The following is a 227,562-nucleotide window of genomic DNA, read 5'->3' as shown; positions in this document are numbered from 1 at the left end:
TCGGGAACGCGGGCACGGTCATGCCCAGGTACGCGTACGCGCCGTCGCGCCACACCCGGTCGAGCCGCTCGCCCGAGCGTCCGGTCACCCGCATCGGCACCAGGAACTCGGTGGCGGCGAAGCCGGTGCCGTAGACGAGCACGTCGCAGCGGTGCTCGACGCCGTCCGCGGTGCGGATGCCGTCCGGGGTCACGCCGACGATCTTCTCGGTGACCAGGTCGACGTCGTCGCGGGCGAGGGTGGGCAGCCAGGCGCTGGTGAACAGCACCCGCTTGCAGCCCATCGGCTCGTCGGGCGTGACCCGGGCGCGCAGCAGCGGGTCCCGGACCTGCCACCGGCGCTGGGTCCGCGAGGCGAGGCGCAGGAACGCTCCCGCCGCCCGGTTGCCGAGCACGGCGGCGCCGGTGAAGATCGTCATCGCCCAGGTGCCGCCGCGGGACGCCGACATCAGGGCGGGCAGCCGCCGGTAGGCGGCCCGGCGCAGCCGGCCGTACCGGCGGTCGGGCTTGGGCAGCGTCCACGGCGCGCTGCGCTGGAAGACGATCACCCGCTCGGCGCGCCCGGCGATCGCCGGCACGAGCTGGATGGCGCTGGCGCCGGTGCCGACCACCGCGACCCGCCTGCCCTCGACCCGCAGCTCGGGGTCCCACCGGGCGGTGTGCAGCGCCGGGCCGCGGAACAGCTCGGCGCCCGGCAGCTCGGGGATGACCGGCCGGGAGAGCTGCCCGACCGCGGGCACCAGCACGTCGGCGACGATCTCCTCGCCCGCCGCGGTGCGCAGCCGCCATTCGCGGTGCTCGTCGTCCCAGGTCGCGTCCGTCACCTCGGTGCCGAGCCGCAGGTTGTCCCGCAGCCCGAAGCGGGTGACGCAGTCGTCGAGGTAGGCGAGGATCTCCTCGTGCGGCGGGAACCGCCGCGACCAGCCGGGATTCGGCGCGAAGGAGAACGAGTACAGCGGCGCCGGCACGTCGCAGGCGCATCCGGGATAGGCGTTGTCGCGCCAGACGCCCCCGACCTGGTCAGCCTTCTCCAGCATCAGCACGTCGGTGAACCCGGCGCGGCGCAGGCCCACGGCGATCGCCACCCCGCCGAAGCCGGCGCCGATGATCACCACTCGCGGCTGGGCGCCATTCAGGGCCGTCATGGTGCCGAACGTTAGCAATCTGTTGGCAGGTTGCCAATAGGCTCAGCGCGCCGGCGCGACGATGGTCGGGATGACCTGCTCCACGATGGCCAGCAGCGTCGTCGCGAGCAGCAGGTGCACCTGCGCCCGGGTCAGCGCGGCGCGGTTGAGCCACTCCTTGGCGGTGGCGGTGGCCAGGCCGACGTAGGCGCGGATCATCCCGCGCAGCTCCTCGCGGTGCTCGGCCACCTCGGCGAGCCCGACGGCGACCAGCACGCTGTCGGCCGCGGCGTCCTCGGCCTGCGCCAGCACCCGCTCCACGTCGGCGTCGCGGCCCATCCCGCCCGCGTTCACCGCGGCCAGCCAGGACGTGCTGTGCCGGGACACCACGTCGAGGAACCACGACACGCTGGCGTCCACCCGGGTGCGCAGGTCACCGGCGGGCAGCCGCTCGACGGCCACCTCCGGGATGGTCAGCATCACCCGGATCACCTCGAGGTAGAGGTCCTTCTTGGTGCCGAAATAGTGGTTGATCAGCCCGCGGGCCACCCCGGCCGCGCGGGCGATGTCGGTGGTCGACACCTCGGCGTACGGGCGCTCGCCGAACAGCCGCACCGCGCAGGTCAGGATCTGCCCGCGCCGGACGTCCGGCTCCAGCCGTCTGCGCGCCTGCGCCGCCTCGACAATCACGCACCGACCCTATCCGGCGCCGAGCCGCAGGGCGCCGACGGCGGCGGCCGGCACCGCCGGATGCCGGGGCGGCACCGGCGCGACCCGGGCGTACGGCGCGCCCGGCGCCGGCCGCGGATCCGCCTCGCCGGCGTTGGGCCAGAGCGCGACCGCCCGCTCGGCGAGCGCGGTGATGGTCAGCGACGGGTTGACCCCGAGATTCGCGGCGACCACCGAGCCGTCGATCACGTGCAGGCCGGGATGGCCGTACAGCCGGTGGTACGCGTCGACGACGCCGGTGTCCGGGCCGGTGCCGATCGCGCAGCCGCCGATGAAGTGGCCGGTCACCGGCCGCCCGACCAGCTCGGTGACCGAGCCGGTGGGCACACCGTCGATCTTCTCGGCGACCCGGCGGGCGACGTCGTGCGCGGACGGTACCCACTCCGGGTTCGGCTCGCCGACACCCGGACGGGTGGTCAGCCGCCCCCGCTTGGTGTAGACGGTGACGGAGTTGTCAAGCGGCTGCATCGCCAGCAGCACGATGGTCTGCTCCGACCAGCGCCGCGGCGAGACGAACAGCCGCAGGTCGCGCCAGCTGCGTGCCAGCTCGCGCAGGCCGGCCACCCAGCGCCGCCGGCCGCCGGTGTCGTCGACGAGCACGGTGGCCAGCAGGGCGAGCAGGTTGCTGCCGCGGCCGTACCGCACCGGCTCGACGTGGGTGACCGGATCGGGGTGGATGGACGAGGTGATGGCGATGCCCTTGCTCACGTCGACGTCGCGCCGCCGGGTGCGGGCGCCCAGGATGGACTCGGAGTTGGTCCGGCTCAGCTCGCCGAGCCGCGGCGAGACGGCGGGCAGCGCGCCCCGGTCGCGCATCTTGTGCAGCAGCCGCTGGGTGCCGAGCGCGCCGGCCGAGAAGATCACCTGCCCGGCGGTGAGGCGGCGCCGGCGGCGCAGGCCGCCGGTGGCGCGGGTGTCCACCGCGTACCCGCCGCCGGCCAGCGGCGTCACCGAGGTCACCGTGGTCAGCGGGTGCACGACGGCGCCGGCCGCCTCGGCCAGGTACAGGTAGTTCTTCACGACGGTGTTCTTCGCGCCGACCCGGCAGCCGGTCATGCAGGCGCCGCACGCCGTGCAGGCCCGCCGGGCCGGCCCGGCGCCGCCGAAGAACGGGTCGGGAACCTCGGCGCCGGGCGCGTCGCCGAAGAGCACCCCCACCGGGGTACGCCGGAAGGTGTGCCCGACGCCGAGATCCTCGGCGACGGCGCGCAGCGCACCGTCGGCGACGGTCTCGAGCGGGTTGGTCACCACGCCGAGCATCCGGGTGGCCTGGTCGTAGTACGGCGCCAGCTCGGTCTTCCAGTCCGTGATCGACGCCCACTGCGGATCGGCGAAGAACGCGTCCGGCGGCTCGTAGAGGGTGTTGGCGTAGCCGAGCGATCCGCCGCCGACCCCGGCGCCGGACATCACCATCACGTCGCGCAGCAGGGTCAGCCGCAGGATTCCGTAGCAGCCGAGCGCGGGCGCGTACAGGTAGTCGCGCAGCCGCCAGGAGGTCTTGGCGAACTGCTCGTCGGTGAACCTGCGGCCGGCCTCGAGCACGCCGACCCGGTAGCCCTTCTCGGTGAGTCGCAGCGCGCTGACACCGCCGCCGAAGCCGGAGCCGATGATCAGCACGTCATAGTCGTACGCCATGAGCTACCGTGGCCCCTTGTTGTCGGCCTGTCAACAAAGGGGTGGGGCGATGCTGGCCCACGAACGACGCGGTAGCGGTCCCGTACTGGTGCTCATACACGGCCTCGGCAGCCGGCGTCAGGTCTGGGAGCCGATCGTCGGCGCCCTGGCCCGGCACCGCGAGGTCATCGCGCTCGACCTGCCGGGCTTCGGCGAGTCCCCGGCCTGGGAGCCGCCGCGCCCGGGCCTGGCGCCGGGATCGGTGGACCACCTCGCCGACCTGGTCGCGGACTTCCTCGCCGGCCTCGGCGTCGAGTCGCCCGAGCTGGCGGGCAACTCCCTGGGCGGCGGCATCGCGCTCGAACTCGGCCGGCGCGGGCTGGCCCGGTCGGTGACCGCCTTCGCCCCGGTCGGCTTCTGGGGCCCGGCCGGCCGGCGCTGGTGCCAGGCCGTCCTCGGCGGCTCCCGGGCGCTGAGCACGGCGCTCTCCCCCGCGCTGCCCCGCATCGTGGCCACCCGGCCCGGCCGGGCGGCGCTCTGCTCGATCTTCTACGGCCGCCCCGGCCGGGTGTCGGCCGTGGACTGCCTCGACTCCGCGCGGGCGCTGTCCGCCGCGCCGGGCTTCGCCGCGGCCCGCCGGGCGTTCGGCGTCTGGCGGCTGCCGGTCGGCGCGGACCCCGCCGGGCTGTCCGCCATCCCGGTGACGATCGCCTGGGGCACCCGCGACCTGGTGCTGCCGCACCGCCGCCAGGCGCGCCGGGCGCTCGAGGAGCTTCCGGACGCGCGGCACGTCCTGCTGCCGGGCTGCGGCCACCTGCCGTTCGCGGACGACCCCGAGCGCTGCGCCGACCTATTGACAGTCCGCCAATAACTCACCAAGGTGGAACCATGCCAACACCGGGACCCATCTCGTGGCGCGAGCCGGAGCACGACGAGCTCGCCGACCTGGTCCGCACGTTCTTCGCCAAGGAGGTGCTGCCGCACGCCGAACGGGTGCAGGCACAGGGCCACCCCGACCGCGAGCACTACCGCCGCGCCGGCGAGCTCGGCCTGCTCGGCCTCTCGGTCTCCGAGCGGTACGGCGGAGGCGGCGGCGACTTCACCCACGAGGCCGTGATGCTGCACGAGCAGGCCCGCTCGGGCGACAACAGCCTCGGGCTCGCGGTGCACAGCGGCATCGTCACCGGCTACCTCGAGGCCTACGGCAACGAGGAGCAGAAGCGGCGCTGGCTGCCCGGGCTCTGCACCGGCGAGCTCATCGGCGCCATCGCGATGACCGAGCCGGACGGCGGCTCCGACCTGCAGGCGATGCGGACCCGGGCGGTCCGCGACGGCGACGACTACGTGGTCACCGGCGCGAAGACGTTCATCAGCAACGGCGGCCTGGCCGACATCGTCATCCTGGCCGCCAAGACCGACCCGTCGCAGGGCGCCGCCGGCGTATCCCTGCTGGTCTGCGAGACCGGCGGCGACGAGCGGCCGGGCTTCCGGCGCGGGCGGCTCATCTCCAAGATCGGCCTGCACGGCAACGACACCGCGGAGCTGTTCTTCGACGGCCTGCGGGTGCCCGCCGCCAACCTGCTCGGCGACGCCGAGGGCCTCGGCTTCATCCAGCTGATGAACCAGCTCCCGCAGGAGCGCCTGGTGATCGGCGTCGGCGCGGTCGCCGCGATGGAGCGCGCCGTCGAGCTGACGGTCGCGTACACCAAGGAGCGCACCGCCTTCGGCAAGCCGCTGATCGGCCACCAGAACACCCGGATGGTCCTCGCCGAGTGCGCCACCCGGGCGCGCGCGAGCCGGGTCTTCCTGGACGACTGCATCTCCCGGCACGTGCGCGGCGAACTCGACGTGGCGACCGCCGCGATGGCGAAATACTGGCTCACCGACGGCCAGTGCGAGGTCATCGACCGCTGCCTCCAGCTCTTCGGCGGCTACGGATACACCACCGAGTTCCCGATCGCCCAGATGTACACCGACGCCCGCGCACAGAAGATCTACGGCGGCACCAACGAAATCATGAAGGAGCTGATCGCCCGTGCCCTCTGACGGCCAGGCGTATGTCTACGACGCCGTCCGCACCCCGCGCGGTCGCGGCCGCGACACCGGTTCGCTGCACGGGGTCAAGCCGATCTCGCTGGTCACCGGCCTGATCGACGCCCTGCGCGAGCGGCTGCCCGGGCTGGACACCGACCGGCTCGACGACCTCGTGATGGGCATCGTCTCGCCCGTCGGCGAGCAGGGCGGCGACCTGCCCCGCGCCGCGGCGCTGCTGGCCGGCCTGCCCGACCACGTCGGCGGCGTACAGCTCAACCGCTTCTGCGCCTCCGGGCTGGAGGCGGTCAACACCGCCGCGGCGCGGGTCCGGTCGGGCTGGGACAGCCTGATCCTGGCCGGCGGCGTCGAGGCGATGTCGCGGGTGCCGATGGGCTCCGACGGCGGCGCCTGGGCGATGGACCCGGAGACCGCCCTGGCCACCTCGTTCGTGCCGCAGGGCATCAGCGCGGACCTGATCGCCACGCTTGAGGGCTTCGGCCGCGACGACGTCGACGGGTACGCGATCAGCTCGCAGGAGCGGGCCGCCAAGGCCTGGGCCGGCGGGTACTTCGCGCGCTCGGTGGTACCGGTGCGTGACCGGGTCGGCGGCGTGATCCTCGCGGCCGACGAGCACATGCGCCCGGACACCACCCGGGCCGGCCTCGGCAAGCTCAAGCCGTCCTTCGCGGGCATCGGCGACGCCGGCGGCTTCGACGCGGTGGCGCTCCAGAAGTACCACTGGGTCGAGGCGATCGAGCACGTGCACCACGCCGGGAACTCCTCGGGCATCGTGGACGGCGCGTCGCTGGTGCTGATCGGCTCCGACACCGTCGGCCGCGACCTCGGGCTCACGCCGCGCGGCCGGATCGTCTCGGCCGCGGTCAGCGGCGCCGACCCGACGCTGATGCTCACCGGCCCGATCCCGGCCACGCACAAGGCCCTGGCGACCGCCGGGCTCACCGTCGCCGACATCGACCTCTTCGAGATCAACGAGGCGTTCGCCGCGGTGGTGCTCAAGTACACCCGCGACCTCGGCCTCGACCCGGAGCAGGTGAACGTCAACGGCGGGGCGATCGCGCTCGGCCACCCGCTCGGCGCCACCGGCGCCATGCTGGTCGGCACCGTCCTGGACGAGCTGGAGCGCCGCGACGCGCGCCGGGCCCTGGTGACGCTCTGCATCGGCGGCGGCATGGGCGTCGCGACCATCATCGAGCGCCTGTAGCCATGGCACCGGCCAGACACCAGACAGAGGAAACCACCGTGACCTGTAGCAACACCGAGGCACCGCGATGACCGCCACGATCGCGTACCACCGCGACCCCGACGGCGTCGTCACGCTCACCCTCGACGACCCGGGCCAGTCCGCGAACACCATGAACCGCGCGTACGCGGCCTCGATGACCGCGGTCGTCGACCGGCTGGTGGCCGAGAAGGACGCCGTCACCGGTGTCATCGTCACGAGCGCGAAGCAGACGTTCTTCGCCGGCGGCGACCTGCCCGAGATGATCAAAGTGACGTCCGCGGACGCCCCCGCGGTCACCGCGCTGCTCGACACCGTCAAGGGCGACCTGCGCCGGCTGGAGACCCTGGGCCGCCCGGTGGTCGCCGCGATCAACGGCTCCGCGCTCGGCGGCGGCCTCGAGATCGCGCTGGCCTGCCACCACCGCATCGCGCTGGACGCCGGCGGCTCGCGGCTGGGCTTTCCCGAGGTCACCCTCGGGCTGCTGCCCGGCGCGGGCGGCGTCACCCGGACCGTACGGATGATGGGCCTGGCCAAGGCCCTGACCACCGTCCTGCTGACCGGGCGGCAGTTCCGGCCCGCCGACGCCCTCGCGGCCGGGCTCGTCGACGCGGTGGTGGCCACCCCCGAGGAGCTGATCGCCGGCGCCCGCGCCTGGATCGCCGCGCACCCGGACGCGGCACAGCCGTGGGACACCCCCGGCTACCGGATGCCCGGCGGCACGCCGACGAGCCCGTCGCTGGCCGCCCAGCTGCCCGCGTTCCCCGCGAACCTGCGCAAGCAGCTCAAGGGCAACCGGATGCCGGCGCCCGAGGCGATCCTGGCCGCCGCGGTCGAGGGCGCGCAGGTCGACGTCGACACCGCGCTCACCGTCGAGACCCGGCACCTGGTCACGCTCCTGACCGGCCAGGTCGCCAAGAACATGATCGGCGCGTTCTTCTTCGACCTGAAGACCGTCAACGGCGGCGCGGGCCGGCCGGCCGTCGAGGTCGCACCGACGACCCGGGTGGCGGTGCTGGGCGCGGGGATGATGGGCGCCGGCATCGCGTACGCGTGCGCCCGGGCCGGCCTCGACGTGGTGCTCAAGGACGTCACCGAGGAGGCCGCCGCGCGCGGCCGGGCACACGCGGAGAAGCTGGTCGGCCGGCTTCCCGCGGAGAAGGCCGCGGCGATCCTGGCGCGGATCACGGCCACCGCCGACGTCGCCGCGCTGGCGGGCTGCGACGCGGTCATCGAGGCGGTCTTCGAGGACCCCGAGCTCAAGCGAAAGGTCTTCGCCGAGGTCGAGCCGGTGCTCGCGGAGGGCGCCCTGCTCGCGTCCAACACCTCGACGCTGCCGATCACGGGCCTGGCGGCGGGCGTCGCCCGGCCGGCCGACTTCATCGGCATGCACTTCTTCTCCCCCGTCGACAAGATGCCGCTCCTGGAGATCGTGGTCGGCGAGCAGACCGGCGACGCGGCCCTGGCCCGCGCCTTCGACCTGGGCCGGCGGCTCGGCAAGACCCCGATCGTGGTCAACGACGGCCGCGGCTTCTTCACCAGCCGGGTCATCGGCCGCTTCCTGGACGAGGCGATCGGCATGCTGGCCGAGGGCATCCCGGCGCCGTCGATCGAGCAGGCGGCATTGCAGGCGGGCTATCCGACCGGCCCGCTGGCGCTGGCCGACGAGGTGTCGCTGACCCTGATGCGGCGCATCCGCCGCCAGTTCGAGGCGGCGCAGGGCGCCGACTTCGCCGCCATGCCGTCGCACGGCGTCGTCGACCTGCTGGACGGCCTCGGCCGGGCGGGCCGCGCGGCCGGCCAGGGCTTCTACGACTACGAGAACGGCCGGCGCGGCCGGCTCTGGAGCGGCCTGGCACCGATGGCGACCGCCGAGGGCCGCGCGGTGCCGCTGGCCGACCTGCAGGAGCGGCTGCTGTTCGCCGAGTCGCTGGACGCGCTGCGCTGCCTCGACGAGGGTGTCCTGCGCTCGGAGACCGACGGCGACATCGGCTCGCTGCTCGGCATCGGCTTCCCGGCCTGGACCGGCGGGGTGCTGCGCTACGTCCGGCAGTACCCGGGCGGGCCGGCGGGTTTCGCGGCCCGCGCGAGCGAGCTGGCCAAGCTGTACGGCGACCGCTTCACCCCGCCGGCACGGCTTCCCGGGTCGGAGTAGGCGACGCCGCGCGCCGCGCCGCCGTCGCCGCGGTGGTAGCTCGATGTGCGCCGCCCGGGCCGGGCCCGCCGCAACCGCGGCCGACCGGTCCGGGCTCGCCACCACCGCGCCCGCCCGGGCCGGCGTCGCCACCACCGCGGCCACCCGGGCGACGGCGCGGCCCCGCCGGACCCGTCCGGTCACGCGCCGGGCGCCCTCGGCGAAGGACGGAACGTCCGGCCGGCGTAGCTTCGCCCGGCCGGTGCCGGGCGTAGCCTCGCGGCATGCGACTGATCGCCGGTCTGAACCGGCCAACGATGTCCGGCGGCGAGGCGATCCGGATCGGCGCGCAGGCGCTCTCCGCGGAACGGCTGCTGGCCGCCGCCACGGCGGTCGCGGACGACGTGGCGGGCGCGCGGGTCGTCGCGGTGCACGCGTCCGCGTCCGCGGAGACCGTGGTGGCGATGGTCGGCGCGCTGCTCGCCGGCGCCGCCGTCGTGCCGCTGCCGCCCGACTCCGGCGAGACCGAGGCGGCGCACATCCTGCGCGACTCCGGCGCCGAGCTCCTGCTCGCCGGCGCAGAGCACCCGCCGGCCGCGCCGGCCGCGCCGCGCACGGTGCCGGTCGACCTGCGGCGGTCCTCCGCCGGCAGCTATCCGGCGCCGCCGCCGGAGGCGACCGCGCTGATCATGTACACCAGCGGCACCACCGGGGCGCCCAAGGGCGCGGTGCTCTCGCACCGGGCCGTCGAGGCCGGTCTCGACGCGTTCGCGGACGCGGTCGCCTGGCAGCCCGACGACCTGCTCGTGCACGGCCTGCCCCTGTTCCACGTGCACGGGCTGGTGCTTGGCGTGTTCGGCGCCCTGCGGATCGGCGGCCGGCTGCGGCACACCGGGCGGCCGGGCCCCGAGGCGTACGCGGAGGCCGGCGGGAGCCTCTACTTCGGCGTGCCGACGATCTGGTCCCGGATCTGCGCACAGCCCGGCGCCGCCGCCCGGCTGTCCGGCGCGCGGCTGCTGGTGTCCGGCAGCGCGGCCCTGCCGGCGCCGGTGTTCGAGCGGATGCGTGACCTCACCGGTCACCGGCCCGTTGAGCGGTACGGCATGACCGAGACCCTGATAACCGTGAGCAACCGGGCCGACGACCCCGATCGGCGGCCCGGGCAGGTCGGCACGCCCGTCGCGGGTGCGGCCACGCGCGTGGTCGACGACGAGGGCCGGGACGTCGCTCCCGACGGCGAGTCCATCGGCGAGCTGTGGGTACGCGGCCCGATGCTGTTCGACGGCTACCTGGGCCGGCCCGAGGTCACCGCCCGGTCGCTGGGCGCGGACGGCTGGTTCCGCACCGGCGACATCGCCCGCGTCGCGCCGGACGGCCGGCACCGCATCGTCGGCCGCCGCTCGACGGACATGATCAAGAGCGGCGGCTACCGGATCGGCGCCGGCGAGGTCGAGGACGCGCTGCTCGCCCACCCGGGTGTACGGGAGGCCGCGGTGATCGGCACGCCGCACGACGACCTCGGCGAGCAGGTCACCGCGTACGTGGTGGGCGACGCGGTGAGCGCGGACGAACTGATCGGCTTCGTCGCGCGCACCCTGTCGGCGCACAAGCGGCCCCGGGAGATCCGCTTCGTGCCGGAGCTGCCCCGCAACGCGATGGGCAAGGTGCAGAAGCGGCTGCTCTCCCGGTGAGCTACTCCTCCTCGGCCTCTTCGGCGTCCTCGGGCGCCTGCTGCGCCTCGGGCTGGGGCTCGGTCATCGCCTCCTGGCGAAGCGCAGGCACGGGCTCGTCGGTGCTCACCGCGCCGTGGCGGCCGGGGCGGGCGTCCTCGGGGTCCTCCAGCTCGCCGGCGACCTGGGGCTGGTCGACCCAGAGCGCCCGCAGCTGGCCCTGCATGAACGAGGTGAGCCGGCCGCGGTATTCGCGATCGAACTGCTCGAGGGCCTCGATCTGCTCCTGGAGCGCCTCGCGCTTGTTGCCCAGGCTGCCCACGACGTCGTCGTAGCGCTGCTGCGCCTGCACCCGCAGGTGCTCGGAGTTCGCCCGCGCCTCCGCGGCGATCCCGTCGGCCCGCGCCTGCGCCTCCGCGACGATCTTGTCCGCGTGCCGCTGGGCGTCCTCGGCGGCGGCCCGGGCGTCCCGCGCGTTCTGCTCCGAGGCCGCGCGGGCGTCGAAGAGCACCTTGTCCGCCTCGCGGCGCACGTTGTGCGCGTGGATCTGCGCGTCCCGGGCGATCTGCTCGGCGGCGGCCAGCGCGTCGGTACGAATCTTGTCGGCCTGCTGGTGCGCGGTGGCGACGTGCTCCTCCGCGGTGCGCTGAGCCATCGTGAGCACCTGTAGCGCCTGGTTCGGCAGGCCGGGCATCTGGGCGCCGTTGTTCACCAGCGCGTGCTCCGAGGTGGCCCCGTCGGGCGACGTTCCCAGCATCACTTTCACACGGTCCTTCATCCGGTTGTCAGTCACAGGAGACCTCCGTTGGTACGGGTCGCCGCGGTGATCTCACCCCGGAAAAGGGCGTTCGGATGCACCGGCGATGTTGCTGACAGCCCGGCGTTTCCCACCGAGCCCTGGCCACGATCCGCGGCATGTTACCAACCTGAACAGGCGATACGCGAGAGCTGTTCGGGGGCGGGAAACGCGGAATCGGCCGTTCGTGTCGAGTTCGCCGGGCGGGCGGCCTAAGGCTTACGGGCGACGGCGCCGAACTCGTCGACCTCGCGCAGATCCTCCGGGGCGGCGTGCGCCCGGGGACGCCAGGCGGCGCAGGGCACCAGGCCCGGCTCGACGACCTCGAGACCGGTCAGGTAGGTCGACAGCTCCTCGGGAGTGCGCAGGTGGTACGAGAGCGGCGCGTTGGCGTTCCACACGCCGATCGCCTGCTCGAAGGCCTCCTTGTCGAGCACGTTGGTGCCGTCCGCGGTGACCAGGTAGCTGCCGGAGGGCAGGGCGCCGACGAGGTGCGCCACGATCTCCTGTGCCCGCGCCAGCTCGGGGACGTGGCCGAGGATGTTCATCAGGATCAGCCCGACCGGCTGGGTGAGGTCCAGCGTGGTGCGCCCGGCCAGCTCGAGGATCCGGCCGGGGTCGTGCAGGTCGGCGTCGAGGTACTCGGTGGCGCCCTGCGGGGTGCCGGTCAGCAGCGCGCGGGCGTGCGCGAGGACCATCGGGTCGTTGTCGACGTACACGATCCGGGCATCGACGGCCGCCGCCTGCGCGACCTGGTGGGTGTTGTCCACCGTGGGCAGGCCGGTGCCGATGTCGAGGAACTGCCGGATGCCGCACTCGTTGGCCAGGTAGGTGACGGCCCGGGTGAGGAAGCCGCGCGAGCTGCGGGCCACCACCTTGATGTCGGGGTAGAGCTCGGCGAACTGGTCGCCGACCTGGCGGTCGGACTGGAAGTTGTCCTTGCCCCCGAGCCAGTAGTTCCACACCCGGGCGGAGTGCGGCACCATCTGGTCGATCTTCGCCGCCGTGGCCTGGTCGAAGTCGTCTGTGCTGTTCATGGGTGCCGGCTCCTCGTCACCTGGTGCTTCCGGGGGCACCGACTTTACGCCACGACCTCGATGTCTCTACACAGTGGACGGTCACGGCTCCGGGGCGACCAGGTGGCCGTCGGCCGCGTCGCGTACGGCGATCGCCTCGACCGGGCAGGACTCGGCGGCGTCGACCGCCGCCGGGTCCGGCGCCACCGGCGCCGGGCTCGCCACCGACACCCCGTCGACCAGGGTGAACAACGCGGGCGCGATGCCCGCGCACATGCCGGAGCCGATGCAGGTCCCGGCGTCGACGCTCAGGTGCCAGGCGGCGCCGGGCCCGCTCACCAGGTCACCGGCAGGGCGCGCAGGCCCCGGACCAGCAGGCCGGACTTCCACTCCAGCTCCTTCTCGTCGACCGCGAGCGCCAGCGCGGGCGCGCGGTGCAGCAGCGTCCGGAGCGCGACCTGCAACTCCATCCGGGCGAGCTGCGCGCCGATGCAGTGGTGCACGCCGTGGCCGAAGCCGATGTGCGGGTTGGCGCCGCGGGTGATGTCGAGCGCGTCGGGGTCCTCGAAGACCTCGCCGTCGCGGTTCGCCGACGGCAGCGCGCAGATCACCGGGTCGCCGGCGCGGATCCGCACGCCGCCCAGCGCCAGGTCCTCGGTGGCGTACCGGGCGAACGCCGCCGCCGCGCCGAGCGGCACGTAGCGCAGCAGCTCCTCCACCGCCGCTGGCACCAGCTCGGGCCGCGCGCGCAGCAGCGCGAGCTGCTCGGGGTTGGTGAGCAGCACGTAGACGAAGTTGGAGATCTGGGTGACCGTGGTCTCGTGGCCGGCGGCGAGCAGCCCGGCGGCCAGCTCGACCATCTCCTGCTCGCTGAGCCGGTCGTCGCCGGTGTCGCGGGCACGCACCAGCGCGCCGATCAGGTCGTCGGCCGGCTCCCGGCGCCGCTCGGCGACCAGCCCCGCCATGTAGGCGTGCAGGTTGGCCAGGTACTCCACGACCCGCTCGGGCGGCAGCGACGTGGTCGAGACGATCGCCTCGGACCAGGTGCGGAACAGGCCCTGGTCGGCGACGGGCACGCCGAGCAGGCGGCAGATCACCCGCACCGGCAGCGGGGTGGAGAAGGCCTCGACCAGGTCGGCCGGCGGCCCGGCCGCGAGCATCGCGTCGACGAGTTCGTCCGCGATCTCGGTGGTGTCCGGGCGCAGCAGCTCCACCCGGCGCGCGGTGAAGGCCTTGGCGACCAGGCGCCGCAGCCGGCTGTGGTCGGGCGGGTCCATCGCGAGGATGCCGGAGTCGATCTGGTACGGGGTGGTGCGGGGCTCGTCGCGCCCCACGCTCGCGGCGCGGCTGAACCGGGGGTCGCCGAGCACCGTCCGGACGTCGGCGTAGCGGGTGGCGAGCCAGGCCTCCTCACCGAACGGCAGCCGGACCCGGGTGACCGGCTCCTGCCGGCGCAGCCGGGCGTAGAGCGGGTCGAGGTTGAGCCGGTCGGGATCGCTGAACGGATAGGGCCGCGCCGTGCCGGGCTGCCTGGTGTCTGTCATCGCCACACTCCCGCCGGACTCTGAGCAACACAACAGACACGGATGGTAGTGGGAGTGGCGGCCATACAACACCCATCAATCCATATTCGTCGAACAATCGCCGCGAATCCGTCCGCCCCGTCCGGGCGATTCGTTAATCATTAGAGCTTTCGCCTGAAAGATGCTGCTTAGCATGATCTGATCTGCTTCGAGAATGGGGTAAGCGTGAAGAGTCGGCGCTCGGTGACCGTCGCGATGGCGGCGGTAAGCGTGCTGGTAGGTACGGCGCCGACGGCTGACGCCGCCTGGAACCGCCCGGTCTCCGCCTGGAGCCGCCCGGTGGCCGTGTGGAACATGAACGAATGGTCCGGTTCCCGGACCATGGTGGACAGCAGCGGCAACGGGCACACAGGCCGGATCGGACCCGAGGTCGGCACGGGCATCCAGGCGCTCGGCGCGACGGGGTACCGCTTCGACCGGCTGGAGCCGGACTCCCCGCCGACACACCCCGGGCACCTGGTGACCGTCAGCGACTCGCCGAGCCTGGACCCGGGCACCCGCGACTTCACCATGACGGTCCGGCTCCGCACGACGCACAAGTTCGGCAACGTCGTCCAGAAGGGCCAGGCGACGGTACGCGGCGGCAACTTCAAGATGCAGATCCCCGGCGGCATCGCGGAGTGCCTGTACCGCGGCTCGTCCGGCTCGCTCCTGGTGCGCTCGCCGACCCGGCTGAACGACGGGCGCTGGCACACGGTGCGCTGCGACCGCAACGGGTCCGGGCTGATCATGGCGGTGGACGGCAGGGTCGTGGCGCGCAAGCCCGGCTGGACCGGCGCGATCTCGAACGGGTGGCCGGTGACGATCGGCGGCAAGGCCGACTGCGACCAGATCGAGGTGGGCTGCGACTACTACGCCGGCGACCTCGACTACGTCCAGTTCGACGCCGGCTGAACCCGCTCAGCCGCAGACCAACACGCCGAACGGCACGTCGCCGCAGTCGTGCCGTACCCAGCCCGCTGGGAACGACCGGACCAGCGAACCCGTCACGTGCTCGGGCAGCGTCGACACCACCACCCGCCCGGCCCGGTTGACCACCGTGGCCGGGCGTCCGCATGCCCGCAGCGCCGGCAGCAGCAGCCGCTCGGCCCGGGCCACGTAGACGTCCGAGCCCACCACGGCCGCCATCGACCCGTCGGCGCGGCGCACCGGCACGGTGAAGGTCAGCGTGTACGCGTCGGTGCAGAGATAGTCGACGTACGGCCCGGTGATGTGCCGCCGCCCGGTGCGCCGCGGCACCGACCACCACTCCAGCACGGTGTAGTCGCGGAAGCCGTCGCGCGCCGGATCGGACACCACCCGCAGCGGCGCGATCTCCCGGTCCGCGCCGGCGGTCCACCAGGCCAGGTGCCACGGCGCGTCCGCGATCAGCCCGGGGTCGGCGATCAGGCCGCAGCCGGCCACCAGAGCGTCACCGCGGTTCAGCTGCGCGACCGCCGCCGGGCGCACGACGCCGAGGTCGGCGAGCAGCGGCGCCCGGTCGGCCGGTATGGCCGCCGCGGCCGCCTCCGCCAGGGCCACCAGCGGCGCGAACACCGTCGCGCAGAGCCGTTCGAGTTCGGCGGCGATCCCGGCCGCGGCCGGTGCCGCGGCCGGCCACGCGAAGACCTCAGTCATCCACCAACTCCAGGCGCACTCGGACCACCGCGTTGATCGCACGCCCGACGTGCTCCTCTGTCAAGTACCGGGCCCGCGCCCGGTCGCCGGCCGCGATGGCGTCGACGATCCCGGCGTGGTCGGCCTCGGAGCGTTCCCGGCCGTCCTCGGAGGCCATAGCCAGCCACAGCAGCGGCCCGAACTCGGCCTGCAGCCGCAGCTCCTCCTGCGTCATCCGCGCGGACTGGGTGGCGGCCGCGACCTCGAGATGGAACTGCGCCTCGGCCCGGCGGGAGCCGCCCGGGTCCATCGCCCGGCGGACGCCGACCTCGCGCAGCCGGACGAGGTCCTCCTCCGCCGCCCGCTCGGCGGCGAGCGCCGCCGCCGCGCCGGCGATCGCGCGGTAGAAGTCGCCGAAGTCGCGGATGTCCACCAGCGACAGCTCGGCCAGCCGGGTACGGACCAGCGCCGCGTCCGGGTTGGCCGGCGCGCGCACGAAGCTGCCGCCGCCGCGGCCCCGGCGGGTGACGACCAGGCCCAGGTCGCGCAGCGTCTGGAGGGACTCCCGGGCGGTGACCGGCGCGACGCCGAGCGACTCGGCGAGGTCGACCTCGGACGGAAGCTGCTCGCCGTCGCGGAGCACACCCAGCACGATCGCGTCCCGCAGCCGGCGGGTGACCGCCTCGGCGCGTCCCGGCTGGGTGAGCGGGGCGAAGACCGCACGGTGCGCGTGCGGTACGACCCGGCCCGGCATCGACCCTCCTCAAGTCTTGTGCTTTGAAATATGAAGCCATAGGTTTTCGCCAGAGTACCCAGTATCCCGTACGGACGGGGGCCCGCGTGGACGATGCTCCGGCGATCAGGCTGACCGGCCTGCGCAAGACCTTCGGACCCACCGTCGCGGTCGACGGCGTCGACCTCGAGATCGCCGACGGCGAGTTCTTCGCCATGCTGGGGCCGTCCGGCTCGGGCAAGACGACAGTGCTGCGGATGATCGCCGGCTTCGAGCAGCCGACCGCCGGCTCCATCGAGCTCGCCGGCGCCGACGTCACCGCCGCCGCGCCCTTCCAGCGCGACGTGACAACGGTCTTCCAGGACTACGCGCTGTTCCCGCACCTGAGCGTCCGGCAGAACGTCGAGTACGGACTGGCCGTGCGCGGCGTCGGCCGGTCGGCGCGCCGCGAGCTCGCCGAGCAGGCCCTGGCCGGGGTGCGGATGACCGGCCTCGGCGACCGCAAGCCGGCGCAGCTCTCCGGCGGGCAGCGCCAGCGGGTCGCCCTGGCCCGCGCGCTGGTCGTGCGGCCCCGGGTCCTGCTGCTGGACGAACCGCTCGGCGCCCTCGACCTCAAGCTGCGCCAGCAGATGCAGGTCGAGCTCAAGCAGCTACAGCGCGAGGCCGGCATCACGTTCGTCTTCGTCACGCACGACCAGGAGGAGGCCCTCACCATGAGCGACCGGATCGCGGTGTTCAACCACGGCCGGATCGCACAGGTCGGCACCGCGGCGGAGATCTACGAGCAGCCGCGCACCGAGTTCGTCGCGGGCTTCGTCGGCGCCTCGACCGTCCTGTCCGGGCAGGCCGCCGTCGACATCCTCGGCCGGCCGGGCACGTTCGTGGTGCGCCCCGAGCGGGTCCGTCTCGCCCGTACGGAATCGGCGGCGGCGCCGGGGCAGGCGGCCGGCACCATCGCCGAGGTGGTCTATCTCGGCGCGACCACCCGATATCTGGTCGACCTCGAGTCCGGGCCGCGGGTCACCGCGAGCGAGCCCAACACCGGGGCCGGCGCCGCGACGGCGCGCCGCGGCGAACAGGTCCTCGTCAGTATCCGGCCCGGCGACGTCGTCGCCCTGTAGACCTGACCCACCCCGCTGACTCCATCCCCGTCGGAAGGGCCCGATCATGCGTCACGAGAGGTTTCTGATCCGGGGTACGGCCCTGATCGCCGTCACCCTGCTCGCCGCGGCCTGCGGCACGTCGTCCGGGGACAGCGACGGCGCCCCGGCGCCGGGCGCGTCCGGCTTCACCCCACCGAAGATCCCCCAACTCCAGCAGCTCGGCGCCGGCGAGGGCGCCGTCTCGATCCTGGCCTGGCCCGGGTACGCGGAGAACGGCGGCAACGATCCCCAGGTCGACTGGGTGACGCCGTTCGAGAAGCAGACCGGCTGCAAGGCGACGGTGAAGACGTTCGGCACCTCCGACGAGGCGGTGACCCTGATGAAGACCGGCGACTACGACGTGGTGTCGGCGTCCGGCGACGCGTCGCTGCGGCTGATCGCCGGCGGTGACGTCGCACCGGTGAACACCGCCCTGGTGCCCAACTACCCGGACGTCATCGACTTCCTCAAGGACAAGGCCTGGAACTCCGTCGGCGGCCAGATGTACGGAGTGCCGCACGGCTGGGGCGCCAACCTGCTGATGTACCGCACCGACAAGGTGAACCCGGCGCCGACGTCCTGGTCCGCGGTGTTCACCGACGCCGGGAAGTACCCGGGCAAGGTCACCGCGTACGACTCGCCGATCTACATCGCCGACGCGGCGCTGTTCCTGATGAACACCAAGCCGGAGCTGGGCATCAAGAACCCGTACGCGCTGGACACCAAGCAGCTCGCGGCGGCCGTCGAGCTGCTGAAGGCGCAGAAGGCGAACGTCAGCGAGTACTGGTCGGACTACCTCAAGGAGGTGCAGTCCTTCAAGAGCGGCAACTCCGTCATCGGCACGACGTGGCAGGTCATCGTCAACACGGCCGTGGCCGAGAAGGCGCCGGTGAAGGCGGTGCTGCCCGACGAGGGCTCGACCGGCTGGTCCGACACGTGGATGGTCGCGGCGGCGAGCAAGCACCCGAACTGCGCGTACCAGTGGCTGAACTGGATCATCAGCCCGACGGCCAACGCGCAGGTCGCGGAGTACTTCGGCGAGGCGCCCGCGAACAAGAAGGCCTGCGACCTGACCACGGACAAGTCGCACTGCGACACCTACCACGCCGACGACGCCGCGTACGCGGAGAAGGTCTGGTACTGGAGCACGCCGATCCCGCAGTGCCTGGACGGCCGCACCGACGTGCAGTGCACCGACTACGCGGCCTGGACCCGGGCCTGGACCGAGATCAAGGGCTAGGCGCGGATGACCGGCAACGTCGCGCTGCCCCGGGACGGCCTGCGCCGGCGGCTCTCGGCGCGGCTCACCCGTTCGCCGCGGAGCCGGCTGGCCCTGCTGCTGACGGCGCCGCTGCTCTGGCTCGGGCTCGCCTACCTGGGCGCCCTGGCGGCGTTGCTGGTCACCGCCCTGTGGACGACGAACACGTTCACCGGCGAGATCGAACGCGTCTGGACCCTGGACAACCTGCGCATCGTCGTGACCGACTCGGTGTACCGGTCGGTCACGCTGCGGACCGTCGGGGTGGCGGCGCTGGTCACGGTGATCGACGCGGTGCTTGCCGCGCCGGTGGCGTTCTTCATGGCCAAGGTCGCCTCGCCGCGCTGGCAGCCGCTGCTCGTCGCCGCGATCCTGCTCCCGCTGTGGGCGTCCTACCTGGTCAAGGCGTACGCCTGGCGCAGCATGTTCGGCGGCGGCGGGCTGATCGACTGGGCCGGGGCGCCGTTCGGGATCGGCTCGCCCGGGTACGGCCTGACGGCGACGGTGTGCACGCTGGCGTACCTGTGGTTCCCGTACATGGTGCTGCCGATCTTCGCCGGCCTCGAACGGCTGCCGGACTCGCTGTTGGAGGCGTCCGGCGACCTGGGCGCGCGGCCGGGCCGCACCCTGCGCACGGTGGTGCTGCCGCTCGCCTTCCCGGCGGTGGTCGCGGGCTCGATCTTCACGTTCTCGCTGTCCCTCGGCGACTACGTCGCGGTCGAGATCGTCGGCGGCACCAGCCAGTTCCTGGGCAACCTCGTATACGACAACATCGGCGCGGCCAACAACCAACCGCTCGCCGCGGCCGTCGGCCTCGTACCCGTGGTGGTCATGATCGTGTATCTGTTCCTGGCCCGGCGTGCCGGCGCCCTGGAGAACCTCTGATGTACCTGACCCGCACCACCCGGATCGCGCTGAGGATCGCCACGGCCGTCATCCTGGCGCTCGGCTTCGTGCCGCTGATCGTCGTGGTCGTCAACTCGTTCAACTCCGACCGCGCGTTCGGCTGGCCGCCGGCCGGCTTCACCCTGGAATGGTGGTACCGGGCCGCGCACAACGCCGGGCTGCTCGCCGCGCTGCGCACCTCGGTCGTGGTCGCCCTGCTGTCCACGGCCGTCGCCCTGATCCTGGGCACCCTCGCCGCCATGTCGCTGCAACGGCACCGCTTCTTCGGCCGCGAGGCGGTGTCGCTGCTGGTGATCCTGCCGATCGCGCTGCCCGGCATCGTCACGGGCATCGCGCTGAACAACGCCTTCCGCACCATCCTCGGTGTGCCGCTGTCGCTGCTGACCCTGGTGGTGGCGCACGCGACGTTCTGCGTCGTGGTGGTCTTCAACAACGTGATCGCCCGCCTGCGGCGCCTCGGCGGCGACCTCGAGGAGGCCTCGATGGACCTGGGCGCGGACGGCTTCACCACGTTCTGGCGGGTCACCCTCCCGCTGATGCGGACGGCGCTGCTGGCGGGCGGGCTGCTGGCGTTCGCGCTGAGCTTCGACGAGATCATCGTGACCCGCTTCACCGCGAGCCAGGCCACCACGACGCTGCCGATCTGGATCATGGACAACCTGTTCCGCCCGAACCAGGCCCCGATCGTCAACGTGGTGGCGACGGCCCTGGTGATCCTCTCGATCATCCCGATCGCCATCGCCCAGCGGCTGTCCGGCGACCCGTCCGGCGGCCGCGTCTAGGGCCCGTCCTGCCGATCAGGGCGACGCCGAGCCGAGGTCCAGGTTTCGCGTCGCAAGTGGGCCGGACGGCCGAATACCGGTGTTGTATTCGGCCGTTCGGACCGCGCCGCGAGGCGGAAGCTGGGCCCGGCGCAGGCCGCCATGATCGGCAGGACGGGCCCTAGCCCATCGGCTGCTCGGGGGAGGCCATGAAGGCGACAGTGGACCGTGATCCCTGGGTGATCACCTGCACGCCCCAGCCCCGCCCGGTCAGGTAGAGCACCGCGTCCTCGTTGCTGACGATCGTGTAGCCGCACTCCGGGCCCTGCCTGCGGTAGTGCTCCAGCACGATCTCCGGCCCGGGCGCGGACAGCGTCACGGTGGCGGCCGACTCGGCGCCGGCGAGGTGCTCGATCCGGCTGCCGGCCGGCAGGCCGAGGCCGGGCGCGACGCCGGTGACCGTGCGGCCGTCGGCAACGACCTGGTGCGCGCCCTCTCCGGGCGGCGCGCAGCCGGTCTTCGCACCGTCCGGTCCGGGCGCGGCGGGTGCGGATGTCGCGACGCTCGGTGCTTCGTCCTCGCCGCACGCGGTGAGCAGGCCGAGCGTGAGCACGGCGGCGACCGCCGCAGTGCGGGCGTACCGGATCATGAATTCGCCTCTCGATGGCCGCGCGGTAGACCATGATCTTCCGGCCTCGTGCAAAAGCGGCGGCGGCCGCCCCCGGTGTCGTCACCCGGGTGCGGCCGCCGCCGTGCCGTCAGCCGGCCCGGACCAGCTCCGGCTCCGGTTCCGGCAGCCGCTGTCCGGCGCCGGGCAGGGCGTGCCGGCCGCGGGGGCGCATGAAGCGCGGCGCCCACCAGTTCGCCGGGCCGAGCAGCGTCATCAGCGACGGCAGCACCACCGCCCGGATGATCGTCGCGTCGAGCAGGATCGCCGCGGCCAGGCCGACGCCGAGCTGCTTCATGTCGACGGTGCTCAGCGTGGCGAAGATCGAGAAGACCGCCACCATGACGATCGCGGCGCTGCTCACCACGCCGGCCGAGCCGGTGATGCCCTCGGCGACGGCCTGCCGGTTCGGCACGCCCCGCTGCACCGCCTCGCGGATCCGGCTCACCACGAAGACGTGGTAGTCCATGGAGAGGCCGAACAGGACCACGAACAGGAACAGCGGCAGCCAGGTGACGATCGCGCCCATCGAGGTGAAGCCGAGCAGCCCCTCGGCCCAGGTGTGCTGGAAGACCAGGACCAGCAGGCCGTACGCGGCGGCGGCGGAGAGCAGGTTGAGCAGGATCGAGGTCAGCGCGACGACCACCGAGCGGAACGTCCAGGCCATCACCAGGAACGTCAGCACCAGTACGAACAGGACGACGATCGGCAGCTTGTGCCAGATGTGCGCCGCGTAGTCCTCGCTGCCGGCGACGTCGCCACCGACCGCGTAGGTGACGCCCGGCACGCCGGCCAGGGCGGCGGGCACCAGGTCGTCGCGCAGCCGGTGCAGGGAGCGCCCGGCCTCGTCGCTGCGCGAGGAGAACGGCGTGGCGACCGACAGCACGCTCACCCGCTTGTCGGGCGACACCTCGATCTTCGGACCGGACTCCTCGACGGGCGCGAACAGTGCGTCGTTCCCGGCGCCGGTGGCCAGCGAGGTCAGGGCCGCCTTGACGGCGGCGGCCTGCGCCGCGGGCGCCTGCACGACCACCTGGTGGCTGGTGCCGTTGCTCGGGTACGCGGCGGCCAGCCGGTCGTAGGCCTGCATCGCCGGGGTGGTCCGGGGCAGGTCCTCGGTGCCCGGGAACTTGAGCTGCATGCCCAGGGCCGGCGCGGCGAGGGCGAGCAGCAGCCCGACGCTCACGATCAGCGTGGGCAGCGGCCGGCGCAGGGCGGGGCGCAGCACGAACGGCCAGAACCAGCCGTTGCCGGAGCGGCGGGCGGTCAGGCGCCACAGCAGCGGGACGCGGGGCCGGTCCACCCAGCGCCCGAGCTTGGCGAGCAGCGCCGGCAGGACCGTCAGGGAGCCGATCACCGCGACGGCGACGACGAGGATCGAGCCGACCGCGAGGGACGAGAAGATGGCGTCGCCCGCGAGGAACAGGCCCGACATCGCGATGACGACCGCCGTACCGGAGACGACGACCGCGTGGCCGGACGTCTCCGCCGCGATCTCGACCGCGTCGACGTGGCCGCGGCCCTTGGCACGCTCCTCCCGTTCCCGCCGGACGTAGAAGAGCGAGTAGTCGATGCCGACGGCCATGCCGATGAGCAGGATGACGCTGCCGGTCGAGTCGCTGGCCGGCACGAGGTGCGAGGCCAGGGTGGACAGGCCGATGGCGGCGGCGACGGACGAGAGCGCCAGCAGCACCGGCACGCCGGCGGCGATCAGCGCGCCGAACGCGATGATCAGGATGGCCAGGGTGACGGGCAGGCTGAGCAGCTCCGCGCGCTGGAAGTCGGCGCCGAGGGTGTCGTCGAGTGCCTTGCCGATCGACGGGCCGCCGACCTGCTCGACCCGCAGCGCGGGATGCGCGGTCTGCACCTGCGCGGTGGCCGCGCGCAGCGGCTCGACGCGGTCGGAGGCGGTCTCGGGGTCGCCGCTCATGGTGATCGGGAGCAGCAGCGCGGAGCCGTCGTGCGCCGGTACCGGGTCGCCGACCCCCGCCACCCCGGGCACGCCGCGCAGCTTCGCGGCCGCGTCCTTCGCCGCGGCGGTCGCGGCCGCGGTGTCCAGGGCGCCGCCGCGGGAGGTGATAAGTACATTGTCGATCGCCGGCTCGTCGCCGAACGCGCCGTTCTCGATCATCACCGAGGCGCGGCCGGACTCGCCGACCGCCATGTCCTCGGCGGTGGCCTCCTTCATGCCGGCGGCGTTGCCGCCGACGAAGCACACCGCCACGAAGACCACCCACAGCGCCAGTGCGCGCCACGGGTGCTCGGCGCTCCATCTCGCCACGCGTACGGTCACCGGTCGCCTGCCCATCACGGGCCTCCTACGGTCGGGGTTTCTGTGTCGAACCTGAACGTAGGCAGCGCACGGACTGTGAACATCCGGGCTGGACCCGCGTAGCCCCCTGATCCCGCCGCCGGCGGGCCGCGGACGGATGGGCGACAGCGGTAACCGGCAAAACGCGCGTACCCGGCGCGGGCGCCGCGGCGCACCGGACATTCCGGCCACCGGCCCCGACGCCGCGATCAGGGTTTACCCGGTGTTGTCCCCCAGCGGCCCTGATCATTGACGCCGGGCCGGGAGAGGACAAAATGGTCGGATGACGATTCCGCGCCCGCCCGCGCCGTGGCTCATCCGGCCCGTGAAGCTGCCGGCCACCACCCCGCCGCCGCTGACCGGGCCGTGGGCGCCGGCGGACACCCGCCTGGACGACGTCGAGCTGCTGACGGTGCCCGGCCACGGACCGGAGGACGTCGCGGTCGGCCCCGAGGGCCACGTCTACTCCGGTACGGAGGACGGGCGGATCTGGCGCTGGCAGCCCGACGCGCACGCCGGCGCCGTGCCCGAGCCGCTCGCCGACACCGGCGGCCGGCCGCTGGGCATCGAGATCGATCCGCGCGACGGCAGCCTGATCGTCTGCGACGCCTACCGGGGCCTGCTGCGGATCACCGGCGACGGCACCGTCACCGACCTGGCGCACCGGGTCGGCGACAGCCGCATCCTGCTGTGCAACAACGCCGCCGTCGCGGCCGACGGTGTCGTCTACTTCACCGACAGCTCCAACCGCTTCCCGGTCTCGCACTGGCGTCGCGACCTGCTGGAACACCGGCCCAACGGCCGCGTCCTCGCGTACGACCCCGGCAGCGGCCGCACCGCAGTGGTGGCCGAGGGCTTCCACTTCCCCAACGGCGTGGCGCTCACCCCGGAGCAGGACGCGCTGCTGGTCTGCGAGACGGTGTCGCACCGGCTGCTGCGCATCTCGCTGCCGGACGGCGCCGTGCGAGACCTGGGCGACCTGCCCGCGTACCCGGACAACATGTCGTCGGTCGGCGACGGCACCTACTGGATCGCGCTGGCCAGCCCGCGGGTAGCGATCGCCGAGAAGCTGCTGCCCCACCCGCACCTGCGGCGGATCGCGGCGGTGCTGCCCGCCCGCCTCCAGCCGCAGCCGCTGCCGTACACCATCGCGGCCCTTGTGGACTCCGAGGGCACGGTGCTGCGCACGCTGCACGGCCCGGCCGGCCGGTACGTGATGACGACCGGCGTTCGCCAGCATGGCAACACGCTGTGGCTCGGCAGCCTCACCGAGAGTGCGATCGCCCGCACCTCGCTCGAATAATTGTTACCTCTCTGTTATTGCGCGCTCACTCGACGTCATAATTACCGCTGTCGGCGAATACGCGAGGCCTAGACTCCGAGTACTACGCACGTGCGCACTTGTCTGGGCGTTGAATCGGACAACAATCGAGTCATGACCTACGGCAAGAAGGATCTGCCTTTCCCTTACGATCAGGACTTCTCTGGCATCGTCACGAGGGTCAAGGGCGTCCGGGAGGCTACCCGGGTCGCGCTCATCAACTCGCCGAAGGTGGCCTCGTACCTCAAGGCGGGCGCCAACCTGATCGAGCAGCACTTCGGCGGCGACGAACCGGCGGCGGCCGCGGCCGCCGCGGAGAGCGGCCGTAAGCCGTACTGGTCGGGCATCCGCTTCCTCAGCGAGCGCGCGCTCTCGCGCGAGATGGAGAATCTCGAGCCGCCGTTCCTGCGCCAGAAGGGCGACGGGCCCTACCGCTCCACCTGGGCCTGCCACGACGACTACCTCAACGACCTGCTGGCCTTCATCTTCCACGACATGAACTACGACCCGCAGTACAACGCGGAGATCGAGACCCGGGGCAGCTGGGTGAGCACCGACGCCAGCTTCGTCGACGTCGTCGACCGGGCCACCTATCACGAGCTGCAGACCATCTGCCGCATGCCGCTGTTCCGGTTGCAGCTGCTGATGGTCGCCACCGCACACCGCAACGACGGCATCCACGACGCGATCTCCAGCAACTACGAGGGCGCGCTCGACCCGTGGAAGAAGATCTACGAGTCCACCATCGCCGCCCGCGGCTTCCAACTGCGCGAGGGCATCACCCTCGACCAGTTCACCAACATGCTCGCCGCGATCACCGAGGGCTTCGCCATCCGCAATCTCGGCGATCCGAGCGCCGGCGTCCTCGGCGACGGCCCCCCGGACAACCTGGCCGGCATGGCCGTGCTCGCCATCCTGAACAGCTACCTCGAGCCGGTGGGCACGACCAGCGGCACGACGCTTCGCGAGAGCTTCGGCGACATCTCCGACCGGGCACGCCCGACCGACGGCACCGACGACGGCACGGACGACGACTGCGGGGGACCGACATGACCAGCACGACCGACCGGCCCGCGATCCGGACCACCCGGGAACCCTCCTGGTGGGACCGGCAGGGCGACCTGATCATGCGGCGGCCGTTCAACGAGTGGACGTTCACCCACATGAACTGGCTGATGCCGACCGAGCGCGTGGCCCGTAGCGGGCCGCACCGCCCGCTGCCGCTGAGCCCCGACCCGCTCGACCTGACCTACCGCTTCGCCGACGCCGACCACACCCTGACCGACCTGCACCGCCGCACGTTCACGACGGCGTTCGTCGTCCTGCACCACGGCGAGATCGTGCACGAGACCTATCCCGGCGCCTTCGCCGGTCCGCGCACCCGCATGCAGCTGTTCAGCATCTCCAAGTCGGTGACGTCGATGCTGGTCTGCATCGCCCTGGCGGACGGCGCCATCGGCAGCGTCAAGGACCGGGTCACCGACTACCGGCCCGACTTCCTCGGCACGGCCTACGACGAGACCACCCTGGCCGAGCTGCTCGATATGACAAGCGGCGTCGGCGAGCCCGAGCTGTGGGACGTGCCCGACAGCGGCATCAAGCGCTTCGAGCAGGCCGTCATGGGCGGCGGCGACGTCGCCGGGTTGATCCGCTCGGCGCCCCGCACCGCCGCGCCCGGCGAGCACTTCAACTACTCCACGTTCGACGCGCAGATCCTCGGCTGGGTGCTGGAGGCCGCGACCGGGACCACCCTCGCGGAATACGCGGCCAAGCGGTTGTGGCGCTTCATCGGCGCCGACCGCGACGCCTACTACTGGCTCACCCGGGCGCGCCCGCGCACCGCCCTCGGCGCCGGCTCGCTCAACGCCACCCCGCGCGACGTCGCCCGCCTCGGCCTGCTCATGGCGAACGACGGCGTCGCCGACGGCATCCAGATCGTGCCCCGCGAATGGGTACGCCGCAGCCTCGGCAGCGACCTGCCCCAGCTCGCCGTCGGGTCGCTCGGCCCGAGCGGCTACCCGCACTACGGCTACTCCAACCAGTGGTGGACCCTGGGCGACAGCGCCTTCCAGGCCTTCACCGGCCTGGGCGTGCACGGCCAGTACCTCTTCGTCGACCCGAGCGCCGACATCGTGATCGTCAAGTGCAGCGCCTGGCCCACCCAGGACGACGAGCTCCGCGACCTGGAGACCATCACCGCCCTGCGGCGCATCGCCGATCATTTCGCCTGACCTGTTTTTTCACTCCATTTCGTAATTCCTTCCGGGCTGCTCCGTGCCCGAGAAACCCAGCCCTGAAAGGGACCGATAGTGAACTCTGCCCTGCTCAAATGGGTGGCCGCCATTAATGTCGCGCTCGTCTGCGCCGCCATTCTCTTTTTCGTCGGCGGCCCGGCCGGCGCGGCCATCGCCCCCGGCACGGTCATCGTCTCCGGCACGGCGACGCTGCCAGCGGAGCTGTCGTCGCTGGCGAACGGCAAGCGCATCGCGTACACCACCACCGCCCTGAACGGCGCGACGGCCACCGCCACCGGCCTGGTCATGACGCCGAAGAGCAACCGGAAGAACAAGACCGTGGTGTGGGGTCACGGCACGACCGGGCTGGCCGACAAGTGCGCGCCGTCGGCCAGCCAGGCCGTGTTCTGGCCCGAGGCGCGTGCGGCGATCGCCGCCCTGCTGGCCAAGGGCTGGACGGTCACCGCGCCGGACTACCCGGGCCTCGGCACGCCGGGAGCGCACCCCTACCTGGTCGGGCTCAGCGAGGCCCGCGCGATGATCGACAGCGTCAAGGCGGCGCGCAACCTCGACAACAAGCTCACCACGCAGTACGCGATCGACGGCCACTCGCAGGGCGGGCAGGGCGCCCTCTTCGCCGGGCAGATCGCACCCGCCTACGACGGCGCACTGGTGCTCAAGGGCGTCTCGTCGATCGCACCGGTGTCCAACGTGCAGATCTTCGCCCCACTGATCCCCGGCACACCGGGCCAGGGCTACCTGGTGATGGGCCTGTACGGACTGAACGCCGTCAACCCGGCCTTCGACCCGAACTCCGTGCTGGCGGCGCCGGCCAAGCAGAAGACGTCGGTGTTGCAGAGCGGCTGCCTCTACGAGGTCCTCGCCGCCTACGAGACCCTCACGGCGGAGGAGCTGCTGGTCGGCGGCGCGTTGCCGCAGCCGGTGATCGACCAGCTCGCCGCCAACGACGACCCGGCACAGAGCGCGCCGACCGCGCCCGTGCTGCTGATCCAGGGCACCGACGACGAGGCCGTGCCCTACGGCCTCACCGCCGGACCGCTGCTGGACCAGCTCACCGGATACCAGACCCAGCCCGTGGACTTCGTCTCCGTCGACGGGGCGAACCACGACCAGACCGTCTTCGCGACGACCGGCCAGGTCGCCGACTGGATCGCCGCCCGCTTCGCCTGACGGCGAACCCGGAACCGACGGCACCCCGTGCGATCCACCCCCGTGCGGGGTGCCGTCACGAACTCGACAACCACCGACCACCAAGTGAGGCACGACCGATGAACTTCACAGTGCGACCCCCCGCCTGTTCCTTCGCCGCCCGCACCGGCGCGCCGCGGGCCTCGCGCCATCCCCGCAGGTGCGAGCGGGCCACCGTCGCCCGCACTCCCGCGCCGCCGGTGCACGACATGTCCGTGCCGGAGCTGACGGCGCTGGCCTGCGGCAACCACCCGCACCGCGGCCGGGCGGTGCTCGAGCTGATCGGCCGGGCCAGGACCGACGACGCCGCGACCGACGCGCTCGGCGAGCTGAGCCGCCTGCCGTCGCTGCGCGAGGACCGGATGTTCCACCTGGTCTCGCTCGCCTGGGCGGCGATCATCGGCCTGCTCGCGGCCGCGACCGAACGATCCTGGGCGACCGCGCACGCCGCCTTCGCCGACCTCGACTTCGACGACCGGCTGGCGCTGCTCACCTACCTCGAGAGCACCACCGAGGTCGCCGGCGGTACCTGGACCTGATGGGCGCCGGTCAGCGCAGCAGCGACATCAGCCCGGCCATGACGGCCGGGAGGTCGCTCGGCGCGGGCAGGGCGTACGGGTCGTTCGAGCTGCTCAGGATCGCGGCGAGGAGGCCGCCGCAGACGCAGAGCAGGATCACGAGACTGATCACGAGCAACACGATCGAGGCGGCCATGCCGGGGTACTTCTGCGGCGGCCCGCCCAGCGCCCCGCCCATGAAGGCGATCATCGGCGCCCGGTACTCGAGCTCGACGGTCTGCCCGGGCAGCACGTTGACGCCCAGGTCCGCGACGCCGATCCGGGTCGGGATCAGGTACGGCACGTGCACGTGCAGGTGGTACTGGCCCGGCTGCACGGGCAGCACCGTGCGGGCCTTCCAGCCGGCCTGGACCGGGTGCCCGTTGATCTGCACCTGCGGCTTGATGAACCCCATCAGGAACGCGAGCGGATGATATTTCAGCGTCAGCGCGATCGCGGAACCCCCGGCGCCCTGCGGCGGATGACCGGGCTGCTGCGGCTGGCCCCACGGCTGCTGCTGCTCATACATGGCGATGTTTCCTCCCCCTGCGCGGGCTCGAAGAATAGCGTCCCGCGCAGGGTGCCCGACCGGCGGCTACGAGGCCGTCCAGTACAGGGCCCGGGCGAACTCGGCGTAGAGGCCCTTCGGGTGCGCCCGGAACAGCGGCTCGGTGCCGAACATGACCGCCCGGCCGCCCCGGGCCGTCACGCCCGAGATCACCGCGGCCTGGTCCGCCGCCTGCTCCGGGCCGCCGGCGCCCGGCGTGGCCGGCAGCCAGTGCCCGGCGATCAGCGGGTCGGCGGCGGCGTAACGCTGCTCGACCGTGAAGCCGGTGCCGGTGAACCAGATCGGCGAGAAGACGAAGGCGTACGGCAGCGATCCCGCGCCGACGACCGGGCCGGTGTTGCGCACCGCGACCACCCCGTTGGCGTCGGTGCGGCCGGTCACCGCGGTCGCCGGCAGCAGCCCGGCCGCCGCGTTGAAGGCCGCGCCGGTCCGGCCCCGGGTCACCACGCCGCCGCGGGCGAGCAGCTCGTCGACCTCGGCCTTGCCGACCGCGTTGAGCTGGGCGTACGAGAGGCCCGAGGAGACCACCAGGGTGTCGGCGTCGGACAGTTCCGCGCCCGCGTTGAGCAGGGCCGTCGAGACGGGACGCACGTCGAAGCCCATCTCGCGCAGCGCGAACAGCTCGTCGGCCGAGACCGCGGCCGCGATCACCGGCGCCGTGAACGCGGTGCCGGCGGATCCACGCGGCGCGGCGGTGAACCGCACGCCGTACCGGTCCGCCACGACCTCGGCCTCGCGGCGCGCACCGGCCGGGACCACGACGGTGGCCGCGTCGGTCCGGCGCAGCTCGACGCCGAGGTCGAGCAGGGCGTTGACGGCGCGCACGTCGGCGCCGTCGCGCATGGTCAGGGACAGGTCGCGGCCGCGCGCGGCGGCGACGGCGCCGGTCGGCGACGCCGCGGTGACCGCGACGGTGGCCACCCGCGGCGCGGCGGTGGCGCTGACGTCGACCGAGGCGCCCCAGAGCAGGCGGTTGCTCCAGCCCGAGATGTCGTACATCTGCGGCACCAGCGCAGAGATGTCCCGGCCCGCCTCGAGCAGCGCGTTGGCCAGGCCGCGCTTGGGCTGGTGCATGTCGACGACGTACGAGCCCGCGCGGTAGGACCGGCCGGCGAGGGCGAAGTCGTGCCGGGCCCGCGTCACCCGCACGTCGCCGGCGACCAGGTGGTCGACGAGCCGGGCCGCGGCGGCCGGGGACCGCTGCGCGGCGCCGGCCGGGATGACGTAGGCGCGCGGGAACCGGGTGGAGAAGCGGTCCTCGGGGCCGAACCCCGGTACGAAGCCGTCCGGGATCTCCGGCGACGGCGCACCGGCCCAGCCGCGGCGGAACTGCTCGATCTGGTCGGCGAGCAGGTCGGCGCGGTGCTCGTCTGCGTAGCCGATCGCGGCCTCGATGGTCGCCGCGGCGACGTCGGTGTTCACTCCCGCGCGGCGGCGCAGCTCGGCGACCGGCAGCGTCTCGTACTCACCGTGATTGACCGCGAGGGGAATCTCCACGGTGTGCCCGACGGCACCCTGGTAGATCGCGTACATCGGGTTGAAGACCGGCGGCCAGTCGTCCCAGTCGCCCGGCTCGAAGTCGCGGAACGGGATGTCGGCCCGCGCCGTCTCGGGGTGGCCGAGCCGCTGGATCGCGGCCTCCATGCCCTCGGCGTTCGGCAGCGCGTGCTTGATGTAGAGGTCGTACTCGTAGTTCTGGCCGTGCGGCGGCGTCGCCGGCTCGATCAGGGTGGTGCCGGTGTAGCCGTGCTCGTCGAGCATCACGAACGGCTGGGTCGCGATGACCACGTCGCGCGTGGCCCGCGACTCCGGCTGCGAGTTGGTCGCCTGGTCGCGGTTGATGTCGAAGCCGGCGCCGTTGGCGCGGGTGCCGGCGATCCGCCCGTCGGGGTTGTTGGTCACGGTCACGTACAACCGGGTGCGCTCGAGCAGGCGCCGGGTCGCGGGGTCGGTGGCCCCGGCGAGCCGTTCGATGACGCGCAGGGCGCCGTCGGTGCCCTCCCACTCGTCGCCGTGGATGTTCGCGTTGATCCACACCGGGGTCTTGTAGCCGCGCACCAGGGCCTTGTCGCGCCGGGCGGCGCCCGGGTCGTCCTCGATCAGCGCGCGCCAGCGGTCCTGCCGGGCGGCCTCGGCGGCCGACTCCGGCGCGGTCACGGTGACCAGGTACAGGTCGCGGCCCAGGGCGGAGTGCCCGATCACCTCGGCGGAGACCCGGTCGGAGGCCGCCTGCAGCGCGTTCAGCCGGGGCGCGATGCCATGGTACGGGACGAGCCCGAGCTTGATCGACTTGTCCGCCGGGTTCTCGGGGTAGACCCGCAGCTCGGTCCGGCGCGGGTAGCCCCGGCGCGGCGGCGTCCAGCGACTGTCCGGCGTCGCGCCCAGCGGTGCGGCCCGCGCGGCCTCGGCGCTCGCCTCGGCGGTGGTCGCGGCGATCTCGTTGCGCTCGGGACCGTTGCCGAAGTCCCTCGTCGAGTGTGCGCCCGGCACGGGCTCGACCGGCTCGGCCGACGCCGGGTTCGAGACGAGTGCGGCGGCGAGCAGTAGCGCTCCGAGTCCGGCCAGAGTCCGCGGCGAATCCACAAGGCACCTCCGTTGGGGTGGCTCTGACCTTCTCGTGTGGATCGACCCTCACGCAACGGTCCGTGCCGGACAGGGGCATACCAATCTGCCCATTGCACCGATATCGTAGGTTGCCGCCAAGGCGCTGCGCAGGCGAAACTCACACGTCCACCCCGGCGCCGACGGGTACGGGGTGCCCGCTACGCCGCGTTAACACTTATTGCACTCTGGTTAAACTCTCGCCGCGGCATTGACCACTGTGTCGAGACGAACCAATCTATGGCGGCAACTCGGAGGCTGTGCGTACTCAGCCATCGGACCCACCCCACCTCAAGCTTTCACGCTGCACGCTTCACTCTGCGAGGGAACCACCCCATGAAATATCGGCTTACCGCGGCCGTCGCCGCCCTGACGTTGAGCATCGCCGGTTGCAGCGGCGCCACCTCAGACGCCGGCACCGACGACAAACCCGCCGCCGGCTCCAAAGGCACCGTGAAAATCGCCGTCAACCCCTGGGTCGGCTACGAAGCCAACGCGGCCGTCGTCGGATACCTGCTCGAACACGAACTCGGTTACACCGTCGACAAGAAGAACCTGAAAGAGGAAATCTCCTGGCAGGGCTTCGAAACCGGCGAGGTCGACGTCATCCTCGAGAACTGGGGACACGACGACCTCAAGAAGACCTACATCCAGGAGAAGAAAACCGCGGTCGAGGTCGGCCCCACCGGCAACAAAGGCGTCATCGGCTGGTACGTACCCCAGTGGATGGTCGACAAGTACCCGGACATCACCGATTACAAGAACCTGAACAAGTACGCGGACCTGTTCAAGACCTCCGAGTCCAAGGGCAAGGGTCAGCTCCTCGACGGCGACCCCTCGTTCGTCACCAATGACGCCGCCCTGGTCGGCAACCTCAAGCTCAACTACGAGGTCGTCTTCTCCGGCAGCGAGGCCGCGATCATCAAGGCGGCCCAGCAGGCCACCGCGCAGACCAAGCCGCTGCTGTTCTACTTCTACGAGCCGCAGTGGCTGTTCGCCAAGGAGAAGTACGTCCGGGTCAAGCTGCCGGCGTACACCGCCGGTTGCGACGCCGACCCCAAGAAGGTCGCCTGCGACTACCCCGACTACACCCTCGACAAGATCGCCAGCAAGAAGTTCGCCGACACGAACAGCACGGCGTACCAGCTGGTCAAGAACTTCCAATGGACCAACGAGGACCAGAACCTCGTCTCCGACTACATCACCAACCAGGGCATGACCGCCGAAGCAGCCGGCGAGAAGTGGGTCAAGGAACACGAGGCCACCTGGAAGCCGTGGATCCCCTCCGCCGCCTGACCGACCCTTCGTAGATCATCGCGCGACGCCCTTCGCGGCGTCGTGCGATGGTCGGCGTCCACTTCACACTTTCCTGACGGTTCTCCGGCCGGACACCCGATCTCGGATCGGCACCGGAATCGAAATCTGATCGAAATCTTGCGGCGGCACGATGTTTGCGCCGAACGATGATCAAATGAAGCCTCAGCCATCGACAAACCTGACAGTTCGCCCGCGTCGCGGCGCGGACTGAGTAGTTTTTGCTTTGGTTCCTAGTACATCGTGGACTACCGGTCTGCTCATCGATATGGTCCGGAAGCCACGGCAAGGCCAAGCCGTCCACAAGGCCAAGGAGAGTTTGCGTGTCCGCAGGGAGTCGTCCGGCCGCAGGCCCGATCGAGATCGGTGCCCGGTTCGGACCCGGCGCCACCGCCGCCGCACCACTCCAGAGGCGGCGGTAATCCGATGAGAATCCCCCGTCCCCGCACCGCCGGCCGCGACCTCGCGACCGGCACCGGTCCGGCCGAGTCCGGCGGCACGATCCGCCGCCGCGTCGTACGAACCCTCACCCTGCCCGTCGTCGCCGTGCTCGTCCTGCTCGGCGTCATCACGGTCATCGAGGTCGACAACTACCGCACGGCGGCCGCCTCGGCCCGCGCCGTCACCCTCGTGCTCGCCGTGCAGGACCTGGTACAGGAGCTGCAGACCGAGCGTGGCCTCACGGCCGGCCTGCTCGGCGGCAACGTCGGCTTCAAGGCCGAGCTCGTACCGGCGCGTAAGCGCGTCGACGAGCAGCGCGCCAAGGTGGAGGACCTGATCTCCTCCGGCGGCGTCGCGCAGGATCGCGTGGCCACCGCCGTGCGGCAGCTCGACGGCCTGGCCGGCGTCCGGGCCGGCACCGACGCGGGCGCCGCCGACCGCGCGCCGACCTTCACCTTCTACACCGGCCGCATCGCCGAGCTGAGCAACGTCGACTACGGCCTCGACAGCTCCGCCGATCCGGACCTGCGCCGCGGCGTCTCGGCGCTCGAGGCGCTCGGCGACGCCAAGGAGAGCACCGCGCAGAAGCGCGCGTTCCTCAACGGCGTCTTCTCCGCCAGCGGCTTCAAGGGCAACGAGTTCCTCCAGTTCGTCACCATGCGCTCGGCCGAGGACTCGGCACTTGCCACGTTCGCCCGCTACGCGACGGACACCCAGCTCCAGGCCCGCGACTTCGTCTTCAACACCGGCGCCGCACAGACCGCCGCGTACTTCGAAGAAGTCGCGCTCAACTCCGGCGACGGGCGGAACCTACAGGTCAACCCGCAGTCCTGGTGGTCGTCGCAGACCACCGTGCTGGACGACCTGCGGCAGCTGCAGCAGCACGTCGGCTCGGTCATCCAGGCCCGCGCCGCCACCCTCCAGGACCAGGCCAGCACCCGGATGGGCCTGCTGATCGGCACCGTGATCCTCTGCTTCGCCGGCTCGGTCTACCTGGCCACCGTGGCATCCCGCTCGATCGCCCGGCCGCTGGCCACCCTCGCCGGCGAGGCCAACCGGCTGGCGGGCGAGCAGCTGCCGGAGGCGGTCCGCAGGGCCACCGCCGGCGACGGCGACGCACCGCCGCCGCCCATCCGGATCCCGGCCGGCGCCAGCGACGAGATCCGCCTCGTCGCCGACGCCCTCGACCGGGTGCAGGCCACCGCATACTCCCTGGCCATCGAGCAGGCGATGCTGCGGCGCAGCACCACCGAGTCGCTGGCCAACCTGGGCCGCCGCAACCAGAACCTGCTGCGCCGCCAGCTGGGCTTCATCACCAGCCTCGAACGTGAGGAGTCGGACCCGACGGGCCTGGCGAACCTGTTCGAGCTCGACCACCTCGCCACCCGCATGCGCCGGAACGCGGAGAGCCTACTGGTCCTGGTCGGCGCGGCCAGCCCGCGGCAGTGGTCGGACCCGCTGCCGATCGCCGACGTCGTCCGCGCCGCCGTCTCCGAGGTGGAGGAGTACCGGCGCGTCCAGCTGCGCCGGGTCGACGACACACTGGTCGCCGGCGCGGTCGTCAGCGGCATCGCGCACATGCTCGCCGAGCTGGTGGAGAACGGCCTGTCCTTCTCGCCGCCGGACGCCGACGTCGAGATCCAGGGCCGCCGCATCGGCGAGAACTACCTGATCGCCATCACCGACCAGGGCATCGGCATGAGCCGCGCCGATCTCGAGCTGGCCAACCAGCGCCTGCGCGGCGAGGGCGACTTCATCACCGCGCCGACCCGCTTCCTCGGCCACTACGTGGTCGGCCGGCTGGCCATCGAGATGGGCATCGACGTGCAGCTCGCGCCGTCGCCGGTGACCGGCGTGACGGCACGCATCGTGCTGCCGCCCTCGATGCTCGCCAGCCCGCAGCAGGTGGCCGGGCCGAACCGTCCGGCGGCCCCGGCACCGGAGCAGGTGCAGGGCGCCGAGCGCCCGCGGGCCCTGGAATCGTCCGACCCGGCGATCACCCAGGTGCTGACGATGCCGCCCATCGAGCCGCCACCGGCACCCACCGACGGCCGCATCCGGCCGACGACCATCGAGTACATCACCGCCGCCGGCAGCCCCGCCGTGCGGACGCAGCAGACCGAGGCGGCCGGCAACTCCTCGGCCGCCCGGTACGAGGCGGCGATGGCCTCGTCGAACCTCGGCATGGACATGGACATGTACACCTTCGCACCGCCACCCGACGACGCCGACCGAACCCCCAACGGCCTGCGCAGGCGCACCCCCGGTACGCGCAAGGCCACCAAACCGGGCACCGACCGCGGCGCGGCACCCACCCGCACCGTGGAACGCCCGGCACCTGTCGGCGACTCCCCCGAGGAGGTTCGCGCCCGGCTGACCGCGTTCCGCAGTGGCGTGCAGCGCGGCAGCAACGAACCCGCCGATCGACCGTGACCGCCCCCACCCCTAGGTCGAAAGAGTTCTCATGAGCGTTGACACGTCTGCCGACCGGCACCAGTTCAACTGGTTGCTGGGCAACTTCGTCCACCAGACAGACGGGGTCCGCGACGCGGTCGCGGTGTCCTCCGACGGCCTGCTGATCGCCAGTTCGGACGGGCTGAGCCGCGCCGAGGCCGACCACCTGGCGGCGATCGTCTCCAGCCTGGCCAGCGTCGCGCGCAGCGCGTCGCGGCGCTACGACTTCGACGGCCTGAAGCTCATCATGATCGAGATGCGGCGCGGCTTCCTGCTGGTGTCGGTCATCGCGGGCGGAAGCTGCCTGGGCGTGGTCGCCGGCGGCGACAGCGACGTCGGCCTGGTCGGGTACGAGATCTCCCTGCTGGCCGACCGGTTCGGCGCCCTGCTCACCCCGGCGCTGATATCCGAGTCCCGGCAATACCTACCGCGATGAGCCACCGGCGGGAGTGGGGCCCGGATCCCCGCATGAGCCCGTACGCCGGTCCGCCGCCACCCTGGAGGCCGCCGGCGCCGGGGCCACGCGCGCCGGAACCCGAGGACGAGCTCGTCGTTCGCCCGTTCATGCTCACCGGCGGGCGTACCCGCCCGTTGCACGACGGGCTGCGCATCGAGACGCTGCTGCACGCCTCCCCCGCGGCGCTGTCGGCTCCGCTGCGCTTCGAGTCGCGCCGGATCGTCGAGCTCTGCCAGGCGCCGATGTCGATCGCGGACCTGGCCGTCGCCATCGGAGTGCCGCTCGGAGTGATCCGGGTGATCGTCGCCGACCTGGTGACCGACGGCTATGTCCGCGTCGAGGAGCAGCTCGGTGAACTTCCCATCGCATTGATCGAAAGGATCAGGGATCGTGTACGGGCGCTCTAGTGAACCGGTGCCGGCGCCCCTGCCGCCGGTGGCGGTCAAGATCGTCATCAGTGGCGGCTTCGGTGTCGGCAAGACCACCTTCGTCGGCGCGATCTCCGAGATCGAGCCGCTGGTGACCGAGGCCGAGATGACCGAGCGGTCGATCGGCATCGACGACACCTCCGCGGTGGCGTCCAAGACCACCACCACCGTCGCGCTCGACTTCGGCCGCATCACCCTCGACGACGCGCTGCTGCTGTACCTGTTCGGCACGCCCGGCCAGGACCGCTTCGCCTTCCTCTGGGACGACCTGGTCGACGGCGCGCTCGGCGCCATCGTGCTGCTCGACACCCGTCGGATCGAGGACTGCTTCGCCGCGGTCGACTATTTCGAAGAACATGAGATCCCATTCCTCATCGGGGTCAACACGTTCGACCGGAGCCAGCGCTTCGACCTCGAGGAGGTCCGCGACGCGCTGGGTATCGGCCCGGACGTGCCGATCCTGGAGTGCGACGCGCGACACCGCGAGTCGGTCAAGGACATCCTGGTCGCCCTGACCGAGGAGGTCCTGGCCAAGCGCCTGAGCCGCGAGCGGCCGGTGCCCACGTGGTAGGCACGCCCAATCAGAAACGGACTTCGATGCTGACTCGTACGCGCCGGCTGGCGGCCCTGCTGAGCGTGGTGGCGCTGGCCGCCTGCGGCGACTCGTCGACCGCGATCACCGCGCCGCCCGGCGTGGAGCGCACGCCCTGCGGCACCGTCTCGATCGCCGTCAACCCCTGGGTGGGCTACGCCGCGAACGTCGCGGTGGTCAGCTACCTGCTCAAGCAGGAGCTGGGCTGCAAGGTGGTGGAGACGGACCTGACCGAGGACGAGTCGTGGGAGGGCCTGGCCAGCGGCCAGGTCGACGTCATCCTGGAGAACTGGGGCCACGACGACCTGAAGAAGACCTACATCGACGACAAGAGGGTCGCGGTCGAGCAGGGCCTGACCGGCAACAAGGGCGTCATCGGCTGGTACGTACCGCCGTGGATGGCCAAGGAGTACCCGAACATCACGAAGTGGAAGAACCTCAACGACTTCGCCGACATGTTCGTGACGGCGAAGTCCGAGGGCAAGGGCCAGCTGCTGGGCGGCGACCCGTCGTTCGTCACCAACGACGCCTCCCTGATCAAGAACCTGAACCTGAACTTCAGCGTGGTCTACGCGGGCAGCGAGGACGCGCTGATCGCCGAGTTCAAGAAGGCCGAGGCCGACCGGAAGCCGTTGATCGGCTACTTCTACACGCCGCAGTGGCTGTTGTCGGAGATCAAGCTGGTGCACATCCCGCTGCCGCTGTACAAGCCGGGCTGCGACTCCGACCCGGAGACGGTGGCCTGCGACTACCAGCCCTACGACCTCGACAAGATCGCGAGGAAGGCCTTCGTCGACTCCGGCAGCCCGGCCGCCGACCTGATCAAGAACTTCCGCTGGACCAACGACGACCAGAACGCGGTCGCCCGCGACATCACGGTCAAGAAGCTGTCCCGTGACGCCGCCGCGAAGCGCTGGCTGGACGCGCACCGCACGACCTGGCAGCAGTGGATTCCCCGCTGACCGCGCCCGGAGTCTGAGGACGGCCCGGCCCTGGCACCTACCGTGCCGGCGGCCGGGCCGCCCGCATTCACCCCTCGGCGTCGCCGGCCCGCAGCCGGCCCGACAGCAGCTCCGGCAGCAGGGTGTCCCGCAGGCCGGCGAGCGTGCGGGCCTCGGCGAGCGCGGCGTCCGCCCGCTGCTCCACCGCGGACAGGCGCGCGGCCAGGGCGTCGAGCCCGGCCGCCGGAATCCGCACCACGACCGAGGCCAGCTTCGCCCGGCTCAGCTCGGTCTGCCCGGTCGAGCCCTCGCCCAGCGACGCGATCCGCGCCTGTTCGGCCAGGACGGCGAAGGCGCCGACGATCGCGGGAATCCCGGCGCCGACCCGGACGATGGTGACGTGCGAGTCGACGGTCGCCGCGACGTCGTGCGACCAGATGCCCACCCGCCCCAGCGTGCCCACGCCGGTCGAGTTGACCAGGACGTCGTCGCGGCGCAGCATCCGGTCCGCGCCGACCCGGCCCGCCTCGGTCCGGCGGGCTGGATCCCGGCTGACCCGGCCGCCGCGGACGCACCGCTGGTTCAGGACCAGCACGCCGGTGCCGTCCGGCGTGTAGCGGGGCGCCTGTCCCCGGTTCAGGAAGGCGGCGAGGTCGCCGACCGTCCGATCAATACCGGACTCGCGCGCCGCCGCGGCGAACACGGTGTGGTTCAGCCGCCGGGCGGTGTCCGCGATCCGCGCGCCGACCGCGATCCGGTCGTCGAGCGCCGCGAGCACCCCGGCCACCGCCTCCTGCGTGGCGCGCGGCGGCACGACGACCGGCACCTCGGCCAGGATGCGTGAGTTGAGGTTCGCCATGGTGGCGCCGACCGCGTGCCGCACGATCCACCGGCGTACCCCGGGATGGCCGAGGTAGTAGGACAGGTACGCGGAGTCCACCGCGCCGCCCGGGCGGATACGCAGGCACCCGGTGCCGCAGAGCCAGCCCGCCTGCGCGGCACCGACCAGGGCCCGGCGCTCGAGGTCGCCGCGCCTGGAGTACACGATGTCGCCCTCGGCGAGCAGGTAGCGGGACAGCCGCCGCGCGTCGGCCGGTGCTATCCGGGCGATGCCGTCCGTGTCGATCACGTTGTCGCCGATGTCGCGCGGCATGACGCTGGGAACGCCGTGTTCGACGTAGTCGCGGGCGTGCAGCTCGCTGCCGAACGGCCCGGTCTGAATGTCGCCGCCGCCCGCGGCGCACAGCTCACCCAGGGTGGTACGCGGCCAGGACGCGGGCGCCGCCACCGTCACGACAGGCCCCGGAGCTTCTCCCGGACGACCGCCTCCAGGCGGGCCGCCTCCTCGAAGTGCGCGTACAGCTCCTTGGTAAGGCGGTCGACGCGGTCGGCGAGCGGCTCGGCGCCCGGGTCGGACGCGGGGGCGGCGGCGCCGACGTAGCGGCCCGGCGCGAGCACATGGTCGTGCCCGGCGATCTCGTCCAGCCCGGCCGAGCGGCAGAAGCCGGGTACGTCCGCGTACGTCCCGCCGCGCCAGGCGTGGTACGCGCCGGCGATCCTCGCGATGTCCGCGGGAGTCAGCACCCGTTCGGTGCGGTCCACCATGGTGCCCAGCTGCCGGGCGTCGATGAAGAGCGTCTCGCCGCGCCGGTACGACTTGTCCCTGGTCAGGAACCACAGGCAGGCCGGGATGGCGGTGGTGCGGAACAGGTTCGGCGGCAGCGCCACCATGCACGCCACCAGGTCCGCCTCGACCAGCGCCCGGCGGATCTCGCCCTCGCCGGACTGCTGGGACGACATCGAGCCGTTCGACAGCACCACGCCGGCGCTGCCCCGCTCGCCCAGGTGGAACACGATGTGTTGCAGCCAGGCGAAGTTGGCGTTGGCCAGCGGCGGCACCCCGTACCGCCAGCGCGGGTCGCCCTCCCGGCGCGCCCAGTCGGACATGTTGAACGGCGGGTTGGCCAGGATGTGGTCGGCGCGCAGCTCCGGATGCCGGTCGTCGGCGAGGGTGTCGGCCCAGCGGTCGCCGATGCCCGACGGGTCCATGCCGTGGATGGCGAGGCTCATCTTCGCCAGCCGCCAGGTGCGCTCGTTGGCCTCCTGGCCGTAGACGGCGATGTCGCGGCCGCGGCCGGCGTGCGCGGCCACGAACCGGGCGGCCTGCACGAACATGCCGCCCGACCCGCAGCACGGGTCGTAGACCCGGCCCGAGTACGGCTCGAGCACCTCGACCAGCAGCCGCACGACGCCGGAGGGTGTGTAGAACTCGCCGGCCCGCCGGCCCTCGGCGCGGGCGAACCGCTCCAGGAAGTACTCGTACACCTCGCCGAGGACGTCCCGGGCCGGCCGGTCGCCGGGCCCGGTGAAGCGGGCGTCGCTGATCAGGCCGACGAGCTCGCGGAGCCGCCCGGGGTCGACGTCGCCTCGATTGAAGATCGTCGGCAGGACGCCGTGCAGCGCCCGGTTCTCCCGCATGATGGCCGTCATCGCGTCGTCGAGCAGCGCGCCGACGCCCTCGGTCCCGGCCGCCGCCCGGTCGGCCAGGTGGTCCCAGCGCGCGGCCGCCGGCACCCAGAAGACGCCGGCGTACTCGCCGCGGTCCTCCCTCAGGCCGGCGGGAAGCTGCTCGCGGCGCTCGGCGAACGCGTCCGACACGTACTTGAGGAAGACCAGGCCGAGGACGAACTCCTTGTACCGGGCGGCGTCGACCGAGCCACGCAGCTTGTCGGCGGCCCGCCAGAGGATGTCCTCGAGCTGCCGGGCGCTGGACCTGCCGGGCGGCTCACCCTGCGGGGTGGCGCGCTTGCGTGGGGGCAATGGTGAATCCCGTTCTCTCGGCGGGGACTGCGACCGGGATCACCACTCTAGGTTCGGCGCGGCCGCCCCGGGTACGCCGATCAGTCGCAGCGCGGCCGGTCTCACCCGGACGGTGACGGGTGCGTGGCCCAGCGGCTCGCCGTCGGCGTACACGGGCAGCGGCCGGTCGGCCGCGACGGTGATCTGCCGGACCCGCCGGGTCTCGACGCCGGGCAGGCCGAGGTGCGCGCCGCGGCGCAGCGCGGCGAGCACGGCCACCATCCTGCGGCGCGGCAGCGCGCCGACGGTGACCAGGTCGAGCAGGCCGTCGTCGAGGCGGGCGTCCGGCGCGACCCGCAGGCCGCCGCCGTACCAGGGCGCGTTGGCGACGACGACGCTGTGCCCGGACAGCCGCACGGTCTCCCCGTCGACGGTCAGCGTGTAGCCGACCGGCCGCCAGCGGACCGCGACGGCGAGCGCGGCGAGCTGGTAGGCGATCGGCCGCCGGGGCAGCCGGCGGCGGTTCGCGAAGTCGTTGGCCGCGGCGTCGATGCCGGCGTAGACGCTGCCGACGACGACCCTGCCGCCGGCCTCGGCCACGTCGACCGGGGCGCTGGGCAGCGTGCGCAGCGCACCGGCGGCCGCGGCCGGGTCGCTCGGCAGCGGTACCGCGCGGGACAGGTCGTTGCCGCGCCCGGCCGGGATCACCGCCAGCTCGGCGCCGGTGCCGGCCAGCCCGGCGGCGACCGCGCCGACGAGGCCGTCGCCGCCGGCGGCGAGAACTGCGTGGCCCCGGGCGGCGGCCTCGGCGGCCAGCTCGGTGGCGTGGCCCAGGCCGCGGCTGTATCTGACCGTCACCTCGGCGCCGCCCTCGCGCAGCTCCCGGGCCAGGCGGGTGATCCGGCCGGCGGCGGCACCCGACCCGGCCGCGGGGTTCACCACCGCGGTGAACGCTTCGCGGCTCACGGCAGCAGGATCCCGGGGTTGAGGATCCCGTGCGGGTCGAGCGCGGCCTTGACCCCGCGCAGGGCGGCGACGCCCACCGGGCCGATCTCGCGCCCGTACCAGGGGCGGTGGTCCCGGCCGACGCCGTGATGGTGCGTGATCGTCGCCCCGGTGGCGGCGATCGCGTCGCTCGCCGCCGCCTTCGCCGCGCGCCACTGCGCGACCGGGTCCTCCGCCTGCGCCGCCACCACGGTGAAGTAGAGCGAGGCGCCGGTCTCGTAGACGTGCGAGATGTGGCAGAGCACCAGCGGCGGCGTCCCCGCGGCGGCGAGCGTCTCGACGAGCGCGTCGCGCACGGCGGCATAGGTCTCCGGCAGCCGGTCCCAGAACGTCGCCGTCTCCAGCGTCTCGGCGAGGGCGCCGGCGTCGAGCAGCGCGTCGCGCAGGTACGGCGCCCGGAACCGACCGGCGCGCCACTGCTCGCCGGGCGTCTCGCCGAGCGACGTGCCGCCGAGCTCCGTCAGCCGCCGGGACGCGGCGTCGGCGCGGGCGGACACGTCTTCCCGCGTACCCTCGAATCCGACGACGGCCAGGCAGCCGCCGTCGGCGTCCGGGCCGCTGCCGGTGGCCGCGTTGATCGCGGTCTCGGTCTCGTCGGAGAGCCGCAGGACGGTCGGCAGCGGGCCGTCCTGCGACAGCGCCCGCAGCGCGCGGGCGCCGTCGGCGAAGGACGGAAACGTCCAGCCGGCGTAGCGGTGCGCGGCCGGTGCCGGGCGCACCCGCAGCGTCAGCTCGGTGACGACCCCGAAGACGCCCTCGGAGCCGAGCAGCAGCTGCCGCAGGTCGGGGCCGGCCGCGGACTCCGGTGCCCGGCCGAGGTCGAGCGTGCCGATCGTGGTGGCCGCGCGCAGCCCGACCACCATGCGGTCGTAGCGGCCGTAGCCGGCCGAGGCCTGCCCGCTGGAGCGGGTGGCGGCGAAGCCGCCGAGGCTCGCGTACTCGAAGGACTGCGGGAAGTGGCCGAGGGTGAGGCCCTCGGCGGCCAGCAGCCGCTCGGCGATCGGCGCGCGCACCCCGGCCTCGAACGTCGCGGTGCGCGACACCGGGTCGAGCCGCAGCAGCCGGCCGAGGCCGGCGAGGTCGAGGGCGAGCACGCCGGCGAAGCCCGCGCGGTCGGCGGCGAGGCCGCCGACCACCGACGTGCCGCCGCCGAACGGCACGACGGCGACGTGATGCCGCGCGCAGGCCGCGAGCAGCGCCTCGACCTCGTCGTGGCCGCCCGGCCGGGCCACCGCGTCCGGCGCGCCGGGCGCGTCGCCGGCGCGCAGCCGCAGCAGGTCCTCGGTGGACTTGCCGGCGGCGTGCGCCAGCCGGGCGGCGTCGTCGGTGTCCACCCGCGCGCACGCGGCGCGCAGGTCGTCGAGCACCGAAGCGTCGAGGGTGACCGGGGGCAGCACCGCGGCGTGCGCGGCGGGGCGGGCCGCCTTGACGCCCAGCGCGGTGCCGAGCAGGGCGGCGACGGCGGGCGGGAGCGTCAGGGCGTCGGCGGGGTCGCCCCATCGGGCCACGTAATGCAGGTCATTCATGAGTTACACTGTGACACATGACGTCCAGTCGTAACACCCCTGAGCGGCGTACGACCGAAGATGCGCTGCTCGACGCCGCCCGTGACTGCGTTCTCGCCGTCGGGCTACGGCGCACCACGCTCACCGACGTCGCCCGCCGCGCCGGCGTCTCCCGCATGACCATGTACCGGCGCTGGCCCGACATGGCGTCGCTGGTGGGCGACCTGATGACCCGCGAGTGGGGCGAGCTCGCGGTGCGCGCACAGGACGGCGCGACCGGCGAGCGCTCCCGGCAGCGGCTCGTCGACGGCCTCGCCACCGGCGCCCGGCAGCTGCGCGAGCACCCGGTGTTCCGCCGCATCGTCGAGCTGGACCCCGAGGTGCTGCTGCCGTACCTGGTGGACCGCCGCGGCACCAGCCAGGACCGGATGCTCGCCGGGCTGGTGGAGCTCATCGGCGAGGGCCACGCCGACGGCTCGGTGCGCGCCGGGCCCGCCGAGCTGCTCAGCCGCGCCGTGCTGCTCGCCCTGCACGGCTTCGTCATCTCGGCCGCCACGATGACCGACGGAATCACCGAGGCCGACCTCGACGCCGAGCTGCGGCTGCTCCTCGACCGGTACCTGGCGCCGTGACCGGCACCGCGCTCTGCGCCGCGCGCCGCGACCGGGAACTGGCCGCGATGGCCGGCGGCGACGTCGTCGACGTGCTCGTCGTCGGGCTCGGCGTCACCGGGGCCGGCGTCGCCCTCGACGCCGCGTCCCGCGGGCTCACCGTCGCCGCCGTCGACGCACACGACCTCGCCTTCGGCACCTCCCGCTGGAGCTCCAAACTGGTGCACGGCGGCCTGCGCTACCTGGCCGGCGGGCACATCGCTCTGGCGTACGAGAGCGCCGTGGAGCGCGACATCCTGCTGCGCCGGGTGGCGCCGCACCTGGTCAACCCGCTGCCCTCGGTCCTGCCGCTCACCCCGCTGATCTCCGGCCCCCGGGCCGCACTGACCCGCGCCGGCTTCGTGGCCGGCGACGCGCTGCGCGCCGCCGCCGGCACACCCGCCAGCCGACTGCCGCGCTCGCGCCGGATCACCCCGGCCGAGGTGCACCGGCTGGTACCCGCCGTGCGCCGCGCCGGACTCCGCGGCGGCCTGATCGGCTGGGACGGCCAGCTTATCGACGACGCGCGGCTCGTTGTCGCGCTCGCCCGCACCGCCGCCGGGCACGGCGCCCGCATACTCACCCGGTGCCGCGTCACCGAGCTGCACGGCGCCGGCGCCACCGTCGTCGACACCCGCACCGGGCAGGAACACCGGTTCCGCGCACGCGCCGTCGTCAACGCGACCGGCGTGTGGGCCGAACAGCTCGATCCCGGCGTACGGCTGCGCCCGTCCCGCGGCACCCACCTCGTCCTGCGCCCCGGCGCCCTCGGCGCGCAGACCGCCGCACTCACCATCCCGGTACCGGACGAGACCAGCCGGTTCGTCTTCGCGCTCCCCCAGCCCGACGGCCGCATCTACCTGGGGCTGACCGACGAACCCGTCGACGGCCCGGTGCCCGACGTGCCCGAGCCCAGCGCGGCCGAGCGCGGCTTCCTGCTCGACGTGCTCGCCACGGCCGTCGACACCGCACCGTCCGAGGCGGACGTGGTCGGCGCGTTCGCGGGGCTGCGCCCGCTGCTGGCCGGCGCGGCCGACAGCACCGCCGACCTGTCCCGCCGGCACGCCGTGCACACCTCGCCCGGCGGGGTCACCACGATCGTCGGCGGGAAGCTGACCACGTACCGGCGGATGGCCCGCGACGGCCTGGACGCCGCGCTGACCGCGAACGGGCTGCCGCTGGGTCGCTGCCGCACGGCCCGGCTGCCGCTCGTCGGCGCCGCGCCGCCGGAGCGGCTGGCCATGATCGCGGCGCCGGCCCGGCTGGTCGCCCGGTACGGCACCGAGGCGCCGGACGTCGCGGCCCTGGCCGCCGGCGACCCCGCGCTGGCCGAGCCCCTCGCCGCAGGCATCGCGGTGACCGGTGCCGAGCTGCTGTGGGGCCTGCTCCGGGAGGGCGCGCTCGACGAGGACGACCTGCTCGACCGGCGCACCCGGATCGGCCTCGTCCCGGCCGACCGGGACCGCGCCCTGCCGGCCGCCCGCTCGGCTGTCGACCGCGCGGCGGCGGCCACCGGCCCCTGACGGCCGGGCGCGGAGGGATACCGTGCGGCATGACTTCCGTTGCGCGCGTGCGGGCCGCCTCGTACATCACGAGGACCGGTCCGCGAGGGCGGGAACTGCTCGTGTTCGACTATCCCTCCGCGCCCGACGCCGGCACGCACCTGCCCGGCGGCGGCGTCGAACCCGGCGAACGGCCCGACGCCGCCGCCATGCGGGAGGCCGTCGAGGAGACCGGCATACGGGGCAGCCTCGAGCTGCACGGCGTCGTCGGCGTGCAGCAGGGCACCTACAACACCGGCGCCCCGCGCATCAGCATCTACTTCCACCTGGCCACCGACGAGCCGCGCGACGCCTGGACACACACGATGGTCGGCGACGACGGCGCCTGGGACACCGGCCTGCCGATCCGCTGCCGGTTCGTCCCGCTCGCCGAGGCCGCCGACCTGCTGCGAACGAGCTGGCACCACCAGGAGGAGTTCGTCGGCGCGCTGGGCTGACTCACCTCTTCCGGCGCGGCCCCTCGCCCGTGCCGTCCTGGTACACGTGCGTCGTGTTGTGGTCGCCGACCGCGAGGTGGCCCACGTTCTCGATCTTTCCGATCCGGATCCGGCTACCCGTGGCAGCGCCGCCGCCCGGGTCGTCCGCGGGCCGCTCGGGCGCGCGCCGGCGCGCGGCGATCAGCGCGGTGCCGGCGAGCGTGGCCAGCGCCAGCAGGAAGCTGCCGACGCTGGCGTACTGATCGGCCTCGCCGAGCGAACCGCGCGTCGCGAAGAAGACGCCGGCGAGCACGAACACGAGGGCGCATCCGGCGGCGACCAGCCAGAACCTCACCCGGACCACCGGCTCGGCCCGGGTTCCGCCTCGTCGGCGCGGTCCCGCGCCGGCTGCGGCGGACGGCGCGCGCGGTGCCGCTCGACGCCGCGCCTGATGTCCTCCTCGGGCTTGAACCCGGCGGGATGCAGGTCGAGCTCGGTGTGCAGCCGGTTGCCGACGCCGATCATGACGCTGGTGGCCTGGTCCACCGTGACCAGCCCGAACAGGCCGAGCACGGAGGCGCGCTGCTCCGGCAGCCCGTCGGCGTAGCCGAGCACGTTCTCGTCCGTGGCGTTGTCGGCGGCGCCGACCAGGTCGCCGAGGAACGCGGCCATCTCGCCGGGATCGTCGCGCACGCCGGCCGACAGGTCGACGTAGCGGCGCGCCAGGTCCTCGCTGTCGGCGAGCAGCGCGCCCGCCGGCACGACCGTCCGCTCCACCACGTAGCGGGAGTCGAGGCGGGTCAGGGCGTCGTCGCCGAGCTGGACCGTCGCCGCCCGGTGAATGGACGGCTCGCAGTCCGCGCGGATCCGCCTGGACATCGTCGTCGGTCCGGCCTCCTCCGGGCGCTCGACCAGGTCGTTCAGGGCCACGCGCAGGTCACGAACGACGCCGGCGTTGTCCTGGCCGGGTTCGGCACGGGCGACGATGTCCCGGACCCGGGCGGACCTGAGCGCGTCGTCCTGCGCCACGACCGCCTGCCGGACGTGCACGTGGTCGACCTGCGTGAGCTCGCAGTTGTCGCCGACCACCACCGACGTCGAGTCGCGGGCGTGCACGGTGTGCGGCGGGAACATCAGGCCGAGGCCCCGGGTGCGGATCCGGCCGTGCGCGTGGGTGGCGGCCTGAAGGACGCCGACGCCGTGGAACTCCGGCCGGACGCGGGCGGGCCTCGACGATCCGGGCCAGAGGATCGGATAGGTCCGCCGGGGCCGGGTCTCACCCCTCGTGCCCGCCTCGGCCCACAGCTCCGGCGGCAGCGCGCGCTCCAGCAGGAAGATCCGCGGATCCTCGGCCGCGGGCACTCCCGGCGACGGCGCCTGGTCGGTGCGCCTCGCCCGCTCGGGCTGCGCCCGCTCGGCCTGCGCCCGCGCCGCCATGCCCGGGGGCGAGCCCCACACGAGGTCCAGCAGGCTGGGCTTGCGGGCCCGGGTGCGCTCCGGCGCCGCCGGGCGCTTCGCCTCGGCGCGGGACAGCAGGTAACGGGCGAGGCCGGACGGCGGATCGGCCCGCGCGGCCCGCAGGTCGGGCGGGACGTCGCTCTCCTGCCGCGCCTCCACCTCGGACACGGTCTCGTGCCGAGTCCGCCGAACTTCGTACACCGTGACCCCCGGAGTCCACACGCTTCGTCCAGGCTGACAGATCGGCGCCGCCGCCGACAGAGCGCGGGCGTGTCACAAGTTCCCCGGTCCTGACAACCGCGCGGCCGCCCGCGCCCGTCTCAGGGGTGATGACCCAACGGAGGGTGGCGGCAGGATGCGGGACGGTTCGGAAGAGGAGTACGTCGAATACGTCACGGCGCGGATCCCCGCGCTGCGGCGGCTGGCATACCTCCTGGCCGGCGACGAGCATCGCGCCGACGACCTGGTTCAGCAGACCATCACCACGCTGTTCGTGAAGTGGCGCCGAGCGCGCACCGCCGCCCACCTCGACGGGTACGTGCGGACCATGCTGGTCCGCACCTATCTCGACGAGCGGCGGCTGGCGTGGGCCCGGGTCCGGCTGCTGCGCGAGACACCCGAACGGCCGGCGCGGGCCGGGGACACCGGCGTCGAGGACCGCCACGTCCTGCGGGCGGCGCTGGCCCGGGTGCCCCGCCGGCAGCAGGCCGTGCTGGTGCTGCGGTTCTACTACGACCTGCCGGTCGACGAGGTGGCCGCGACGCTCGGCTGTTCGGCGGGCACGGTCAAGAGCCAGACCTCCCGCGGGCTTGCCACGCTGCGGCGCCTGCTGGGTGAGCGGGAGCCGGCGGGGTTCACCAATCAGGGATCGAGGAGCCGATGATGCCGTCCGAATTCGAATTGCTGCGACAGCTCGACGACGAGCCGCGTACGCCGTCCACGGTGGACGTCCGGCGCGCGGTCGCCGACGGGCGCCGCCGGCTGCGTGCCCGCCGCGCCGCCGGCTACGGTGGCGCCGCCGCGGTGACCGCCGTCGCCGTCGCCGGCACGTCGTTCGCGGCCGGGCTGGTCGACCGGGACGCGCCGCGGACCGCGGCGACCGGCGCGACGCGCACCGCCGCGCCCGCCGCGCCGACCGGCTGCACCCTCGGCCGGCTGCCGGTTCCGGACAAGGAGCCGATGGCGCTGGTCACCGGCGGCGACCCCACCGGCCGGTACCTCGTCGGGCGCACGTACCCGAAGGCCGGCGGCTACCAGGCGGTGATCTGGCACGACGGCGAGGTCCGCAAGGTGATGCTCCCCGGCGACCTCGAGGAGTCCCTGCCGGACGTCAACTCGTCGGGCACCGCGGTCGGCTGGAGCTACGCCGACTCGGGGCCGGTCCCGTACGTCTACCGCGGCGGCAAGGTGTCGAAGCTGCCGGGGGTGGCGCGCGGGTCCGCGTACGCGATAAACGACGCCGGGGCGATCGTCGGCGACGACGACCGCGGCGCGCTGCTCTGGCCGTCGGCGACGGCGCAGCCGAGGCGGCTGCCGGTGCCCGCCGGCACGTCGACGGCGACCGCCGACGACATCGACGAGGACGGCACGGTGGTCGGCAACGCGGACCGGCGTGCGTACGTCTGGTTCCCGGACGGCACCCACCGCGAGCTGCCGCTGCCGGACCTCGGCGGCAAGCCGGCCACGACCGCCCGGGTCTTCAGCGTCCGCAACGGCTGGGCGACCGGGGTGGCCACCGACGGCACCGGCGCCAAGGGCGACGCCAGGAAGAAGGCGGCCGGCGGCGCCACCGTGGCGGCCGCGGTCCGCTGGAATGTCCGCACCGGCGAGGTGCGCGTGTTCGCCGACCTGACGATGGGCGCCACCGCGGTGAACGCGCACGGCTGGCAGGTCGGCACGGACCGGCAGGGGCGCGCGGTGCTGGTCGCCGACAGGACGGTGGTGCTGCCCGACCTGGCCGCGCACGAGCCGAACGGGCTGGGCAACATCGCGAGCTCGGTCAGCGACGACGGGCGCACCGTCGGCGGACAGTCGGACGACGCGACGGGCACGATCCAGGCGGTCGTGTGGCGCTGCCGGTGACGAGGAGCTGGCCGGCCTGACTCGGGCCGGCCCGGCCGGTCGCTAGGGCAGGTCCGCGACGACGACCTCGCCCGGTGCGTCGCCGGCCTGCGCGATCACCGTGCCGTCCGGTCTCCAGAGGCCGGAACCGCCGCTGCCCAGCAGCGGACCGTCGGGCCCCGCGCCGCAGGAGAGCACCACGGGTATCCGGTGCGTGGTCGCCCGCGCGTGCATCCGCTCGTCGCGCGGGTCACCCGGCGAGTTGAGCGTGCTCGCGATGTAGGCCTGCGCGCCCGCCGCGACCGTCGCCGCGGCGTGCTCGGCGAGCGAGGCGTCCCGGCAGATCGCCAGCCCGAGGCGCAGCCCGTCGAGCTCGATCACGACGTGGCCCGGTCCCGGAGAGAAGCGTTCGTCCTCCGGCGGATGCAGATGAATCTTGCGGTAGACGACCCTCGCGCCGCCGGCGTCGACGAGCAGCATCGCGATGTAGGCGCGGCCGTCGGCGGCCACGACCGGCGCACCGGCCAGCGCGACCGCACCGGTGTCGGCGCACGCCGCGACGACGGGCGCCAGCCGCGCGTCGTCGCAGGCGACCGGCGGCGCGTCCAGGTTGTAGCCGGTCAGCGACAGCTCCGGGAAGACGACAAGCCGCGCGCCCGCCGCGCGGACGACGCCCGCGTGCGCGGCGGCGTTCACGGCCACGTCGTAGGGCACCACTGCAGGCTGAGCGACCGCGATACGCATGATCATCGGATCCTAGCCACCGCTAGCTCGGCGGAGACCAACAGGCGTCCCGGACCCGAGGTCCCGCCCCGGTCGGGCAAGCGCGCGGCCCGTCAGGGCCGCCAGGTTCGCTGGACCGGCAAACCGCATGCCGAACGGCCATCGGCCTGGAATGATCGCCCGCAGTCGCCGCCGTTCGGTGCCGGAAGGAGACTGGCGTGGGCATGTTGTACACGGTCGACGGCTGGGAGGTCTGGGACCGAGGCCAAGCGACCTCACTGATGTTCGGCGACCTCATCCCTGCGGTGGAGCGCCTTGTCAAACAGCCCAGCGGCTTCACCAACACCGGGTGGGACGAGATCCAGATCGACCCCGAAAAAGTACGGGCCTTCCTCGCCGCGACGTTCAGGTACCTGAGCCACAGCGGAAGCGCGCCATTGCGCCTCATGGTGCGCGGATTCCTCCAGGTCGCCCTATTTCTCGACTACCGGGCATCGGGTGAGTGGTACCCCGTGCCGGAAGGGTTCGAGGACATCACCGAAGACCTCCACCTCATCACGTGACCCGAGCCAAGTCCCGGAGCCCGAATGCCCGGGTCTGGGCAGAACCCACCGCACCGAAGGTGCTCCGGCTCTCAACAGCACGAAAAGCGAGGGTGGCGCCTTGATCGAGTGATCAGGTCGCCTTCCGACTTCTCGCTCGTTCCTGGCGTACCTGTTCGAGCATGGCGGTGTCGGATTCGAGGTCCGGGTAGCCGACCTGGCGGTCGAGGTCGACGACGATCTCAAGCTCGCCGACCGCCAGGTCGAGATCCCGTGCCGCCCAGTGGATCATCGCGATGTTGAACCGGGTGGTGGCTTCGACGGCGCGGTCGCCGACCTCCCGCAGGATGGGCAGGGCCTGCTGGTAGTAGTCCAGGGCCTGCTGCCGGTCCCCGAGGTTGTCGTGCACGAGGCCGATGTTGTTGAGGGTGGCGGCTTCGCCCGCGCGTTCGCCGACCTCCCGAGCAATGGGCAGGGCCCGCTGGAAGTAGTCCAGGGCCTGCTCCCGGTCCCCGAGGTTGTCGTGCACGAGGCCGATGTTGTTGAGGGTGGCGGCTTCGCCCGCGCGATCGCCGACCTCCCGCCGGATGGGCAGGGCCTGCCGGTAGTAGGCCAGGGCCTGCTCCCGGTCCCCGAGCCCGTCGTGCACGCCGCCGATGTTGTTGAGGGTGATGGCTTCGCCGGCGCGGTCGCCGACCTCCCGGGTGATGGGCAGGGCCTGCTGGAAGTAGTCCAGGGCCTGCTCCCGGTCCCCGAGCCCGTTGTGCACGAGGCCGATGTTGTTGAGGGTGGCGGCTTCGCCGGGACGGTTCCCGACCTCCCGGGCGATGGGCAGGGCCTGTCGGTAGTAGGCCAGGGCCTGCTCCCGGTCCCCGAGCCCGTCGTGCACGAGGCCGATGTTGTTGAGGGTGATGGCTTCGCCGGCGCGGTTGCCGACCTCCCGCTGGATGGGCAGGGCCTGCTGGTAGTAGGTCAGGGCCTGCTGCCGGTCACCGAGCCCGGCGTGCACGCCGCCGATGCCGCTGAGGGTGGTGCCCTCGTTGCCGCGGTCGCCGGCCTCGCGATACCGGTGCAGCGCCTGCTCGTAGTTGGCCAGAGCCGGTCGGGGCTGCCCGGTGGAGGATTGAGCAACGCCCAGGTGGTAGAAGGAGCCGGCATCTGGGCCGAGCGTCAGGGTCGCGGTCGCCAGGGCGGCCACGTCCGCGAACCGGGACCTGGGCAACCACACCCTCGCCACCCGGCTCCCGACATCCCGAGCGATCGCGGACTCCCGGCCGGCGACCGCCAGCCGGTGCACCTCCACCCATCGAACGACCGCGACTGCCGGCCCATCGCGAACCAATGGTTCCCGACTCCCGGCCCGCCCGCTGTCGGCGGCCGAGCCTGGGCCATTCGTCAACCCGGCACCGTCCCTGCCCCGCATCCGCGATCTCCCGGGCCACCAGCCACCCTCGCCCAGCCGCCGGAAGCCCTCCACAACGGCCAGCACGATACGACCGACACCGACCCGGACGACCCCAACGACCATGATCTGACAGCGACCACGGAGGTCAGGGGCCGGTCAGGGTGTGGTGGGCGGGTGTGCGGTTGCCGTTGCCGAGGTCGGGAGGGTGTGTACGTGGGCGCCGGCGGCCGCGGCAGAGTCGGCCAGGGTGCCGCGGGCGGCGCGGTGGCGGCCCATGATCACCGCCATCGCGACGCCGAGGAGGCTGATCGCCGCCATGGTCCAGGAGGCGGCCGCCAGGCCCGCGGACAGCGCGTCGGCGCCCGGCTCGCCCTGTGCGGTCCGGTCGGCGATCACGGTGCCGTAGATCGTCGCGGCGAGTGCCGTCGCCACGGCCGCGCCGACGTAGCGGGCCATGTTGGAGACGCCGGAGGCCGCGCCGACCTGGGCCGGCTCGACCGAGGCCGTCGCCGCCGACGAGGCCGGGCCGTTCGAGAGGCCCATGCCGAGGGCGACGGCGACCAGCGGCAGGACGAAGGCCGAGTACTTCCAGGAGGCCTCGACCAGGCCGATCGCCGCGAAGCCGGCCGCGGTGATCGCGAAGCCGGCGGCGACGACCTGGCGGCCGCCGAAGCGGGCCGCGAGGCGCGGCACGAACGCCGCGACCGCGACCAGGCCGGCGGTGGCCGGCAGGGTGGCCAGGCCGGCCTGCAGCGGGCTGAACCCGAGCGTCTGCGGGTCCTGGAAGTAGAGGCTGACCAGGTACATCAGGCCGTTGATGGTGCCGGCTCCGATGAGGATGGCGATGGTGGAGACGACCAGGATCCGGTTGCGCAGCAGCGCCAGATCGAGCATGGGCACGGCGACCCGGCGTTCCACGGCCACGAAGGCGAACCCGGCGGCGACGGCCAGGGCCAGGCAGCCCAGGGTGGCGACGGACGTCCATCCCCAGTCGCCGCCCTTGCTCAGCGCGAGCACGAACGGCATGAGGGTGAGCGCGACCAGCAGGCTCCCGGCGACGTCGATCGAGCGGGACCGGTTCGGGTCGCGCGACTCGGCGACGGTGGCGGCTGTCAGGGCCATGCACGCACCGGCGACGCCGGCGTCCACCCAGAACAGCGCCTGCCAGCTCGCCAGCTCGACCAGGACGCCGCCGAGCAGCGGCCCGGCGGCGGCGCCGACCGCCGCGGCCGCGCCCCAGTACGAGACGGCCCGTAGCTGGTCGGCGCCACGGGTGGCCACCGAGAGCAGGCTGAGCCCGCAGGCCAGGATCGTCGCGCCCGAGGCGCCCTGTATCGCGCGGCCGAGGATGACCATGCCGCCGGAGTCGGAGAGCGCGATCAGCACGCAGGACGCGATGAAGAGCAGCAGGCCGTACTGGAAGATGCGCCGGCGGCCGAAGACGTCGCCGAGCGAGCCGGAGGTCACGATGGTCGCGGCACCCACCAGCGAGTAGCCGGTCACGGCCCATTGCAGGGTGGTGACCGACATGCCGGTGTCGGTGCTGATCGCCGGGAGCAGGATGCTGACCGCGGACGTGTTCGCGTTGACCACCAGGGTGGACAGGCAGGTGGCGATCAGCACGCCCCGTACGCCGCTTGCCGTTTCGGTGTCACTCATCCCGCGCTCCGAGCCGTTGCAGCAGCAGCGCCTGCGCGACGACCATGCTCTCGATCTCCCGGGGGTCCACGCTCTCGTCGGAGGAGTGGATGCGCGACGCCGCGACGTCCTCGGGGCCCCAGAGCACGAACTCGGCGCCGGGTGCGGCCTGCTGGAGGGTGCGCAGCAGCGGGATGGAGCCGCCGCAGCCGGCCTCGCCGGCGGGCTTGCCGTACGCCTCGGCGAGCGCCGACCGGGCGGTGGCGTAGCCCGGCCCGCCGGTGTCGCACAGGAACGGCGGCGCCTCCTTGGTGCGCCGCACCTCGACCTGCGCGCCCCAGGGCGCGTGGGTCCGCAGGTGCTCGACGAGCGCGTCCAGCTCCTTGCCGGGGTCCGATCCGGGCACGATCCGCATGGAGATCTTCGCCCGGGCCTCGGGGATGAGCACATTGGAGGAGCCGGCGATGTCGGTCATGTCGAGCCCGATGGCGTTTATCGACGGGTGCGCCCAGAGCTGGTCGCCGATGCGCCCGGTGCCGGTGAGGCGCACACCGTCAAGGATGTCGGCGCTGGACCGGAAGTCCTCCTCGCTCAGCTCCGCGCCCGTCCAGACGCCGCGCGAGACGCCCTGCACGGCGACGTCGCCCGCGTCGTCGTGCAGCGTGGACAGCAGGCGCGCCAGCGCCATCATGGCGTCGGGTGCCGGGCCGCCGAACACGCCCGAGTGCAGCGGGTGCTCCAGGGTGCGGACCGTGACGACGCACGCGACGTCGCCGCGCAGGGCGGTGGTGAGCGCCGGCTCGCCGACCCGGAGGTTGCCCATGTCGCAGATGACGAACAGGTCGCAGGCGAACAGCTCCGGGTTCGCCTCGACGAACGCCTCGAGGTTGCTCTCGGTCTCCTCCATGCCCTCGAGGATGAGCTTGACCGTGCAGGGCGGCCGCCCGTCGAAGATCTTCAAGGTGCCGAGGTGTGTCACCAGGCCGCCCTTGTCGTCGGCCGCGCCCCGGCCGTATATCCGGCCGTCCTTGCGGGTCGCCGTCCAGGGGTCGCTGGTCCAGCCCTGCTCCGGCGGCGCGGGCTGCACGTCGTAGTGCGCGTAGAGCACCACGACCGGCGAGCCCTCCGGCCCGGGGATCTCGCCGTAGATGGGCGGGTAGCCGGTCGGCACGTCCATGAGGCGCGCGCCGGTGAACCCGGCCTCCTGGAACATCCGCAGGGTCTGTTCGGCCATCCGCTCCACGGGCTCGGGCGGGTATCCGGGGAAGGCGACCGACGGGATCGCCACCAGCTTCTCCAGGTCCTCGATCAGGCCGGGGAGCAGGGCGGCGGCCCGGGCCGAGATCTCATGTGCCTGCATGGTTGTGCTCCGCATCGCCTCGGCGTCCGCAACGGTGGGTGCACCCATCGTGCGGCCGAGGCGCGGAGCCACGCCTCATCCGCGTCGAATGACCTTGCGCGACGTCAGCGCGTGGACTGCTGCCTGCGCCGCCGGAGCTCCTCCGCGGCCGGGTGGCGCCCGGGCAGGTCTCCCACGGACGTCTCGGCCGCCGCCGTGTCCTGCGCCTCCTCGGCGATCTCCTCGGCGCCCACGTCACCCACCACGTAGCGGTAGCCGAGCCCGGCGATCGCCCCGCCCACCATCGGGGCCAGCCAGAACAGCCAGAGCTGGGCGAGCGCCCAGCCGCCGACGAACAGCGCCGGGCCGGTCGAGCGGGCCGGGTTCACCGAGGTGTTGGTGACCGGAATGATGATCAGGTGGATCAGGGTCAGGCAGAGGCCGATCGCGAGCGGGCCCATGCCCTTGGGCGCGCGCCGGTCGGTCGCGCCGAGGATGACCATCAGGAACACCGCGGTCATCACCAGCTCGGCGACGGCCGCGGAGGCCAGGGTGTACTCGCCGGGCGAGTGCGCGCCGTACCCGTTGGCGGCGAACCCGCTCTCCGAGGCGCTGAAGCCCGCCTGGCCGGACGCGATCACCCACAGCACCGCCGACGCGACGATCGCCGCCACCACCTGGGTGATGATGTACGGCACCACGTCACGCCCGGGCGTGCGCCGGCCGAGCCACAGCCCGATGGTGACCGCCGGGTTGAAGTGCCCGCCGGAGATGTGCCCGAAGGCGTACGCCATGGTCAGCACGGTGAGGCCGAAGGCGAGCGCGACGCCGAGCATCCCGATGCCGCCGCCGGAGACCGTCGCGGCCAGCACGGCGCTGCCGCAGCCGCCCAGCACCAGCCAGAACGTGCCGATGAACTCGGCGCCCAGACGCCTGGAGAGAGTCACCGGCCAAGATTAATCCCGGGCCGGTGTCCGGCGAGGCGAGTTGCGCGATCCCGGCGTCAGCCCGCGGTGGCCTGCCGCTCGGACCACGACTGCACGCCCGACAGGTTGACAGCGCCGCCGTCGAGGACGGCCCGGTAGGCGGCGCGGGCCATCCGCTCGCCCCACTGCGAGCGCGGGCCGGCGTAGTCCGCCGCCGGACCGGTGCGCGGGCAGAGCACGGCGACCGCGTCGGTCGCGGTGCCGGTGGCGGCCAGGCCCAGCTCGCGGATCGCCTGCGTCTTGGCCTCGGTGAGGGTGGCGACCGCGTTCACCAGGGCGCCGTCGCTGAGCCGCCGCGGCACCCAGGCCACGATGTTGACCGTGCCGGCGTGCGGCGCGCGCGGTCCGTCGGCGGCCGCGGCCTGGATCGGCGCGCCGAGGCCGACCGTTGCCCAGAGCCGCACCCCGCCGTCCTCGGTCGCCACCACGTCGGCGACGTCGACGCCGGTGAGCAGGCCGACGCCGGGACCGGACAGCCCGAGCCCGGCGGCGATCTCGCGCAGGTGCGCGGCCGGGTCGCCCCGGTCGTACGACATCGGCACGCTCGCGTTGACCAGCCACCCGCAGGGCCCGATCCCGCCGCCGAGCACCGCCGACGAGATCGCGATCACCGGCTCGGGCAGGCGCCAGACCAGCAGCGGAATATCGTGTCCGCCCTCGGCACGGTGGGTAAGGTCGGGTTCGGTGATCACTCACCGACCCTAACGGCGCGACAATCGTCGATGCCTTGACAGGCGGCCGGGTCTGCGCTGGGCTGGTGGGGATCGGCGCGGGGGCCGGCCCGTGCCGCGCCAGCGGATCGCGGAGGCCGACGATGGCTGCATCCACCACCAGATCGAGGCGGCTGTTCACCGCCGCCGTCGCCGCCTGCGGCGCCGCGCTGCTCGCACTCACCGGCCCGGCCGTCGCCGCCGGTGAGCGGCCGGCCTCCTGGACCGGCACCTGGAGCACGGGGGTGACCGGCGCGGCGACCCCGCCGGTGCCGGCGGTCACGTTCGAGGACCAGACCCTGCGCCAGATCGTGCACGTCAGCATCGCGGGCCGGTCGCTGCGGGTGCGCCTGTCCAACGAGTACGGCACCGAGCCGCTCGTGATCGGCGAGGCGCGCGTCGCCCGGCGCGCCGCCGGTGCGGAGACCGTCGCCGGCACGGACCGCCCGCTCACCTTCGGCGGGCGCTCCTCGGTGCGCGTCCCGCCCGGCGCGCCCGCGCTCAGCGACACCGTGACGCTCGCCGTACCCGCCGGATCCGACCTGGTGGTGAGCGTCTACCTGCCGGTGCGGACCGCCGCCGCGACCCAGCACGGGTCCGCCTTCCAGACCAACTACCTCGCCGCGGGCAACGTCACCCGCGCCCGCACCCTGACCGGCGCCACGACCTCGACGTCCTGGTACTTCCTCTCCGGCGTCAGCGTCGCCACCCCGCGCCGGGCGGCCTCCGTCGTGGCGTTCGGTGACTCCATCACCGACGGCGCGATCACCACGGTCGACGCCAACCACCGCTGGCCGGACCTGTTGGCCGGCCGGCTGGGCAACCGGGACCTCGGGGTGCTCAACAAGGGCATCGGCGGCAACCGCCTGCTGTACGACGGCAACACCCTCGCCGATGGCCCGTTCGCCGGCATCGGGCCGATCTTCGGCGACAGCGCGCTGCGGCGCTTCGACCGCGACGTGCTCGCCCAGCCCGGCGCCCGCTACGTGATCGTGCTGCTCGGCATCAACGACATCGGGCAGCCGGGTTCGATCGCGCCGCCGTCGGAGGCGGTGACCGTCGACGATCTGATCTTCGGGTACCGGCAGCTGATCGCCCGCGCGCACGAGCGCGGACTGCTGATCTTCGGCGCCACCATGACGCCGTTCCAGGACACCACCATCCCCGGCTACTACAGCGAGGCCGGCGAGGCCAAGCGGGTCGCGGCCAACCGGTGGATCCGCACCAGCGGCGAGTACGACGGCGTCATCGACTTCGACCGGGCCGTGCGGGATCCGGCGCAGCCGGCGCGCATGCTCGCGGCGTACGACAGCGGCGATCATCTGCACCCCAACGACGCGGGCATGGCCGCGATGGCCGGCGCGATCCCGCTGCGACTCTTCGACGGCCGTTGATAAGCGGTTCGCGGAACCATATGTTCGAGGCATGTCGCCGCACGCGGCTCGTCCGGAATTCCGCCTCGACGAGGCGGTAGCCGACGTCTACGGCGACCTGCGGCTGGCGCCCGTGCTGCGGCGCCTGCTGCGGCACACCAGCCGGCTGACCGGCTCGGTCGCGGGCAGCGTCTCCCTCATCGACGCCGACCGGGGCTGCTACGTCAAGGTCGCCGAGTACGGCGCCTCCTGCCGGCTCGGCCACTCGTTCCCGCTGGACGAGGGCGCGACCGGGCGCGCGTTCGGCAGCCGCCGACCGGTGGTGATCCCGGACTACGGGCAGCTGCGGGCCGGCCACCTGGCCGCGGCGCACCCGGCACGCCACGGCCCGGCCGCCGCGGTGCCGATCTGGTGGCGCGGCGAGGTGATCGCGGTCAGCGTCGCGTTCGCACCGGCGGCCGGCACGCTCTCGCCGCGCGGCGTCGACGAGCTGGAGGCGCTGACCCAGTCCGCGGCCGCGGCGATCGTCGAGTCCGGCCGGCGCGATCCGTCGCTGGCCGCGCTGATCCGGCGCCGCTTCGCCGGCGCCGCCGACGGCCCGGTCGCCCACGCGGTGGTCACCGAGGCCGGCGTGGTCCGCCCGGTCTCCCCCGAGGTGGCCCGGGTCGCCGCGGACCTGGTGGCCGGCGCGGGCCGGGCGGCGGCGCGGCGGCGGCCGTACCCGCGCCTGCACGTCGCGATCGTCTACCGCCCGCACGGCCTGCGGGTGCTGGTGCAGGACGAGACGACCGGCTCGGTGGCGGCCTCCGGCGCGGATCCGCTCGGCATGGGCACCGGCACGTGGGACGAGCTGGTGCGCCTGGCCGGCGGCGGCATCACCGTCGAGCAGGTGCACGGCTGGGGCGTGCTGGTGCGCGCCGACCTGCCGTACTCGGTGGGCGCGCCGCACGCCCGGTCCGGGCCGGCGCCGTTCACCCCGCGGGAGGCCGAGGTGCTGGAGCTGCTGCGGCAGGGGCTGACCTACCGCGAGATGGCGAGCCGGCTCGTGCTGTCCGCGAAGACCGTGGAGAAGCACGTCGGCGCGATCATGCGTAAGACCGGAGCCTCCAACCGTACGGCCGCGGTCGTCACCGCCCTGGGCAACGACTGGCTGTGATGGGGAACCTTCCCCATACCGGCGACCGCGGTCGGAGGTCTTGACTGGCGGCATGCCCGTCGTCGCCATGAAGGAGATCCTCGATCGCGCGCTGGCCGAGCGGTACGGGGTCGCCGCCATCAACATCGTCAACGACCTCACCATCGAGGCCGTGCTCGCCGCCGCGGAGCAGGAGCGGGCGCCGGTCATCCTCCAGACGTCGGTGAAGACGGTCGACATGTACGGCCGGCGCCGGCTGCACGACATCTTCCAGGCGCTGGCCCGCGACGCGTCGATCCCGGTGACGCTCCACCTGGACCACTGCCCGAAGCGCTCGGTCATCACCGACTGCCTGCGCGGCGGCTGGAACTCGGTGCTGTTCGACGCGCACGAGCTCGACGTGGCGGAGAACCTGCGGCAGACCACCGAGGTGGTGGCCGAGGCCCGCGCGGCCGGCGCGCACGTCGAGGGGGAGATCGAGGGGATACAGGGCGTCGAGGACGACCTCGGCTCCGACGAGGCCCCGGCCGTGCATAGCCTGGAGGTCGCGGTCGACTTCATCGAGCGCACCGGCGTCGACTGCTTCGCACCGGCGATCGGCAACGCGCACGGCCGGTACAAGCAGGCACCGGTGCTGGACGCGCAGCGGGTCAGCGACCTGGTCGCCGCCACCGGAGTCCCGATGGCGCTGCACGGCGGGACCGGGCTGTCCGACGAGCAGTTCACCGACCTGATCGCCCGGGGCTGCGCGAAGGTCAACATCTCGACGGCGCTCAAGGAGACCTACCTGAAGTCGAGTCTCGAGCTGCTGCGCGAGGCGGGCGAGCGGGACCGGTGGGACCCGCCGTCGCTGTTCCGGCACCAGCGTGCGGCGGTCGTGGACATGGCGCGCCGGCACATCCGCCTGTTCGGCGGGTCGGGACGCGCGTGGTGACCGCCCTGGTGTTCGACTGCGACGGCGTGCTCGCCGACACCGAGCGGCACGGCCACCTGCCGGCGTTCAACGCCACGTTCGAGCGGTTCGGGTTGCCCGCGCGCTGGAGCGAGGACGAGTACGCCGCCAAGCTGCGGATCGGCGGCGGCAAGGAGCGGATGGCGAGCCTGTTCGAGGATCCGGCGTTCGCCGCGGCCGTCGGCGACGCCGACCGGGCCGAGCTGTTGCTCACCTGGCACCGGGCGAAGACCGCGGAGTTCCGGCGGCTGGTGGAGCAGGGCCGTATCCCGGCCCGGCCGGGCATAGCCCGGATCATTCCCGCGGCGCTGGACGACGGATGGACGGTCGCGGTGGCGTCGACGTCGGCCGAGGAATCGGTACGCGCGGTGCTGGAGCACGCGGTGGGCCCGCACGCCGCCGCGCGGATCCCGGTGTTCGCCGGCGACGTGGTGCCGGCCAAGAAGCCGGATCCCGCGATCTACCGGCTGACGGCCGACCGGCTGGGCCTGCACCCCCGGGACACGCTGGTGATCGAGGACTCCCGCAACGGGCTGCTCGCCGCGACCGGCGCCGGGTTCCGCTGCCTGGTGACGGTCAACGGCTACACCCGGCACGAGGAGTTCGGCGAGGCGGCGCTGGTCGTCTCGGAGCTCGGCGATCCGGGCCGGCCCCGGGTCGAGGTGCTGGCGAACCGGAGCGGGGCGCGGCCGGGTGCCTATCTGACGCTGGGCGATCTGCGTGCCTGTATGGGAGGAGGACCGGGATGATCGGAAACGCGCTGCCGGGCGCCGAGCTGGTGGTCCGGACGATCGCCGAGACCGCGATCGAGAACGAGAAGTACTTCGGCGACCTCGACGCCGTGGTCGGCGACGGCGATCTCGGCTACTCGCTGGCGCGCGGGTTCGAGAAGCTTCTCGACGGCTGGGACGCGATCGACCGCAGCGACGCCGGCACGTTCCTGAAGCGGGCCGGGATGATCCTCGCGTCCCGGATCGGCGGCACGTCCGGGCCGCTCTGGGGCACCGCCTTCCTGCGCGCCGGAGCCGCCGCGGGAACCGCCGCGGACCTGACCGGCGCGCAGGTGGTCGCGATGGTCCGCGCGGCCGTCGAGGGGATCAAGGCACGCGGGCAGTCGGACGTCGGCGACAAGACGCTGCTGGACGCCCTCGTGCCGCTGGCCGACCGGCTCGAGCGGGAGTTCGCCGCCGGCGCGGGCCCGGGCGACGCGCTGCGGGCGGCCGCCGTAACCACCCGGGAGGCGGCCGAGGCGACGAGCGGGATGGTCGCGAAGCGGGGACGCGCGGCGTACACCGGCGAGCGGAGCAGGGGCTCGGTCGACGCCGGCGCCACCGCGGTGGCGGTCATCGTCGAGCGGATCAGTGAGACCTGGCAGAGACAAGGAGCGACGTCGTGAAGAAGTTCGTCAACGATCCCAAGAACTACGTGGCGGAGATGCTCGAGGGCGTCGCCCTGGCCAATCCGGGCCGCCTCAGGTACGTACCGGAGTACAACCTGATCATGCGCACCGACGCGCCCCGGGAGGACAAGGTCTCCATCGTCCAGGGCTCGGGCTCCGGCCACGAACCGGCGCACGTCATGGCGGTCGGCCGCGGCATGCTCGACGCGGCCTGCCCGGGCGACGTGTTCGCGGCCCCGCCGATGGACTACGTGTACGAGACCGCGAAGCTGCTCGCCTCGCCGAAGGGCGTGCTGCTGCTGGTGAACAACTACACCGGCGACCGGATGGCGTTCGACATGGGCAGGGAGATGGCCGAGGCGGACGGCGTGACCGCGGAGATCCTGACCATCAACGACGACGTGGCCGTGCAGGACTCCACCTACACGGTCGGGCGGCGCGGCGTGGCCGGCAACTTCTTCGTCATCAAGGCCGTCGGCGCCGCCTCCGAGCAGGGCGCGGACATGGCCGAGGTGCTGCGGATCGGACGCAAGGTCAACGACGTCACCCGCACCATGGGCGTCGCGCTGACCGCCTGCACGCCGCCCGCGAAGGGCTCGCCGCTGTTCGAGCTCGGCGGCGACGAGATCGAGTTCGGGGTCGGCATCCACGGCGAGCCGGGCCGGGAGCGACGCAAGATCAAGGATGCGGACGCGATCCTCGACGACATGCTGGAGGCCGTGGCCGGCGACCTGCCGTACGAGTCCGGCGACCGGGTCGCCCTGATGATCAACGGCCTGGGCGGCACGCCGATCAGCGAGCTGTACATCCTCTACCGGCATGCGCACCGGCGGCTGGCCGACCGCGGCATCACCGTCGGGCGCAGCTACGTCAACGAGTACTGCACGTCGCTCGACATGGCCGGCGCCTCGCTGACGCTGGTGCGGCTGGACGACGAGATCGACGGCCTGCTGGGTGCGCCCGCCGAGGTGGCCGCGCGGGTCTTCTGACCGCCGCCGCCGGAGACCGGGCCGGTTGCCGCCGGCCCGGTCTCCATAGAGGCCCGTCTCTGGACTACCGCGGCCGCACGACGTATGGTCCTACCCATTCGTGGGAGCGCTCCCACCCGTAAGGAGGATCCGATGCGCCGGGCCGTGCAGGCATTGGTAATCGGCGGCGTGCTGCTCCCGGCGGCCGCCTGCGGCATCGCCACGGGCCCGACGACCGCGGCGCCGGTCGGCGCCCCGGCCGCGACCAGCGCCGCGGCGCCCGCCGCCGACGGCTCGATCCGGTCCTCGTGCGAGGCCCTCGGCCAGGTGTACGGCAAGAACCTGGCCCCGTTCGCCGAGGCGCTCACCGACCTGGTGGCCGCGCGGCAGAAGGCCGGCTCCGACAAGGAGCCCCGAGCGGAGGTGCGGCGGTCGCTCACCGAGTTCGCGTCCGCCATCCGGGCGGCGACCAGCGCCAGCACCGACCCCCAACTCCGGGCCGACGGCGAGCGGACCGCCGAGCAGATTCAGGCCAAGGCCGACGACGCCGGCTTCGTCGGCGCGGTCAAGACCAGTGAGGACGTGAACACGGTGCTCGGCCCGACGCTGAAGCAGTGGCTGTCCCCGGTCGCACAGCACTGCTCCTGATTTGACTGGCGCTGTAGCTGGTCTTGAGGTCGACGGCGCACAGTAACCACATGAACACCGAGCCGCTCACCTCCACCGCCGAACAGGTGCTCCGTAGCGTGCTCGACCACCGTGCCATCCAACTCGCCTTCCAACCCGTCGTCCAACTCCACGACGGCCTGGTCCGCGGCTACGAAGCCCTCGCCCGCTTCGACCACCAACACTTCACCAGCCCCGTACACGCCTTCGCCGCCGCCAACGCCGCCGGCCTCGGCGTCGACCTCGAACTCCTCGCCGCCCAAACCGCCTTCCAACGCCTCGACGACATGCCACCCGGCGCCTGGCTCAGCATCAACCTCTCCGTCGAAGCCATCACCACCCCCGCCGTCACCACCCTGCTCCTCGCACACGCACACCGCGGCATCACCATCGAACTCACCGAACACACCCAAGTCACCGACTACCACGCCCTCAACCAGATCACCGACACACTCCGCACCGCCGGCATCCTCATCGCCGTCGACGACGCCGGCGCCGGCTACGCCAGCCTCAGCCACGTACTGCAACTCCGCCCCGACATCATCAAACTCGACATCACCCTCGTCCGAGACATCGACACCGACCCCATCCGCACCGCCCTCGCCCGCGCCCTGGCCACCTTCGCCCGCGAAACCGGCGCCATGCTCATCGCCGAAGGCATCGAAACCCACGCCGAACACGAAAAACTCCGCTCACTCGGCATCGAACTCGGCCAGGGCTACTACATGGCCCGCCCCGGACCACTACCCAGCCGCCACATCGAACCCCTGCTGTAAACGGCCGTCCATAGGGGAGACTGGGCCATGGCGTCCCCTCCCCCAGGCCACCGCCGGGCGGTGAACGGGCTGGCATTCAGCCCCGACGGCCGGCTGCTGGCCTCGTGCGGCAACGACCGGACCGCCATCCTGTGGAGCGTCGCCGACCCGGAGCACCCGGCGCGGATCACCGCCCTGCGCGGCCACCGCCGCGCGGTGCGCGCGGTCGCGTTCAGCCCGGACGGACGAATACTGGCGACCGGCGGCGGCGACCGGAGAGTCCTGCTGTGGAGCCTCGCCGATCCGGCCTGCCTGGCCACCCTCGCACACGACCGGCCCGGCTGGCTCGGCCGTGACGTGCGGCAGGAGGCCGGCGTCAACGCGGTCGCGTTCAGCCCGGACGGCCGGCTGCTGGCCTGCGGCAGCGACCGGACCGTGCATCTCTGGGATGTCAGCGACCCGGCGCGGCCCGTGCGGCGTGCGGCGACGGCACGGTGGTCGGGGCCGGTCAAGGCGGTGGGTTTCGCACCGGACGGGCGGCTGCTGGCCACCGGCGCCGGCGATCCGGAGAACACCGGCATCCTCTGGGACGTCACCGATCCGGCCCATCCGGTACGGATGAGCACGCTCGTGCCGTTCGTCCGGAGCCGGGCGACGACCGCGTTCTTCGCCGGCACGCCCTCGATCAACGCGGTGGCGTTCAGCCCGGACGGACGCCTGCTGGCCACCGCCGACGGGGACTTCGGCGTCGCCGGCGGCACCGGCGGGTCCTGGCGCAAGGGCAGCGCCTCGCTCTGGGACGTCACCGACCCGGCCGCCGGGATCCGCACGGCGACGCCGGCACCGGGCGCCGGCGCGGGTCAGGTCCTCTCGGTGGCCTTCAGCCCGGACGGCCGGTCGCTCGCCTACGCCGGCGAGGCCGCAGACCTCATCGTCTGCGACCTCACCGATCCGGTACGCCCGTCCGTCGCCGCCACCCTCACCGGGCACCGCGGCGCCGTACGGGCGGTGGCGTTCAGCCCCGACGGGCGGTGGCTGGCGTCCGGTGGCATCGACCGGACGGTCCGGTTGTGGGCCGTCGTCAGCGGCCGAAGCGGCCGAACTTGACCCGGCCGCGGTCGAAGATCTTCGCCAGCTTCACCTGGTCGCCGGGCTTCGGCGCGTGCCACACCTTGCCCTTACCGGCGTAGACGCCGACGTGGTAGGCGTGCCCGCCGCGGACCCAGAAGACCAGGTCGCCGGGGCGCAGGCTCTTGCCGGAGATCCGCCGGGCCTGGTGGTACTGGCTGTTGGCGGTGCGCGCGATCTTCAGGTCCGCCCGGCGGTACGTGTATCTGGTCAGCCCGGAGCAGTCGAACGACCGGGGCCCGATCGAGCCCATCCGGTAGGGCTTGCCCTTCTGCGCCTTCGCGAACGCGACGATCCGCAGCCCGCGGGCCCGGGCGGCCGCGTTCAGCCGGGCGTTCTTGGCGGCACGGGCCTTCGCGGCCGCCGCGGCGGTGGCACGAGCCGGTGGCTTCGTGGCGGCCACCGCCTCGGAGGCGCGGGGTGCGGCCGTCGCGGCCGTCGGCCGCACGGACACGCCGATGGTGGCCACGAGGGCCGCGGTCAGTCCGAAGTGAGTGAGGCGGGGCAGGATGGTCTCAAGGCGGTAGGACACTAACGATCCTTGTCCTTCAACCCACGTGCGAGGTCAGCTGTTGTCTGACCCAACCTCGCTCCCGCCCATCGAAGTCGCTGATAGGAGTCAGTCTTCTCTGACGCTCTCGACGGGCGGGACTCCGTGGCCGAGAGCGGCTTCCCAGATTCGGGAGGCGCACCCATATGCATCGGCACGAACGCCGCCGTCGTCAGCCCGGCCCCGAGCCACCGCAGCCACACGGTTCACTAACCCGACGACCGGTCGGGTTGCGGGCGGGACACCGACCGCCCGCACTACCCAAAAACGGGTATCCAGGGCGCGCCGCCGGTGGTTCTTGTCACGACGAAACTGCGATGATGGCGGCGTCCCTCTGGGCGGTTTCGTCATCTTCGAGGGCGGCAGGAGGTTTGTGATGACCGCGCCCGGCGCCGAATTCGACGAGATCTACCGCGCCACCGCCGCCTCGGGCGGGCCGCCGTGGGACATCGGCGGGCCGCAGCCCGCGCTCGCGGCCGCGCTCGACGGCCATGTGAAGGGCCCGAGGGTGCTCGACGTCGGCTGCGGCACGGGCGATCTCGCGCTCACCCTGGCCCGCCGCGGCTACGACGTGACGGCGGTCGACGTCTCGCCGGTGGCGATCGGCGTGGCCCGCGCCAAGGCGGCCGCCGCGGGCCTGCCGGTGCACTTCGAGGTCCAGGACGCCACGCGGCTGTCCCTGCCGCCGGCCTCGTTCGACTCGGTCTTCGACTCCGGCCTGCTGCACATCCTCCACCGCCGCGCCGACGGCGCGGCGGACGACTACCTCGCGCTGCTGCCGCGCCTCGCGGCGCCGGGCGCGACGGTCTTCGTGCTCGCGGTGTCCATTGAGGCGGGTCACGGCTGGGGCGTGACCGAGGAGTACCTGCGCGCACGCTTCGCCGGACCGGACTGGACGACCACGAGGATCGAGAGCATCGACGTGGCCGCCGAGACGGCCGGCGGGCCGCTCACCCTGCGCGGCTTCCTGCTCCGCACGGTCCGCACGGCCGACGCCGCGCCGTGACGCCCGCGGCGATGCGGGTCAGTCGGCCGCGGGGCGGCGGGTCAGCACCTGTGGGCCGGAGGCCGTGATGGCGACCGTGTGTTCGGAGTGGGCGGTGCGGGAGCCGTCGGCGGAGCGGATCGTCCAGCCGTCGCCGTCGAACCTGATCGCGTCGGTGGAGCGGCAGAACCACGGCTCGACGGCGATGGTGAGGCCCGGGTCGAGCCTCATGCCGCGGCGGGCCCGGCCGGTGTTGGGTACGTGCGGGGCCTCATGCATGGTGCGGCCGATGCCGTGCCCGCCGAACTCGGTGTTGACCCCGTAGCCGTAGGAGTGCGCGACCTCGCCGATCGCCGCGGAGATGTCGCCGAGGCGGCCGCCGGGCTGGGCGGCGGCGATGCCGGCCTCCAGCGCGACCTCGGTCGCCTCGATCAGCTTCAGGTCGGCCGGGTCGGGCGTGCCGACGACGACGGAGAGCGCGGAGTCGGCGACCCACCCGTCGATGCCGGCCGCCATGTCGACGCTGAGAAGGTCACCGTCGCGCAACACGTAGTCGTGCGGCAGCCCGTGCAGCACCGCGTCGTTCACCGACAGGCACAGCACGTTGCGGAACGGGCCGCGGCCGAACGCGGGGGCGTAGTCCCAGTAGCAGGACTCGGCACCGCGCTCCTTGATCCGGCGGCGGGCGTGATGCTCGAGGTCCATCAGGTTGACGCCGACCTCGGCGACATCGCCCAGCTCGGCGAGCAACTCGCCGACGAACCGGCCGGCCACCGCCATCCGGCCGATCTCCTCGGCGGACTTGAGCTCGATCACGACGGTCTCCCCCTCCGGCTACCGTCATTTTTATACCGGTATTCCCGCGCGCCATCGTCAGGGGCTCGCCGGTCGTGACCGCGGTCTCCCGGTGGGTCAGCCGTTGCCCTCCAGGATCTCGCGGAGCGAGGCGAGCATCCGGAAGATCTCGAGGCGGCCGTCGAGGAAACCGATCCGGTAGTCCGCGCCGGTCTCCGGGTGCTTCGCCCGCGCCGCGTCCCGGCTGCCGGCAAGGGCGTCCTCGCGCCCCGCGCCGTACGCCGCCAGCGCGTCCTCCATCGCCGTTTCCCATCCCGTCACGGGCCGGCGTCGCGCCGGCCGCGCGACAATCTCGCACGTCGCGGCGGCGCGCGGCACCGGCCGTCCATCCGACCCCGGCCCGCCCGATCCGCCAGCAGGTAAACATTGTGTGACCATGCGCATACATCCGCGTGACGTGCCTGCACACCGGGGTATCGATCTCACCCAATGGAACTGTGACGAGTTAGAGAGATCATAGTCAATCAACTATGACGGTCGGTCCACTTAGTATCAGGCCCATGGAACGGGACCCCGGCGCGCTGACTCCGGATCAGCTGCTCACCACGACACGCGCCGTGCGCCGGCGGCTGGACATCACCCGGCCGGTGGAGCTCGACGTCGTCAAGGACTGCCTGCGCATCGCGCTGCAGGCGCCCTCCGGCGGCAACGCGCAGCCGTGGCGGTGGGTGGTCGTCACCGATCCGGCACAGCGGGCGGCCGTCGGGCACTGGCACACCCGCGCCTGGCGGGAGCGTTTCCTGCCGCGGCAGGAGGAATATCCCGCCGCCATGGTGGCGAGCGCCGGTCATCTCGCCCGGCACATCGCCGACGTACCCGTGCTGGTGATCCCCTGCCTCGAGCTCGAGTCCGCCGCGCTGCCCGAGGGCAGCCAGGCCAGCCTCTGGGGTTCGCTGCTGCCCGCCGCCTGGAGCTACATGCTCGCCGCCCGGTCCCGGGGTCTCGGCACCGCCTGGACCACCGTGCACCTCGCCTACGAGCGGGAGGTGGCCGAGGTGCTGGGGCTGCCGGACAACGTGCGCCAGGGCGCCCTGATCCCGACCGCGTACGCGGTCGGCAGCGAGTTCCGGCCGGCCCGGCGGCTGCCCCTCGAAGAGGTGCTGCACGTCGACCGCTGGTCCTGACCACCAAACCACATGAACGGGAGGTACCGGGCAATGAGACAGGGCAGTTCAGCGACCGCGCTGCGGAAACACGAACCACCGGAACTGACGACCCGCCTGCACATCGACCAGAACGATCCGTTCTTCTTCGACCACCCGCTCGACCACGTTCCCGGCATGCTGCTCGTCTGCGGCGCGGTCGGCCTGGTGCGCGCGGGCGCCGGCGGGGAGTCCGGCGACCGGTGCCGGGCCGCGATGACGTTCCGGAGCATCTGCGAACTCGATCCGGCTCCCGTGGTGCTGGTCTCCGGCGGCGAGCGCGGCCGGATCGCGGTCACCCAGGGCCCCGTGACCGTCGCCGACGGCTGGTTCGAGTTCTCCGCCGACGACGACCTGCCCGCGCGCGGGTCCCGGACCGACCCGGGCCGGCGGGCACCGGCGAACGCGGCCCTGGTGCACCGGTCCCGCGACGAGAACATCATGATCGGCGCGCCCGAGCAGGGCGACGGGCACGTCACCGCCGCGGTGCTGCCGCCGTCGGACGGGCACGCCCTCGCCGGGCGCCGACCCGGCGCGCACGCGGTCGAGTACCTCATCGAGGCCGGCCGGCAGTTCTCGACCTGGCTGCCGCACCGGCTCGGCGAGTGGCCGCTGGACGCGCACATGCTGTGGATCGGGGTGACCGCGGACCTGCCCATGCGCCTGCCGCGCTCGCTGCCGGTCGCACTGCGGTGGCAGCAGGCGCCGATCGAGGGCGACAAGGCCAAGTTCCACTTCGACCTGATCGCCGCCGACGGCCGGGGCCCGGTGCTCGGCTCGCTCCGCTTCGCCAGCAAGATGCTCGGCCCGGACGAGTACGCCCGGTTCCGCGGCGACATCGGGGGCGAGCGATGAACCAGCGCCTTGTCGTCGCGGGCCTGCGTGCCCTGCTGCCGGTCACCGTCGCCGCGTTCGTCGTCGCGATCGGCGTGCACGCCGCGCAGGCGAGCCGGCCGCCGCACCTGGTCGCGGCCGTGCTCTGCGGCGCCTATCTGCTGTGGATCCTGGTCGAGAGCCGGATCACGGTACGCCAACCGTCGGAGGCGCCCGCCGAGAACCACACCCTTCTCCCGTACGCGCTGAGCCGGGCCGGCGTCGGCGTCTCGGCCGCGCTCTGGCCGCTGCGGTGGGACCGGCTGTCGGCGTGGATGGTGCTGCCGATCGCGCTGTTCGCCGGCGCCGTCGCGCTGCGGCTGGTCGCCATCAGGACGCTGGGCCGCTTCTACTCCCATCACGTCGTCCGCTACTCGGACCACTCGATCGTGAGCACGGGGCCGTACCGGTTCGTGCGGCACCCCGCGTACACCGGGATGCTCCTGGCGAACGCCGGGTTCGTGGCCTACTTCGCCAATCCGCTCAGCGTGCTGCTGCTCGCCGCGCTGTGCACCGTGGTGGTCTGGCGGATCGGCGTCGAGGAGCAGGTGCTGCTCGGCGTTCCCGGCTACCGCGCCTACGCCGGCGGCCGCGCCCGCCTGATGCCCGGGGTGTGGTGAGGATGCGGCTCGTACTGGACGGACCGGGACTGTCCGACCCGACCCTGGTCGGCCACAAGTTCGCCCGGCAGGACCGGATGCGCCGCGCCGGGATGCCGGTGCCCCGCTTCCTCTGCCTCACCGGCGAGGCGTTCGCGGAGCTGACGCCCGCCGCCACGCCGTTGCCCGGGCCGCACGCGGACACCAGCGCGCTCATCGCCTGGGCGGGCGTCAACCGGGACCGGGTCCGCGGCGGCGGGCTGCCCGCCGGGCTCGCGGAACAGGTGCTGGCCGGGTTCGACGCGATCGCCGGCGAGGACGGCCTGGTCGCCGTCCGGGCCTGCGTGGTGGCGGCCGCCGACGGCACCGGCGAGGACGGCGCCGACGACCCGTTCGCCGGGCTGTCGGACAGCTACCTCTACGTCGGCCGCCACGCCGTACCGGCCCGCATCGTGGACTGCTGGGCCTCCGCCTACAACCCCGAGGCGGTCCTGTACCGGGTGCGGCGCGGGCTGGACCCGGCCGCCGTCCGGGTCGCGGTCGGCGTGCAGCGGATGGTGCTCGGCACGCGGTCGTTCGTCGCGTTCACCCGCGACCCGCGCACCGGCGCCGACCGGCGGGTGATCGCCGCCGCGCACGGCATCGGCGAGGGGATCGTGCAGGAGAAGGCCGACATCGACCACTTCTTCGTGGACGGCGCGACGGGCGCGATCGAGGTCGACGCCGTCGCCAAGACCACGATGGTCGGCCTGGATCCGGAACGGCCCGGCGACGGGCCGGTCCCGCTGCCCGTGCCCGCCGACCGGGCGCAGGCGCCGGTGCTCAGCTCCGCGGAGGTGCGCGAGGTGTGCGCGCTGGCGGTCGCGGCGCAGGAGCTCTTCGACGGGCCGCAGGACGTCGAGGGCACCATCACCGCGGACGGGACGATCCACCTGGTGCAGGCGAGGCCGGTGGTGCTGGATCACCGGCCGGACGGCGCGGAGGTGCCGTGGACCAACCACAACCTCACCGAGAGCTTCCCCGGGCTGACCAGCGCGCTGACCTACTCGCAGGCGTGCGTCTTCTACCAGGCGGGCTTCACCGACTTCTACCGGCGCATGGGTGTGCCCGAGGAGTCGCTGCGCCGCGACCGGCACCACCTGAGCCGCATGATCGGCTACCTGGACGGCCGGGTGTACTACCGGCTGGACGCGTGGTTCGCCCTGCACGGCCGGATACCCGGGTTCGACCTGATGCGCCCGCTGTGGGAGCGCTCGCTCGGTCTCACCGAGCGCACCGGCATGCACGCCGCGCCCGGCGGGCGGCCGTGGCTGCGCGTACTGCGTGCGGCGCCGCGGCTCGCGCTGCTGCTGGCCCGCCAGCCGCGCGACACCCGTTCGTTCCTGCGCTGGTGGGACCGGTTCGTCGCGGACTCGGCGGCGCTCGACGGCCGCTCGGCGGACGAGCTGATCGCCGGCTACCGGCACATGTGGGCCGAGGCCGAGCGGCGCTGGGGCGTCACGATGGTGAACAGCTACTTCGGGCTGGCCGTCATGGCGCTCGCGAGCGTGCTGCTGACCCGCTGGACGCGCGCCGGCGCGGCGCTGCTGCCGCAGCTCGTGTCCGGCGGCCGGGCCAACCGGACGCTTCAGTCGGTCCGGTCGGCGATCGCCCTGGCTGAGCTGGTCAACGCGGCCCCGGCGCTGCGCCGGGCGGTGCTGGAGCGGCCCGAGCCGGAGGCCTGGGACGACATCGCGGCCGGACGGCACGGCGCCGAGGTCGCCGGCGCGTTCGCCCGGCACCTGGCCCGCTTCGGCGACCGCGCGCCGCACGACCTGAAGCTGGAGGCGGTCACGCCCCGGCAGCGGCCCTGGATGATCCTGTCCACGCTGCGGCCGTTCGTCACGCAAGGGCTGACCGTGGCCGGCAGCGTCGCCGACGAGCGGCGGGCCGCCGAGCAGGCGCGGCGCACGCTGCGCGAGACCTGCCCGAACCCGGCGCGCCGGGCGGTCATCGGCGTCCTCGTCGCGTGGCTGCGGTTCTTCGTGCGGGCCCGGGAGGACACCCGGTTCTGCCGGAGCCAGCTCTACGGGATCTCCCGCGACGTGTTCTGGCGCCTGGCCGAGCGGCTGGTCGCCGCGGGGATGCTGGACGAGGCCGGCGACGTGGCGCACCTGCGGGTCGAGGAGGTGCTCGGCGCGTTCGACGGCACCCTGCCCGACGCGAGCCTGCGGGACCTGGTGGCACGCCGCCGTGCCGAGTCGGCCGCGGCACAGCGGCTGCCGGGCCTGCCCGCGTACTTCACCACGCCGGGCGGGGCGCCCGTCGGGGTCGGGCCGGTGCCGTGGCGCGACCCCGGCACCGCCGTTGCCGCCGCCGACGACGACGGCGTCCTGCGCGGGCTGGCCTCGAGCAGCGGCCGGGTCCGCGGCCGGGCCCGGGTGCTGACCGACGCCGCGGTGCCGCCGGAGACCTGCGCCGACCGGATCCTCGTCGCCCGGGAGACCGACCCCGGCTGGCTGCCGCTGATGATGGTGGCCCGCGGGATGGTCGTCGAGCGCGGCAGCCTCGTGTCGCACACCGCGATCACCGGCCGGCTGCTGGGCATACCCACCGTGGTCGCGGTCGCCGGTGCCGCCGCCCTGATCCCGGACGGCGCGCCCGTGGAGATCGACGGCGGTACCGGAACGGTCCGCCTGCTGTCCGAAGCCGAATTCGAAGCACCTGTGGAGTAGCCGTGCGCGTGGAGAACCTGCACCTGGCAGGACTGGGCAGCTATGTACCCGAACCGTTCCCGGCCGGGCGGGCGGTCGCGGAGGGCCGGTACGACGAGGAGGACTGGAAGAACAGCGGCTGGACCGGCGCCGCGGTGGCGGGGAACATCTCGGCGCCCGAGATGGCGGTCGTGGCGGCGAACGAGGCGCTGGACCGCTCGGGCCACGACCGGGACGACATCGGCCTGCTGCTGCACGCCTCGGTCGGCGACCAGGGGCCGGACGGCTGGTCGCCGCACCACTACATCGTGCGGCACACCGTCGGCGGCACCATCCCGGCCATGGAGGTCCGGCAGGGCTGCAACGGCGTGCTGGCGAGCATGGAGCTCGCGCACGGCTACCTGTGCGCCGACCCGGGCCGGGTCGCCGCCCTCGTCACCGGCGCCGACAACTTCGGCGTGGCGCGGTTCGACCGGTGGCGCTACTCCTCCGGCACGAACACGAACCGGGGCTCGATCATCGGCGACGCGGCGAGCGCCGTCGTGCTGTCCACCCGGGACGGCTTCGCCCGGGTCCGGGCGATGAACTCGGCGTCGCTGCCCGAGCTGGAGGAGATGAACCGCCCCGACGGTCCGCTGTTCCCGCCGGCGCTCACCTTCGACCGGCCGGTGGACGTGGCCGCCCGGATGACCGGCTTCACCCGTCGGTTCCCGGCGGCGGCGGCCGCGGCCAAGAGGTCGCTGTCCGACGCCCGCACCGAGCTCGCCCTGCGCACCATCGCCGAGGCCGGCATCACGCCCGCGGACATCGTCCGGAGTACCCACGTGTTCTCCGGTGGCGAGGGATACATCCGCAGCGTCCTCCAGCCGATCGGCATCGACCCGGCCCGGGGCATGCTCGAGCTCGGGCGCGGCCTGGGCCATCTGTCGGTAAGCGATCACCTGGTCGCCCTGGCCCACCTCGTGCGGACCCTGCACGTCGGCCCGGGCGACCACGTCCTGATGATCAGTAACGGGGTGGGTGTATCCCTCGCGGCCGCGGTCGTCGAGATCACCGCCGTGCCCGCATGGGCCACCGGAACCCCCGAGGCCTACCGGGAGACGGTATGAACGTCCAGCGCTGGATAGGCGACCTCGAGTCCGGCTGGCGCGACCGCGATCCCGCGGCGATCGCCGCGCTGTTCACCGAGGACGCCGCGTACCACCAGGGGCCGTTCGGGTCCCCGCACGTCGGCACGGAGGCGATCGCCGCGCACTGGACGGCGACGCTGTCGCGCCAGAAGGATCCGGTCATCTGGTTCGGCGCGCCGGCCGTGTGCGCCGACCGCGCCACGGTCGAGTGGTGGTGCGTCCTGCACGACCCCGCAACCGGTGCGCCGCGGACCGCCGCGGGCTGCCTGGTGCTGCGGTTCGCGGACGACGGCCGCTGCGCCGAGTTCCGCGAGTACTGGCAATCCGCGCCGGAGAGCGCGCTGGAGCCGGCGGCGGGGTGGATCCGGTGAGCGTGCGATCCGATCAGGCGGCACCGGAGCCCGGCGTCTGCCCGCACTTTCCGTTCGCCGATCGCCCCGGCATCAGCCTCGCGCCGGAGTACGCCGGCCTGTTCGCCGACGAGCCGCTCGTCCCCGTGCAACTGCCCAACGGACGGCAGGCGCTGCTGGTCACCAGGTACTCCGACGTGAAGACCGTGCTGGCCGACCCGAGGTTCAGCCGGGAGGCCTGGCGCAACGGCACCCTCTTCGCCCGGGACAACAGCGCGCTCGCCCTGGTCACCAGCGACGCGCCGACGCATACCCGGCGGCGGCGCGCGGTGCAGCACTGGTTCACGAACCGCAGCGCGGAACGAGCCCGGCCCCGCGTCGCCGCCATCGCGGCGCGGCTGGTGAACGACATCGCGGCGTCGGACTCGACGGTGGACCTGATCAGCGCCTTCACCACTCCCCTGCCGTACCAGGTGATCTGCGAGCTGCTCGGGATACCCGTCGACGACCTGGACCTGCTGCTGCCGCGCGTGACGGTGATGATGTCGGCGGGGCGTTTCCCCGCCGACGAGGTCGCGGCCGCTCACCAGGCCATGTACGAGTATTTCTTCGGCCAGCTGGCGGCGCGCGAGCGGGCGGTCGCCGCGGGCGAGGCGGGCGACGACCTGCTCACCGGCCTGCTGACGGCGCCCGAGGAGTCCCGGCTCAGTACCCAGGAGATCGCGGTCTTCGGCTTCGGCCTGTTGATGGCCGGCGGCGAGACGACCGCGTCGCACCTGGCGATGTGCGTGCTGCAACTGCTCCGCAGGCCAACGTTGGCCGAGTCGCTGCGCCGGGACCCGGCGGCGATCCCCGCGTTCATCGAGGAGATGCTGCGCTGGGTGTGGTTCGCCGGCACCGGTGGGCAGCCGCACGTCGTCGTCGCGGAGGTGGAACTCGCCGGCACGGTCATCGGCGCGGGCCAGGTCGTCGTACCCCTCACCGACGCGGCGAACCGGGATCCCGAGGTCTTCGCCGGCGCCGAGGAGTTCCGCACCGACCGCACGCCGAATCCGCATCTTGGGCTGGGCCACGGCCGGCACATGTGCCTCGGCGCCGCGCACGCCCGCGTGGAGCTGCAGGAGGGCGTGGCGGCGATCCTGCCGCATCTGGGCCGGATGGAGCTCGCGGTCGACGAGTCGGACCTGGACTGGCGCGACGGGATGTTCATCCGCGGACTGTGGACACTGCCGGTGCGCCCGTGCTGAGGCGCTGGGCCCGCTTCGTCGCCGGCAGCTACCCTCCGCTGCCCTCGCTGCTCTTCGCCGTGGCCTGGGCCTACGGCGTCACGGGCCTCTTCGCCGCCGTCGACCCGCGCACGTCGCACTGGCGGCCGGACGCCGGGACCGCCGTCGCCGCGCTGACCCTCGCCGTCGACCTGCTGCTCATGCGGGCGCTGGACGACATCCGGGACCTCGACTACGACCGCCGGTTCAACCCCGGCCGCCCCCTGGCCGCCGGGGCCGTGCGGACGGGCGACCTGATCATCCTGTACGCGGTCGGCTCGGCGCTGCTGCTGATCCTCAACGCGGGCGCCCCGGCGGCGATGGCGGTGCTCGCCGCGCAGCTCGGCTACGGCGTGCTGGTCGTGGCCGTCCATCTCCGGCTGCGCTGGCCCTCCGGCGACGACCTGCTGCTCAGCCTGCTGGTGAGCTTCCCGGCGCAGCTGCTGCTGCACCTGTACCTGTACGCCGGCTACCTGCACGGCACGGGCCTGGCGCCGGACCGGAACTCACTGCTCGCGATCGGCATCGTCGTGCTCGCCTCGGTCCATCTCGAACTCGCCAAGAAGATCACCCGGGCGCCAGGGCCGGGCGAGCGCACCTATGTCGACGTCTTCGGGCTCGCCGGCACGACGGCCGTCGCGCTGATCGCCCCGGTGGTCTCGACCGCGCTGCTGCTCCCGCCGGCGCTGCGCTCGGGCGGTGCCTGGGCGCTCGTGGCCGTCGTACCCCTGGCGCTGCCCGCCGTCGCCGGGTGGCGCTTCTTCCGCACCGCGGCGCCCCGATGGTCCGCCGCCGCGCCCGCGCTGTACCTTCTGCTGACGTTCACCGGCTACTTCCTGCTCGGCCTCGCGCCATGACGTGACCGCACGAGGTGTTGCCGCCGCCGCCGCGGAGGCACAGGATCGAAGGCATCGGAGGGAGCGCCGTGCGGAAGTCTGACACCCGGGCCCGGATCGTCGCCAGCGCCGGCGTGCTGCTGCGCCGGCACGGATATCACGCCACCGGGCTGGCACAGATCATCGCGCACAGCGGCGCGCCCCGCGGGTCGGTCTACTTCCTCTTCCCGGGCGGGAAGGAGCAGCTGGCCGTCGCCGCGGTCAACGAGTGGACCGCCGAGTTCGAACGGCGCATCCGCGCCCTGCACGCCGCGCACGACACCGCCCGCGGGTGGGTGGAGGCGATGGCCGACGAGTTCATCGGCGAGCTGCGCGCCTCCGGCTACACCGAGGGCCTGCCGATCACCATCATCACGCTGGACTCGGTGCCGGCCTCGGCGGCACTGACCGTCGCCTGCCGCAGCGCGTACGACACCTGGCTCACCGCGCTGACCGAGGGGCTGGTGGCGCACGGCGCGCTCGCCGAGCACGCGGAGCGGCTGGCCAAGCTGATGCTGGCCAGCCTGGAGGGCGCGGCGGTGCTCTGCCGGGCGTACCAGTCGACGGCGCCGCTGGAGCAGATAGTTCCGTTCGTGTTGGAGCAGTTGCCGACCGGCGCGGGCGAGCCGCGATATACGGGCTGAATCAGAAGGATCTTCGCAAAAGTGGCAAGATCCCGAGCATGGGCGAGGATGAGGAGGTCCTTTACCACAACGATCGGACATACGTCTCCCGCCAGAGCGCACCGGACGGCTCCGGAAGCGTGGTGTGCAAGCGCGCCATCGGCCCCGGCGCGGCGCGGCGGATCGCGCACGAGCGGGCGGTCCTGCGCCGGCTCGCGGGCGTACCCGGGGTGCCGCGGCTGGCGGAACGCCAGGCCCGGGAGGTACTGACCCTCCGCGATGACGGCGGCCGGTCGCCGTCCGGCACCGGGCTGCCCTCGGCCCGGCTGATCGAGGTCGCCGCCGAGCTGGCGAACACGGTGGCGGCCGTGCACCGGGCCGGGATCGTGCACCGGGACATCACCCCCGCCAACCTGATCCTGACGGGCGCGGGCCCGCCGATCATGATCGACTTCGACCTCGCGCTGACCGGCCCGGCGACCGAGGCCGACGCGGCGCCGCCGGACGAGCCGGTCGGCACGCTGGGCTACCTGGCGCCGGAGCAGACCGGCCGGATCCGGCTCCCGGTGGACCGCCGCTCCGACCTCTACGGCCTGGGCGCCACCCTGTACGCGCTGGCGACCGGGGTCGCGCCGTTCGCGGGCGACGACCCGCTGGAGCTGATCCGCGACACCCTGGTCCGGGTGCCGGCCTTCCCGGCCGGCCTGAGCCCCCGGCTGCCGCACCGCTTCGGCGAGATCGTCATGCGGCTGCTGGAGAAGGACCCGGACCGGCGGTACCAGAGCGCCGAGGGCCTGGCGTACGACCTGGCCCGGCTCGACGCCGAACCGGCCGGGCCGTGGCGGCTGGGCGTACACGATTTTCCGGCCTTCCTGTCCGCGGGGTCCCTGCTGGTCGGCCGGGAGCCGGAGGCACGCGGCCTGGCCGGCGCGCTCGACCGGGCGCAGACCGGAGGCTGTCCCGCCGTGTTCGTCACGGGCCCGCCGGGCATCGGCAAGACCGCGCTGATCCGCGGCCTGCGACCCGTGGTCACCGCCCGCGGCGGCTGGTTCGTCAAGGGAAAGTACGACCAGTTCGGCTCCGTGACCGGCCGGCGCGCGATCAGCCAGGCGCTGCGCAGGCTGGCCGGGCTACTGCTCGCCGAGCCCGAGCCGGACGTGGTCGGCCACCGGCAGCGGCTCGTCGCGGCGCTCGGGCCCAGCGCGCCGGTGGTCGCCGCACTGGTGCCGGAGATGGCCACGCTGCTGGACGTCGCACCGGAGCCCGGGACCATCAACCCGGTGACCGGGCCGGGGCGGATCAGCGCCGCGATCCTCGCCACGCTCCGGGCCGTCGCCGCGCACCGTCCGGTGGTCTTCGTCCTCGACGACCTCCAGTGGGCGACCGGCCCCTCGCTGCGGGTGCTGGACGCCATCCTGGACGCCGGGCCGATACCCGGGCTGCTCCTGCTCGGCACCTACCGGGATCAGGAGATCGACGAGGGCCATCCGCTGGCGCCGCTGCTCGCGCGCTGGGAACGCGACGGTGCGGTCGGCCCGCCGCTGCGGCTGACCGGCCTCGCCCGCGAGGGGCTGGCCGAGCTGATCGGCGCGATCCTGCGGATGGCTCCCCTGGCGGTGTGCGGGCTGCTCGACCCGATCTGCGAGGGCAGCGCCGGCAACCCGTACGAGACGGTCGAGCTGCTCAACGCGCTGCGGACCGACGGCCTGCTGGTGCTGGCCGAGGAGGGCTGGAGCTGGGACCCGGACGCGGTACGCGGATTCGTGTCCCGCCGCCGCGTACCGGAACTGCTCGCGGCCCGGCTGGACCAGCAGCCGGAGCCGACCCGCCGCCTGCTGGCCACGCTGGCCTGCCTCGGCCCCGACGTGCGCCCGTCGCTGCTGGCCATCGCCGGCGGGATGCGCGAGCCGGAGCTGGGCCGGCACCTCGCCCCCGCGATCACCGACGGCCTGATCACCACCGACCGGGCCGGCGCGGCGGCCGGCGCGATCCGCTTCCGGCACGACCTCGTGCAGCAGGCCGCCCGGCAGAGCCTGGACGAGGGCGAGCGGGGCCGGCTCCGGCTGGCGATGGCCCGCCGGCTCGCCGGACACCGGCAGAGCCGGCAGGAGGCGGCCGACCAGTACCTCGCCGTCGCCGGCCTGATCGCGACGCCGCGGGAGCGCCGCGTCGCGGCGGCGCTGCTGCGCACCGCCGGGCGAACCGCCGCCGAGCTGACCAACTACGTCCTGGCCGAGGAGTTCCTCGCCGCCGCCGGAACGCTGCTGGAGGCCGACGGCACCGCCGCGGACCGCGACGCGGTCGCCGTGGACCGGCACACGGTGCTGCACTGCCTCGGGCGACTCGACGAGGCCGACGAGGTCTACCGGGTACTTGCCGCCCGGTACCCCGAGCCGATCACCCTGGCGACCGCGACCTGCACCCAGATCAACAGCCTCGCGCAGCGTGCCCGGCTGCGGGAGGGCGCCGACCTGGGGCTGGAGGTGCTGCGGCGGTTCGGCGTCACCGTACCGGCGGACCTGGCCGCGGACGTCGAGCGGGCCACGGCGGAGCTGTACCGGTGGGCCGAGGGGCTGCGCTCGCCCGGCGCCGAGGCCGGCACGGCGGACGACCCGCGGATCGTGGTCACCGGCCGCCTGATCAACCGGCTCCTCGGGCCCGCCTACCTGCTCGACCCGCTGCTGTACTCGTGGCTGGTGTTGCAGGCGCACCGGCTCTGGGCCCGGCACGGCGTGTGCGCTCCCCTGGTCGGCACGCTGGGCGCCGCGCCCGCCGTGACGATCGAACAGCGCGACGACTACCGCACCGGGTACCGGCTGACCCGGTACGTCATCGCCGTCGGCGAGGACCGCGGCTACCGGGCGGAGACGGCGCTGGCCCGGTACATGTACGTCGCCCTTGCCGCGCACTGGTTCGAGCCGCTGGAGGACGTGGTCGAGACCGCGCATCAGGCCCGGGACGAGCTGCTGGCCGCGGGCGACATCCAGGTCGCCTGCATGACCTCCTCGCGGCTGCTGGCCGTCCTGCTGGACAGCGCCGGGTCGCTGGACGCGTGCGCGGAGGAGCTGCCGCCGGCCCTGGCCTTCGCCGCGCGGACCGGCAATCCGTACGCCGCGCTCACCTTCACCGGCTACCAGCGGCTGCTGGCCGTCCTGCGCGGTGAGACCTCCGCGCCGGGCGAGTTCGCCGGGCCGGACTTCGACGAGGCCGGCTACCTGGCCGACGTGGCGGGCAGCCGGCTGGCGGCGGTGGCGTTCCACGTCAACCGCGGCATCGCCGCGGCGATCTTCGACGACGCCGGTGCGCTCGACGCGCACTCCGCCGCGGCGATGGCGGAGCGGCCGGCCATCCGGGGGCTCTACCTGACCGCGCTCGCCCGGCTGCTGCGCTGCCTGAGCCTCGCCCGGCGGCTGCGCGCCGCGGGCGGTGCCGACGCCGGGCTCGCCGGCGAGCTGGAGGAGGCCCGGCAGTGGCTCGCCCGGCGGGCCGCCGACCAGCCGTGCAACTTCCGGCACCTGCTGCGCCTCGTCGACGCGGAGCGGGCCTGGGCGCGGGGTGAGGTCGCCGACGCGACCCGGAACTTCGACGCCGGCCTGCACGAGGTGACCGGGCGCCCCTGGCACCGGGCCCTGCTCGCCGAGCGGGCCGGCCGGTTCCAGCTCGAACAGGGCCTGCCGCACGCGGGCCGCGGCCTGCTCACCGAGGCGCGCGACGCGTACCGCGACTGGGGCGCGTTCGGCAAGGTCGCCCAGCTCGAGGCCGAGCACGCGTTCCTGCGGGCGGCGGCGTCCACCGGGCGGGGGCGCCCCAGCGAGGCCGGTAGCCGCCGGATCGATCTCATGGCGATCCTGCGCGCCTCGCAGGCCCTCAGCTCGCAGACCACCCTGGCGGGGCTGCGGGACCAGGTCGGGGACCTGCTGTGCGCGATGACCGGTGCGACCGACGTGCACCTCGTGCTGCGCCGCCCGGAGACGGCGCACTGGTACGTCTCCGCGCTGGCCGGCACCGGGCCACGGCGCCCGGAGGCGGCGGCGCCGATGATCGATCCCGAGTCCGCCGCCCCGGCCGACGCGGACACGGTCAACGAGGACGAGTGCCGCATGCCGCTGTCGGCCGTGCGGTACGTGCTGCGTACCCGCGAGGCGCTGCTGGTGGCGGACGCGACCCGCGACGACCGTTTCGCCCGCGATCCGTACCTCGCGGGGCTGGCGGCCTGTGCGCTGCTGGTGGTGCCGATCCCGAGCCGGAGCAGCGCGCGCGCCGTGCTCGTGTGCGTGAACCGCGAGCAGGGCGGCGTCTTCTCCGTCGATCGACTGGAGACCGTGCAGCTGCTCGCCGGGCAGCTCTCCGTCTCGGTGGACAACGCGCTGCTCTACGACTCCCTCGAGGGCACGGTGCGCTCGCGCACCGCCGACCTGGCCGCGACCAACCGGCGCCTGGCCGACAGCGAGCGCCGCCTGCGGTCACACTTCGAGCACGCCGCCGTCGGGCAGGTCATCCACGGCACGGACGACCGGATCGTCGACGCGAACAGGGCCTTCGCCGCGATGACCGGCGTGGCGCCGCGCGAGCTCGGCGGCACGAAGCTCACCGACCGCTTCGACCCGGCCGACCGGGCGGCGCACCGCCGCGAGCTCGGCGCGGTCATCGCCGGCCGGCAGAAGCTGATCAGCTCCGAGCTGGTCCTGCTCCGCGCGGACGGCCGGCGGCTCGACGTGCACGTCACCGTCTCGGCCGTACGGGCGGCGGACGGCCAGCCGGAGCACCTGGTCAGCATCTTCCAGGACATCAGCGCGCGCCGGGTGGCCGAGATCGCGCGGGACGCCGCCACCATCGAGCTGGCCGACCGCAACAGCGAGCTGGAGAGCGCCAACCAGCTCAAGGCCGACCTGATCGGGATGCTCGGGCACGAGATCAGCAACCCGCTGGCGATCATCCTCGGCTACGTCGACCTGGCCCTGGACGACGAGACGGCACCGGCGCCGGTGCACGACCTCATCGCCAAGATCGGCCGAAGCACGTCCCGGCTCGCCACCATCGTCCAGGAGGTCCTCGCACTGGTCAGCATCGACGCGGGCCGGCTGACCGCGACGCCGCGGCCGGTGCGGGTCGCCGAGCACATCCAGTCGGCGCTGGCCGTCACGGCGGCCACCGGCGTGCGCCTCGACTGCCCGCCGGGGCTGGTCGCCACGGTGCAGCCGGGGCACCTCGACCACATCCTCACCAACCTGATCAGCAACGCGGCCAAGTACGGCGGCGGCGCGACCGCCATCATCGCCGCGTGCGCCGGGCAGACCGTCACCATCGAGGTCTGCGACGAGGGCGACGGCGTGCCCGCCGAGTTCCGGGAGCGCCTCTTCGACCGGTTCGCCCGGGCGGACTCCACGGCCGGCACGGTGAGCGGCACCGGGCTCGGCCTGTACATCGTCCGCGAGCTGGCCGCCGCCAACGGCGGCGACATCCGGTACCGCCCGGCGGTGCCGCACGGGTCGGTCTTCGCGCTCACCCTCCCCGCGGCCGGCGCCGAGGCCGGGGTCGCGGACGGCACCGGTCCGTCCCTGCGGACTGCGTCCGGCCGGTCGCCGGCGACCACGTCGTGATCACGATGACAGCGACGGAGTGTCACCCCCGCCTAATCTTGACTGATTCCAGAATAGCGAGCAGACTTCCGGGCGTGGACTTCCAGCAGCTGCTGCGTGGGGCCGCGTTGCGGGTGACCCGGCCTCGGGTCGCGGTGCTGAGCGCGGTGCACACGCACCCGCACGCCGACACGGACTCGATCATCGGGGCGGTCCGCCGGGACCTGCCCGAGGTCTCACACCAGGCGGTCTACAACACGCTGCACGCGCTGACGGCCGCCCGGCTGGTGCGGCGCATCCAGCCGTCCGGCTCCGTCGCCCGTTACGAGGCCCGGGTCGGCGACAACCACCACCACATCGTGTGCCGCTCGTGCGGCCTCATCGCCGACGTCGACTGCACCGTCGGCGACGCGCCCTGCCTGGAGGCCGCCGACGACAGCGGCTTCTCGATCGACGAGGCGGAGGTCGTCTTCTGGGGCCTGTGCCCCGCCTGCTCCTGAAACAGCTTGTGATTCACCCAGTCACGGAGGAAACCATGTCCGACAACCACGACGCCATCGTCCACGACCCGGAGGCGGGCGCCACGTCCGTGCCGTCACAGGACCACGAGCCGATCATCCACGACGAGGAGGCGGGTGCCGAGTCCCGCTGCCCGGTGGCGCACGGGCGTGCCGCGCACCCGACGGAGGGCGGCGGCAACCGCAGCTGGTGGCCGAACCAGCTCAACCTGAAGATCCTCGCCAAGAACCCCGCGGTGGCCAACCCGCTCGGCGAGGCGTTCGACTACGCCGCGGCGTTCAAGACCCTCGACCTGCCGGCCGTGAAGCAGGACATCGCCGAGGTACTGACGACCTCGCAGGACTGGTGGCCGGCCGACTACGGCCACTACGGCCCGTTCATGATCCGGATGGCGTGGCACAGCGCCGGCACCTACCGCGTCAGCGACGGCCGCGGCGGCGGCGGCGCCGGTCAGCAGCGCTTCGCGCCGCTGAACAGCTGGCCGGACAACGCCAACCTGGACAAGGCCCGCCGCCTGCTCTGGCCGGTCAAGAAGAAGTACGGCCAGAACCTCTCCTGGGCCGACCTCATGATCCTCGCCGGCAACGTGGCCCTGGAGTCGATGGGCTTCCAGACCTTCGGCTTCGCCGGCGGCCGCCCCGACGTGTGGGAGCCCGACCAGGACGTCTACTGGGGTCCCGAGACCACCTGGCTGGGCGACGAGCGTTACACCGGCGACCGGGACCTCGAGAACCCGCTCGCCGCGGTGCAGATGGGCCTCATCTACGTCAACCCGGAGGGCCCGAACGGCAACCCCGACCCGCTCGCCTCGGCCCGCGACATCCGCGAGACGTTCGGCCGGATGGCCATGAACGACGAGGAGACGGTCGCGCTCATCGCCGGCGGCCACACGTTCGGCAAGACGCACGGCGCGGGCCCGGCCGACAACGTCGGCCTCGAGCCCGAGGCCGCCTCGCTCGAGGAGCAGGGCCTGGGCTGGCGGAACGCGTTCGGCACCGGCAAGGGCGGCGACACGATCACCAGCGGCCTCGAGGGCGCCTGGACGAACACCCCCGCCACCTGGGACAACAGCTTCTTCGACATCCTCTTCGGGTACGAGTGGGAGCTGACCAAGAGCCCGGCCGGCGCGAACCAGTGGAAGCCGAAGGGCGGCGCGGGTGCCGGCACCGTCCCCGACGCGCACGACGCGACCAAGACCCACGCCCCGACGATGCTCACCACGGACCTCGCGCTGCGCCTGGACCCGGTGTACGAGCCGATCTCGCGCCGCTTCCACGAGAACCCGGCCGAGTTCGCGGACGCCTTCGCCCGCGCCTGGTACAAGCTGACCCACCGCGACATGGGCCCGATCGCCCGCTACCTCGGACCCGAGGTGCCGGCCGAGACGCTGATCTGGCAGGACCCGGTCCCGGCCGTCGACCACGAGCTGGTCGACGCCGCGGATGTGGCCGCCCTCAAGAGCCAGGTCCTCGCCTCGGGCCTGACCGTCGCCCAGCTGGTCTCCACCGCCTGGGCCTCGGCCTCGACGTTCCGCGGCAGCGACAAGCGCGGCGGCGCCAACGGCGCGCGCCTGCGCCTGGAGCCGCAGAGCGGGTGGGAGGTCAACGACCCGGCCGAGCTGGCCGGCGTCCTGCGCACCCTGGAGGGCATCCGGGAGGCGTTCAACGCCGCGCAGACCGGCGGGAAGCGGATCTCGCTCGCCGACCTGATCGTGCTCGCCGGCTCCGCGGCCGTCGAGCAGGGCGCCCGCAACGCCGGCCACACGGTCGACGTGCCGTTCACCCCGGGCCGCACCGACGCGACGCCGGAGCAGACCGACGTCGAGTCCTTCGCCGTGCTCGAGCCGGTCGCGGACGGGTTCCGCAACTACCTCGGCAAGGGCAACCGGCTGCCGGCCGAGTTCCTGCTTGTCGACAAGGCGAACCTGCTCACCCTGAGCGCGCCGGAGATGACCGTGCTCGTCGGCGGTCTCCGCGTCCTCGGCGCGAACTACCAGCGGTCGCCGGTCGGCGTCCTCACCTCCGCACCCGGGTCGCTGACCAACGACTTCTTCGTGAACCTGCTCGACCTGGGTACACAGTGGAAGCCGACCTCCGAGGACGCGACCAGCTTCGAGGGCCGCGACCTCGCCACCGGCGAGGTCCGGTGGACCGGCAGCCGGGTCGACCTGCTGTTCGGCTCGAACTCGGAGCTGCGCGCCCTGGCCGAGGTCTACGCCAGCGACGACGCCCGCGAGAAGTTCGTCACCGACTTCGTCGCGGCCTGGGTCAAGACGATGAACCTGGACCGCTTCGACCTCCGCTGATCCACTGATCCACCGATGACGGCCGGCCCGACGCACACGTCGGGCCGGCCGTCAGTGTTACCGACCGTAAAACGTTCGGTAACGTGTGGCGACAGCGGCGTGGCGAGGACGTTACGCTCGACGGATGATCCACTCTCGCGCCGGTGGCTCGTGAGTGGGCCGATCGGCGGACGGCCGACGACCCGGCGCGGCGACCTGCCGCTGATCGAGTCGCGCCGGTCGCGCGACTCGGCCGGGGCGGTGCTGCGCGCGGTGCTCGATCACGGGCCGATCGCCCGCAGTTCGGTCGCCCGGGTGACCCGGCTGTCCGCGGCGTCGGTGACCGGTGTCGCCTCCTCCCTCCTGGCGCGCGGGCTGATCCGTGAGGTGCCGGAAGCGGCCGGGCCGCCCGGGATCGGCCGCCCGCACGTGCCGCTGGACATCCAGGTACAGGGCGCCGCCGTGATCGGGGTGCACATCGCGGTCCCACGGATCACGGTGTCGCTCCTGGACCTGCGGGGGCGGATCATCGCGCAGATCCAGGAGCCGCACGGCCGCACCGACCCGGCGAGCGTCATCGCCATGGTCGCCGCCCGGATCGCCACGCTCCGCCGCCGGCACTCGCGCCGCCGGATTCTGGGGCTGGGCCTGGCAACCGGCGGCTGGGTCGACTCCTCGAACGGGACGATCGTCGAGCATCCGCCGCTGGGCTGGCGTGACGTGCGGATCGGCGCGGCGCTGGCGAAGGCGACCGGCCTGCCGGTGCGCGCCGACAACAACTCCCGGGCGCTGCTGCGCGCCGAGCTGCTGTTCGGTGAGGTGGCCGGCCGGGCCCGGGAGAGCGCCGTGCACCTGTTCGTCGGCAACGTCGTCGACGTGGCATTCGCGACCGGCGGTGCCGTCCACCATGGACCACGGTCGGCGTCGGGAGCGGTGGCGCATCTGCCCGTCGAGGGCTGCCGGGAGGCCTGTTCGTGCGGCCGGGTCGGCTGCCTACAGGCGGCCGTCTCGGAGCGGGTGCTGGTTCGGCGGGCGCTGGCCACCGGGCTGATCGACCAGCCGGTCATCTCCGCCCTGGTGCAGGCGGCGGCCGGCGGCAGCGCCGGCGCATTGGAGCTGCTGCGGAATCGGGCCCGGCTGGTGGGCCGGGCCGCGGCGCTGCTGCTGGACCTGTTCGATCCGGAGGTGCTGGTGGTCGCCGAGGCCGGCGCCAACCAGCTGCCGGAGTGTCTGGCGACGCTGCGGGCGGAGGTGGCGGGCTGGTCGTCCGCCGCCGCCGACGTGGACCGGGTGGTGCGCCCGTCGAGCTTCCCGGGCACCGTGCTGGCGGTGGCCGGTGGGGCCGTCGCCCTGGACCAGGTGTATGCGTCTCCACTGGACCTCGGTGTGCGACTGCGCGCGTCCTGAGCAGCCAGGACTTAATTCAGTACGGCGCATTGTTGCCCTCTAATCCTAGCTGCATAGTATGAATTCAACGGTGACCGCACCGGACGGCTCCACCCACCTCTGACCTCAGGCCCGCCGTGTCCGGGCCCGATCGGCCCTGCCCTCTCGATTCCGGTTGGGAGCCCACCATGACCGTCACTGTTGAAAAAGGCTCGATCGACGCCGCCCTGTTCCGTCAGGTGTTCCGTCGCCACGCCGCCGGCGTGGCCGTGGTGACCGCCGACGCCGGCCGCGGCGCCGCGGGCGTCACCGTCACGTCGCTCGCCTCGCTGTCGTCCGAGCCGCCGCTGCTGTCGTTCAGCATCACGGGCACCGCGTCGGCGTGGCCGCACCTGCGCGACGCCGGCACCGCCGTCGTGCATCTGCTGGGAGCCGCGCACACCCAGCTCGCGCGGACCTTCGCGACAAGCGGCATCGACCGGTTCGGCGCACCGACGCGCTGGCGACGGCTGCCGACCGGCGAGCCCGTCCTGGACGACGCGGCCGCCTGGCTGCGGATCTCCATCGAACTCCGCCACCCCGCCGGCGGATCGCACCTGGTCATCGGCCGGATCGAGGAGGCCGGGCTCGCCGAGCACAGCGCGCCACTGCTCTACCACGACGGCAACTTCCACGTTCTCTGACGCAGCGGAAAAGGAAGAACCCATGAGACGAACCTCCCGGAGTACGGTCGTCGCCGTCCTCGCCGCAGCCGTGCTGCTCGCGGCGGGCTGCGCCGAGGAACAGGCCGGTACCGAACTCGAGCTGACGGCAGCGCTGCCGGACCAGGTGCCCAGCGGCACCGTGCTGCGCCTCGGCGACCCACAGATCGAGTCCATCGTGGGCGTCTCCGGCCAGGACAAGGAGCTCGCCGCCGCCGGGGTGAAGGTCGAGTGGGCCAACATCAGCGGCGGCCCGAAGAGCATCCAGGCGTTCCGCGCCGACAAGCTGGACTGCAGCGCCGTCGCCGACATCCCGTCGCTGTTCGCCGCGTGGACCGGCACCTCCACGAAGATCGTGTTCCAGTCGGTCACCCTCGACCCGCTGAAGTACCCGATCTACAAGCTCGGCGTCGCGCCCGGCGCGAACGTCGCGTCGCTGGCCGACCTGCGCGGAAAGAAGATCGCCTACAGCGCCGGCCAGGCACAGGGCGCACTGGTGCTGCGGGTGCTCCAGAAGGCCGGGCTGAGCAGGAAGGACGTGAAGCTGGTCGAGCTGACCAGCACCGGCGACTCCTACGTGACCGCGCTCGGCAGCAAGGCCGTCGACGTCGCGCCGATCGGCGCCCAGAACATCAAGCTCTACGAGGCCAAGTACCCGGGCGCCAGCTCGATCGGCACCGGCATCCGCGACGACGCCTCCACCCTGTACTGCCTCACCAGCGCGGTGCAGGACCCGCAGAAGGCGGCCGCGCTGAAGGCGTACGTCGGCGTGCGTACCAGGGCCGTGCTCTGGGCCAACGAGCACCCCGACGGGTACGCGAAGGCGTTCTACCACGACCACGAGGGACTCAGCGAGGCCGACGCGAAGGCGGTCGTCGAGATCGGCGGCATCAAGGGCATCCCGAAGACCTGGGACGCCGCCATCACCCGCCTCCAGGAGACCGCCGACCTGCTCGCCAAGGAGCAGGACCACGAGAAGATCGACGTGAACACCCTCGTCGACCGCCGGTTCGAAGCCGTACAGGCGGCGGCCGCCGGCTCCCAGGTGGTCACCGGTGATGCCGCATGACCGCCATCCTGCACACCCCCGAGGTCAAGGTCCGCGACCGGGTCGACGCCCGGGTCGTACGCCGCCGGCTCGGCCCCGGCCACCGCCTCCGCTTCGCCTTCTGGATCGGCCCGGTCCTCGCGCTGGCACTGTGGTCGGCCGGGTCGGCGACCGGCGTCATCAAGCCGGCGGTCCTGTCCGCGCCGTGGGACGTGGCGGTCGCCTTCGAGGACCAGTGGGTCAACCACGACCTGCTCGGCAACATCCTCTCCTCGCTGCAACGCGTGGCGATCGGCCTGGCCCTCGGCGTGGTCGCCGGCGCGGTGCTCGCGGTCGTCTCCGGCCTGTCCCGGATCGGTGAGTCGCTGGTCGACGGGCCGATCCAGATCAAGCGGTCGATACCGACGCTCGCGCTGATCCCGCTGTTCATCGCCTGGTTCGGCATCGGCGAGGAGATGAAGATCATCACGATCGCGCTGATCAGCCTGGTGCCGATCTACATACACACCCACAACGGGCTGCGCTCGATCGACGGCAGGTACGCCGAGCTGGCCGAGACCATCGGCATCAACCACGGCGAGTTCGTCCGGCACGTGGTGCTGCCCGGCGCGCTGCCCGGGTTCCTGCTCGGCATGCGGTTCGCCGTCACCGCTGCGCTGCTCGGCCTCGTGGTCGTCGAGCAGTACAACGCGGTCGCCGGCGTCGGCCACATGATCACCCTGGCCGAGCAGTACGGGCAGACCGACGTGATCGTCGTCGGCCTGGTCATCTACGGGATCTTCGGCTACTGCGCGGACAGCGCGGTGCGCCTCACCGGAAGGAAGGCGCTGGCATGGCGACAGACGCTGGACGGCTGACCACCGAACTCGCGGTCCGCGTCCGCGACCTGCACCGCAGCTTCAACGCGGACGGCGGGGTCCTCAACGGACTCGACCTGGACATCGCCGCCGGCGAGTTCGTCGCCCTGATCGGCCGCTCCGGCACCGGCAAGAGCACCCTGCTGCGGGCCCTCGCGGGCCTGGACCGCGACGTCGCCGGGCACGGGCGGATCACCGTACCGGAGCAGGTGTCGGTGGTCTTCCAGGACTCCCGGCTGCTGCCCTGGAAGCGGGTCCTGGACAACGTGACCTTCGGGCTGCGCGGCTCGGACTCCGCCGACCGTGGCCGGCAGGCGCTCGAGGAGGTCGGACTCGCCGGGCGGGAACGCGCGTGGCCGTACCAGTTGTCCGGGGGTGAGCAACAGCGGGCCGCGCTCGCGCGCTCGCTGGTCCGCGAACCGCAGCTGCTGCTCGCCGACGAACCGTTCGGCGCCCTGGACGCCCTGACCCGCATCCGCATGCACGCCCTGCTGCGCAAGCTGTGCGAGGCACACCGGCCGGCCGTGCTGCTTGTCACCCACGACGTCGACGAGGCCATCGTGCTCGCCGACCGGGTGATCCTGCTCGACGCCGGCGTGGTGGCCATCGACGTCCGTGTCGAGCTCGCCCGCCGGTCCCGCTCCGACGCCGAGTTCGCCAAGCTGCGCACGCTGCTGCTGGACAAGCTGGGCGTTGACGAGGAGGCCCGACGGTGACCCGCAACCCGAACCGGCTGCACCTCAACGCGTTCCTGATGGGCGTCGGGCACCACGAGGCGTCGTGGCGGCTGCCGGAGAGCGACCCGTACGCCGCCTGGAGCGTCAAGCACTACCAGGAGCTGGCCCGCATCGCCGAACGCGGCCGGCTGGACTCGCTGTTCCTGGCCGACAGCCCGGTGCAGCAGGGCGACCCCGGCCGCCGGCCGACCGGCAAGCTGGAGCCCACCGTACTGCTGACCGCGCTGGCCTGCGTCACCGAGCACATCGGGCTGGTCGCCACCGCCTCCACCTCCTACAACGACCCCTACAACCTGGCGCGCCGGTTCTCCTCTCTCGACCACATATCGGACGGCCGGGCCGGGTGGAACATCGTCACCACCGCCGGTGCCGACGCGGCCCGCAACTTCGGCCTCGAAGACGTGCCGCCGCACCGGGAGCGCTACGAGCGTGCCGACGAGTTCCTGGAGGTCGCCACGAGGCTGTGGGACAGCTGGGCCGACGACGCCGTCATCGCCGACAAGGAGGGCGGCGTCCACTCCGACGCCGCCAAGGTGCGGGCGATCAACTATCGGGGCCGGTTCTTCCGGGTGGACGGGCCGCTCAACGTGCCGCGGTCGCCGCAGGGCTGGCCACTGCTGGTGCAGGCCGGCTCGTCGGAGGACGGCAAGGACTTCGCCGCCAAGTGGGCCGAGGCGGTCTTCACCGCCCAGCAGACCCTCGGCGAGGCGCAGGCCTTCTACCGCGACCTCAAGCAGCGCACCGCCGCGGCCGGCCGCGACCCGGACGGCATCAAGATCCTGCCCGGGATCGTGCCGGTCATCGGCGACACCGAGGCGCAGGCCCGCGAACTCGACGCCGAACTCGAACGGCTGATCAGCCCCGAGTACGCCCGCAGGCAGCTCGCCGAACGCTTCAACCTGGACCCGGCCGACCTGGCGCTGGACGAGCCGCTGCCGGACAACCTGCCGACCGAGGACGAGATCGAGGGCGCGAAGAGCCGCTTCACCCTGATCGTCGACCTGGCCCGCCGGGAGAACCTCACGGTGCGGCAGCTCATCGGCCGCCTGGGTGGAGGCCGTGGGCACCGCACCTTCGCCGGCACCCCGGTCCAGGTCGCCGACACCATCGAGGAATGGTTCGACAGCGGGGCCGCGGACGGCTTCAACATCATGCCCGCGGTGCTGCCGTCCGGCCTGGTCGCCTTCGTCGATCACGTGGTGCCGATCCTGCAGGAGCGGGGCCGGTTCCGCACCGAGTACGAGGGCGTGACCCTCCGCGACCACTACGGCCTCCCCCGTCCCGCCAACCGTCTGGAGCTGATCCCGCGATGACCGTTCCCCTGCGCCCGTTCGGCCGTACCGGCGTCAAGGTCAGCGCCCTCGCGCTGGGCACCATGATGTTCGGCTCCCGGGGCAACCCCGACCACGACGACAGCGTCCGGATCATCCACCACGCCCTCGACGCCGGCATCAACCTCATCGACACCGCCGACGTCTACAGCCAGGGCGAGTCCGAGACGATCGTCGGCAAGGCCCTGCTCGGCCGCCGCGACGGCGTCTTCCTCGCCACCAAGTTCCACGGCCAGATCGGTAAGGACCCGAACCAGTTCGGCAACTCCCGCCGCTGGATCATCCGCGCGGTCGAGCACAGCCTGCGCCGCCTGCAGACCGACCACCTCGACCTCTACCAGGTGCACCGGCCCGAGGACGACACCGACTTCGACGACACCCTCGGCGCCCTGTCCGACCTCGTCCACCAGGGCAAGATCCGCTACCTCGGCACGTCCACCTTCGCGCCGTCGGCCATCGTCGAGGGCCAGTGGATCGCCGAGCGGCGCGGCCGCGAACGGGTCGTCGCCGAGCAGCCGCCGTACTCGATCCTGGCCCGCGGCGTCGAGCGCGAGGTCCTGCCGATCGCCCAGAAGTACGGCCTCGCCGTGATCCCCTGGAGCCCCCTCGCCGGGGGCTGGCTGACCGGGAGGTACCGGGCCGGCGGCACCCAGCCCCCGAGCAGCCGCGCGGGCCGGCAGCCGGGCCGCTTCGAGATCGACGCACCCGAGAACGCGGCCAAGCTCGCCGCTGTCGAGGCCCTCGCCGAGCTCGCCGAGCAGTCCGGCCTGTCTCTGATCCACCTGGCGCTCGGGTTCGTCCTCGAACACCCCGCGGTCACCGCCCCGATCATCGGCCCGCGCACCCTCGAACAGCTCGAAGGCCAGCTCGGCGCCGCCCAGGTCCGCCTCGGCCGGGACATCCTCGACGAGATCGACAAGATCGTGCCGCCCGGCGTCACCCTCTCCGCCCGCGACCAGGGCTACCACCCGCCGGCGCTCACCGACCCGGCCCGACGCCGTAGGAGCGCGGCATGACCCAGACCTTTCTGTGGTACATCCCGAACACCGTCGAACCCGGCCACCGCGGCGACGACACCGTCAGCGGGTACGGCACCCTCGACCACAGCGTCGACCTGGCGCGGACCGCCGAGGAACACGGCTGGTCGGGGGCGCTGATCGGCACCGGCTGGGGCCGGCCGGACACGTTCACCGTCGCCACCGCGATCGCGGCGCGGACCACGACGTTCCGGCCGCTGGCCGCGATCCGGCCCGGGTACTGGACCCCGGCGCACTTCGCCAGCGCCGCGGCGACGCTCGACCACCTCAGCGGCGGCCGCCTGCTGATCAACATCGTCAGCGGACAGGACAATCTCGCCGCCTACGGCGACGTCGAGGGCGATCAGAGCCAGCGGTACGCGCGGACCAAGGAGTTCATGCGCATCGCACGGAGGCTGTGGACCGAGGAGAACGTGACGTACGCCGGTGAGCACTTCAGCGTCACCGACTCGACGGTCGCGCCCCGGCCGTACCGTCAAGGTCCTCGCCTCTATTTCGGCGGCGCGTCAGCGGCCGCCGAGAGGGTCGCCGCGACCGAGGCCGACGTGCAGTTGTTCTGGGGTGAGCCGCTCGACGGCATCGCCGAGCGGATCGACCGGCTCCGCGGTCTCGCCGGTGAGCTTGATCGCGACCTGCCGCCGCTGGAATTCGGGCTGCGCATCACCACGCTGATCCGCGACACCACCGAGGAGGCGTGGCGTGACGCCGAGGCGAAGGTCGCCGACCAGGCCGCACGCTCGGCGGCCGGCGCCGGCCGGTGGCCGCACCGGCAGCGCGGGCCCGCGGTCGGCCAGCAGCGCCTGCTCGACCTGGCCGACCGCGGCGACGTGCTGGACACCTGCCTGTACACGGCGCCGGGCCGCTACGGCGGAGGCGGGGCCGGCACGACGTGGCTGGTCGGGTCGGCCGACGACGTCGCCGCGGCCCTGCGCCGCTACGCCGACCTGGGCATCAGCCACTTCGTGCTCTCCGACACCCCCTACAAGCAGGAGACCGCCCGGGTCGGCGACGCCCTGATCGGCCGCCTGCACGAACCGGTGCCGGCGGGCTAGCCGGGCCGGTTCGTGGCTGCTCCGACGAGGCGCAGGGCGGCGGCGGTGACCGCGCGTTGCAGTTTCTCGGGCGGGGCGAGGTCGGGCAGCTCGCGGCGCATCTCGATGACGCTTTCCACAAGGCCGAAGACCAGGTCGCCGATGATGTCGGTGTCGTCGATGTCTGCGGCGGCGGCCGCGGCCGCGAGGGTGCGGTAGGTCAGGCGCAGCCGTTCGCGTTCGCGGCGGAACCGGGTGAAGGGTTCGGTGGCGACCTCGGGCAGGGCGTAGAGGATGCCGACGTTCCAGCGGGCGCCGAGCAGGACGCCGACGTCGTACTTCACCAGGTCGTGCAGGGCGGCCGCGGGGTCCGGGTCCTGGCCGGCGAGCTCCTCGGCGTGGGTGAGGGTCGGGCGGACGGTGGCCTCGAGCAGTTCGGCGAGGATCTGTTCCTTGTTGGCGAAGTGGTAGTAGAGCGACGCCTGGCGGATGCCGACGGTCTCGGCGATGAGCCGGGTGGAGGTGGCGGCATAGCCGCGCCGGACGAAGAGTTCGGCGGCGGCGTCGAGGATCTCCTCGCGGGCGGTGGCGTCCGGGAGGCGCCGGGCGCCGGAGCGGGGCCGACCGGCGGTCGGTGTCGAGGGCGAGGGGCTCACGCCTGCATCGTCGCATGTGGTGCGGTCAGCACCGGCCGGGCGGCGTGGTAACGCCGGCGACACACCCGGAAACCCAAGATTAACGGCGCAGAAACCCTCGTCGATGGACGCCTCCCCCAGCCTGTCACTTGACAGGTATTCCGGCCCGAGGAGGCGGTCATGTCAACTACCCCCGTACTGTCGGCACCACCCCCGAGCGACAAGACCGACGCCGCCGACCTGCGCGGTTTCGGGTACAAGCCGGAGCTGCGCCGCGGTCTCGGCAGCTACGCGTCGTTCGCCGCAGGGTTCTCCTTCGTCTCGATCCTCACCACCGTCTTCCAGCTCTTCGCCTTCGGATTCTCGTTCGGCGGCCCGGCCTTCTTCTGGACCTGGCCGCTGGTCTTCGCCGGCCAGTTCATGGTGGCGCTCAACTTCGCCGAGCTGGCCGCCCGCTACCCGCTGTCCGGCTGCATCTACCAGTGGTCGCGGCGGCTGGCCAACGCAACGGTCGGCTGGTTCGCCGGCTGGGTCATGATCATTGCCCAGATCGTGACGGTCGCGGCCGCCGCGATCGCGTTGCAGGTGGTGCTCCCCTCGATCTGGTCCGGGTTCCAGCTCGTCGGCGGCGACCCGGCACTCACGTCGACGAGCGGCGCCACCAACGCCGTCATCCTCGGCTCCATCCTGATCGCGCTGACCACCCTGGTGAACATCCTCGGCGTCCGCCTCATGGCCGTGGTGAACAGCACCGGCGTCACCCTGGAGATCATCGGCGTGGTCGCGGTGGTGGTGCTGCTGCTGGTCAACGCCGAGCGCGGGCCCGGCGTCGTCTTCGACACCGGTGACGCCGGCAGCGGCCTCGCGTACGTCGGCCCGTTCCTGGTCTCGGCGCTGATGGCCGCGTACGTGGTCGTCGGCTTCGACAGCGCCGGCGAGCTCAGCGAGGAGACCCGCGACCCGCGGCACACCGCACCGCGGACGATCCTGCGCGCGCTCGCCGCCGCCGGCATCGGCGGCGGCCTGATGCTGCTGGCCGCCCTGATGGCCGCGCCGAGCCTGACCGACGGCCGGCTCGCCACCGAAGGCCTGCCCTACGTGCTGACCGGCCGCCTCGGCGAGACCGGCGGCCGGATCCTGCTGATCGACGTCGCCATCGCCGTCGCGGTCTGCACGCTCGCCATCCAGACCGCTGGCAGCCGCATGATCTTCTCGATGGCCCGCGACGGCGTCCTGCCGTTCTCCGCCGCCCTGAGCAGGGTGCCGGCGCGCACCGGAACTCCGACGGTGCCGGCGATCGTCGTCGGGGTCGGCGCGATCGCGGTACTGCTCGTCAACATCGGCCAGGCGGCCCTGTTCACCGCCGTCACCAGCGTCTGCATCGTGATGCTCTACATCGCCTACGCCCTGGTCACGATCCCGCTGCTGCTCCGCCGCCGCAAGGGCTGGCCGAACGGCGAGGAGGCGACGGGTACCGAACGCGGCGGCCGGCTGTTCGCGCTCGGCCGGTTCGGGATCGTCGTCAACGTGGTGGCCGTCGTCTACGGCATCGGCATGATCCTCAATCTCGGCTGGCCGCGGCAGGAGGTCTACGACCCGGCCGGCACCCACTGGTACCTGCACTACTTCTCGCTGCTGTTCGTCGGCGGCGCCCTGCTCCTTGGCGGCCTCGCCTACCTGCGCTACCGCAGCCGCGCACACGCCCTGAACCCGCGGCTGTCGTTCCCGGCCGTCGTCCCCGCCGCTCTCGAGGGAGAGACCGCGTGAGCACCGCGACCACCGCGGGAGCCCGCGAACACGCCCGCGCACAGGGCGGAACCGTCGTCGACTGCATGCCGATCGTGCCCGCCACCCGGCTCGGCGAGAACCTCACCTGGGCCGAGACCATTCCCGGCGGCGGCTACGCGAGCAGGCGGCTCGCCCGCGGAACCACGCTGCGCCTGACCGACCTGCACGGCGACGCCTGCGTCTCGGTGCTGCTGTTCAACGCCGACGAACCGTGGGAACGGCTCAACGTCGCCGACACCGTGAAGGTGCTGTGGCAGGCCTACGTCGGCGAGGGCCACCTGCTCCTCTCCGACCAGGGCCGGGTCCTCGCCTCGGTCACCGCCGGGGCGCGGGACCGCTCGGACACCTTCTGCGGCACGACCACCCGGGCCGGCAACACCGAGAGGTACGGCGACGGCAGCGCGCACGGCCCGTCGCCGGCCGGCCGGGAACTGTTCACCCTCGCCGCCGCCAAACACGGGCTAACCCGCCGCGATCTGCCGCCGAGCATCTCCTTCTTCCAGGGGGTCCGGGTCGGCGACGACGGCACGTTCACCCGGCTCGGCCCGGCCGGACCGGGAGCCACTGTCGAACTGCGTGCCGAGATGCCGGTCACGGTGCTGCTGGCAAACGTCCCGCACCCGCTCGACCCGCGGGAGGCGTACACCTGCTCTCCCGTCGAGATCAGGGCCTGGAGCGGATCGCCCACCGCGCACACCGACCCGCTCTGGTCCCGCTCGCCGGAGGGCGAGCGCGCCTTCGCGAACACCGCCGACTACCTCACCGCCCGGGGGATCGCATGACCGTCTCCGCCGCCGAATCGCCCGCGCTGACGCCGGGCACGATCGTCCTCGACCAGACCGTCGCGGCGCGCGCGCCGTGGTCGGCGATCGTGCGCCGCGGGCAGGTGCTGACCATCGTCGACCTGCACGGCAACCAGGCCGTCGACTGCCTGATCTACCGCGCCGACGACACCGCCGAGCGGTACTCGGCCCAGGACACCCTGGCCGCGCAGGGCGGCATCTTCCTCACCACCGGCAGCGTGCTCCGCTCCAGCGAGGGCCGCCCGCTGATGACGGTGGTGGCCGACGAGGTCGGCCGGCACGACACCGTCGGCGGCGCCTGCAGCCGCGAGTCCAACACACTCCGGTACGGCCACCACACCAAGCACCAGCACGCCTGCGTCGAGAACTTCCTGGCCGAGGGCGCGAAGTGGGGGCTCGGCAAACGCGACCTGGTCAGCAACATCAACTGGTACATGAACGTCCCGGTCGACCCGGACGGCAGCCTCGGCATCGTCGACGGCATCTCCGCGCCGGGCCTACGCGTCGCGTTGCGCGCCGAGCTGGACGTCCTGGTGCTGGTGTCGAACTGCCCGCAGATCAACAACCCGTGCAACGGCTTCGACCCGACGCCCGTGCGCATGGTCGTCACGTCCTCCTGACCTCCGGCGCAGAAAGGCCCGCTCCCATGTTCGACACCCTGCTCGTCGCCAACCGCGGCGAGATCGCCTGCCGGATCATCCGCACCGCGGAGAGGATGGGCCTCAAGACCGTCGCGGTCTTCTCCGACCCGGACCGGGCCGCCCCGCACGTGCGGATGGCCGACCTGGCCGTGCGCCTGGGCCCCGCACCGGCCCGCGACAGCTATCTGCTCGTCGACCGGGTGCTCGACGCCGCGCTGTCCACCGGCGCCGGCGCCGTGCACCCCGGCTACGGCTTCCTCTCCGAGGACGCCGGATTCGCCACCGCCGTCGAAGAGGCCGGGCTCGCGTTCGTCGGCCCCACCCCGGCGCAACTCACCGCGTTCGGCGCCAAGCACACCGCCCGGAGCCTGGCACAGGCCGCCGGAGTGCCGATGATCGACGGAACCGGCCTGCTCTCCGGCCTCGACGAGGCCCTGGACGCCGCGGAGCGCATCGGCTACCCCGTCATGGTCAAGGCCACCGGCGGGGGCGGCGGCATCGGCATGCAGGCCTGCCACAGCTCCGCCGAGCTGATCGCGGCGTACGACCGGGTCGAACGGATGGCCGTGGCCAGCTTCGGCAGCGGCGGCGTGTTCCTCGAACGGTTCGTGCAGCGCGCCCGCCACGTCGAGGTGCAGGTCTTCGGCGACGGCGCCGGCCGCGTGGTCGTGCTCGGCGACCGCGATTGCAGCCTGCAACGGCGCAACCAGAAGGTGATCGAGGAAGCGCCCGCGCCGGGTCTGCCCGACGCGGTCCGCGAGCTGCTGCACACCTCGGCGGCGGCGCTGTGCGCGGGAGTGGACTACCGCTCGGCGGGCACCGTCGAGTTCGTCTACGACGCCGAACGCGAACAGGCCTCGTTCCTCGAGGTGAACGCCCGCCTACAGGTCGAGCACCCGGTCACCGAGGAGACCTGCGGCGTCGACCTCGTCGAGTGGATGCTGCGCCTCGCTCAGGGCGACGACACCGTCCTCGACACCCCGCGCGGGGCGGCCGGTGCCGCCGTCGAGGCCCGCGTCTACGCCGAGGACCCGACACAGGGGCACCGCCCCAGCGCCGGCCTGGTCACCAGCGTGCGGTTCCCGGACGACGTGCGCGTCGACGGCTGGGTGGAGGCCGGTACCGAGGTGTCCACCTCGTACGACCCGATGCTCGCCAAGGTCATCGTCACCGGCGCCACCCGCGACGAGGCGTACGCGAAGCTCCGCACCGCCCTCGCGGCCACCCGCGTGGACGGCATCGAGACCAACCTCGGCCTGTTGCGCGCCGCGGCCGCCGACGAGAGCGTGCTGGCCGCCCGGCACTGCACCGCCACCCTCGCCGGCGTGCACGACGCCGAGCCGCGCATCGTCGTCGAACGACCCGGCACGCTGACCGCGGTGCAGGACTGGCCCGGCCGTACCGGCCTGTGGGAGGTCGGTGTCCCGCCGTCCGGGCCGATGGACGACCTCTCGTTCCGCCTCGGCAACCGCGCCCTCGGCAACCCCGAGGGCGCACCCGGCCTGGAATGCACCGTCGACGGCCCGGCCCTGCGCTTCACCGCGGCGGCCCAGGTCTGCGTCACCGGCGCCGCCGCGCCGGTCACCGTCGACGGCGTGCCCGTACCCCGCTGGACGCCCGTGCACGTACCGGCCGGCGGCGTGCTGGACGTCGGCAAGGCCGCCGACGGCGGGCTGCGCAGCTACATCCTGGTCGCCGGCGGCCTCGACCTGCCGGAGTACCTGGGCAGCGCCGCCACCTTCACCCTCGGCCAGTTCGGCGGCCACGGCGGGCGCACCCTGCGCCTCGGCGACGTCCTGCGCCACCGCGAACCCACCGGGCCGGTCGCCGGCCCGGTGCCCCTCGACCAGCGCCCGAGCATCGGGCGGGACTGGCGGATCGCCGTCACCGAGGGGCCGCACGCCGCACCCGAGTTCTTCCTCCGCGAGGACATCGACGCGTTCTACGCCGCGCAGTGGCAGGTCCACTTCAACTCCGCCCGCACCGGCGTGCGCCTGGTCGGCCCCAAACCGCGCTGGGCGCGCACCGACGGCGGCGAGGCCGGGCTGCACCCGTCGAACATCCACGACACCCCGTACTCGGTCGGCGCCGTCGACTTCACCGGCGACGTGCCCATCCTGCTCGGGCCCGACGGCCCCAGCCTCGGCGGATTCGTCTGCCCGGCCACCGTGATCACCGCAGAACGCTGGAAACTCGGCCAGCTCAGCCCCGGCGACACCGTCCGGTTCGTGCCCGTCTCCGACGACACCGCCCTGCGACTGCGTGCCCGGCCACTGGCCCCGGTGACGCCGCTGACCACCGGCGACGACGGCGTCCTCGCCCGCCGCGAGCACACCGACACCGCACCGGCGGTCACCTACCGCCGCTCCGGCGACGACAACCTGCTCGTCGAGTACGGGCCGATGACCCTCGACCTCGGCCTGCGGATGCGCGGGCACGCGCTGATGGACCGGCTCCGCGCCGAGGGCCTGCCGGGCGTCGTCGACCTCACCCCCGGCATCCGGTCGCTCCAGATCCACGTCGACCCCGGCCGCCTGCCCGTACGCCGGCTGCTCGGCCTGGTCCGCGAGATCGAGGACGAACTGCCCGCCACCCGCGAGCTCGCCGTGCCCAGCCGGACGGTGCACCTGCCGCTGTCCTGGGACGACCCGGCCACCCGGGAGGCGATCGCCCGCTACATGGCCGGCGTCCGCGACGACGCACCCTGGTGCCCGTGGAACATCGAGTTCATCCGCCGGGTCAACGGCCTCGACAGCGTCGACGACGTCTACCGCACCGTCTACGACGCCAGCTACCTCGTCCTCGGCCTCGGCGACGTCTACCTCGGCGCCCCGGTCGCCACCCCCCTCGACCCGCGGCACCGCCTCGTCACCACGAAGTACAACCCGGCCCGCACCTGGACGCCGGAGAACGCGGTCGGCATCGGCGGCGCCTACCTGTGCGTCTACGGCATGGAGGGGCCCGGCGGCTACCAGTTCGTCGGCCGCACCGTGCAGGTGTGGAACCGGTGGCGGCGCGAACCCGGCGACCCGTGGCTGCTGCGCCACTTCGACCGGATCTCCTGGTACCCGGTCGGCGCCGAGGAGCTGCTCGACCTGCGCGCCGACGTCGCGGCCGGGCGGCACCGGCTGCGCATCGACGAGGGCACCTTCCGGCTCGCCGACCACGAGGACTTCCTCGCCGCGAACGCCGCCTCCATCGCGGACTTCCGGGCGGCGCAGGCCGCCGCCTTCGGGCAGGAGCGGGAGGCGTGGGCCGCCGCCGGTGAGTTCGACCCGCGGCCCGAGCCCGAGGCGCCGCCGGCCGCCGGCGAGGTGACCGTTCCCGACGGCGGTGTGCTGATCGAGGCGCCGTTCATGTCCAGCGTGTGGCGCATCGACGTGCGCCCCGGCGACCGGGTCACCGCCGGGCAGCCGCTGCTCGCGCTGGAGGCCATGAAGCTGGAGAGTGTGGTCACCGCACCGCAGGACGGCGAGGTCGCCGACGTCCTCGTCACCCCCGGCAGCCAGGTGGCGCCGGGCAGCCCGCTGCTCGTTCTCGCCGGAAGGACCACCGCATGACCCCGCAGGACCGCGTCCGTGACGCCTACGCCCGGCTCGCCCTCGGCGAGCGACCCGAAGCGTGGATCACCCTGCGCGACGAACAGGACGTGCTGGCCGAGGCGGCGGCCCTGGAGGCACGCCTGGCGGCGGGCGAGACCCTGCCGCTCGCCGGGTCGATGCTGGCGGTCAAGGACAACATCGACGTGGCCGGGCTCGAGACGACGGCGGGATGCCCGGGGTACGCCTACCTGCCGTCGCGCAGCGCACCGGCCGTCCAGCGGCTCGTCGACGCGGGCGCGATCGTGCTGGGCAAGACCAACCTGGACCAGTTCGCGACCGGGCTCGTCGGTACCCGCAGCCCGTACGGCGCGGTGCGCGACGCCCGCGATCCGCGGCGGGTCTCCGGCGGATCCAGCTCCGGATCGGCCGTGGTCGTGGCGCTGGGCATCGCCGACCTGGCGCTCGGCACCGACACCGCGGGCTCCGGGCGGGTGCCGGCCGCCTTCCAGGGCATCGTCGGTATCAAGCCGACCCGCGGCCTGGTGCCCACCGAGGGGGTCGTGCCCGCCTGCCGCAGCCTCGACTGCGTCACCGTCTTCGCCCGCACCCTCGGCGCGGCGCAACAAGCGATCACGATCATGAGCGATGCGGTGTGGCCGGCGGACGCGCCCCTCGCCGCCCCGCCTCAGCCGGTGGTCGCGGTTCCGGACCGCGACGAGCTCACCGCCCTGTCCGAGGAGTGGCGCGACGCCTTCGAACAGGCGGCAAAGATCCTGGAGACCGGCGGCGCCCGGCTGCGGCCGATCCGGCTCGCACCGTTCCTCGACGCCGCGAAACTGCTCTACAGCGGCGGCTTCGTCGCCGAACGCTACGCCGCCGTCGGCGCCTTCATCGACGAGCACCCCGACGGCGTCGACCCGACCGTCGGGGCGATCATCTCCGCGGCCCGGGACATCCCCGCACACGTGCTCGTCGCCGACACCGAGCGCCTGGAGAAGCTGCGCGGGGAGGCGATGGCCGAGTGGGGCGACGCGGACGCGCTGCTGCTGCCCACCGCCCCGATCCACCCCACCATCGCGGAGGTCGCCGCGGATCCGGTCGGCGTCAACGCGCTCGTCGGCACGTACACCAACTTCTGCAACCTCTTCGGCCTCGCCGCCGTCGCCGTACCCGCCGGCGAGACCGGCGACGGGCCCTTCGGCGTCCAGGTGATCACCCGCGGCTTCGCCGACGCGGTCGCGGCCGGCGTCGCCGCGCTGCTGACCGGTTCACCCGCGCCGGCACCGGCCGCCGCCGGCCTACGGCTGCTCGTCGTCGGTGCGCACCTGACCGGCCAGCCGCTCAACTCGCAGCTCACCGCCGTCGGCGCCCGCTACGCCGGCCGGGTCCGCACCGCACCGGAGTACCGCCTGCACGCCCTGCCCACCGAACCGCCGAAGCCGGGCCTGGTCCGGGTCGCCGCCGGCGGCGCGAGTATCGAGGGCGAGGTGTGGGAGCTTCCCCCGGCCGCGCTCGGCCCGTTCCTCGCCGCCCTGCCGGAACCCATGGTCCTGGGCAAGGTGCGGCTCGCCGACGGCACCTCCGTCACCGGCTTCCTCTGCGAGACCGCCGCCGTCGAGGGCGCACCCGACATCACCGCACACGGCGACTGGCTCGCCTACCTCGCCTACCGGGAATGCTGAGGCACAGGCCCGGTACGGTACCCGGAAGGGCCGTTCTGTGCCGATTCGCCTGGCTGGCCGCTTAGCCTGGAGCGATGCATGTAGTGGTGGACCTGACCAAGTGCGAGGGGTACGCGCAGTGCGCGTTCCTCGCCCCGGAGGCGTTCCGGATGGTCGGCGACGAGGCGCTGATGTTCGACCCGGCGCCCCCCGACGAGCTGCGGGAGAAGGTCCTGCGGGCAGCCGCGGCCTGCCCGGTGCAGGCACTGCAGGTCGACGTGGCCGATCTGCCGGCACCGCCGCCGGTGGAGACGATGGCGGCGGCCAAGGGCGAACCCTTGCGCCGCGAGGGCCGCATCGTGATCGTGGGTGCGTCGCTGGCCGGGTTGAAGGCGGCGGAGCGGCTGCGTGCCGAGGGGTTCACCGGCTCGCTGACCATGATCGGCGACGAGCCGGACGAGCCCTACGACCGGCCGCCGTTGTCCAAGCAGGTGCAACTCGGCTGGGCCCACTCGGCCGACACCGCGCTGCCGCGGCGGCGCGAGATCGACGCCGACTGGAAGCGCGGCGTCGCCGCGACCGCGCTGGACCTGGAACGCAACGTGGTGAGCCTCGCCGACGGGCAGGAGGTCGGGTTCGACCGGCTGCTGATCAGCACCGGGGTGCGGGCCCGCCCGTGGCCCGTGCCCCAGGAGGCCGCGCTCGACGGCGTGTTCACGATCCGCACCCAAGCCGACGCCGCCGTGCTGCGCGAGCGGCTGATGAACAAGCCGAATCGGGTGCTGATCATCGGCTCCGGGTTCACCGGCTCCGAGATGGCCTCGGTCTGCGTGGACCTGGGCATCCCGGTGACCGTGGCCGAGGCCGGGCCCGCCCCGCTGGTCGGCGCGCTGGGTGGGGTGATCGGCCGGATCTCGGCGGGGATCATGCGCGAGCACGGCGTCGACCTGCGTACCAACACCAGGCTCAACTCGCTGCGGGGCGAGGACGGCAGGCTGCGCCGGGCGCAGCTGTCCGACGGCACCACCATCGACGTCGACGTGGCCGTGGTCGCGCTCGGCGGCATCCGCAACGTGGAGTGGCTCGAGGGCTCCGGCCTGGCCGTCGGCGTCTGGGGGGTGGCCTGCGACGCGGGCTGCCGCGCGTTCGACGCCAACGGCCTCGTGACCGACAACGTGTTCGTCGCCGGGGACGTGGCGCGCCAGCCGCAGCCGATGTTCGGCTACCAGTTCCTGTCCATGGAGCACTGGGGCAACGCGGTCACCCAGGCCGAGGTCGCCGCGCACAACATGATCAGCAGCGGGAGCGACCGCTGGCCGCACCTGGAGGTGTCGGCGTTCTGGTCGCTGCAATTCGGCCACAACATCAAGTCGGTGGGTGTGCCACCGATGGCGGATCAGATCGCCATCACGCAGGGCTCCGTGGAAAGCCGCCACTTCGTCGCCGCGTACGGCTACAAGGGCCGCGTCGTCGGCGCGGTCAGCTGGAACCAGGGCAAGTGGCTCGGCTTCTACCAGCAGCTGATCGAGCAGGCGGCGCCGTTCCCGCCCCCGTACGACATGATCGATCCGCCGCCGGACCGCACCCCGGTACCCGCCGAGTTCCCGGAGATCGCACGCCCGGGCCGCGACGCGACCGTCGTGGTCACCGGCCACGACCCCAGCGAGCGCCGCGCCACCCTCGTCCGCACCGCCCGCCGGCACTGAGCAGGAACAACGATGACCGAACCCAGCCTTTACGACCAGATCCTCGACTTCGCCAACCGGGCCGACCCGTGGCCGCTGTACGAGAAGCTGCGCTCCCAGCCGGTATGGCAGGAAGCCGACGGCACGTTCGTGGTCAGCACCTTCCGCGAGATCTACGCGCTCCAGCACGACCCGCGCCTGAGCTCGGACCTGACCAACCTGCTACCGGAGTTCGCCGCGAAACTACCGCCCGCGCAAGGGCCCGGCGGCGCACCGCCCAGCTTCCTCGTCAGTGACCCGCCCCGGCACGACACACTGCGCCGCGTCGCGATGCGCCAGTTCGGCCCGCCGCACCGGCCCGACCTGATCGACAAGATGGCACCGGCGCTGAAGGCCATCGTCACCGGGCTCATCGACAATCTCGCCGACAAGCAGGGCGCCGACCTCGTCGATGACGTGGCGTATCCCTTTCCGGTGGCGGTCATCTGCCACCTGCTCGGGGTGCCACCCGAGGACGAGCCCCGGTTCAGCGCCTGGGTGGACCCGATCGTCAACGCCCTGGCCAGACCCACGCCCGAGCAGCTCCAGGCACGCACCGACGCGCGGCAGCACATGTCGAACTACCTGTTCGAGCTGGCGCAGCGCCGCCGTGCCGAGCCCGGCGAGGACATGATCTCCGGCTACCTCACCGACGACGGCCCGGACGGGCGCCTGGAGGGCGGCGACCTGTTCTCCACGCTGATGCTGCTGTTGGTCGCGGGCCACGAGACCACCGTCAACCTGATCACCAACGGCTGGCTGACCCTGCAGCGCCACCCCGAGGTTCTCCAGCGGCTGCGCACCGAACCGGGCTTCAGCATCCGCCTGGTCGAGGAGCTGCTGCGCTACGAGCCGTCAGTGCACATCCTGCCGTTCCGGACCGCGGTCGCCGACATCGCGATCGGCGACACCACGATCCGCAAGGGCCACCCGATCGCGGTGATGCTCGCCTCGGGCAACCGCGACCCGGAACAGTTCCCGCACCCGGACCGGTTCGACCCCGACCGCACCGACACCGTCCACCTGTCGTTCGCCACCGGAATCCACTACTGCCTCGGCGCCCCGCTGGCCCGGCTGGAGGCACAGTTCGCCCTCACCCAGCTCGCCAAACGGCTACGGAATCCCCGCGTGCTCGCCGACCCGCCCCCGTACCGGCCCAGTCCCGTGCTGCGCGGCCCGATCCACCTCCCGATCGCCTTCGACGAAGTGTGCCCTGCCTGACCATCCCGGGCGTTCGGCAGAGCTACGACGTCATCATCAGCGGGCCTCAGGCCGCGTGCGCGAGGGGGCGGGCCGGGGCGGCGGTGGGGCGGTAGTGGTTGTCGCGGAGGCGGCCGTAGATGACGAACGTGTCGCGGATGGTGCGCACGATGCTCTTGGTGGTGACCGTCGAGCCGGCGACCCGCTCCTCGAGCCGGACCGGCAGCGCCTTCAGGTCGTCGATGCCGGCGGCGCCGGCCGCGACGAACAGCTCCAGGTCGAAGGCGAAGCGGCGCTCCCGCAGACGGGGCAGCACGGTCGCCAGCACGTCCCGGCGCACGATCTTGCAGCCGGTCTGCGTGTCGCGGACGTCGAGGCCGAACAGGCCGGTGACCAGCGTCGAGTAGCTGACCGAGACCAGCTTGCGGAAGCCGGACGCGCCGCTGACCGAGCCGGCGTGGCGCTTGTCGGCGTAGACCACGGCGTGGCCGCCGGTACGGGCGACGGCTAGGTAGTCGACCAGGTGCTGCGGATCGATGTCGCCGTCGGCGTCGACGAAGCCGATCCAGGCGCCGCGGGCGGAGGCGAAGCCGCGGTGCAGCGCGGCGCCCTTGCCCTGGTTGATCGGGATGTCGATGACCCGGACGCCGGCCAGGCCGCCGAGGGTCTGCGCCGAGCCGTCGGTGGAACCGTCGGAGACCGCGATCACCTCGAAGGCGACCCGGGCGTCGGTGAGGCAGGCGACCAGGCGCTCGACCGTGCGGCGCAGCGCCGGGCCCGGGTTGTAGAACGGGACCACCACGGTCAGCTCGACGTCGGCGGTGGTCTGCTCCCAGTTCAGGGAGAGGTTGTCGGTGCCGGCGGTGGGGAGGAGCTCCAAGGTCGCGTTCATGCCCGACCAGATCGGGCCGCTACCTCAAGACAACCTCAGGCCGTCCTCAAACACCGGGCAAGGAAACGGGCGGCATCCGCGCCGAGCGGGACATCAGGGCCGAATCAGCCCACGGCGGGTGTGGCGGCGCGCCCGGCCGGCCGGTTGACCGCGTCGGCGACCGGGTCGCCCCGCAGCGCCAGGCGTACGTTCTCGGCGACCATCACCCCGGCCTTGGCCTGTGCCTCCGCCGTCGCGGCGCCCAGGTGCGGCGTGGCGACGACGGCGTCGAGGTCGAGCAGCGGCGAGTCGGTGCACGGTTCGGCGGCGAACACGTCGATGCCGGCGCCGGCCACCCGGCCGCCGGTGATGGCGGCGGCCAGCGCGTCCTCGTCGACGAGGCCGCCCCGGGCGGTGTTGACGATGCGCACGCCCGGCTTCACCCGGCCGAGCTCGGCCGCGCCGAGCAGGCCCGTCGTCTCGGGCGTCCGGGGTACGTGCAGCGAGATGAAGTCGCTGCGGGCCAGGAGCTGGTCCAGCGTGACCAGGCTGACGCCGACCCGGGCCGCGCGCTCGGCGGTGGCGTACGGGTCGTACCCGATCAGCCGGGCGCCGAAGGCCGCCATCCGCTGCGCGAACAGCACGCCGACCCGGCCCAGCCCGATGACGCCGACGGTCTTGCCGGCGATCTCGACCCCGGTGTACCGGGACCGCTCCCAGCGCCCCTCGCGCAGGGCGGTGCCGGCGTTGACGGTGTGCCGCGAGACGGCGAGCAGCAGCGCGACCGCCTGTTCGGCGGCGGAGACGACGTTGGCGGTCGGCGCGTTGACGACCAGCACCCCGCGGTCGGTGGCCGCCTCGACGTCGATGTTGTCGACGCCGACGCCCGCGCGGGCGACAACGGACAGCCGGCGACCGGCGGCGAGTGCCTCGGCGTCGACCCGGGTCGCGCTGCGGACGATGATCGCGTCCGCCTCCGGCAGCGCCGCGAGCAGCGCCGCGCGGTCGGTACCGGAGACGTGGCGTACGTCGAAGTCGTCGGCCAGCGCGTCCCGCGCCTCGGCGGCGATTTCCTCGGCGATCAGCACGACCTGCTCGCTCATCCCATCCTCCCGGCTGTCGTGGTGTGGTGCCCGACTGTGGGACGCGGCGGTTCCCCGGCGGTTACGCGGTCAGGGAGACCGGCTGGAGCGAGGGCGCGGCGGGCGCCGGCTCGGAGCCGAGCAGCCGGCCGGAGAGCGCCAGTTCGAAGATCTTCCGGGTACGGTGCGACGGCGCGGCGTCGAGCCCGTCCCGCAGCCGCTGCGCGCAGAGGTCGTGCCAGTTGCGCACCTGGCCCAGCTCGCCGAGCATGCCGTGCACCACGAAGAGGTTCTGGTACGCCTCCTCGAGGAACGGATCGATCGACAGGATCCGCCGGCACCAGGTGATCACGGCACCGGGGTCGCTGCGGCGCATCGCGTCGGCGCGCAGGTGGTTGAGCGAGCCGAGGACCATCGAGCGGGCCCACTGGCGCTGCTCCTCGGCCCACTGCACCGCCTCGCCGTCCAGGAAGTCGCCCCGGTAGAGGGTGATCGCCCGGTGGTGCGCGGCGAGGGCTCCGCCGGGGTCGCCGTCGCGCTCGGCGGCGCGGGCCGCCTCGATGGCCGCCTCGAACTGCTCGATGTCGATCCACACGCCCTCGCAGCGCAGCAGGTAGCCGACGTCCTGGTAGGAGATGCTGACCTCGTCGGTGCCGAGGATGCGGCGCAGGGCGTGCGCCGCGACCTTGAGCGAGGTGGACCGGTCGCCGTCGCCGTCCGGCCACAGCACCTCGTAGAGGCGGTCCCGCGGCACCACCTGACCCCGGTTGAACAAAAGGAATTGAAAGAGGTTACGGGCCTTTCCGGCGCGCCAGGATTCCACTGGTGTCCCGGCAATCGTCACCGAGAAATCACCGAGGCTTCGTACAACCATGAGGGGGGTGGTGTCGCGGTACATCGGCCGTCCTTCCGTATTCGTCAAGACTGTTTCGGATGCGACGGAGCTCATGCCGCTCACGCTAGGAACCGCGAATTCGGGCAGACAAGTAGCACGCCCCGAAGTGGGTACTCCTGCGGACGCAGGTCGCAGTACGACTACGACTTTCGGGGTGGGCGCGCCGCTACGACGAAGGGAATGCATCATGCCGAAGGAACGTGCGGCGGCTTTCCGGTACGTGCGGGCGCTGTGGCTGTCGCTTCGCGAGGCCCGGCCGCAGGTTCAGCTGATCTTCGTGCTGCGCTTCGCGACCGCCGCCGCGCTCGCCCTGCTCAGCGGCGCCGCGCCGGGGCCGGCCATCGTCGCCGGGGCCGCCGCCTGGTTCCTGCTGACCTGGGCCATCTATCTGGTCAACGGGATCGGCGACATCGTGGAGGACCGCGCCAACGGCTCCGCGCGCCCGATCGCCCGGGGTGACCTGAGCCCGGCCGCGGCGAGCCGGATCGCCTGCGGCCTGTCCGTCGCCGGGCTGGCGGTCGCCGCGGCGGTGTCGCCGCTGCTGGTTCTGCTTGGCGCCGGGCAGCTGCTGCTCGGCTGGGCGTACTCGATGGGGCCGGCGCCGTTGAAGCGGGTGACCGCGCAGGCCGTGGTGGCCGTCGTGCTGGCCGGCCTGCTGACCTATGCGGCCGGCGTGGTGTCCGCGGGCGGCCGGCCGGAGAAGCACCTGCTGCTGTTCCCGGTGATGATGGCACTGTGGATGGCGGTCGGCGGCGTCACCAAGGACCTGTCGGACGTCCGGGGCGATCGCCTGGCCGGGCGCCGTACGCTGCCGATCCTGCTCGGTGAGCGGCGCGCCCGCCGGGTCATGGCGCTGGTCGCGGGCGCCGTCGCGGGCGGCTTCGTGGTGCTGGCCGCCGACTCGCCGCCGACCGTGCGCCTCGCCTCCTGGCTGGTCCTGCTCGGCGCCGTGGTACTGGCGTGGGTGGTGTGCACGCCGGCCGGCCGGGACGACGTTTTCCGCCGTCGATGGCCCTACCGAATTTTCATGGCGACCCAGTACATCGCCCACATATCGGTACTTCTCAGGTTTGCATCGGCTTGAGCGCTGACGGAAACTACGAGGCAGGGGTCGGATTTAGCGCTCGCCTTACGGGGGGCACGCTGAGAGGTGTTGTGGTCGGGGCGAGGGTCGACGCATCGGAGCATGGTGTTCCTCCTGCTCTCCGGTCCGAAATCCTGGCCGCCTATGAGGCCCGGCTGGAATCCACCGGAAATCCCATTCACGCCGATCCGCACGCATTAGGGCAGGCCCTGCGCCAGGCCGAGGCGGTGATCGAGGACGTAGCCAATTATCGAAACAGCGGCACCACCGATGTCGGATCGAAATCGGTGGCCGTCTCCCTGGACGTCGGCACCGACCGCGCCGAGCACGGCGTGCACCCGCTGCACTCCCTGCGGGCGGCGACCGCGCTCTTCGAGGCCGCGCTGCCCCCGCTGCTGACACACTTCACCGGCACGACCGTCGCCTCGCCCAGCGCGGCCGGGGACGTCGCGATCACGCTGCACCGCGCGATCATGGTGCGGGTGACCGTCGGCTCGCTGTCCTATGTGGGCTTCCTGCTGGAACAGGTCTACACCTCCCACCTCGAGGAGCGCCGCCGCATCGCCCGGGACCTGCACGACCGGGTCGCGCACGCGATCGGCGTCGGACTCCAGCACTTCGACCTGCACCGGATCTACCAGGAACGCGCCATCGAGGGCGACACCGAGCGCGCCGCCGGCCAGCTGCGCCGGGTCGACCAGTCGCTGCGCGACGCCATCGAGATCACCCGGGGGCTCTCCGACGAGCTGCGCCTGTCCGTCGGGCCGCAGGGCCTCGACCACGCACTGCGCGGCTATCTCGACGCCAACGTGCCGCCCGGCGTCGTGGTCGAGTACACCGCGCGGGGCGACAGCGCGGGCGTGCCGGGGGTGATCGCCGAGGAGGTCTACGTGGTGCTCCAGGAGGCGGTGCGCAACGCGCTGCTGCACTCGGGCACCGACCGGCTGGCGGTGGCGCTGTCGGTCAGCGAGTCGGCCGTCACGGCGGACGTGGCCGACCACGGCCGGGGGTTCGACCGCCGGCCCGAGGACTTCCGCCGCGGCGGCATGCTGTCGATGCGCGAGCGCGTCGAGCTGATCGGCGGCACGATGTCCATCTCGGACAATCCGAGCGGCGGCACGACGGTCCGGGTACACGTGTCGCTGCCGGGCAGTGGACCGTGACGGACCGACCGGGCGCTACCCGCCGGAAGGTCCGGGTGGTGCTCGCCGACGACCACACGCTGTTCCGCGAGGGGCTGCGCGAGCTGCTGGAGACCGATCCCGACTGCTCGGTGGTCGGCGAGGCCGGCAACTCCGACGACGCGCTGGCGCTGGTCGAGCGCCTGCGGCCGGACGTGCTGCTGCTCGACGTGGAGATGCCGGGCCCGGGCGCGGCGGCCGTCATCGACCGGCTGGCCCGCAGCCGGTCCACGACCCGCGTGATCATCGTGACCATGCACGAGAATCCCGCGATCGTGCACGACCTGCTGGAGCGCGGCGCCAACGCGTTCCTGGTCAAGACCATCGCCGGCGAGGAGCTGATCGCGGCGGTGCACTCGGTCAACCGCGGCCGCGACAACGTGCTGCTCTCGGTGTCGCGCGACACCATGGACCGGCTGGACGGCTCCCGCGGGCGGATCGAGCCGGCCCAGCAGCCGCTGACCGCCCGGGAACTCGACGTGCTGCGCCTGGTCGCCAAGGCCTTCAGCAACGGGCAGGTCGCGGCCCGGCTCGGGATCACCGAGAGCACCGTGAAGCGGCACCTGACCAACGTGTACGCCAAGCTCCAGGCCGTCTCGCGGGTCGACGCGATCCGCAAGGCGGTCGGCGCGAAGCTGCTGTCCGAGGACGACCGCCTGCGCTGACCGCCGTACCGGTCACCGCCAGCGCACGCGGGCCGAGGCGACCGTGCCCGCCGGGTCGCCGGTCAGCACGAGCTCCCGCTGCCGGTCGTTGCGCTCGGACATCGTCGGGCCGGCCGTGCGCCCGGCGACCCGCGCGACGTTCACCACACCGTCGATGAGCTCCGGCAGCCGGCTGGTCGGCAGCGCCTGCTTGCCGTCGCACAGCGCGGCGGCGGGATCGCTGTGTGTCTCCACGATGATCCCGTCGGCGCCGCACGCCGCGGCCGCGAGCGCGAGCGGGATGACCCGCGCGGTCTCGCCCGCGGCGTGGCTCGGGTCGACGATGATCGGCAGGTGGCTGCGCTCCTTGAACACCGGCACCGCGCCGATGTCGAGGGTGAACCGGTACCCGGTCTCGAAGGTGCGGATGCCGCGCTCGCAGATCACCACGTCGGTGTTGCCACCGTCCAGGATGTACTCCGCCGCCATCAGCGTCTCGTCGATGCTGGCCGCCAGTCCGCGCTTGAGCAGGACCGGGGTCCGCAACGTGCCGAGCTCGCGCAGCAGCGCGAAGTTCTGCATGTTGCGGGCGCCGACCTGGAGCATGTCGACGCAGGGCAGCATCGCGGGCAGGTCACGCACGTCGAGCACCTCGGTGACGATCGGCAGGCCGGTCACCCGGCGTGCCTCCGCGAGCAGCTCCAGGCCGCGGCGGCCGAGGCCCTGGAAGGCGTACGGCGAGCTGCGCGGCTTGAACGCGCCGCCGCGCAGGGCGTGCCCGCCGGCGTCCCGGACGGCGTGGCCCACCTCCATCAGCTGATCGTGGTTGTCCACCGAGCAGGGCCCGGCGATGACCGTGAACTGGCCCGGGCCGAACGCGGCCTCGCCCAGTGCCACGGTGCTCGGCCGGCCCATCCGGGACTGCACCGAGGCGCGCGGGTAGTCGCCCTGCACCCGGGCGACGTGCCTGACCTGGGGCAGGTGACCCACCGCCCGGTCGACCACGGCCAAGTCACTTACCGTGGAGAGCAGGCTGGGCGAGTGCTCCCGGACCTCACCGCAGGAGCGGCGGATCAGGGCGGCAGCCTGCTGCTGCTCGTTCCGGGTTGAGCTGTCCGTCAATACGACAAGCACGGTCATCGGAAGTTCACCTCGCTGAATCTCGGGGGCGGGATGTGGTGCGGGCCTCACGCACCGGCGAGTTCTCCGGTGAACGCCGCGAGCCCGGCGCAGACGGCGGCGTCGATGCCGGCGACGCGCTCCGGGCTCAGTACCGCGGGCTGATAGGTCCAGGTCAGGTGCGGCGCGTCGCCGCCCGGGCGCAGGGTCAGGTCGAGGGGGACGCCGGACAGGGCGTTGGCCCGGAACACCGGCGCATCCCAGCCCTCCCGCTCCGGGTCGTGCTCGCTCACGACGCGGACCGCGAGCACCGGGCCACCGTCGCCCGGCGCGTCACCGCGGGCGGCCGCGTCGCGCAGCTCGGCGGCGCGGTCGGCCGGGCTCGAGTCGCCGGGCTCCGGAACCGCGACCAGCCGGTCCTCCTCCAGCGCGCCGAGCACGTCGTGCGCGGCCTCGGGTACCTCGTCGAGGGGAATCAGGACCCGCGCACCGGAACCACAGGCATCGGCGGCGAGCACCGTGACCAGCCACCGCGGGTCGACCCCGCGCGCGCCGGCGGCCTCCAGCAGGGCCGGCGACATCCCGGCGTCGAGCCGGTGGTGGTGACCGGTGCACGGCGGCGGGTCGCCCGCGGGCGGCGCCGCGGCGGGCGCCCGGCCGGACGCGGTCAGCACGTCGCGGACGGTCAGCTCCGGTGCGGGCAGGTCCAGGTCCTCGTAGCGGTCGGCGAGCAGGCGCGGCAGCACCTCGTCGAGGCCGCGGTCGTCGCTCGCGCGCGCGTCCACCGCCAGGTGCACGGCCAGCACCTCGTCCGGCAGCAGGGTGAGCCGCATCCGGTACGGCGGTCCGGCGCCGTCGAAGCTGGTGGCCAGCAGCTCGGCGCGTACCCCGTCGAGGCGGGACGCGACGGCCGCGTCGTCGAGGCCGCTCAGGTCGAGCACGGGCGGCGCGCCGGGCGGCGCGTCCTGTGCGGGTACGACCCGCTGGCCGCCGTCGGCGTCGAAGGTCAGCCGCAGGGCGTCCTGCTGCGCCACCAGCCGCTGCCACGCCTCGACCAGCCGATCCGGGTCGAGCCACTCCTGGTGCCACTCGGCGTACCGGACGCCAGGGGCGGCGGTCACCGCGAACGGCTCGTACCGGGCCTGCGGGTCGTGCCGCGGTTCCGGCCGCCCGGCCGGTGCGGCGCCGGGCAGCAGTCCGACGAGCGCCGCGACGGTCGGTGTGCGGACCAGTTGGGACATCCGCAGGTTGACCCCGAGTTCGGTGCGCAGGCCGGCGAGCATCCGCATCACCCGCAGCGAGTCGCCGCCGAGCTCGAAGAAGTCGTCGTCGACGCCGACCTCGTCCAGTTCGAGCGTGTCGGCCCAGATCCGGGCGACGTCGCGCTCGGCGGGAGTCGCCGGCGCGCGGTACTCGGTGAACAGGTCGGGGCGGGTCCGCGGCGGCGGCGGCAGCGCGGCCCGGTCGATCTTGCCGTTGGGCGTGGTCTCCAGGTCGCCGACCACGAACGCGGACGGCACCATGTACCCGGGCAGCCGCTCGCGCAGGGCGGCCTGCACCGCGGCGACCCGCGGCGGCGCGGCGCGGTCCGGCTCGATGTACGCCACCAGCCGCCGCTCGCCGGGCACGTCCTCGCGGGCCAGCACGGCGCACTGGCGTACGCCGGGCTGCTCGGCGAGCGCGCCCTCGACCTCGCCGAGGTGCACCCGGTAGCCCCGGATCTTCACCTCGTTGTCGGTCCGGCCGATGATCTCGACCGTGCCGTCCGACCAGTACCGGGCGACGTCCCCGCTGCGGTACAGCACCGGGTACGGGTCGCCGGGCACGTCGTTGGCCAGGAACTTCTCGTCGTCGGCCTCCGGCCGGTTGAGGTAGCCGCGGGACAGGCTCGCGCCGGAGATGTACAGCTCGCCGAGCACGCCCGGCGGCACCGGCTGGTGGTTGGCGTCCAGCACGTAGGTGCGCACGTTGTACACCGGCCGGCCGATCGGCGGCATCCGCCCGCCGGCGCCGGCGCCGGAGCCGGAGCCCAGCTCGGTGAGGTCACAGGTGGCCACGACGGTCGCCTCGGCCGACCCGTACACGTTGAGGACGTGGAACGGCAGCCGCGGGCCGGGCCAGGTGCGCACCCGCTCGCCGGCGATCCGCATGCAGCGCAGCTCGGTGTCGTCCGGCCAGGGCAGCGTCCACAGCCGTTCGGCCATCGCGGTCAGCACCAGCGACTGGCTGATCCGCTGCTCGACCAGCCAGTCGCGCAGCTGCTCGGGCGAGGCGGCGACCGACGGCTCGGGAATGTGCACGGTGCCGCCGGCCAGCAGGATCGGGAAGCAGTCCACCTGCACCAGGCCGAAGCCGGGCGAGCACAGCCAGGTCCCCCGGACCCCGGCGCTCAGCCCGCACTGCTCCCGCAGCACGTGTGCGGTGTTGCGCAGCGGGCCGTGCCGGAGCTGGACGGCCTTGGGCTTCCCGGTCGAGCCCGACGTATACGCGACGTGGCAGACCTCCTCGTCGTGCACCTCGGCGCCGGGGTCGACGGCCGGCGCGTCGCGCCAGGCGTCGCCGTCGACCGCCACGACCGGGCACGGCGGGGTGCCGAGCCGCCCGGACAGGCCCTCGCGGGTCAGCACCGCGGCCGCGGCCGAGTCCTCGACCATGAACTCCAGCCGCTCGCCCGGGTACTCGGGGTCGAGCAGCACCGCGGTCGCCGCCAGCCGGAACACGGCGAGCTGCGACAGCAGGCTCTCCGGGCTGCGCTCGAAGAACACGCCGACCCGGTCGCCGCGGCCGACGCCGAGGCCGGCGAGGTGCTGCGCCAGCCGGTTGGCGTCCTGGTCGAGTCGCCCGTAGGTCAGGGACCGGGCGCCGGACACGACGGCGACCCGCTCGGGCGCCTCGGCGGCGATCCGGGCGATGGCCGCCGGGAACTGCTCGTCGGGCACCGGGCGGGCGGTGTCGTTCCAGCCGTGCAGGATGCGGGCCTCCTCCTCGCCGTCGAGCAGGGAGAGCCGGGCCAGCGACGGCGCGCCGGGCGCGGCGCCGGCGGCAAGCAGCCGGGCGAGATGACCGGCGATCCGCTCGACGTCCCCGCCCGGGATGGTGGCGTCGGCGACCAGGTACCAGCGTCCGTCCCGGCCCGCGACGGCGGTCAGCTCGGCACCGGCGGTGCCGGTGCCGGTGTCGGTGCCGGTGTCGGTGTCGGTGTCGGTGTCGGCGGTGACCACGGCGGCGTGGCACGGCCGCTGCGGGTCGGCGCCGAAGCCGCGCAGCTCGCGCAGCCGCTGCGGCGTCACGGCGCCGAGCTGCCGGGCGGCGTCGGTCAGGTCCGGCACCGCGTCGCGCAGCTCGGCGAACGGCCGGGCGGCGTCGACGGTCAGGCGCAGCACGGTCAGCCGTCCCGGCGCCTGCCCGTCGGCCAGGCCGACGAGCAGCGGGGACTCGCCGCTGTAGCGGTGCAGCAGGGCGGCCAGGCCGGCGACGAGCTCGGCGGCGGAGTACGGGCCACCGGGGATCTCCCGGCCGTCCGGTCCGCCGTCCGGCCCCGCCTCGCGTTCGACGGGCAGGCCGACCAGCCGGGGCACGCCCTCCAGGTGTCGTTCCCAAGCAGCGGTGTCGGGCACGGCCGTCTCCTTCCGGGCACTCCGATGTGGTCCCGGCGGACGCTACGGACGGCTGGTTAGGCACCGGTTACGGCCGCCACGGGTAACCGCGGCCGAACCCGCCGGCACTAGCTTTGCGCGGACGCGATCGGGAGGAGGTCCGCCGATGCCAGCAGCACCGCAGTACCTGCGGATCGTCGTCAACGCGGAACGCCGCTACGGCCTCTGGCCGTTCACCCGCCGGATCCCGCCCGGCTGGGCCGACACCTACTTCGTCGGCAGCCGGATGCGCTGCCTGGCGCAGATCACCGAGCTGACCCGCCACCACGGGCCGGCGCCGTCGCCCGGCGACCACCCGGATGCCGCGGGCCGGACGGCGACCGGGCGGCTCGGCCGGATCACCGCGGCGGCGCCGCACCGGGCCGCCGTGCTGAGCGCCGGGCGCCCGCTCACGTTCGGCGAGCTCGACCGGCGGGCCGGCGCGCTGGCCCGTGCCGTCGCGGAGCGCGGCGTCCGGCGCGGCGAGCTGGTCGGGCTGCGGCTGCGCCCCGGCACCGGCGCCGTCGTCGCGCGGCTGGCGGTGCTCAAGGCCGGCGCGGCGTACCTGCCGATGCGCGACGGGTCGCCGCCCGCGCAGCCGGACCTGCGGCTGATCATCGCGGAGCCGGAGTACGCCGGCCCGGCCCGGCGCCATGGGCTGCCGGTGCTGGTCCGGCGGCGCGACCGGGCGGGCGGCCGGGCGCCGGCGTGGGTCGGCCGGGCGGTGGTGCCCGGCGACCCGGCGTACGTGGTGCCGGGCCCGGCGCCCGGCGGCGGCCTGGTGTTCGACCACGGCCGCCTGGTCCTGGCCGCCGCCGCCGCCACGCACGCCGCGGGCGGGCCGCTGCCCGCCGGCGGGCCGCCGGAGTACTCCGCGCGCAGCCTGGACTGCGACGAGCTGGTCATCTGGGGGCAGCTGCTGCACGGCGAGCCGATCCGGTTCGACGGTCACGGCGTCGCCACGCCGCCGGGCGCGGACGATCCGGACCCGCACCACGCCAGGTGGTACGTGCTCGACGACGACCTGCACCCGGTGCCGGAGGGGCAGCTGTACCTGGCCGCCGACTGGCTCGGCGGCGGCTACGGCGGCGGGCCGACGCGCACCGCCCGATGGCTGCGCCCCGACCCGTTCGACCGGGCCGGGGGCGGGACGATGCTCTGGACCGGCCATCGGGCGCGCCGCGACAACGGCGTGCTGCGCCTCGCCGATTGACCTCACGCCACGGCGAGCGCGCCGCTCACGAAGTTGGTGAGCAGCCGCATGCCGTGCTCGGTGCGGACGCTCTCGGGATGGAACTGCACCGACTCGACCGGCAGGGTGTCGTGGCGCAGCGCCATCACGTAGCCGTCGTCGGCGGCGACGGCGCTGCACCGCAGGCCGGTGCCGGCCAGGCTGTCGCCGTCGACGATCAGGGAGTGGTACCGGGTGACCCGGAAGCCGTCGGGCACGCCGGCGAAGACGCCCCGCCCGTCGTGACTCACCTCGCTGGTCTTGCCGTGCATCAGGTGCGACGCCCGGGCCACCCGGGCGCCGAACGCGCGCCCGATGGCCTGATGGCCGAGGCAGACACCGAGGATCGGCAGCCGGTCGGCGTACGCCCGCACCAGCTCGACGTGGCCGGAGTCGTCCGGATGCCCGGGGCCCGGGCCGAGCAGGATCGCGCCGGCGCCGGTGGCCGGGACGTCGCCGACGCCCAGCTCGCCCGAGCGGACCACCTCGGTATCCACCCCGATGCTCAGCAGGTACTGCCGGATGATGTGCACGAAGCTGTCGAACGCGTCGACCAGCAAGACCTTCATGACAGCAATTCCTCTCCGGTGACCGCCCAGTAGGTGGCGCTCAGCTTGGCCAGGGTCTCCCGCCACTCGCGGTCGGCCCGGGAATCGGCGACCACGCCGGCCGAGGCCCGCGCGGTGTACCGGCCGTCGTCGTGCACGAGGCTGCGGATGCACAGGGCCAGGTCGACGTAGCCGCCGAGCCCGATCAGGCCGAACGCGCCCGCGTACAGGCCGCGCCGGCTGTGCTCCATCGACTCGATGATCTCCATCGCCCGGATCTTCGGTGCCCCGGTCATCGTCCCCGCCGGGAACAGCGCGGCCAGCACGGCGTAGCTGTCCAGCCCCGCGCGCACCGCACCCTCCACCGAGGACACCAGGTGCAGCACGTGCGAGTACGCCTCGACCGACATCGTGTCGGTGACCCGCAGCGTGTCCGGCTCGCAGATCCGGCCGATGTCGTTGCGGCAGAGGTCGACGAGCATGATGTGCTCGGCGATCTCCTTCGGATCCGAGCGCAGCCGCTCCCCGATCTCCTCGTCGCCCGCGCCGCCGGCCGCGCGCGGCGCGGTGCCGGCGATCGGCCGCATCGTTGCCGTGCCGCCCTCGACCCGGACGAAGAGCTCCGGGCTCGCGCTGATCAGCGTCCGGCCGACAAGCGGGGCCATCGACATGTACGGCGACGGGTTGCGCTCGCGCAGCCGGCGGTACACCTCGACCGGGTCGGCGGCGCTGTCGATGGTGACCTGGTGGCCGATCTGTACCTGGTAGATGTCGCCGGCCGCGATGTGTTCGAGGCAGCGGTCGACGGTGTCGTGGTAGTCGGGCCGGTCGATGTCGTCGCTCACCGCGAGCGGCGGCGGCAGGTCCGGCCCGGGCCCGGCGACGCCGCGGGCGGCCGAGCCGGCGAGCAGCGTCATCAGCTCGTCCGCGGGATCGTCGGGCCAGCAGTCGCCGCGGTGCAGCAGCAGCTCGGTCTCTCCCCCGCGCAGGTCGAAGCGGACCAGCCCGCGGTGCAGGACCAGGCAGGCGTCGGGCAGCGGATCGCCCGACTCGATCAGGTACGGCAGCCGCTCGAAGTGCCGCGCCGCGTCGTACCCGAGAAAGGCCAGGAAGCCGAACGAGAACCGGTCGGTCTCCCGCGGCCCGTCGACGAGCTGATGCACCGCCCGGAGGATCTCCTCGAGCCCCTCGGCCCGGGCGGCCCGCTCGCGGGCCAGGTCGCGCAGCGCCGGTATCCCCCCGACCGTGACGTCCTCGCCCTCGACCGAGACCGACAGCAGCTCGCCGAAGCCGACGTAGGCGTGCCGGCAGTCGTCGGCCGGCCCGGCCGGCGACTCGAGCAGGTACACCTGGTCGGGCCCGTACCGTTCCCGCAGGGCCAGGTAGACGGCGAGCGGGTCGCCGGCCGGCACCACGTGCCGCTCGGTGGTCACCCGGACCGCGGCGCGTGGCCGCGGGGATCTGATGGTCATCGGATGCTCCTCAGCTGGTGACCCGGTGCGCGGCGGCGACCGCCCGGGCGGCGTCGGCGTCGGCGTCGGCCGCCACCCGGTTGTCCCGGATCCGGGCGGCCTTCCAGCTCACGAACGCACCGGTGTTCGTGATCGGGTCCAGCTCGGTGGTGACGTCGACGCGGACCGGCACCTCGAAGCGCTCGCTCAGCCGGGCGGCGGTCTCGGCGCCCAGCCGGCCGGCCTCCTCGCCGTCCGGGGTACGCAGGTCCAGGTGGACGGTGAGCCGGTCGCCGCCGTCCGCGGCGGCGTCGATGACGACCTGGTAGCCGAGGCAGCCGGTCAGCCCGCCGAGCACGCTCGACTCGATCTGCGCCGGCCGGTAGCCGTTCGCCCCGATGCGCACCCGGTCGGCGACCCGGCCCAGCACCTCGACCACGTCGCCGGGGCCGCCGCAGCCGCACGCGTTGGGCGAGACGACGACGAGGTCGCCGGTGCGGTAGCGGATCAGCGGCTTGATCCCGTCGATCAGCATGGTCAGGCACAGCTCGCCGGTGCCGTAGCCGCCGAGGCTCACCGAGGTGTCCGGGTCGAGGACCTCCACCAGGTAGTTCGGCTGGGAGATGTGCAGCCGGTCGTGGGTGCAGCCGGTGCCGATGGACAGCGCCTCCTGCGAGCCGTACAGGGCGGGGCGCACGTCGGCGCCCCAGATGGACCGCACGTTCTCGCCGAACGCCGGGGTGCAGATCTCCCCCAGCGTGCAGAACAGCTTCACGGAGAAGTCCCGCGCCGGGTCGAGGCCGTTCTGCAGCGCGGCCTTGGCCAGGTTGAGGCACAGGGCCGGCGCCGCGACGACGACCTCGACCTCCAGCTCACGGATCAGCCGCAGCGCCTTGCGGAAGCCGACCCGCGGCGACTCGGGCCAGATCTTGACGTGGCAGGCGTCCAGCCGCTGCGCGACGTCGCCGAACGTGTCGCCGAACGCGTACAGCTCCGACGGGCCCATCAGGCCGATCACCGGGCGGCGCGCGCCGAAGTAGCGCTCGAACATCCGCCGCCAGGCCCACTCGACGTGGATGTTGCTGGTCTTCACGTCCTTGGCGTCGCGCGGGCACGGCGTCGAGGCGCCGGTCGTGCCGGTCGTCTCGTAGTACATCAGCGCCTGGGCCGGGCCGCCGCTGAGCGCGTCGAACATCTCCCGGCGCAGGTCGTCCTTGGTGGTGAAGGGCAGCCGGTCCAGGGTGTCCGGGGTGACGGAGTCGACGTCGATGCCCGCCAGGTGCCGGCCGTAGAACGGCGAGCGGTCGCGCACGTGCCGGAGCGTGGTGCGCAGCCGGTTGCGCCGCCACGCCCGCCAGTCCTCGTCGGTCAGCTCGGCGGTCTGGTAACGGTCGAAGAAGGGCAGGTACTCCTCCAGCCAGAGGCTGTTGGCCGCGGTCGTGGTCATCGTCGTCGCTCCCGGGGTGTCGTCGGTGCCACCGAACGCCTGCGACCGTAGGCGGCGCCGGTTGACCGCCGGTTACGTCCACGACGGACCGCCGCGTAACCGCGCCGGCCTACGGTGACGCCCATCCCGCGCGAGGAGGTAGACGTGAAGACGCTGACGGCCCGGCTGGCCTCGATGTCCGCCGAAGAACGCGGCCGGTTCCTGGCCAAGGTCCGCACCGCCGCCACCGGCACCGCCGTTGCCGACGAGCCACGCCTGGCACCCGGCTCGTGCCCGGACGGGCGGGGCCCGGCCTCGTTCGTGCAGGAGCAGCTCTGGTTCGTCAGCCGGCTCGCCGAGGGCGTGCCGGCCTACAACGTGTCCTTCGCCCTGCGGCTGGACGGCCCGCTCGACACCGGCGCCCTGACCGGCGCGGTCGCGGACGTCGCCGGTCGCCACGACGTGCTGCGTACCCGGCTGGTGGTGACCGGCGGCCGGCTCGGCCAGGAGGTGACCGACCGGGTACCGGCGGTGCCGCTGACCGACGTGAGCGCGGCGGACGATCCGGACGCGGCGGCCGGGGAACTCCTCGCGGAGCTGTCCCGGACCGTCTTCGACCTGTCCGCCGGGCCGCCGCTGCGGCTGGCGCTGCTCCGGGTCCGCAACGACCGGCACGTCCTGGCATGGATCGCGCACCACACGCTCGTCGACGGATGGTCGTTCGGGATCATCGGCACCGAGCTGGCGGCGGCGTACCGTGCCCGGCGTACCGGGCGGCCGGCGGACCTGCCGCCGGTGCGGCTGCAATACCTGGACGTCGCGCGGTGGCAGCGGGCGCGGGTCGACGGCGACCTGCTGCGGGACCTGGTGTCCGGCTGGCGCGACCGGCTCGCCGGGCCGGCGCTGCGGGAACTGCCCACCGACCGGCCCCGGCCGGACCGGCAGACCTTCCGCGGCGGCATGCGCCGCTTCGACCTGGGAGCCCCCGCGGCGCGGGCCGTCACCGCCGCCGCCGAGGCCGCCGGCGTCACCCCGTTCGGGGTCCTGCTCGGCGCGTACGCGCTCACCCTTGCCGCACACGCCGGCGGCGACGCCGGCGTGATCGGCGTGCCGCTGGCCGGGCGCGGGCGCCCGGAGCTCGACGGCGTCGTCGGGCCGTGCTCCAACACGCTGCCGCTGCGGGTCGACCTCGCCGGCGACCCGACGCTGGCCGAGGTCACCGCGCGGGCGAACGAGGCGATGCTGGCGGCGGTGTCCGGGCAGGACGTTCCGTTCGGCAAGCTGGCCGAGGCGTTGCTGCCGGACCGCGACGCCAGCCGCAACCCGCTCTTCGACGTCCTGTTCAACCTCGGCAACCTGCCGCCGGGCAGCGACCGCGCCGAGCTCGGCCCGGACACCACGATGCGGATCGACGGATGCCCGAACGGGACCGTGCGGCTCGACCTGGAGCTGACCGTCGAACACGGACCGGACGCGCTGACCGGGCGCCTGGAGTACAACGCCGAGCTGTTCGACGACGCCACCGCCGAGACCCTGATCGAGGACCTCCGGCATGTCCTGGACCAGATCGCCGGGCACCCGGAAGAGCGTCGCTCGGCGGTACGGCCGCCCGGCGCGGCCCGCCGGCGGGTGGCGGCCCGGGCACGCGCCCTGCGCGACGACGGCGCACCGGCGGCCCGCCCCGCCTCGGCGTCCCGGCGTTCGAGGGGCTGGTCGCGTTAGCCGGCGAGGGCGGCGCGGTCCTCGTCGGGCAGCCAGCACTCGGACAGGGTGTACGCGCGCCAGCCCTCCAGGGTGCCGAGGTCGTCGAGCAGCGCGATGAAGTCGTGCAGCAGCCGCCTGCGGTCGCTGCCGCGCCACAGCAGCGACCACGGATACACCGGCCGGGGCTCCACGAGCGACACCGCCCGCAGGTCGTCGGCGTCGGGGTTGGCCACGTCGGCGGCGGACAGGAACACCTGGCCGCGCGAGCGGCCCCGCCGCAGCACCTGGTCGGCGCTGACGTTGTCCACCTGTTCGAAGGAGAGCGGAATGCCGAAATCGCCGGTGAAACGCTGCACGTATCCGGCCCACTCCACCGCGCTGCCCGGATTGGGCACCCAGACGCCGTATTCGCGCAGCGCGGCCGGGCTCACCGCGTCGTGGCGGGCCAGCGGATGGTCCGCCGCGACGATCGCCACCAAAGGTTCGAGTCGCACCAATGTGTGGTCCAGTCCGGTCGCGGGTACCAATTGCGACACCCGGCCGAATACGGCGTCGATCTCGGACCGCCGCAGCGCCGGCAGTGCCAGGTTCAGCCCCCGCCGGGCACTGAGCTCGAGACGTAGTCCCGGATTGCTCTCCGTCAGGGTGGTGATCAGGTGTACCGGACCCAGCCGGTCGTGCAGGACGTCGATCCGCAGCGGCGTGCCCTGCCGGCGCACGCTGGCGACCGCGGCGTCGCCGGCCGCGAGCAGCTCACCGGCGGGCCCGAGGAAGCGCCGGCCGGACTCGGTGAGCCCGGTGGTACGCGTGGAGCGCTCGAAGAGCGACGCGTCCAGCACCTCCTCGAGGCGGGCGATGCGCTTGGACAGGGCCTGTTGCGACACGCCGAGCCGCTGGCTGGCCCGGCCGAAATGCAGCTCCTCGGCCGTCACCACGAACGCGCGTACCAGGCCCAGATCGAGGTCGAGGTCCATGACGCCATCTTGGCCGACAACCATCCGTTGTCAAACGGGTCGCACCGTTGTTGGACCCGCGATGCCCGCGCGGATTGACTGAAACCACACCGGAATTCCCTGGCTCACAAACCCCCGGAAGGAGGGGTCGGAATGGATACCGCGAAGCCCCGAAAGGTAACCGAAAAGGCCGATCCACGGCGTTGGCGAGCACTCGGTCTGCTCGCGCTCGTGCAGTTCATCATTTTCCTCGACGCGACGATCGTCAACGTCGCGCTCCCGTCGATCCAGAAGGACCTCGGGCTGGCGGACGCGACCCTGACCTGGGTGGTCAGCGCCTATCTGATCACCGCCGGCGGCCTGCTGCTGGTCGGCGGCCGCCTCGCCGACATGTACGGCCGCCGCCGGGTGTTCTGCCTCGGCGCCGGGCTGTTCGCCGTCGCCTCGATCACCGCCGGACTGGCACAGAACAGCGGAGTGCTGCTCGCCGGCCGGTCGCTGCAGGGCGTCGCCGAGGCGCTGGCGGCACCCGCCGCCATGTCGATGGTGGCGCTGCTGTTCACCGACCCGAAAGAGCGGGCCAAGGCGTTCGGCATCTGGGGCGGCCTGGCCGGCCTGGGTTCCGCGGCCGGGGTGCTGCTCTCCGGCGTGCTGACCGACCTGGTCAGCTGGCGCTGGGTCTTCCTCATCAACGTGCCGCTGGCGCTCGTGCCGATGCTCCTGCTGCCGAAGTACGCCGACGAGAACAGGGCGCCGGTCACCGGCAAGCGACGCCTCGACCTGCCCGGCGCGATCCTGGTCACCGGCGGTCTGATCGCGATCCTGAACGCGATCCTGAACGCGGCGCGCAACCCGTTCGGCTCGGCGGAGGTCCTGGTACCGCTCGGCATCGGCGTGGTGGCACTCGTCGCCTTCGTGATCGTCGAGTCCCTGGTGGCCCAGCCGCTGGTCCCGCTGCGCTTCTTCGCCAACCGGGTCCGCGCCACGGCCAACGTCGCCACGGTGTTCATCGCCGCCAGCTCGGCCGCGGTGTTCTTCATGGTCGTGCTCTACGGCCAGAACGTCCTGGGCTACTCCCCGCTGATCAGCGGCCTCGCCTGGCTGCCGTTCTGCGTGGCGTTCATGCCCGGCCTCTTCCTGTCGACCCAGCTCATGACCAGGTACGGCCCGCGGATCGCGCTCGCGTCCGGGCTGGCGGTCTCGGCGATCGGCGTTGCCCTGTTCACCCGGCTCAGCGTCGACGGCTCGTACCTGACCGAGCTGCTGCCGGCGATGATCGTGACCGCGCTCGGCTTCGGCATGACCAACCCGGCCATGCAGAACGCCGCGGTGCACGACGTCTCCGAGGCCGACGCGGGCCTCGGCTCCGGCATCGTCACCACGGTGCTGCAACTGGGCGGCGCGCTCGGCCTGACCGTGTTCGTGGCCCTGGCGCTCGGCTACACCCAGAACGAGCAGGCCGCGGGCACCGCGGACGCCGCCGCCGTCACCAGCGGGTACACGTTCGCCTTCATGATCGCGGCGATCGCTCTGGCGGTCGGCTCGGTCGCCTCGATGCTCCTGCTGCGGGGCGTACGGGCCGAGGCGCCCGGCGTACCGCCGGCGCCGAGCACGCCCGCCGGCGGTACGGAGGTGAACGACGGCTCCCGCAACGGCAGGGTGACCGACCGGGAACTGGTCGGCAAGCGCGATCGGACCTGACACGACGGAGCGAGATGCCGGTGGCCGGGGCGGAACCGCCCCGGCCACCGTGCGGCATCATGTCCGCGTGAGTTCAATCATCAGTTTCTTCGTCGCCGGCGACGACGCCGCGGCCGCGTCCGTCGCGGTCGGCGGACCCGGCGCCGACCTCGAGCCGGCCGAGTACGGCAACTTCGACGTCATCTCGACGATCGAGGAGTGGGAGAGCGTCCTGACCGGCCGCGACCTCGACGAGCTCATCGTCTCCGGCGGCGCGGACGTGGTCAGCGGCGACGACGAGCCCCTGGTCCTGCTCGTTCCGTCCACGCTCACCGGCGCGCTGGCCGCCGCCGACGCCCCCACCCTGGCCGAAGCCGCCGAGCGCTGGATCGCGCTACGGGCCGAGGAGGGCGAGACCATCGACGAGGAACTGGCCCAGGATCTCCTCGGCGAACTGGCCGCCCTGTCCACGAAGGCGGAGCGGACCGGCGGCTCCCTCTACTGCTGGATCTGCTGAGCCGCGTGACCGGGCCCGTTCAGCCGGGGAAGGCGAGGCTGTTCCGCTCGGCCGGGCTCAACCAGCCGCGCTCCACCATGGTGTCCAGCACCTGCTCCCAACCAGCCTTCGGCGCGGGCCGGTCGGGGTGGAGCCGCACCGCGAGCAACACCCACTCGGCAACGGTCAGTTGCGCGGCCGGCTTGGCGAAGTACGTCCGCGCGGCGGCGTCCAGGCCCACCGCGCCGCGGCCGTAGTCGGCCCTGTTGAGGTAGCGATCCAGGATCTCTGTCTTGGTGTAGCTCTCCTCAGCCTTGTCCGCCATGACCCACGTTCGCCAATAGGACTTCTCACCGCCACCGGATGCGATCACCGTGTACCGCCGGGTGATCAGCGAGTGGTCGGAAACGTAGAAGTCCGGGTCGACGGCGGCGACGAACGCGTTGACCACCGGAGGCGGTAGCTCCGCCACCGGCACGACCGGGTACGAGACGTTGCTCTCGACCAGCGGCACAGTGTCGTAGTAGTAGGTGCCCGCGATGACGCCGCCGGACACAAGCAGCAGGACGATCGCGACGCCGAGGACCAGCCGCCGGCGGCGACGCCGTGGCGGCAAGGCGGAGACCGCTTCGTGATCATGCGTGGCTGTGTCGGCGAGAGTCATCGCCACACAGTAGGTGCACGGCAGCGTCTTGCACCAATACACGTCTTGCGGGTCACCGCGAGTCGAACGGCTCTACGGTTCAGTCGTCCTCGAGGTATCCCGTGGTGGGGTCAACGTGGGCCAGGAAGTCGCGGATGTTCTCGACATGCTCGTCGGCCGACAGGTCCGGGGTCGGGCTGACGCCGAATCCGTAGCCGGTATTCGGCCCGCTGAGCCAGGCGTAGTCGGTGCCGCCGAACTCGTTCGGGCTGAGGGCGAACGCCTCTCCATCGACCTCAAGCATGAGTGACGTGACGTCGGCCGCGCCTTCGGTTTCGGGGCGCACGCCGGGAACCGCCTCCCGGTCGCCATCGCCGTTGTCTGGGTAGATTGCCTTCACGCAGCCATCTTCGTGGCTTTGCCCGGCCGGCGTCCTGCTTTGCAGCGGTCGTACGGGCAACCGTCGACCGGATTAGCTTTTTGATCTGGTGGGTACAAGGGCGGCCGGCGGGAGACACCCGCCGGCGAAATGGAGTAAGTCATGCTGGCTCTGGGGCTCATCCTCTTGCTGTTGGGCATCTTCCTGAAGGTGTCGATTCTCTACACGATCGGCATCATTCTCCTGGTGGTCGGTGCCGTGTTCTGGATCCTCGGTGCCGTCGGCCGCCCGGTCGGTGGTCGAAAAGTCTGGTTCTAGCCTTACCTGCCAGGCAGCGCTGAAAAGGGCGTCCCACCTCCGAGTGGGCGCCCTTTCGCACACCCGGAACCGCGGATGAGCCGATCGGCTGACGGGTGATTGCAGGGCGGTGCCAGACTGCCTTCGGCTGGATGGAGTCGAACAGAGGAGACCAGTTGAGCAGGGGACCCGGGGCCCAGCTCGATACGGCCTGTCGGAAGGCCGCGTTCTGGGAGTTTTACACGCGTGCCAACGGCGAACCGGAGCACGACGAGTGGGTGCGGTGGTCCGAGGAGATCGGCGAGCCCTCAATCGATCTGCCGGCACCGGATGGGCCATGGTTCCTGCGGGTCAGCTTCGACCTGTCGGACTACTCCTTCCGCCTGGCACTCGCGAGCACGTCCGAGGACCTCGGTTCAGCCGATGTGAACCCGGAGTGGCACGACTTCGCCGAGATGGAATACGAGATCGCCGAGGACGAGTCCGTCCACCCGCACGTCTTGGCGCTGCGCTGGGAAGAGTTGACGGCGGTGGTGGATCGGATGCGCGCCGCGCCGGATCTTCAACAGGTTTCGCCAGGGTTGGCGATGCTGCTGCTGGCTCGGTTCGTGGGCCAGGATGAGGACGAGAAGGATCCCGCACGGCGGGCCGAACTCGCCGCCGAGCTGGCCGCTCTCGGTGCGTTCACCGGCGCGGATGCCGACCGGATGGCTGCCGAACTGCTGCCCGATCCGACAGCCGGCCACCGCTGGCACCACGACAGCGTGCGCGGGTGGCGGCTGGACACAGGCCGCTGGTGCAACTCGTGGCGCGACGGTGATCACGACTTTCCGTTCGAGGAGATGGCCGCCTTCCGCTCGATGCTGAGCCTGCCTACGTAAAACCAGCCGTCGCACACTCGGTGGGGGCCAGACTAGTTGGCGGCCCACGCCGGCAGCGGCTCGCGCGCGGTGAGCCATGACGAGGGAATGCCACCTGGGCCGGTGCCGGTGAAGGCGGCGACGACGCCACCGACGATGGAGGCGGTGGTGTCCACGTCACCGCCGGCCTCGATACACGCCAGGACCGCCGCGGGGTAGTCGTGCAGGAAAGTGGCCGCCACCCACAGCGTGAAGGGCACGGTGTCCTGCGCCAGCACCCGCGCTCCGTTGCCCAGCTCGTAGGCGGCTTCGGCCACGCCGGCACCGAGCAGGACGACAGCCCGCCGGATGCCCGCGGTGACACGGCTCTCGACGAGGTGCTCCAGTACCACCCGCAGTAGTGCCTCCGGCTCGGGCCGGTGATCCACTCGTCGAGCGCGACCTGCTTCGGCGGCGGCCACGGCCACTGCTACCGCTCCGAGCACAGCCTCGGCGTGTGCGTGGGTGACTTCGGCCGAGCGCATCGCGCGCAATGCCGCGGCCCGGGGGTCACCGGCGTAGAAGGCGCCCAGGGGCGCCACGCGCATGGCTGCGCCGTTGCCCATGGAACCCTGGCCGTCGAAGGCAGAGCGTGCCACCTGCCGCCAGTCGGCTCCCTCACGGATCTGGCGCAGGATGACGACCGCGCCCGCGCCGTAGCCGCGGTACGGCTCGTACCGCTGCGCGAAGGCGGCAGCCAGGTGGTCGGGGTCGATGTCGCCGCGGGCCCGCAGCTCGCTGACGATGGTGCAGGCCATCTCGGTGTCATCAGTCCAGGGCCACGGGCCGCGGGGAGGTCGACCAGCCGCCAGCTCGGCATAGGAAGTGCCTGGAACGAAGAACTGCGCACCCAAGGCGTCGCCCACTGACAGCCCGTCCAAGCTGTCGCGGCAAAGATCAACGGCGTTCATGAAGGCCCCTTCGGTGAGGAGATCTGCCCTGAGTCCGGTGCTGAGGCTGGGTGATGTCGGTGGTGACCATGCCCGTTGTCCCGGCAGGAACCTGGGCGACAACCTTGCCTTCCGGGTTCAGGAATCCGGTCGGCCCCAGGCCCACGCGCGCGTTGTCCCGCTCGCCGGTGACGTCGGCTGACACCAACCACATGCCCGTCTCGCGGGCTCGCCGCGCTCGGATCTCGTTGTGCCGGTGCTGCCACCACAGAGCCTTGTCACGACGCATCATGTTCTGCGCCGGCACGAGCAGGACCCGCGCGCCACCGGCGGCAACCGCCGCCGCGGCCTGCGAGAACCGGGTGTCGTAGCAGATGTTGATCCCGAACCGCACTCCGCCGCACTCGAAGACGGGGTACTCACCGCCGACGGTGAACATCGATTCCCCGTCCGTCAGAAACGTCTTGCGGTAGCTACCCATGACCTGGCCGCCGGCGATGACCACCGCCGTGTTGTAGTAGCCGTCACCGGCTCGCTCGATCATGCCAAGTACCAGCACCTGCCGGACCGGGGCCAACCTCGCCAGGATCGCGCCGAACTCCACAGAGGTGATCTCCAATGCCTGGCCGCGCACGTGTTGCTCGGTGACGAGGTATCCCTGCAGGAAACACTCGGGGAACAGGAGAAGGTCAACTCCCGCCGCGTCCGCCTGACCGGCGAAGTCCTCGACGACACCGATCGCGGCGTCCACGTCCCCAAGGATCTCCACCGTCTGGCAAGCACCGATCCGCACCACGGCAGGTTAGCCACCTGACCCTGGTAACGGAACGAAGAGCGCGGCGGCTACTGCTGGTCCAGTCCTTTCGCGGCGCCCGGTGTCAGGTACTCCACCCGGGTGCTGGTCAACAGAGGGTCCTTCTGCAGGTGGAACTGCCGGACATGTTCGGCGGCCTCGTGTGCCTCAAAGGCATCGCGGTTCCGGTAGACCTCGTAGAACACCCGGGCCAGCGGCTCGCCCTCCACCGCCGCGGTCGCGTAGACGAGCGTGCCCTGCTCCTTCTCCGTGATGTGGTCGATCACCACTGAAGTGAGCTCGTCGAACCGCGCCGCAGCGGCTTCGTCTGAGCAGTCGAATCGCACGACGAGCGCGAACACGTTCACCTCCTGAAGAGCCTGAGGGCGTAGCCCGGGGTCAGACCCGGGTGCTGGCGCTGACCTCGCGGAGGATGTTCTCCACGCGCTCCTTGGCGTCGCCGAAGAGCATCGAGCAGTTCTCCCGGAAGAACAGGGGGTTCTGCACGCCGGCGTAGCCGGAGGCCATCGAGCGCTTGAAGACGATGACGTTCTCCGCCTCCCACACCGTGAGGACCGGCATGCCGGCGATGGGGCTGCCGGGGTCGTCGGTCGCCGCGGGGTTGACCGTGTCGTTGGCGCCGATGACCAGCACCACCGAGGTCTCCGCGAAGTCGTCGTTGACCTCGTCCATCTCCAGGACCACGTCGTACGGCACCCGGGCCTCGGCGAGCAGGACGTTCATGTGGCCGGGCAGCCGGCCCGCCACCGGGTGGATGCCGAACCGGACGTTGACGCCGCGCTGGCGGAGCACCGCGGTGAGCTCGGCGACCCCGTGCTGCGCCTGGGCCACCGCCATGCCGTACCCGGGCGTGATGATCACGGAGTCGGCCGCCGTGAGCAGTTCGGCGACGCGCTCGGCGGTGATCTCGCGGTGCTCGCCGTAGTCCTTGTCGTCGGCGGGGCCGGCCTCGATGCCGAAGCCGCCGGCGATCACCGAGATGAAGGACCGGTTCATCGCCTTGCACATGATGTACGACAGGTAGGCGCCCGACGAGCCGACCAGCGCGCCGGTGACGATGAGCAGGTCGTTCTCGAGCAGGAAGCCGGCGGCCGCCGCGGCCCAGCCGGAGTAGCTGTTGAGCATCGACACCACGACCGGCATGTCGCCGCCGCCGATGGAGGCGACCAGGTGCCACCCGAGCAGCAGGGCGATCAGGGTGGCCGCGACCAGCAGCCACAGGTTGGGTGAGATCACGAACGCGGCGGTGAGCACGGCGAACGCGGCTAGGGCACCGAGGTTGAGCAGGTTCTTGCCGGGCAGGGTCAGCGGGCTGGACTTGATCCGGGCGGACAGCTTCAGGTAGGCGACGATCGAGCCGGTGAAGGTGACGGCGCCGATGAAGACGCCGATGACCACCTCCGCGCTGTGGATGCCCAGCATGTCCTGGACCCGCAGCAGCTCGGCCTCCGCGCCGCCCTCGCCGCCCTCGACGTGCAGGTAGCCGTTCCAGCCGACGAGCACCGCGGCGAGGCCGACGAAGCTGTGCAGCAGCGCGATCAGCTCGGGCATCCCGGTCATCTCGACCCGGCGGGCCCGGTACAGGCCGATCGCGGCGCCGATCAGGGTCGCGACGACGAGCAGGATCAGGCCGGTGGCGCTCATCTCGCCGGCGACCGCCAGCGCGACGGTCGCGCCGAGCGCCACCGTCATGCCGGCGATGCCGAAGGTGTTGCCGGCCTTGGCGGTCTCGTGTCTCGACAGTCCGGCCAGCGCCAGGATGAAGAGCAGCGCCGCGACGAGGTACGCGGCCTGCGCCGCGGATTCGATGGTCATCAGTTCAGCTCCTGGAGAACATGGCGAGCATGCGGCGGGTCACCGCGAAGCCACCGAAGACGTTGATGCCGGCCAGCAGGATCGCGACGAAGGAGAGCCCGGTGACGAGGCCGTCGCCGTGCCCGATCTGGAGCAGGGCGCCGACCACGATGATCCCGGAGATCGCGTTGGTCACCGACATCAGCGGGGTGTGCAGGGCGTGGTGCACGTGCCCGATGACGTAGTAGCCGATGACGATGGCCAGGGCGAAGACGGTGAGGTGCCCGCGCATGGCGGCCGGTGACAGCGCCGCGAGCAGGAACAGCCCGGCCGCGACGGTGCCGACCATCGCCATCCGGCGGCGCGGCGAGGCAAGCGGCTTGGCGGCCGGCTTGGCCACCACGGCGGCGGCCGGCGCCACGGCGGGCGCCGCCGACACCGACACCGGGGGCGGTGGCCAGGTCAGTTCGCCGTCGCGTACCACGGTCATCGATCGCTGGACGACGTCGTCGAAGTCGAGGACGAGTTCCCCGTCCGACTTCGGCGTCATCAGCTTCATCAGGTTCACCAGGTTGGTGCCGTACAGCTGGGAGGCCTGCGCGGGCAGGCGCCCGGGCAGGTCGGTGTATCCGATGATCGTCACGCCGTTCGCGGTGACCACCACCTCGCCCGGGACGGTGCCCTCGACGTTTCCGCCGTTGGCGGCGGCCATGTCGACGATCACGCTGCCGGGCTTCATGGTGGCCACCATCGCCGCGGTGATCAGGCGCGGCGCCGGGCGGCCGGGGATGAGCGCCGTGGTGATGATGATGTCGGCGTCGGTGGCCTGCGCGGCGTAGAGCCGGGCGGCGCGCTCGTTGTAGTCGTCCGACATCTGCTTGGCGTAGCCGGTCGACGAGACCTCCACGTCGGCGGACTCGATCGACAAGTACTCCCCGCCCAGGGACCGGACCTGGTCGGCGACCTCCGGGCGCGGGTCCGTCGCCCGCACGATCGCGCCGAGGCTGCCGGCGGCGCCGATCGCCGCGAGGCCCGCGACGCCCGCGCCGGCGACAAGCACCTTGGCCGGTGGCACCTTGCCGGCCGCCGTCACCTGGCCGGTGAAGAAGCGGCCGAACGCGTGCGCCGCCTCGACGACCGCGCGGTAGCCGGCGATGTTGGCCATCGAGGAGAGCACGTCCAGCGACTGCGCCCGCGAGATCCGGGGCACGGCGTCCATCGACAGCGCGGTGATCGGCCGGCGGGCCAGGTCCTCGACCAGGTCCGGGTCGAGCCGCGGGTTCAGCATGCCGATCAGCGTGACGCCGGACGGCAGCTTGTCCCGCAGCCCAGGCGGCGGTGGGTTGATCGCGAAGAGGACGTCGGCCGTCAGCGGGTCACCGATCGTCGCGCCGGAGTCGGCGTACGCCTCGTCGGAGAACGATGACCCGGCGCCGGCGCCGGATTCCACCACCACGTCGTAGCCCAGCTTGACCAACGCCGCCACGTTGGCGGGTGTCGCCGCCACCCGGCGTTCACCCGGATGCGGGTCGCGCGGCACGCCGATGATCATGTGTTGACTCCCCGGTTGAAGTTGACCATGACAACGGGAAACGCGCCCCGGTAGTTCAATGCGCACCGAAATTTGTTACTCGCGAGTACGGTGAGGTTAGGGCGTTCGGCGTCGCAGCGCCAGTGCCCGAAGCACCGAAAGTCACGGGCGTGTCGCGCTCAGGCGCCGGTAAGCCCGTGAGCCTGCCGCAGGGCCAGGTGCCGCCGAGCCGGGCGTGCGGGAGGATCGCGGTGGTTCACCGCGGCTAGGTACGGCTCGCGAAAGGGCCGCCGGGACCATCTCGGTCGACCGGCGGCCCTTTCGGGCGAGCGCGAAGGCGTCGGGTGCGAAGGCGTCGGACGCGAAGGCGTCGGACGCGAACGCGTCGGGTGCTCAGGCGTCGCGCGCCGCCGCGACCAGTTCGCCCCGCGGTGCGGGGTCGGCGACCGGGTCGGCGGATTCATCGGACATTCTGCGCACCGCGATCCAGCCCGCCACCCACGCCAGCGCGGCCGCGACCACGAGCAGCCCCAGGTACCAGCCGAAACGGCCGTGCCCGGCGAGGTAGGTGGCGATGAACGGGGTCAGGCCACCCGCCAGCGAGTTGGCGATTCCGTGCGGCAGGCCGAGGCCGCTGGCCCGCAGCTCGACCGGGAAGAGCGCGGCCATCAGCTTGGGCATGACGGAGGTCAGGCACGCCATCAGCACCAGCCCGGTGCCCATGCACAGCACCAGGCGCCCGAGGCTCGGCGCCATCGCGGCCAGCGCGAACGGCCCGGCCACCGCGAAGCCGAGCAGGCTCGCCGTGAGCATCGGCAGCACCCCGATCCGGTCGGCGAGCAGCCCGAACGGGATCTGTACCAGCATCGCCAGCGCGATCGACGCGCTGACCGCCGCGTAGACCACCGCCGGGTCGGCGTGCAGCCGGGTCTGTGCCAGCGCCGGCGCCACCGTCGTCCAGGTGGTGGTGTTGATCGTCAGGCCGGCCACGAACAGCGCGGCGACCCCGACCGCCCGGGGGTGCTCGCGCAGCAGCCGGCGCAGGCCGGCGCGGGGACGGGTGCGGCGGGCCCGGGCGAACGGCTCGCTCTCGGCGAGCTGCCGGCGCAACAGCAGCAGGACGCCGGACAGGGCCGCGCCGACCAGGAACGGGACCCGCCACGCCCACTGCGCCATGGCGCCCGCGCCGAAGAACGCGCCGAGGCCGAGCCCCAGCATGGCGGCCGCCAGCCCGCCGGCGGCCGAGCTGACCGCGAAGTAGCTGCCGTACAGGCAGCGCCGGCTGCGCGGCGCCAGCTCCATCAGGTACGACACGGCGGCCGGCCACTCGCCGCCCGCGGAAAGGCCCTGCGCGGCGCGGGCCAGGAACAGCAGGATCGGCGCCGCGACGCCGATGCTCGCGTACGCCGGCAGCAGCCCGATGACCAGGCTGCCGCCGCCCATCAGGGTGATCGACAGCAGCAGCGCCACCCGCCGGCCCCGGCGGTCGGCGAGCCGGCCGGCCAGGATGCCGCCGAGCGGCCGGAAGAACATGCCGGCGGCGTACGCCGAGAACACGCCGAGCACGGCGGTCAGCGGGCTGCCACCGGGGAAGAAGTGCTGGGCCAGGATCGGCGCGTACAGGCCGAAGATGAGCCAGTCGAAGTACTCGATGAAGTTGCCGGCCACGGTGGTGGCGACGGTCCGGAACCGGGACCGTGGCGTGCTGGCGGTCGGCGCGGTGTACGTGGTCACGATCGGGCACCTCCTGCTGCGTGGGCTGTCGGACGGGCCGCGTCGACCAGGCGCAGCCGGGCACCGGCCGCGCGGGCCGGGTCGAGAACGAGGTCGTCGCCGGCCGACGGCAGCCCGCAGGCGGCCAGCGCGGGCCGCCAGCGCTCGGGCTCCTCGACGGCGAGGTCGACCTGGAACAGCCCCGGGCCCAGCCGTCCCAGGTGGACGTCGACCGGGTCGCCGCACCGGCCGGGCGTGACCAGGCGCAGGCGGCGGCCGTCGGGCAGCGTCCAGCTGGCGCTGCGGTCCCCGGTCAGCGGCGGCGTGTCGAGCAGGGCGGCGTACTCGGCGGTCCGGGCCGGCAGGTCCGCCACCGCGATCTCGACGCCGGCCAGGCCCCGGATGCCGTTGCGGGTCAGCTCGGCCGGATCCGGGTCGTCCTCCGGCCAGGGATCCAGGTACTCGATCATCGACGGCAGGCGGCCGGTGCGGAACTCCTCGCCGTGCGCGCCGATCCGCCAGCGCCGGCGGCGTCCGTCCGGGCGCACCGACTCGCCGTCGATCGGCGCCGCGAGCTCGATGCCCCGCCCGCGCAGGGCGCGGCAGGTGCCGTCGAGGTCGGCGGCGGCCAGCACCGGCGCCGCCCAGCCGCCGCCGGCGTCGATCACGTCGGCCAGCCGCCGACCGGCCGGGCGGGACCGGGCCGCCTCCCGGTCGAAGACCGTGATCAGCTCCAGGTAGGTGTCCGCGAACCGCAGCACGGCGTTGGCCGTGCCCCAGCCGGGGTGGCGGCTGCCGGGCCGGACCGGGCGGCCGAGGCAGGCCTGGAACGCGTCACGGGCGGCGTCGAGGTCGCCCGTGGCGAGCATGACGTGATCGATTCCGATGATCGGCATGGGTCTCCCTCACTCCAGCAGCGCGGAAATGTCGTTGTCGTCGAGGCCGGCGAGGTAGTCGGCGACGGCGCTGACCGTCGCGGCCCGGGCCGGGTCGGCGACAAGTGCCGCGGCGACCTCGGCGACCGTCGGTCCGGTGAAGATCGCCCTCAGCGGCAGGTCGACGCCGAACATCTCCCGCACCCGGGACACCAGCTGGGTCGCGATTACCGAGTTGCCGCCCAGCTCGAAGAAGTTGTCGCGCCCGCCGACCCGGTCCAGCCCGATCAGCTCGGCCCACATCGCGGCGATCAGCTCCTGCACCGGCCCCTCCGGCGCCACGTAGTCGCGGCTGTCGTCGCGCCCACCGGCAAGCGCGGCCAGGGCGAGCCGGTCGATCTTGCCGTTGCCGGTCAGCGGCAACTCGTCGAGGACGCCGATCGAGCCCGGCACCATGTAGCGCGGTAGCCGCTCGGCCAGGAACGCGGTCAGGTCGTCCGGGGAGGGTTCGGCGCCGGTCACGTAGGCGACAAGCCTGCGGGCCTGATCGGTGGCCACTGCCACCGCCCGGTCCACCGAGGGATGCTCGGCCAGGACCGCCTCGATCTCCCCGAGCTCGATGCGGTGGCCCTGGATCTTCACCTGGAAGTCGGTGCGGCCCAGGATCTCGATGGTGCCGTCGGGCAGGTAGCGGCCCAGGTCGCCGGAGGCGTACATCCGCACGCCGGTCTCCGGGTTGCGGACGAACTGGGCGGCGGTGCGTTCCTCGTCGCGCCAGTAGCCGCGGGCCAGCCCGACCGGGCTCTCGATGTAGATCTCACCGGGCACCCACACCGGCCGGTGCTCGCGCCGGGCGTCCAGGACGTGGTAGCGCTGGTTGGTCATCGGCCGCCCGTACGGGATGCTCTGCCAGGCCGGGTCCACCTCGCCGATCGGATACACCACCGACCAGACGCAGCTCTCCGTGGGACCGCCGGAGCCGATCACCGCGACGCCGGGCGCCAGCGCCCGGAGCCGGTTCGGCAGGGTCACCGGGATCCAGTCACCGGCCAGCACGACCGCGCGCAGCGAGGTCAGCGGCTCGCCGTGCGCGACGAGCATCTCCAGCAGCGCCGGCACCGAGTTCCAGAACGTGACGCCCTCGGCGCGGATCAGCCCGGCCCACAGCGCCGGCTCCGGGTTGGCCGTGCTCGGCGGTATCACCACCGTCCCGCCGGCGGCGATCATGCCGAACGTGTCGTAGACGGACAGGTCGAAGTGCAGGCCCGAGACGGCCAGGCAGGAGTCGCCGTGGCCGATGCCCAGGCGGCGGTTCATGTCCAGGATGGTGTTCGCCGCACCCCGGTGGTCGACCATCACGCCCTTCGGGCGGCCGGTCGAGCCGGACGTGTAGATGACGTACGCCAGGTCGCTGACCTCCTGCGCCGGCGCGAGAGGCGCCGGGTCGACGTCGTCGAAGTCACCGTCGACCATCAGCCTGCGCACCGCGCCGGGCCATTCCAGGGTGGCGTCCAGCGACGCGCTGGTCAGTACGGTGCCGACCTGGCCGTGTTCGAGCAGGTAGCGCAGGCGTTCGGGTGGCACGTCGGCGGCGATGGGCAGATAGGCGGCGCCGGCGGCCAGGATGCCGTGTGCGGCGACGATCTGTTCCCAGCCCTTCTCCAGCACGATCGCCACCAGGGAGTCCGGTCGGGCGCCGTCGGCGCGCAGCCGCCGGCCGACCTGGTTGACCCGCCGGTCCAGCTCCCGGTAGGTCAGCCGGACGTCGCCGCTGACCACCGCGAGCGCGTCCGGCCGCGCCGCGGCGTGTTCCGCGACCGGCGTGTGCAGCAACAGCTCCGGCAGCCGCGCGTCGGTGCGGTTGACCTCCTCACGAACCTGAAGCTGCGCGCTCGGCACGAGCGGGAAACGCTCGCTGCGCCAGCTCGCCGCGTCCGTGACCAGGGTGTCGAGCAGGTTCCGGTACGCGTCGAACATGTCGGCGAGCATCCCGGCCGGGAACACTCCGTCGATGCTGTCCCAGCTGAAGTGCAGCGCGCCGTCCACCTCGGAGACCTGGAAGTCCAGCGTCACCTGCGGCGTCTGTGTGCTGGTGTGGATGGCCTCGCCCAGCGCGGTGGTGAACCGTCGCGGTGGCTGCCCCAGCAGGCTGGTCACGACCACCGGGAACGCGGCACCGCCGTGCCCGCCGCCGCGCCGGGCCAGCTCGCGCATCACCCGCACCCCGCCGAAGTGGCGGTGCTCCAGGTCCTCGAACAGCCGCTGCTGGATGGAGCGGGCCCGGTCGGCGAACGTGCCGTCGACCTTGTCCACCGCGAGCAGCGAGGTCGTGGTGAAGTCACCGATCAGCGCGTCCACGTCGTCATGCAGCGGCAGCCGGTTGAACAGCGGGAAGTTCACCGTGAACCGGTCGTTGCCGCTCCACGCCCGCAACACCTCGGCGAACGCGGCGACCACCACACCCGACGGCGTGGCGCCGGCGCCCTGCGCCCGCTCCTTGAGCCGGCCCCAGTCCGCCGGGTCCAGGCGGTGCTCCCGGCGGGTGAACCGCACCTCGCCGAGGTCCGCCGCGCCGGGTGCGCGGGGCAGCTCCGGCGCGCTCGGCAGCCCCTCGTCGAGCCGCTCCAGCCAGTACCGGCGGGACCGCTGGTATTCCTGCGACTGTTCGAGGGCGACGTCGGCGGCCAGCACGTAGTCCCGGAAGGACAGTTCGAGCGGCGCCGGCCGGGCCTGCGGGTCCTCGTAGAACGTGACCAGGTCGGGCACCAGGATCTGGAAGTAGCTCCAGGCGTCGATGATCAGCAGATCGAGGCTCAGATGAATCCGGGTCCGGCCGCCGGGCAGCAGGGTCAGCCGGACATCCCACAACGGCCACGTGTCGGCCGGCGTCACATGGTGCGACAGGTGCTCGCGCAGCTTCGCCGCCTCGTCCTCGACCGCGTCGTTGTCGCGCAGATCGAGGACCGGAATCTCGTACTCCGGCAGGTCGGCCAGGATTCGCTGGGTGCCGTCCGGGTTGATGACCGCCCGCAGCATGTCGTGCCGGTCCAGCACCCTTGACCAGGCGGCCCGGAACCGGTCCACGTCCAGGCCCGAGCTCTCCCACTCCCAGTAGCCGTGGCAGCCCACGCTGCCCAGCTCGACCGCGTCGCTGCGGCCGATCCAGTACGCCTGCTGGGTGTCGGTCAGCGGGAACGGCTCGAACCGCGCCTCCGGGTGGTGCTCGACCGGGGGCAGCGCGCCGAAGGAGTCGCCGTCGCGGGCCGCGTCCACAAGCGCCGCGACGCGGCCGATCGAGGTGATCCGGGCGTCGTCGAGCTCCAGGTCGTACCGGCTGGCGACCAGGGCGCGCAGCGCGTCCCGCAGGCGCCCGGGCACGGCCGCGCCGGTCAGGTCGTCGTCGACGCCGATCCGCTCCACGCCGAGCACCTCGACACACAGGTCGGCCAGCTCCCGCTCGACCGGGGTGCGGGGCCCCACGTGCGGCACGCCGGTCACCGGCGCCGGCGGCGCCGGCAGGGCCCGGCGGTCCAGCTTGCCGTTGGGCAGCCAGGGCAGGCCGGGCAGCCGGACCACGGCGCTGGGCAGCAGGTGCGACGGTAGCTGGTTGGCCAGGCTCTGCCGCAGGGTCCGGCTGGAGAACGCGGCCTCGTCGGCCGGCACCACGTACGCGACGAGCCGGACCGCGCCGTCGTCGTCGGTGTGCGCCAGCACGGCGGTCTCCCGGACCGCGGCGTCGGCGACCACGGCCGCCTCGACGTCGCGGAGCGCGACCTGGTGGCCGCGGATCCGCACCACGCTGTCCGCCCGGCCGACGACCTCGATGGTGCCGTCGGCGCGGTACCGGGCCAGGTCGCCGCTGCGGTACAGCACCGGCTCGGGCTCCTCCGGCAGCGGGTTCGGCACGAAGGCCTCGGCCGCCAGCTCCGGGCGGTCCAGGTAGCCGGCGGCCAGCCCGGCGCCGGCCACGTACAGCTCGCCGGGCACCCCGATCGGCACCGGGTTGCGGTGCTGGTCCAGCAGGTACACCCGCAGGTTGGCGATCGGCCGGCCGACCGGGGGCACGCGCGCGGCCCGGTCGTCCTCGGGCACCGCCCGCGACGTGCAGCGCACGCCGCCGGCCAGGTCGAAGCTGCTGGTCACGGCGCCGACCTCGGTGGCGCCGTAGCAGGCGACCACCTCGAACGGCAGCGACGGCGCGGGCCAGTGCCGCATCGGCTCGCCGACGGCGACCAGGATCCGCAGCACCGAGCGCTCCGGCCAGAACATCCCGGCCAGGCGCTCCGCGACGTGGTTGAGCACCAGCGCGTGGGTGACGCCCCGGGCGACCAGCCAGTCGCGGAGCCGGTTCACCGTCGCCGCCGTACGGCCGTCGGCGATGTTGATCTCGGCGCCGCAGGCGAGGAACGGCATCCACTCGAGCATGCCGATGCCGTAGCCGGGCGCGGAGACCCAGCTGGCCCGGTCCTCGGCGCTCACCCCGTACGCCCGGGCGGTCCAGTCGGCCAGGTTGTCCAGGGTGCGGTGGCGCTGGAGCACCGGCTTGGGCTCGTGCGTCGAGCCCGAGGTGTACGCGATCTGGCTGATGTCGTCGGCGTCCGGCGCGGCGACGTCCGGCGGCGTCGCCGGCCGGGCGTCAACGGCCGCGGCGTCGCGGTCCAGGCAGACACCCCGCGCGGCGAGCGCGTCCGGCAGGTCCGCGAGCCGCGGTGCGGTGGTCACCACGACGTCCGGGCCGGTCTCGGCCGCCATCATCTCGGTACGGGCCGACGGCTGCGCGGGATCGAACAGCACGACGGCGGCACCGGCCCGATGGGCCGCGAGGGTGGCCACCACCGCGCCGGCGGACCGGTCGAGGTAGAGGGCGACCCGACCGGCGTCCGGCAGCCCGCGGTCGCGGAGCTCGTGCGCGAGCCGGTTGGCGGCGGCGTCGAGCTGGGCGAAGGTGAGCCGGCAGCCGCGGTCGCGGACGGCCGGCGCGTTCGGCCGGCGCCGGGCGAGGTCGGCGATGCGCGCCGCCCACGGCCGCTCGTCGGCGTACGAGACCTCGGTGTCGTTGAAGTCGACGAGCAGTCGGCGCCGCTCGTCGGCGCCGACCAGCCGGGCCCGCGTCACCGGCCGGTCCGGGTGCGCGACCAGGTCGGCCAGCAGGGTGGCGAGGTGCCCGGCGAGGCGGGCCGCGGTGCGGTGGACGAACAGCCCGGCGTCGTAGTAAAGGCGCGCGCCCTCGGCGTCCACGGCCAGCGTGAGATCCGCGCCGGCCCAGCCGGCCGCCACGCCGGGGTCGTCGTCGCGGACGAATCCGATCGCGAACGGTGCCACCGTGCCGGGCATCTCGTCCGGCCGGGTCAGCTCGCCCGCCTCGGACAGGGGCAGCGGGACCAGCCGGTTGGCCGCCGCCTCGGCGGCCTCGACCCGGCTCAGCAGGTCCCGGAACGTCACACCGGGCGGGGCGAGGATGCGGCGGGCCACCGCGAGCTGGGCGGCGCCGACGGGCACGCCGACCACCAGCTCGGTGTCGCCGGTGTAGCGGACCAGCAGCGCGGTGAACGCGGCAAGCCAGCCGGTCGACTCGTCGGTGTCGAGGTCGGCCAGCGCGGCCCGCACGCCCGGCGGCACCGGCACCGGCACCCGGGCGGCGACGTGGTCGCGCTCCAGCGGGCGGAGATGGTCGAGCGGCAGCTCGACGGTGACCGGTGCGCCGGCGAGATAGGCGAGCCACGCCTGGCGTACCCGGTCCGTGCTCTCGGGTACACCCGTGCCGGATCCATTGGGTACCGCATTGCCGATGGGCAGCGAAGACGTCACGGTAGCTCCTCTCTCGCACGCCGCAGCGCTCGGTCCGGACACGGTAGGAACCGGCGGTTCGGCGCCGGTTACGTAACCGGCCGCGGACCCCGGCGGCGCAGCATCCCGGAATGGTTTGTCAGCCGCACCACCTCGACCTGCCCGGTGCGGGCGTGCGCCTGCACGCCGCACGCTGGGCGGGCCCGCCCGGTCCGCCGCCGCTGCTGGTCCTGCACGGCATCTGGGAGTCGTGGCGCACGTTCGCCGCCAGCGCCGAGCGGCTGTCGGCCGGCCGCACCGTCTACTGCCTGGACCTGCGCGGACACGGCGGCAGCGAGCGCCCGTACGGCGGGTACCGGTTCGCCGACTACGCGGCCGACGTCCGGGCCGTGCTACCCCGCCTGGGCTCCGTCGTCGACTTGCTGGGCCACTCCCTCGGCGCGGCAGTCGCCCTGCACGCGGCCGCGGACCGGTGCGAGCCGGCCCGGATCCGGCGGCTGGTCGCGGCCGAGCCGCCGGTGCTGCTGAGCGAGGACTGGCCGGCCGTACGCGCCGACATGGCCCGGTTCCGGGAGCTGCGCCGGCGTCCGGTCGACGAGATCCTCCGGGAGCTGGCGGCGACGCCGGCCCGCACGAGTCAGTGGCGGCGGATGATCGCGCGGGCGCTGGCCGAGACCGACGACGGCGTGTTCCGGGCCATGGTCGAGGGTGAGCAGGGCGAGGTGGACTGGGGTGCGCTGCTCTCCCGGGTCGGCGCGGACACCCTGGCGATCGGCGCCGACCCGGCGGTGCCCGGTGCGCTGCTGACCGGCGCGCGGCTGCGGACCCTGGCCGCGGGCCTGCCGTCGGCGGTGGTGGCGGTGCTGCCGACCGCCGGGCACCACGTGGAGATCGACAGCCCAGCCGCCTTCCACGCCCTCATCGAGGAGTTCCTGGCCTGAGGTTCATCCGCGTCGCAACGTGTGGGAGGGGGTGGTGCCGTAGACGGCGCGGTAGTCGGTGGCGAAGCGGCTGTGGCTGGGGAAGCCCCAGCGTCCGGCGACAGCGGTCACGGTTTCGGTGACCGGGTCGGCCGCCAGCAGGTCCTGGTGCGCGCGGGACAGGCGGACCCGGCGCAGGTAGGCCGTGGGCGTGATGTCGAGGTGGCGGCGAAAGGCGAGCTGGAGAGAGCGGATCGTGACGTCGGCGGCGGCGGCGATGTCGGCGGGGCCGATGTCGCGGTGTGCGTTGTCGTCGATGAACGCGACGGCGCGGCGCAGCGAGCGGGGGTGCGCGTCGCGGCGGTCCTCGATGGTGGGGTCGCGCAGGGCGTTGTTGGGGAACGTGGCCAGGGCGATCGCGGCGAGGAACCGGGCGGCACCGCCGAGGAGCAGGGGCGAGGTCGCCACCGGCTCGGGTACGAACGTGTCGCGGACGTAGGCGCAGGTGTCGAGCCAGGCCGCGGCGCCGGATCCGGTGGCCGGATAGCGTGCGGTGAAGCGGACGGACTCCGCGACGCGGGTGGGCGCGGTCGCGGCGACCTGGGCGAGTAGCGCAGCATCGAGAGCCACGAAGTGGCCGTTCATGCCCTCGCTGGCGACCTGAATCGGCTGGTCGGGGTACGCGCACAGGAAGGTCTCGCCGGCGCTGAAGGTGATGGTGTCGCCGCCGACCTGGTAGGTGACGCCGCCGTCGATCATGTGCCCGAAGTAGTAGCAACCCATCTGATCGCCGGTGACCTCGGCGTTCATCCCCCAGGTGACGTGGTGCAACTGGAACGAGCCCAGGTCGTCCTGCCGGACCCGCAGCGACGACCGGGCATCGGCGGGCGCCAGGCGCCGGACGCCGTAGATCAGGGACAGCATGCGGTGCGCGGTCTCGAGATCGTCGGTGTCCAGCAGGGTGGTCATCGTCGGCCTCGTAGCGTCCTGATAGGCCATGGCACGCCCTCCTGTCACCGCGCGGTCAGGCCGCCTCCCAACATACGGCGTGGCGCCGCGGCGAGCGGCGGGAGACGCGCGGTTCAGCGCCCCCGGTCCAGGTCCTCGGACAGGGCGTCGAAGACCGAGCCGTCGGCGTGCAGGAAGAAGTGGCCGCCCGGGAAGGTGTGGTGCCGGACCGGGCCGGTCGTGTAGCCGGCCCACTTCTCGACCAGGTCGGGGGTGGCGCCGCGGTCCTGGCGGCCGGACCAGGTGGTCAGCGGGAGGTCCAGTGCCGGGCCGGGCCGGTACGTGTAGGTCTCGGCCATTGTGAAGTCGGCCCGCAGCATCGGCAGGCACAGCTCGCGCAGTTCGGGATCATCCAGCGCGGCCGCCGGGGTCGCCCCGAACCGCTGCACCGCGGCGACGAACTCGTCGTCGGGCAGGGCCGAGAGGCGCCGGCCGGTCACGTGGTGCGGCGCGGCCCGGCCGGACAGGACCAGCGTGGACGGCTGGGTGTCGCCGTTGTCCCGCAGCGCGCGGGCCAGCTCGAAGGCGAGCAGCGCGCCCATGCTGTGCCCGAAGAACGCCACCGGGACTCCCGAGCCGGCGATCGGGCCCGCCAGCTCGCCGCGCAGCTCCCTGACCAGGTCGTCGAGGCTGGTGTACGCCGGGTCGAAGAGGCGCTGTTCGCGCCCGGGCAGGCACACCGGCCACACCTCGACGTTCGCGGGCAGCCGCGTCGACCAGGGCTGGAAGGCGGTCGCGCCGCCGCCGGCGTACGGGAAGCAGAACAGGCGTACCGTCGCGGCCGGCCGGCGGCCGGCGCAGGAGATCCACGCCGACTCCACCGCGGCCCGGGTCACGACTGCCCCGCGGTCTCGTAGCGGCGGGCGAACCAGCGGTCGTCGCGCTCGTTGTCCTGGTCGACCTCGAGCGCGTCGCGGCCGGTGAGCTCGCGGTGCTCGGCGAGGACCCGGGCCATGGCGGCCATCCGGACCAGCATCCGGTCCATCATCTCCACGCCCTCCTCGTCGCGGACGGCCTCGCCGCGGTGGTTGCCGTACAGGATCGCCGGGAAGCCGGCGCCGACCATCACCATGCGGTTGAGCAGCACGTTGTCGACGAGCTGGTGATAGACCTCGGTGTGGCTGTAGCGCCGGCCGACGACGATGACCCCGCCGACCTTGTTGGTCAGCGGCCGCTGGAAGCGCAGGTAGCCGACGCCGGCCCGTTCGATGAACGCCTGCATGGTGGTGCAGAGCCCGAAGCCGTGCACGGGCGCCGCCAGGATTACCCCGTCGGCGAGGGCCATCCGGTCGACGAGCGCCGGCAGGTCGTCGCCGGCCAGCACGCAGGGCTCGGTGCGGGCGTTGCAGTCGCCGCACGGCCCGCAGCCGGTCAGCCGGTACTCCGCCAGGTTGATCACGTCCAGGTCGACGCCGCGGGCGTCCAGCACCTCGGCGGCGTGCGCCAGCAGCTCGTTGGTGTTGCCGTCGGCCCGCTCCGAGCCGTTGACGGCGACGAATCTCATCCTGCCGTTCATCTGCATCTCCCAATCAGGCGGTTACCGCGACGCGGTCGAGGGGGTAGCCCGGCAGCGGGTGCTCCCGGCACAGCCGCGCCACCCGCTCGCGGGCCAGGTCGCGCACGGCGCCGGGCAGGCGGTACTCCCGGTCGCCGAGCGGCTGCACGGAGGCCAGGACCAGGTCGACGAGCTCGGCGCACTCGGCCGCGGCCTCGTCGCCCATGCCGCGCCGGGCGATGCTGTTGGTGCCGATCCGCAGGCCCGAGGTGACCAGGGCCGGGGTGGTGTCGCGCGGCACCCGGTTCTTGTTCACCACGATGTGGCACTCCTCGAGGGCCTGCTCGGCCACCAGCCCGGTCATCCCCCAGCGGCTCAGGTCGACCAGGACGATGTGGTTGTCGGTGCCGCCGGAGACCACGTCGTGGCCGAGCTCGGCGAGGGTGTCCGCCATGGACCGGGCGGTCGCCACGATGCGGCCGACCGTGTCGTCGAACTCCGGACCCGCGGCGATGTCCAGCGCCCGGGCCTTGGCCGCGATCGCGTTGAGCACCGGCGCGCCCTGGAAGTACGGGAAGATGGTGCGCTGCACGAACTGGGCGAGCGTGCCCTTGCCGCGCGGCGCCGGCGAGTCCGCGTCCCGGCCGGACAGGATCAGGCCGCCGCGCGGGCCGTACAGCTGCTTGTGCGTGCAGGTGGTGGTGAGGTGCGCGTGGTCGATCGGGCTGGGGTGCCGGCCGGTGATGACCAGGCCGGCGGTGTGCGAGATGTCCGCCAGCAGGTACGCGCCGACCGAGTCGGCGATGCGCCGGAACCGGGCGAAGTCGATGAGCCGCGGGTACGCGGTAGCGCCGCAGACGATCATCTTCGGCCGGTGCTCACGGGCCAGGGCGGCCACCTCGTCGTAGTCGATGAGCCCGGCGTCGTCCAGGCCGTACCCGATCGCGGTGAAGTAGCGGCCGGCGTACGCGGCCGGGCTGCCGTGCGTCAGGTGGCCGCCGGATTCCAGCTCCATGCCGAGCAGGGTGTCGCCGGGCTCCAGCAGGCTGGAGAGCACCGCGTAGTTGGCGGTGGTCGCCGAGTGCGGCTGCACATTGGCGTACCGGGCGCCGAACGCCGCCTTGGCCCGGTCGATGGCGAGCTGCTCGATGCCGTCGATGACCTCGCAGCCGGCGTGGTAGCGCCGGCCCGGGTAGCCCTCGGCGGTCACGTTCACCGCGGCGGACGCCTGGCTGACCAGCACCGAGGGGTCGACCGGGCTGCACGAGGCGACCAGGGACAGGGTCGCGGCCTGGCGTTCCTGCTCGTTCACCAGTACCCGGTGCAGCCGCGGGTCGGCGCTGGCGAGCTCGTTGGCGCCGGTGGTGAGCAGTTCGCCCATCGGATCGGTGATGCTCATGCTGTTGCCTCCTCGGCGGGATGGTCTCGATCGATTCGCGCGGCCACGGCGTCGGCACGGTCCCGGACGAAGTAATGTCCGCCGCCCGGCACCACGGCCAGGTCGAGGTCGCCGACGAGACGCCTCCAGTCGACGTAGCGCTGCGCGAAGTGCTCGGTCGCCGGGTCGGCGTCGCCGAAGAACCCGACGGTGTGCGCCCGCACGGACGTCGGCGGGCCGGCGGCCTCGCGGCGCAGGAAGGTCATCGCGCCGACGTGGTCGTGCCGGCCGACGGTCATCATGTGCTCCACCGTCGACCAGCCCAGCGCGCCGTCGAAGCCGCCGATGGTGGTGAGGTAGCCGGCCCATTCCTCGTCCGAGGTGGTGCGCTCGGCGGCGAGCGCGCCGTCGGGATCGTCGGACGGCAGCGCCGCGGCCAGGTAGAGCCCCCGCACGTCGGCGCCGCGCGCCTCGAGCAGCCGGGCCAGCGCCGCCGCCATGTAGGTGCCGGCGCAGTGGCCGTACACGATGACCGGGCCGTCGACCCGGCGCAGCACCTCGTCGGCGGCGTCGTCGACGATGCGGTCGAAGGGCTGGAAGTCGGCCGGGTCGCCGCCGGGGTCGTAGCCCGGCTGGTGGAGCGCGAGCAGGCGGAACCGCTCCGGTAGCGCCTCGGCCAGCGGCCGGTACGCGATCGCGTTGCCGCCGCCGTACGGCAGGCAGACGACGGTGGTGTCGGCCGCCCGCCCGGCCGGGGTCAGCTCGTGCAGCAGTTCGCGCTCCCCCGCGCCGGCGGCACGGAGCCGCTCCGCCAGCCCCCGGACGGTCGGGTACTTGAACAGCTCCACCACCGGCACCGGGTTGTCGAGGGCGACCATGGCGCGTACCGCCGCGAACGAGTCGCCGCCGAGCTGGAAGAAGCTGTCGTCGATGGACACCTCGGGCAGGGACAGCACCTCGCTCCAGGCCGCCGCGACCCGCCGTTCCAGGTCGTCGCGGGGCGCCTCGCCGCCGCCGGCCCGCTCGAGGTCGCGGGCGGCGAGGGCCTTGCGGTCCACCTTGCCGTTGGGGGTGGTGGGGAACTCCTCGACGGTCTCGATGACCGCCGGGACCATGTGCCGGGGCAGCCGCTCGCCGAGCCAGTCGCGCAGGCCCGCGCCGTCGGCCGGCTCGCCCGTGGTGCGGACGTAGCCGGCCAGGGTGGCGTGCCCCGGCTCGCCGTGCGCCACGACGACGGCGTCGGCGACGCCCGGATGCCCGCGCAGCACGGCCTCGATCTCGCCGGCCTCGATCCGCATGCCGTGGATCTTCACCTGGAAGTCCAGCCGGCCGAGCAGCTCGATCACCCCGTCGCGGCGGTAGCGGGCCAGGTCGCCGGTGCGGTACAGCCGCTCGGTCCGGCCGCCGGGCAGGGTCCGCTCGACGAACTTCTCGGCGGTCAGCTCCGGGCGGCCCAGGTAGCCGCGGGCCAGCCCGGCACCGGCCAGGTTCAGCTCGCCCGGCACCCCGGCCGGCTGCGGGTTGTCGAAGCGGTCCAGGACGTACGCGCGCTGGTTGGCCATCGGCCGCCCGTACGGGATGCTGGCCCAGCCCTCGTCCACCTCGGACACCTCGAAGATGATCGAGTCCATGGACGCCTCGGTGGCGCCGCCCAGGGCGATGAACCGGACGCCCGGCGCGACGGCGCGCAGCCGGTCCGGCTGGGCGACCGGGATCCAGTCGCCGCCGAGCAGCGCCAGCCGCAGGCTGTGCAGCTCGGCGCGGTGCCGCTCGGCGTGTTCGAGCAGCAGGTCGAGCAGGGCCGGCGCGGAGTGCCAGACGGTCACACCGTGCGCGCGGATCAGCCGGGCCCAGGCGCCGGGGTCGCGCAGCTCGTCCTGGGTCGGCAGCACCACGGTGCCGCCGCAGCCGACGGTGCCGAGCAGGTCGTAGACCGACATGTCGAAGCTCGGCGAGGAGACCGCCAGCAGCGCCTCGCCGGTGCCGAGGGCGAACCGGGTGTTGAAGTCGGTGAAGTTGTTGACCGCGCCGGCGTGCCGCAGGCCGATGCCCTTGGGCGTGCCGGTCGATCCGGAGGTGTAGATGACGTAGGCCAGGTCGTCGGGGCCGACGCCGGCGTCGGGGCGCCGGTCGGACCGGTCCGGGTCCGGCTCGGTGACGTCGACGGTCCACACGTCGCCGACCCGGCCGGCGAGGGTCGGCTCGGTGAGCACGCCCCACAGGCCGGCGTCGCGGCACATGAACTCGAGCCGTTCCGCCGGGTAGTCCGGGTCGAGCGGCACGAACGCCCCGCCGGCCTTGAGCACCGCCAGCACCGCGACCGGCTGGTCGATCCCGCGGTGCAGGCAGACGCCGACCAGGTCGCCGGTGCTGACGCCGGCGTCGCGGAGCCGGTGCGCCAGGCGGTTCGCCCGCCGGTCCAGCTCGCCGTAGCTGAGGGTGGTGTCGCCGCTGACCAGGGCGGTCCGGTCCGGCGCGGCGTCCGCCTGCTCCTCGAAGAGCTCGTGCAGGCACCGGTCGGCGCCGAGGTCGGCGCCGGTGTCGTTCCAGGTCCACACCGCGTCGGTCAGCTCGGCGTCGGTGAGCATCGACAGCTCGCTCACCGGCCGGTCCGGCGCGGCGAGCGCCTCCTGCCAGAGCCGCACCAGGTGGGCGAGCATCCGCTCGACGGTGCCGGTGTCGAACAGCTCGGTGCTGAAGACGCTGTCCATCTCCGGCTCCGCCGCGCCCGGGCGCAGCACGAAGCCGAGCTCGAAGCGCGCGGTGGAGAAGTCCGGCGGAATCGCCTCGGCGCTCAGGCCGGCGAACTCGGGCAGGGCGACGGCGGCCTCGTCGATGTTCACGTACACCCGGAAGAACGGGGTGCTGCCCGGCGTCCGGGCCGGCGCGAGCTCCTGCACCAGCGCGTCGAACGGCAGGTCGGCGTTGGCCAGGTCGGCGCGGTTCGCGGCCGCGGTCCGGCGCAGCAGCTCGCGGAAGGACGGCTCGCCGGACACGTCGGTGCGCAGCACGACGGTGTTGGGGAAGAAGCCGATCAGATCGGCGAGGCCTTCGGTGTCGCGGGCCGACCAGACGGTGCCGAGCGGCACGTCGTCCTGGCCGCTGTAGCGCTGCATCAGCAGGGCGGTGCCGGCCACGACGGCGTCGAACAGGGTTCCGCCGCAGGAGCCCGCGAGCTCACCGAGCCGGCGGATCAGATCCGGTTCGACCGGCGACCGGACGAAGCCGCCCTCGCCGGTCGGCATCCGGCCGGCCGGGCGGTCCGTCGGCAGGTCCAGCTCCGGCAGGTCGCGCAGCCGCTCACGCCAGTACGCCAGCCGCCGGCCGGTCAGTTCGCCGGTCATCGCGGCCCGCTCCCGTACGGCGTGATCGGCGTACTGGAACGCAAGCGGGGGCAGGCCGTCCGTGGTGCCGGCGAGGTGCGCGCGGTAGCCGGCGGCGAGGTCGCGGTAGAGCACCGGCGTCGAGCCGGCGTCGATGGCGATGTGGTGCACGCTCAGCAGCAGGACGTGCCGGTGGGCGGCCAGCCGCAGCAGCGCGGCGCGCAGGACCGGGCCGGTGCCGAGGTCGAACGGGCGGGTCTCGGCGTCGTCGAACGCGGCGTCCAGCGCGCTCTCCTGCCCGTCCTCGTCCATCGTGGACAGGTCGGTCTCGGCCAGCTCGACCGGGGCCGGCGCCTCGATCACCTGCACCGGTTCGCCGTCCTGCGCCACGTACCGGGTGCGCAGGATCTCGTGCCGCTCGACGAGGCCGGACAGCGCCGAGCGCAGCGCGGGGACGTCGAGGTCACCCACGAAACGCAACGGCAGCAGCACGTTGTACGCGCTGCGCTCGTCCTCCAGCTGGCTCAGCAGCCAGAGCCGCCCCTGCGCGGCCGAGGCCGGTGCCCGGCGGGTGCTGGTCTGCTCATAACCCTCGGTCATGTCGGTCTCGACCTCCACTCGCGTCGTGATCTGCGGCGACGTTAGGCGCCGGCGGTTCTGGACCGGTTACGTCCGATCGCGGGAGTGCTGCTCGACGTAGCCGAGGCAGGCCTCCCGGCTGTCCTCGCCGTGCACGACCCGCCAGCCCGTGGGCACCCGCAGGCCCGCGGGCCAGAGCGAGTGCCGCCCGTCGTCGTTGACCAGGACGGTGAAGACCGCGTCCGGCCGGTCGAAGGCGCTCATGGCGTCACCGCCCGTCGCCGGGCGACCCGGACCCGGGCGCCCCGGCTCGGCACCATGATGATGTTGCGCATGACCCCGCGCTCGTCCCGCGCGCCGACCGCCCGCAGGTCGACGGCGCGCAGCACCGTACGCAGGATGACGTCCATCTCGGTCAGCGCGAACATCGCGCCGAGGCAGCGGTGCGCGCCGCCGCCGAACGGCAGGTAGGCGCGCTCAGGCGGGTCCGGCTCCAGCCACCGCTCGGGCCGGAACCGCTCGGCGTCGCGTCCCCAGGCGCCGCGGTCGGTGTGTATCGCCGCCAGCGACGGCCACACGAACGTCCCGGCCGGCAGCCGGTACCCGCCGGCCTCGACCGGCTCGGCGATCCGCCGGCCGACGTTGTAGCTGACCTGCCGCAGCCGCAGCGTCTCCTTGATCACCGCGGCCCGGAACCGGTCGTCGTCGCGGTCCAGCCCGGCCCGGACCCGCTCCAGGGCGGCGGGGTGGCGCAGCAGCCGCTCGAACATCCAGGCGGTGGCAACGGCCGTCGTCTCGTGCCCGCCGGTGAGCAGGGTGACCACCTCGGAGCGCACCAGGTCGTCGTCCGGCTCGCCGTCCAGCAGCATGGACAGCACCGCCTGGCACCGGGCGCACCGGGCCCGGCGCCAGCTGACCGGCCTGCTCACCCGGGCGGTGCCGGTGGCCCGCGCCCGCGACGGCGCCGACTTCCTCTCGGTGATGAGCCGGGTCGCCGGCGACCGGCTGGGCACCCGGCAGCTCGTCGACCACATGATCTTCACGCTCATCGCCTCGCACGACACCACCACGGCGGCGACCATCGCGGCCGTCTACTTCCTCGGCAAGCACCCCGAATGGCAGGACCGCGCGCGGGCCGAATCGGCCGCCGGCGCGGCGCCGGACCTCGCCGGACTCGACCGGCTGAACACCCTTGAGATGATCATCAAGGAGAGCATCCGGCTGGTCTCGCCGTCGCCGATCCTCCTGCGCCGCGCGGTCCGCGACACCGAGATCGAGGGCCACTTCATCCCGGCCGGGCAGCTCGTGTCGGTCTGCACCGGGGTGAACCAGCTCCTGCCGGAGCTCTGGCCGGAGCCGCACCGGTTCGATCCGGAACGCTTCTCGGCCGCGCGGGCTGAGGACCGCGTCCACCGCCTGGCCTGGGCGCCGTTCGGCGCCGGGCAGCACAAGTGCGTCGGCATGCGGTTCGGCCTGCTGAAGGTCAAGACGACGCTCGACGCGATGCTGCGCCGGTTCGACTGGACGCTGCCGCCCTCGTACGAGGCGCCGTGGCGCTTCACCTCGCTACCGGCCCCCGCCGACGGCCTGCCGCTCGTGATGCGGCCCCGCCGGGAGCGGCGGGCCGGGTCGTAGGGTGCGCCACAGCGCGAGGGTCGAGAGGATCGAGGCGCCCCCGGCCAGGGCCATCACCACCTCCGGCGCGACGAGCTCGGCAAGCGCGCCGGCACCGGCCATCGCCAGGCCCTGCAACACCATCGTGCCGGTGTTCGCGAGCCCGAACGCCTGACCACGCCACCGCTGCGGCGCCGCCTCGAGGAACCGCCGGGCCAGGCCGAGGTGGTAGGAGAAGCCCGCCGCGGCCAGCGCCAGGATCACCGCCGCCGCGACCGGGCCGGGCCGCAACAGGAACGCCGCGAGGGGCACGCCGAGCAGCAGCGCCAGCCACGGCGTCAGCCGCTCCCGCAGCGCGGGCGGCGCCAGGCGGGCCACCAGGAACTCACCGGTCAGCATGCCGAACGCGGCCGCCGCCAGCAGCACCCCGGCGGTGCCCGGCCGCCCGGCCTGCGCGGCGTAGGGCACCACCACGCCCTCGGCGCCGACCATCAGCGCGCCGGGCAGCCACTGCGCCAGCAGCAGCCGGCGCAGTGGGGCGTCCCGCAGCAGCCGGCCGTTGACCCGCCAGGTCTGCCGGACCGCGCCGGCCTCCGCGGCCGAGCGGGCGGGCCGGCCGGCCGACGCGAAGCGGACCACGATCGCGGACACGCCGCACGCCACCGCGGACAGCCACAGCGCGCCCGCCGGCCCGGCGGTCACCAGCAGCAGCCCGCCGACCGCCGCACCGACCACCTGCATCGCGCCGGACGTCACGGTGAACAGCGAGCGGCCCAGCACATACGCGTCGCCGGCCAGCAGGTCGGCGAGCAGCGCGGTCCGGGCGGCCTGCGCCACCGGCGCCAGCCCGCCGGTGAGGAAGACCAGCAGCATCGCGCCCGCCGGCGGCAGCACGGTCAGCGCGAGCACGGCGGTGACGGCGAGGCGCAGCAGGTCGTACCCCACCAGCAGCCGCCGGGGGCGCCAGCGGTCGGCCAGCGAGAGCAGCAGCGTGCCGCCGAGCGCCTGCGGCAGGAACCCGGCCGCGTAGGCGAGCGCGGCGAGCAGCGCCGAGCCGGTGCCGACGTAGACGAGCACCGACAGGGCGAGCATCTTGACGCTCTCGCTGATCAGCAGCAGCGCGAACGTGCCGAGCAGCACGCGGAACTCGGCGACGGCGAAGACGTCACGGTAGGTGGCACGGGGTTCGGCGGTCACGCGTCCACCATGGCCGGAACGCCGGCCGCCGTCTAAAGTTTCGACGGTGAGCGAAACATGCTGATACAGGTCTCGCCCGCGGACGTGGCCGCCTGCCGCTACGCCATCTCCCCGCTGTTCGAGGCCGAGGGCGCCGTCCGCACGCTCACCGGGCACAGCCAGGCCGGGGTGCTGGGCCCGTGGATCCGGCGGATGCGGCCGCGGCTGGCCGGCCTGCGCCGCGCGGAGCCCGCCGTCGGCGCGTTGATCAGCCTGTTCCGCACGGAGGACAACGCCGACTTCCTGCACCCGCCGCCGACCGGTCCGCGGCGCTCGTTCGCCGACGAGCTGGCCGGTGTCCGCGCGACGCCGCTGGACCGGGCCCGGGCCGAGCTCGAGCTCAACCTGCGCGGCCACCGCGCTCCCCCGGCGTACGCCCGGCGGATCCTGGACGGCGACGACGTCGTCGACCGGCTCGCGGACGCGCTACAGGCCGCCTGGAGCACGCTCGTCGAGCCGGAGTGGCCGCGGCTGCTGGCGGTGCTGGAGCGCGACGTCGTGCAGCGGGCCGGCCGCGTCGCCGCGTACGGGTGGGCCGAGGGTCTCGCGGGCCTGCACCCGCTCGTCAGCTGGACCGCGAACGGGGACATCTCGATCCGGCACCGCGACACCGGCCGCTACCGGCTCACCGGCGGCGGCCTGCTCTTCGTCTCGTCGATCTTCACCAACCTGGCCATCAGCACCGACCCGGACCGGCCGTTCACCGTGGCCTACCGGGCCCGCGGCGTCGCGGACATCATGGGCCCGCCGTCCGCCGGGCCGCACGACGACGCCCTCGGGCCGCTGATCGGCCCGGGCCGGGCGGCGATCCTGCGTGCCCTGGCCGGTCCCGCGACGACCAGCCAGCTCGCCGCCCAGCTCGGCATGAGCCTCGGCGGGGTCGGCGGGCACCTCGCCGTGCTGCACCGCGCCGGGCTGGTCGCCCGGACCAGGACCGGCCGCTCGGTCCTGTACGCCCGCACCGAGCGCGGCGAAACCCTGGCCTCCTAGGGTCAGCGCTTGAAGCGCACGAAGCGGTCGCCGGCCGCGGTGTCCGCGGCGGTGAAGACGACCGCGTCGACCTGGCGTCCGGTGTGGTCGAGGAGCACGAGGTTGCCACCGGCGTTGCTCAGCTGCACACCGGTGCCGTCGAGCGCGACCAGCGCCGACCCGCCGGGCACCAGGGTGACGCCGTCGAGCGGGGTGACCCGGCCCGATTTGTCGACCAGCCGCCAGCCGTCGAGCTTTCCGGTGGCGTTCGCCAGGTTGCCGATCACCACGGCCTCCTTGCCGACGTCGTCGCCGGCCGGGTTGAGCAGCGCACGCTCCAGGTAGACGTCTCCGGTGGCCGCCGGAGGCCGGGTCGGCGCCGGCCGGCCGCCGATCAGTTCCGCGATGAGCCGCGACTGCGCCGCCGGCTTTCCCGTGTCGTCGGTCGGCACCGCCTGGGACTGGAACGCCAGGAAGAGCCCGACGTGGCGGTCCGGGTGGGCGAGGATCAGGCCGCCGTCGTGCAGGACGCCGTTGTCGCCGGCGTGCCGGCCGGTGTTGCCCTGGTTGAGGTGGATGTTGTGGATGCCGTGCAGGCCGTCGAGGTTGCCGAACTGCGCGTCGATCGGCTTGTGCAGGTTGCGGTCGAATTTGGTGCCGAACGCGAACAGCTCGCCGCCCGCGTTCTTGCACTGTTGCAGGTGCAGGACCAGCAGGTCCTGGAGGTCGTCGGCGGAGGCGCTGCCGCTGGCCGGCAGGGCGGTGCCGGCCCGCCAGTCGAACAGCGGGGCACGCACATAGTCCAGCGCCTCCGCCGGCGTGGGTGCCGCGGTGCTGAAGCCGGTCGGCCGGGCCGCGAGTCCGGCCGAGACGGGATGGTCGAGCAGCGGGTCGACGAGCCAGTAGACGACCTCCGAGCCGGTGTCGGACTGCACGTTCACCGCGATCCGCCAGGGCTGCCCGGTCCGGTCCAGCGCCCTGATCTGCAGGTGCGGCGTCGACTGGTCGTCCTCCCGCACCCAGCGGTCCAGGTCCGCGCGCAGCACTCCGTAGCCACTTGTCATCTCTGACACCTCCCACCCATGCAGAGACCACGCCGCCGGGCCAGATACGTCGGTCACCCGATTGCGTGTACGTACAAGTATGCGTATAGTCGGCCGCAGGATTTCGAGGGAGGAACGATGCCGAACAAGACGATCTACGTTTCCGACGACGACCTGCCGCTGTACCAGCGGGCGCAGGAACTGGCCGGCGGCACGCTGTCGGCGGCGATCACCTCGGCGCTGCGCCGCTTCGTCGAGATCGAGGAGGGCCGCAAGCAGGGCTACGACGAGATCATCGTGCGCGTCGGCCAGGGCCTGGGCCGCAAGCAGCGGTTCTCCGGCGTGCTCCTGGCGCAGTGGGAACGCTCCACCAACGAGCGGACGGAGACCTTCCACGTCTACCGCTCCCGCGGCAAGAAGTTCGTGGTCCACGTCGAACGCTCCGAGGCACACACCAACGTCGGCCCCGGCGCCGAGAAGTGGAACACCGGCTGGCGCGCCTGGGTCGGCGACTGGAGCGCCAACCAGACCTGGACCTGGACGCCCGCCGAGTCCACCCTGCACGTCGCCGAGTCCCTCGACGAGCTCCGCGACCTGCTGCCCACCGAGCTCTACGACCTGGTCGCCGACATCGTCGACCAGCCCGCCATCGAGGACCTCGACCTCTGACCCGCGCGCGCCGGACCGGGACGGTGCGGCTACGCCGGCGACAACAGCCGGCCGGCGACCAGGCCGACGGCGGTCAGCAGGAAGCCGGCGATCAGGGCGGGAGTGCGGACCGGGCGGCCGGCCAGGATGCCGACGAGGCCGGTGACCAGGCCCATGAGCGCGACCACCGCGGGCAGGGGCCGGGCCCAGTCCGGACCGGTCGTCCGCCAAAGATCTTGGACACGGCAAAGTATGCGGCAACGACCGGCGCTACCAGGGTCGTTCGGTATCAGTGGGCCGGCGGGGGTGACAGATCCGGGCCCGGGCCGAGCAGGGCGGCGCTGGCGCGGATGGCGAACTCCGTGTTGTCGCGCAGGCGTCCGCCGTCCTCCACGGTCGTGGCCGTGAGTTCGCGGAGGCCGCCGAGCAGCATGATCGCGAGTTGCCGGGAGACCGGGCCCGCGCGGACGGCGCTCCAGGCCTCGGTGGCACAGAGCGCCTGGATCATGGTGACGAAGGCTTCCTGGCGGTCGCGTTGCAGGTCGCGGGCCGCCGCGCCGAGCGACGGCAGGTCGCGGATCCAGCTGAGCGTGATCTCGGGCCGGGACTCGGCGCAGGCGATCCAGGCCTCGACGGCCTGCCGCACCTGGGCGGTCCAGGGTGCGGCCGGGTCGACGGCGGCGGTGATCTGGTCGATCATCCGCCGGTTCTCGTCGGCGAGCAGCGCGGCGTAGCAGGCCTCCCGGTCCGGGAAGTGCGCGTAGAAGGTGCGCCGGGAGGTACGCGCCCGGCGCACGATGTCGGCGACCGTGGTGTTCCGGTAGCCGACGTCCACGATCGACCCGGCCAGGCCGTCGAGCAGGCGCCGGCGGTAATCGCCCGCGTCCTCCGGTGCGGCCGCGGCGGCTTCGTGCTGCGCGATGATCACGCCACTCCCCCCATCCGGGCGATGCACTTGTCCGAAATGGTGCCTAAGCGTATCATTGCCCGGTACGCTCGTGTACCAGGCACCGGAGGTCTCATCACATGACCGTCGTCACGCTCCCTCCCGGCCCGACGGTTCCCCCGCTGGTGCAGACCGCCTACGCGCTGACCGTCAACCGGCGCGGGATGGACCGGATGCGGGACCGCTACGGCGACACGTTCACCGTGAACCTTCCGCCCTACGGCCGGGCCCTGGTCATCAGCGGCCCGGACGAGATCAAACAGCTGTTCATGGCCGGCTTCGAGGCCGCGGACAATCCGGTCCGGAATCTCGGCAAGGTGCTCGGCCCCGGCTCGTTGTTCGCGCTCGGCGGCGAGGAGCACCACCGGCGGCGCAAGCTGCTGGTGCCGCCGTTCCACGGCCGGCGGCTGAGCGCGTACGAGAAGATCGTCGAAGACGAGGCGGTGCGGGAGATGGCGTCCTGGCCGGAGGGCCGCGCCTTTCCCACGCTTGGTTCGATGACCCGGATCACGCTCAACATCATCCTGCGCGCGGTGTTCGGCGCCGAGGGTGCCGAGTTCGCCGCGCTGCGCGAGTTGCTGCCACGGATGATGAAGATCGGCTCGTGGCTGGCGGTGCTGCCCGAGCCGAAGGTCGACCTCGGACGGTGGGGTCCGTGGGGCCGGTTCGCGGCCGTCCGCCGCGAGTACGACGACATCGTGGCACGGCTGATCAGCAAGGCCGAGCGGGATCCCGCCCTCGAGGAGCACGACGACATCCTCGCACTGATGCTGCTCAGCCGCTACGACGACGGCACCCGCATGAGCCACAGCGACATCGCCGACCAGCTGCTCACGCTGCTCGCCGCCGGGCACGAGACGACGGCGACCACGCTCGCCTGGGCGGTCGAGCGGCTGCGCCGCCACCCGGCGATCCTCGGCGCGCTCGTCGACGAGGCGGACGCGGGCGGCAGCGCCCTGCGCGAGGCGACGATCCTCGAGGTGGAACGCTCCCGGCCGGTGATCGACTTCGTGGGGCGGCAGGTGAAGTCCGAAAGCCTTCGGCTCGGCCCGTGGGTCGTGCCGAAGGGCTACACGATCCTGGTCAGCATCGCGCTGCTCCACGAGGACGGGTCGGTGTTCCCGAACCCGCTGGCCTTCGATCCGAGCCGGTTCCAGGGCACCCGGCCGGACCTGTACCGGTGGATCCCGTTCGGCGGCGGCAGCCGGCGCTGCATCGGCGCCGCGTTCGCGAACATGGAGATCGACGTCGTCCTGCGCACCATGCTGCGCGACGTCGTCCTGCTGCCGACCGACGAGCCCGACGAGCGCTGGCACTCCCGCGGCATCGCCAACGCACCGGCCCGCGGCGGCCGCGCGATCATCCGCCGCCGCGGCGCCAGGGTGTGATCCGGTCACCCCGGATAGCCGACCTCCGCGGACCCCGAGGCGATCCGGACGTCGTAACCCCAGCGCCGCAGGGCCTGTGCCATTTTCCCGGCACCGGCCGGATTGGCGGAGTGGATGTTGACGACGCCGATGTCGAACGGCCGTCCCTCGAAGGCGGCCCGCTCCAGGACCTCCACGACCGGCCAGATCGTGTCGTCCCCGCCGAGGTCATGGTCGAGCCAGAGCTGCTCCAGCCGCCGGTGGCGGTAGCGCTCGAGGAGCAGCACGCCGGCCGCGCTGGTGCGTGCCACCGCGGCGGCGCGGCCGTCGGCGAACGAGCGCAGGTCGTCGACGAGGACGACGGGCGGCGGATCGCCGGTCACAGGCAGCACCAGCAGTAGAGGTGCTCGCCCGCGTCCCGGGCGCGCCGGGCCAGGCCGGCGATCTCCTCGATCGCCGGCAGCATCCGGTCGTCGGGCAGGGGGCCGTCCCAGGCCAGCTCCTCCGTCCGGCCCCATTGGGCCGACAGCCACGCCGACCGCTCGCCGCCGGTGATCGAGGCGAGCGTGTCCCGCACGGTGTCCTCGATCGACATCAGCCAGGGGCCCTCCTCCCCGCCGCTCCAGAGCAGCCCGGTGTCGACGAGGCCGGCGTCCCACGGGACGTCAGCGGCGAGCGCGACCAGCCGGCCGAGGGTCACCACCGGCTCGATTCCCTTGAGGTCGATCGCGTCGACCGTCGCGCCCTCGCGGGCGACCGGCCCGCCCTCGGTCTCATGCATCAGCTGGACCGCCGCGGCGTCGCCGGCAACACGGAAGTAGTCGTAGAGGACACCCATGGCCGCAAGCTCACCACACCGGTACGACAACACCCCGCGAACTCAAGATCATGACAGACTCGCTACGCAAAGGGGGCATACGTGTTCAGAACGCGATCTCGCACCGCGGTCAGGCTGACGCTCGCCGCTATCGGCATCGTCGTCGCCGCGGTGACCGCGGCCGACAACGGGCCGGCCGAGACCTCGACCGGCGGCAGCTTCGTCGGCCACCTCGACCGGGACGACGCCGTCCACTGGCACCCGGCCGACGGCTGGAGCAACGGCGGCATGTTCAACGCCGGCTGGCGCGCCGACCACGTCCGGTTCAGGGCCGGCGTCACGAGCATCAACCTCAGCGCCGCGACCTGCCCGGGCGGGTGCTCGGGCAAGCCGTACGCCTCCGGCGAGTACCGCACCAACGAGCTCTACTCCTACGGCCGTTTCGAGGCGCGGATGAAGGCCGTCAAGAGCTCCGGCGTCGTGACCGCGTTCTTCACCTACACCGGACCGACCGACGACCATCCCTGGGACGAGATCGACGTGGAGATCCTCGGGAAGAACACCAACCAGATGCAGACCAACTACTTCACCGACGGCGAGGGTGACCACGAGACCGTCGTCGACCTGGGCTTCGACGCCTCGGCCGCGTACCACGTCTACGCCATCGACTGGCGGCGCGACGCGATCAGGTGGTTCGTCGACGGCCGGCTCGTCCACCAGGAGGACGGCTCGCGCGGCGCGCTGCCGACCCACCCGCAGCGAATCATGATGAGCCTCTGGCCGGGCATCGACGCCGACGCCTGGCTGGGCGCGTTCTCCTATCCCGGTGCGCCGCTGACCGCCCGCTACGACTGGGTCAGATACACCAGATACTGACCATCAGCGGGCAAAAGTCCCATACTCTCGTGCCGTGACACGTCGCCTCGCCGCCCTGACCCTGCTGCTCGCCTCCCTGCTCGCCGCGCCGGCGCCGGCCGCCGCCACGCCGGCGGTACCGGCCACCTTCGTCGATCTCGCCGCCGTCGACCCGACGATCCTGCACGACATCCGGTACGCGGGGACGCACAACTTCGTCGGCCGCCCCGTCCGGGGTTACTCGGCGCCACGATGCCTCCTGACCCGCAGGACGGCGTCGGCGCTGAAGACGGCGCAGAGCAGGTTGCGCCCGCGGGGCTACACCCTGAAGGTCTACGACTGCTACCGCCCGCAGCGCGCGGTGAACGACTTCGCCGCCTGGGCCGGCAACGCCGCCGACAACCGGATGAAGGGCGAGTTCTACCCGCGGGTCGCCAAGTCCACGCTGTTCGCCGACGGCTACCTGGCACACCGGTCGGGACACAGCCGCGGCAGCACCGTCGACCTGACGCTCGTCCGGCTGCCGGCCGCCACCGAGCCGCGGTACGTGCCCGGACAGGCCCTCGTGCCCTGCTACGCACCCCACGGCCGTCGCTTCCGCGACAATTCCATCGACATGGGTACGGGCTACGACTGCTTCGACCCGCTCGCCGCCACCCTCGACCCGCGGGTGACCGGCGTGCGCCGCGCCAACCGCCTGCTCCTGCGCGACGCCATGACCGCGGCCGGATTCACCAACTACTCGCACGAGTGGTGGCACTACACGCTCGACGGTGAGCCGTACCGGTCGACCTACTTCGACTTCCCGGTGGCCTGACGGCCGTCAGCAGCCGGGCAGGATCTTGAAGGTGTATCCCTTGGCCTTCAGCTTCGGCAGGATCCGCTTGAGGGCCGCCAGGGAGTCGCGCTGGGAGTCCCCACCGTCGTGCATGAGCACGATCGACCCGTTGTGCACGTTGCGGATGACCCGGTTGTAGATGCCGTTCGACGTCTGCGAGTTCTCCCAGTCGCGGGTGTCGAGGTCCCAGAGCACCGTCCTGAGCCCGACCTCCTTGGTCCAGCGCCGCACCGAGGAGTTGGTGGCGCCGTACGGCGGCCGCATGCACCCGCTCCGGTGCCGGCCGAGCGCGCTCTGCGTACGGGTGAGCTGGCTCTTGACCTTGGCCTTGCCGAGCTTTGTCAGGTTCGGGTGGCTCCAGGTGTGGTTGGCCAGCAGGTGTCCCTCGCGGTCGATGCGGGCGGTGAGCCCGGGGTGCGCCTTGGCGTTCTGCCCGGTGGTGAAGAACGTGGCCTTGGCGTCGTACTTCTTGAGCACGTCGAGATACCGGGGTGTCCACGTGCCGGACGGCCCGTCGTCGAAGGTGAGGTAGACCGTCCGCGAGGCCTGCGCGACCTGCGCGACCTGCGCGGTCACGGACACGGCCCGCACAGCAGCGGTCGACGCGGGCGCGCCCTGCGCGGGCGAGGCGATGAACGCGGCCCCGCAGGCGAGCGACATCGTGCTCAACATGACGGCGATGCGGCGCATCCCTGCTCCTTGCTCTCCGAGCGGGCCCGGAACCCCCGGCGCTCGCCGGCGACGCTACGTAATGAGCCTCCCCGTCCCTAGCTCAGCGTGATACCTGTGGCCATTCGGCCTGATAGAGCGACAGAAAAGCCGACAAGCCCTTCACATTGAGTAGTGGCGGCGGCGTACTCTCGGTGAGTGGCACGGGTGCTGGTGACCGGCATGTCGGGTGCGGGCAAGACCACGCTGCTCGGCGAGTTGTCGCGTCGCGGCCACCGGACCGTCGACACCGACTACGAGGGCTGGACCTCGCCGGACGGCACGTGGGACGAGGCGCGCATGGCGGCCCTGCTCGCCGAGCGGGCCGGGGTGGTCGTCTCGGGCACCGTGGCGAATCAGGGCCGCTTCTACGGCCGCTTCGACCACGTGGTCCTGCTCAGCGCGCCGCTGAGCGTCCTGCTCGACCGGGTGGCGACCAGGCCGGACAACCCGTACGGGCGGACGGCCGGGCAGCGTGCCGAGATCGAGCGTTACGTGGCCGAGGTGGAACCCCTGCTGCGCCGGGGCGCCACGGTCGAGCTCGACGGCCGCCGCCCGGTGGCCGAACTGGCCGACGCCGTCGAGAAACTGCTCACCGGGGGACGCCGAAGACGTCGGACATTGCCCGAGCCGGGGTGAACATGAAGAAAGCCCGTGTTTGCCACATATCGAGCCTAGGCTTCCTGCCATGGCTCGATTCCGGAGGCGCCTGCTGGTCGTCGCGACCGCTGCCGCGGTCATCTTCGCGCTGGGCACGGTCGCCCGCGTCGCGTTGCGCAACGGCGACGCCGACCGGGCGGCCGTCACCGTCGCCGCAACGGCGACCGCCGTCGAGGGCCCGCAGCGCGCCGCGCGGGACGTCGCGGAGCGGAAGGCGCTGCCGAACGCCGCCGGCTCCGACGTGGACCCGCTCAAGCTGCTGCGCGGGCTGTGCCCCAATCTCGGCACCGCGGCGGGCGCACAGCGCTGCCTGTCGCTGCTGACCGCCGTCTTCAACACTCCGCAGTGCACGGCGCGGCTGCTGGCCGCCACGGCCACCTTCTCCGGACTGCTCTTCGCGCTGGGCTCGCTGGCGTGCCTGAGCATCCTTGGGCCGGCCCTGCTGCGCTTGACCGCGATCTACAAATGCATGAAGATCCACCACGATCTCGGCTTCTGCATGAGCCAGCGCCAGGCGCGGGCACCCCGATCCGACGGCTGAACCCGTCCTGACCTGCGGCCGGATCGGCCGATCTCGGGAGTGACGGATGGCGCAACCCGTCGACGCCGGCACCGAATAAGGATAGCCTGCCCTTGGTAAACCCCGAGATCAGGCAGGTGGCGACATGTACGTGTGCATCTGCGCCCGCGTCCGCGAATGCGAGGTGCGCGCGGCCGTCCGCGGCGGAGCCCGCTGCGAGGACACGGTCGGCGAGGCCTGCGGCGCCGGCACCGGGTGCGGCAGCTGCCACCCGCGGATCGCCGAGATCATCGACGCCGAGGCCCCCGCGAACACGCCGGTCGGCGCAGCACGATGAATCCGGACAAACTACGTAAAGTACAGCCATGCAGGGCGACAAGCAGGTCATCGAGTTCCTCAACGCGCAGCTCACCGCGGAGCTGACCGCGATCAACCAGTACTTCCTGCACGCCAAGATGCAGGACAACTGGGGCTACACCAAGCTCGCCGCGCACACCCGCGCCGAGTCGATCGACGAGATGCGCCACGCCGAGGTGCTCACCGACCGCATCCTCTTCCTGGAGGCCCTGCCGAACTACCAGCGGCTCTCCCCGCTGCGCATCGGCGAGACCGTGCCGGAGCAGTTCCGCGCCGACATGGCGATCGAGGTGGAGGCGGTCGACCGCCTGCGCAAGGGTGCCGCGTACATGCGGTCGATCGGCGACATCACGTCGGCCAAGGTGTTCGAGGAGATCCTGGCCGACGAGGAACACCACGTCGACTACCTCGAGACCCAGCTCCAGCTGATCGAGACCCTCGGCGAGGCGCTGTATCTCCAGAACGTGACCGAGCACCCCACGGCGGGATAGGGAAGAACGCTCTCTTCCACTTCTAACGTATAGCGGACCCGGGGGCTTGCGGCAAGACCCGGGTCATACCGCAGAATCGCTGGCCAAGGCCACAACCTGCGGAAATGGAAGAGGTTGACGCCGTGAGCCGCCGCCTGAGCACCAGCATGTTCGACCTTCCCGAGCGCCTGTCCGCCAAGGCCGAGCCGGCCCTGATCGCCCGCGACGAGCAACACTTCGCGGCCATCGCCGAGCGCCTCGATCAGTTGACCGCCGAGCTGTCCGACCGCCTCGACGCCGCACGCCGGGCGCCCGGCGGCTCCGGGCAGCGGGCGCTGGACCGGGACCAGGAGATCCTCCGGCTGACCGCCCGCCTTCGGGATCTGCGGCGCTTCGGCGCCGACCTGTGCCTGGGCCGCATGGTCGGTACGGACGAACCCGAGCCGGTGTACGTCGGGCGGCGCGGCCTCACCGACAGCGCGGGCCGCCGGCTGCTCGTCGACTGGCGCTCGCCGGTCGCCGAGCCGTTCTTCGGCGCGACGCACGCCAACCCGATGGGCCTGGCCAGCCGCCGCCGGTACCGCTGGACCCGCGGCCGGATCGGCGACTACTGGGACGAGGTGTTCACCCCGGATGGGCTCGAGGACCGCGCCGCGCTCGACGACCAGTCCGCGTTCATCGCCAGCCTCGGCGCCAGCCGGTCGCCCCGGATGCGCGACGTGCTCGGCACCATCCAGGCCGACCAGGACGCCATCATCCGGGCCGGATCGCGCGGCGCGCTGGTCGTCGACGGCGGTCCGGGTACCGGAAAGACCGTCGTCGCGCTGCACCGCACCGCCTACCTGCTCTACTCCGATCCCCGCCTCGGCCACCGCCGCGGCGGCGTGCTGTTCATCGGACCGCACCAGCCCTACCTGGCCTACGTCGCCGACGTCCTGCCCAGCCTCGGCGAGGAGGACGTGCAGATCTGCACCGTCCGGGACCTCGTGCCCGAGGGCGCCGTCGCGGGGGTCGAGGCCGACCCGGAGGTGGCCCGCCTGAAGTCGTCCGCGAGCGTGGTGCGGGCGGTCGAGGCGGCCGTCCGGTTCTACGAGGAGCCGCCCGCCACGGGCATGACGGTCACGACCGAGGACGCCGACATCGCGCTGACCGCCGACGACTGGGCCGAGGCGTTCCGGGCGGCCGGCGCCGGCACCCCGCACAACGAGGCGCGCGACGAGATCTGGGAGGAACTGCTCACCCTGCTGGTGGCGAAGTACGACGGCGACGAGCCGGAGGAGCAGCTGCGCCGCACGCTGTCGCGCAACCGGGAGCTGCACTCGGCGGTCAACCGGGCCTGGCCGCTGCTGGACCCGGCGGACCTCGTCGGCGACCTGTGGTCGGTACCCGCCTACCTGCGCAGGTGCGCACCCTGGCTCGACCGCGACGAGGTGCGGGCGCTCCAGCGCGCCGACGCCCGGGCCTGGACGGTGTCCGACCTGCCGCTGCTCGACGCGGCACGGCAGCGACTCGGCGACCCGGAGGCGTCGCGGCGCCGGCGCCGCTTCGACGCGGCGGTCGCCACCAAGAGCGAGCAGATGGACCGGGTCGTCGACGACCTGATCGCCGCCGACGACGACGGCCTCGGCCTGGTGACGATGCTGCGCCACCAGGACCTCCAGTACATCCTGGTGGACGAGACGGTGGCGACCGGCGCCGACCCGGACCGGCTCGCCGGGCCGTTCGCGCACATCGTCGTCGACGAGGCGCAGGAGCTGACCGACGCCGAGTGGCAGATGCTGCTGCTGCGCTGCCCGTCGCGCAGCTTCACCATCGTCGGCGACCGCGCGCAGGCCCGGCACGGGTTCACCGAGTCGTGGCGGGAGCGGCTGACGCGGATCGGGCTCGACCGGATCGACCTGGCCTCGCTGAGCATCAACTACCGGACGCCGGCGGAGGTCATGGCGCAGGCCGAGCCGGTCATCCGGGCCGTGCTCCCGGACGCCAACGTGCCGGTCTCGATCCGCAGCGGCGGCCTACCCGTCGTGCACGCGGCCGCCGCGGAGCTGGGCCCGATCCTCGACGCCTGGCTCGCCGCGCACGCCGAGGGCATCGCCTGCGTCATCGGCGATCCCACGTTCGAGGCGACGGCCCGCGTCCGGTCGCTGACCCCGGAGCTGTCCAAGGGCCTCGAGTTCGACCTGGTCGTCCTCGTCGACCCGGACGGGTTCGGCGACGGCATCGAGGGCGCGGTCGACCGCTACGTCGCGATGACCCGGGCGACGGGGCAGCTCGCCATCCTCACGAGCCCCCGGCGCTGAGCCGGGACAGGATCTCGGCCACCGGGCCGGGCCGGGCCTCGGCGTGCGCGGTGCCCGCCCACAGATTGAGCGCCTCGGGGTCGCCGCGCTCCGCGGCCGCCGCCCGGATCGGCGCGGTCAGGTGGTGCACCGCGGGATACCCGATCGGCGCGCACGCCGAGTAGGCGTCGGTGAACCTGTTCCGCAGCGCCCGGGCGGGATGGCCGGTGAACGCCCGGGTCACCACCGTCTGCGCGAACCGCCCGGAGAGCATCGCCTCGCGCTGCGCCGGCCGGGTACCGGCCTCCCCCGCCAGCAGGAACACCGTGCCCGCCTGCACCGCGACCGCGCCCGCCGCCAGCAGGCGCCGCACGTCCGCCGCGGTGCCGGTGCCGCCGGCCGCGACGACCGGCAGGCCCACCGCCGCCGCCACGGCGCGGACCAGCTCCGGCGCGGTCGAGGAGCCGTCGTACCCCGACGGCGAGGTCGTGGCGGAGTGGCCGCCGGCCGCGCCGGCCTGGACGATCAGCGCGTCCGGCCCGGCGGCGGCGGCCCGCCGCGCCTCGCCGACGTCGGTGACCGTCACCAGCACCGCGGACCCCGCGCCGCGCAGCGCCGCGACGACCGCCGGATCGGGTACCCCGAACGTGAAGCTGACCATCGGCACGGCGGCGGCGACCGCGAGCTCCACCTTGGCCGCGTAGTGGTCGTCGTCGTCGAGCCGCAGCGGCGGGAGCGTGACCGAGTAGCGCCGCGCCTCCGCCTCCAGCACCCGCCGGTACTCCTCCAGCGGGGCGACGTCGGCCGGCGGCGGCGACGGCACGAAGATGTTCAGCCCGTACGGCAGGCCGGTCTCGCGCAGCTCCGCCACCTCGCGCGCCACCGCGTCCGGCGCCTTGTAACCGGCCGCGAGGAACCCCGCCGCGCCGGCGGACGCGGCCGCCGCCACCAGCCGGGCCGTCGACGGCCCGCCGGCCATCGGAGCCACCACGACCGGATGTGCGGAGTCCAGCAGCATCAGCCCAGTCTGCCCCATCGGCTTCGTCGTCGAGGGCGACACCGAGGTCACGTACTGGATCGACAGGGCCTACTGGGGACAGGGCATCGCCGGCCGGGCGCTCGCCCTGCTCCTGGAGACGATCCCGGTCCGCCCGGTGTTCGCCCGCGCCGCGAGCGACAACGCGGGATCGATAAGCGTGCTGCGCCGGGCGGGATTCGCGATAACCGGCACGGACCGCGGGTTCGCCAACGGCCGCGGCGCGGAGATCGAGGAGACGATCCTGCGCCTCGACGACATGCCGGGCAAAGGATCACGGCGCGCCGAGCAGCTGACGAACGCCGTGGACCGGGCGATATCCGAAGGCCGCCGCGGCGGCGCCGGAGTCGTAGATCCGGTCGAGGGTCCGCGGCAGCGGCCAGTTCCTGTCCCGGAACGCCGCGGCGACCTCGGGCACCCGCTCGGCGATGACGCCGGCCGCGTCCCGGTGCAGCGGCAGGCAGTCCGCGCGGGTGAACGGGTACGGCCCGGCGATGTTGAAGGTGCCGGCCACGGTGTCGTGCTCCGCGACGCGCACGGCGGCCGCCGCGACATCGGACAACCCCACGGCCCGGTGCAGCAGGTGGACGGCCAGCGTCCGCGGCGGCTCCGGGAAGCAGCGGGCGATGCGCAGGACGACCGGGGTCAGGGCGCTCGACGCGACGAGCCGCTCGGCGGCCAGCTTCGTCTCGTCGTAGATGTCGCGGGGTCGCGGCGGGAGACCCTCGTCGACCCACACCGCCCGATCGGTGGGCACCAGGGCGTGCCCGTACACGCTGGTGCTGCTGATGTAGACGACGCGCCGGACCCGGGCGCGCCCGGCCTCCTCCAGCAGCGCCTCGGTGGCGCCGACGTTGACGGCGCGGAACTCCTCGTCGTCCACCCGGCCGACGTGCGGTGCGTGCAGGGCGGCGGCGTGGATCACGAGGTCGCACCCGTGCAGCGCCGCCCGGCGTACCCCCGGGTCCCGCAGGTCGCCGACGACGCCCGTCCATTGCCCGGTCACGCGGTCGACCCCGCGAACCGCCCAGCCGGCGGCGTCGAGGGCCGCCGCGATCGCCGCGCCGACGCGTCCCGAGGTACCCGTCACCGTCGCCTGCCGTCGCCTGTGCACAGAACATTGTGACCCGGCTGCCTACCATCGCCGGATGACTGAGACCTATTGGCCGCACCCCTCGCTGTCGGACCGGGTGGCGGGCGACCCGGACCGGGTCGCGTTCCTGATTCCCGGGTACGAATACTCCGCCGGGCGGCCGCTGCTGCACTTCGCCCGCGCGGTGCTGATGCGGCACGGCTGGACCACCCAGGAGGTCTGGTGGCCCGAGCGGCCGCCGCAGCGCGAGGGCGACGACCTCGATCCCTGGTTCGATCAGCTACGCGCGTTCGTGCACGCCCACCTGACCCGGATCATCGACGCCGAGAAGGCGCCGCGGATCCTGCTGGTCGGCAAGTCGATGGGCACGCTCGCCGCGGGCCTGGCCGCCGACCGGGAACTGCCCGCCATCTGGCAGACCCCGCTGCTGCGCGACGCCGGGACGGTGGACGCGCTGCGCCGCGGCACCGCGCCGTACCTGCTGGTCGGCGGCGCGGCCGACCCGGTCTGGGACGCCGGGCTGGCCCGGAGCCTCGGCCGGCCGTTCTACGAGGCGCCGGACGCCGACCACGGCATGGAGACCGACGACGACCCGGCGAACTCGGCGGAGATCCTCCGGCGCGCGACCGTGGCCATGGACGAGTTCGTGGCCGCGGTCACCTGACGGTCACCGCCTTCTTGACGCGCGCCTTGTCGTCTCCGGGGCCGACCGCACCGCTGTAGAGCAGCCGGATGACCTCCTTGTCGAGGGCCGAGTAGCGCGTCGGCGCCGACCAGTACTGGCCGTAGAAGATGCTCTCTGGGTACTTGTCGGAGTCCCGCAGCATTCCCATCCCCTGGGTCAGTTCCTCCCGGATCAGGTGGCAGCGGATGCGCTCGCTGATCCCCGACGAGCGGATCAGGACGTTCGCGCTGGTGATGGTGTACCCGTCGGCCCAGCGCGCGGCGACGTAGCCGTCATTGCCGGAGATGTACCAGGGCTCGAGGGAGCGGAACTTGGCGACCGGTGCGAAGTGGAGCTCGATGTCGGCCGCGCCCTTGGTCAGCTTCAGGTCGGTCGTCGCGGTGAGCGAGTTGAAGTCGGAGATGACCTTGTTCAGGCAGCTCCGGCTCTTCGCGGACCCGCCGTGGACGCGAATGCCGACCTCGGGCTTGGCCCACATCTTGATGACCTTGACCTTGTCGCGGTACTCCGCGCCGAACGCGACGGTGAAGAAGTATGCGAGCCCGGCCTTGCTGATCCTCGGCTTGACCGGGGCAGGAGACGGGGACGGCGCCGCGGAGGTGACGGCCGGTGCGGCCGAGGAGGGTGACCCGGCCGAGGCGACCGGGGTACCGCCGGCCGACGACTCGCAGGCGACCAGGGCGAGGTGGGCGGCGAGCAGCACCGGCGCCACGCGGCGAAGCCGGTCGCCGGCGGAACGGCGGTTCACGCGGCGTCCGAAGTGGTGCGCGGCGTTGTCATGATCGGCATGCTAGCCGGACCGGGCACGGCCGTCGATGCGGCGGCGGGGGCCACCGGAAGCTGCTCCGATGACCCCCGCCGGGTGTACCTGCCTCGCCCGTCAGGCGGTGAACCGCACGCGACGGCGGCGCACCATCAGCAGGCCCAGCGCGCCCGCGAGCAGCAGCACGCCGCCGGCCGCGCCCAGCACGCCGGCGTTCGCGCCGGTGACCGGGAGGCCGCCGCCGCTGCCGCCGGAGGCCTGCACCGTGATCTTCGCCGAGTCGTTGCGGCCGTCACGGTCGATCGGCTCGGCGAGGGTGAGGAAGTCCTCGTTGATCCGCACCTGGCCGGCCTTGGTGGAGGCGTTCTCGCGCACCTCGAAGGTGAAGTCGAACAGCATGGACGCCTTCGCCGCGGTCTTTCCGTCCTCGACGAAGCAGACGTACTCCGAGGCGCCGGTGAGGTCCTTCTCCGGGCCGCCCTCGGGGAACTCCACGTCCGCGTCGTACGCGAACGGCACGCACCGCTCGTCGACCTTGATGGCCCGCAGCCCGGCCGGGACGGTGATGTGCGTCGACGGGTCGACGTTGTCGAAGGTGAAGTGGTAGAGCGTGCCCGGCCCGTTGTTCACGAAGCCGACCTTGGTGCGCACCTTGTCGCCCGGGGTACCGGTGACGGTCGCACCGACCGCGGCCATGTCCGGGCGGCGGCTTCCGCCGACGACGAACTCGCTCAGCATCAGGTTGTTGTCGAGGTTGGTGTCGACCTGGTTGGCCTTCGCGGCCTTCACGGCACGCAGCTCGGCCGGGGCGCCGGTGCCCTTCGGGCCGAAGATGTCGCCGTCGAGCTCGGGCGCGACGTCGATCAGCTCCTTGAAGTCACCGGGGGTGTACCAGGCGCCGATCGCGCTCGCGCGGCTGCCCGCGGCGGCGTCGGCCGGAATCTCCAGGGCCATCGGCGTGGACAGCTGGTAGCTGGTGCCGGTCGCCAGCACGTCGTCGAACGTGCAGATCGTGAGGAGGCCGTACGTGCAGTTGCTGTACCCGCCGTCCTTGGTCAGGCTCGGGTCCCAGCCCAGCAGCACCAACACCACGCCCTTGACGGGCCGGGTACCGGCGTTGGACACCCGCACGTCGGCCACGGCGCGCGAGCCGGGTGCGACGGTGACCGGCTTGGCGATGACGCCGGCCAGGTCGACACCCTCGCCGATGGCGACCGTCGACTCGGCGGTGACCGCCGGGCCACCGTCGATGCGCGCGGTGAAGGCGAGCTTGCCCTCGGCGTCCTGCGCGGCGCCGGGCTTCGCGGTCACCGAGAGCGGGACCAGGGGCAGCAGGTTGGTGCCGCCCTCGAGCTCGATCGGTCCGTCGAGCTCGCACGTGATCACCGTGCCGGCCCGGTCGCAGAACTCGCCGCCGATGTCCTCGAACTCGGAGAACGCCTCCACCGTCGCGATGCTGTCGACGCCGGCGGTGTCCACGCTGACGGTCAGCTTGCCGATCGCGGCCGGCGCGGTGCCCGGCACGTCGATCCAGGCGAAGAGCGCGCTGGTCTTGGTGTCCTTGCCGACCACCGAGATGTCGGGGAAGTGCAGGCGGACCGCGGGATCCGCGGCGAGCGCCGGGGTGCCGGGCGCCGAGACGACCGCGGCCGCCAGCAGGGCGACCGCCGATCCGCTCAGCAGGCGGTGCAGGGCGCGACGCATGGTGATTGTTCCTCCCCGTTAACGACAAAGCCGCGTGAGCATAAAAGGGAAGAGATCGTTCGGCGACCCCGCTTTTCGGTCAGAACCGATGCACCGCCGACCGGAAAGATCACAATCATCACAGGCAGTGTTCGGCCACTGACGGATACCGGCCCCAACGTTGCGAAACGATCGCGTCGCGGGTGGCTGGCAGGGTGACCACCTCGTCGACCGCCGCCAGGTCGTCGGCGCGGTGGGTGATCAGCAGAACGGTGCGGTCGCCCGCGGCCGCCAGCAGATCGCGGGTCAGCGCCGCCGCCGTCTCGTCGTCGAGGTGTTCGGTCGGCTCGTCCAGGATCAGCACCGGCGTGCCGGCCAGCAGCGCCCGGGCCAGCGCGAGTCGCCGCCGCTGCCCGCCGGACAGGGCCAGGCCGTGCTCGCCGACCAGGGTGTCGATCCCGTACGGCAGGGAGTCCACCCAGTCCAGCAGCCGCGCCGAGCCCAGCGCGGCGCGCAGGTCGTCCGGCGAGGCGTCGCCGCGGGCGATGCGCAGGTTCTCCCCGATCGTCGTGTCGAACAGGTACGCGTCCTCGCTGAGGTAGCCGACGATCCGCCGCACCCGCTCGGGCGCCAGGGTGCGCAGGTCGATCCCGTTGAGGGTGATCCGGCCCGATCGGGGGTCGAGGAAGCGGACGAGCAGGGCCGCGACCGTTGACTTGCCCGATCCGCTCGGCCCCACCAGCGCGACCCGGCCGCCCGGCGCGAGCGTCAGGTCGACATCGCGCAGCGCGGTCCGGCCCGGTACCCAGCCCGCAGTCACGTTCTCGATACGCAGCGTGTACGGCCCGGCGGGCACCTCGCCCGGGCCGGGCACGGTGGTCACCGGCACGGGCGCCGCGAAGACCTCCGACAGCCGGCGCAGCGCCGCCCGCGCGCCGGCCCAGCGCTGCGCGGCCGGCGGCAGCGCGCCCGCGGTCTCGAACACCGCCAGCGGCGTGAGCACGACGACGGCGAGCAGTTCACCGGAGAGCTGACCGGCGCGGACCGCGACGGCGCCCGCGGCGAGCCCGACGAGCAGGCACAGGCCGGTGCCGAACGCGGTCACCGCGGCCGAGACGCCGGTGGCGGCGGCCGAGCGCTCCTCGGCGCGGCGCAGCCGCCGGTCCACGTCGTCCAGCAGGTCCAGCTGACGCGCGACCGCCCCGTACGCGGTCAGGTCGGGCAGGCCGTGCAGCAGGTCGACGGTGGTCGTGGCGAGCTCGCCGCGCAGCGGCGCGAGCCGGCCGTCGGCGCGGCGCGCCGCGGCGGACTGCAACAGCGGCACGGCCACCCCGACCAGCACCAGGGCCGCGGCCAGGGTCAGCCCGGCGGCCGGCAGCAGCGTGCCGGTCAGCGCCACCGCGCCGGCGCCGACGAGCGCGGCGACGGCGGAGGGCAGCAGCACCCGGGTGACCAGGTCCAGCACGGCGTCGACGTCGGCGACGAGGCGCTGCGCCAGGTCGGCGCGGCGGAAGTCGGCCAGCCCGGCCGGCGCGAGCAGCTCCAGCCGGCGGAACACCCGCACCCGCAGGCCGCCGAGGATCCGCAGCGCCGCGTCGTGGCCGACCAGCCGTTCGAGGTAGCGCAGGACGCCGCGGCCGATGCCGCAGGCGCGGACCACGACGATCGCGACCATCAGGTGCAGCACCGGCGGGTGCAGCGCGGCGCGCGAGATCAGCCAGGCGGACGTCGCCATCAGGGCGACGCCCGCGCCCGCCGCGCCGGCGCCGGCGAGCACCGCGAGCAGCAGCCGGCCCGAACCGGGCCGCAGGACGGCGAGGACGTTCACCTCGGCACCGCCGCCGCCGGCGCCAGGCTGATCACGCGGTCGGCCAGGGCGATCAGCTCCGGGCGGTGCGCCGCGATGACGACGGTACGGCCGCGCGCGAGCCGCCGCACCGCGTCCATGACGCCCGCGGCGGTGCCGGCGTCGAGATTGGCGGTCGGCTCGTCGAGCAGCACGATCGGCGCGTCGCGCAGGAAAGCCCGGGCCAGCGCGACCCGCTGCCGCTGCCCGGCGGACAGGCCCGTGCCGTCGTCGCCGAGCACAGCGTCGCCGTCGGTGAAGCCGTACACCCCGGCAAGCCGGGCCGCGCCGGCCACGTCGCCCGCGCCGCCGAGCGCGATGTTCTCGTCGACCGTGCCCGCGAACAGGTGTGGCCGCTGCGGCACCCAGGCGATCCGGGCACGCCACGCGCCGGGCTCCACAGTGGCCAGTGGCACGCCGCCGACGGTGATCCGGCCCGAGGCCGGCGCGACGAGCCCGAGCAGGGCGGCCAGCGCGGTGGACTTGCCGCAGCCGCTGGGGCCGGTGAGCGCGACGACCTCGCCGGGCTCGATGCGCGCCGAGAGCCGAAGGGCGTCGCCGTCGCGGCCCGGGTAGCGCACGACGACGTCCTCGAAGACGAGGGCGCCGTCCGGCGCCGCCGCGGTACCGGCGGCCGGCACCGGCGTCTCGAGCAGCTCGAACGCCTCCGCGGCCGCCGCAAGGCCCTCCGCGCTGGCGTGATAGTTCGCGCCGACCTGGCGCAGCGGCAGGTACGCCTCCGGCGCGAGGATCAGCACGAGCAGCGCGGTGGTCAGGTCCAGCTCCCCGGACACCAGCCGCAGCCCGACGCCGACCGCGACCAGCGCCACCGACAGGGTGGCGAGCAGCTCCAGCACCAGCGAGGAGAGGAACGCCGTGCGCAGCGTGCGCATCGTGAGCCGCCGCTGGTCGGCGCTGATCCGGCGGATCGCGTCCGCCTGTGCCCGGGCCCGGCCGAACAGCTTCAGCGTCGGCAGGCCCGCGACGACGTCGAGAAAATGGTGCGAGAGCCGGGCCAGCAACCGGAACTGGCGGCGGTTCGCGGCCTGCGTGTGCAGGCCGATCAGGACCATGAAGACCGGGATGAGCGGCAGGGTCAGCGCGATGGTGGCGGCCGCGATCAGGTCGGCCGGCACCAGCCGGGCCAGGACGATCACCGGCACGAGCGCGGCAAGCACGAGCTGCGGCAGGTACCGCGCGAAGTAGGCGTCGAGCGCGTCGAGCCCGCGGGTCACCAGCGTGACGGCCGCGCCGGTCGACGCCGGCCGGTTCGCGCCCAGCGCGGCCAGCCGGGCCAGCACCAGCCGCCGCAGCTCGGACTTCGCCCCGGCCGCGCAGCGCACGGCCGTGACCTCCTGCGCCCACGCCACCAGGCAGCGCCCGGCGACCACGACGGCCAGCCACCCGAGCACCGGGGCCAGTGCGGCCGCGTCCGCGCCGTGCAGGAAGACCGCCGTTATCCCGTACGCGAGCAGCGTCGCCTGCGCCACGATCAGGGCGGCGAGCGCGACCCCGAGTGCGACGGTGACGGCAAGGTACGCCCGGGCCGAGCGGGCGTACCGGAGCAGCCGCGGGTCGAGCGGTCTCACCCGGTCTCGCCCGCGAGCGCCGGCGCGACCGGGATGTGCTCGACGGTCAGCCGCTTGCGGAACACCCAGTACGTCCAGCCCTGATAGACCAGCACGATCGGCGTGAACGCCACGGCCACCCAGGTCATCACGCCGAGGGTGTACGGGGTGGAGGCCGCGTTCGTGGTGGTGAGGCTGTAGGCCGGGTCGATCGTCGACGGCATGACGTCGGGGAAGAGCGTGACGAACAGCGCGAACGTGGCGAGCACGATCGTCGCGCCGCTGGCCACGAACGCCCAGCCCTCCCGGCGCAGGCGGGTGGCGACCGCCGCGCCGACCAGGGCGAGCGCGGCGATGCCCGACAGGAGCCGGCCACCGGTGTCCGGGTGTGCGATCGCCGTCCACAGCAGGAAGCCGGCCGCGACCACGACGGCCGGCACGGCGAGCACGGCGGCGAGCCGGCCGGCCCGCTCGCGCATCTCGCCGCCGGTCTTGAGGGCGAGGAACACCCCGCCGTGCAGCGTGAAGAGCGTGAGGGTGGTCAGCCCGCCGAGCAACGCGTACGGGTTGAGCAGGTCGAAGAAGCCGCCGACGTACTCGTGGTCGGCGTCGAGCCGCACGCCGCGCACGATGTTGCCGAACGCCACTCCCCAGAGCAGCGCCGGCACCAGGCTGCCGCCGATGATGCAGTAGTCCCAGCGGCGCTTCCATGCCGCGTGGTCGCGCTTGCCGCGGTACTCGAACGCGACGCCGCGCACGATCAGCGCCACCAGGATGATCAGCAGCGGCAGGTAGAAGCCGGAGAACAGGGTGGCGTACCACTCCGGGAACGCGGCGAAGGTGGCGCCGCCGGCGACCAGCAGCCAGACCTCGTTGCCGTCCCAGACCGGGCCGATCGTGTTGATCAGCAACCGGCGCTCGCGGTCGTCGCGGCCCAGCACCGGCAGCAGGATGCCGACGCCGAAGTCGAAGCCCTCGAGCAGGAAGTAGCCGGCCCAGAGCACTGCGATCAGGCCGAACCAGACGGTGGTGAGTTCCATGTCGGCCTCTCAGTAGGCGAAGGCTAGCGGGCGGTCGGCGTCCTCCAGGTCGGGCGGCGGCGGCAGTTCCGGCGCTCCGGCTCCGGCGTACTTGAGGAAGAGGCCGACCTCGACGACCGCGAGGACGCCGTAGAGCAGGGTCAGGACGATCAGTGAGGTGGCCGCCTCCGCGGTGCTGACCGAGGGCGAGCCGCTCTCGAAGGTCTTGAAGACGCCGAAGACCGTCCACGGCTGCCGGCCCATCTCCGTGAAGATCCAGCCGAACGAGTTGGACAGCAGCGGCATGAAGATGGTGGCGACGGCGGAGTACCACAGCCAGCGGCTCGTCGGTGTCCGGCCGCCGCGCACGGCCCAGAGCGCCGCCGCCGCGACAAGCATGGCGAGCAGGCCGAAACCGATCATCAGGCGGAACGACCAGTAGGTGATCGGCACGTACGGCACGTAGTCGCCCGGGCCGTACTTCTCGGCGTACTCCTGTTGCAGGTTGTTGATCCCCTCGACCGTGCCGGAGGGGCTGCCGGTGGCCATGAAGGAGAGCACCCCGGGTATCCGGACGCTGGCCACCTCCTCGCGCCCGTCGAGGGAGCCGATGGTGAACAGGGAGAAGCTCGCCGGCTCGGACGTCTCGTAGAGCGCCTCCGCCGCGGCCATCTTCATCGGCTGCTGCTCGGTCATGATCCGGGCCTGGAGGTCGCCGGTGATCATCACGCCGACGCCGGCGACCAGTACCACCCAGGCGCCGAGCTTGAGGCTGGGCCGGAAGACGTCCTCCTGGTGGCGCTTGCGCAGGTGCCAGGCGCTGACCGCGAGCAGCACCGCGCCCGCGGTGAGGAAGCACGCGGTGATCGTGTGCGGGAAGGTCACCAGCGTGGTGGAGTTGGTCAGGACCGCGCCGATGCTGTTCAGCTCGGCGCGCCCGGTCTCGGTGTTGATCTCGTAGCCGACCGGGTGCTGCATCCACGAGTTGGCGGCCAGGATGAAGTACGCGGACAGCATGGTGCCGATCGCCGCGATCCAGATCGTGGCGAGGTGCAGCCGCTTCGGCAGGCGGTCCCAGCCGAAGATCCACAGCCCGAGGAACGTCGACTCCAGGAAGAACGCCAGCAGGCCCTCGATGGCCAGCGGCGCGCCGAAGATGTCGCCGACGAAGCGCGAGTAGTCGCTCCAGTTCATGCCGAACTGGAACTCCTGCACGATGCCGGTGACCACGCCCATCGCGAAGTTGATCAGAAAGAGCTTGCCCCAGAATTTGGTCGCCCGCAGATAGTGCTCCTTGCCGGTGCGCACCCAGGCGGTCTGGAGCGAGGCAACCAGCACCGACATCCCGATGGTGATCGGCACGAAGATGAAGTGATAGACGGTGATGATGCCGAACTGCCAGCGGGCAAGATCGAGCGCGTCCACGGAGAGGTCCTTTCCACGAATGTGCTCGAGTCTGCGGAGCACCGGCGCGGCGGTTCAGGGCCGAAGGTCCCGGCCCGCGAGGACCGAGGACCCGCGTACGGCGTCCTAGGAACCTGGCCCGGTTTCTTCGTCATCGACCGGGGGCTCGATGCGGTGCAGCGCCTACTGTGCACGATCTCCGCAGGTCAGGGCGGGGCCTTTCGCCACTTCCACACGCCCGGATGACCGCAGCCGTCCGCCCGGCTCGGGAGCGGGCGGCGCGGGGTCCGCTCAGCGCAGCGTCAGCCGGAAGACCCTCGCGCCGGCCGCCCACGCCGAGCGCAGGTCGTCCCGGTCCGGATCGCCGTCCCCGTCGAGGCCGATCTTGTTGAACTTGGCGAAGTTGTGATTGTCCCTCGCGATCACGGCGTAGTTCTCGACCACCGCCGCCTCGTCGGCCAGGACGGTGACGTCGGCCAGGCGCCGCTCGCCCTTGAAGCGGACCTCAACCGGCTCGCCGGTCCGCAGGTTCTTTCCCCAGGCGAACGGCGACCCGATCAGCAGGGCGCCCTCGTGCGGGGTGTAGGCGACCGGCACGGTGTAGCGCCTGCCGGACTTGCGGCCCACCACGTAGAGCGTGATCAACCGCCGTCCGACCACTCGCGACAGGAACGGCACGCGCAACAGCCCGCGGACGAACCGGTTGGCCACGCCTTGCAGGGCCATGGTCTCGGCCCGGCCCGAATCGTTTGTCATGCGACGACCTTCCCCACGCTGCCCTGCGAACGAGGCTATACCGCCGGCTGGAAGAGTTCGACGGGGTTGCCGGCCGGGTCGTCCAGGACGATCTGCCGGCCGCCGGGCCCGCTGACCACCTCGCTGCGGAACTCGACCCCGGCCGCGCGCAGCCGGTCCACCTCGGCCGCGATGTCGTCGACGAGCAGGTGGATGCGGTTCCAGCCGCCGGGGTGCGGCGTGCGGCCGTCGGGCATCGGCCGCCCCGCCGAGCTGGCCGGTCCGGACAGCAGCAGCCGCAGGTTGCCGCGGCGCACGTCGGCGAAGGCGGGCGGGAAGGCCGGGCCGGCGGTGAAGCCCAGGTGGGTGAGGTAGAAGTCGACCGCGGCCTGAACGTCGTCCACCAGGTAGCGGACGTTGACGGTGTCCTCGGTGGGGCTGGTCATGATGCCTCCGGTGGTTGTCGAGCGGCGATGCGGTGCAGCAGGAACTCGATGCGGGTGCCGAGCTCGGCCGCGGTCCGCGCGAAGGCGGGCAGGCCGTCCGGGTCGCGCGCCGGGTCCGGAATGCTCCAGTGCACCGCCGGCGGGTGGCCCGGGAACTCGGGACAGATCTCCCGCACCCGGTCGCACAGGGTGATGACGTGGTCGAAATGCCGGCCGGCCAGCTCGTCGAAATGCTTCGGGCGGGCGGTGCCGAGCTCGGGAAAGAGCTCCATCGCGTACGCATGGAGGGGTTTGGGGTGGCTCCCGGCGCTGTGTGCCTCGACGGCCGGGCCGGCGGCGCGCCGGAGCAGCGCCTCGGCCATCTGCGAGCGGGAGCTGTTTCCGGTGCACAGGAACAGCACGCTCGCCCGCACCGGCGACGGCGGGGACGGCTGGGCCATCCGCAGCGCGGGGTGCAGCGCCGCGCCGGTCGCGGCGAGCAGCTCGCCGCAGCGCGCGAGGTCGAGGCGGTAGAACGTGTCGCGGCCGTCGGCGGTGCTGCGGCGCGCGCCGACCAGCTCCGCCTTGCGCAGCCGGCCCAGGTGGTAGGAGACCAGGCTCTGCGGCTGATCGAGCAGGGCGGTCAGCTCGTGCACCTGCCGGTCACTGGTGGCCAGCTCGCTCAACAGCCGCCACCGGACCGGATGGCCGGCGGCGTGCAGGAAGATCGGCGGATCGACCATTCCCCGACGATACATCAAATCAATTTGATGGAACATCGGGAACCACCAGACCCGACTCGTAGGCGGCGACGACCAGCTGCGCCCGGTCGCGGGCGTGAAGCTTGGCCATTGCCCGGTTGACGTGCGTCTTCGCGGTCATCGGGCTGATCACCATCCGGGCCGCGATCTCCTCGTTGGACAGACCCTGCGCGACCAGGGCCACGGACTCGCGTTCGCGCGCGGTCAGCACCGCGAGGCCCGCGCCGGAACCGGCCCGCAGCGGCCGGCTGACGAACCGGTCGATCAGCTTGCGGGTGATCGACGGGGCGAGCAGCGCGTCACCGCGCGCCGCGACGCGCACCGCGTGCAGCAGGTCCTCCGGCACGATGTCCTTGACGAGGAATCCGGCGGCGCCGGCGCGCAGCGCGTCGAAGACGTACTCGTCCATGCCGTAGTTGGTCAGGATGACGACGTGCACGCCGGCCAGGTCCGGGTCCGCGGCGATGCGCCGGGTCGCCTCGATGCCGTCGACGACCGGCATCTGGATGTCGATCAGGGCGATGTCGGGCAGGTGCTCCCGGGCCAGGGCGACGCCCTGTCCCCCGTCGGCGGCCTCGGCCACCACCTCGATGTCGTCCTCCAGGTCGAGCAGCGCGCGGAATCCGCTGCGGATCAGCGGCTGGTCGTCGACAATCAGGACGCGGATCACGACGTACGGTCCACCGGCAGCTCGGCCTCGACGGTGAAGCCGCCACCGCCGCGCGGCTCGGTCCGCAGGCGGCCGCCGAGGGCGGTGACCCGCTCGCGCATCCCGAGCAGCCCGACGCCCGGCACCGGTGCGGTGTCCGGTGTGGCCCGGCCGTCGTCGTCCACCCGTACGGCGAGGGCGCCGGGGCGGAAGTCGATCCGGACCGACGCGGTCGCGGCGCCCGCGTGGCGGGCGACGTTGGTGAGCGACTCCTGGACGATCCGGTAGACGGTCCGGTCCACCGCGGCCGGCACGTCGGGCCGCCGCCCCTCGATGGTCAGCGTCGCGTCCAGGCCGATGGTGCGCGCCCGCTCCACCAGCTCCGGCACCTGGTCGAGCCCGCGCGGCGGGGTCGCGTCGTCGTCGCGCAGCGCCTCGAGGGTCGCGCGCAGCTCCCGGGTCGCCTCCCGCCCGGCCTGCTGGATCGCCAGCAGCGCGTCCGGCACCTGCTCGCCGCGCCGGCGTGCCACGTGCACGGCGACGTCGGCCTGCAACCGGACGATCGAGATCTGATGGGTGAGCGAGTCGTGCAGCTCCCGCGCGATCCGCAGCCGCTCCTCGTCGGCGCGGCGCCGCGCGGTCTCCTCCCGGGTCCGCTCGGCCTCCTCCGCACGCCGCTCGGCCTGCCGCAGCGCCTCACCCGCGGCGCCCGCCGCGATCAGCCAGGCCAGCTCGAGGGCGCCGCGGGCGCGCGCGAACGCCTCGCCCGTGTCGTGCAGGCCCGAGGCGAGGGCCGCGAGCGGGAGCGCGGCGAGCATGGCGACGCTCACCGCGACCGTGACGGCGCGGTGCCCGGCCCGCACCGCGGCGTAGACCGCGAACAGGTACGCGACGGCGGGAACGTCGAAGCCCGCGGCCTGATAGCCCGCCGCGCACAGCCCGGTGACGACAAGCACGGTGACCGGCGCCCGGCGGCGCGCGGCGAGCGCCAGCCCGCCGGCCGGCAGGAGCAGGTAGCCGAGCAGGCCGGCGCCGGTGGCGGAGTCGCCGCCGGACACCCCGGTGAACAGCAGCGTCGCGGCCACGCCGACGGCGATCGCCCAGTCGACCGCGACGGCCCGGCCTGAGCCGGTGGTTGGCTCGCCCATGCGCGCACCCTAACCGGATGCCGCCGCGGGCGAATCCCGCCGACGTGGCAGTCGCGACTACCGCGCCCGCGGTATGCCCCCGATTCCTGCGGCGCACGCGGCAGTCCGAAGTGCCTCCCACCGCACGACGACCGGCGGCCCGCGCGGCGCGATGCTCAAGCCTCATCCCGAGCTCATCGGCAAGAGGAGACGACATGAGCCCATCAGGAGCCTCGGCGGCCCTGTCAGGTCTGGCGCTGTTCACCACGCCGGTCGCCGCCGGTGTCACCGGCATGAGCGCGGGGCGGCTCGGCGCCCTCGCGGCCGCCGCGCTGGGCCTGGCCGGCGCGGTACTCGGCGCTCTGGCGCTGGCCCGCCCGGCCGGCCGGTTCGGCACCGCCTCCGGGCGGCTCGCGGTGATCGTCGCGCTGGCGGCGGGGCTCGGCGGCATGGCGCTCGGCGCGGTGGTGGTGGCCACGGCCGACGGCGGGATCGGCACCGGGAACGGACTCGGCGGCGCGATCGTGGCGCTGGTGGTCGGGCTGATCGCGGTGGTGCTCGGCGGGCTGGCCCTGGCCCGGTCCCGCCGCACCGGCTGACCTCAGCGGATCACGGGCGCCCTGGTCCCGATGAGCGCGGCCACGCCCTCGAGCAGCCGGTCGAGCCCGAAGGCGTAGGCGTGCTCGGGGTTGTGCGCGGCCTGGTGCGCCTGCCCGGCCGCCTCGCCGACCCGCGCCGCGACCGGGAACCGGGCGGGATCGAAGACCTCCGCGACCAGCGGCTGGACCCGTTCCCACCACTGCTCGTCGCTGATGCCGGTGCGCCGTACGGCCCGGTCGGCCTCGATCCGGCGGCGGGCGACGCCCTCGACGTGGGTGTGCACGAGGGTGATGACGGCGTCCATCTCGACGTCGGTCAGGCCGATGCCGTCGATCACGCTGAGCTCCCGCTCGTACTTGGCGATCGCGTGCGGGCCCAGCGGCGGGCGCCCGGTGAACACCTGGAGCACCCACGGATGGCGCAGGTAGAGGTCCCAGCTCGCCTCCGCGACCCGGCGCAGCCCGTCCGCCCAGCCCAGGTCGCCGACCGGCCCGAGCTGGTCCACCGCCTCGGCGTAGACCTGGTCGAGCATGACCTCGACCAGCTCCTCCCGCGAGGCGATGTAGGTGTACAGCGACATCGTGCCGACGCCCAGCGACTCGGCGACCCGGCGCATGGACAGCGCGGCGAGGTCCTGGTCGCCGTCGGCGAGCTCGACCGCGGCGGCGACCACCTGCGGCGTGGTCAGGGTGTGCTTGGGCCCGCGCCGCGGCATCGGCCGGATGCCCCACAGCGTGGCGATCGTGCGCGCCGGGTCGCCACCGCCGGTGAGCTCAGTCTCCGCCATGGATCACATCCTACTGAATTCTCTCCGTACGCCCTACGAAGTCTCGTGTTACCCTTCTCCGTATGGCATACGGAGAAAGCACCGACTGGGCGATACAGGCCATCGGCCTGCGCAAGCGATACGGGGACCGGACGGCGCTCGACGGCTTCGACCTGAACGTGCGGCCGGGCACGGTGTGCGGCCTGCTCGGCCCGAACGGCGCCGGCAAGACCACGGCGGTGCGGATCCTGACCACCCTGCTCCGCCCGGACGCCGGCCGGGCGTTCGTCGACGGCCACGACGCCCTCGCCGACCCGCGCACGGTGCGCTACCGGATCGGCCTGGTCGGCCAGAACGCGTCGGTCGACGAGATCCTCAGCGGCCGCCAGAACCTCGTCATGTTCGCGAAGCTGTACCACCTGCCCACGGCACAGGCCCGCCGCCGCGCGGACGAGCTGCTCGAACGCTTCGATCTGACCGAGGCCGCCGGCCGGTCCGTCGCCGAGTACTCCGGCGGGATGCGCCGCCGGCTCGACCTGGCCACCAGCCTGCTCCTGGCCCCGCCGGTGCTGTTCCTGGACGAGCCGACCACCGGCCTCGACCCGCGGGCCCGGATCGAGGTCTGGGCCGCGATCCGCTCGCTCGTCGGCTCCGGCACCACGGTCCTGCTCACCACCCAGTACCTGGAGGAGGCCGACCAGCTCGCCGACCAGATCGTGCTCATCGACGCCGGCCGGGTCGTGGCCGAGGGCACCCCCGACGAGCTCAAGGCCAGGGTCGGCCCCGACCGGGTCGAGACCGTCACCCGCAAACCCACCCTCGACGAGGTCTTCCTCCAGCTCACCGGCCGCCCCGCCACCACGACCACCGCACAGAACCCGGAGCCGGCAGCATGACGACTCTCTCCCCCGCCACAAGCCTGCGCGACACCGCCACCCTGACCGGTCGCGTACTGCGGCACTGGCAGCGCAGCCCCGTGACGATCCTCATCGGCCTGCTGTTCCCGGTGCTGATGGTGCTGATGTTCGGCTACCTCTTCGGCGGCGCCATGGCCGTGCCGGACGGCGACTACATGGACTTCCTGATCCCGGGCATGCTGGCGATGACCATGCTGTTCGGCCTGGAGGCCATGGTCATCGCCGTCACCACCGACACCGCCAAGGGCGTCACCGAACGCATCCGGGCCATGCCGGTCACCACCACGGCGATCCTCGCGGGCCGCAGCGCGGCCGACCTGCTCAACGCCGTCGTCGGCCTCGCCGTCATGGTCCTGACCGGACTGCTCGTCGGCTGGACGGCGCACCGCGGCCTGCCGCTGACCCTCGCCGCCCTCGGGCTGCTGGTCTGGCTGCGGTTCGCGTTCACCTGGATCGGCATCTACCTCGGACTGCTGCTCAAGACCCCGGAATCCGCGGTATCCGTGCAGATCCTGGTGTGGCCGGTCGGATTCCTCTCCAGCGCCTTCGTCTCACCCGGGACGATGCCCGGCTGGCTCGGCACCATCGCCGCGTGGAACCCGCTGTCCGCCACCGCGACGGCGATCCGGCAGCTGTTCGGCAACCCCGACTGGAACGCGCACGGCTGGCCGACCGAGCACGCGGTCGCCCTCGCCCTGATCTGGCCCGCCCTGCTCACGGCGATCTTCCTACCCCTGGCCGCCCGCCGGTACCGCGCGCTGAGCCGCTGAGGCGGCCCTCAGCCGCGGGCGATCCGGGTGCCGAAGCGTGACATCCAGGTCAGCAGGTCGTCGAAGACCTGTTCGGCGCCGCGCAGGCCCGCGGCGCGATGGTGGTCACGGGCCCGGTGGAAACGCGCGGTCAGGGCTTCGACGACCGCGGCGGGCGTGACGCCGCCGTAGGTGTCACACATCAGCCGGGTCCGGCGTGCCTGGTCGGCCACGGCGACGCCGGCGTCGGTCAGGTCCACGAAGCCCCACACCGCCTGCGCGAAGTCGTCCACCCGGCGGCCCGGGCCGACGTCGTCCTCGAAGTCGATGATGGCGATCGCCCGCTCGCCGTCGAACACGGTGTTGTGCGGGCCCAGGTCGCCGTGGCAGACGATCTCCTGGTCCTCGCGCAGCGGTGTGGCGGCCGTCGCGTCGTGGAAGGCACGGATCAGCTCGGTCGCGCTGCGGATCCGGGCGTCCGAGAGCCGGTGCGGGCCCTCGCCGGCGGGCACCTCGCCCTCGATGAACGTCAGGATCTGCCGGCCGCGCTCGTCATAGCCCAGCGGGCGCGGCACCCCGGCGAAACCGGCGCCGGCGAGCTGCCGGAGGAGCTCATCCACGTACGCGGAACGGTCGTGCCGCGGTCGCCGCATCGTGTCGCCGAGGCGTACGGGGCGGGCCGCGAGCCGGGCGGCCAGCAGCGCCCGCTCAGCGGACCCCGTCACCCGGCTTGTGCCGGTAGTACGGGGGCGTCAAGGCGGCCATGGCGATCAACAGGCTGAGTATCAGCAGCGTGCCGAGCACGATGTCGAGAAGCATGGCGGGCCTCCCCTCCGTTCCATGGTCACGCTGCGTGTCCGGCCGCGTCAACCGGTTCGATGGGATACCCGCACCTGCTGGCCGGAACCCGCCCGGAAGGCCTAGTCTGCCCGGTGAGGGGAGTACCTCCGGGCGGGAGCGTCGCGGTCATCACGGGCACCCCTAGTTGCCTTCGTGCGCTCGCCCGCCGATCCACGGCGGGTGAGGGAGACCTCGGACGATTCCATCGGCCCGAGGAGCGCCCGTGCACTCCGGATTGTTCGTCGCCAACCCGCTGCCGTCGGTGGCGTCGCCCCGGCTCTGGGCCATCACGATCGCGGCCCTGCTGATCCTGCTCTGCGTCGACTTCGTCATCACCCGGCGACCGCACGACGTGCTGATCCGCGAGGCGGTCGCCTGGTCCGTGTTCTATCTGGCGCTGCCGGCCCTGTTCGGCCTGATCCTCTGGCAGGTGTACGGCGACGCCCCGGCGGTCTCGTTCTACACCGGCTACGTCGTGGAGAAGTCGCTGTCGGTGGACAACCTGTTCGTGTTCATGCTGCTGCTCGCCGCCTTCGCGGTGCCGTCGGCGCTGTCGCAGCGGGTCCTGCTGTACGGCATCGTCGGCGCCCTGGTGCTGCGCGCGGTGTTCATCGCGGCCGGCGCGGCCGTGCTGCAGACCGGCACCTGGGCGTTCCTGCTGTTCGGCGCGGTGCTGTTCGCCACGGCGGTCAAGGTGCTGCGCGACGCCCGGCGCGGCGAGCAGCCCCGGGTCGACATCGACCGGATGCTCGGCGTACGCATGCTGCGCCGGGTCATGCCGGTCGACGGCCGGTACCACGGCACCCGCCTGACCGTGCGGGGGAACGGCCGCCGGGCGCTGACACCGATGGCCCTGGTGGTCGTCGCGGTGTTCATGACCGACATCGTGTTCGCGGTCGACTCGGTGCCCGCCGTGTACGGCGTGACCGACGACCCGTACCTGGTCTTCGCCACCAACGCCTTCGCCCTGCTCGGCCTCCGGGCGCTGTATTTCGTGCTGCGCGACGTCCTCGGCCGGCTGCGCCACCTCAACTACGGCCTCGCCGTCATCCTGGGCTTCATCGGCGCCAAGCTGGTCCTGCACTGGGCACACGGCGTCTGGCCTCAGGTGCCCGACGTGCCGACCGTGCTCTCGCTGGGCGTCATCCTCGCGACCCTGGCGGCGGTGACGGTCACCAGCCTCGCCGCCGACCGCCGGGAGCGACGCGCCCAGCCGGCTTCCGCTCTCGGGTAGGGCGCCACGATCGGCGCCCTACCCGGCGGATCAGGCGTAGTCGAACAGCGGCGGGAAGACCAGGACCACGGCCCAGGCCCAGGCGGCGAACACCGGGAGGTAGCCGGTCTGCCAGCGCTCGAGCGCCTCGAACGGCGTACGCCGGCGAACGAGCTTCAGCAGCAGCCACGCCGAGCCGGCGAGGTTGACCAGCAGGATGATGTTCTCGCCGAGCGCCGCCGTCTTGTTCGGCGTGGTGCCGTACTCGGAGATGCGCCCGATGATCTCCAGCAGCACCAGCACGTCGACGGCGAGCGCGCTCGCCACGAGCGCGAGCTGGAGCCGGTCGAACACGCCGGGCGGGGCCAGCGGATCGCGGGCCGACATCGTGTAGAGCATCAGCCCCAGCACGACGACAAGCAGCAGGTTGAACAGGATCAGCGCCTCGCGCTCGACGTCGATGCCGGTGCTGGTCACCAGGACCGCGGCGAGGAAGGCGAGCAGGACGGCGGTGAACAGCGGGGTGAACAGCCGCGTGAGCACCGGGGCGATGTTCTCGACAACGCTCTGCTTGGCCTCGACGAGCCAGCCGGCCACCACGACCGCGGCGACCGCGCCGCAGGGCAGCAGCCACTGCGAGATGAACACCTCGGGGTCCATCCCGATCGCGTTGAACGTGCCAGCCGTGAAGGCGGTCAGGACGCCGCCGCCGAGGGCGATGAGGACGAAGTAGACGAACCATTCGCCGGTGAAGCGGATGAAGTCCATCCGTCTTCGCGACGAGCGCCACTCCTCGGAGACGTAGGCGAGCCCCACCACCAGCCAGAGGGCGATCGGCAGGTGGATGCTGGTGATCACCAGCGACTGCGACTCCTCGCCGAGCGGGTAGACGTTGGCCGCGACGGCGCCGAGCACGAACAGGGCGGCCAGCGCGGCGATCATCGTGCGCCCGGCCTGCCGGCGCCAGGCGAGGAAGCCCGCCAGCCAGGTCAGCGCGAACAGGCTGAAGTTGCGCGCGTAGAACGAGCCGTCCTGGTCGAAGTCCAGCCCGAACAGCGCCGGCAGCTTGACGGAGACCGCGGCGCCGGCCGCGCAGGCGACCAGGGCCCACAGGTCGCGGCGCGACCCACCGCCGGCCGGGTCCTGGTCCGCGCCGGTCAGCACCAGTTGCTTCCACAGCCGCTCGGAGTGCTCCCGGGCGAACTCGCGGGACAGCTCGTCGAGGCTGCCCATCCGCTTGACCGCGACCAGGAACGCCTCGTCCGCGCTCAGGCCGGCGGCGACCAGAGCGTCGACGGAACCGCGGAGGTGGTCCTCGAGCTCGTCGGCGTCGGACGCCTGCAACTCCCGGCGACGCTCCACGTACTGGCGCCACTGCGCGAACTGCGCCTCGAGCTCGTCCTGACCGTGCTGCGCCGTCATGCCCCGGCCTCACACGTGAGCCCCGGCAGCGGGCCGAGCTCGCCCATGCCGTGCCAGACGCCCTTGAGCGTGTCGACGACCGTGTCCCACTGGCGGCGCTGCTCCGCGAGCTCGGCAAGGCCCGTTCCGGTGATGCGGTAGTACTTGCGGCGCCGCTCGCCGGTGACCGTCTGCCAGCTCGACTCCACGTGCCCGAGCCGCTCCAGCCGGTGCAGCAGCGGGTAGAGCAGGCCCTCGGTCCAGTCCAGCTCACCGCCGGACAGCTCGTTGATCCGTTTGAGGATGGCGTAGCCGTAGCTCGCCTCCTCCGCCAAGATGCCCAGCACCATCGGCACCGCCGAGGCTGCCACCAGATCCTTCGCGACCTTCATCGATTCACCCCGCCCATACCCTAGTACTGGAATGCATAGTACTGGAAGGTATTAGGGCCGGGCAACGGATGCTAGGGGGAAGGCACCGGCAGCTCCGCGGCCTCCTCGGCGACCGGCGGCGCGGCGGGCGCCGGGCGGCGCCCCCGCAGCCGATCGATCAGCAACAGGATCGCGCCGAGGCCCGCGAAGATCACGGCGAGCCGCACGAACTGGCCCGCCACCCACCCGTACCCGTGTGAAGTGGGGTTCAGGAAGAAGTAGGGGTATCGGTCGGAGACCGTCGGGATCGCGACCGCGCGCAGCACCGACGCGACGCCGTAGCCGAGCGGGAACAGGATCCACAGCCACAGATCGCGCCACGGCGACACGCGGCGCGGGCCGAACGCGATCCAGTCGATGAGCACCAGCGCCGGCACGGCGTAGTGCACCAGGAACCGCGACCAGTTGGTCACCTGCTCCGCCGGGTCGCCGGCCACCAGCCCGGGCAGCGGGTTGGCGCCGCCCTCCAGCATGAAGTGCGAGATCAGTCCGGTGATGAGGATCCAGAGGGTGACCGCGCCGCGCAGCCGGGGCGCCGCCGGCTCGACGGCGTTCCGCCGGACCATCCAGTACAGGACCCCGCTGAAGTAGCCCAGCGTGATCAGGTTGCTCTGCGTGGTGTAGTACGCGATGCGGTACTGATCGGCGAGGAGCCCGACCAGCCCCGAGCCGACGATGAGCACGCGCAGCCACAGCTGCGGCCGGAGCCAGATCCTCGCCATGGGCAGGAACCGTACAGCGCGGCCCCACATCCGGCCAGATAGACGGCCTTCACAACATCTGCAAGAGGTTGCAACTCATCAGCGCTGGTCAGCGGCCATTCGACGAATCGATCGTTAACATCGATGACTTCGGATGGTAGCTTCTTGGAAACATTGCAAGGTCTTGCACAGATCATCCCCGGCTTTTCCTCGTATCACCCCCGTCCCGCGAGGAGGTCTTCGCAATGCATCCCCGCTTGCGCCTGTTGCTGGTCACCGTCGTCGCGGTCCTGGCGGCCGGCGTCATCTCCGCACCGTCCGCCCGCGCCGCCATCGACGCACAGAGCCTCGGCGCGCGCCGGAACGCCGCCGCCGGCACCATCACGTTCCGGGTCTACTCGGCGACCGCCACCCGGATCGCCGCCTACGTGTACAGCGCCGCCACCGGCGCGCAGGAGAACGTCAGCTACGTCCTGACCGAGAACAGCGACACCTTCTCCGCGACGGTCACCGTCGCCGACCTCGCCGCGCACGGCGTCACCGGCACCGTCTACTACGGATACCGCGCCTGGGGACCGAACTGGCCGTACAACAGCGCCTGGACCAAGGGCTCGACCGCCGGGTTCATCTCCGACGTCGACTCCGCCGGCAACCGCTTCAACCCCAACAAGCTCCTGATCGACCCGTACGCGAGGGAGATCAGCCACGATCCGCGCACGCCGGGCCACACCGATGCGAGCGGGTACCGCTCCGGCGCCAACCGCGCGGCCGACACCGGCACGTTCGCGCCCAAGGGCATCGTCCTGACCCCGGCCACCGGCGGATCCGGCACGAAACCCACCCGGGCCTTCAAGGACGACATCGTGTACGAGGTGCACCTGCGTGGCCTCACCAGGAACGACACCTCGATCGCGGCGGCGTACCGGGGCACCTACCGGGGCGCCGGGCTCAAGGCCGCCTACCTCGCGTCGCTCGGCGTGACCGCGGTCGAGTTCCTGCCGGTACAGGAGACCCAGAACGACACCCACGACGTCGAGCCGACAAGCACCGCCGGGGACAACTACTGGGGTTACATGACCCTCAACTACTTCGCGCCCGACCGCCGCTACTCCTCCGACAAGTCGCCCGGCGGGCCGACCGCGGAGTTCCAGGCCATGGTGAAGGCATACCACGACGCGGGCATCAAGGTCCTCATCGACGTCGTCTACAACCACACCGGCGAGGAGGGTCCGCAGGGCGACAAGAACACCTACAACCTGTTCTCGTGGCGCGGCCTGGACAACCCCACCTACTACTCGCTGACCGGCGACCGGCAGGGCCCGTGGGACAACACCGGCGTCGGCGGCAACTACAACACCGCCAACCCGGTCGCGCAGAACCTCATCGTCGACTCCGTCGCCTACTGGAAGAACACGCTCGGCGTCGACGGGTTCCGGTTCGACCTGGCGTCCGTGCTCGGCAACACCTGCCAGCACGGCTGCTTCAACTACAACCGCACGGCCACCGGCACCGCACTCAACCGCCTCGTCGCCGAGATGCCGGCCCGGCCGGCCGCCGGCGGCTCCGGCGTCGACTGGATCGCCGAGCCGTGGGCCATCGGCGGCAACAGCTACCAGGTCGGCAACTTCCCGGCCGGCTGGTCGGAGTGGAACGGCATCTACCGCGACACCGTGCGCCGCGACCAGAACAAGCTGGGCGTCGACGCGGTCACCCCGGGCGACCTCGCCAACCGCTTCGCCGGCTCGTCCGACCTGTACGGAGACGACGGCCGCCGCCCGTGGAACTCGATCAACTTCGTGGTCGCCCACGACGGCTTCACCCTCAAGGACCTCTACTCCTGCTCGGCCAAGAACAACGACCAGGCCTGGCCGTACGGGCCGTCCGACGGCGGCTCGGACGACAACATCTCCTGGAACCAGGGCGGGGTCGCCGGCGACCAGCGCAAGGCGGCCCGCAACGGCCAGGCGCTGCTCACGCTGTCGGCCGGCACGCCGATGATGACCGGCGGCGACGAGCACCTGCGCGGGATCAACTGCAACAACAACCCGTACAACGTCGACTCCAGCGCCAACTGGCTCGGCTGGGCGCCCGACGCCAACCAGGCGAACTTCGCGACCTTCACCGGCCGGCTGCTCGCGTTCCGCAAGGCGCACCCGGCCCTGCGACCGGCGAACTTCTACACCGCCTCGGACACCAACGGAAACGGCCTCGGCCAGCTCGTCTGGTTCACCCCGGCGGGCACGACGCCGGACGCCGCGTACTGGGCGGACGCGAACAACCACGCACTGGCCTGGCGCATCGACGGCAGCGAGTTCGGTGACTCCGCGCCGGGCATCTACGTCGCGTACAACGGCTGGTCCGGAGACGTCACCTTCACCCTGCCCGCACCGCCGTCCGGGAAGCAGTGGTACAGGGTGACCGACACGTCCACCTGGGCGGAGGGACCCGACCAGGTCGCCGCGCCGGGCGGCGAGACGCTCATCGGCGGTGCCTCCACCGCGTACGCGCTGCGCGCACGCGGCCTGCTCCTGCTCATCGCCAAGTAGGCCGGCCGGCCCTACCCGGGTCACTGCTCCGGGTAGGGCAGCTCGCTCTCGCCGGGGGTGAACTCCACCCGCACGGAGTCGTCGACGGGAATGACGATCATGCGGTCATTGCGGCCGATGCCGTCCGCCCGGGACCAGGTGCTGGAGATGACGAGCAGGCCACGTGGGGTCTGTACGAACAGGCGCAGGCCGTCGCAGCGGAGCCGGAACGCCTGGTTCCTCCCGCGTACCGGCTTGCAGCGGCCGACCGGAGCAAGACCGAGATCGTGCTCGGAGAAGACCACGACACCGCGGCGCTCGTCGAGCCGGGCGGCCGTCAGCTCCGCCTCGTCGACTCCCACGGCACGCGCGTACTCGTCGGTCGCCGCGAAGAGCCCGGCAGCGCCGAACAGACCGACGAACACGACCAGGAGGCTGCGCAGCCACGCCGGTTCGGCCGTACTCCGCCGCGCCGGACGCAGGTAGGAGACCGCGTAGAGGAGGAACGCCAGGCCGAACGCGAGCGCGGTGTCGCGCGCGACGAACGGCGCGCGCAGGACGTATGCCGCGGTGGGCGCCGCCGCCGCGTCCGCCAGCACCAGCGCGCACGCCAGCAGCGGTGCGGCCGACCGGCCGCCGCCGCGCGGCCCGCCGGGGCGGAACGCGAGGCCGGCCAGGACCGCGCCGACGGCCGCCGCCCACGCCGCCTGCGCCGCAGGCGACACCCCGCCCAGGAGCTCGTTGACCGGGGCGCCCCACCAGACCAGGCACAGGAACGCGCCCAGCACGGCGACGCCGCCGCCGATGTACCTGCCGGCCGGCAGCCGCCGGCGTCGCCACGCGAACCGGTGCAGCACGATCAGGCCCAGGCACAGCGCGACGATGAGCTGGATCATGTGGTACACCGGCGCCGAACTGCGCAGGACGTAATCCTGGACGCTGAACCCCAGGACGCTGTTCTCGACCCCGAAGTACTCCGCGTAGGTCTCCGTGCGCCGCCAGCCGAAGTAGAAGGCGAGCGTGGTGAGGCCGGTCGCCGACGCGGTGATCAGTCCGGCGACCTCGGCGACGTCGCGCAGCGTGGTGCTCTGGTCCTGCGGCACCTACTGCCCCCGGCCGGAGAGTTCCCCCTCGTCGTAACCCAGCCTTCGTAGCCACGGCAGGAACTCCGCGGGGATGTCGTCCACGGAGCAGACCGCACTCACGGACCGGCCGGTGCCCGACCTTCGCTGGGCCTCGTCGAGTTCCTTGCCGATCTGCGCGCAGGCCCGCTGGCGCCGCCGCTGCGCCTCGACCCAGTTGGCGATGGCCTCGCGGACCTCCGGCGGAACCGTCGCGGCGGGCACGGCGCGCTGCGGGCCGCCCGGTGCCGGCCGGTAGGTGTCACCCGGAGCCGGCGGTTCGACAACGACCACGCCGGGTGTCGTCGTCGGCTCGCCGGGCTCCGGCCGCACCACCTCCGCGTCGGCCGGCGGCTCGCCGGCGTCGGCCGTCTGTCCGAAGTCGACCGGTGCGGCCGGGGGTGGCGAGTAGGCGTCCACGATGTCCAAGGTCTGCTGCTGCACCTCGTCACGCTTCTCCTCCGCGGACGTCGCCTTCTCGAACGCCCTTCGCAGGCGCGGGGGCGCGTCGTCGGGCAGTACCAGCTCCCCACCGCGGCCGGCGTCGGACCCGCCGGAGCCGGCGTCTCCCGAGGACGGCCAGGTCCCGCTCGCACAGCCTCCTGCCAGGGCGAGCACCAGGACGCCGACCACCGGAAACATGACTCTCATTCATTGCCACTTTCTCGCGACCCGATAGGCAGAACAATCGTGACAGGTCACCGCAAATCGGCCGAACCCTATCGAGTGAATGACGCGATCGCGGGCGAGCTTGTCGGTGGGGGTGACCGGGCTACGTGGACCGTGGAAGTGTCGGTGCGGCTTGCTACCGTCTCGGCACTGTTCCGGAAGGTGTGCCAACGGCCGAGGGAGTCCCGTGACCATCAACCACTACCTGACGACGTTCGCGGGCCTGCCGGTCCTCGGAGCGCAGGAGCAGAGCCCGGCCGACCCGGCCGCCGTGACCTGGCGGCTGGAGATGGAGGACTTCGAGGCCGACCCGGAGGAGTTCGTCGCGGAGTTCGAGCGGTTGCTGGAGCGCACCGGGCCGGCCGGACCCACCGCGCTGATCATCGGTGAGTGGGGTTCGGCCTACGAGCGGGCCTTCCCGGTCGACCTGCTGGTCGGCAACGCCGCGCGGCTCGGCGGGCTGCGGGCGCTGTTCATCGGCGAGATGAGCTCCGAACAGTGCGAGATCTCGTGGATCCAGCAGGGCGACATCACCCCGCTGCTGGAGGCGTTCCCGGCGCTGGAGCACCTCTGGGTGCGCGGCGCGGAGGAGCTCGCGCTGACCCCGATGCGGCACACGGGCCTGCGCGAGCTGGTGCTCCAGTCCGGCGGGCTGCCGGCCACGGTGGTCCGGGCCGTCGGCGCCTGCGACCTGCCGAACCTGACGCACCTGGAGCTGTGGCTCGGCGTCGATCAATACGGCGGCGACGCGCGCGGCGACGACCTCGCCCCGATCCTGGCCGGACGGTCGCTGCCCGCGCTCACCCATCTCGGCCTGCGCAACGCGGAGATCGCCGACGAGGTCGCCGCGGCCGTCGCCGCCGCGCCGGTGGTCGCCCGGCTCACCGGGCTGGACCTGTCGCTGGGCGTGCTCGGCGACGCGGGCGCCGAGTCCCTGCTGACCGGCCAGCCGCTCACCCACCTCAAGACGCTCGACCTGAGCCACCACTTCATGTCGCCGGAGATCGCCCAGCGGCTGGTCGACGAGCTGCCGGGCGTCGCGGTCGACGTCTCGGACAAGCAGTCGGAGGAGCGGTGGGGACGGTTCACGGCGGTAGCCGAGTAGTGCGCCTCGCCGTCGTCGGCAACCCGGGCAACCGCCGGGTCGCCCTGTTCGCCGCGGCCGCGGAGCGGGCCGGGCTGCCCGCGCCCCGGGTCTATCCGTGGCGCGACGTGCTGCTCTCCGGGCGGGTTCCGGGGCCGGACGAGCTGGTGCGCGTCGATTCGCCCGGCGAGGACGCCGAGGTGGACCGGCTGCTCCGCGAGCTGGGCAGCGGCCGGCCCGCCGTGCCGGCCGGGCACGGGGAGATCCTCGGCACCGCGGCGGCGTTCGCGGGGCTGCGGGAGGCGCTCGGCCGGGTCGCGGCCGGCGGCGGGCGGCTGCTGAGCCGGCCCGCGGACATCCTGGCCATGACGGCGAAGCCACGCTGCCACGCCCTGCTGGCCGCGGCCGGCGTCGCGGTGCCGCCGGCCCTGCCGCCGGTGCACGGCTACGAATCGCTGCGCGCGGCGATGGCGGCGGCCGGCTGGAGCCGGGTCTTCGTGAAGCCCGCATACGGTTCGTCGGCGTCGGGCGTGCTGGCGCTGGCCGCCGGCGGGCGCCGCCGCGTCACGGCGGTCACCTCGGTCGAGCTGAGCGCGGGACGGATCTTCAACAACCTCCGGGTGCGCCGCTACGACGACGAGGCCTCGATCGCGGAGATCGTGGACCGGCTGGCACCGGACGGGCTGCACGTCGAGCGGTGGTACCCGAAGGCCGCCCTCGGCGGCCGGGTGCTCGACCTGCGGGTGGTCGTGATCGCCGGGCGGCCGCGGCACGTGGTGGTGCGGACCGGCCGGTCGCCGATGACCAACCTGCACCTCGGCAACGCCCGCGGCGACGTGGCGGCCGTGCGGGCCGCGGCCGGCGAGCAGGCCTGGCAGGCCGCGATGCGGACGTGCGCGCGCGCGGCCGCGTGCTTCCCCGGCACCCTGCACGCCGGCGTGGACCTGATGTTCCGGGCGCGGTGGGGCGACCACGCGGTGGCGGAGGTGAACGCGTTCGGCGACCTGCTGCCGGGCGTGCTCGCGGACCGGCTCGACACCTACGGCGCGCAGGTGGCCGCCGTCCTGGACGGCTGGGCGGGTGCGCCGTGCGCGACCTGATCGGCAGCCACGACCTGCTCATGGTCACCCTCGACACGCTGCGCTACGACGTGGCCGTCGAGTGCCTGGCGAGCGGGCGCACCCCGCGGCTGGCCAAGGTGCTGCCCGGCGGCGCCTGGGAACGCCGGCACACCCCGGCCAGCTTCACCTACGCGGCGCATCACGCGTTCTTCGCCGGGTTCCTGCCGACGCCCGTGACGCCCGGACCGCACGAGCGGATGTTCGCCGCCCGCTTCGACGGCAGCGAGACCAGCGGCGCGGGCACGTACGTCTTCGACGCCGCGGACCTGCCGGCCGGGCTGGCCGCCGCCGGCTATCACACGCTCTGCCTCGGCGGCGTCGGCTTCTTCAACCCGGGCGCTCCCCTGGGCCGGGTGCTGCCCGGCCTGTTCGCCGAGGCGCACTGGGAGCGGGCCTTCGGGGTGACCGCACCGGACTGCCTCGGCGCCCAGCTCGACCGGCTCGAGGCGGTCATCGGCACGCTGCCGGCCGCGCGGCCGCTGTTCACGTTCATCAACGTGGCGGCCCTGCACCAGCCGAACCGGCACTACGTCCCGGGCGCCGCCGAGGACGGCCTCGACACCCACGCCGCCGCCCTGGAATACGTGGACGGCATGCTCGGGCGCCTCTTCGCCCTCGCCTCCGGCCGGGGACGGCCCTGCCAGGTGATCATCTGCTCGGATCACGGCACGCTGTACGGCGAGGACGGTCACGTCGGCCACCGGCTCGCGCACGAGGCCGTCTGGACCGTGCCCTACGCCGACTTCATCCTGGAACCGTCGTGAGCCTCGACGACTCCCCCTACCAGGGCTACCTCTACGCGTACCCGCACAAGACCGCGTACTCCAGGCTGGAGCCCCGGCCGCCGCTGCGCGAGGTGTGGGCCGGCGAGCGGCAGGACGCACTCTTCGGGTACGTGCATCTGCCGTTCTGCGAGATGCGGTGCGGCTTCTGCAACCTGTTCACCCGGGCCAACCCGCCGGCCGAGCAGGTCACCGCGTACCTGGCCCAGCTGCGCCGGCAGGCCACCGTGGTCCGCGACAGCCTCTCGCCCGACGCCTCGTTCGCCCTGCTGGCGATCGGCGGCGGCACCCCGACCTACCTGACCGCGCCCGAGCTGGAGGAGCTGTTCGGGATCGTCGGCGACGCGTTCGGCACCGCCGCGGTCCCGCTGTCGGTGGAGACCTCGCCGGCGACCGCCACCCCGGACCGTCTCGCCGTGCTCGCCGCGCACGGCACCACCCGGGTCAGCATCGGCGTGCAGAGCTTCCTGGACGCCGAGGCGCGGGCCGCCGGCCGGCCGCAGCGCCTCGCCGAGGTGCACGCCGCGCTCGGGTCGATCCGCGACGCCCGGATCCCGGTGCTCAACGTCGACCTCATCTACGGCATCGACGGGCAGACCGCGCGGACATGGCAGCACTCCCTCGACGAGGCGCTGCGCTGGCGGCCCGAGGAGCTGTACCTCTACCCGCTCTACGTGCGGCCGCTGACCGGCCTCGGCCGGCGCGCACACGCCCGCGCCGACTGGGACCGCCAGCGCCTGGAGCTGTACCGCCAGGCGGTCGACGTGCTCACCGCCGCCGGCTACGTGCGGCACTCGATGCGCCAGTTCCGCCGCGCCGACGCGCCCACGCCGGCCGGGCCGGACTACTGCTGCCAGGACGACGGCATGGTCGGCCTCGGCTGCGGCGCCCGCTCGTACACCACGGACCTGCACTACTCGTTCGACTACGCGGTCGCCGTCTCCGAGGTCCGCGCGGTGCTCGACGACTACCTGCGCCGCCCCGCCGACGACTTCCGCTACGCGGAGATCGGCTTCCGCCTCGACGCGGTGGAGCAGCGGCGTCGCTGGCTGCTCAAGTCGCTGCTGCGCGCCGAGGGCGTGGACGCGAGCGCATACCGGGCGCGGTTCGGCACCGCCCACGACGCGGACTTCCCGCAGCTCGGCGAGCTGGTCGACCGCGGCTGGCTGGACGCGACCCGGACCACCCTGACCCCGGACGGGCTGGCACACTCCGACGCCGTCGGCCCGTGGCTGGTCTCCGGCCCGGTCCGCGAGGCGATGAAGGCCTACGTCCCGCGATGAACGACCTGTACGTCCTCTACCGCGGCCCCCTGGCGAGCTGCAACTACGACTGCCCGTACTGCCCGTTCGCCAAGCGGGTCGACCCGCCGGACCTGCTGCGCGCCGACCGGGCCGACCTGCGGCGCTTCACCGGCTGGGTGGAGGCGACCACCGACCGGCGGCTGTCGGTGCTGTTCACCCCGTGGGGCGAGGGCCTGACCCGCTCCTGGTACCGGGACGCCATCGTGCGCCTCTCCCACCTGCCGCACGTGGCCCGGGTCGCGATCCAGACCAACCTGGCCGCCCGCACCGGCTGGCTCGCCGCGGCGAACCCGCGGGTCGCGGCGCTGTGGGCCACCTACCATCCCGGCCAGGTGACCCGGGAACGCTTCCTGAGCCGCTGCCGCGACCTCGACGCCCTCGGGGTCCGCTATTCCGTCGGCGTCGTCGGCCTGCCCGAGCACCACGAGGAGGCCGTTGCCCTGCGGGCCGCGCTGCCGCCCACCGTCTACCTGTGGGTCAACGCCGCCGAGGGCCACACGTACACCGGCGAGGAGGAACGCCGGTGGACCGCCCTCGATCCACGGTTCGGCGACAGCGTCCGCCCGCACGAGTCCCTCGGCCGCCCGTGCCACGCCGGCGAGACGGCCATCTCGGTGCTGGGCGACGGTACGGTCCGCCGCTGCCATTTCATCCCGGCGCCGCTCGGCAACCTCTACGACGGGACGTGGCGCGCGGGCCTGCGGCCGCGCCCCTGCACCAACTCGTTCTGCGACTGCCACATCGGCTACGTGCACCTCAAACCACTGCGCCTACGCGACGTGTACGCCGACGGCCTCCTCGAACGCATCCCCGCGGCCTGGCCACTCACCGAGGACCCGCCATGAACCGCCGCACCGGTCCCGGGCAGCACCATCCGCGTGGCCGACGGCCTTCACCGGATCGCCTCGCACCGGGTTCGCGTGAGCGCGGCCTCGAGACTCTCTCAGCGACATCCGGCTCTCGGCAGTCGGGTGCCACGGCCGCGGCGTCGGCTCAACCGTTCCGTTCGAGGTCGATCCGGATGGTCAACGGGCTCGACCCCATCAGCCTGCCCAGCGCGGCGTCCCACTGGTACGGCAGGGTCCGCGAACGGGCGTGCGCGTCGTCGTCGGGGAGCACCACGGCGGTACCGGCACGCCACCTGTTCCCGATCTTCACCCGCACCGCCGGCCGGACCTGGAGGTTGCGAACGTAGTCCGACTGGGTGCCGTGCGCGGCGACCAGCCAGAACGTGTCGCCGACACAGCCGTTGCCGATCGGTGTGTGCCGCGGCAGCCCGGTCCGCCGGCCGGTCGTCTCAAGCAGGGCGAACGCACGCGGAGCAATCCCCTTACGCAGCGCGAACCGGGTCAAGCGGTTGTTGATCCGCTCGGCCGCCGTGACGATCCGGTACTTCCGCGAACGCATTGCAGCGGTTCTACCACAGCCGCCGCCGACGGGCGCCCGACCGCCGGTGCGGTACCAAGCTTGCCGTCTGACAAAACCAGCCACACCGCTTCACGGCCGGCGCTGTGGACACCATTCGACCCGTACGACTCGACACCGCCGGCACGCGCATACTCCCGGCCGCGCTGCGTCAGCTCCCGGCGTCCCGGTCCCGGGACGCCGGGTGCCCGTGTCGGCTGCGGCTCCGGTCGCACCCAGCTGCGGTCCCGGCGACCCCCGAGTTGCGTCCTGCGCGCGGGGGTGCGTTGCCGGTGGTCAGGTGATCGGGACGTCGGTGATGCGGAGGCGGTCGGGGACGTCGATGGTGACAGTCCGGGTGCCGGCGGGCGGGGCCGGGAACCACAGGGACAGGACCTGTTCGCCCTGCGGCGGGATCGCCTGGTTGAGCAGGCGGTCGCAGAGGCAGCGATGGCTGCCCGCCTTGATCTCGTAGTCGAGCCCGTAGGACGCGGTGTCGCCCTGCAGCAGCCGGACCCCGGCGGCGCCGTAGGGGGCGAACGGGTCGAACTCGTCGCGGACCGTGAAGACGCCTTGGCCGAGGAAGTCGAGGATCGTCGCCTTGCGGTCGCCGGTGTTGCGGGCCGTGAGATTCACCAGCAGGAACGGCCCCCGGACCGTCGCCGAGCCCGGCACGAAGCGGATCGTGCCGCGGTTCAGGGGCAGCGCGACCTCGACGCCGTCCGGCGCCTTACCCTGCTCGCCCTTGGTCTTGGGAAGGGCGACCGGCGCGACCGGGGCCGCCGGCGTCGTCGGCGTCACCGGCACCGTGCGCTTCTCGCGGAACGTGATGGTGACCCGGCGGTTCAGCGCGCGGTTCGCCGCCGAGTTGTTGGGCACGGCCGGCTCGGTCTCGCCCTTGGCCGCGACGGTCTTGGGCCAGTCGGCGTCGGGCAGCCGGCCGCGAAGAGCATCCGTGACGGCCTGTGCCCGCTGCCGCGAGAGAGTCTGGTTGTGTGCGGTGGAGCCGCTGCCGTCGGTGTGCCCGGTGACCGTCAGCGGCCCGGGCCCGGCGGCCGTCAGGTCGCCGGCCGCCGCGTCGATGGTCTTCGTGGCGCCGGGGGTGAGCTCGGCGCTGTCGAGGCGGAACAGCACGTCGGTGTCCAGGTTGATGTCGACCTGCTCGGGCGTGCGGCGGGTACGAAGCCCGACATCGAGCCGCTGCGTGTACGCGTCGAGCGCCGCCGCTTCCGCCGGGGCGGCGTCGGCAAGGTCGAGGGGATTCTGCACCCGGTTGGAGGCGTCGCGGCCGGCGGGTGGCGCCGGCACGGCTCCGGCGACGACGGGCACGTCGGTGAACACGCCGGCGTAGGGCAGCATCACGGAGAGCCGATCCACGTCGGCCGGCACCCCGCGGAACGCGGCCTGGAGCGGGCGGGTCTCGCCCGGCTTGAACAGCGTCAGGCCGGTGCAGACACAACCGCTGCCGGCGGGCTTCTTTGAGACCAGGTAGACCCGGCGCCCGGCCTCGTCCACGAGCCTCGGCGCGTCGAACGACGTGGAGAGAATCGTCGAGAAATGCCTGGTGACCACGGCGGCGCCGCCGCCACCGCTCGCGGACCTGTCGAGCGTCGTCTGGATCGTCAGGACGACCGCGTCCCCGGACCGGATCAGCGGTCCGACGCTCATCCGGAGCCGGTCCCCGGCAGCGTCGACGGACCGCGTCTGCACGGGACCGCCGTCCGAAGGGCCGACCGCCGACGGACCGCCGCTCGCCGCGGGTCGCCCGCCGGTTTTCTCCGGCGTGGCCGGGTCGTCGGTGCATCCGCCGACGGCCAGCATCACCAGTCCCGCGGTCGTCGCCGCTACCATCCGCCGCACTTGACCTCCCAAAACAGCCGACAACTGCGGGCCAGCCTAGAGGTCGATCACAAACCGGGCCGGGCTCACCGTCCCGGCCCCGAGCGGGCTCACGCCGTCCCGGATCAAGAGCATCGGACATCGCGGAAACCGCGCTCTCTGCGAGAAACCCCGACAAGATCGTCGAACGGGTCGATCCGGTAGACAGGGGCGCCCGGCCAAGCGCATCAACGACCGGCCCACCACAAGAAGGGCACCAAACCCCGCCGCACGGGTTGGAGCACAAGCTAAGCGGACCGCAGACGATGGAGAGTCAGCGCGGCCAGGGACGGCGCGTCCACGATCTGCCCGGTCCGGATCATCTCGGAGATCTCCGTGTCGCCGAACGCGCGATGAATCATGTCCTGCTCGCTCTCCTCCCGCTCAGGCACGCCCTCCTCAAGATCCGTCGCCAGGTAGACGTCGAACCCCTGCGTCGAGAAGCCGTACGCCTCGAACAGATGCCCCAGGTGCGTCATCGACCCGGCGCGCAGGCCGGTCTCCTCGGCCAGTTCCCGGCGCGCGAGGGCCGTCTGGTCGCCGACGGCATTCCGGCCCCAACTGCCCTGCGGGAACTCCCACGCCCGCCGCCCCACGGGATACCGGAACTGCTCCACCATCCAGAACCCTTCCCGATGGCGCGGCAGGACCAGGGCGAAGTCCGGCTTCTCCACCACCCCGAACACGCCGGGACTACCGTCCGCCCGCCTGATCTCGTCCTCCCTGACGGTCATCCACGGATTGCGGTACACCACGCGACTACTCACCCGCTCCATCAAGTGATCATCCCAACGCCATGCACCCGGCCGCCGCGGACAGTGGCGGCACTGACGAACCCGAAGTCCGAACGCGACCTCAGCACTCCGCCGAAGGTTGTCGCCGTGGTTGCTCGCCGAGTCGTTCGCGGAGCCGCTCACGCAGGCGTGGCGCGCCGGGCAGGTTGAGGGTGCCGATGAGTTCCTCGGCCGTCGCCCACTCCGCGCGCGCCTCGTCGACGCGGCCGGTCTCGGCGAGCGCGTCGGCCCGGTGCAGGCGGCTCTGACTCGCCCGCACGCGATCGTGGAGGCGGCCGAACTGCGCGATGGCCTCGTCGAAGGCCGCAATGGCCTCGTCATGGCGGCCGGCCGAGGCGGCGATCGCCCCGATCGCCTCGTCATGGCGGCCGGCCCGAGGCGGCGATCGCCCCGATCGCCTCGTCGCGCTGCCGACCCCGCTGCCGTGGTGGATGCGCCGGCACACCGCGAGCATCCGGCGCATGTCGTCGATCGCCTGGTCGACGCGGCCTTCCTCGTGTGCCCGCCTCGGCTACCTGCGCCGACCACAAGAAAGAGGGCCACAGAAGAACGTCCACGCCGGCCGCGACCTGACCCGCTCCCCCATCCACAGGCCCCACGACACGTCCGACCCGCCGACCACGACCAGCCGCAACGCGGCCCGCTCCCCGCCCGCACCACGCGTCCGGGCTGGGCTGGCGGGCGGGAGCGGGCGGGGCCCCTCACGGGACGGGGACGGCGCGTCCGGGCTGGGCTGGCGGGTGGGAGCGGGCGGGGCCGTTCGCGGGGCGGGGACGGCGCGGCCAGGCTGGGCTGGCGGGTAGGAGCGGGCGGGGCCGTTCGCGGGGCGGGGACGGCGCGGTCAGGTTTGGATCAGTGGGTGGTACTCCTCGGCGGTCAGACCGAACGTCCAGGCAACGCCCTCGCGCGCGGAGCGGGTGCGCGGCGGGACCCGTAGCCAGTAGACCCGGCTGGTGCCGTCCGGCTCCGGGGTTGAGTTGACCACCTCGACCATGACCAGGGGCTCGTCGCCGGGTAGGTCGAGGTGCCACAGGGTGCCTGTCTCGTCGGAGCCGGATCTGCGGGCGCCGGACTCGCGCAGGTAGCGCTCGTAGCCGAAGTGTTCGAGCATCACCCGGCGGATCTCCGCGTTCTCCTCGCGCCGGATGCGGTCGACGTCCAATGTCGGCAGCTCGGCCGCCAGGTCCGCCGGGATCGGCATGCCGCGCCAGGCCCACAGCCCGTAGCCGTCGGGGAACTCCATGGCGGCTCCCTCGCCGCGGTGCAGCCGGCCGACGTTGTCGCGGGCCAGCGTTTCCGGGCGCTCGGTCAGCACCGCGGCCCGCTCGTTGGCCCACCACCAGCCGCAGTGCCGGGCCACCTGGGCGAGGCCGGTCAGGCCCGTCATCAGCCCGGCGTCGGGGCAGAGCCGGTCGGCCGCCTCGAAGGTGCTCAGCCAGGCGCCGTCGTGCTGGCCGTAGATCGCGTCGAGCACCGGCGTCCGCACCGGCCGGCCGGTGTCGCCGGGGAAGTCGGCGGCCAGGTCCTCGCCCAGCCGGAGCCGCAGCCGGCCCGCCACCAGGTCCATCATCAGGCCCCAGGAGCGGCGTCCGGCCGCGGCGCCGAGCTGCGCCCAGCCGTCGGCGCCGAGCGCCTCGACCGCCGCCTTGCGCGCGGCCGCCCACGGCTCGGTCCGCACCCGGCGGCGCAGTGACGCCCCGGCGGTCTCCCCCGGTGTCCAACCCTGGTCGAGCAGTCCGGCGTGGACCGCGGCGAACCAGGCCGGCCCGGGTGCGGGCGCGCCGGAGAGCAGCGCCACGGCCGCCGCGCCGGCGCGGGGCGAGCCGAACCAGTAGATCCGGCCGGGCTCGGGGGCGCCGGCCAGCCGGTAGGCCTCGCGCACCCCGGCCTCGGCCGCGGCGCGCTGCGCCGGGCCCGTCTGCGCGGCGGCGGCCAGCCACCGCTCCTCGACGGCGGCCGCCATCGCCTCGTCGGCGTGTGTCAGCTTCATCGCCGTCCCCCTCAGTCCGCGACCGGGCGGAACGTGCCGGGGAGGTATTCCCGTTGGCGGACCACGCGGTAGTGGCCGGCGGGCAGCGAGATCGGGCCGTGCTCCTCGTGGGTGATCCGGCCGTGCGCCGGCACCTCGACGAACATCCGCTCGGGGTCGTCGAGGTCGGCGAGCAGCCGCAGCCCGGGGCCGCCGACCACGTGGGCGTGGCCGGTCGCCTCGCCGCGCGCGACGACCATCCGGCCGCGCCGGTCGCGGGGAACCGGGCCGCAGTCGGGCACCGCGGCCGGCTCCACCGGGATGAACAGCACGTCGCCCTGCCGATACATCGGACCTCCCAGGTGTGCAAACGCCGTCGGGGGCACGCTATCGGCGGGGTACGACGTTATGGGGCGCCGTGCCAGGTGCGCCACAGGGCCGCGTACGGGCCGTCCGCCCGGAGCAGCTCGTGGTGGCTGCCCAGCTCGATGATCCGGCCGCCGTCCATGACCGCCACCCGGTCGGCGTCGTGCGAGGTCTGCAACCGGTGCGCGATGGCGATGACCGTGCGGTCGTGCAGCACCGCGGCAAGGGCGCGTTCCGCGCTGCGGGCGGCCGTGGGATCCAGGAGCGCGGTGGCCTCGTCCAGGATGACGGTGTGCGGGTCGGCGAGCATCACCCGCGCCAGCGCGAGCTGCTGCGCCTGGCCGCCGTCCAGCGGGTTCTCGCCGAGGTCGGCGTCGAGGTCGTCGGCCCAGTCGGCGCCGACGGTCTTCAGTGCCCGCCGCAGCACGTCGTCCGGCGCCGCCACCATCAGGTTCTCCCGCAGCGACTCGCGGAAGACGTGGTGTTCCTGGGTCACCAGCACGACATGCCGGCGTAGCTCGTGCGGCGGCAGGTCGGCGATGGGCACGCCGCCGACGGTCACCGATCCGTGGTCCGGCCGGTCGACCCCGGCGATCAGCCGGGCCAGCGTCGACTTGCCGGCGCCGGAGAGCCCGACGATGGCGAGCCGCTCGCCGGGCCGCACGGTCAGCTCGACGTCGCGCAGCACGTCCTGCCCGGACTCGTACGCGTAACGCACGCCGCGCACCTCGATCCGGTCGTCGTCGGGCGCCGAGGTGGTGCCGGCCCGGTCCGCGGGCACCGCGGCCAGCCCCTCGACGCGGGCGAACGAGGCGCCGCTGCTCTGCAACTGCTCGATCCAGAGCATGATGGTGTCGAGCGGCCCGACCAGCTGCCGCAGGTACAGCACGGCCGCGGCGACCGTGCCGAGCGTGGCGTACCCGTTGAAGTGGAGCAGGCCGCCGATCAGGAGCACCAGCACGACCGGCAGCACGTACGAGGCCTCCACCAGCGGGAAGAAGACCGTCCGCAGGCTCAGCGTGGCCAGCCGGGTGCGCCGGGTCTCCGCGATCGCCGCGTGCCCCTTCGCCAGCCGGCGCGTACGCAGGTCGAAGGCCTCGATCGTGCGGGCGCCCGCCGTCGTCGCCGCCAGTTCGTCGGCCATCACCGAGTTGGCCGCGCCCTCGCGCAGGTACGCGTCCCGGGCCCGGCGCAGGTACCACCGGGTGACGAACCAGATGCCGGTGAACCCGAGCAGGCCGGCCGCGCCGAGCGGGGGGCTCAGCACCACCACCGCGCACACGATCAGCAGCATCTGGAGGACGGCGATGAGCAGGTCCGGCAGCACGTCGCGCAGGGTCGTCGCGACGGCGTCCACATCGGTCGTGCCGCGGGCGGTCAGGTCGCCGGTCGGCACCCGTTCGACCACCGCGGCGGGCAGGGCGAGCGACTCCCGCAGGAAGCCCTCGCGGACCCGGGCGGCGGTGCGTTCGCCGAAGCGGAAGCCGACCAGCAGCGCGTACCGGGAGAAAAGGGTCTGCGCGACGGCGCAGACCAGCACGGCCAGGGCCAGCCGGTCCACCCGGCCGGCGCCGTGTCCGGCGGTGACCGCGTCGATGATCCGGCCGAGCAGCCACGGGCCGCCGAGGGCGGCCAGCGCGGCGAGGGCATTGAGGAGCAGCATCAGCGTGACGGTGCGGCGGTCGGCGGCCAGCAGCCGCCGGGCGGCGCGCGCGACCATCCGTTGATCCGCGATCGGCAGCGCGGCGCTCACCGGTCCTCGTCCTCGCCGAACACCCGGGCGACCAGGCCCGCGTAGCCCGGTACCGTGCCGAGCAGCTCCCGGTGTGATCCGGTGGCCGCGACCCGCCCGTCGACCAGGTAGTGCACGACGTCGGCGCGGTCGAGCAGCGCCGGTGACGTGGTGGCCACGACCGTGCCGCGGCCGCCTCGTGCCGCCCTGAGCCGGCCGGCGATCGCCGCCTCGGTGTGCGCGTCCACCGCCGAGGTCGGCTCGGCGGCGAGCAGCATCTCCGGGCGCTGGTAGAGCGCCCGGGCCAGCCGGACCCGCTGCCGCTGCCCGCCGGACAGGTTCCGCCCGCCCCACTCGACCGGGTGGTCCGGCTCGCCGACGTCGTGCGCCACCGCGGACCCGATCGCCTCGCGGTACCGTTCGTCGCGCGGGGTGTCGCGGCCGGCGACCACCTCGCGCAGCGGATCGGCGAACAGGTCGGCCTCGTGCTCGGCGACCAGGATCCGCGCGCGCACCTCGTCGCGGGCGATGCCGTCGAGCCGGATGCCGCCCCAGGTCGCGTCCGTCGGGCCGTACCGGCCGAGCCGCTCGAGCACCGCGGCCGTGTCGGCCGGCCGGGCTCCGGCGAGCGCGGTCAGCAGGCCGGGCTCGGCCGACACCCCGGACGCCGGATCGTGCAGGACGGCGGGTCCGGCCGGTGCCGGCCCGCCGGCGGTCTCGTCGAGCGGCAGGCCGAGGAAGGCGACCACGTGCCGGGCGGCGACCAGCCCGCGGGTGACGTCGAAGCCACAGAAGATCATGACGTCGACCGGGATGACCAGCACGGCCGTGTAGCCGTACACCGCGACCAGTTCGCCGGGCGTGAGTTCGCCCGCCGCCGCCTGCCGCGCGGCCAGCCAGATCACCACCGCGAGGAAGACTCCGGGCAGGCCCCGGCCGAGCGCGCCGACCCAGCTGCTCACCCGGCCCACCCGGTAGCCGAGGTCGCGCAGCTCGGCGGAGCTGCCCCGGTAACGCTCCAGGTGGCCGTCCTTGCCACCCAGGCCGTTGAGGATGCGCAGGCCGGAGACCACGTCGACGAGCTGGGCGGCCAGCATGCCCTGGCGCCTGCGGTACCTGACGCCGACCGCCTGCACGCGGGCCAGCAGCGGGCCGACCACCAGCGCGAGGACCGGGACGCCGGCCAGCACCACGACGGCCAGCAGCGGCGAGGTGCGGAACAACAGGACGGCGACCACCGCGTACGCGAGCACGCTGGACACCCCGACGCCGGCGACGTTCATCGCCCGCCCGATGGTCCACACGTCGGCGATGCCGATGGTGACCACCTCGCCGGAGGTGACCCGGCGGGGCAGGGCGGCGCCGAGCCGGGTGGCGTGGGTCATCACCAGGTCGGCGGTGCGCAGCGCGGCGCCCAGCCGCAGCCGGGTCATCGAGCGGTGCCGCATGATGCCCAGCCCCGCGCTGGTCAGGCCGACCAGCAGCACCGCGGCCGTCCAGGCGATCAGCGCCGCCGGCCGCCCCGGGCGCAGGCCGTGGTCGATGGCCTGGGACAGCAGGTAGGGCATCAGGGACAGGCTGGCGAACCAGAGCGTGCCGAACGTCGCACCGAGCAGGACCCGTCCCTTCAGGACTGTGACCAACCACCAGAGATATCGCGCGGGTCCCCGAATATTCACGGGCACCATGCTGCCCGGACACCCATGGCGAACGGCAACGCAATATCCGGCCGCTGTTGACACCCACGAAACATGGACGTCAATATATGTTAACGGTAACATCGCCGTCCGGGATGCACGCGAAAGGAACACCATGGACTTTCGGTATCCGCGCCGGCTGTGGCGGACGGCCCTCGCGGCCGTCGCCTCGGCGACGCTCGTCACGTCGGTGTTCGTCCTGCCGGGAGCCGCGCAGGCGGCCGGCACCCTGTCCTGCGACATCTACGCGAGCGGCGGCACACCCTGCGTCGCGGCGCACAGCACCACCCGCGCGCTCTTCGGCGCCTACGGCGGATCCCTCTACCAGGTACGCCGCTGGTCCGACGGCGCGACGGCCAACATCGGCGTGCTCAGCGCCGGCGGTTACGCCAACGCGGCGGCGCAGGACTCCTTCTGCTCGGGCACGTACTGCACCATCGTGCGCATCTACGACCAGACGTCGCGGCACAACGACCTGACGATCGCGCCCGGCGGCGGCGCCAACCCCACGGCAGACCAGGGCTCGAACGCGGCGGCCCTGCCCGTGACGGCGGGCGGCCACAAGGTGTACGGCGTCTACATCTCGGCCGGCAACGGCTACCGCAACAACGCGACCAACGGCGTCGCCACCGGCAGCGCGCCCGAGGGCATGTACATGGTGACCGAGGGGACGCACACCAACAACCGGTGCTGCTTCGACTACGGCAACGCCGAGACCAACAACATGGACACCGGCAACGGCGACATGGACGCGATCTACTTCGGCACGCTGTGCTGGTTCTCGCCGTGCGCGGGCGGGCCGCGCGTCGCGGCGGACCTCGAGAACGGCCTGTTCGCCGGCGGCAACGGCTCCTGGACCTCGAACACCGGGCGGAGCAGCGCATTCGTGACGGCGGTGCTGAAGAACAACGGCACCTCCACGTACGCCATCAAGGACGGCAACGCGCAGTCCGGCGGCCTGGCCACCCGGTACAACGGGGCGCTGCCGACCCAGGCGGGCTACAACCCGATGACCAAGCAGGGCGCGATCATCCTCGGCATCGGCGGCGACAACAGCAACGGCTCGGTCGGCTCGTTCTTCGAGGGCGTCATGACCAGCGGCTATCCGAGCGACGCCACCGAGAACGCGGTGCAGGCGAACATCGTCTCGGTCGGCTACACCAAGAGCGTCACGTTCCCGGTGAACGGCGCGACGTACCGGATCACGAACCTCACCAGCGGCAAGGTCCTCGACGCGGTCAACTGCGGCACGGCCAACGGCACGGCGATCGACCAGTGGCAGTCGCTGGGCAACACCTGCCAGCAGTGGCGCTTCACCAACGTCGGCGCGAACAAGTGGACGATCACCAACGTCAACGCCGGCAAGGTGCTCGACGCGGTCAACTGCGGGCAGGCCCTGGGCACGGCGGTCAACCTGTGGTCGTCGCTGGGCAACCTGTGCCAGCAGTGGGCGGTCATCCCGGCCGGCAACGGCCGGTACGAACTGGTGGTCGAGAACAGCGGCATGGTGCTGGACAACACGAACTGCGGCACGGCCAACGGCACGACGGCACGCCTCTGGATGTGGTTCAACAACACCTGCCAGCTCTGGTCGATCGCGCCCTGAGCACCGATCCGGGCACCCCTCGGGTGGCGAACCGGCGCCGGGTGTGATTGCATCTTGATCGAAGGTCGGGCATCTTCCCCCGTGGATGCCCGACCTTCGTCGTGATCGGAGAGTCGGACGGAAGGGTGTCCCGCGATGGCCACGGTTGCGCTGCCGATCTCCGAGGCGTTCCTCAGCGACCCCTTCCCGTTCTACGACCGGCTCCGCGACGCGGCACCGGTCTGCCGCGCGGAACTGCCCGACGGGGCACCGGCCTGGCTGGTGACCCGCTACGCGGAGGTCCGCGCGCTGCTCGCCGACCCTCGGCTGTCGGTGGACAAGAGCAACGGCGACGGCAGCTGGCGGGGCTTCTCGCTGCCGCCGGCGCTGGACGCGAACCTGCTGAACATGGATCCGCCCGACCACACCCGAATCCGCAGGCTGGTGTCACAGGCGTTCACCCCGCGCCGGGTGGAGAACCTGCGCCCGCGCGTCCAGGAGACCGCCGACGCCCTGCTGGACGCGGTCGAGGGGCGGGGCGAGGCGGACCTCGTCCGCGACTACGCCGGCCCGCTGCCCGTTGCGGTCATCTCCGACCTGCTGGGCGTGCCGGTGCCGGACCGCGAGGACTTCCGGTCCTGGACGGACGCGATGGTCAGCCCGCCGCGGCAGGACCGCCGGGAGGCGGCGCGGGCCGTCGGCGCCATCCACGCGTACCTCGAGAAGCTGCTCGCGGCCAAGCGCGCCGAGCCGGCCGACGACCTGCTCTCCGCGTTGATCGCCGCCCGGGACGACGGTGACCGCCTCACCGAGGACGAGCTGACCTCCCTGGCGTTCCTGCTGCTGTTCGCCGGCTACGAGAACACCGTGCACGCCATCGGCACGTCACTGTTCACGCTGCTGCGCACGTCCGCGTTCCCGGCCGACCCGGCGGGGCTGGAATCCACCATCGAGGAGCTGCTGCGGTACGAACCGCCCGCTCCCGTGATCCTGCGGCGCTTCGCGACCGAGGACATCGAGATCACCGGCGCGGTGGTGCCCAGGGGCGAGACCGTGCTCCTGGTCGTCGGCGCGGCCAACCGCGACCCCGCCGCGTTCCCCGCTCCCGGCGAGGTGCGGCCGGGGCGCTCCGGCGCGCACCTCACCTTCGGCCACGGCGTGCACTACTGCCTGGCGGCCCCGCTGGCCCGCATCGAGCTGGAGGTGGCCATCGGCACGGTGGGGCGCCGCTTCCCCGGGCTACGGCTGGCCGTCGCCGCCGACGAGGTCCGCTGGCGGCCGTCCTACCGCACCCGCGGCCTCGTCGCCCTGCCGGTGATCCTGGGCTGAGAGCCGCCGCCGCGGGTCAGAAGCGGACCCCTCCGTGCCGGTAGCCGCTCAGCGTCTCGGTGGTCTTGGCCACCAGCGCGGCGCCCAGGTCGACACCCAGGTACTCGGACAGCTCCAGGGTCCGGATCAGGATGTCGGCCAGCTCGAGACTCAGGGCGTCGTCCGGCCGCCGCGCGGCCGGGTCGAGATCCAGCGACCGGCTGCGGATCTCCTGGAGCGCCTCGCTGACCTCGCTCTGCAACAGCGCCATCCTGGTCGCGGCGACGTAGGCCCGGCCGGACGGGTGCGCCGCCGCCAGGTCGTCGGCCCCGGAGAACAGGTCGATGCTGCGCGCGTACGCGTGCGCGCTGCGCTGTGCGTCCGGCAGCGCCGCCGCCAGCGCCTCGATGTGCCGTCGAGCCTCGCTCACCCTGCCACCCCCAGCTCCGCCACGGCCGCCGGCCGGGCCGTGTCGGAGGCCCGCAGCCGCGCGGCGATGCGCAGCAGCTGGTCGGTCTCCTCCGCGATGTCCGTGCCACCCTGCGGGTCGGCGGTGTACAGCTCCGCCGGCCGCTCGTCCCTCGCCTTCGCCCGTACCGCCGCGACGAGCACCGCCGCGTGCACGGCCTCCTGCCGCTCCCGGCCCTGCTGCCCGCACCGGCCGGCCGCCTCGCGGGCGACCCGGGCGTCGAAGTACGGCCGCAGCGCGAGCCAGCCGTCCCGGATCTCCACGACCCGCCGGACCAGCCGGAACTCGACGTCGCGCAGGGGCCCCGGGTCGAAGGCGATCTCCGGCGTCGCCTCGTACAGGAGCCTCCACAGCGGATACAGCCGCCGGTACGTGCGCAGCCGCCGCACCCACACGCCGGCGGCGGCAACCCGCGGCCCCCACGAAGGAATGGTGAACCCGATCAGCATGAGCACGCAGCCCGGCCCGGTGAGCAGGGGTGACAGCTGCTCCTGCACCCGCTCCGGTATCGGCTCGTATCCGGTGTTGCGTGCCGCGATGTAGAAGGCCTTCTCGAGACCGTACGCGAGGCCGAAGACCGCACCGTAGCTGACCAGCCGCAGCCCGATGCGCAGGAACGGCTGCCGGGTGAGGCCCGTGTAACGCAACGCCAGGCGCAGGATGTCGACGAGCACGACCACGAAGTATCCGAGATACACCAGCATGTACGCGGCCATGTACGGGGCGTCGCCGTACCGGGCGGTGAAACCGGTGGTCACCGAGGTGTCGAGGGGCGCGAGCACGAAGAAGACCGCCATGGCCACGACGGCCGCGGCCACCGCGCCGAAACGGATCCAGGTGCTCCGCGGCGGCGGGCGCTCGACCGTCCAATACAGCAGGAGCAACTGCACCGACAACGCGAAGCCGATGATCCCGTAGTGGGCGATCAGGCGGGCCAGGTTCGGCACCCCGGTCAGCGCGTCGAAGCGCGCGTAGACGAACGGCGTGTTGACCAGCGGAGCCCAGGCGAGGCACGCCAGCATGGCCACGAGCGCGCGCCGGGTGGGGCTGCCCGGATCGCGCAGCAGCGGCGGGATCTTGTACGCGAGCGCGACCAGGGAGAAGAAGGCGACGACCGGGTAGATCACCTTGGACACGGGCTCACCTTCGTCAGGGGTCGACAAGCGTGTGGTGCAGGCGGCCGAGCACCGGCGACGCGGCCGGGTCATCCCGCGGCGCGTCGCGCGAGCGGCTCATGACGCTGCGGCGCAGCAGCAGCGAGGCGATCATCTCCGCCTCCTTCTCCTCGATCTCGCTGTAGTCGCTGCGGCCGAGCACGGCACGCACCAGTGACGGATCGAGATTCGGCAGCAGCAGCCGGGACGCCTCGGCGTCCAGGACGGGCGCGGTCAGGTGACCACAGATCAGGTGGCCGAGCTCGTGCCGGATGATGTGCTCCTGGTGCAGCCGGCTCGTGTCGGCCTCGTAGAAGATCGCGTCGAAACGCTCGGTGCGCACGGCGATCCCGCACGGGCTGTCGGCCGGCAGGCTCTCGCCGACGAGGTGGATCGGCCGGCCCTGGCGTGCGGCGATGACGTCGCACAGTTCCCGGACGTCGTGAACGTCCGGAAGGTCGAGGTCCGCGAGAATCGCCTCGCATCTCCTGCGCATGCCGCGATCCGCCATGTCTCCGCCTCCCCCGTCGGCATGATGTCAGCCATCGACCACCTTGAACAGCTCGCCGCCGCCCCGGCGTCAGTCCTGATCGTCCTCATCGAGCCCTTCCAGCTTCCGGCAGCGGTCGACGACCTGCTCGATGAGGCGGGTGCTGTCGTCGGAGAGGCCCTGCTGGCGCAGCACCCGGCGCAGCGCCACCTGCTGGACCTTCATCTGCCGGAGTTCGGTGAGCAGGTCGATCTGCTCCTGGACGCGGCGGGTGATCCGGCTGTCGACGAAGAAGGCCGGATCGACCCCGAACGCCTGTGCCAGCGCCTTGACGTGCGAGGTGCGCGGATCGGTGGTGACGCCACGACGCATCTCGCCGACGTACGCGGCGCTGATCGTGACCCCGGTGCCGTCCCGCTCCGCCCTCTCATTGATCTTGTTGGTGATCTCCTTGGTGGTGTATCTGCGGCCCGCCTCCTCGTGCGGCCCGAGCTCGCCCGCGGCGGGGCGCACCCGGTCGAAGAGGAACTCCAGCTTCTCCGCCAGGGTCTCGAGGTGTGGCATGTCGCGCCCACCGGACCCCGCCTGATCAACCGTCACCACTTCCTCCTAGATGGACTTCGAATAAACATCTGTATCGCATATCGCCGGTGAGCGATACGTCCGTTGACAGCGACACCGCCGCAGAGCGTATAGTCGCCGGGCAGTCAGGCAACACCCGTGGTTCGACCCAGAATTTAGAGCAACGGCTGTGTTTCGGACCAAGGGCGCCACTCCACGGGGACTAAGGGGCACCCGGGATTACCCGCGTGGGCCTTAGGGAGCGGCAACCCGGGCGCGCACCACCGGGCTTCTCTCGACTGTGGAACACGAACCGGGGCCGGTCCGTGTGGACCGGCCCCGGGTTCGCGGGTTGGCGGGAAAACGGGATAACGGGAGATCGTCGTCAGACGGCGGCGGCGACCTGCTCCTCGGCGGGCGCGGGCTGCTCCTTGGCGTCGGCGAAGCCGCGCAGCGGCACGTGACGGATCGCCAGGGCGATCAGCAGCCCGGTGGCGGCGATGACGGCGGCCCAGGTGAAGACCGCGCCGACGCCGTCGGTGACCGCCTGCTGGAACAGGTGCCGGGCGGCGTCCGGCAGGCTACGGAGCAGTTCGGGCGTCATCCGCGCCGCCGAACCCGAGGCGGCGCCGGAGCCGGCTTCCGCCGTGATGGTGTCGGTGAGGGTGTTGGCGTAGACCGAGCCCAGCAGGGAGACGCCCAGCGAGCCGCCCATGTTGCGCAGGAAGGTGGCCGCGCCGGTGGCCGCGCCGACGTCGCGCAGCGGCGCGCTGTTCTGGGCGATCAGCATGGTGGTCTGCATGAGGCAGCCCATGCCCGCGCCGAGCACGACCATGTAGAGGGACGTGAGCGTCTTCGAGGTGTCGGTGCCCATGGTGGCGAACAGGGCCAGGCCGGCCGCCATCAGGACGGTGCCGACGATCGGCAGGGCCCGGTAGTGGCCGGTCTTGCTGATCAGGGCGCCGCCGGCGAGCGAGGTCACCATCATGGAGATCATCATCGGCATCAGCAGCAGCCCGCTGTTGGTGGCCGACGCGCCCTGCACGAACTGCTGGAACTGGGGCAGGAAGGTCATGCCGCCGAACATCGCGAAGCCGACGATGAAGCTGAGCGTGCCGGCGAGGGTGAAGTTGCGGTTGCGGAAGACCGAGAGCGGCATGATCGGCTCGACGACCCGGCGCTCGACGATCACGAACGCGATGAAGGCGAGCACGGTCACCACGGCCAGGCCGATGATCTGCGGGGAGGCCCACTCGTACTCGGTGCCGCCCCAGCTGGTGATCAGCACGAGTGCGGTGATCCAGGTGGTGAGCAGCGCCGACCCGGTCCAGTCGATGCGCACCTTGCCGGCGCCACGGCGGGGAAGCTTGGCCAGGGTGAACCAGCACACCGCGAGGGCGGCGACGCCGAGCGGCAGGTTGACGTAGAAGGCCCAGCGCCAGCTGAGGTTGTCGGTGATGAAGCCGCCGACCAGCGGGCCACCGATCATGGCGATCGGCATCACGGCCATCATCACGCCCTGGTACTTGCCCCGGTCACGGGGCGGCACGATCTCGGCCAGTACCGCCATGACGCCGACCATGAGGCCGCCGGCGCCGAGGCCCTGGAGGGCGCGGAAGCCGATCAGCTGACCCATGTCCTGTGACAGACCGCACAGCACGGAGCCGATCAGGAAGACCGCGATCGACGAGATGAAGGTGATGCGGCGCCCGAGCAGGTCGCCGAGCTTGCCCCAGATCGGGGTGGCCACGGTCGAGGCGAGGATGTAGCCGGTGGTCACCCAGGCCAGGTGGTTGAGACCGCCCAGGTCACCCACGATCGTCGGCAGGGCGGGTGCCACGATCATGTTGTCGAGCATGGCCAGCAACATCGCGATGACCAGGCCACTCATCGTCACCAGGATCTCGCGGTGGCTGAACTTCGGTGGTGCCACCGGGGTGGTGTCCGCTGCGTAAGTCGTCACAGGTTGCCTTCCTTGAGTGCAGATACCCGGCCGCCGTACTTCTACTTGTCGACCGGTAAGTGACTACCTTACCCGTCGGCAAGTAGGTCGCTAGGCTGAGGGAGAACGACGAGCAGGCACGAGGAGGTGACCGGCGTGGCAGGACGGCAGGGCGACACCAAGGCGGAGATCCGGCGGGTGGCCATGGAATTGTTCACCGAGCAGGGCTACGAGGCCACCTCGCTGCGGGAGATAGCCGAGCGCCTCGGTGTGACCAAGGCCGCACTTTATTACCACTTCCGCAGCAAGGAAGACATCGTCCGCTCCCTGTTCGGCGACCACCTGGCCGCCCTGGACGAGTTGATCGCGTGGGCGAAGACACAGACGCCCGGCCCGCGGCTGCGCACCGAGGTCATCGACCGGATGCTGCGCCTGAGCGTCGAGCACGGCCGGCGGGCCATGCAGTTCGCCCTCGCCAACCAGCACGTCGTCCGGGACCTGCATCCCGGCAAGGAGAACGTGCACGAGCGGTTGAACACCCTGTTCGAGGCCATCACCGACCCGGACGCCACGGTGCAGGAGGCGCTGCGCACCCGGGTCGCGCTGCTCAGCATCAACCTGACCATGTTCGCCGCGCAGGGCCTCGACGCCACCGACGAACAGGTCGAGGCCGCCGCCCGCGAGATCGCACACCGGCTCGCGGCCGAGGCCGCCCACGGCTAGCGGTCATCGCGGCCGCCTCACCGGCCCAGCCTTCACAGTGCCGCTGCCAGGTCGGCGGCGATCTCGAAGGCCGGTGCCGCCCTTCCGGTCTCGTCCGCGTTCAGCGCGATGTGCTCGACGCGGGCCAGCATCTCCGTTGCGGTTTCCCGGTCATCGAGCGCCATCGCCAGCTCTGCGCGGTACACCAGAACCTCGACGTGTGTGACGGGGTCATCGTCGGCCCGCGGGCGAGCCAACGCGCTGTCGAGGATGCGGGCCGCCTGGCCGACGTCGCCCTTGGAGTCGGCCAGCACGACGGCGCTCGCCAGCGCTTTCGCGAGTCGCCCGGCGGGTGCGGGTGCCGGCGTGGGCATCGTGGCGGCGTTCTGGAAGACGCGGATCCAGTTGCCGCCCGGGTCGATGACGCTGAATCCGCCCACCCCGTCGGCGTTCTTTCGAGCCCTGGGCCGGGTCATCCGCGGCATTCCGGACACCAGGACCTTGCCGTACGCGGCCCGCATGCCGACGGCGAAAGCCCGGTGCAGTTCCGCGATGTCCGAGGTGAGCACGATGCAGGAGCCGTAGGACTGCTCCGGGTCGAACCCGGCGATCTCGAAGAACTGCAGGTGCAGGTCTTCACGTCGCAGACCCACGCAGGCGTTGGGTGTGCGCTGCTTGTACGTGGTGCTGAAGCCGAGAACCCCGTAGAAGGCGACGATGTCGTCGATCGACGCGCAGGGCAGCAGCGGAACGGTTACCTCGTTGGTCATGGCTTCTTCCTAGGCGTTGCGGATGGTCCGGCGCCCATGGAAATAGCCGATCATCGCCTGCCCCCATCCGATCGGCCGAGGCCGCGCGCCGCTAGCGGGGCCGCGCGGTCCGGGTGTGGCTACCCGGGCCGAGGCTCAGCGTCGTCCCGTCCGGCAGGATCGCCTCGGCGGTGCAGCCGGGCGGGACGGTCACGTGCAGGACGAACTCGGAGTCCAGCTCCCACCGCACCTTGATCCGGCCGTACGGCGACTCGTGCACGGCCTCGGCCCAGGTGATGCCGCCGCCGGGGTGCGGGCGCACGCGGAAGCGGCGGTATGCCGGATCGACGGGCACCAGGCCCGCGACGTAGCGGTGCAGGAACGAGACGACCGCGCCCTTGGCGTAGTGGTTCAGCGAATGGTGTGCCACGCCGTCGGCGTCGACGCCGTTCCAGTGCTCCCACATTGTCGTCGCGCCGCGGTCGAGCATGGTCAGCCAGGACGGCTCGGTGTCCCGCAGGAGCAGCTCGAAGGCGACGTCGCAGTGCCCGGCGTCGGCCAGCACGGGCAGCAGGTACGGCGTGGCCAGGAAGCCGGTGGCGAGGTGGGTGCCGGCGAGGCGGATCAGCTCGACCAGGCGGTCGGCCACCGCCGGGCGCAGCTCCTCCGGCACGAGGTCGAACGCCAGCGCGCGTACCAGATTGGCCTGGGTGTCGGGGGTGAGCCGGCCACGCGGATCGAGGAACTCGCGCCGCCAGGCGTCGACCGCCCGCTCGCGCAGCGTCGCGTAGCGGCGGGCGTCGCCGTCGCGGCCGAGCACGGCCGCGATCCGCGCCATCAGGGCCGCGGAGCGGGCCAGGTACGCCGTCGCGACGTCGCCGTGGTCGGCGGTCAGCATCGCGTCGAAGGGCGGCGGGTCCTCCCCCGGCACCAGCCACTCACCCCAGTGGAATCCGGTGTCCCAGAGGTACTGCTCGTGCGGCGCGGGCACCGGCCGGGCCGCCGCGCGATCCGGGTGCCGACCGGTGCGCGCCATCCGCTCCGCGCGATCGAGCCAGGCCACCATCGCCGGCCACATCTCGGCGAGGATCCGCTCGTCGGCGTACTGGCGGTACAGCTCCCACGGCACGATGACCACCGCGTCGCCCCAGCCGGCCGAGCCGTGCAGCGCCGCCGCCGGGGACGCCGGCCCCTCGGCGGGCGGGCACGGGCTCATGTTCGCCACGGTTCCGTCGGCCCACTGGTCGGCCGCCACGTCCCGCAGCCACTTGGTGCTGAAGCCGGCCACGTCGTAGAGGAACGCCGCGGTCGGCACGAAGAGCTGCCAGTCGCCGGTCCAGCCCGCGCGTTCCCGCTGCGGGCAGTCGGTGGGGATGTCGCAGACGTTTCCGCGTACGCCCCAGAGCGCCGCCTCGTGCAGCCGGTGCATGCGCGGGTCGCCGCACGAGAACCAGCCGGTGCGCCGCAGGTCGGTGTGCACGACGACGCCGCGCACGTCGCCGGGCGTCAGCTCACCGGGATGCCCGTCCACCTGCACGTACCGGAAGCCGTGCGTGGTGTGCCGCGGCTCGAAGGCCTCGCCCGCCCGGCCCGCGGACACCACCTCGTCGACCATGCCGGCCGGCAGCGGCGCGGGCAGGAACGGGAACGCCGGCCGGAGATGGCCGGTGGTCAGCTCCCCGCCGGCGTCCAGGTGCTCGCCGTGGGTCAGCGTGATCCGGGTGCCGGCCGGACCGAGGCGCCCCAGCCTGATCCAGCCGTTGATGTTCTGCCCGAGGTCGATCACCTGCCGGCCGGGGCGCGGCCGGGTGATCGCGACCGGCACGATCTCCTCGACCCGGCGCACCGGCGGCGCCGGCGAGTCCACCAGGGTGTCGTAGCCGTGGCGGGCCACCGGGGCGTCGTCCCAGCCGGAGTCGTCGAAGCCCGGCGCGGTCCAGCCGAGCGGCAGCGCGGTGAGGTCGACGCGCTGGCCGGCGATGAGGTCGGCGCTCGTGAGGTGCCCGCGCGCGCACCGCCACGGACCGATCGCGCCGTCGTCGAACTGCGCCAGCACCGCGACCCGGGTACCCCACTGCCGTGTCGCGCGCAGCGCGCCGGTCTGGCCGCACCACCAGCCGCCGGACAGCACCACCGCGAGCACGTTCTCGCCGGGCCGCACCAGCGCGGCGATGTCGTAGGTCTGCACCTGCAACCGCGAGCGGTACTGCGTGAAGCCGGGCGTCAGCTCCGCGTCGCCGACCCGCTCGCCGTTGACGAACGCCTCGTAGACGCCGTGCGCGGTGAGATAGAGCCGGGTCGGGCGGCCGGTGAACGCGGTGCGCAGCAGCGGGGCGCCCGGCTCGATCCAGTCCTGTCGCCAGTCCCCGGCGTGGAGCAGGCCCGTCTCGAACCATCCCGGCGCCGACCAGTCGCTCTCGCCCCGGTCGGTCCAGACCTTGACCTGCCAGGTGACGCGCTCGGCCGAGCGCAGCGCGGGCCCCTCGTAGCCGACCAGCAGGCTGCGCGAGCCCACGACCGGCCCGGTGTCCCAGCCGTTCCCGGTGCGGATCCTGTACGCCCGCTGCCCGGTCGCCCCGGGCGGCAGGCGCCACGACAGGCGCGGCGCCGCGGTGAGTATGCCCAGCGGATGGTCGAGGTGCTCGACCCGCAGCCCGTACGGGGTCACGGGCGCACCACGCGCGCGAACGTGCCGAACGCCGCGGCCCGCGCGTCGATCTCGGCGCGGGCCCCTGCGTGCGCGGCGGCGGTGTCCTGGATCTCGCGGGCGTGCGCGCGCTTCTCGGCCATCGAGATCACCGACGAGGCGAGGCCGGTCCAGCGGACCGTGCCGCCGTCACCCAGCTCCCCCGCGCAGCCACAGGTCGCGCACGCGACGTCGGTGCCGTTGAGCTCGACGACGTTGAGATGGCACATCGGGCACAGCCCCGGCTCGCCGAGGTAGCGCGCCTCGTCGAACGGCACGCCGAGCTGGGCCGCGACGTTGGCGCCGAGGCGGGCCGCGCGCGCCAGGGCCGCGTCGTCCAGCAGGATCGACCGCGGGGTGCCGGCGCCGCCGAACGCGACCTGGTCGACCACGGCGATGTGCATGGAGAACGCGGTGCTGTGCAGCAGCGGCAGCGCGAGGGTCTTCCACTGCGGGGTGAGCGAGCCGCCGACGGCGAGGAAGCCGGCCACCCGCGGCTTGAGCACCCGCTCGTCCACCCGGAACGGCACTGCCGGTTCGGTGCCGCCGCGGCGGACCGCGACGAGGTGCTCGACGATGGCCGCGTCGGCGTTCGGCCCGAGCAGCCGGTCGATCACCGACTTGAGGCGGGCCGCGATGGTCCGGGTCATGATCGGCGTGCTGACGATCAGGCCGTCGCACTCGACGAGGCGTTCCCAGAGCCACCAGAGGTCGTCGTCGGTGCTCAGGTCGCTGAGCCGGACCAGCTCCGCGTCGCCGGCCGCGCGCAGGGCGGCGGTCAGCAGGATCTCGGCGCTGCCGCCCGGCTCGCCGCAGCCGAGGCCGAGCGTCCTCATCGCCGCGCGTCCCGGGACAGCAGCTCGACCAGGTTGCCCTCCGGGTCCGCCAGGTACGCCATGCGCACGCCCGGCTCCGGCGAGGGACGCGGCGTCATCACCGGCCGGGCGCCGAGGCCGACGATCCGCGCGAAGGCCGCGTCGAGGTCGTCGACGTCGAACGCGACGTGCCCGAGGCCGTGGGAGAGCGCGGCCTCGGCGGGCCCGTCGGCGCGCGGGCCGGGCGCGGAGCCGGCGCGGTGCAGCAGCTCCAGCCGGTCGCCGTGCGCCCGGTGTATCAGCATCACGATGTCGAGGTCGATCGGATCGACCCGCAGCTCCAGCTCGCGGGCGTAGCCGAAGGCGGCGCAGTACCAGTCGGCGGCGGCGCCGAGGTCGCGCACCGACAGCCCGGCGTGGTCCAGGCGCGGCTCACTCATGGACGTTCAGCCCCTCCGGGTCGGCGGTCAGGTACGAGGCGAACCGCCCCTCGGGGTCCCACCGCGCGCGGATCCGCTCCAGGCGGCGGTAGTTCGCGGCGGACAGGAACCGGTCCTGGCGCCGGGTGAAGTCGGTGTCGCCGAGATAGACGCCGGTGCCGTGCCGCGCGATGTCCGCGGTGCGCGCGTGCACCCAGTCGCGGTACCGCTCGTCGTCCGCGGCGTCGGAGTAGATCGCGTACGTGGCGATGTAGACCTCGCCCTGCACCGAGAACGCCATGTCGCTCAGGGTGCGGCCGGGCGCCCAGCCGTACCAGATGGAGAAGGAGTGCGGGGTGTCCAGCTCGCGCCAGAGCCGGCTGAGCAACGGCTCGAGCACCTCGGCGGGCGCGTCGGTCCAGGTGCAGTCGACCGCGTACCGGTAGCCGTCCGGGCTCTGCTCGGCCTGGGCCGCGCACTCCTCGTCCAGCGTCGTCGGCCCGGCCACGTGGCCGAGCTCCTTACCGGCGAGCGGCCCGTCGGCGAAGGCCCGCAACAGCTCCGCAGCCTCACCGGCCGAGCCGGCCATCACCGTGGTGTGCAGCAGCAGCACGAGGCCCGGGTGCGCCCGCCCGGTGTGCAGCGGCACGCCGGGCAGCCGGGTGGCCGCGAGCACCGGCTCGACCCGGCGGTCGAGCACCGGCAGGATCTCGTGCAGCCAGCCGAGCAGCACGGCCGCGTCGCCCGGGTGGAACGATCGGGTGTCGTGCCACATCCCGGCGGGTGCCTGGTAGGTCCGCAGGTGGAACGCGGTGACGACGCCGGGGAAGCCGGGGCCGGCGCCGCGGGCCGCCCAGTACAGGTCGTCGTGGTGGGTGGCGTCGGCGCGCACCGCCGCGCCGTCCGCGGTGACCACGTCGACCGCCGCGACGCTCTCGCAGGCCCAGCCCATCGCCCGCCCGTTCCAGCCCTGGCCGCCCTGCAACAGGTAGCCGCCGAGGCCCACGCCCGGGCAGTGCCCGGCCGGGAACGCCCGGCCGCGCTCGGCCAGGAACGGCGCCAGGTCCAGGCCGCCGCGGGCCGCCGGGCCGGCCGTGACCACGCCGGTCGACGCGTCGTAGTCGAGCCCGTTCAGGTTGCCCAGGTCGATCAGGAGCGAGTCGTCGCGCAGGCTCCACCCGGCCCAGGAGTGCCCGCCGGAGCGCACGCTCACGGTCCGGTTTTCCGCGCGGGCCAGGCGTACCCCGGCCGCGACGTCGGCGGCGTCCTCGGCGAGCAGGACGGCGGCCGGGTAGCGGTCCGGTCGGCGGGCGTTGAACACGCGCCCGACCCGGGCCTGCTCGTAGCCCGGCTCGCCGCGGCGGATCAGCGGCCCGTTCATCCCCGGTCGGCGAGCGCACCGCCGCCGAAGTTCTTGTCGTGGTCGAGCGTCATGGCGTGCAGCGGGTACGCCACCTCGCGCATGTCCCGCTCGTAGTCGCCGATCGCGGCGACCAGGCCGGCCTCGCCGCGTGCGGACCGGAGCAGCTGCCCGGCCAGCCCGGCGGCGTCGCGCAGGGCCAGGTTGGCGCCCATCCCGATGGTCGGGAGCATGGCGTGCGCGGCGTCGCCGACCAGGGTGACCCGCGACGGTTCCCAGTCCTGCGCCGGGATGATGAAGCCGAACGGGATCATGAAGATCGAGTCCAGCTCCATCCGGCCGACGATCTCCGCGGCGGCGGGGTGCCAGCCGGCGACGGCCCGCCGCATCGAGTCGCGCAGCAGGCCGGGTGTCTCGGCGGTCCACGCGGCGGACGGCGACACCTCGGTGCCCGGCGCGACGCTGCACGACACCATCAGGTACGGCCCGACCGGGTCGAGCGTGACGTCCGGTGCGATGTCCCTCGCCGCCTCGTGCACCGGCCGCCGCGGGTCGAAGACGCCGACGAGCATCCGGCTGCCGGCCCGGTCGACGGCGATGACGACGCCGTCCATCAGGCTCGCCGGCACGATCTCGCGCAGCTCCGGCGTCAGCGGCACGCGGCCGTACACGCCGATGCCCCGCACGCCGGTCGGGATGACCGGCACGGCCGGCAGCCGCTGCGCGCGCACCGCGGAGCGGATGCCGTCGGCACCCACGAGCACGTCGCCGCGGGCCGTGCGGCCGTCGGCCAGCGTGACGGTCACGCCGCCCGGGTCCTCGGCGTAGCCGGTCACCGGGGCGCCGGTGTGCAGGGCGTCGCCGAGGCGGGCGCTGAGGATCTGGCGCAGCGTCCGGCGGTGCACGCCGGTGTGCGGGATCTCGCCGGTGTTCGGCGGGCCGAGGTGCGGCTGGGAGCTGAGCTCGCCGAAGTGGTCGTGCAGGACGATCGACTCCTGCCGGGCGTACGTGGTCCGGGAGGTCGCCTGGTAGAGCGCGAACAGGTCGTCGGGGAGCAGGGCGCGCAGCGCCTCGCCGCCGAACGCGTTCATGTGCAGGTAGTAGCCCTGCTTGCGGTCGAGGTCCCGGTCGCGCTCGAACACCTCGACGGTGTGCCCGTGCCGCACCAGTCCCTGTGCGAGTGCGAGGCCGGACAGCCCGCCGCCGGCGATCAGCACGTGTAGCGGTCGAGATGTCATCGCGACGCCCACTTTCATCCAGCGAGAATGAGTTTCAGCTTTCCGAAGACTGTAGTGAGTTCCGCATCACAGGTCCATAGGCCGCATCGGCCGCAGCAGGTCGCGGCCGTCCCAGTTCGCCGCCGCGGCGGCCAGCCGGGCGTGCATGCCGAGGATCGGCGGGCCCGCCAGGTGCAGCTCGATCGGGTGCGGGAAGAGCGTGCCGCCGTCGTACCAGGCGACGTGCACCGCGCCGCTGACCGCCTCGTGGATGAGCCGGCAGCCGGCCGACTCCAGCCGGGCGCCCTCGGCCGCCAGGTCGCCGGTCACCCAGGAGACGTGGCCGACCCGGTCGAAGCCGATCCCGTACGCCGCGGCCAGGCCGCCGTCGATCGAGTGCACCTCGGCCAGCTCCAGCACGATCGGACCCCAGGCGGCGAACGCGGCACTGTGGTCGAAGAACGCCGGGTCGGTGATCTCCGCGCCGCCGGCCATCCGGAACGCGTCGAAGGCGACGTGCCGGTGCACCAGGAACGGCCCGACGCCCAGCGTGCGCGCGGCCCGCTCGGCGGCCACGGCCAGGTCCGGCACCCAGTAGCCGACGTGGTGCGGCCCCGCTCTCATTGTGTGTAACCAATGTTCCATGAGCGAGAGTACGATGGCCCGCCATGAAGCTGACGCACCTGGGGCACGCCTGCCTGCTCGTCGAGACCGACGTCCGGATCCTCGTCGACCCGGGCACCATGTCGGACTTCGCCGCGCTCAGCGGACTCGATGCCGTGCTGGTCACCCACCAGCACCCCGACCATCTCGACGCCGGCCGGGTGGCCGCGCTGGTTGCGGCCAATCCCGGGGTGCCCGTGGTGGTCGACCCCGACTCGGTGGCGGCGGCAGCGGGGCTGCCCGGCGTGCGGGTGGCACGGCCCGGCGACCGGCTGACCTTCGGCGGCACCACCGTCGACGTGCACGGCGGCGTCCACGCGACGGTCTACGGTGCCGTGCCGGGCTGCACCAACAACGCGTACCTCGTGGACGACGGCGCCTTCTTCCACCCCGGCGACTCGTTCGCCGTGCCGCCGGGCGACGTGGACGTGCTCGCGGTGGCCGTGGACGGGCCGTGGCTCAAGCTGGCCGAGGCGGTCGACTACGTCCGCGCGGTCGGCCCGCGGGTCGCGGTGCCGATGCACGAGGGCGAGACGGTCCACCCGGAGAAGTACGCGGGCATGCTGGGCGCGTTCACCCCGGACGACATCGCGGTGCGGCGGCTGAACCGCGGCGAGGCGACCGGCCTCTGAGGCCGGGGCGGTCACGGCACCGCGGCGGCGGCCCGCACGATCCGGGCGTACTCGGCCGCGCTCGGCTTCGGCGTACGCGCGAAGGTCTCCCGGTCCACCGCGACCAGGCCGAGCCGCACGTCGTAGGCGAAGACCCACTCGAAGTTGTCGAGCAGGCTCCAGTGCAGGTATCCGAGCACCGGCACGCCCTGCCCGATCGCGTCGCGCAGGCCGGACAGGGCGGGCTCGATGAACGCCGCGCGGTGCGCGTCGTCGTCGGTGGCGATGCCGTGCTCGGTGACGAAGACCGGGACGCCGGCCTCTCCGTGCACGTAGCGGACCGCGTTGCCCAGCGACGGCGGGTAGACGTCCGAGCCCATCTGGTTGAGCGTGGCGCCCGCCGGCGGCGGCAGCGGGCCGTCGGCGTCGTAGCGGGCGCGCTCGTAGTTCTGCACGCCGACGAAGTCGTCGTCGCGCGCCAGGCGCAGCCAGCGACCGTACACCTCGGAACGCTTGCGGTCCCGGATACCGGCGTCGCCGACCGCCTGATCGTCGACCACCGCGATGGTCAGGCCCACCGGAAGGTCCGGGCGGCGGGCCTTGATGACGGCCCGCGCGGCGACGTGCGCGGCGGCCCGGCCGTCCTCCATTGCCTCCAGCTCCTCGGCGAGCACCACGTTGTCGAGCCGGTAGCGGTCGACGCCCGCCGCCTTGGCCGCGGCCTCGAGCGTGGCCCGATCCAGCTCGCGCACCGCCTCGGGAATCGGGATCCAGGAGAGCAGGCGCGGCAGGTTCGGCTCGTTGAGCGTGATCGCGTACGCGATCGAGTCGCCGATCCGGTCCATCAGCACGCCGCAGTACCGCGCGAACGCCGCCGCCGAGCCCGGGTCGAGCCAGCCGCCGCGCATCGCGAACCAGTGCGGGTTGGTCATGTGGTTGAACGCCACCACCGGCGCGAGGCCCAGTTCGCGGCACCGGTCGACGATCGCGGCGTAGTGGTCGAGCGCCGCCGTGGAGAACTCACCCTCGACCGGCTCGACCCGCGCCCACTCCACCGAGAACCGGTACGCGTTCAGCCCCATCCCGGCGACCAGGTCGACGTCCTCGCGCCACCGGTGCAAGGCGTCGCAGGCCGGCCCGGACGGCTCCCGGAAGGCGGTCGGCGTGACGTGCTCGGCGAACCAGGTGTCGCTGGTGTCGTTGCCGCCCTCGGTCTGGTGCCCCGAGGTGGCGACGCCCCAGAGGAAACCGTCCGGAAAATTCATCAGCTCTCCCCGTACATCGACGCGCGGGCACCGGTGATCCAGCCGACCAGTTGATCGTTGTCGGTCTCCGACGTTGCCACGTCGGCGACCTTTCGACCACGGTTGAGCACCACGATCCGGTCGCACACACCCGCGGCGAGGGGCAGGTCGTGCGTGACAAGCACGCACGCCACGCCCTGCTCGGCCATCCGCCGGATCAGCGCACGCACCTGCCGCGTCTGCTCGTAGCCCAGCGCCGCGGTCGGCTCGTCCAGCAGCAGGACGCCGTCGCGGTCGCCGGTGACCCGGGTCGCCGCCCGGGCCAGCGCGACCACCTGCCGCTGGCCGCCGGAGAGCATCTCGACCGGGCGGGTCACCGCCGCGGTACGCACGCCGAGACCGTCCAGTTCGGCGGCGGCCCGCCTGCGCTGCGCCTTGCGGTCGACGAAGCCGAGCCGGCCGAGCGGCCCCTTGCGCAGGATCTCGCGGCCCAGGCTCAGGTTCGTCGCGATGTCCTGCGCGTCGACGAGCGCGAGGTCCTGGTAGACCATCTGCACGCCGGCCCGGGTCGATCGGCCGGGCGAGTCGAACACTGTCGGCTCGCCGTGCAACAGGATCGTGCCGCCGGTCGGCCGGTGTGCGCCGGACATCACCTTGAGCAGGGAGGACTTGCCGGCGCCGTTGTCGCCGAGCAGGCCGACCACCTCGCCGGAGTGCACGGCGATGTCGATGCCGTCCAGCGCGCGGACGTAGCCGTAGTGCATGTCGATGCCGCGCAGTTCCAGCGCGGGCGTCGCCGCACCGTCCATGGTCACCTCGTCCCGGTGTGCGCGGAGGCGGCGGCCGTGGCGACCAGCCGGCGGGAGACCGTGGTGGAGACCCACTTCTCCAGGCCGAGCGAGGCCAGCAGCAGCACGCCGGTCACGGTGGTCGCCCAGTAGGGCCCGATGCCCTTGATGGTCAGGCCGTTGGAGATGGTGCCGAGGATCAGGGCGCCGACCAGCACCCGCGGCAGCGATCCGCGGCCGCCGCTGAGCGAGACGCCGGCCAGCGCCACCGCGGTCAGCGCGTTGAAGATGATGCCCGGGTTCGCGGCCGGGTTCGCCTCGGTCACCAGCCCGGCGGTCACCAGGCCGCCGAGCGCCGCGCAGAATCCGCTGATCACGAACCCCAGCACCCGGTAACGGTCGCTCGCGATGCCGGCACGCCGGACGGCCTCGGCGTTACCGCCGACGGCCATCAGCCGGATGCCGTCCCGGGTGCGGGTCAGGAAGACGGTGCCGGCCAGGAACAGCGCGGCGACCACCCACACCGGCGCCGGTATGCCGGCGAAGCGGTCGGTGCCGAGGAAGACCAGGCCGGTCAGCCCCGGGATCGTGTACCCGCCGGCCAGCGCGGCGGCGAGCCCGGACAGCACCGACAACGAGCCGATGGTGACGATGATCGGGTTGAAGCCGCGCAGCGCGATCAGGCCGTTCACCGTACCGACGACCACGCCGACGGCCAGGCCGGCCAGGACACCGGCGCCCACCGGCGCGCCGTGTGTCATCAGGACGCCGCAGACGCAGCCGGCCATCGCGGCGGTGCCCGGTATGGACAGGTCGAGCGCGCCGCAGATGATGCCCACCGCGATGCCGGCCGCGAAGATCGCGGTCAGCGCCGCCGCGTTGGCGATCAGGAGCGCGTTGTCCAGGCTGGCGAAGTACGGGCTGGCCCACACGCTGAAGCCGATCAACAGCACCGCCCAGAGGACGAAGATGCCGCGGTCGCGGGCGAAGATGAGCCAGCGCACGCCGGCCGGGTCCGTCTCCCGCCCCGCGGGCGCCGCCCTGCTGCCGGTCTCGGCGGTCACCGTCATCCCCGGCACTCAGCCGTTCTTCTGGGCCGTGACGACCTTCTGCGGAACGACCAGGATGTCGCCGTCGGCCTTCGGGTCGGCCTGCATCCTGACCAGGGTGTCGAAGGACTGCGTCATGTCGGCCTCGAACTGGAGCGCGACGGAGGCGTAGATCTTGCCGGCCTGCACGTCCTTGAGCACCTCCTCGTTGCCGCCGAAGTCGGTGACGCACGTGGGCGTCCGGCCGGCCGCGGCGAAGGCGCCGATCGCGCCGAGCGCGCCCTCGTCGTTGGAGGCCATCACCGCGGCCAGGTTCGGCTTGCCCTGGAGCACGTTGCCGATGTCGGTCTGCGCGCCGGCCCGGTCCTTGGCGACCACGGTCTGCACGATCGTCGCGCCCGGCGCGGTGGCCTTGAGCGCGGCCGCGGCGGCGTCCTCGAACTCCTTCTTGCCGGCCTGGCCCTCGGAGCTCTGCGCGGCGAGCACCTCGGCCCGGCCGCCCATCTTCGCGTTGATGCAGTTGCCGAGCTGCTCGCCGAGTGCCTTGCCGCCGGCCTGGTAGTCGATGTAGTCGAACGTGATGCCCGGCTGCGGCCCGGTGAAGCCGTACTCGTCCGGCCGGCCGTTGACCAGCAGCGGGATGCCCTTCGCCTGCGCGGTCTTGATGATCGGCGTCATCGACGGCGGCGCGACCGCGATGATCCAGGCCGCGCCCGCCCGGCCCGAGCCGAGCACCTCGCTCAGTTGCTGCGCCTGCTTGCTGGGGTCGAAGTTGGGGTCCTGGACGATGACCTCCCAGCCCTTGGCGCCGGCGTAGCCCTTGACGCCCTCGGACAGGCCCTTGAGCGCGGGCGGCGCCAGGGACAGCGGCGAGAAGACCAGGGTCTTGGGCAGCGCGGCGGGCGCGCCGGTGGCCGGGCCACCGGAGGAGTCCCCCGCGTGAGTGCATGACGCCGTCAACAGCAGTGCGGCGCCGAAAGCGACTATGGCGCGCCGCTGGCGCGCGTGGTGAGAACTCACGGCCGGGCCTCCCGACTTTCACCTGATGAAAACTACTTTCTGAGTTGTCTGGGAGAAACGTAAACGACGCCACGAGAGATGTCCATGGCTGATTGCTCAGGCCTGTTCCCAGGACGACTCCAGGCCGCGGACCAGCGCGACCATGCTGTCGTGCGCGGGCGTGAGCACGCC

Annotated in this window: 206 protein-coding genes and 2 pseudogenes (2 of these 208 cut by a window edge); 101 read left to right on the top strand and 107 right to left on the bottom strand. The window is 73.0% G+C overall.

The features are described 5' to 3' along the window. The 3 genes in view from BJ971_RS13275 to BJ971_RS13265 are tightly spaced (at most 42 nt apart) and all read right to left on the bottom strand, a layout consistent with a single transcriptional unit that may run on beyond the window. Window positions 1–1,144, bottom strand: partial view of a flavin-containing monooxygenase gene (locus tag BJ971_RS13275; RefSeq protein ID WP_184992978.1) — the 5' portion only. It extends 311 nt beyond the left edge of the window; only the first 1,144 of its 1,455 coding nucleotides appear in the window; the start codon lies at window positions 1,142–1,144; its stop codon lies off the left edge, out of view. Window positions 1,145–1,186: 42 nt separating this feature from the next. Then, a complete protein-coding gene (locus tag BJ971_RS13270) occupies window positions 1,187–1,813 on the bottom strand; it encodes a TetR/AcrR family transcriptional regulator (RefSeq protein WP_184992976.1) in 627 nt (208 codons plus the stop codon). Window positions 1,814–1,822: 9 nt separating this feature from the next. After that, window positions 1,823–3,487, bottom strand: a complete 1,665-nt coding sequence (locus BJ971_RS13265) for a GMC family oxidoreductase (protein ID WP_184992974.1) — start codon at window positions 3,485–3,487, stop codon at window positions 1,823–1,825. A gap of 49 nt (window positions 3,488–3,536) precedes the next feature. Between BJ971_RS13265 and BJ971_RS13260 the strand changes: the two genes are divergently transcribed. From BJ971_RS13260 to BJ971_RS13240, 5 genes are all read left to right on the top strand, one after another. Continuing rightward, a complete protein-coding gene (locus tag BJ971_RS13260; protein ID WP_184992972.1) occupies window positions 3,537–4,337 on the top strand; it encodes an alpha/beta fold hydrolase in 801 nt (266 codons plus the stop codon). 17 nt (window positions 4,338–4,354) lie between these two features. After that, on the top strand, window positions 4,355–5,512 hold the full coding sequence (locus tag BJ971_RS13255) for an acyl-CoA dehydrogenase family protein (protein WP_184992970.1): 1,158 nt from the start codon (window positions 4,355–4,357) through the stop codon (window positions 5,510–5,512). Continuing rightward, complete coding sequence (locus tag BJ971_RS13250; RefSeq protein ID WP_184992968.1) at window positions 5,502–6,722, top strand: acetyl-CoA C-acetyltransferase; 1,221 nt, start codon at window positions 5,502–5,504, stop codon at window positions 6,720–6,722. The genes BJ971_RS13255 and BJ971_RS13250 overlap by 11 nt, the downstream gene beginning before the upstream one ends. 67 nt (window positions 6,723–6,789) lie before the next feature. After that, on the top strand, window positions 6,790–8,895 hold the full coding sequence (locus BJ971_RS13245) for a 3-hydroxyacyl-CoA dehydrogenase NAD-binding domain-containing protein (protein ID WP_184992966.1): 2,106 nt from the start codon (window positions 6,790–6,792) through the stop codon (window positions 8,893–8,895). 263 nt (window positions 8,896–9,158) lie between these two features. After that, entirely contained in the window at window positions 9,159–10,565 is a 1,407-nt protein-coding gene (locus BJ971_RS13240) for an acyl-CoA synthetase (RefSeq protein WP_184992964.1), read from the top strand. Between the two features lies 1 nt (window position 10,566). On the opposite strand, the gene BJ971_RS13235 is transcribed toward BJ971_RS13240, so the two are convergent. From BJ971_RS13235 to BJ971_RS13220, 4 genes are all read right to left on the bottom strand, one after another. Continuing rightward, window positions 10,567–11,301, bottom strand: a complete 735-nt coding sequence (locus BJ971_RS13235) for a hypothetical protein (RefSeq protein ID WP_239087731.1) — start codon at window positions 11,299–11,301, stop codon at window positions 10,567–10,569. 251 nt (window positions 11,302–11,552) lie between these two features. Beyond that, a complete protein-coding gene (locus tag BJ971_RS13230; protein WP_184992962.1) occupies window positions 11,553–12,377 on the bottom strand; it encodes an SAM-dependent methyltransferase in 825 nt (274 codons plus the stop codon). 81 nt (window positions 12,378–12,458) lie between these two features. Then, a complete protein-coding gene (locus BJ971_RS13225; protein WP_239087728.1) occupies window positions 12,459–12,695 on the bottom strand; it encodes a ferredoxin in 237 nt (78 codons plus the stop codon). Beyond that, window positions 12,692–13,900, bottom strand: a complete 1,209-nt coding sequence (locus BJ971_RS13220; RefSeq protein WP_184992960.1) for a cytochrome P450 — start codon at window positions 13,898–13,900, stop codon at window positions 12,692–12,694. Before BJ971_RS13220 ends, BJ971_RS13225 begins: the two co-directional genes overlap by 4 nt. Before the next feature lie 204 nt (window positions 13,901–14,104). On the opposite strand from BJ971_RS13220, the gene BJ971_RS13215 reads away from it, so the two are divergent. Continuing rightward, on the top strand, window positions 14,105–14,833 hold the full coding sequence (locus BJ971_RS13215) for a laminin G domain-containing protein (RefSeq protein ID WP_239087727.1): 729 nt from the start codon (window positions 14,105–14,107) through the stop codon (window positions 14,831–14,833). Between the two features lie 6 nt (window positions 14,834–14,839). On the opposite strand, the gene BJ971_RS13210 is transcribed toward BJ971_RS13215, so the two are convergent. Then, a complete protein-coding gene (locus tag BJ971_RS13210; protein WP_184992958.1) occupies window positions 14,840–15,556 on the bottom strand; it encodes a cache domain-containing protein in 717 nt (238 codons plus the stop codon). Continuing rightward, a complete protein-coding gene (locus BJ971_RS13205; protein ID WP_184992956.1) occupies window positions 15,549–16,289 on the bottom strand; it encodes a FadR/GntR family transcriptional regulator in 741 nt (246 codons plus the stop codon). The genes BJ971_RS13210 and BJ971_RS13205 overlap by 8 nt, the downstream gene beginning before the upstream one ends. Before the next feature lie 86 nt (window positions 16,290–16,375). On the opposite strand from BJ971_RS13205, the gene BJ971_RS13200 reads away from it, so the two are divergent. The 4 genes from BJ971_RS13200 to BJ971_RS13185 are packed head-to-tail and all read left to right on the top strand — an operon-like array spanning window position 16,376 to window position 20,356. Then, the gene (locus BJ971_RS13200; protein ID WP_184992954.1) at window positions 16,376–17,389 is read left to right on the top strand and encodes an ABC transporter ATP-binding protein; all 1,014 of its coding nucleotides are present in this window, start codon (window positions 16,376–16,378) and stop codon (window positions 17,387–17,389) included. Window positions 17,390–17,435: 46 nt separating this feature from the next. Further along, complete coding sequence (locus tag BJ971_RS13195; RefSeq protein WP_184992952.1) at window positions 17,436–18,650, top strand: ABC transporter substrate-binding protein; 1,215 nt, start codon at window positions 17,436–17,438, stop codon at window positions 18,648–18,650. Between the two features lie 6 nt (window positions 18,651–18,656). Further along, window positions 18,657–19,553 (top strand): ABC transporter permease, encoded by an 897-nt coding sequence (locus tag BJ971_RS13190; RefSeq protein WP_184992950.1) that lies wholly within the window; start codon window positions 18,657–18,659, stop codon window positions 19,551–19,553. Beyond that, a complete protein-coding gene (locus tag BJ971_RS13185; protein WP_184992948.1) occupies window positions 19,553–20,356 on the top strand; it encodes an ABC transporter permease in 804 nt (267 codons plus the stop codon). Before BJ971_RS13190 ends, BJ971_RS13185 begins: the two co-directional genes overlap by 1 nt. 160 nt (window positions 20,357–20,516) lie before the next feature. Here BJ971_RS13185 and BJ971_RS13180 read toward each other — a convergent pair whose 3' ends face one another. Together BJ971_RS13180 and BJ971_RS13175 are read right to left on the bottom strand one after the other, a co-directional pair. Continuing rightward, window positions 20,517–20,984 (bottom strand): hypothetical protein, encoded by a 468-nt coding sequence (locus tag BJ971_RS13180; RefSeq protein WP_184992946.1) that lies wholly within the window; start codon window positions 20,982–20,984, stop codon window positions 20,517–20,519. A 109-nt stretch (window positions 20,985–21,093) separates the two neighbouring features. After that, window positions 21,094–23,310 (bottom strand): MMPL family transporter, encoded by a 2,217-nt coding sequence (locus tag BJ971_RS13175; protein WP_184992944.1) that lies wholly within the window; start codon window positions 23,308–23,310, stop codon window positions 21,094–21,096. A gap of 286 nt (window positions 23,311–23,596) precedes the next feature. Here BJ971_RS13175 and BJ971_RS13170 point away from each other — a divergent pair, with 286 nt between their 5' ends. The 5 genes from BJ971_RS13170 to BJ971_RS13150 all read left to right on the top strand — a co-directional run bounded on the left by BJ971_RS13170 (window position 23,597) and on the right by BJ971_RS13150 (window position 28,616). After that, the gene (locus BJ971_RS13170; RefSeq protein WP_184992942.1) at window positions 23,597–24,616 is read left to right on the top strand and encodes an SMP-30/gluconolactonase/LRE family protein; all 1,020 of its coding nucleotides are present in this window, start codon (window positions 23,597–23,599) and stop codon (window positions 24,614–24,616) included. A 132-nt stretch (window positions 24,617–24,748) separates the two neighbouring features. Continuing rightward, a complete protein-coding gene (locus BJ971_RS13165) occupies window positions 24,749–25,687 on the top strand; it encodes a hypothetical protein (protein ID WP_184992940.1) in 939 nt (312 codons plus the stop codon). Beyond that, window positions 25,684–26,865: a serine hydrolase domain-containing protein gene (locus tag BJ971_RS13160; protein WP_184992938.1), complete on the top strand. Its 1,182-nt coding sequence runs from the start codon at window positions 25,684–25,686 to the stop codon at window positions 26,863–26,865. The genes BJ971_RS13165 and BJ971_RS13160 overlap by 4 nt, the downstream gene beginning before the upstream one ends. A gap of 78 nt (window positions 26,866–26,943) precedes the next feature. Beyond that, a complete protein-coding gene (locus BJ971_RS13155; protein ID WP_239087726.1) occupies window positions 26,944–28,059 on the top strand; it encodes an alpha/beta fold hydrolase in 1,116 nt (371 codons plus the stop codon). Window positions 28,060–28,157: 98 nt separating this feature from the next. Continuing rightward, window positions 28,158–28,616 (top strand): hypothetical protein, encoded by a 459-nt coding sequence (locus tag BJ971_RS13150; protein ID WP_239087725.1) that lies wholly within the window; start codon window positions 28,158–28,160, stop codon window positions 28,614–28,616. 10 nt (window positions 28,617–28,626) lie between these two features. On the opposite strand, the gene BJ971_RS13145 is transcribed toward BJ971_RS13150, so the two are convergent. Continuing rightward, the gene (locus tag BJ971_RS13145) at window positions 28,627–29,163 is read right to left on the bottom strand and encodes a hypothetical protein (RefSeq protein WP_184992936.1); all 537 of its coding nucleotides are present in this window, start codon (window positions 29,161–29,163) and stop codon (window positions 28,627–28,629) included. A 66-nt stretch (window positions 29,164–29,229) separates the two neighbouring features. Next, a complete protein-coding gene (locus tag BJ971_RS13140) occupies window positions 29,230–31,785 on the bottom strand; it encodes a M14 family zinc carboxypeptidase (protein ID WP_184992934.1) in 2,556 nt (851 codons plus the stop codon). A 354-nt stretch (window positions 31,786–32,139) separates the two neighbouring features. Here BJ971_RS13140 and BJ971_RS13135 point away from each other — a divergent pair, with 354 nt between their 5' ends. From BJ971_RS13135 to BJ971_RS13110, 6 genes are all read left to right on the top strand, one after another. Then, window positions 32,140–33,099: an ABC transporter substrate-binding protein gene (locus BJ971_RS13135; protein WP_184992932.1), complete on the top strand. Its 960-nt coding sequence runs from the start codon at window positions 32,140–32,142 to the stop codon at window positions 33,097–33,099. A gap of 444 nt (window positions 33,100–33,543) precedes the next feature. Then, a complete protein-coding gene (locus BJ971_RS13130; protein WP_184992930.1) occupies window positions 33,544–35,991 on the top strand; it encodes a sensor histidine kinase in 2,448 nt (815 codons plus the stop codon). Between the two features lie 31 nt (window positions 35,992–36,022). After that, window positions 36,023–36,448 (top strand): roadblock/LC7 domain-containing protein, encoded by a 426-nt coding sequence (locus BJ971_RS13125; RefSeq protein WP_184992928.1) that lies wholly within the window; start codon window positions 36,023–36,025, stop codon window positions 36,446–36,448. Continuing rightward, window positions 36,445–36,876 (top strand): DUF742 domain-containing protein, encoded by a 432-nt coding sequence (locus BJ971_RS13120; RefSeq protein WP_184992926.1) that lies wholly within the window; start codon window positions 36,445–36,447, stop codon window positions 36,874–36,876. Before BJ971_RS13125 ends, BJ971_RS13120 begins: the two co-directional genes overlap by 4 nt. A gap of 7 nt (window positions 36,877–36,883) precedes the next feature. After that, entirely contained in the window at window positions 36,884–37,468 is a 585-nt protein-coding gene (locus tag BJ971_RS13115; protein ID WP_184992924.1) for a GTP-binding protein, read from the top strand. A 26-nt stretch (window positions 37,469–37,494) separates the two neighbouring features. Next, a complete protein-coding gene (locus BJ971_RS13110) occupies window positions 37,495–38,451 on the top strand; it encodes an ABC transporter substrate-binding protein (RefSeq protein ID WP_184992922.1) in 957 nt (318 codons plus the stop codon). A 67-nt stretch (window positions 38,452–38,518) separates the two neighbouring features. On the opposite strand, the gene BJ971_RS13105 is transcribed toward BJ971_RS13110, so the two are convergent. From BJ971_RS13105 to BJ971_RS13090, 4 genes are read right to left on the bottom strand one after another with little or no spacing between them, the layout of a single operon-like run. Beyond that, a complete protein-coding gene (locus tag BJ971_RS13105) occupies window positions 38,519–39,724 on the bottom strand; it encodes a restriction endonuclease subunit S (protein WP_184992920.1) in 1,206 nt (401 codons plus the stop codon). Next, complete coding sequence (locus tag BJ971_RS13100; protein ID WP_184992918.1) at window positions 39,721–41,250, bottom strand: class I SAM-dependent DNA methyltransferase; 1,530 nt, start codon at window positions 41,248–41,250, stop codon at window positions 39,721–39,723. Before BJ971_RS13100 ends, BJ971_RS13105 begins: the two co-directional genes overlap by 4 nt. A gap of 39 nt (window positions 41,251–41,289) precedes the next feature. Further along, a complete protein-coding gene (locus tag BJ971_RS13095) occupies window positions 41,290–42,195 on the bottom strand; it encodes a diacylglycerol/lipid kinase family protein (protein WP_184992916.1) in 906 nt (301 codons plus the stop codon). Next, a complete protein-coding gene (locus tag BJ971_RS13090) occupies window positions 42,192–43,760 on the bottom strand; it encodes an FAD-binding oxidoreductase (RefSeq protein ID WP_184992914.1) in 1,569 nt (522 codons plus the stop codon). Before BJ971_RS13090 ends, BJ971_RS13095 begins: the two co-directional genes overlap by 4 nt. A gap of 17 nt (window positions 43,761–43,777) precedes the next feature. Between BJ971_RS13090 and BJ971_RS13085 the strand changes: the two genes are divergently transcribed. The 3 genes from BJ971_RS13085 to BJ971_RS13075 are packed head-to-tail and all read left to right on the top strand — an operon-like array spanning window position 43,778 to window position 46,388. Further along, window positions 43,778–44,371, top strand: a complete 594-nt coding sequence (locus BJ971_RS13085; RefSeq protein WP_184992912.1) for a TetR/AcrR family transcriptional regulator — start codon at window positions 43,778–43,780, stop codon at window positions 44,369–44,371. Window positions 44,372–44,418: 47 nt separating this feature from the next. Continuing rightward, entirely contained in the window at window positions 44,419–45,912 is a 1,494-nt protein-coding gene (locus tag BJ971_RS13080) for a glycerol-3-phosphate dehydrogenase/oxidase (protein WP_184998816.1), read from the top strand. 29 nt (window positions 45,913–45,941) lie between these two features. Next, window positions 45,942–46,388: an NUDIX domain-containing protein gene (locus BJ971_RS13075; RefSeq protein WP_184992910.1), complete on the top strand. Its 447-nt coding sequence runs from the start codon at window positions 45,942–45,944 to the stop codon at window positions 46,386–46,388. A 1-nt stretch (window position 46,389) separates the two neighbouring features. Here the strand turns inward: BJ971_RS13075 and BJ971_RS13070 are convergent, their stop codons facing one another. Continuing rightward, on the bottom strand, window positions 46,390–46,722 hold the full coding sequence (locus tag BJ971_RS13070; RefSeq protein ID WP_184992908.1) for a hypothetical protein: 333 nt from the start codon (window positions 46,720–46,722) through the stop codon (window positions 46,390–46,392). After that, on the bottom strand, window positions 46,719–47,984 hold the full coding sequence (locus BJ971_RS13065; protein WP_184992906.1) for a hypothetical protein: 1,266 nt from the start codon (window positions 47,982–47,984) through the stop codon (window positions 46,719–46,721). The genes BJ971_RS13070 and BJ971_RS13065 overlap by 4 nt, the downstream gene beginning before the upstream one ends. Window positions 47,985–48,180: 196 nt before the next feature. Between BJ971_RS13065 and BJ971_RS13060 the strand changes: the two genes are divergently transcribed. After that, on the top strand, window positions 48,181–48,708 hold the full coding sequence (locus BJ971_RS13060) for a SigE family RNA polymerase sigma factor (protein ID WP_184992904.1): 528 nt from the start codon (window positions 48,181–48,183) through the stop codon (window positions 48,706–48,708). Beyond that, entirely contained in the window at window positions 48,708–49,907 is a 1,200-nt protein-coding gene (locus BJ971_RS13055; protein ID WP_184992902.1) for a hypothetical protein, read from the top strand. Before BJ971_RS13060 ends, BJ971_RS13055 begins: the two co-directional genes overlap by 1 nt. Window positions 49,908–49,949: 42 nt before the next feature. Here the strand turns inward: BJ971_RS13055 and BJ971_RS13050 are convergent, their stop codons facing one another. Next, complete coding sequence (locus BJ971_RS13050; RefSeq protein WP_377885426.1) at window positions 49,950–50,630, bottom strand: carbon-nitrogen hydrolase family protein; 681 nt, start codon at window positions 50,628–50,630, stop codon at window positions 49,950–49,952. A gap of 203 nt (window positions 50,631–50,833) precedes the next feature. Here BJ971_RS13050 and BJ971_RS13045 point away from each other — a divergent pair, with 203 nt between their 5' ends. Further along, on the top strand, window positions 50,834–51,172 hold the full coding sequence (locus BJ971_RS13045) for a DUF6086 family protein (protein WP_239087730.1): 339 nt from the start codon (window positions 50,834–50,836) through the stop codon (window positions 51,170–51,172). 112 nt (window positions 51,173–51,284) lie between these two features. On the opposite strand, the gene BJ971_RS13040 is transcribed toward BJ971_RS13045, so the two are convergent. The 5 genes from BJ971_RS13040 to BJ971_RS13020 form a co-directional block, all read right to left on the bottom strand. Then, window positions 51,285–52,379: a tetratricopeptide repeat protein gene (locus BJ971_RS13040; RefSeq protein ID WP_239087723.1), complete on the bottom strand. Its 1,095-nt coding sequence runs from the start codon at window positions 52,377–52,379 to the stop codon at window positions 51,285–51,287. A 333-nt stretch (window positions 52,380–52,712) separates the two neighbouring features. After that, window positions 52,713–54,215 carry an MFS transporter gene (locus tag BJ971_RS13035; RefSeq protein WP_184992894.1) on the bottom strand — a complete coding sequence of 501 codons (1,503 nt, stop codon included), beginning with the start codon at window positions 54,213–54,215 and terminating at the stop codon, window positions 52,713–52,715. Further along, window positions 54,208–55,554: a M20/M25/M40 family metallo-hydrolase gene (locus tag BJ971_RS13030; protein ID WP_184992892.1), complete on the bottom strand. Its 1,347-nt coding sequence runs from the start codon at window positions 55,552–55,554 to the stop codon at window positions 54,208–54,210. Before BJ971_RS13030 ends, BJ971_RS13035 begins: the two co-directional genes overlap by 8 nt. A 104-nt stretch (window positions 55,555–55,658) precedes the next feature. Further along, on the bottom strand, window positions 55,659–56,480 hold the full coding sequence (aqpZ, locus tag BJ971_RS13025) for an aquaporin Z (protein ID WP_184992890.1): 822 nt from the start codon (window positions 56,478–56,480) through the stop codon (window positions 55,659–55,661). Between the two features lie 56 nt (window positions 56,481–56,536). After that, window positions 56,537–57,211, bottom strand: coding sequence for an adenosylcobinamide amidohydrolase (locus BJ971_RS13020; RefSeq protein ID WP_184992888.1), 675 nt, complete (start codon window positions 57,209–57,211; stop codon window positions 56,537–56,539). A 122-nt stretch (window positions 57,212–57,333) separates the two neighbouring features. On the opposite strand from BJ971_RS13020, the gene BJ971_RS13015 reads away from it, so the two are divergent. The 9 genes from BJ971_RS13015 to BJ971_RS12975 all read left to right on the top strand — a co-directional run bounded on the left by BJ971_RS13015 (window position 57,334) and on the right by BJ971_RS12975 (window position 65,584). Beyond that, window positions 57,334–58,623 carry an SGNH/GDSL hydrolase family protein gene (locus tag BJ971_RS13015; protein ID WP_184992886.1) on the top strand — a complete coding sequence of 430 codons (1,290 nt, stop codon included), beginning with the start codon at window positions 57,334–57,336 and terminating at the stop codon, window positions 58,621–58,623. 31 nt (window positions 58,624–58,654) lie between these two features. Next, window positions 58,655–59,758, top strand: a complete 1,104-nt coding sequence (locus BJ971_RS13010) for a LuxR C-terminal-related transcriptional regulator (RefSeq protein ID WP_184992884.1) — start codon at window positions 58,655–58,657, stop codon at window positions 59,756–59,758. A gap of 52 nt (window positions 59,759–59,810) precedes the next feature. Then, window positions 59,811–60,671 carry a class II fructose-bisphosphate aldolase gene (locus BJ971_RS13005; RefSeq protein ID WP_184992882.1) on the top strand — a complete coding sequence of 287 codons (861 nt, stop codon included), beginning with the start codon at window positions 59,811–59,813 and terminating at the stop codon, window positions 60,669–60,671. Beyond that, window positions 60,668–61,438, top strand: coding sequence for an HAD-IA family hydrolase (locus tag BJ971_RS13000; protein WP_184992880.1), 771 nt, complete (start codon window positions 60,668–60,670; stop codon window positions 61,436–61,438). The genes BJ971_RS13005 and BJ971_RS13000 overlap by 4 nt, the downstream gene beginning before the upstream one ends. Next, a complete protein-coding gene (gene dhaL, locus BJ971_RS12995; protein WP_184992878.1) occupies window positions 61,435–62,085 on the top strand; it encodes a dihydroxyacetone kinase subunit DhaL in 651 nt (216 codons plus the stop codon). Before BJ971_RS13000 ends, dhaL begins: the two co-directional genes overlap by 4 nt. Beyond that, on the top strand, window positions 62,082–63,077 hold the full coding sequence (gene dhaK / locus BJ971_RS12990) for a dihydroxyacetone kinase subunit DhaK (RefSeq protein ID WP_184992876.1): 996 nt from the start codon (window positions 62,082–62,084) through the stop codon (window positions 63,075–63,077). The genes dhaL and dhaK overlap by 4 nt, the downstream gene beginning before the upstream one ends. A 132-nt stretch (window positions 63,078–63,209) precedes the next feature. Then, the gene (locus tag BJ971_RS12985) at window positions 63,210–63,704 is read left to right on the top strand and encodes a hypothetical protein (protein ID WP_184992874.1); all 495 of its coding nucleotides are present in this window, start codon (window positions 63,210–63,212) and stop codon (window positions 63,702–63,704) included. A gap of 50 nt (window positions 63,705–63,754) precedes the next feature. Then, the gene (locus BJ971_RS12980; RefSeq protein WP_184992872.1) at window positions 63,755–64,498 is read left to right on the top strand and encodes an EAL domain-containing protein; all 744 of its coding nucleotides are present in this window, start codon (window positions 63,755–63,757) and stop codon (window positions 64,496–64,498) included. 27 nt (window positions 64,499–64,525) lie between these two features. Beyond that, on the top strand, window positions 64,526–65,584 hold the full coding sequence (locus BJ971_RS12975; RefSeq protein ID WP_184992870.1) for a WD40 repeat domain-containing protein: 1,059 nt from the start codon (window positions 64,526–64,528) through the stop codon (window positions 65,582–65,584). Here BJ971_RS12975 and BJ971_RS42085 read toward each other — a convergent pair. Then, window positions 65,559–66,137, bottom strand: a complete 579-nt coding sequence (locus BJ971_RS42085; RefSeq protein ID WP_203709077.1) for a C40 family peptidase — start codon at window positions 66,135–66,137, stop codon at window positions 65,559–65,561. The two genes, BJ971_RS12975 and BJ971_RS42085, sit on opposite strands and share 26 nt — an antisense overlap. Before the next feature lie 394 nt (window positions 66,138–66,531). Here BJ971_RS42085 and BJ971_RS12965 point away from each other — a divergent pair, with 394 nt between their 5' ends. Continuing rightward, entirely contained in the window at window positions 66,532–67,161 is a 630-nt protein-coding gene (locus BJ971_RS12965) for a class I SAM-dependent methyltransferase (protein WP_184992868.1), read from the top strand. An 18-nt stretch (window positions 67,162–67,179) separates the two neighbouring features. Here BJ971_RS12965 and map read toward each other — a convergent pair whose 3' ends face one another. Together map and BJ971_RS12955 are read right to left on the bottom strand one after the other, a co-directional pair. After that, window positions 67,180–67,956: a type I methionyl aminopeptidase gene (gene map / locus BJ971_RS12960; RefSeq protein WP_184992866.1), complete on the bottom strand. Its 777-nt coding sequence runs from the start codon at window positions 67,954–67,956 to the stop codon at window positions 67,180–67,182. A gap of 96 nt (window positions 67,957–68,052) precedes the next feature. After that, complete coding sequence (locus BJ971_RS12955; protein WP_184992864.1) at window positions 68,053–68,235, bottom strand: hypothetical protein; 183 nt, start codon at window positions 68,233–68,235, stop codon at window positions 68,053–68,055. Between the two features lie 260 nt (window positions 68,236–68,495). Here BJ971_RS12955 and BJ971_RS12950 point away from each other — a divergent pair, with 260 nt between their 5' ends. From BJ971_RS12950 to BJ971_RS12855, 20 genes are all read left to right on the top strand, one after another. Continuing rightward, a complete protein-coding gene (locus BJ971_RS12950; protein ID WP_184992862.1) occupies window positions 68,496–69,119 on the top strand; it encodes a nitroreductase family protein in 624 nt (207 codons plus the stop codon). Window positions 69,120–69,152: 33 nt separating this feature from the next. Then, a complete protein-coding gene (locus tag BJ971_RS12945; RefSeq protein WP_203709076.1) occupies window positions 69,153–69,992 on the top strand; it encodes an AfsA-related hotdog domain-containing protein in 840 nt (279 codons plus the stop codon). After that, the gene (locus BJ971_RS12940) at window positions 69,989–70,630 is read left to right on the top strand and encodes a methyltransferase family protein (RefSeq protein WP_184992859.1); all 642 of its coding nucleotides are present in this window, start codon (window positions 69,989–69,991) and stop codon (window positions 70,628–70,630) included. The genes BJ971_RS12945 and BJ971_RS12940 overlap by 4 nt, the downstream gene beginning before the upstream one ends. A gap of 2 nt (window positions 70,631–70,632) precedes the next feature. Beyond that, entirely contained in the window at window positions 70,633–73,323 is a 2,691-nt protein-coding gene (locus tag BJ971_RS12935; protein WP_184992857.1) for a PEP/pyruvate-binding domain-containing protein, read from the top strand. Between the two features lie 2 nt (window positions 73,324–73,325). Continuing rightward, a complete protein-coding gene (locus tag BJ971_RS12930; protein WP_184992854.1) occupies window positions 73,326–74,411 on the top strand; it encodes a ketoacyl-ACP synthase III family protein in 1,086 nt (361 codons plus the stop codon). Further along, the gene (locus BJ971_RS12925; RefSeq protein WP_184992852.1) at window positions 74,408–74,803 is read left to right on the top strand and encodes a nuclear transport factor 2 family protein; all 396 of its coding nucleotides are present in this window, start codon (window positions 74,408–74,410) and stop codon (window positions 74,801–74,803) included. Before BJ971_RS12930 ends, BJ971_RS12925 begins: the two co-directional genes overlap by 4 nt. Then, window positions 74,800–76,029: a cytochrome P450 gene (locus tag BJ971_RS42080; protein WP_184992850.1), complete on the top strand. Its 1,230-nt coding sequence runs from the start codon at window positions 74,800–74,802 to the stop codon at window positions 76,027–76,029. The genes BJ971_RS12925 and BJ971_RS42080 overlap by 4 nt, the downstream gene beginning before the upstream one ends. Next, the gene (locus BJ971_RS12915; protein WP_184992848.1) at window positions 76,023–76,904 is read left to right on the top strand and encodes a UbiA prenyltransferase family protein; all 882 of its coding nucleotides are present in this window, start codon (window positions 76,023–76,025) and stop codon (window positions 76,902–76,904) included. Before BJ971_RS42080 ends, BJ971_RS12915 begins: the two co-directional genes overlap by 7 nt. A 68-nt stretch (window positions 76,905–76,972) precedes the next feature. Then, window positions 76,973–77,566, top strand: coding sequence for a TetR/AcrR family transcriptional regulator (locus BJ971_RS12910; RefSeq protein WP_184992846.1), 594 nt, complete (start codon window positions 76,973–76,975; stop codon window positions 77,564–77,566). Between the two features lie 38 nt (window positions 77,567–77,604). Further along, window positions 77,605–83,145 carry an AAA family ATPase gene (locus BJ971_RS12905; RefSeq protein ID WP_184992844.1) on the top strand — a complete coding sequence of 1,847 codons (5,541 nt, stop codon included), beginning with the start codon at window positions 77,605–77,607 and terminating at the stop codon, window positions 83,143–83,145. A 74-nt stretch (window positions 83,146–83,219) separates the two neighbouring features. Beyond that, complete coding sequence (locus tag BJ971_RS12900; RefSeq protein WP_239087132.1) at window positions 83,220–83,624, top strand: Fur family transcriptional regulator; 405 nt, start codon at window positions 83,220–83,222, stop codon at window positions 83,622–83,624. A 35-nt stretch (window positions 83,625–83,659) separates the two neighbouring features. Continuing rightward, entirely contained in the window at window positions 83,660–85,948 is a 2,289-nt protein-coding gene (gene katG, locus BJ971_RS12895; RefSeq protein ID WP_184992840.1) for a catalase/peroxidase HPI, read from the top strand. 150 nt (window positions 85,949–86,098) lie between these two features. Beyond that, a complete protein-coding gene (locus BJ971_RS12890) occupies window positions 86,099–87,334 on the top strand; it encodes an ROK family protein (protein WP_239087131.1) in 1,236 nt (411 codons plus the stop codon). A gap of 167 nt (window positions 87,335–87,501) precedes the next feature. Continuing rightward, window positions 87,502–87,996 (top strand): flavin reductase family protein, encoded by a 495-nt coding sequence (locus BJ971_RS12885; RefSeq protein WP_184992836.1) that lies wholly within the window; start codon window positions 87,502–87,504, stop codon window positions 87,994–87,996. A gap of 22 nt (window positions 87,997–88,018) precedes the next feature. Next, the gene (locus BJ971_RS12880) at window positions 88,019–89,083 is read left to right on the top strand and encodes an ABC transporter substrate-binding protein (protein ID WP_184992834.1); all 1,065 of its coding nucleotides are present in this window, start codon (window positions 88,019–88,021) and stop codon (window positions 89,081–89,083) included. After that, window positions 89,080–89,919: an ABC transporter permease gene (locus BJ971_RS12875; RefSeq protein WP_184992832.1), complete on the top strand. Its 840-nt coding sequence runs from the start codon at window positions 89,080–89,082 to the stop codon at window positions 89,917–89,919. Before BJ971_RS12880 ends, BJ971_RS12875 begins: the two co-directional genes overlap by 4 nt. Next, window positions 89,895–90,635 (top strand): ABC transporter ATP-binding protein, encoded by a 741-nt coding sequence (locus tag BJ971_RS12870; RefSeq protein WP_184992830.1) that lies wholly within the window; start codon window positions 89,895–89,897, stop codon window positions 90,633–90,635. The genes BJ971_RS12875 and BJ971_RS12870 overlap by 25 nt, the downstream gene beginning before the upstream one ends. Next, window positions 90,632–91,969: an LLM class flavin-dependent oxidoreductase gene (locus BJ971_RS12865; protein ID WP_184992828.1), complete on the top strand. Its 1,338-nt coding sequence runs from the start codon at window positions 90,632–90,634 to the stop codon at window positions 91,967–91,969. Before BJ971_RS12870 ends, BJ971_RS12865 begins: the two co-directional genes overlap by 4 nt. Beyond that, complete coding sequence (locus tag BJ971_RS12860) at window positions 91,966–93,003, top strand: aldo/keto reductase (protein ID WP_184992826.1); 1,038 nt, start codon at window positions 91,966–91,968, stop codon at window positions 93,001–93,003. Before BJ971_RS12865 ends, BJ971_RS12860 begins: the two co-directional genes overlap by 4 nt. Next, window positions 93,000–94,076, top strand: a complete 1,077-nt coding sequence (locus BJ971_RS12855; protein WP_184992824.1) for an LLM class flavin-dependent oxidoreductase — start codon at window positions 93,000–93,002, stop codon at window positions 94,074–94,076. The genes BJ971_RS12860 and BJ971_RS12855 overlap by 4 nt, the downstream gene beginning before the upstream one ends. Here BJ971_RS12855 and BJ971_RS12850 read toward each other — a convergent pair. Further along, window positions 94,073–94,711, bottom strand: coding sequence for a TetR/AcrR family transcriptional regulator (locus BJ971_RS12850; RefSeq protein ID WP_184992822.1), 639 nt, complete (start codon window positions 94,709–94,711; stop codon window positions 94,073–94,075). The two genes, BJ971_RS12855 and BJ971_RS12850, sit on opposite strands and share 4 nt — an antisense overlap. A 159-nt stretch (window positions 94,712–94,870) precedes the next feature. Between BJ971_RS12850 and BJ971_RS12845 the strand changes: the two genes are divergently transcribed. The 7 genes from BJ971_RS12845 to BJ971_RS12815 all read left to right on the top strand — a co-directional run bounded on the left by BJ971_RS12845 (window position 94,871) and on the right by BJ971_RS12815 (window position 106,070). After that, window positions 94,871–96,457, top strand: a complete 1,587-nt coding sequence (locus BJ971_RS12845) for an amino acid permease (protein WP_184992820.1) — start codon at window positions 94,871–94,873, stop codon at window positions 96,455–96,457. Then, window positions 96,454–97,260, top strand: a complete 807-nt coding sequence (locus BJ971_RS12840) for an urea amidolyase associated protein UAAP1 (protein WP_184992818.1) — start codon at window positions 96,454–96,456, stop codon at window positions 97,258–97,260. The genes BJ971_RS12845 and BJ971_RS12840 overlap by 4 nt, the downstream gene beginning before the upstream one ends. After that, complete coding sequence (locus tag BJ971_RS12835) at window positions 97,257–97,901, top strand: urea amidolyase associated protein UAAP2 (protein WP_184992816.1); 645 nt, start codon at window positions 97,257–97,259, stop codon at window positions 97,899–97,901. The genes BJ971_RS12840 and BJ971_RS12835 overlap by 4 nt, the downstream gene beginning before the upstream one ends. A 26-nt stretch (window positions 97,902–97,927) precedes the next feature. After that, window positions 97,928–101,482, top strand: coding sequence for an urea carboxylase (uca, locus tag BJ971_RS12830; protein WP_184992814.1), 3,555 nt, complete (start codon window positions 97,928–97,930; stop codon window positions 101,480–101,482). Then, window positions 101,479–103,146, top strand: coding sequence for an allophanate hydrolase (gene atzF / locus BJ971_RS12825; RefSeq protein WP_184992812.1), 1,668 nt, complete (start codon window positions 101,479–101,481; stop codon window positions 103,144–103,146). Before uca ends, atzF begins: the two co-directional genes overlap by 4 nt. Before the next feature lie 74 nt (window positions 103,147–103,220). Further along, window positions 103,221–104,831 (top strand): FAD-dependent oxidoreductase, encoded by a 1,611-nt coding sequence (locus BJ971_RS12820; RefSeq protein ID WP_184992810.1) that lies wholly within the window; start codon window positions 103,221–103,223, stop codon window positions 104,829–104,831. Window positions 104,832–104,843: 12 nt separating this feature from the next. After that, window positions 104,844–106,070: a cytochrome P450 gene (locus BJ971_RS12815; protein WP_184992808.1), complete on the top strand. Its 1,227-nt coding sequence runs from the start codon at window positions 104,844–104,846 to the stop codon at window positions 106,068–106,070. Between the two features lie 46 nt (window positions 106,071–106,116). On the opposite strand, the gene BJ971_RS12810 is transcribed toward BJ971_RS12815, so the two are convergent. The 3 genes and pseudogenes from BJ971_RS12810 to BJ971_RS12800 all read right to left on the bottom strand — a co-directional run bounded on the left by BJ971_RS12810 (window position 106,117) and on the right by BJ971_RS12800 (window position 108,876). Then, complete coding sequence (locus BJ971_RS12810) at window positions 106,117–106,941, bottom strand: glycosyltransferase family 2 protein (protein ID WP_184992806.1); 825 nt, start codon at window positions 106,939–106,941, stop codon at window positions 106,117–106,119. A 131-nt stretch (window positions 106,942–107,072) separates the two neighbouring features. After that, window positions 107,073–108,023, bottom strand: a pseudogene (locus BJ971_RS12805) (hydroxyacid dehydrogenase); the annotation flags it as partial. Between the two features lie 61 nt (window positions 108,024–108,084). Then, the gene (locus BJ971_RS12800; protein ID WP_260414936.1) at window positions 108,085–108,876 is read right to left on the bottom strand and encodes an AfsR/SARP family transcriptional regulator; all 792 of its coding nucleotides are present in this window, start codon (window positions 108,874–108,876) and stop codon (window positions 108,085–108,087) included. A 208-nt stretch (window positions 108,877–109,084) separates the two neighbouring features. Here BJ971_RS12800 and BJ971_RS12795 point away from each other — a divergent pair, with 208 nt between their 5' ends. The 3 genes from BJ971_RS12795 (at window position 109,085) to BJ971_RS42075 (ending at window position 111,827) form a co-directional block, all read left to right on the top strand. After that, window positions 109,085–109,981, top strand: coding sequence for a UbiA family prenyltransferase (locus BJ971_RS12795; protein ID WP_184992799.1), 897 nt, complete (start codon window positions 109,085–109,087; stop codon window positions 109,979–109,981). Window positions 109,982–110,268: 287 nt separating this feature from the next. Beyond that, entirely contained in the window at window positions 110,269–111,144 is an 876-nt protein-coding gene (locus tag BJ971_RS12790) for a sensor histidine kinase (protein ID WP_184992797.1), read from the top strand. Continuing rightward, window positions 111,141–111,827, top strand: a complete 687-nt coding sequence (locus tag BJ971_RS42075; RefSeq protein WP_184992795.1) for a response regulator — start codon at window positions 111,141–111,143, stop codon at window positions 111,825–111,827. The genes BJ971_RS12790 and BJ971_RS42075 overlap by 4 nt, the downstream gene beginning before the upstream one ends. A gap of 12 nt (window positions 111,828–111,839) precedes the next feature. Here the strand turns inward: BJ971_RS42075 and aroF are convergent, their stop codons facing one another. Continuing rightward, window positions 111,840–112,946 (bottom strand): 3-deoxy-7-phosphoheptulonate synthase, encoded by a 1,107-nt coding sequence (gene aroF, locus BJ971_RS12780; RefSeq protein ID WP_184992793.1) that lies wholly within the window; start codon window positions 112,944–112,946, stop codon window positions 111,840–111,842. Window positions 112,947–112,993: 47 nt separating this feature from the next. Further along, a complete protein-coding gene (locus BJ971_RS12775; RefSeq protein WP_184992791.1) occupies window positions 112,994–116,542 on the bottom strand; it encodes an amino acid adenylation domain-containing protein in 3,549 nt (1,182 codons plus the stop codon). 145 nt (window positions 116,543–116,687) lie between these two features. On the opposite strand from BJ971_RS12775, the gene BJ971_RS12770 reads away from it, so the two are divergent. Further along, complete coding sequence (locus BJ971_RS12770; RefSeq protein ID WP_184992789.1) at window positions 116,688–117,773, top strand: AMP-binding protein; 1,086 nt, start codon at window positions 116,688–116,690, stop codon at window positions 117,771–117,773. Between the two features lie 2 nt (window positions 117,774–117,775). On the opposite strand, the gene BJ971_RS12765 is transcribed toward BJ971_RS12770, so the two are convergent. The 3 genes from BJ971_RS12765 to BJ971_RS12755 are packed head-to-tail and all read right to left on the bottom strand — an operon-like array spanning window position 117,776 to window position 121,237. Beyond that, window positions 117,776–118,360 carry an anthranilate synthase component II gene (locus BJ971_RS12765; RefSeq protein WP_184992787.1) on the bottom strand — a complete coding sequence of 195 codons (585 nt, stop codon included), beginning with the start codon at window positions 118,358–118,360 and terminating at the stop codon, window positions 117,776–117,778. Then, a complete protein-coding gene (locus BJ971_RS12760; RefSeq protein WP_184992785.1) occupies window positions 118,357–119,811 on the bottom strand; it encodes an anthranilate synthase component I family protein in 1,455 nt (484 codons plus the stop codon). The genes BJ971_RS12765 and BJ971_RS12760 overlap by 4 nt, the downstream gene beginning before the upstream one ends. 10 nt (window positions 119,812–119,821) lie before the next feature. After that, entirely contained in the window at window positions 119,822–121,237 is a 1,416-nt protein-coding gene (locus BJ971_RS12755) for a phenylacetate--CoA ligase family protein (RefSeq protein WP_184992783.1), read from the bottom strand. A 144-nt stretch (window positions 121,238–121,381) separates the two neighbouring features. On the opposite strand from BJ971_RS12755, the gene BJ971_RS12750 reads away from it, so the two are divergent. Continuing rightward, a complete protein-coding gene (locus BJ971_RS12750; RefSeq protein ID WP_184992781.1) occupies window positions 121,382–122,938 on the top strand; it encodes a condensation domain-containing protein in 1,557 nt (518 codons plus the stop codon). Here the strand turns inward: BJ971_RS12750 and BJ971_RS12745 are convergent. Further along, window positions 122,935–123,894: a LysR family transcriptional regulator gene (locus tag BJ971_RS12745; protein ID WP_184992779.1), complete on the bottom strand. Its 960-nt coding sequence runs from the start codon at window positions 123,892–123,894 to the stop codon at window positions 122,935–122,937. The genes BJ971_RS12750 and BJ971_RS12745 overlap by 4 nt on opposite strands. 210 nt (window positions 123,895–124,104) lie before the next feature. Between BJ971_RS12745 and BJ971_RS12740 the strand changes: the two genes are divergently transcribed. Continuing rightward, window positions 124,105–125,574, top strand: a complete 1,470-nt coding sequence (locus BJ971_RS12740) for an MFS transporter (RefSeq protein WP_184992777.1) — start codon at window positions 124,105–124,107, stop codon at window positions 125,572–125,574. Window positions 125,575–125,641: 67 nt separating this feature from the next. After that, window positions 125,642–126,070 (top strand): hypothetical protein, encoded by a 429-nt coding sequence (locus BJ971_RS12735; RefSeq protein WP_184992775.1) that lies wholly within the window; start codon window positions 125,642–125,644, stop codon window positions 126,068–126,070. Window positions 126,071–126,089: 19 nt separating this feature from the next. Here BJ971_RS12735 and BJ971_RS12730 read toward each other — a convergent pair whose 3' ends face one another. Beyond that, on the bottom strand, window positions 126,090–126,713 hold the full coding sequence (locus tag BJ971_RS12730) for a transglycosylase domain-containing protein (RefSeq protein ID WP_184992773.1): 624 nt from the start codon (window positions 126,711–126,713) through the stop codon (window positions 126,090–126,092). Between the two features lie 79 nt (window positions 126,714–126,792). Next, entirely contained in the window at window positions 126,793–127,092 is a 300-nt protein-coding gene (locus BJ971_RS12725) for a hypothetical protein (RefSeq protein ID WP_184992771.1), read from the bottom strand. A 141-nt stretch (window positions 127,093–127,233) separates the two neighbouring features. On the opposite strand from BJ971_RS12725, the gene BJ971_RS12720 reads away from it, so the two are divergent. Together BJ971_RS12720 and BJ971_RS12715 are read left to right on the top strand one after the other, a co-directional pair. After that, window positions 127,234–127,389 (top strand): hypothetical protein, encoded by a 156-nt coding sequence (locus BJ971_RS12720; protein WP_184992770.1) that lies wholly within the window; start codon window positions 127,234–127,236, stop codon window positions 127,387–127,389. A 155-nt stretch (window positions 127,390–127,544) separates the two neighbouring features. Beyond that, window positions 127,545–128,249 (top strand): hypothetical protein, encoded by a 705-nt coding sequence (locus tag BJ971_RS12715; RefSeq protein WP_184992768.1) that lies wholly within the window; start codon window positions 127,545–127,547, stop codon window positions 128,247–128,249. A gap of 32 nt (window positions 128,250–128,281) precedes the next feature. Here BJ971_RS12715 and BJ971_RS12710 read toward each other — a convergent pair whose 3' ends face one another. The 8 genes from BJ971_RS12710 to BJ971_RS12675 all read right to left on the bottom strand — a co-directional run bounded on the left by BJ971_RS12710 (window position 128,282) and on the right by BJ971_RS12675 (window position 141,692). Then, the gene (locus BJ971_RS12710) at window positions 128,282–129,178 is read right to left on the bottom strand and encodes an ADP-ribosylglycohydrolase family protein (protein WP_184992766.1); all 897 of its coding nucleotides are present in this window, start codon (window positions 129,176–129,178) and stop codon (window positions 128,282–128,284) included. Beyond that, window positions 129,165–129,950 (bottom strand): carbon-nitrogen hydrolase family protein, encoded by a 786-nt coding sequence (locus BJ971_RS12705; protein WP_184992764.1) that lies wholly within the window; start codon window positions 129,948–129,950, stop codon window positions 129,165–129,167. The genes BJ971_RS12710 and BJ971_RS12705 overlap by 14 nt, the downstream gene beginning before the upstream one ends. 50 nt (window positions 129,951–130,000) lie before the next feature. After that, window positions 130,001–130,312 (bottom strand): putative quinol monooxygenase, encoded by a 312-nt coding sequence (locus tag BJ971_RS12700; RefSeq protein ID WP_184992762.1) that lies wholly within the window; start codon window positions 130,310–130,312, stop codon window positions 130,001–130,003. Between the two features lie 37 nt (window positions 130,313–130,349). Then, complete coding sequence (pntB, locus tag BJ971_RS12695; protein ID WP_203709075.1) at window positions 130,350–131,786, bottom strand: Re/Si-specific NAD(P)(+) transhydrogenase subunit beta; 1,437 nt, start codon at window positions 131,784–131,786, stop codon at window positions 130,350–130,352. Window positions 131,787–131,790: 4 nt separating this feature from the next. Then, complete coding sequence (locus BJ971_RS12690; protein ID WP_184992760.1) at window positions 131,791–133,317, bottom strand: Re/Si-specific NAD(P)(+) transhydrogenase subunit alpha; 1,527 nt, start codon at window positions 133,315–133,317, stop codon at window positions 131,791–131,793. 372 nt (window positions 133,318–133,689) lie between these two features. Then, entirely contained in the window at window positions 133,690–135,030 is a 1,341-nt protein-coding gene (locus tag BJ971_RS42070; RefSeq protein WP_184992758.1) for an MFS transporter, read from the bottom strand. Next, the gene (locus tag BJ971_RS12680; RefSeq protein ID WP_184992756.1) at window positions 135,027–135,905 is read right to left on the bottom strand and encodes a VOC family protein; all 879 of its coding nucleotides are present in this window, start codon (window positions 135,903–135,905) and stop codon (window positions 135,027–135,029) included. The genes BJ971_RS42070 and BJ971_RS12680 overlap by 4 nt, the downstream gene beginning before the upstream one ends. A 9-nt stretch (window positions 135,906–135,914) precedes the next feature. Further along, window positions 135,915–141,692, bottom strand: coding sequence for a non-ribosomal peptide synthetase (locus BJ971_RS12675; protein WP_184992754.1), 5,778 nt, complete (start codon window positions 141,690–141,692; stop codon window positions 135,915–135,917). A gap of 110 nt (window positions 141,693–141,802) precedes the next feature. Here BJ971_RS12675 and BJ971_RS12670 point away from each other — a divergent pair, with 110 nt between their 5' ends. Then, window positions 141,803–142,612: an alpha/beta fold hydrolase gene (locus BJ971_RS12670; RefSeq protein ID WP_184992752.1), complete on the top strand. Its 810-nt coding sequence runs from the start codon at window positions 141,803–141,805 to the stop codon at window positions 142,610–142,612. A 3-nt stretch (window positions 142,613–142,615) separates the two neighbouring features. Here BJ971_RS12670 and BJ971_RS12665 read toward each other — a convergent pair whose 3' ends face one another. The 7 genes from BJ971_RS12665 to BJ971_RS12635 form a co-directional block, all read right to left on the bottom strand. Further along, entirely contained in the window at window positions 142,616–143,560 is a 945-nt protein-coding gene (locus BJ971_RS12665) for an AraC family transcriptional regulator (RefSeq protein ID WP_203709074.1), read from the bottom strand. Between the two features lie 113 nt (window positions 143,561–143,673). Continuing rightward, window positions 143,674–144,435 (bottom strand): thioesterase II family protein, encoded by a 762-nt coding sequence (locus BJ971_RS12660; protein ID WP_184992748.1) that lies wholly within the window; start codon window positions 144,433–144,435, stop codon window positions 143,674–143,676. Then, window positions 144,432–145,115 carry a flavodoxin family protein gene (locus BJ971_RS12655; protein WP_184992746.1) on the bottom strand — a complete coding sequence of 228 codons (684 nt, stop codon included), beginning with the start codon at window positions 145,113–145,115 and terminating at the stop codon, window positions 144,432–144,434. Before BJ971_RS12655 ends, BJ971_RS12660 begins: the two co-directional genes overlap by 4 nt. A gap of 13 nt (window positions 145,116–145,128) precedes the next feature. Further along, complete coding sequence (glyA, locus tag BJ971_RS12650; RefSeq protein ID WP_203709073.1) at window positions 145,129–146,493, bottom strand: serine hydroxymethyltransferase; 1,365 nt, start codon at window positions 146,491–146,493, stop codon at window positions 145,129–145,131. Further along, window positions 146,490–150,395, bottom strand: coding sequence for a non-ribosomal peptide synthetase (locus BJ971_RS12645; protein WP_184992744.1), 3,906 nt, complete (start codon window positions 150,393–150,395; stop codon window positions 146,490–146,492). The genes glyA and BJ971_RS12645 overlap by 4 nt, the downstream gene beginning before the upstream one ends. Window positions 150,396–150,461: 66 nt before the next feature. Further along, window positions 150,462–150,638, bottom strand: a complete 177-nt coding sequence (locus BJ971_RS12640) for an MbtH family protein (RefSeq protein WP_184992742.1) — start codon at window positions 150,636–150,638, stop codon at window positions 150,462–150,464. Beyond that, a complete protein-coding gene (locus BJ971_RS12635; RefSeq protein ID WP_239087135.1) occupies window positions 150,635–151,243 on the bottom strand; it encodes a cytochrome P450 in 609 nt (202 codons plus the stop codon). The genes BJ971_RS12640 and BJ971_RS12635 overlap by 4 nt, the downstream gene beginning before the upstream one ends. Between BJ971_RS12635 and BJ971_RS12630 the strand changes: the two genes are divergently transcribed. Continuing rightward, window positions 151,242–152,009 carry a cytochrome P450 gene (locus BJ971_RS12630; RefSeq protein ID WP_184992738.1) on the top strand — a complete coding sequence of 256 codons (768 nt, stop codon included), beginning with the start codon at window positions 151,242–151,244 and terminating at the stop codon, window positions 152,007–152,009. The genes BJ971_RS12635 and BJ971_RS12630 overlap by 2 nt on opposite strands. Here BJ971_RS12630 and BJ971_RS12625 read toward each other — a convergent pair. After that, a complete protein-coding gene (locus BJ971_RS12625) occupies window positions 151,941–153,185 on the bottom strand; it encodes an MFS transporter (RefSeq protein ID WP_184992736.1) in 1,245 nt (414 codons plus the stop codon). The genes BJ971_RS12630 and BJ971_RS12625 overlap by 69 nt on opposite strands. A 57-nt stretch (window positions 153,186–153,242) precedes the next feature. Between BJ971_RS12625 and BJ971_RS12620 the strand changes: the two genes are divergently transcribed. Next, on the top strand, window positions 153,243–154,214 hold the full coding sequence (locus BJ971_RS12620) for an ArsR/SmtB family transcription factor (RefSeq protein ID WP_184992734.1): 972 nt from the start codon (window positions 153,243–153,245) through the stop codon (window positions 154,212–154,214). Window positions 154,215–154,216: 2 nt separating this feature from the next. On the opposite strand, the gene BJ971_RS12615 is transcribed toward BJ971_RS12620, so the two are convergent. Beyond that, a complete protein-coding gene (locus tag BJ971_RS12615; protein ID WP_184992732.1) occupies window positions 154,217–155,257 on the bottom strand; it encodes a DUF2278 family protein in 1,041 nt (346 codons plus the stop codon). Window positions 155,258–155,374: 117 nt separating this feature from the next. Here BJ971_RS12615 and BJ971_RS12610 point away from each other — a divergent pair, with 117 nt between their 5' ends. Next, the gene (locus tag BJ971_RS12610) at window positions 155,375–155,905 is read left to right on the top strand and encodes an EXLDI protein (RefSeq protein ID WP_184992730.1); all 531 of its coding nucleotides are present in this window, start codon (window positions 155,375–155,377) and stop codon (window positions 155,903–155,905) included. 29 nt (window positions 155,906–155,934) lie between these two features. On the opposite strand, the gene BJ971_RS12605 is transcribed toward BJ971_RS12610, so the two are convergent. Further along, window positions 155,935–156,072, bottom strand: a complete 138-nt coding sequence (locus tag BJ971_RS12605; RefSeq protein ID WP_184992728.1) for a hypothetical protein — start codon at window positions 156,070–156,072, stop codon at window positions 155,935–155,937. 101 nt (window positions 156,073–156,173) lie between these two features. Further along, a complete protein-coding gene (locus BJ971_RS12600) occupies window positions 156,174–156,812 on the bottom strand; it encodes a TetR/AcrR family transcriptional regulator (protein ID WP_239087128.1) in 639 nt (212 codons plus the stop codon). Between the two features lie 98 nt (window positions 156,813–156,910). On the opposite strand from BJ971_RS12600, the gene BJ971_RS12595 reads away from it, so the two are divergent. After that, window positions 156,911–158,218: a cytochrome P450 gene (locus BJ971_RS12595; protein ID WP_184992726.1), complete on the top strand. Its 1,308-nt coding sequence runs from the start codon at window positions 156,911–156,913 to the stop codon at window positions 158,216–158,218. A 5-nt stretch (window positions 158,219–158,223) separates the two neighbouring features. On the opposite strand, the gene BJ971_RS12590 is transcribed toward BJ971_RS12595, so the two are convergent. Both BJ971_RS12590 and BJ971_RS12585 read right to left on the bottom strand, forming a co-directional pair. Continuing rightward, complete coding sequence (locus tag BJ971_RS12590) at window positions 158,224–158,580, bottom strand: cyclic-phosphate processing receiver domain-containing protein (RefSeq protein WP_184992724.1); 357 nt, start codon at window positions 158,578–158,580, stop codon at window positions 158,224–158,226. Beyond that, window positions 158,577–159,035 carry a hypothetical protein gene (locus BJ971_RS12585; protein ID WP_184992722.1) on the bottom strand — a complete coding sequence of 153 codons (459 nt, stop codon included), beginning with the start codon at window positions 159,033–159,035 and terminating at the stop codon, window positions 158,577–158,579. The genes BJ971_RS12590 and BJ971_RS12585 overlap by 4 nt, the downstream gene beginning before the upstream one ends. 81 nt (window positions 159,036–159,116) lie before the next feature. Between BJ971_RS12585 and bglS the strand changes: the two genes are divergently transcribed. Both bglS and BJ971_RS12575 read left to right on the top strand, forming a co-directional pair. Further along, entirely contained in the window at window positions 159,117–159,890 is a 774-nt protein-coding gene (gene bglS / locus BJ971_RS12580; RefSeq protein ID WP_184992720.1) for a beta-glucanase, read from the top strand. Between the two features lie 34 nt (window positions 159,891–159,924). Further along, on the top strand, window positions 159,925–160,686 hold the full coding sequence (locus tag BJ971_RS12575) for a M15 family metallopeptidase (RefSeq protein ID WP_184992718.1): 762 nt from the start codon (window positions 159,925–159,927) through the stop codon (window positions 160,684–160,686). Between the two features lie 6 nt (window positions 160,687–160,692). On the opposite strand, the gene BJ971_RS12570 is transcribed toward BJ971_RS12575, so the two are convergent. Further along, a complete protein-coding gene (locus tag BJ971_RS12570) occupies window positions 160,693–161,397 on the bottom strand; it encodes a polysaccharide deacetylase family protein (protein ID WP_184992716.1) in 705 nt (234 codons plus the stop codon). A gap of 177 nt (window positions 161,398–161,574) precedes the next feature. Between BJ971_RS12570 and BJ971_RS12565 the strand changes: the two genes are divergently transcribed. The 5 genes from BJ971_RS12565 to helR all read left to right on the top strand — a co-directional run bounded on the left by BJ971_RS12565 (window position 161,575) and on the right by helR (window position 165,722). After that, the gene (locus tag BJ971_RS12565) at window positions 161,575–162,054 is read left to right on the top strand and encodes an AAA family ATPase (protein ID WP_184992714.1); all 480 of its coding nucleotides are present in this window, start codon (window positions 161,575–161,577) and stop codon (window positions 162,052–162,054) included. A 49-nt stretch (window positions 162,055–162,103) separates the two neighbouring features. Continuing rightward, window positions 162,104–162,616 (top strand): hypothetical protein, encoded by a 513-nt coding sequence (locus tag BJ971_RS12560; RefSeq protein WP_184992712.1) that lies wholly within the window; start codon window positions 162,104–162,106, stop codon window positions 162,614–162,616. A 124-nt stretch (window positions 162,617–162,740) separates the two neighbouring features. Then, entirely contained in the window at window positions 162,741–162,932 is a 192-nt protein-coding gene (locus BJ971_RS12555) for a (2Fe-2S)-binding protein (RefSeq protein WP_184992710.1), read from the top strand. A gap of 28 nt (window positions 162,933–162,960) precedes the next feature. Beyond that, window positions 162,961–163,443 (top strand): bacterioferritin, encoded by a 483-nt coding sequence (bfr, locus tag BJ971_RS12550; RefSeq protein ID WP_184992708.1) that lies wholly within the window; start codon window positions 162,961–162,963, stop codon window positions 163,441–163,443. Window positions 163,444–163,547: 104 nt separating this feature from the next. Beyond that, entirely contained in the window at window positions 163,548–165,722 is a 2,175-nt protein-coding gene (gene helR / locus BJ971_RS12545) for an RNA polymerase recycling motor ATPase HelR (RefSeq protein WP_184992706.1), read from the top strand. On the opposite strand, the gene BJ971_RS12540 is transcribed toward helR, so the two are convergent. Then, on the bottom strand, window positions 165,703–166,719 hold the full coding sequence (locus tag BJ971_RS12540) for a nitronate monooxygenase (RefSeq protein WP_184992705.1): 1,017 nt from the start codon (window positions 166,717–166,719) through the stop codon (window positions 165,703–165,705). The two genes, helR and BJ971_RS12540, sit on opposite strands and share 20 nt — an antisense overlap. Here BJ971_RS12540 and BJ971_RS42065 point away from each other — a divergent pair. After that, window positions 166,679–166,906, top strand: a pseudogene (locus tag BJ971_RS42065) (GNAT family N-acetyltransferase); the annotation flags it as partial. The gene BJ971_RS12540 and the pseudogene BJ971_RS42065 overlap by 41 nt on opposite strands. 105 nt (window positions 166,907–167,011) lie before the next feature. Here BJ971_RS42065 and BJ971_RS12530 read toward each other — a convergent pair. Beyond that, window positions 167,012–167,827, bottom strand: a complete 816-nt coding sequence (locus BJ971_RS12530; RefSeq protein WP_184992703.1) for an NAD-dependent epimerase/dehydratase family protein — start codon at window positions 167,825–167,827, stop codon at window positions 167,012–167,014. A gap of 58 nt (window positions 167,828–167,885) precedes the next feature. Here BJ971_RS12530 and BJ971_RS12525 point away from each other — a divergent pair, with 58 nt between their 5' ends. Next, the gene (locus BJ971_RS12525; protein WP_184992701.1) at window positions 167,886–168,494 is read left to right on the top strand and encodes an alpha/beta fold hydrolase; all 609 of its coding nucleotides are present in this window, start codon (window positions 167,886–167,888) and stop codon (window positions 168,492–168,494) included. Here BJ971_RS12525 and BJ971_RS12520 read toward each other — a convergent pair. From BJ971_RS12520 to BJ971_RS12470, 11 genes are all read right to left on the bottom strand, one after another. After that, window positions 168,487–169,263: a DUF2927 domain-containing protein gene (locus BJ971_RS12520; RefSeq protein WP_184992699.1), complete on the bottom strand. Its 777-nt coding sequence runs from the start codon at window positions 169,261–169,263 to the stop codon at window positions 168,487–168,489. The two genes, BJ971_RS12525 and BJ971_RS12520, sit on opposite strands and share 8 nt — an antisense overlap. 132 nt (window positions 169,264–169,395) lie before the next feature. After that, window positions 169,396–170,982 (bottom strand): LPXTG cell wall anchor domain-containing protein, encoded by a 1,587-nt coding sequence (locus tag BJ971_RS12515; RefSeq protein WP_184992697.1) that lies wholly within the window; start codon window positions 170,980–170,982, stop codon window positions 169,396–169,398. 118 nt (window positions 170,983–171,100) lie between these two features. Continuing rightward, complete coding sequence (gene cydC, locus BJ971_RS12510; protein ID WP_184992695.1) at window positions 171,101–172,789, bottom strand: thiol reductant ABC exporter subunit CydC; 1,689 nt, start codon at window positions 172,787–172,789, stop codon at window positions 171,101–171,103. Further along, on the bottom strand, window positions 172,786–174,396 hold the full coding sequence (gene cydD, locus BJ971_RS12505) for a thiol reductant ABC exporter subunit CydD (protein ID WP_184992693.1): 1,611 nt from the start codon (window positions 174,394–174,396) through the stop codon (window positions 172,786–172,788). The genes cydC and cydD overlap by 4 nt, the downstream gene beginning before the upstream one ends. Beyond that, entirely contained in the window at window positions 174,393–175,415 is a 1,023-nt protein-coding gene (gene cydB, locus BJ971_RS12500; RefSeq protein WP_184992691.1) for a cytochrome d ubiquinol oxidase subunit II, read from the bottom strand. Before cydB ends, cydD begins: the two co-directional genes overlap by 4 nt. A 9-nt stretch (window positions 175,416–175,424) precedes the next feature. Beyond that, window positions 175,425–176,819 carry a cytochrome ubiquinol oxidase subunit I gene (locus BJ971_RS12495; protein WP_184992689.1) on the bottom strand — a complete coding sequence of 465 codons (1,395 nt, stop codon included), beginning with the start codon at window positions 176,817–176,819 and terminating at the stop codon, window positions 175,425–175,427. A gap of 270 nt (window positions 176,820–177,089) precedes the next feature. Further along, complete coding sequence (locus BJ971_RS12490; RefSeq protein WP_203709071.1) at window positions 177,090–177,554, bottom strand: PNPOx family protein; 465 nt, start codon at window positions 177,552–177,554, stop codon at window positions 177,090–177,092. Between the two features lie 35 nt (window positions 177,555–177,589). Continuing rightward, window positions 177,590–177,979 (bottom strand): VOC family protein, encoded by a 390-nt coding sequence (locus BJ971_RS12485; RefSeq protein ID WP_184992687.1) that lies wholly within the window; start codon window positions 177,977–177,979, stop codon window positions 177,590–177,592. Continuing rightward, entirely contained in the window at window positions 177,976–178,701 is a 726-nt protein-coding gene (locus BJ971_RS12480; RefSeq protein WP_239087127.1) for an arsenate reductase/protein-tyrosine-phosphatase family protein, read from the bottom strand. Before BJ971_RS12480 ends, BJ971_RS12485 begins: the two co-directional genes overlap by 4 nt. A 19-nt stretch (window positions 178,702–178,720) precedes the next feature. Further along, window positions 178,721–179,389 carry a response regulator gene (locus BJ971_RS12475; protein WP_184992683.1) on the bottom strand — a complete coding sequence of 223 codons (669 nt, stop codon included), beginning with the start codon at window positions 179,387–179,389 and terminating at the stop codon, window positions 178,721–178,723. Continuing rightward, window positions 179,386–180,516 (bottom strand): sensor histidine kinase, encoded by a 1,131-nt coding sequence (locus BJ971_RS12470; protein ID WP_184992682.1) that lies wholly within the window; start codon window positions 180,514–180,516, stop codon window positions 179,386–179,388. The genes BJ971_RS12475 and BJ971_RS12470 overlap by 4 nt, the downstream gene beginning before the upstream one ends. 194 nt (window positions 180,517–180,710) lie before the next feature. Here BJ971_RS12470 and BJ971_RS12465 point away from each other — a divergent pair, with 194 nt between their 5' ends. Beyond that, the gene (locus BJ971_RS12465; protein WP_184992681.1) at window positions 180,711–181,094 is read left to right on the top strand and encodes a DUF6223 family protein; all 384 of its coding nucleotides are present in this window, start codon (window positions 180,711–180,713) and stop codon (window positions 181,092–181,094) included. A gap of 2 nt (window positions 181,095–181,096) precedes the next feature. On the opposite strand, the gene BJ971_RS12460 is transcribed toward BJ971_RS12465, so the two are convergent. Then, window positions 181,097–181,882 (bottom strand): TetR/AcrR family transcriptional regulator, encoded by a 786-nt coding sequence (locus BJ971_RS12460; RefSeq protein WP_184992680.1) that lies wholly within the window; start codon window positions 181,880–181,882, stop codon window positions 181,097–181,099. Window positions 181,883–181,944: 62 nt separating this feature from the next. Here BJ971_RS12460 and BJ971_RS12455 point away from each other — a divergent pair, with 62 nt between their 5' ends. Together BJ971_RS12455 and BJ971_RS12450 are read left to right on the top strand one after the other, a co-directional pair. Next, entirely contained in the window at window positions 181,945–182,757 is an 813-nt protein-coding gene (locus tag BJ971_RS12455) for an ABC transporter ATP-binding protein (RefSeq protein WP_184992679.1), read from the top strand. Beyond that, a complete protein-coding gene (locus BJ971_RS12450; protein ID WP_184992678.1) occupies window positions 182,754–183,548 on the top strand; it encodes an ABC transporter permease in 795 nt (264 codons plus the stop codon). Before BJ971_RS12455 ends, BJ971_RS12450 begins: the two co-directional genes overlap by 4 nt. 8 nt (window positions 183,549–183,556) lie before the next feature. Here the strand turns inward: BJ971_RS12450 and BJ971_RS12445 are convergent, their stop codons facing one another. After that, complete coding sequence (locus BJ971_RS12445) at window positions 183,557–184,252, bottom strand: phosphotransferase (RefSeq protein ID WP_184992677.1); 696 nt, start codon at window positions 184,250–184,252, stop codon at window positions 183,557–183,559. 338 nt (window positions 184,253–184,590) lie between these two features. Between BJ971_RS12445 and BJ971_RS12440 the strand changes: the two genes are divergently transcribed. Then, entirely contained in the window at window positions 184,591–185,601 is a 1,011-nt protein-coding gene (locus tag BJ971_RS12440) for a TerC/Alx family metal homeostasis membrane protein (RefSeq protein WP_184992676.1), read from the top strand. Between the two features lie 30 nt (window positions 185,602–185,631). Here BJ971_RS12440 and BJ971_RS12435 read toward each other — a convergent pair whose 3' ends face one another. From BJ971_RS12435 to BJ971_RS12425, 3 genes are all read right to left on the bottom strand, one after another. After that, window positions 185,632–187,002, bottom strand: coding sequence for a permease prefix domain 1-containing protein (locus BJ971_RS12435; RefSeq protein WP_184992674.1), 1,371 nt, complete (start codon window positions 187,000–187,002; stop codon window positions 185,632–185,634). Further along, window positions 186,999–187,373: a PadR family transcriptional regulator gene (locus BJ971_RS12430; protein WP_184992672.1), complete on the bottom strand. Its 375-nt coding sequence runs from the start codon at window positions 187,371–187,373 to the stop codon at window positions 186,999–187,001. The genes BJ971_RS12435 and BJ971_RS12430 overlap by 4 nt, the downstream gene beginning before the upstream one ends. 71 nt (window positions 187,374–187,444) lie before the next feature. Then, window positions 187,445–188,134, bottom strand: a complete 690-nt coding sequence (locus BJ971_RS12425) for a Pr6Pr family membrane protein (RefSeq protein WP_184992671.1) — start codon at window positions 188,132–188,134, stop codon at window positions 187,445–187,447. A gap of 224 nt (window positions 188,135–188,358) precedes the next feature. Here BJ971_RS12425 and BJ971_RS12420 point away from each other — a divergent pair, with 224 nt between their 5' ends. Next, window positions 188,359–190,659 carry an isoamylase gene (locus BJ971_RS12420; protein ID WP_184992670.1) on the top strand — a complete coding sequence of 767 codons (2,301 nt, stop codon included), beginning with the start codon at window positions 188,359–188,361 and terminating at the stop codon, window positions 190,657–190,659. 20 nt (window positions 190,660–190,679) lie between these two features. Here BJ971_RS12420 and BJ971_RS12415 read toward each other — a convergent pair whose 3' ends face one another. Both BJ971_RS12415 and BJ971_RS12410 read right to left on the bottom strand, forming a co-directional pair. Then, on the bottom strand, window positions 190,680–191,741 hold the full coding sequence (locus BJ971_RS12415; RefSeq protein ID WP_184992669.1) for a hypothetical protein: 1,062 nt from the start codon (window positions 191,739–191,741) through the stop codon (window positions 190,680–190,682). Continuing rightward, a complete protein-coding gene (locus tag BJ971_RS12410) occupies window positions 191,742–192,410 on the bottom strand; it encodes a hypothetical protein (RefSeq protein WP_184992668.1) in 669 nt (222 codons plus the stop codon). 205 nt (window positions 192,411–192,615) lie between these two features. Between BJ971_RS12410 and BJ971_RS12405 the strand changes: the two genes are divergently transcribed. From BJ971_RS12405 to BJ971_RS12385, 5 genes are read left to right on the top strand one after another with little or no spacing between them, the layout of a single operon-like run. Continuing rightward, window positions 192,616–193,533 carry an STM4015 family protein gene (locus BJ971_RS12405; protein WP_184992667.1) on the top strand — a complete coding sequence of 306 codons (918 nt, stop codon included), beginning with the start codon at window positions 192,616–192,618 and terminating at the stop codon, window positions 193,531–193,533. Then, window positions 193,533–194,612 (top strand): STM4014 family protein, encoded by a 1,080-nt coding sequence (locus tag BJ971_RS12400; RefSeq protein ID WP_184992666.1) that lies wholly within the window; start codon window positions 193,533–193,535, stop codon window positions 194,610–194,612. The genes BJ971_RS12405 and BJ971_RS12400 overlap by 1 nt, the downstream gene beginning before the upstream one ends. Continuing rightward, complete coding sequence (locus BJ971_RS12395) at window positions 194,600–195,397, top strand: STM4013/SEN3800 family hydrolase (RefSeq protein ID WP_184992664.1); 798 nt, start codon at window positions 194,600–194,602, stop codon at window positions 195,395–195,397. Before BJ971_RS12400 ends, BJ971_RS12395 begins: the two co-directional genes overlap by 13 nt. Beyond that, entirely contained in the window at window positions 195,394–196,698 is a 1,305-nt protein-coding gene (locus BJ971_RS12390; RefSeq protein ID WP_184992662.1) for an STM4012 family radical SAM protein, read from the top strand. Before BJ971_RS12395 ends, BJ971_RS12390 begins: the two co-directional genes overlap by 4 nt. Continuing rightward, the gene (locus BJ971_RS12385) at window positions 196,695–197,564 is read left to right on the top strand and encodes an STM4011 family radical SAM protein (RefSeq protein WP_184992660.1); all 870 of its coding nucleotides are present in this window, start codon (window positions 196,695–196,697) and stop codon (window positions 197,562–197,564) included. The genes BJ971_RS12390 and BJ971_RS12385 overlap by 4 nt, the downstream gene beginning before the upstream one ends. A gap of 148 nt (window positions 197,565–197,712) precedes the next feature. Here the strand turns inward: BJ971_RS12385 and BJ971_RS12380 are convergent, their stop codons facing one another. The 8 genes from BJ971_RS12380 to BJ971_RS12345 all read right to left on the bottom strand — a co-directional run bounded on the left by BJ971_RS12380 (window position 197,713) and on the right by BJ971_RS12345 (window position 206,430). Continuing rightward, window positions 197,713–198,126, bottom strand: a complete 414-nt coding sequence (locus tag BJ971_RS12380) for a nitroreductase/quinone reductase family protein (RefSeq protein ID WP_184992658.1) — start codon at window positions 198,124–198,126, stop codon at window positions 197,713–197,715. A 294-nt stretch (window positions 198,127–198,420) separates the two neighbouring features. Beyond that, window positions 198,421–199,974 (bottom strand): OmpA family protein, encoded by a 1,554-nt coding sequence (locus BJ971_RS12375; RefSeq protein ID WP_239087134.1) that lies wholly within the window; start codon window positions 199,972–199,974, stop codon window positions 198,421–198,423. Window positions 199,975–200,249: 275 nt separating this feature from the next. Next, window positions 200,250–200,777 carry an NUDIX domain-containing protein gene (locus BJ971_RS12370; RefSeq protein ID WP_184998808.1) on the bottom strand — a complete coding sequence of 176 codons (528 nt, stop codon included), beginning with the start codon at window positions 200,775–200,777 and terminating at the stop codon, window positions 200,250–200,252. 79 nt (window positions 200,778–200,856) lie between these two features. Beyond that, window positions 200,857–201,258: a tetratricopeptide repeat protein gene (locus BJ971_RS12365; RefSeq protein ID WP_184992654.1), complete on the bottom strand. Its 402-nt coding sequence runs from the start codon at window positions 201,256–201,258 to the stop codon at window positions 200,857–200,859. Window positions 201,259–201,636: 378 nt separating this feature from the next. Then, window positions 201,637–202,785, bottom strand: coding sequence for a DUF6745 domain-containing protein (locus BJ971_RS12360; protein ID WP_203709069.1), 1,149 nt, complete (start codon window positions 202,783–202,785; stop codon window positions 201,637–201,639). Between the two features lie 11 nt (window positions 202,786–202,796). Next, complete coding sequence (locus tag BJ971_RS12355) at window positions 202,797–203,114, bottom strand: DUF8820 family protein (protein ID WP_184992652.1); 318 nt, start codon at window positions 203,112–203,114, stop codon at window positions 202,797–202,799. A 56-nt stretch (window positions 203,115–203,170) separates the two neighbouring features. Beyond that, on the bottom strand, window positions 203,171–204,850 hold the full coding sequence (locus BJ971_RS12350) for an ABC transporter ATP-binding protein (RefSeq protein WP_184998806.1): 1,680 nt from the start codon (window positions 204,848–204,850) through the stop codon (window positions 203,171–203,173). A gap of 29 nt (window positions 204,851–204,879) precedes the next feature. Next, window positions 204,880–206,430: an ABC transporter transmembrane domain-containing protein gene (locus tag BJ971_RS12345; RefSeq protein ID WP_239087133.1), complete on the bottom strand. Its 1,551-nt coding sequence runs from the start codon at window positions 206,428–206,430 to the stop codon at window positions 204,880–204,882. A gap of 244 nt (window positions 206,431–206,674) precedes the next feature. Between BJ971_RS12345 and BJ971_RS12340 the strand changes: the two genes are divergently transcribed. Further along, a complete protein-coding gene (locus BJ971_RS12340; protein WP_184992648.1) occupies window positions 206,675–208,165 on the top strand; it encodes an arabinofuranosidase catalytic domain-containing protein in 1,491 nt (496 codons plus the stop codon). Between the two features lie 135 nt (window positions 208,166–208,300). Then, a complete protein-coding gene (locus tag BJ971_RS12335; protein ID WP_184992646.1) occupies window positions 208,301–209,473 on the top strand; it encodes a cytochrome P450 family protein in 1,173 nt (390 codons plus the stop codon). Between the two features lie 16 nt (window positions 209,474–209,489). Here BJ971_RS12335 and BJ971_RS12330 read toward each other — a convergent pair whose 3' ends face one another. From BJ971_RS12330 to BJ971_RS12310, 5 genes are all read right to left on the bottom strand, one after another. After that, window positions 209,490–209,882, bottom strand: coding sequence for a nucleoside triphosphate pyrophosphohydrolase family protein (locus tag BJ971_RS12330; protein WP_184992644.1), 393 nt, complete (start codon window positions 209,880–209,882; stop codon window positions 209,490–209,492). Continuing rightward, window positions 209,879–211,057: an MAB_1171c family putative transporter gene (locus BJ971_RS12325; protein ID WP_184992641.1), complete on the bottom strand. Its 1,179-nt coding sequence runs from the start codon at window positions 211,055–211,057 to the stop codon at window positions 209,879–209,881. The genes BJ971_RS12330 and BJ971_RS12325 overlap by 4 nt, the downstream gene beginning before the upstream one ends. 13 nt (window positions 211,058–211,070) lie before the next feature. Continuing rightward, window positions 211,071–211,586: a hypothetical protein gene (locus BJ971_RS12320; RefSeq protein ID WP_184992639.1), complete on the bottom strand. Its 516-nt coding sequence runs from the start codon at window positions 211,584–211,586 to the stop codon at window positions 211,071–211,073. Window positions 211,587–211,655: 69 nt separating this feature from the next. Further along, entirely contained in the window at window positions 211,656–212,129 is a 474-nt protein-coding gene (locus BJ971_RS12315) for an aldo-keto reductase family protein (protein WP_184998805.1), read from the bottom strand. A 382-nt stretch (window positions 212,130–212,511) separates the two neighbouring features. Next, on the bottom strand, window positions 212,512–214,017 hold the full coding sequence (locus BJ971_RS12310) for an MDR family MFS transporter (RefSeq protein ID WP_184998804.1): 1,506 nt from the start codon (window positions 214,015–214,017) through the stop codon (window positions 212,512–212,514). Window positions 214,018–214,224: 207 nt separating this feature from the next. Here BJ971_RS12310 and BJ971_RS12305 point away from each other — a divergent pair, with 207 nt between their 5' ends. After that, window positions 214,225–214,791: a TetR/AcrR family transcriptional regulator gene (locus BJ971_RS12305; RefSeq protein ID WP_239087124.1), complete on the top strand. Its 567-nt coding sequence runs from the start codon at window positions 214,225–214,227 to the stop codon at window positions 214,789–214,791. 32 nt (window positions 214,792–214,823) lie between these two features. Here the strand turns inward: BJ971_RS12305 and BJ971_RS12300 are convergent, their stop codons facing one another. The 7 genes from BJ971_RS12300 to BJ971_RS12270 all read right to left on the bottom strand — a co-directional run bounded on the left by BJ971_RS12300 (window position 214,824) and on the right by BJ971_RS12270 (window position 222,640). Further along, window positions 214,824–215,540, bottom strand: coding sequence for a DUF8817 family protein (locus BJ971_RS12300; RefSeq protein ID WP_184992637.1), 717 nt, complete (start codon window positions 215,538–215,540; stop codon window positions 214,824–214,826). Between the two features lie 91 nt (window positions 215,541–215,631). Further along, complete coding sequence (locus BJ971_RS12295) at window positions 215,632–218,187, bottom strand: family 78 glycoside hydrolase catalytic domain (RefSeq protein ID WP_184992635.1); 2,556 nt, start codon at window positions 218,185–218,187, stop codon at window positions 215,632–215,634. Continuing rightward, window positions 218,184–219,041 carry an NAD(P)H-dependent oxidoreductase gene (locus BJ971_RS12290; protein WP_184992633.1) on the bottom strand — a complete coding sequence of 286 codons (858 nt, stop codon included), beginning with the start codon at window positions 219,039–219,041 and terminating at the stop codon, window positions 218,184–218,186. The genes BJ971_RS12295 and BJ971_RS12290 overlap by 4 nt, the downstream gene beginning before the upstream one ends. Further along, window positions 219,038–219,460: a VOC family protein gene (locus BJ971_RS12285; RefSeq protein WP_184992631.1), complete on the bottom strand. Its 423-nt coding sequence runs from the start codon at window positions 219,458–219,460 to the stop codon at window positions 219,038–219,040. The genes BJ971_RS12290 and BJ971_RS12285 overlap by 4 nt, the downstream gene beginning before the upstream one ends. Further along, window positions 219,453–220,820 (bottom strand): FAD-binding oxidoreductase, encoded by a 1,368-nt coding sequence (locus BJ971_RS12280; protein WP_184992629.1) that lies wholly within the window; start codon window positions 220,818–220,820, stop codon window positions 219,453–219,455. Before BJ971_RS12280 ends, BJ971_RS12285 begins: the two co-directional genes overlap by 8 nt. Further along, window positions 220,817–222,037 carry an FAD-dependent oxidoreductase gene (locus BJ971_RS12275; RefSeq protein WP_184992627.1) on the bottom strand — a complete coding sequence of 407 codons (1,221 nt, stop codon included), beginning with the start codon at window positions 222,035–222,037 and terminating at the stop codon, window positions 220,817–220,819. Before BJ971_RS12275 ends, BJ971_RS12280 begins: the two co-directional genes overlap by 4 nt. A gap of 66 nt (window positions 222,038–222,103) precedes the next feature. Next, complete coding sequence (locus tag BJ971_RS12270; RefSeq protein ID WP_184992625.1) at window positions 222,104–222,640, bottom strand: VOC family protein; 537 nt, start codon at window positions 222,638–222,640, stop codon at window positions 222,104–222,106. 44 nt (window positions 222,641–222,684) lie between these two features. Between BJ971_RS12270 and BJ971_RS12265 the strand changes: the two genes are divergently transcribed. Next, entirely contained in the window at window positions 222,685–223,311 is a 627-nt protein-coding gene (locus tag BJ971_RS12265; RefSeq protein ID WP_184992623.1) for an MBL fold metallo-hydrolase, read from the top strand. Between the two features lie 11 nt (window positions 223,312–223,322). Here BJ971_RS12265 and BJ971_RS12260 read toward each other — a convergent pair whose 3' ends face one another. The 5 genes from BJ971_RS12260 to BJ971_RS12240 form a co-directional block, all read right to left on the bottom strand. After that, complete coding sequence (locus BJ971_RS12260; RefSeq protein WP_184992621.1) at window positions 223,323–224,555, bottom strand: glycoside hydrolase family 1 protein; 1,233 nt, start codon at window positions 224,553–224,555, stop codon at window positions 223,323–223,325. Further along, complete coding sequence (locus BJ971_RS12255) at window positions 224,555–225,343, bottom strand: ATP-binding cassette domain-containing protein (protein ID WP_184992619.1); 789 nt, start codon at window positions 225,341–225,343, stop codon at window positions 224,555–224,557. The genes BJ971_RS12260 and BJ971_RS12255 overlap by 1 nt, the downstream gene beginning before the upstream one ends. Window positions 225,344–225,345: 2 nt before the next feature. Then, complete coding sequence (locus BJ971_RS12250) at window positions 225,346–226,392, bottom strand: ABC transporter permease (protein WP_184992617.1); 1,047 nt, start codon at window positions 226,390–226,392, stop codon at window positions 225,346–225,348. Between the two features lie 9 nt (window positions 226,393–226,401). After that, on the bottom strand, window positions 226,402–227,391 hold the full coding sequence (locus BJ971_RS12245; RefSeq protein ID WP_184992615.1) for a sugar ABC transporter substrate-binding protein: 990 nt from the start codon (window positions 227,389–227,391) through the stop codon (window positions 226,402–226,404). A gap of 96 nt (window positions 227,392–227,487) precedes the next feature. Then, window positions 227,488–227,562: the 3' end of a ketopantoate reductase family protein gene (locus BJ971_RS12240; RefSeq protein ID WP_184992614.1), read on the bottom strand. Its footprint extends 861 nt past the window's final position; the window shows 75 of its 936 coding nt (coding positions 862–936); its start codon lies beyond the right edge, outside the window; it ends in the stop codon at window positions 227,488–227,490.

Origin of the sequence: Amorphoplanes digitatis, from assembly GCF_014205335.1 — a bacterium.
GTDB lineage: Bacteria > Actinomycetota > Actinomycetes > Mycobacteriales > Micromonosporaceae > Actinoplanes > Actinoplanes digitatus.
The sequence above is the reverse complement of the archived record's forward strand: the minus strand, read 5'-3'. Positions and strand labels throughout refer to the sequence as shown.

Excerpts from the sequence above, each read along its gene's own strand:
- BJ971_RS13265 (WP_184992974.1), bottom strand. The coding sequence starts at position 3,487 with ATGGCGTACGACTATGACGTGCTGATCATCGGCTCCGGCTTCGGCGGC.
- BJ971_RS13260 (WP_184992972.1), top strand. The coding sequence starts at position 3,537 with ATGCTGGCCCACGAACGACGCGGTAGCGGTCCCGTACTGGTGCTCATA.
- BJ971_RS13255 (WP_184992970.1), top strand. The coding sequence starts at position 4,355 with ATGCCAACACCGGGACCCATCTCGTGGCGCGAGCCGGAGCACGACGAG.
- BJ971_RS13245 (WP_184992966.1), top strand. The coding sequence starts at position 6,790 with ATGACCGCCACGATCGCGTACCACCGCGACCCCGACGGCGTCGTCACG.
- BJ971_RS13240 (WP_184992964.1), top strand. The coding sequence starts at position 9,159 with ATGCGACTGATCGCCGGTCTGAACCGGCCAACGATGTCCGGCGGCGAG.
- BJ971_RS13235 (WP_239087731.1), bottom strand. The coding sequence starts at position 11,301 with ATGCTGGGAACGTCGCCCGACGGGGCCACCTCGGAGCACGCGCTGGTG.
- BJ971_RS13230 (WP_184992962.1), bottom strand. The coding sequence starts at position 12,377 with ATGAACAGCACAGACGACTTCGACCAGGCCACGGCGGCGAAGATCGAC.
- BJ971_RS13220 (WP_184992960.1), bottom strand. The coding sequence starts at position 13,900 with ATGACAGACACCAGGCAGCCCGGCACGGCGCGGCCCTATCCGTTCAGC.
- BJ971_RS13210 (WP_184992958.1), bottom strand. The coding sequence starts at position 15,556 with ATGACTGAGGTCTTCGCGTGGCCGGCCGCGGCACCGGCCGCGGCCGGG.
- BJ971_RS13205 (WP_184992956.1), bottom strand. The coding sequence starts at position 16,289 with ATGCCGGGCCGGGTCGTACCGCACGCGCACCGTGCGGTCTTCGCCCCG.
- BJ971_RS13195 (WP_184992952.1), top strand. The coding sequence starts at position 17,436 with ATGCGTCACGAGAGGTTTCTGATCCGGGGTACGGCCCTGATCGCCGTC.
- BJ971_RS13190 (WP_184992950.1), top strand. The coding sequence starts at position 18,657 with ATGACCGGCAACGTCGCGCTGCCCCGGGACGGCCTGCGCCGGCGGCTC.
- BJ971_RS13185 (WP_184992948.1), top strand. The coding sequence starts at position 19,553 with ATGTACCTGACCCGCACCACCCGGATCGCGCTGAGGATCGCCACGGCC.
- BJ971_RS13180 (WP_184992946.1), bottom strand. The coding sequence starts at position 20,984 with ATGATCCGGTACGCCCGCACTGCGGCGGTCGCCGCCGTGCTCACGCTC.
- BJ971_RS13175 (WP_184992944.1), bottom strand. The coding sequence starts at position 23,310 with ATGGGCAGGCGACCGGTGACCGTACGCGTGGCGAGATGGAGCGCCGAG.
- BJ971_RS13170 (WP_184992942.1), top strand. The coding sequence starts at position 23,597 with ATGACGATTCCGCGCCCGCCCGCGCCGTGGCTCATCCGGCCCGTGAAG.
- BJ971_RS13165 (WP_184992940.1), top strand. The coding sequence starts at position 24,749 with ATGACCTACGGCAAGAAGGATCTGCCTTTCCCTTACGATCAGGACTTC.
- BJ971_RS13160 (WP_184992938.1), top strand. The coding sequence starts at position 25,684 with ATGACCAGCACGACCGACCGGCCCGCGATCCGGACCACCCGGGAACCC.
- BJ971_RS13150 (WP_239087725.1), top strand. The coding sequence starts at position 28,158 with ATGAACTTCACAGTGCGACCCCCCGCCTGTTCCTTCGCCGCCCGCACC.
- BJ971_RS13145 (WP_184992936.1), bottom strand. The coding sequence starts at position 29,163 with ATGTATGAGCAGCAGCAGCCGTGGGGCCAGCCGCAGCAGCCCGGTCAT.
- BJ971_RS13135 (WP_184992932.1), top strand. The coding sequence starts at position 32,140 with ATGAAATATCGGCTTACCGCGGCCGTCGCCGCCCTGACGTTGAGCATC.
- BJ971_RS13130 (WP_184992930.1), top strand. The coding sequence starts at position 33,544 with ATGAGAATCCCCCGTCCCCGCACCGCCGGCCGCGACCTCGCGACCGGC.
- BJ971_RS13125 (WP_184992928.1), top strand. The coding sequence starts at position 36,023 with ATGAGCGTTGACACGTCTGCCGACCGGCACCAGTTCAACTGGTTGCTG.
- BJ971_RS13120 (WP_184992926.1), top strand. The coding sequence starts at position 36,445 with ATGAGCCACCGGCGGGAGTGGGGCCCGGATCCCCGCATGAGCCCGTAC.
- BJ971_RS13110 (WP_184992922.1), top strand. The coding sequence starts at position 37,495 with ATGCTGACTCGTACGCGCCGGCTGGCGGCCCTGCTGAGCGTGGTGGCG.
- BJ971_RS13090 (WP_184992914.1), bottom strand. The coding sequence starts at position 43,760 with ATGAATGACCTGCATTACGTGGCCCGATGGGGCGACCCCGCCGACGCC.
- BJ971_RS13085 (WP_184992912.1), top strand. The coding sequence starts at position 43,778 with ATGACGTCCAGTCGTAACACCCCTGAGCGGCGTACGACCGAAGATGCG.
- BJ971_RS13080 (WP_184998816.1), top strand. The coding sequence starts at position 44,419 with ATGGCCGGCGGCGACGTCGTCGACGTGCTCGTCGTCGGGCTCGGCGTC.
- BJ971_RS13075 (WP_184992910.1), top strand. The coding sequence starts at position 45,942 with ATGACTTCCGTTGCGCGCGTGCGGGCCGCCTCGTACATCACGAGGACC.
- BJ971_RS13060 (WP_184992904.1), top strand. The coding sequence starts at position 48,181 with ATGCGGGACGGTTCGGAAGAGGAGTACGTCGAATACGTCACGGCGCGG.
- BJ971_RS13055 (WP_184992902.1), top strand. The coding sequence starts at position 48,708 with ATGCCGTCCGAATTCGAATTGCTGCGACAGCTCGACGACGAGCCGCGT.
- BJ971_RS13050 (WP_377885426.1), bottom strand. The coding sequence starts at position 50,630 with ATGCGTATCGCGGTCGCTCAGCCTGCAGTGGTGCCCTACGACGTGGCC.
- BJ971_RS13045 (WP_239087730.1), top strand. The coding sequence starts at position 50,834 with ATGTTGTACACGGTCGACGGCTGGGAGGTCTGGGACCGAGGCCAAGCG.
- BJ971_RS13035 (WP_184992894.1), bottom strand. The coding sequence starts at position 54,215 with ATGAGTGACACCGAAACGGCAAGCGGCGTACGGGGCGTGCTGATCGCC.
- BJ971_RS13030 (WP_184992892.1), bottom strand. The coding sequence starts at position 55,554 with ATGCAGGCACATGAGATCTCGGCCCGGGCCGCCGCCCTGCTCCCCGGC.
- BJ971_RS13015 (WP_184992886.1), top strand. The coding sequence starts at position 57,334 with ATGGCTGCATCCACCACCAGATCGAGGCGGCTGTTCACCGCCGCCGTC.
- BJ971_RS13010 (WP_184992884.1), top strand. The coding sequence starts at position 58,655 with ATGTCGCCGCACGCGGCTCGTCCGGAATTCCGCCTCGACGAGGCGGTA.
- BJ971_RS13005 (WP_184992882.1), top strand. The coding sequence starts at position 59,811 with ATGCCCGTCGTCGCCATGAAGGAGATCCTCGATCGCGCGCTGGCCGAG.
- dhaL (WP_184992878.1), top strand. The coding sequence starts at position 61,435 with ATGATCGGAAACGCGCTGCCGGGCGCCGAGCTGGTGGTCCGGACGATC.
- BJ971_RS12985 (WP_184992874.1), top strand. The coding sequence starts at position 63,210 with ATGCGCCGGGCCGTGCAGGCATTGGTAATCGGCGGCGTGCTGCTCCCG.
- BJ971_RS12980 (WP_184992872.1), top strand. The coding sequence starts at position 63,755 with ATGAACACCGAGCCGCTCACCTCCACCGCCGAACAGGTGCTCCGTAGC.
- BJ971_RS12975 (WP_184992870.1), top strand. The coding sequence starts at position 64,526 with ATGGCGTCCCCTCCCCCAGGCCACCGCCGGGCGGTGAACGGGCTGGCA.
- BJ971_RS12965 (WP_184992868.1), top strand. The coding sequence starts at position 66,532 with ATGACCGCGCCCGGCGCCGAATTCGACGAGATCTACCGCGCCACCGCC.
- BJ971_RS12955 (WP_184992864.1), bottom strand. The coding sequence starts at position 68,235 with ATGGAGGACGCGCTGGCGGCGTACGGCGCGGGGCGCGAGGACGCCCTT.
- BJ971_RS12950 (WP_184992862.1), top strand. The coding sequence starts at position 68,496 with ATGGAACGGGACCCCGGCGCGCTGACTCCGGATCAGCTGCTCACCACG.
- BJ971_RS12945 (WP_203709076.1), top strand. The coding sequence starts at position 69,153 with ATGAGACAGGGCAGTTCAGCGACCGCGCTGCGGAAACACGAACCACCG.
- BJ971_RS12940 (WP_184992859.1), top strand. The coding sequence starts at position 69,989 with ATGAACCAGCGCCTTGTCGTCGCGGGCCTGCGTGCCCTGCTGCCGGTC.
- BJ971_RS12935 (WP_184992857.1), top strand. The coding sequence starts at position 70,633 with ATGCGGCTCGTACTGGACGGACCGGGACTGTCCGACCCGACCCTGGTC.
- BJ971_RS12925 (WP_184992852.1), top strand. The coding sequence starts at position 74,408 with ATGAACGTCCAGCGCTGGATAGGCGACCTCGAGTCCGGCTGGCGCGAC.
- BJ971_RS12905 (WP_184992844.1), top strand. The coding sequence starts at position 77,605 with ATGGGCGAGGATGAGGAGGTCCTTTACCACAACGATCGGACATACGTC.
- katG (WP_184992840.1), top strand. The coding sequence starts at position 83,660 with ATGTCCGACAACCACGACGCCATCGTCCACGACCCGGAGGCGGGCGCC.
- BJ971_RS12885 (WP_184992836.1), top strand. The coding sequence starts at position 87,502 with ATGACCGTCACTGTTGAAAAAGGCTCGATCGACGCCGCCCTGTTCCGT.
- BJ971_RS12880 (WP_184992834.1), top strand. The coding sequence starts at position 88,019 with ATGAGACGAACCTCCCGGAGTACGGTCGTCGCCGTCCTCGCCGCAGCC.
- BJ971_RS12875 (WP_184992832.1), top strand. The coding sequence starts at position 89,080 with ATGACCGCCATCCTGCACACCCCCGAGGTCAAGGTCCGCGACCGGGTC.
- BJ971_RS12870 (WP_184992830.1), top strand. The coding sequence starts at position 89,895 with ATGGCGACAGACGCTGGACGGCTGACCACCGAACTCGCGGTCCGCGTC.
- BJ971_RS12860 (WP_184992826.1), top strand. The coding sequence starts at position 91,966 with ATGACCGTTCCCCTGCGCCCGTTCGGCCGTACCGGCGTCAAGGTCAGC.
- BJ971_RS12855 (WP_184992824.1), top strand. The coding sequence starts at position 93,000 with ATGACCCAGACCTTTCTGTGGTACATCCCGAACACCGTCGAACCCGGC.
- BJ971_RS12845 (WP_184992820.1), top strand. The coding sequence starts at position 94,871 with ATGTCAACTACCCCCGTACTGTCGGCACCACCCCCGAGCGACAAGACC.
- BJ971_RS12835 (WP_184992816.1), top strand. The coding sequence starts at position 97,257 with ATGACCGTCTCCGCCGCCGAATCGCCCGCGCTGACGCCGGGCACGATC.
- uca (WP_184992814.1), top strand. The coding sequence starts at position 97,928 with ATGTTCGACACCCTGCTCGTCGCCAACCGCGGCGAGATCGCCTGCCGG.
- atzF (WP_184992812.1), top strand. The coding sequence starts at position 101,479 with ATGACCCCGCAGGACCGCGTCCGTGACGCCTACGCCCGGCTCGCCCTC.
- BJ971_RS12820 (WP_184992810.1), top strand. The coding sequence starts at position 103,221 with ATGCATGTAGTGGTGGACCTGACCAAGTGCGAGGGGTACGCGCAGTGC.
- BJ971_RS12815 (WP_184992808.1), top strand. The coding sequence starts at position 104,844 with ATGACCGAACCCAGCCTTTACGACCAGATCCTCGACTTCGCCAACCGG.
- BJ971_RS12810 (WP_184992806.1), bottom strand. The coding sequence starts at position 106,941 with ATGAACGCGACCTTGGAGCTCCTCCCCACCGCCGGCACCGACAACCTC.
- BJ971_RS12800 (WP_260414936.1), bottom strand. The coding sequence starts at position 108,876 with ATGGTTGTACGAAGCCTCGGTGATTTCTCGGTGACGATTGCCGGGACA.
- BJ971_RS12795 (WP_184992799.1), top strand. The coding sequence starts at position 109,085 with ATGCCGAAGGAACGTGCGGCGGCTTTCCGGTACGTGCGGGCGCTGTGG.
- aroF (WP_184992793.1), bottom strand. The coding sequence starts at position 112,946 with ATGACCGTGCTTGTCGTATTGACGGACAGCTCAACCCGGAACGAGCAG.
- BJ971_RS12770 (WP_184992789.1), top strand. The coding sequence starts at position 116,688 with ATGCCAGCAGCACCGCAGTACCTGCGGATCGTCGTCAACGCGGAACGC.
- BJ971_RS12765 (WP_184992787.1), bottom strand. The coding sequence starts at position 118,360 with ATGAAGGTCTTGCTGGTCGACGCGTTCGACAGCTTCGTGCACATCATC.
- BJ971_RS12760 (WP_184992785.1), bottom strand. The coding sequence starts at position 119,811 with ATGACCATCAGATCCCCGCGGCCACGCGCCGCGGTCCGGGTGACCACC.
- BJ971_RS12755 (WP_184992783.1), bottom strand. The coding sequence starts at position 121,237 with ATGACCACGACCGCGGCCAACAGCCTCTGGCTGGAGGAGTACCTGCCC.
- BJ971_RS12745 (WP_184992779.1), bottom strand. The coding sequence starts at position 123,894 with ATGGACCTCGACCTCGATCTGGGCCTGGTACGCGCGTTCGTGGTGACG.
- BJ971_RS12730 (WP_184992773.1), bottom strand. The coding sequence starts at position 126,713 with ATGACTCTCGCCGACACAGCCACGCATGATCACGAAGCGGTCTCCGCC.
- BJ971_RS12720 (WP_184992770.1), top strand. The coding sequence starts at position 127,234 with ATGCTGGCTCTGGGGCTCATCCTCTTGCTGTTGGGCATCTTCCTGAAG.
- BJ971_RS12710 (WP_184992766.1), bottom strand. The coding sequence starts at position 129,178 with ATGAACGCCGTTGATCTTTGCCGCGACAGCTTGGACGGGCTGTCAGTG.
- pntB (WP_203709075.1), bottom strand. The coding sequence starts at position 131,786 with ATGACCATCGAATCCGCGGCGCAGGCCGCGTACCTCGTCGCGGCGCTG.
- BJ971_RS12690 (WP_184992760.1), bottom strand. The coding sequence starts at position 133,317 with ATGATCATCGGCGTGCCGCGCGACCCGCATCCGGGTGAACGCCGGGTG.
- BJ971_RS12680 (WP_184992756.1), bottom strand. The coding sequence starts at position 135,905 with ATGCCGATCATCGGAATCGATCACGTCATGCTCGCCACGGGCGACCTC.
- BJ971_RS12670 (WP_184992752.1), top strand. The coding sequence starts at position 141,803 with ATGGTTTGTCAGCCGCACCACCTCGACCTGCCCGGTGCGGGCGTGCGC.
- BJ971_RS12665 (WP_203709074.1), bottom strand. The coding sequence starts at position 143,560 with ATGACCACCCTGCTGGACACCGACGATCTCGAGACCGCGCACCGCATG.
- BJ971_RS12655 (WP_184992746.1), bottom strand. The coding sequence starts at position 145,115 with ATGAACGGCAGGATGAGATTCGTCGCCGTCAACGGCTCGGAGCGGGCC.
- glyA (WP_203709073.1), bottom strand. The coding sequence starts at position 146,493 with ATGAGCATCACCGATCCGATGGGCGAACTGCTCACCACCGGCGCCAAC.
- BJ971_RS12645 (WP_184992744.1), bottom strand. The coding sequence starts at position 150,395 with ATGACCGAGGGTTATGAGCAGACCAGCACCCGCCGGGCACCGGCCTCG.
- BJ971_RS12640 (WP_184992742.1), bottom strand. The coding sequence starts at position 150,638 with ATGAGCGCCTTCGACCGGCCGGACGCGGTCTTCACCGTCCTGGTCAAC.
- BJ971_RS12630 (WP_184992738.1), top strand. The coding sequence starts at position 151,242 with ATGGACAGCACCGCCTGGCACCGGGCGCACCGGGCCCGGCGCCAGCTG.
- BJ971_RS12635 (WP_239087135.1), bottom strand. The coding sequence starts at position 151,243 with ATGCTGCTGGACGGCGAGCCGGACGACGACCTGGTGCGCTCCGAGGTG.
- BJ971_RS12620 (WP_184992734.1), top strand. The coding sequence starts at position 153,243 with ATGCTGATACAGGTCTCGCCCGCGGACGTGGCCGCCTGCCGCTACGCC.
- BJ971_RS12615 (WP_184992732.1), bottom strand. The coding sequence starts at position 155,257 with ATGACAAGTGGCTACGGAGTGCTGCGCGCGGACCTGGACCGCTGGGTG.
- BJ971_RS12610 (WP_184992730.1), top strand. The coding sequence starts at position 155,375 with ATGCCGAACAAGACGATCTACGTTTCCGACGACGACCTGCCGCTGTAC.
- BJ971_RS12595 (WP_184992726.1), top strand. The coding sequence starts at position 156,911 with ATGACCGTCGTCACGCTCCCTCCCGGCCCGACGGTTCCCCCGCTGGTG.
- BJ971_RS12585 (WP_184992722.1), bottom strand. The coding sequence starts at position 159,035 with ATGGGTGTCCTCTACGACTACTTCCGTGTTGCCGGCGACGCCGCGGCG.
- BJ971_RS12570 (WP_184992716.1), bottom strand. The coding sequence starts at position 161,397 with ATGCGCCGCATCGCCGTCATGTTGAGCACGATGTCGCTCGCCTGCGGG.
- BJ971_RS12560 (WP_184992712.1), top strand. The coding sequence starts at position 162,104 with ATGGCTCGATTCCGGAGGCGCCTGCTGGTCGTCGCGACCGCTGCCGCG.
- BJ971_RS12555 (WP_184992710.1), top strand. The coding sequence starts at position 162,741 with ATGTACGTGTGCATCTGCGCCCGCGTCCGCGAATGCGAGGTGCGCGCG.
- bfr (WP_184992708.1), top strand. The coding sequence starts at position 162,961 with ATGCAGGGCGACAAGCAGGTCATCGAGTTCCTCAACGCGCAGCTCACC.
- helR (WP_184992706.1), top strand. The coding sequence starts at position 163,548 with ATGGAAGAGGTTGACGCCGTGAGCCGCCGCCTGAGCACCAGCATGTTC.
- BJ971_RS12540 (WP_184992705.1), bottom strand. The coding sequence starts at position 166,719 with ATGCTGCTGGACTCCGCACATCCGGTCGTGGTGGCTCCGATGGCCGGC.
- BJ971_RS12525 (WP_184992701.1), top strand. The coding sequence starts at position 167,886 with ATGACTGAGACCTATTGGCCGCACCCCTCGCTGTCGGACCGGGTGGCG.
- BJ971_RS12515 (WP_184992697.1), bottom strand. The coding sequence starts at position 170,982 with ATGCGTCGCGCCCTGCACCGCCTGCTGAGCGGATCGGCGGTCGCCCTG.
- cydB (WP_184992691.1), bottom strand. The coding sequence starts at position 175,415 with ATGGAACTCACCACCGTCTGGTTCGGCCTGATCGCAGTGCTCTGGGCC.
- BJ971_RS12490 (WP_203709071.1), bottom strand. The coding sequence starts at position 177,554 with ATGACAAACGATTCGGGCCGGGCCGAGACCATGGCCCTGCAAGGCGTG.
- BJ971_RS12485 (WP_184992687.1), bottom strand. The coding sequence starts at position 177,979 with ATGACCAGCCCCACCGAGGACACCGTCAACGTCCGCTACCTGGTGGAC.
- BJ971_RS12480 (WP_239087127.1), bottom strand. The coding sequence starts at position 178,701 with ATGGTCGATCCGCCGATCTTCCTGCACGCCGCCGGCCATCCGGTCCGG.
- BJ971_RS12470 (WP_184992682.1), bottom strand. The coding sequence starts at position 180,516 with ATGGGCGAGCCAACCACCGGCTCAGGCCGGGCCGTCGCGGTCGACTGG.
- BJ971_RS12465 (WP_184992681.1), top strand. The coding sequence starts at position 180,711 with ATGAGCCCATCAGGAGCCTCGGCGGCCCTGTCAGGTCTGGCGCTGTTC.
- BJ971_RS12460 (WP_184992680.1), bottom strand. The coding sequence starts at position 181,882 with ATGGCGGAGACTGAGCTCACCGGCGGTGGCGACCCGGCGCGCACGATC.
- BJ971_RS12455 (WP_184992679.1), top strand. The coding sequence starts at position 181,945 with ATGGCATACGGAGAAAGCACCGACTGGGCGATACAGGCCATCGGCCTG.
- BJ971_RS12450 (WP_184992678.1), top strand. The coding sequence starts at position 182,754 with ATGACGACTCTCTCCCCCGCCACAAGCCTGCGCGACACCGCCACCCTG.
- BJ971_RS12435 (WP_184992674.1), bottom strand. The coding sequence starts at position 187,002 with ATGACGGCGCAGCACGGTCAGGACGAGCTCGAGGCGCAGTTCGCGCAG.
- BJ971_RS12430 (WP_184992672.1), bottom strand. The coding sequence starts at position 187,373 with ATGAAGGTCGCGAAGGATCTGGTGGCAGCCTCGGCGGTGCCGATGGTG.
- BJ971_RS12425 (WP_184992671.1), bottom strand. The coding sequence starts at position 188,134 with ATGGCGAGGATCTGGCTCCGGCCGCAGCTGTGGCTGCGCGTGCTCATC.
- BJ971_RS12420 (WP_184992670.1), top strand. The coding sequence starts at position 188,359 with ATGCATCCCCGCTTGCGCCTGTTGCTGGTCACCGTCGTCGCGGTCCTG.
- BJ971_RS12410 (WP_184992668.1), bottom strand. The coding sequence starts at position 192,410 with ATGAGAGTCATGTTTCCGGTGGTCGGCGTCCTGGTGCTCGCCCTGGCA.
- BJ971_RS12385 (WP_184992660.1), top strand. The coding sequence starts at position 196,695 with ATGAACGACCTGTACGTCCTCTACCGCGGCCCCCTGGCGAGCTGCAAC.
- BJ971_RS12380 (WP_184992658.1), bottom strand. The coding sequence starts at position 198,126 with ATGCGTTCGCGGAAGTACCGGATCGTCACGGCGGCCGAGCGGATCAAC.
- BJ971_RS12375 (WP_239087134.1), bottom strand. The coding sequence starts at position 199,974 with ATGGTAGCGGCGACGACCGCGGGACTGGTGATGCTGGCCGTCGGCGGA.
- BJ971_RS12370 (WP_184998808.1), bottom strand. The coding sequence starts at position 200,777 with ATGGAGCGGGTGAGTAGTCGCGTGGTGTACCGCAATCCGTGGATGACC.
- BJ971_RS12365 (WP_184992654.1), bottom strand. The coding sequence starts at position 201,258 with ATGCGCCGGATGCTCGCGGTGTGCCGGCGCATCCACCACGGCAGCGGG.
- BJ971_RS12360 (WP_203709069.1), bottom strand. The coding sequence starts at position 202,785 with ATGAAGCTGACACACGCCGACGAGGCGATGGCGGCCGCCGTCGAGGAG.
- BJ971_RS12355 (WP_184992652.1), bottom strand. The coding sequence starts at position 203,114 with ATGTATCGGCAGGGCGACGTGCTGTTCATCCCGGTGGAGCCGGCCGCG.
- BJ971_RS12350 (WP_184998806.1), bottom strand. The coding sequence starts at position 204,850 with ATGGTCGCGCGCGCCGCCCGGCGGCTGCTGGCCGCCGACCGCCGCACC.
- BJ971_RS12345 (WP_239087133.1), bottom strand. The coding sequence starts at position 206,430 with ATGCCCTACCTGCTGTCCCAGGCCATCGACCACGGCCTGCGCCCGGGG.
- BJ971_RS12340 (WP_184992648.1), top strand. The coding sequence starts at position 206,675 with ATGGACTTTCGGTATCCGCGCCGGCTGTGGCGGACGGCCCTCGCGGCC.
- BJ971_RS12335 (WP_184992646.1), top strand. The coding sequence starts at position 208,301 with ATGGCCACGGTTGCGCTGCCGATCTCCGAGGCGTTCCTCAGCGACCCC.
- BJ971_RS12320 (WP_184992639.1), bottom strand. The coding sequence starts at position 211,586 with ATGGCGGATCGCGGCATGCGCAGGAGATGCGAGGCGATTCTCGCGGAC.
- BJ971_RS12315 (WP_184998805.1), bottom strand. The coding sequence starts at position 212,129 with ATGCCACACCTCGAGACCCTGGCGGAGAAGCTGGAGTTCCTCTTCGAC.
- BJ971_RS12310 (WP_184998804.1), bottom strand. The coding sequence starts at position 214,017 with ATGAGTGGCCTGGTCATCGCGATGTTGCTGGCCATGCTCGACAACATG.
- BJ971_RS12300 (WP_184992637.1), bottom strand. The coding sequence starts at position 215,540 with ATGACCAACGAGGTAACCGTTCCGCTGCTGCCCTGCGCGTCGATCGAC.
- BJ971_RS12290 (WP_184992633.1), bottom strand. The coding sequence starts at position 219,041 with ATGAGGACGCTCGGCCTCGGCTGCGGCGAGCCGGGCGGCAGCGCCGAG.
- BJ971_RS12285 (WP_184992631.1), bottom strand. The coding sequence starts at position 219,460 with ATGAGTGAGCCGCGCCTGGACCACGCCGGGCTGTCGGTGCGCGACCTC.
- BJ971_RS12280 (WP_184992629.1), bottom strand. The coding sequence starts at position 220,820 with ATGAACGGGCCGCTGATCCGCCGCGGCGAGCCGGGCTACGAGCAGGCC.
- BJ971_RS12275 (WP_184992627.1), bottom strand. The coding sequence starts at position 222,037 with ATGACATCTCGACCGCTACACGTGCTGATCGCCGGCGGCGGGCTGTCC.
- BJ971_RS12270 (WP_184992625.1), bottom strand. The coding sequence starts at position 222,640 with ATGAGAGCGGGGCCGCACCACGTCGGCTACTGGGTGCCGGACCTGGCC.
- BJ971_RS12265 (WP_184992623.1), top strand. The coding sequence starts at position 222,685 with ATGAAGCTGACGCACCTGGGGCACGCCTGCCTGCTCGTCGAGACCGAC.
- BJ971_RS12260 (WP_184992621.1), bottom strand. The coding sequence starts at position 224,555 with ATGAATTTTCCGGACGGTTTCCTCTGGGGCGTCGCCACCTCGGGGCAC.
- BJ971_RS12255 (WP_184992619.1), bottom strand. The coding sequence starts at position 225,343 with ATGGACGGTGCGGCGACGCCCGCGCTGGAACTGCGCGGCATCGACATG.
- BJ971_RS12250 (WP_184992617.1), bottom strand. The coding sequence starts at position 226,392 with ATGACGGTGACCGCCGAGACCGGCAGCAGGGCGGCGCCCGCGGGGCGG.